The following is a 230,103-nucleotide window of genomic DNA, read 5'->3' as shown; positions in this document are numbered from 1 at the left end:
GCCGACGCCGCGGCCGCCTACGGGGTGGGCACCGACTGGCAGCTGCCGGTCGACGTCTTCTCCGGCAGCGTCCCGGGCGACAGCACCGGCACGACGAAGGCCGCGAACGCGATCGGGCAGGGGCAGGTGCTCGTGAGCCCGGCGCAGATGGCCCTCGTGGCCGCCGGCATCGCCGGGGGCACCCCGGTCGCGCCGGTCGAGGTCGTCGGCGCCGAGCCGGCCGGGGCGACGCCGACCGGCCCGGGCCCGCAGGTGCTCGACGCGCTGCGGCCGATGATGCGGCAGGTGGTGCTCACCGGCACCGCCGCGGCGCTGGCCGACCGCGGCGAGGTCTTCGGCAAGACCGGGACGGCCGAGTACGGCAACGCCACGCCGCCGGACTCGCACGGCTGGTTCGTCGGCTACCGCACCGACGGCGCCGCGGGGCCGATCGCCTTCGCCGTCCTCGTCGAGGGCGGGCAGTCCAGCGGCGCCGCCGTCGCCGTCACCGACGCCTTCCTCGGCGCGCTGGGCTGAGCGTCACAACCCGGGCAGCGCGCGGGTGACCGGGGTCTGCCCGGCAGCCGACCGCCAGCTCACCGCCCGCACCTCGGCGGCGCTGAGCGCCTCCAGGGCCAGCTCGCGGGTGGCCGGCTCGGCGGCCTGGTCCAGCACGCGCACCCAGGCGGCGGCCACGCCGTCCTCCAGGACGACGGCCAGCGCCGCGGCGTCCACCCCGGACAGCACCGGGAACGGCAGCGCGTAGCCACCCTCCGCGGGGGTGGGCTCCACCGACCGCCCGGCGAGCAGCGCGACCACCCGGTCGCGGACGTCGCGGTGCGCCGCTTCCGCGGCGCCCGCGCCACCGCGGGAGGCGGGCTCCAGGGCGGCCCCGACCACCCCGTAGCCCCAGATGGCGGCGTGCTCCGCGCCGAGGGCGAGCCCCAGCGCGGTGTTCTCCGCGGCGAGCTCGCCCGAGCCCTCGCCGGCACCGTCGTCAGCCATGCGCGGCTCCCGTCATGCGAGTGGTCCGTCCTGGCCGCGGAGGCCCGCGGCGATCGAGCCGAGCAGCGCCGCCCGGGCGCCGGACTGGGTGACGCACGCGGCCGCGTGGGAGGTGGCGGCCGCTGCCACCTGCGCCCGCAGCCAGGGGCGGGCCTCCTCGGCGGACGCGGGAGCACCGGGGGAGACCGAGCTCGGCGAGGCGCCCGGCGCGGCGGCGCGCAGCCGCTCCAGCTGCTCGCCGGCCTGCGCCGCCAGCTCGGCCACCTCGCCGGCGAGCGCCGGGTCCGCGGCGCCGGCCGCCGTGTACGCCGCGACGAGCGTCTCCTGCACCCCGACCTGGTCGAACAGCTGGTCGGCCTGCGCGCCGGTCACGAGCTCGCGGTCGTCCGGCGGGGCGGAGGTGCAGCCCGCGGCGACGAGCGCCAGTCCGGCGGCCGAGGCCGCCAGCAGCGTCCGCCGCGAGAAGCCCCGCGGGCCGGGGGAGGGGATCGACGACATCGGGTCCATCCTCGCAGCCGCGGGCGACCGGGGTCGGCACGGCGGCGGCCGGGCGCGTTCCGCGTCGACGCCGGGGGCAGGCGGGTCCCGCCCGCCCCTCGCACCCCACGGTGCCCGGTCCGCGCACGCCGCGCCGGGCGGTAACCTGACCTCTTCCCCTCGGAGCACCCTCCCCGGCCGTGCCGGGGGGACGGGCCCGGGGACGCGCCCCGCACCCCGCGGCCGCCCGAGCCAGGAGGAGATGACCGTGTCCGCTGCTCGTGGCACCGCCCGCACCGACCCCGCCGCCGCCCGCCTCGCCGGGTGGATCGAGCCGGTCGTGCTGGGCGCCGGCTACGACCTCGAGGAGCTGGTGGTCACCCCCGCCGGCCGCCGCAGCGTCGTCCGGGTCGTGGTGGACCGGGACGCCGGCGTGACCCTCGACGACATCGCCGAGGTCAGCCGCGCGGTCTCGGAGGTCCTCGACAGCGAGGACGACGGCATGGGCCGCACGCCCTACGTGCTGGAGGTCACCAGCCCCGGCGTCGACCGGCCGCTCACCGAGCAGCGGCACTGGCGGCGCAACACCGGCCGCCTGGTCACCGTGGTAGTGGGGCCGGCCGGCAGGACCGAGCAGGTCACCGGCCGCGTGCTCGCGGTGGAGGACGGCGGGGTGACCCTGGCGGTCGAGGCGCAGGGCAAGCCGGGCGCGAAGAAGCGCCCGCCGACCCCGCGGCAGGTGCCGTGGGCGGAGCTCGGCGCCGGCCGCGTGCAGGTGGAGTTCGGCCGCGCCCCCGCGGAGGACGACCTCGCCGGGGACGACGCGGACGACGAGCTCGACGAGGACGACCTGCTCGACGACGAGCAGACCGACGACGACATGGACGACCCGGAGCTCGACGACGACGTCGCGCCGGGGAACGCGCCGCAGGCGCGAGGAGGAGCACAGTGAAGATCGACGTCACCGCGCTCAAGGCGGTCGAGCGGGAGAAGGACATCCCCGCCGACACGGTGATCCAGGCGATCGAGACCGCCCTGGTGACCGCCTACCGGCACGCCGACGGCGCCGCCAAGCACGTGCGCGTGCACGTGGACCGCAAGACCGGCGAGGTCGCCGTGCTGGCCCAGGAGCTGGGGGCCGACGGCGAGGTCGTCCGCGAGTGGGACGACACCCCGACCGACTTCGGCCGGATCGCGGCCAGCACCGCCAAGCAGGTCATCGTGCAGCGGCTGCGCGACGCCGAGCACGAGCAGACCTTCGGCGAGTACGCCGGCAAGGAGGGCGACATCGTCAGCGGCATCGTGCAGGCGCACGACCGCCGCAACGTGCAGGGCACCGTGCTGATCGACATCGGCAAGGTGGAGGCGGTGCTGCCGCCCACCGAGCAGGTGCCCGGCGAGGACTACGCCCACGGCAGCCGGCTCAAGGCCTACGTCGTCTCGGTCGCCCGGACCTTCCGCGGCCCGCAGGTCACCGTCTCGCGCACCCACCCGCACCTGGTGCGCAAGCTGTTCGCCCTCGAGGTGCCCGAGGTGGCCGACGGCAGCGTCGAGATCGTCGCGGTCGCGCGCGAGGCCGGCGCCCGCTCGAAGATCGCCGTCCGCACCGCGGTGCCCGGGCTCAACGCCAAGGGCGCCTGCATCGGACCGATGGGCCAGCGCGTGCGCAACGTCATGAGCGAGCTGCACGGCGAGAAGATCGACATCGTGGACTGGTCGGACGACCCGGCCGCCTTCGTCGCCCAGGCGCTGAGCCCGGCGCGGGTCACCGAGTCCCGGGTCGTGGACGCCCAGGCCAAGGCCGTGCGCGTCGTCGTCCCCGACTACCAGCTGTCGCTGGCCATCGGCAAGGAGGGGCAGAACGCCCGCCTGGCCGCCCGGCTCACCGGCTGCCGGATCGACATCCGCAGCGACGCCCAGGCCGAGGACGCCGCGGCCGAGCCGTCGCCGGGCGTGGGGCGCGCGCCGCTGCGCTCGGGTGCGCCGCAGCCCCCGACGGGGGGCCGGCCGGCCGCTCACCGGCCGCCGCCCCGACGCGTGGAACATCGCGGGCCCACGACGCGCTAGAGTGCAGGGTGGCCGAAACGTCGATCCCGGTGCGCACCTGTGTGGGCTGCCGGCGCCGCGCTCCGGTCACCGATCTGCTGCGTGTCGTCGTCGAGTCCGGGACCCTGGTCCCGGATCCGCGGCGGCGGCTCCCCGGGAGGGGGGCCTCGGTGCACCCCACCCCGGGGTGCCTGGTCGCGGCGGAGCGACGCCGGGCCTTCCACCGGGCACTGCGCCTCCCCGGAGGCAGTCAGGTGGAGGCCGGTCCGCTCCGGGACCACGTCCTCGGCTCCTCCCCGGAGGCCGCCGCGGACCGGACCGGGACGGGCGGGTGAGCGCGCGATCCGCGCCCACCGATCGGAGAAGTTCCAGTCGGACCGGCACCAGGCCGGTCCGCACGTCGACAGGACGCAAGTCGGATGACTCAGCCGTGAAGTTCTCACGATGACCATGCGCCACTAACGACGAGGTCGAGCGGGCAAGCCGCCGGCCTCACCAAGAGGAGACCCGTGCCAGGCAAAGCCCGCGTACACGAACTCGCCAAGGAGTTCGGTGTCGACAGCAAGACCGTGCTCGCCACGCTCAAGGAGCAGGGCGAGTTCGTGAAGTCCGCCTCGTCGACCGTCGAGGCCCCCGTGGCCCGCCGGCTCCGCGAGGCCCTCGGTGCCGCCACCGGCGTCACCCCGGCCGCGCCGAGCGCCCCCGCCGCGCCCGCCGCCCGTCCGGGGCCCGCGGCGGCCCGTCCGTCCGCACCGACCCCCCCGCCCGCGCCCGGCGGCTCCCGCCCCGGCTCCGCAGGCCCCCGCTGCCGCTGCGCCGGTGCAGCAGCCCCCGGCGGCTCCGGCCCCCGGCCCGCGTCCGGCCGCTCCTGCTCCGCAGGCTCCCGCGGCCTCGGCGCCGCAGGCCCCCCAGGCCCCCGCGGCCCGTCCGGCCGCGCCGCGTCCGGCCACCCCCGGCGGTTCGCCCGCCGGTGGCGGTCCGCGTCCCGGCCCGCGGCCGGCGCCGCGTCCGGGCAACAACCCCTTCAGCTCGCCCCGTCCCGCCGCGCCTCCGGCCGCGGCGGCCGGCCCCGTGCCGGGTGCCGGCGCCGGTCCCCGTCCGGGCCCGGCCGCGCCGGGTGCCCGGCCCGCTCCGGGCGGTCCCCGTCCGGCGGCCGGTCCGGGCGGTCCCCGTCCCGGTCCCGGCGGCCCGCGTCCCGCGCCCGGCGCCGGCGGTCCCCGCCCGGCTCCCGGTGCCGGCGGTCCGCGCCCGAACCCGGGCATGATGCCGCAGCGCCCGAGCCCGGGCATGATGCCCGGCCGCCCGGCCGGTGCCGGTCGTCCCGGCCCCGGCGGTCGCGCCGGTGGTCCCGGTGGTGGCGGTCGTCCCGGTGGTCCCGGTGGCGGCGGTGGCTTCCGTCCCGGTGGCGGCGGTGCGCCCGGTGGCGCTCCGGCCGGTGGTGGCTTCCGCGGTGGCGGTGGCCCCCGTGGCCGCGGCCGTGGTGGCTCGGGTGCTGGTACCGCCGGTGCCTTCGGCCGTCCGGGCGGGCGCGGTCCCGTCCGCGGTCGCAAGAGCAAGAAGCAGCGGCGTCAGGAGTTCGACTCCATGGCGGCGCCCAGCATGGGCGGCGTCAGCCTGCCCCGCGGCAACGGGCAGACCGTCCGGCTGCCCCGTGGCGCCTCGCTGACCGACCTGGCCGAGCGCATCAACGCCGAGCCGGCCGCGCTGGTCACCGCCCTGTTCCACCTGGGCGAGATGATCACCGCGACGCAGTCGGTGAACGACGAGACGCTGCAGCTGCTCGGTGCCGAGATCGGCTGGGTCATCCAGGTCGTCAGCCCCGAGGACGAGGACCGCGAGCTCCTCGAGACCTTCGACCTCACCTTCGGCGACGAAGAGGGCGACGAGGGCGACTGGGAGTCCCGCCCGCCGGTGGTCACCGTCATGGGTCACGTCGACCACGGAAAGACCAAGCTGCTCGACGCCTTGCGGCACAGCAACGTGGTCTCGAAGGAGGCCGGTGGCATCACGCAGCACATCGGCGCCTACCAGATCGTCACCGAGCTGGAGCACAACGAGCGTCCGATCACCTTCATCGACACCCCGGGTCACGAGTCGTTCACCGCGATGCGTGCCCGTGGCGCGAAGGTCACCGACATCGTCGTGCTGGTGGTCGCGGCCGACGATGGCGTCATGCCGCAGACGGTCGAGGCGCTCAACCACGCCCAGGCCGCCGAGGTGCCGATCGTCGTGGCGGTGAACAAGATCGACAAGGAGGGGGCCAACCCCGCCAAGATCCGCCAGCAGCTCACCGAGTACGGCCTCGTGGCCGAGGAGTACGGCGGCGACACGATGTTCGTCGACGTGTCGGCGACGACCCGTCAGGGTCTCGACGAGCTCCTCACGGCGATCCTGCTGACCGCCGACGCCTCGCTGGACCTGCGCGCGAACACCGAGCAGGACCCGCAGGGTGTCGTCATCGAGGGCAAGCTGGACAAGGGCCGCGGCCCCGTCGCCACGGTGCTCGTCCAGCGCGGCACGCTGCGCCAGGGCGACTCGATCGTGGCCGGCGACGCGTACGGCCGCGTGCGGTCGCTGCTCGACGAGCACGGCAACAAGCTCAAGGAAGCCCTGCCGTCGCGGCCGGTCCAGGTCGTCGGCCTGACGTCGGTGCCCCGCGCCGGCGACACCTTCCTGGTCGTCGAGGAGGACCGGGTGGCCCGGCAGATCGCCGACCGCCGCCAGGCCCGCATCCGCAACGCGCAGAACGCCTCCATGCGCAAGCGGATCAGCCTCGAGGACCTCGACGCCGCGCTCAAGGAGAACCGCCAGCTCAACCTGATCATCAAGGGCGACAACTCGGGCACCGTCGAGGCGCTCGAAGAGGCGCTCATGAAGATCGAGGTCGACGACGAGATCTCGCTCCGGGTCATCCACCGCGGCGTCGGTGGCATCACCAAGAGCGACATCGACCTGGCGCTGGCCGACGACGTCATCGTCCTGGGCTTCAACGTCCGGGCCGAGGGCCAGGCGACCGAGCTGGCCAACCGCGAGGGCGTGGACGTCCGGTACTACACGGTCATCTACCAGGCCATCGACGAGATCGAGGCCGCCCTCAAGGGCATGCTCAAGCCCGAGTACGAGGAGGTCCAGCTCGGGACCGCGGAGGTCCGCGAGGTCTTCCGCGTCCCCAAGATCGGCAACGTCGCCGGTTCGCTGGTCCGCACCGGGACGATCGTCCGCAACTCGAAGGCCCGTCTGCTCCGCGACGGTGCCGTGATCGCCGACAACCTGACGGTGGAGTCCCTCCGCCGGTTCAAAGACGACGCGACCGAGGTCCGCGAGGGCTACGAGTGCGGTATCGGTCTGGGATCGTTCAACGACATCAAGGTCGACGACGTGATCCAGACCTTCGAGATGCGTGAGATCCCGCGCGTCTGATCCGAGCAGCAGCAGGGAGGCGGTGAGCGTGTTCACCGGCACGCTCACCGCCGACCTCCTGCTGGGCGACGTCCACTCGCTCAAGGGCAAGCGCGCCGTGGTGCGGCCGATCGTGGCCGAGCTGCGGCGCCGCTTCTCCGTGGCGGCGGCCGAGGTCGGTGACCAGGACCTGCACCGCAGGGCCCAGGTCGGCCTGGCCACCGTCGCCGCGGACGCCGGCCAGGTCCGCGACGTCCTGGACGCCTGCGAGCGGTTGCTGGCCGAACGACCCGAGGTGACGCTGCTGTCGACCCACCGTCAGCTGATCAGCGACACCGACAGCTGACCCCCGTGCCCGCCCGGCGTCCACCGACGCCCTGACCAAGGAGTCCCGATGGCCGACCCGGCCCGCGCACGCAAGCTGGCGGTGCGCATCCGTCAGATCGTCTCCGCCGCGATCGAGACGCAGATCAAGGACCCCCGGCTGGGCATGGTGACCGTCACCGACGCGCGCGTCACCAGCGACCTGCGCGAGGCGACGGTCTTCTACACCGTCTACGGCGACGAGACGCAGATCGCCGACTCCGCGGCCGCCCTCACCAGCGCCACCGGTGTCCTGCGTTCCACCGTGGGCAAGCAGACCGGCATCAAGTTCGTGCCGACCCTGGCCTTCGTCGCCGACATCGTCCCGGACACCGCGCGCGAGCTCGAGGACGCCCTCGAGCGCGCCCGGCACGCCGATGCCGAGCTGGCCCGCGCCCGCGAGGGCGCGCAGTACGCCGGCGAGGCCGACCCCTACCGCAAGCCCGCGGAGGACGACGAGGACGACGACGAGACCCCCGCCGGCCTCGGCGACGGGGACACCGACCAGGACGCCGACGCGGACACCACCGCGGACACCACCGCGGACACCACCGGGGACCTGCCGGCCGGCACGAGGAGCGCACTGTGACCGAGAACGACCCCGACCCGTACGAGCCCGACGAGGGCCAGGGCACCTCCGTGCTGGGCGGCCGCGCCGTCCCCGCCGATGGTGACCCCACCGACGGCGGCAAGCACGGCGAGATCGGCGAGGCGCCGAGCATCGCCTCCGACGAGCCCGGCGACGGCAGCAGCTACCCCGTGGGCGGTGGCACCGTCACCGAGGAGCAGAACGCCCCGCCGGTCGCCGACCCGGGACCGGACGCCTGATCCATGGCTCCGCTCCCTCCCGACGGCCTCGACGCGGTGTCCCGCTCCGTGGCCGGCGTCCTGACCGAGGCCGCCGAGGCCCGGGCCACCGTCGTCCTCTCCGGGCACGTCAACCCGGACGCCGACGCGCTCGGCAGCACCCTGGCCCTCGCCGAGGGGCTCCGCCGCCGCGGGGCGCGGGTGCTGCCGACCTTCCCGGGCGAGTTCACCCTGCCGGCGTCCCTCGGCTGGCTCCCCGGCGCGGAAGGGCTGGTGCCGTCGTCGGCGCTGCCTGGCTCACCCGACGTCTTCGTCAGCCTGGACGCCGCCTCGCCCGGCCGGCTCGGTGAGGTCGCCGCGCTGCTCGACGGCGCGGGCACCTCGATCGTCGTCGACCACCACGCCAGCAACCCCGGGTTCGGCGGCCTGCGACTGGTCGACCCGGGCGCGCCCGCCACGGTGGCCCTGGTGGCCGACCTGCTCGACGACCTCGGCGTCGCCCTCGACCAGCAGCTGGCCACCTGCCTGTACGCCGGGCTGGCGGCCGACACCGGCTCCTTCCGGTTCGGCAACACCCGGCCGCAGACCCACGAGCTGGCCGCCCGGCTGCTGGCCACCGGCATCGACCACGCCGCGATCAGCCGCCGGCTGTTCGACACCGCGCCGTTCGGCTGGCTGGGTCTGCTCTCGGTCGTGACCGGCCGCGCCGTCCTCGAGCCCGGCGTCGGCGCCGGCCTGGTGTGGACCTGGTCGAGCACCGCGGAGGCCGCCGAGCACGGCCTGCCCGGCGAGCAGCTCGAGGCGCTGGTCGACGTCATCCGATCGGCCGAGGAGGCCGACGTCGCCTGCGTGCTCAAGGGCCAGGAGGACGGCTCGTGGTCGGTCTCGCTGCGCTCGCGCGGCGGCACCGACCTGGCCCGCGTGGCCACGACGCTGGGCGGCGGAGGGCACACCCTGGCCGCCGGCTACACCTCGCACCTCGACCGCGAGGGGACGATCGCGGCGCTGCGCGCCCAGCTCGCCCCCCGCTAGGGGCAGACATGGCCATTTCTGCCCCTCAGCGGTCGGTGCTGTCGCTGGCGCTGCCGGCGCTGGTGGTCCTGGCCGCGGAGCCGCTGTACCTGCTGGTCGACACCGCCGCCGTCGGCAACCTCGGCACGGTCGCGCTCGGCGGGCTCGCCGTCGGCGGTGGGCTGCTCGCCTGGTCCGCGGCGCTGCTGAACTTCCTCGCCTACGGCACGACGGCGCGGGCCGCGCGGCGGGCCGGCGCGGGGGACCGGGCCGGAGCCGTCGCCGAGGGCGTCCAGGCGACCTGGCTGGCCGCGGCGCTCGGCGTGATGGTGCTCGTCTTCTTCCAGCTCGCCGCGGGCCCGTTGACCCGGCTGCTGGCCGGCGGTGCCGGGCCGGTGGCCGAGGCGGGGGAGGAGTGGCTGCGGATCGCCTCGCTGGGCCTCCCGCTGCTGCTCGTGTCGCTGGCCGGCAACGGCTGGCTGCGCGGGGTGCAGGAGCTGCGCCGCCCGGTGCGCTTCGTGCTCGCCGGCAGCCTGCTCAGCCTGGTGCTGTGCCCCCTGCTCGTGCACGTGGTCGGCTGGGGCCTGGTCGGCTCGGCGGTCGCCAACGTGGCCGGTCAGTCGGTCACCGCCGCGTTGTTCCTGCGCGCCCTGGCCCGGGAGGGCGCGGCGTGGCGGCCGCGCCCGGCGTCCGTCCTCGCCCAGCTGGTCATCGGCCGCGACCTGCTGCTGCGCGCCGCGGTCCTCCAGGTCTCCTTCCTCGTGGCCGCCGGCGTCGCGGCGCGCACCGGCACCGCCGAGCTGGGCGCGCACCAGATCGCGCTCCAGCTCTTCTTCTTCCTCGCGCTGGTCCTCGACGCCTACGCGATCGCCGCGCAGACGCTCGTCGGCCACGCCCTCGGGGCCGGCCGACCGGCCGACGCGCGGGCCACCGCCCGCCGCGTCGCGCGGTGGGGGCTGGGCACCGGGGTCGCCGTCGCGGCGGTGCTGCTCGCGCTCCGCGGCGTCGTCCCGCCGCTGTTCACCGACGACCCCGCCGTCGTCGACCAGGCGCAGCTCGTCTGGTGGTTCCTCGCCGCCATGCAGCCGCTGGCCGGGGTGGTGTTCGCCCTCGACGGCGTGCTCATGGGCGCCGGCGACGTCGGCTACCTGCGGACGCTCACCGTCGGCTCGGCCGTCCTCGGCTTCCTGCCGCTGTCGCTGCTGTCCGCGCCGCTGGGCTGGGGGCTGGCCGGTGTCTGGACCGGCCTGTGCCTGTTCATCGCGCTGCGGCTGGTCGGGGTGCTGGCGCGGGTGGCCGGTGATCGCTGGCTGAGCGCACCTGCGACCGTTACCGCGTGAGCCCCCGCACGCCCGACGCCGACGTCCCGCCCGGTCTCCTGCTGGTCGACAAGCCCGGCGGGATGACCTCCCACGACGTCGTCGCCCGCGCCCGGCGGGTGCTGTCGGTCCGCAAGATCGGCCACGCTGGCACCCTGGACCCGATGGCGACCGGCCTGCTCGTCCTCGGCGTCGGGACGGCGACCCGCCTGCTCGGCCACGTCGGCGGGCACGACAAGACCTACGAGGCGACCATCCGCCTGGGGGCGACGACGGTCACCGACGACCGGGAGGGCGAGGTCCTCACCACGACGTCCGCGGCCGGCGTGGACGACGACGGGGTCCGCGCGGCGCTCGCCGCCCAGACCGGCCCGCTGCAGCAGGTGCCGTCGTCGGTGAGCGCGGTCAAGGTCGCCGGCCGCCGCTCCTACGACCGGGTGCGCGCCGGGGAGGACGTCGTCCTCGAGCCGCGCTCGGTGACCGTCCACCGGCTCGAGGTCCACCGGATCCGCCGGCCCGAGCCCGACCTGGTCGACGTCGACGTCACCGTCGAGTGCACCGCGGGCACCTACATCCGGGCCATCGCCCGCGACGCCGGCGCCGCCCTCGGCGTGGGCGGCCACCTCACCGCCCTGCGGCGGACCGCGTCGGGTCCGTTCGCGGTGGCGCAGGCCGCCCCGGTCGAGGACGCCGGTGCCGCGCTGGCCGCGGGCGGAGGCGCGGGCTTCCTGCCCCTCACCGACGCCGCCCGGCTGGTCTTCCCGGAGCGCCCGCTCACCGCGGCCGAGGCCACCGCCGTCGGGTACGGGCAGCGGGTGCCCGCCACCGGCGCGCCCGGCCTGCACGCCGCGGTGGACCCGGCGGGCCGGCTGGTCGCGCTCGTCGAGGACGCCGGGACGACGGCCCGGGTGGTCGTCGGCTTCCCGCCCTCGCCGGCCGGGGGTTGAGCCGGCTCCGCCCCGGGAACGGGGAGCCCATGAGCGTCGTCAAGATCAACGCGATCACCGTCCCGAAGGACAAGCAGGGCCGGTTCGAGGAGCGCTTCCGCGGCCGCGCGGGCGCCGTCGAGTCCACGCCCGGCTTCGAGTGGTTCGAGCTGCTGCGCCCGCTGGAGGGCACCGACCAGTACCTGGTCTACACCCGGTGGAGCAGTCACGAGGCCTACGAGGCCTGGCAGTCGAGCCAGGACTTCGACCGCGCCCACGACGGCGGCGGCGACACCCTGGCGTCGGCGGCCCCGCACTCCGCGCACGTGTGGACCTACGAGGTGCTCGAGTTCGCCGGCCCGGACGCCAACCAGGAGAACCAGGCCTGATCCCGTCCGGCGGCGGTCGGCGTCCGGCCGCCGCCGGACGCGGGGATAGTGTGGGCGCGGGGCCGGTGCTCGCCGGGCCCGCCGCATCGCACGCACTGCAGGTGGGAGCCATGACCGACACGCTCAACGACAGCCGTACCGACTCGCGGATGTTCACCGAGGGCGTGCCGGTCGTCGTGGAGGACGTGCGGCGCCGCACCCCCACCGAGCGCGCCGGCCTGCTGGAGGACCCGGGCTTCGGCCGGTACTTCACCGACAGCATGTTCGTGGCCCGCTACCGGCTCGGCGAGGGCTGGTACGACGCCCGGCTGACCACCTACGGCCCGCTGCAGATGGACCCGGCGACGGCCGCGCTGCACTACGCGCAGTCGATCTTCGAAGGGCTCAAGGCCTACGCCCAGCCCGACGGCAGCGTCGCCACCTTCCGCCCCGAGGCCAACGCCGCCCGCTTCGCCCGCGGCGCCCGCCGGCTGGCGATGCCCGTCGTCCCCGAGGAGTCCTTCCTCACCGCGGTGGACGCCCTCGTCGACGCCGACCGCGACTGGGTCCCGACCGGCCCGGACCAGACGCTGTACCTGCGCCCCTACATGCTGGCCAGCGAGCCGTTCCTCGGCGTGCGCCCCGCCCACGAGTACCTGTTCATGATCATCGCCAGCCCGGCGGGCGCCTACTTCCCGCGCGGGGTGCACCCGGTCTCGGTCTACCTCTCCGAGGACTACATCCGGGCCGCCCCCGGCGGCACCGGCGACGTGAAGTGCGCCGGCAACTACGCCGCCAGCCTGCTCGCGCAGGAGCAGGCCATCGAGGCCGGCTGCGACCAGGTCGTGTGGCTCGACGCGGTCGAGAAGAAGTACGTCGAGGAGATGGGCGGGATGAACCTGTTCTTCGTCCTCGGCTCCGGCGAGGACGCCGAACTGGTGACCCCCGAGCTGACCGGCACGCTGCTGCCCGGCATCACCCGCGACTCGCTCATCGAGGTCGCCCGCTCGATGGGCCACACCGTCACCGAGCGGAAGTTCTCCGTCGACGAGTGGCGCCAGGGCGTGGCCGACGGCACCGTCACCGAGACCTTCGCCTGCGGCACCGCCGCGGTGATCACGCCGGTCGGCGAGGTCAAGGCGCGCACCGGCGACTTCACCGTGGGCGACGGCACCCCCGGCCCGCTGACCATGCGGCTGCGCGAGTCCCTGCTCGACATCCAGCACGGGCGGGTGGCCGACACCCGCGGCTGGCTGCACCGCGTCGGCTGACCGGCCCGGACCGGAGGACGTCGGACACGTGCAGCGCTGGCGAGGCCTGGAGGCCACCCCGGCCGATCTCGGCCGCACCGTGGTCACCATCGGCATGTACGACGGCGTCCACCGCGGGCACCAGGCGCTGATCGGCGCCGCGGTCGCCCGCGCGCGGGCGATGCGCCGGCCCTGCCTGCTGCTCACCTTCGACCCGCACCCGGCCGAGGTGGTCCGCCCGGGTTCGCACCCGGCGATCCTCACCGCGCTCGACCGCAAGGCCGAGCTGGTGGCCGGGCTCGGCGTCGACGCCATGTGCGTGCTGCCGTTCACCCCGGAGTTCATGCGGCTGGCGCCGGAGACGTTCACCCACACCGTCCTGGTCGAGCACCTGCACGCCGCCCAGGTGGTGGTGGGGGAGAACTTCACCTACGGGCACCGGGCGGCCGGCACCGTCGCCACCCTCACCGCCGAGGGCCGCCGGTTCGGCTTCGCCGTCGAGGGCGTCGAGCTGGCCGAGGACTCCTCCGACTCCGGCGACGTCACCATCTCCTCGACCTACGTCCGCGCCTGCGTGGCGGCCGGCGACATGGTGGCGGCCGCGCGCGCCCTCGGGCGCCCGCACCGGGTCGACGGCGTCGTCGTCCGCGGGGACCGGCGCGGCCGCGACCTCGGCTACCCCACGGCCAACGTCGAGAGCCCGCCGTTCACCGCCATCCCGGCCGACGGCGTGTACGCCGGGCACCTCGTCACCCGCGACCCGCGCGGCGGTGCGAGCCGCGAGCGCTTCCCGGCCGCGATCTCCGTCGGCAGCAACCCGACCTTCCAGGGCAGCCGGCGCACCGTCGAGGCCTACGTCCTGGACTACGACGGCGACCTGTACGGCGAGCACGTGGGCGTCGAGTTCGTCTCCCGGCTCCGCCCGATGGCCGCGTTCCCCGACGTCGACGCCCTGCTGGTGGCCATGGCCAAGGACGTCTCGGACACCCGCGGCATCCTCGGCATGTAACCTGGGGGACCGCCGGGGTGACCCGGCGTGTGTGAAGCCTGCCCTCGTGATTCAGACCGAGGGCCACACCTGACCCGCCCCGGAGGCGACCATGGCGCTCGACAGCGCGCTCAAGAAGCAGATCATGACCGAGTACGCGACGGTCGAGAACGACACCGGCTCGCCCGAGGTGCAGGTCGCGATGCTGACCCGCCGGATCAGCGACCTCACCGAGCACCTCAAGATGCACAAGCACGACCACCACAGCCGTCGTGGCCTGCTGCTGCTGGTCGGCCGCCGTCGCCGGCTGCTGAACTACCTGGCCAAGACCGACATCAACCGCTACCGGTCGCTGATCGAGCGTCTCGGCCTGCGCCGCTAGCACCACGAGGGGGCCGTTCCCGGAAGACTCCGGGACGGTCCCCTTCCTCGTGCGGCACCCGTCGCACGCAGGAGAACCGGCCAGCCGCCGGACGCGTCCCTCGAGGGCCGGTCCTCGGTAGTGGCCCCCGGGCAGGCTCCTCCACGCGAGGAGTGGCTCCCCGCGCCGCGGGGAATCCGATCCCGAGGGCTTCGATCGAGCACCGGTCGCCCCGGACGCAGGACGGGCACCCCCGCCACGGGGAACTGGTCGTCAGAGGAGTCGCAGGTCGGCACGAGGCCGCTGCGACGAAAGAAGAGAGAAGGACACGTGTCCGCACCCACCATCACCGCAGAGTTCGACGCCGAGGACGGCGTCACCACCGCCACCGCGGTCATCGACAACGGCAGCTTCGGCAGCCGGTCGATCACGTTCGAGACCGGCCGCCTCGCCAAGCAGGCCGCCGGCTCCGTCGTCGTCACCATGGGCGACACCATGCTGCTGTCCGCCACCACGGCCGGCCGTCAGCCGAAGGAGCAGTTCGACTTCTTCCCGCTGACCGTCGACGTCGAGGAGCGGATGTACGCCGCCGGGCGCATCCCCGGCTCGTTCTTCCGCCGCGAGGGCCGTCCCTCCGAGGACGCGATCCTCACCTGCCGCCTGATCGACCGCCCGCTGCGCCCGACCTTCGCCAAGGGCCTGCGCAACGAGGTCCAGGTGGTCATCACCGTCATGGCGCTGGACCCCACGCACCTCTACGACGTGGTGGCCATCAACGCCGCCTCGGCGTCCACCCAGCTCTCGGGCCTGCCCTTCTCCGGGCCGGTCGGCGCCACCCGCGTCGCCCTCATCAACGGCCAGTGGGTCGGCTTCCCGACGCACACCGAGCTCGAGGACGCCGTCTTCGACATGGTCGTGGCCGGCCGGGTCCTGCCCGACGGCGACGTCGCGATCATGATGGTCGAGGCCGAGGCCACCGAGAAGACCATCGAGCTCGTCGCCGGTGGCGCCACCGCCCCCACCGAGGAGGTCGTGGCCCAGGGCCTCGAGGCCGCCAAGCCCTTCATCAAGGCGCTGTGCGACGCGCAGTCGGCCATGGCCGAGAAGGCCGCCAAGCCGGTCGCCGACTTCCCCCGCTTCCTGGACTACCAGGACGACGTCTACGCCGCCGTCGAGGCCCAGGCCTCCGAGAAGCTGGCCCAGGCCCAGCAGATCCCCGGCAAGGCCGAGCGCGAGGACGCCACCGACGCCCTCAAGGACGAGGTCAAGGCCGCGCTCGCCGGCCAGTTCGAGGGCCGCGAGAAGGAGATCTCCGGTGCCTTCCGCGCGGTGACCAAGAAGGTCGTGCGCCAGCGCATCCTCCGCGACAAGGTCCGCATCGACGGCCGCGGCCTGACCGACATCCGGCCGCTGTCGGCCGAGGTCGAGGTCATCCCGCGCGTGCACGGCTCGGCGCTGTTCGAGCGCGGCGAGACCCAGATCCTGGGCGTCACCACGCTGAACATGCTCCGCATGGAGCAGCAGCTGGACACGCTGTCGCCGGTGACTCGCAAGCGCTACATGCACAACTACAACTTCCCGCCGTACTCCACCGGTGAGACCGGCCGCGTGGGCTCGCCCAAGCGCCGCGAGATCGGCCACGGCGCGCTCGCCGAGCGGGCGCTGGTCCCGGTGCTGCCGGACCGCGAGGAGTTCCCCTACGCGATCCGCCAGGTCTCCGAGGCGCTGGGCTCCAACGGCTCCACGTCCATGGGTTCGGTCTGCGCCTCGACGCTGGCCCTGCTCAACGCCGGCGTCCCGCTGAAGGCGCCGGTCGCCGGCATCGCGATGGGCCTGGTGTCCGACGAGGTCGACGGCAAGACCGAGTACGTCGCGCTCACCGACATCCTCGGCGCCGAGGACGCGTTCGGTGACATGGACTTCAAGGTCGCCGGCACCCGCGACTTCGTGACCGCGCTCCAGCTGGACACGAAGCTCGACGGCATCCCCTCCGACGTCCTCGCCGGTGCGCTGACCCAGGCCCGCGCGGCCCGGCTGCACATCCTCGACGTGATGAACGAGGCCATCGACGCCCCGGACGAGATGAGCCCGTACGCCCCGCGCGTGACCACGGTGCGCATCCCGGTCGACAAGATCGGCGCGGTCATCGGGCCCAAGGGCCAGATGATCAACGCGATCCAGGACGAGACCGGCGCCGACATCACCATCGAGGACGACGGCACGATCTACGTCGGCGCCTCCGACGGCCCGTCGGCCCAGGCCGCGGTGGACCGCATCAACGCCATCGCCAACCCGACGCTGCCCAAGGTCGGCGAGCGGTTCCTCGGCACGGTCGTCAAGACCACGCCGTTCGGTGCCTTCGTCTCGCTGCTGCCCGGCCGCGACGGCCTGGTGCACATCAGCAAGCTCGGTGGCGGCAAGCGCATCGGCAAGGTCGAGGACGTGGCCAACGTCGGCGACAAGATGCAGGTGGAGATCACCGACATCGACGCCCGCGGCAAGATCAGCCTCGTGCCGGTCGCCGAGGGCGACGCCGGTGCGGCCGCTGAGGCCCCCGTGGCCGAGGCCGCCGACGCTCCCGCGGGTGAGTGACGACGTCCGCTGACGTGATCGGGTCCGGGGCGGGTGCTGCTGCACCCGCCCCGGTTCCCGTCGGGGTGACCCGGCTGCTCGACCTGGACGAGGTCGGCGGCCGGGTGGAGCGCACCACGCTGCCCGGGGGGCTGCGGGTGCTGACCGAGACGATGCCCGGCGTCCTCTCGGCGACCGTCGGGATCTGGGTCGACGTCGGCTCGCGCGACGAGACCCCCGGTGTGGCGGGCGCGTCGCACTTCCTCGAGCACCTGCTGTTCAAGGGGACGACGTCGCGCAGCGCGCTGGAGATCGCGACCGCGATGGACGCCGTCGGCGGCGAGATGAACGCGTTCACCGCCAAGGAGCACACCTGCTTCTACGCGAACGTGCTCGCCAGCGACCTGCCGCTCGCGGTGGGGCTGCTCGCCGACCTGGTGACCGACGCGACCAACACCGCGGCCGACCTCGAGTCCGAGCGCACGGTGGTGCTCGAGGAGATCGCGATGCGCGACGACGAGCCGGCCGACGCGGTGCACGACCTGTTCTCCGAGACGCTGTTCGGCGACGACACCCCGCTCGGCCGCTCGGTGCTCGGCACCGTCGAGTCGATCGAGGGCCTGTCCCGCGACGACGTCGACGGCTGGTACCGGACGCGGTACGCGGCGCCGTCGATGGTCGTCACCGCCGCCGGCCGGGTCGACCACCAGCAGGTGCTCGAACTGGTCTCGGCGGCCTTCGGGGACCGGCTGGGCGGCGACGGCGTGCCCGCACCGCTCCGCCTGGGCGAGCCGGGCGTCGAGCAGCCGGCCCGCCCGACCGGCCTCATCTCGCGGCGCACCGAGCAGACCCACCTGCTGCTGGGCGCTCCCGGCCTCGGCCGCCTGGACGACCGGCGGTACGCCGCCGCCGTCCTCGACGCCGCGGTCGGCGGGGGCATGAGCTCCCGGCTGTTCCAGGAGATCCGCGAGAAGCGGGGCCTGGTCTACAGCGTGGGCTCCGCGCTCGGGCACTACGCCGGGACGGGCACCTTCTCCGTCTACGCGGGCTGCTCCAAGAAGCGGGTGCCCGAGGTGCTGCGGCTCATCCGCGCGGGGCTGGACGGCGTGGCCGCCGACGGGCTCACCGCCGAGGAGGTCGCCCGCGCCCGGGGCCAGCTCAAGGGCGGCATGGTGCTCGGCCTCGAGGACACCGGCTCCCGGATGAGCCGGCTCGGCAAGAGCGAGCTCTCCTACGGGGAGTACCTGCCGGTGCGGGAGGTACTGGCCCGCCTGGACGCCGTGGACGAGCAGCAGGTGCGCGAGGTGGCGACCGAGCTGTTCGGCCGGCCCACCTGCCTGGCGGTCGTGGGGCCCTACCGCGACGCGGACCTCGACGGGCTCTGATGGCGTCCCACCCCGCCCTCGCCGTCCACGGCGCGCTCGCCCGCGGCGTCTTCGCCGTGGTCGTACTGCTCTCCCTGGCGGTGCTGTTCGCCCCCGCCTCCGACGTCCCGACGGCGCCGGCGGGGGTGGACAAGCTGGTCCACCTCGGGCTGTTCGCCGCCCTGGCGCTGAGCGGGCGGTGGGCCGGCATCGCCGCCCGGCCGCTGGCGCCGCTGCTGCTGGTGTACGCGGCGGTGAGCGAGGTGCTCCAGGGCCTGGCCGTGCTCGACCGCAGCGTGTCCCTGGCCGACTGGGTCGCCGACGCCGTGGGCGTGCTGGCCGGCCTGGCGCTGTGGGCGTGGCTCGAGCGCCGGGACGCCGCGCCACGCTGAACCGGGGGAGCGTCTTGCGGTTCTGCGGTCGTCCGGGAAACCTGGCCGCGTGACCACCTCCGCACCCGGCCAGCAGCCCGCCCCTCCGTCCGAGGACACCCCCGTCATCAACGTCGGGGTGCTCGGGGCCCGCGGCCGCATGGGCACCGAGGTCGTCCGGGCCGTCAACGACGCCGAGGACCTCGAGCTCGTCGCGATGGTCGACGAGGGGGACTGGCTGTTCGGCCTGGCCGACGCCGGCACCCAGGTGGTCGTCGACTTCACCCGGCCGGACGTCGTCATGGACAACATCCGGTTCTGCATCGACAACAACATCCACTGCGTCGTCGGGACGACGGGCTTCGACCAGGACCGGCTCACGACGATCGCCGAGTGGCTGGAGCCCAAGCCCGAGGTCGGCGTGATCATCGCGCCGAACTTCGGGATCGGCGCCCTCCTGCTCATGAAGTTCGCGCAGGAGGCGGCGCGCTTCTTCCCCTCCGTGGAGGTCGTCGAGCTGCACCACCCGGGCAAGGTGGACGCCCCCTCCGGGACCGCGGTGCGCACCGCGCGGTTGATCGCCGAGGCCCGCCGTGCCGCCGGCCTGCCCCCGGCGCCCGACGCGACGAGCGAGGGTCTGCCAGGGGCGCGCGGCGCCGATGTCGAGGGCATCCCCGTGCACGCGGTGCGGCTGGCCGGGCTGGTCGCCCACCAGGAGGTGCTCATGGGGACGTCGGGGGAGACCCTCACCCTCCGGCACGACTCCTACGACCGCGCGTCTTTCATGCCCGGCGTGCTGCTCGCGGTGCGCGAGATCGGCCACCGGCCGGGGCTGACCGTGGGGATCGAGCACCTGCTGGGCCTCTGACCGGTGGTGTGACCGGGACCGCTCCCCGGGGGGTTGCGCCGAGCCCCTGGAGGGCGTGTATGGTTCTCCATGCGCCGCGCGGAGCTGAGGCTCCGCCGGACCGGGACCCGCCGCTGGTGGGGGCAACGGAAACCGGCGTAGTGTTGGACATCCAGCCGCAGACGGAGCCCGGAAGGGTCGAGTTTGTGCGCGTCCGCTCTTTGAGAACTCAACAGCGTGCCGAAAGTCAGTGCCAAGTAATACCCCGTGCCGGGGGCTTTGTGTTTCCGGCTGGGATTCCTTTGGTTGATTGATATCGAGAGTGCTAGCTCTCGGTTCTCAGCCGGTTCAAATTCATCTACGGAGAGTTTGATCCTGGCTCAGGACGAACGCTGGCGGCGTGCTTAACACATGCAAGTCGAACGGTGAACCCGCTTCGGTGGGGGATCAGTGGCGAACGGGTGAGTAACACGTGGGCAACCTGCCCTCAGCTCTGGGATAACTCCAAGAAATTGGGGCTAATACCGGATGTGACTGCTGACCGCATGGTCTGGTGGTGGAAAGATTTATCGGCTGAGGATGGGCCCGCGGCCTATCAGCTTGTTGGTGGGGTAGTGGCCTACCAAGGCGACGACGGGTAGCCGGCCTGAGAGGGTGACCGGCCACACTGGGACTGAGACACGGCCCAGACTCCTACGGGAGGCAGCAGTGGGGAATATTGCGCAATGGGCGAAAGCCTGACGCAGCGACGCCGCGTGGGGGATGACGGCCTTCGGGTTGTAAACCTCTTTCAGCAGGGACGAAGCGAAAGTGACGGTACCTGCAGAAGAAGCACCGGCCAACTACGTGCCAGCAGCCGCGGTAATACGTAGGGTGCAAGCGTTGTCTCGGAATTATTGGGCGTAAAGAGCTCGTAGGCGGTTTGTTGCGTCGGCTGTGAAAACCTGAGGCTCAACCTCAGGCCTGCAGTCGATACGAGCAGACTAGAGTGTTGCAGGGGAGACTGGAATTCCTGGTGTAGCGGTGAAATGCGCAGATATCAGGAGGAACACCGGTGGCGAAGGCGGGTCTCTGGGCAACAACTGACGCTGAGGAGCGAAAGCGTGGGGAGCGAACAGGATTAGATACCCTGGTAGTCCACGCCGTAAACGTTGGGCGCTAGGTGTGGGGCTCATTCCACGAGTTCCGTGCCGCAGCTAACGCATTAAGCGCCCCGCCTGGGGAGTACGGCCGCAAGGCTAAAACTCAAAGGAATTGACGGGGGCCCGCACAAGCGGCGGAGCATGTTGCTTAATTCGATGCAACGCGAAGAACCTTACCTAGGCTTGACATGCACGGAAATCCTCCAGAGATGGTGGGTCCGTAAGGGCCGTGCACAGGTGGTGCATGGTTGTCGTCAGCTCGTGTCGTGAGATGTTGGGTTAAGTCCCGCAACGAGCGCAACCCTCGTTCTATGTTGCCAGCACGTCATGGTGGGGACTCATAGGAGACTGCCGGGGTCAACTCGGAGGAAGGTGGGGATGACGTCAAATCATCATGCCCCTTATGTCTAGGGCTGCAAACATGCTACAATGGCCGGTACAAAGGGCTGCGATACCGCGAGGTGGAGCGAATCCCAAAAGCCGGTCTCAGTTCGGATTGGGGTCTGCAACTCGACCCCATGAAGTTGGAGTCGCTAGTAATCGCAGATCAGCAATGCTGCGGTGAATACGTTCCCGGGCCTTGTACACACCGCCCGTCACGTCACGAAAGTCGGTAACGCCCGAAGCCGGTGGCCCAACCCTTGTGGAGGGAGCCGTCGAAGGCGGGATCGGCGATTGGGACGAAGTCGTAACAAGGTAGCCGTACCGGAAGGTGCGGCTGGATCACCTCCTTTCTAAGGAGCAACTCGCCGGCAAGCATCAGCTTGTCGGTGCAGAGCCATGCCAGGCCAGGATGTGCCCTCCAGTTTCGGGGGGTGCGCGGGGTGTCTGGGTGGTGCTCGAGGGTGGAACGCTGACCAGTTCGGCCGGCAGCTGGTGCTGCTCCTAGTACGGCATCTCTTCGTGTTCTTCGGGACGGGTAGGGGTGTGGGGAACGGGGTGGTGGTGGTGGGTTGGTCGTAGGCACGCTGTTGGGTCCTGAGGGAGCGGACCATCCCCGTGCGCGGGGGTGATCGGGTTCTTCGTGTCAGGGCCTTCCTGTTTCTCGTACCGCCGGCCCCTCGTGGGGGTGCCGGGTCTGGCGGGGTCGTGTGGAGGGTGTCTGGTCGTACGTTGAGAACTGCACAGTGGACGCGAGCATCTTTTTGACTCTTATTTGCATGAGAGTTCTTGTAGGCCCGCACGACGGGTGTCCTTCCGGGCGCTGTTGTGTGGGATTTTTGTGTGGCCAAGTTGTTAAGGGCACACGGTGGATGCCTGGGCACCAGGAGCCGATGAAGGACGTAGGAGGCTGCGATAAGCCTCGGGGAGCTGTCAACCGAGCGTTGATCCGAGGATTTCCGAATGGGGGAACCCCGCACCAGTCATGTGGTGTGACCCGCGCCTGAACACATAGGGCGTGTGGAGGGAACGTGGGGAAGTGAAACATCTCAGTACCCACAGGAAGAGAAAACAACCGTGATTCCGTGAGTAGTGGCGAGCGAAAGCGGATGAGGCTAAACCGATCGCATGTGATAGCCGGCAGGCGTTGTGTGGTCGGGGTCGTGGGACCGTTCCGAGTGTTCTGCCGAGCACTCAGGGAGTGAGAAAAGCACGTGTTAGTGGAAGGCCTCTGGAAGGGGTCGCCGTAGAGGGTGAGAGCCCCGTACACGAAAACATGTGCTCTCCCGAGCGTGATCCCAAGTAGCACCGAGCCCGTGAAATTCGGTGTGAATCTGGCGGGACCACCCGCTAAGCCTGAATACTCCCTGGTGACCGATAGCGGACAAGTACCGTGAGGGAAAGGTGAAAAGTACCCCGGGAGGGGAGTGAAATAGTACCTGAAACCGTGTGCCTACAAGCCGTGAGAGCCTTAGGATTTCGGTCCGGGGTGATTGCGTGCCTTTTGAAGAATGAGCCTGCGAGTTAGTGGTACGTGGCGAGGTTAACCCGTGGGGGGTAGCCGTAGCGAAAGCGAGTCCGAACAGGGCGATTCAGTCGCGTGCCCTAGACCCGAAGCCGAGTGATCTACCCATGGCCAGGTTGAAGCGCGGGTAAGACCGCGTGGAGGACCGAACCCACTTAGGTTGAAAACTGAGGGGATGAGCTGTGGGTAGGGGTGAAAGGCCAATCAAACTCGGTGATAGCTGGTTCTCCCCGAAATGCATTTAGGTGCAGCGTCACGTGTTTCTTGCCGGAGGTAGAGCACTGGATGGCTAATGGGCCCCACAAGGTTACTGACGTCAACCAAACTCCGAATGCCGGTAAGTGAGAGCGTGGCAGTGAGACTGCGGGCGATAAGGTTCGTAGTCGAGAGGGAAACAGCCCAGATCATCGGCTAAGGCCCCTAAGCGTGTGCTAAGTGGAAAAGGATGTGGAGTCGCAGAGACAACCAGGAGGTTGGCTTAGAAGCAGCCACCCTTGAAAGAGTGCGTAATAGCTCACTGGTCAAGTGATTCCGCGCCGACAATGTAGCGGGGCTCAAGCACACCGCCGAAGCCGTGGCATTCATGCTTTTCCTGTCGGTCCTTGTGTGGGCCGGCCAGGTGTGTGGATGGGTAGGGGAGCGTCGTGTGGCGGTCGAAGCGGCGGAGTGATCCAGCCGTGGACGCCACGCGAGTGAGAATGCAGGCATGAGTAGCGAGAGGGGAGTGAGAAACTCCCCGCCGGAAGACCAAGGGTTCCTGGGCCAGGCTAATCCGCCCAGGGTGAGTCGGGACCTAAGGCGAGGCCGACAGGCGTAGTCGATGGACAACGGGTTGATATTCCCGTACCCGCGAAGGAACGCCCATGCTGAACCCAGCGATGCTAACCACCCGATCCACCGGTCCTCACTTGTGAGGCGAGTGTGGGGAGGCTGGGACCCGGACTGGTAGTAGGCAAGCGATGGGGTGACGCAGGAAGGTAGTCCTACCGGTGAGTGGTAGTACCGGTGCAAGGGTGTGGCCCGCGGGGTAGGCAAATCCGTCCCGCATACAGGGTGAGACCTGACGCATAGCCGAATGAGGCGAATTGGATGATCCTATGCTGCCGAGAAAAGCCTCTAGCGAGTTCCGAGCGGCCCGTACCCCAAACCAACTCAGGTGGTCAGGTAGAGAATACCAAGGCGATCGAGCGAACTGTGGTTAAGGAACTCGGCAAAATGCCCCCGTAACTTCGGGAGAAGGGGGGCCATCTACTGTCAACCGCCTTGCGCGGGGTAGCGGTGGGTGGCCGCAGAGACCAGTGAGAAGCGACTGTTTACTAAAAACACAGGTCCGTGCGAAGTCGTAAGACGATGTATACGGACTGACGCCTGCCCGGTGCTGGAACGTTAAGGGGACGGGTTAGCCGTAAGGCGAAGCTCAGAACTCAAGCGCCAGTAAACGGCGGTGGTAACTATAACCATCCTAAGGTAGCGAAATTCCTTGTCGGGTAAGTTCCGACCTGCACGAATGGCGTAACGACTTCTCAGCTGTCTCAACCACAGGCTCGGCGAAATTGCACTACGAGTAAAGATGCTCGTTACGCGCGGCAGGACGGAAAGACCCCGGGACCTTTACTATAGCTTGATATTGGTGTTCGGTTCGGCTTGTGTAGGATAGGTGGGAGACTGTGAAGCGGGCACGCCAGTGTTCGTGGAGTCATCGTTGAAATACCACTCTGGTCGAATTGGATGTCTAACTTCGGTCCGTGATCCGGATCAGGGACAGTGTCAGGTGGGTAGTTTAACTGGGGCGGTTGCCTCCCAAAATGTAACGGAGGCGCCCAAAGGTTCCCTCAGCCTGGTTGGCAATCAGGTGTCGAGTGCAAGTGCACAAGGGAGCTTGACTGTGAGACCGACGGGTCGAGCAGGAGCGAAAGCTGGGACTAGTGACCCGGCACCGGCATGTGGAAGCGGTGTCGCTCAACGGATAAAAGGTACCCCGGGGATAACAGGCTGATCTTCCCCAAGAGTCCATATCGACGGGATGGTTTGGCACCTCGATGTCGGCTCGTCGCATCCTGGGGCTGGAGTAGGTCCCAAGGGTTGGGCTGTTCGCCCATTAAAGCGGTACGCGAGCTGGGTTTAGAACGTCGTGAGACAGTTCGGTCCCTATCCGCCGTGCGCGTAAGAGACTTGAGAAGAGCTGTCCCTAGTACGAGAGGACCGGGACGGACGAACCTCTGGTGTGCCAGTTGTACCGCCAGGTGCACTGCTGGTTAGCTACGTTCGGCAGGGATAACCGCTGAAAGCATCTAAGCGGGAAGCTCGCTTCAAGATGAGGTCTCTCACCGGGTCAACCGGGTAAGGCCCCCGCCCAGACCAGCGGGTTGATAGGCCGGAAGTGGAAGCACCGCAAGGTGTGGAGCTGACCGGTACTAATAGGCCGAGGGCTTGACCACACACACCCACTCGGGCTGTCGTGCCAGATCAAGTGTCAACTGACGAAGAGTGCTTCGCGTCCACTGTGCGGTTCTGAACGCACGAACCAGACGATGGTTCAAGTTCACAGAGTTACGGCGGCCATGGCGAGAGGGAAACGCCCGGCAACATTCCGAACCCGGAAGCTAAGCCTCTCAGCGCCGATGGTACTGCCCTGGAGACGGGGTGGGAGAGTAGGACGCCGCCGGACAACCATTCCCGAAGGGGCCCCAGCATCCGCGCTGGGGCCCCTTTCGGCGTCCCCGAGAAACGCCGCTCGTCCCGGGAGGAGCAGACGTGTGTACTGCGGAAACGAAGCCCTGGCTTTCCGCGGAGAAGCGGGCCGCCTCTCCGCGGACCGGCAGCCGGCTTCTGTAGGGGTAGGTCAGCGGCGGGGTTCCTTCGTGGTGGCGCCGACGTTGTCGGCGAGCCACGCGTTGAGGGTCGCCAGGTCGCGCCACGCGTCGCGCACGCGGTCCAGGGCGGCCGGGGTGTGCAGCCAGTCGGTCGGCGTCCAGTTCCGCGTGGCGTGCAGCGCCTTGTGCTTGAGCAGCTCGATCCGCTCGTCGTCGGCCGAGTAGCCGGCGGGCACGCGGACCAGCCGGTCGCCCTCGATCGCCCAGCCGGCGGCGCGCAGTCGCTCGACCTCCGCCTCCAGCAGCGGGCCCTGCACCGGGTCGGCGACGGCTCGGCGGTAGCGGGCCACCTGGTCGCTCTCCAGCCGCCAGCTCCCCCCGGACACCAGCAGGCCGTCGGCGGAGATCTGCACGTACCAGGAGCCGGCGCCGCGTCCCTCGGGCGTCACGACTGCCCCCTGGTGCGTCTTGTACGGCGTCTTGTCGTGGCTGAACCGGACGTCCCGGTAGGGGCGGAACACCTTCGCGGTCCCGAACTCGGCGCTGAGCTCCTCGAGCAGGGCCAGCACGGGTGCGCGGACGAAGGTGTCGTACTCCGCCTTGTGCGCCGTCCAGAAGGTCTTGCTGTTGTCCGCCTCGAGGCCCTCGTAGAACACCAGCCCCTCGTCGGGGAAGCCTGCGAAGCTCACCTGCGGTCTCCTTCGTCGAGGTCGTCGTCCAGCAGTGCGTGCCAGCGGAGCTCCCGCAACGGCGCAGCCCCGGTGTCCAGCGTCCGTGCCCAGCCGTCGGGTGCCCAGCCGGCGGACTCGAGGAAGGACGCCGAGGTCCGGTCCTGCTCGGGCAGCCAGGTGCGCAGCTCGGCCACCCCCTGTGCCCGGGCCAGGTCGACGACGGCAGCGAGCAGCCGGCTGCCGTGGCCCCGTCGCCCCCAGCGCGGCTCCACCAGGAGGGTCGAGATCTCAGACAGCGGACCGGCGTGCGACCGCTGCTCGTCCTCGTCCTCGTCCAGCTCGGCGGGCGCGACGGCGGCGAACCCCACCACCGTCTCGCCCTCGAGCGCCACCAGCACGAGGTGCCCGGGCGTCGGCGGGGACGCGACGGCGGCCCGCCAGGACTGCGCCGCGGAGTCCTCGTCCCAGGTGTCCAGCACCTCGGGAGGCAGCAGCGTCCGGTAGGCCGTCCGCCAGGCGAGCGCCTGCACGCGGGCGATGTCGGCCGCCTCCGCCGGCCGCGCGGGACGGACCTGCACGTCGGCGGTGCCGGTCAGTCGGGGGAACGGCGGCAGGGTCACGCCCGCGAGCCTAGGCAGCCCCAGGGGCGCGGGCTGTCGGTGGCTGACGGCAGGATCTGCTCCGTGACCGGCCCCGAGCACCTCCCGGCCCCGCTGGCCCGGCGCATCGCGCTCGCCGCCCAGGGCTTCGCGGTGCCGCGCCCGGCCACGCCCGTGGGCACCCGTCAGCTGCGGGCGACGGCGGAGCGGCTGGCCGTGGTGCAGATCGACTCGGTCAACGTGCTGTCGCGCTCGCACTACCTGCCCTTCTTCAGCCGGCTCGGTCCTTATCCGCGGGCCGCGCTGGACGCGTTCACCGCCGGCCGCGGCACGGTGTTCGAGTACTGGGCGCACGAGGCGTCCTTCCTGCCGGTGCGGCTGCACCCCTACCTGCGCTGGCGCATGGCGGCCGCCGACTCGCAGGCGTGGGGCTCCATGACGCGGGTCGCCCGCGAGCGCCCCGAGTACCTGTCCGCCCTGGTCGAGCGGATCCGCCGGGACGGGCCGCTGCGCGCGGCCGAGCTCGGCGAGACCCGCCCCGACCGCCCGGGCAGCATGTGGAACTGGCACGAGGGCAAGGCAGCCCTGGAGTACCTGTTCTTCACCGGGGTCCTCACCACGCGCGGGCGCACCGCCGGGTTCGAGCGCGTCTACGACCTCACCGAACGCGTGATCCCCGCCGCCGTGCTCGCCCAGCCGGTGCCCGAGCGGGCCGACGCCGTCCGCGTGCTGGTGCGCACCGCCGCCCGTGCGCTCGGCGTCGCGACCGAGACCGACCTGCGCGACTACTTCCGGCTCTCCCCGGCGGACGCGCGCACCGCGATCGCGGAGCTCGCCGACGCCGGCGAGCTGCTGCCGGTCGAGGTGGCCGGGTGGGGGCGGCCGGCGTGGCTGGACCCGGCGGCGCGGCGGCCGCGCTGGATCCGGGCGCGGGCGCTGCTGAGCCCCTTCGACTCCCTGGTCTGGGAGCGACCGCGGGTGGAGCGCATCTTCGGCTTCCGCTACCGGCTGGAGATCTACACCCCGGCGCCCAAGCGGGTGCACGGCTACTACGTGCTGCCCTTCCTGCTCGGCGACCGGCTGGTCGCCCGGGTCGACCTCAAGGCCGACCGGCGGGCCGCGGTGCTGCGCGTGCAGGCCGCGCACGCCGAGGACGGCGTCGACCCGGTCGAGGTGGCGCGCGAACTGGCCGCGGAGCTGCGGCTCCTGGCCGACTGGCTCGAGCTCGAGGCCGTGGAGGTGGTCGAGCGCGGGGACCTGGCCGCGGAGCTCAGCCGCGCGGTGCACCCGCTGCCGGCAGCCCGGCCAGCCGTCTGACCAGCGCGAGCCCCGCAGGACTCCCGGCCCAGTGGCGGGCCAGCGCGTCGTCCCCGGCGCGGCGGACCACCGCGCGCAGCGCCCACGCCACGACGACGACGTCGTCGGCGTAGCCGAGGACGGGGACGACGTCGGGGACCAGGTCGATCGGCGAGAGCAGGTACCCGAGCAGCAGCCACAGCCGGACGCGGACCCCGCGGGGGAGCGAGCCGTCCGCGGCCAGCCGGCGGACCAGGCGGACCAGGTCGGGGAGCAGACGCAGCGCCTCGCGCGGCGCCAGGGTGCGGGAGCGCCACAGCAGGAGCAGCAGCAGGAGCCAGAGCAGCACCAGGCCGCCACCCACGGCGACGAGCACCCGCAGCGGCTCCACGCGGCCAGTCTGCCCCCGCCCCGGCCGTACGCTCGGCGGCGTGCCCGACATCGTGCCGCTGAAGGTCCAGGTCGTCGCCCAGACCCAGTTCACCCCGCCGGCCGACGTGCCGTGGGAGACCGACGCCGACGGCGGGCAGGCGCTGGCCGAGTTCGCCGGTCGGGCCTGCTACCAGTCCTGGGACAAGCCCAACCCCGCGACGGCCACGAACGCCGCCTACCTCCGGCACCTGCTGGAGGTCGGCCACCTCTCCGTCCTCGAGCACGCCTCGGTGACCATGTACCTCACCGGGGTCTCCCGGACCCTCACCCACGAGCTGGTGCGGCACCGGCACTTCTCCTACAGCCAGCTCTCGCAGCGGTTCGTCCCCGAGCAGGACGCCGCCGTGGTCGAGCCGGCCGCGATCGCCGCCGACCCGGAGCTGCATGCGCTGTTCGAGGCCGCCACCGGTGCGGCGGCCGAGGCCTACGAGCAGCTGCGGGCCGGGCTGGAGCGGCGGGTCGGGGACGGGCCCGGCGCGGGCCTGAGGCGCAAGCAGGCGCGGCAGGCCGCGCGCTCGGTGCTGCCGGCCGCCACGGAGACGCGGATCGTCGTCACCGGCAACTACCGGGCCTGGCGGCACTTCGTCGCGATGCGCGCCAGCGAGCACGCCGACGTCGAGCTCCGCGCGCTGGCGATCGCCTGCCTGCGCGAGCTGCAGCGGGTGGCCGGCAACGTGTTCGGCGACTTCCGGATCAGCGCGCTGGCCGACGGCACGCACGTCGCGGCCAGCCCGCTCGTCGGCGAGGGCTGAGGCCCGTGGGGCGTCTGCGACGGCCCCGCCCGCCGGTCGGTCCCCGGCCGTAGTCTCGGGTCCGTGGCAGCGGCGATCGACACCCAGTACGAGGACCTCCTGCGGCGGATCCTGGAGCAGGGCACGCCCAAGCAGGACCGCACGGGGACCGGCACCCTGAGCCTGTTCGGGGAGCGGCTCCGGTACGACCTGTCGGAGACCTTCCCCCTGGTGACGACGAAGAAGGTGCACTTCAAGTCGATCGCCGTCGAACTGCTGTGGTTCCTCCGCGGCGAGAGCAACGTGGGCTGGCTGCGCGAGCAGGGCGTGACCATCTGGGACGAGTGGGCGTCGCCCGAGGGCGAGCTGGGCCCCGTCTACGGCGTGCAGTGGCGGTCCTGGCCCGCGCCGGACGGGCAGCAGATCGACCAGATCGCCGCCGTCCTCGACACGCTGCGCTCGGACCCCGATTCCCGCCGCATGGTCGTCTCGGCCTGGAACGTCCGGCGCCCTGCCGGAGATGGCGCTGGCGCCCTGCCACGCGCTGTTCCAGTTCTACGTCGCCGACGGCAAGCTCTCCTGCCAGCTGTACCAGCGCAGCGCTGACATGTTCCTCGGCGTCCCGTTCAACATCGCGAGCTACGCGCTGCTCACCCGCATGGTCGCCGCGCAGGTCGGCCTGGAGCCGGGTGACTTCGTCTGGGTCGGCGGCGACTGCCACGTCTACAGCAACCACGTCGCGCAGGTCACCGAGCAGCTCTCCCGCGACCCGCTGCCGTTCCCCACGCTGGAGCTCGCGCCCGTGCCCTCGCTGTTCGACTACACCTACGACCACTTCACCCTCGGCGGCTACCGGCACCACCCCGCGATCCGCGGCGCCGTCGCCGTCTGATCGGCCGCTGCCGGTGATCGGGATGGTGTGGGCCCAGGGGCGGGGCGGGGTGATCGGTGCCGACGGCGGCCTGCCGTGGCACCTGCCCGAGGACCTGGCGCTGTTCCGGCGGCTCACCACGGGGTCGACGGTCGTCATGGGCCGGCGCACGTGGGAGTCGCTGCCCGAGCGCTTCCGCCCCCTCCCCGGCCGGCTCAACGTCGTCCTGACCGGCGATCCGGCGTGGTCGGCCGACGGGGCGCGGACCGCCGCCTCGGTGGAGCAGGTGCTCGCCGAGCACCCGTCGTGCTGGGTGATCGGCGGGGGAGCGGTGTACGCCGCGTTCCTGCCGCACGCCGGTCGCCTGGTCGTCACCGACGTCGACGTGGCGGTCGAGGGCGACACCTGGGCGCCGCCGCTGGACGAGGGCTGGACCCGCACCGCACGCACCCCCGACCGGGGCTGGGCGGAGTCGACGTCGGGCGGGCTGCGCTACGCGGTGTCGGAGTACGAGCGCGCCGCCGTGGGCGGGCCGGTGCCCGATCGCGCGGATCGGTAGATTCAGACCCATGACCACCGACCCCGCCCGACCGTTCGGGCGCGTGCTCACGGCGATGGTCACGCCGCTGGCCGAGGACGGGTCGATCGACCTCGCCGGCGCGCAGGAGCTGGCCGCGCACCTGGTCGACCGCCAGTCGCACGACGGGCTCGTGGTGACCGGGACGACCGGCGAGGCGCCGACCCTCAGCGACGGCGAGACCAACGCCGTCCTGGAGGCGGTGATCGACGCGGTCGGCGACCGCGCCACGGTCATCGCCGGCGTCGGCACGAACGACACCGCCCACTCGGCGGAGCGGGCGCGGGCCGCGGAGCGGCTGGGCGCCGACGGCCTGCTGGTCGTCACCCCGTACTACAACAAGCCCCCGCAGGCCGGCCTGCTGCGCCACTTCACGACGGTGGCCGACAGCACCGACCTGCCGGTGCTGCTCTACGACATCCCGCACCGCTCGGTGATCCCGATCGAGGTCGAGACGCTCGTCCGCCTCGCCGAGCACCCGCGGATCGTGGCGGTCAAGGACGCCCGCGGCGACTTCGGCGCGCTGGCCTGGACCCGTGCGCGCTCCGACCTGGCGTACTACAGCGGCGACGACATGCTGAACCTGCCGATCCTCGCGATGGGCGGCGTCGGCGTGGTCAGCGTGGTGGGCCACCTGGCCGGGCCACGGCTGGCCGAGCTGGTGGCCGCCGTCGAGGCCGGTGACCTGGCCCGGGCCCGCGCCGTGAACGACAGCCTGCTGCCGGTCTACACCGGCATCTTCCGCACCCAGGGCGCGATCCTGGTCAAGGCGGCGCTCAACGCTCTCGGCCTGCCGGCCGGCCCGCTGCGGCCGCCACTGGTCGAGGCGACCGACGAACAGCTCGCGCAACTGCGCATCGACCTCGCCGACGGAGGCATCGACCTGTGAGTGACACCCGATGAGTGGCGTGGTCACCCAACCGCACCTGGACCTCAAGGCCCCGCCGCCGCTGCCCGAGGGCGGCCTGCGCGTCATGGCCCTGGGCGGCCTGGGCGAGATCGGCCGCAACATGGCGGTCCTGGAGTTCGACGGGCAGCTGCTCGTCATCGACTGCGGCGTGCTCTTCCCCGAGGCGGAGCAGCCCGGCGTCGACCTGATCCTGCCGGACTTCGGCGTCATCGAGCACCGCCTCGACGACATCACCGCCGTCGTCCTGACCCACGGCCACGAGGACCACATCGGGGCGATCCCGTACCTGCTGCGGCTGCGCGAGGACATCCCGCTGGTCGGCTCCCGGTTCACCCTGGCGCTGGTCAAGGCCAAGCTGCGCGAGCACCGCATCGACCCCGTGCTGGTCGAGGTCGCCGCCGGGGACGACCACCTGGCCGGCCCGTTCCACTGCGAGTTCATCTCGGTGAACCACTCGATCCCCGACGCCCTGGCCGTCGCGGTGCACACCCCGGCCGGCCTGCTCGTGCACACCGGCGACTTCAAGATGGACCAGCTGCCGCTCGACGGCGTCCTCACCGACCTGGGCGCCTTCGCCCGGCTCGGCGTCTCGGGCATCGACCTGCTGCTGGCCGACTCGACCAACGCCGAGGTGCCCGGCTTCGTCACCCCCGAGCGCAGCATCGGCCCGGTCCTCGACGACGTCTTCGCCCGCGCGACGCAGCGGCTGATCGTCTCCAGCTTCGCCAGCCACGTGCACCGCATCCAGCAGGTGCTCGACTGCGCGCACAAGCACAACCGCAAGGTGGCGCTGGTGGGCCGCTCGATGGTCCGCAACATGGGCGTCGCCCGCGACCTCGGCCTGCTGCACATGGCACCCGGCCTCATGGTGTCGCTCGACGACGCCGCCAAGATGCCGCCCGAGCAGGTCGTGCTGGTGAGCACCGGCTCCCAGGGCGAGCCGCTCTCGGCGCTGGGCCGCATGGCCCGCGGCGACCACCACCAGGTCACGATCGAGCCCGGCGACACCGTCGTCCTCGCCTCGTCGCTGGTGCCGGGGAACGAGACGGCCGTCTACAAGGTCATCAACGGGCTGTCCCGCCTCGGCGCCACCGTCGTGCACAAGGAGACGGCGAAGGTGCACGTCTCCGGGCACGCCCCGGCCGGTGAGCTGCGCACCCTGCTCAACGTGGCCAAGCCGCGCTACCTGATGCCCGTGCACGGCGAGTGGCGGCACCTGCGCGCCCACGCCAAGCTCGCCGAGGAGACCGGCATGCCGGCCGACCGCGTGCTGCTCGCCGAGGACGGTGTGGTCATCGACCTGGTCGACGGCAAGGCCTCGATCGTGGGCAGCGTCCCCATCGGCGACGTCTACGTCGACGGGCTCAACGTGGGCGACGTCGGCGAGGAGTCGCTGCAGGCGCGGCGCATCCTCGGCGACGAGGGCTTCGTCGCCCTCACTGTCGTCGTCGAGCCCTCGACGCGCACCATCGTGCGTCCGGTGCACCTGTCGACCAAGGGCTTCTCCGATGACCCGTCGACCTTCGACGAGGCGCTCCGCCTGGTCGAGGACAACCTGCGGCGCGCGCTGCAGGACGACGACGTCGACGCGCACCGCCTGTCGCAGATCATCCGCCGGACCGTCGGCAAGTGGGTGTCGGACAAGCACCGCCGCCGCCCGATGATCATCCCGACGGTCCTCGAGGTCTGATCTCGCGCCGCATCGCGGCGCGGGGCCAGCGGTCGAGGCCGTGCGCGGCCTCGACCCGGCGGATCTCCCGCAGGCCCGCGGAGAGCTCCGCGGGGTCGACGGGGGAGAAGCCCAGCCGGCGGTAGTACGGGCCGTTCCACGGCACGTCCACGTAGGTGGTGAGGGTGACCGCGGGCAGCCCCCGCTCCCGGGCCCAGGTCGCGAGGTGCTCGACGAGCGCCCGGCCGTGGCCGTGCCCCGCGGCGTCGGGGTGCACGCTCACCTGCTCGAGGTGCGCGCAGCCGTCGACGACGTCGGCGAGCAGGTAGGCCACCGGCCGGTCGTCGTCGTCGGTGCGGACCCACGCCCGGCCGGCGTCGGCGTAGCCGCGCAGCTCCTCGAGCGCCGGCGGCTCGTCGTCGGCGACCAGGTGCATGCCGAGCCCGGCGAACGCCCGGCCGGCGGCGCGCTCGATCTCCCGCAGGCGCGGCAGGTCGGCGACCGTCGCCGGCCGGATGACGGTCACAGGGCGACGACGTCGATCGGGGTGATGTCCTCGTCCGCCGGGAGGTCGAAGCCCCAGACCTGGGCGTAGAACGACAGCTCGCCGTCCAGCGCGGCCCGGATGTTGGCCGCCTGGCGGAAGCCGTGCTGCTCGCCGGCGAAGAGCAGGTAGGCGTGCGGCACACCCTTGGCGCGCAGCGCCGCCACGATCGCCTCGGCCTGGTCGGGCGGCACGATCGCGTCCTCGTCGCCCTGGAACACGGCGAGCGGGGTGTCGAGGGCGTCCACGTGGTTGATCGGCGAGCGCTCCGCGTAGACGTCGGCGCCCGCAGGCCACGGCGCCACGAGCCCGTCGAGGTAGCGGGACTCGAACTTGTGCGTCTCGGCGGCCAGCGCGCCGAGGTCGGCGACGCCGTAGTGGCTCGCGCCGGCGGTGAAGACCCCCGGGCGCATGGAGAGGGCGGCCAGCGTCGTTGTACCCGCCGGCCGAGCCGCCGCGGATCGCCATGCGCGCGGGGTCCACCCGGCCGGCGTCGGCCAGGTACCGGGCGCAGGCGACGACGTCGTCTAGGTCGACCACGCCCCACCGGCCCTGCAGCGCGTCCCGGTACCGGCGGCCGTAGCCGGTGGAGCCGCGGTAGTCGACGTCGGCGACGCAGAACCCGCGCGAGGTCCAGTACTGCACGGCGAGGTTGAGCACCGGGGAGGCGGCCGAGGTGGGGCCGCCGTGGACGAGCACGAGCAGCGGGGGCAGCGCGCCGTCGGGCGCGGTCACCTCCGGGTTGGCCGGCGGGTACACGAGGGCGTGCGCGACGCCGATGCCGGTGCCGCCGTCCTCGGTCGGGAAGCTCACGTGCTCCGGGCGGGAGAACCAGGCCGGGTCCAGCCCGAGGTCGCGCGCCGGGCGCAGGACCACCGGGGCGTTCCCGTCCAGGGGCACCCGCAGCACCACCGGCTCGCTGTCCGGGCCACCGGCGACGCAGACGACGTCGTTCCCGGCCGCGACCAGGTCGCGCAGCGCCGCGTAGGCCAGCTCGACCTCGCGCAGCCCGCCGTCGGGGGAGCGGACCACCAGCCGGTCGCGGCCCTCGCGCCCGTGGGCCAGGACGATCCGGCCGTCGTCGAGCAGGGCGAAGCGGCTGGCGCCGAACACCCACTGCGGCCCGGCGATGTCGCTGCCGACGTCGAGCACCAGCTCGGCCGCGGCACCCGCGCGCCACCGGTACAGCGACCAGACGTCCGTGCGGTCGCAGAGGAACCACAGCGCGCCGTCGGGCGCCCACACCGGCTGCACGACGGACTCGCCCGGTCCGCCCGCGACGACGGTCTCGCTCCCGTCGGCCGCCCGGACCACGAGCTGCGCGGCGTCCCACGGCATGTGCGGGTGGTCCCACTGCAGCCAGGCCAGCTCGCCGCCGGGCCCGGGCCGCGGGTCGGAGACGAAGTCGGGGCCGCTCACCAGCACCTCGGCGCCGTCGGGGCCGATGCGCACCACCTCGTTCACGACGTCCGCGGCGGGGGCGTGCTCGGCGGGGTGGTGCTCGCGGACGGCGAGCACGCCGCCGGCGACGGCGGTCAGGTCGGCGTGCCGGACACCGGCGCGCACCGCGGGCTCCGGCGTGACGGCGACGGGGGAGGCGCTGCCCGGGTCGAGCCGGTACAGCCGCTGGTCCGAGAACTCGGTGAACCACAGCGTGCCGCCGGCGACCGTCCAGGCCCCGCCGCCGTACTCGTGCACGCGGGTGCGGGCGTTCCACGGCGCGGGCAGCACGTCGCTGACCGCGCCGTCGGCAGCCCGCCGCACGATCACCGACCGGCCGCCCTCGTCGGGCCGGGACTCCGACCACCAGACGTCGGCGCCGTCGACGACGACCTCGCCGATCCGGGCGGCCGCGCGGACCACCAGCTCCGAGGTGATCGGGGTCGGCCAGCTGCCGGGGGTGCGCGTCGGGCTCATGCCTGTGACGTTATGAGATGGGTCGCCGGTGCGGGACACGACGCTCTGCCTGCCCGTTCGCGGCCTCCGAGCGGATTACCGTTCGACGCATGCCTGCCCGCACCACGTCGAGCCGCCCGGCGTCCTCCCGGAGCCGCTCGGGTTCGACCGCTGCGAGCAAGAAGCGCCCGGCCGCCCAGCGCTCCGGCAACCGCCGCCCGGCCGCCAAGAAGAAGCAAGACAGCGGCTTCAACCTGTGGCGTGCCGCCAGCGGCACCTGGGGGCTGCTGGCCCGCGGCGCCGGCGGCCTGGCCCGCTCGGTCGCCCGGCCCGAGGAGGCCGAGCCGCTCGCCCCCGAGCACCGTCGCGACGGCGTCGGGCTGGCGTTCCTCGGGCTGGCCGTCGTCCTCGGCGCGGCCGCCTGGAGCAACGGGATCGGCCCGGTGGGGGAGGCCCTGACCGACGGCGTGCGCTGGGTCATCGGCGCCCTGGTCGTGGTGCTGCCCGTCGTCCTGTTCTTCACCGCGCTGCGGCTGCTGCGCAGCGGACCGCGTCCGGAGGCCCGGGGCCGGCTGGTCATCGGCTGGCTCTGCACGATCGCGTCGGTGCTCGGTATCGCCCAGGTGGTCGGCGACCCGGCCGACCCCGAGGCCGGCCTGCCCGGCTCGGGCGGGCTCGTCGGCTGGGCCGTGGGCACGCCGCTGGTGGCCGGCCTGGGCAGCGCGGTCACCATCGTGCTGCTGTCGCTGCTGGCGTTCTTCGGGCTGCTGGTCATCACGGCCACCCCGGTGCACCAGATCCCCGAGCGGATGCGCGAGCTCGCCGACCGGCTGCTGGGCCGCAACGACTACGACGACGAGTACGACGACGACGAGTACGACGAGGAGCCGCCCGCCCCGGCGACGCGGCGGTCCCGCCGGAAGCTGTCGGAGGACCTGCTCGCCACCGGCCCGATCGACCACGGGGCGATGGCCGCGGCCGTCGACGCGACCCTCACCACCGAGCCCGAGCACACCGAGCTGCGCCCCGCCCCGCCGCGCCCGCCGGTCGTCGACCGCACCTCCCCGCAGGAGGAGCTGCCGCCGATCACCGAGCCGGAGCAGCTGTCCATCCAGCCGGTCGAGGGCGACTACGTCCTCCCGGCGCTGTCCATGCTGCGGCCCGGCGATCCGCCCCGGGCGCGATCGAAGGCCAACGACGTCGCGATCGAGGCGATCAGCGGCGTCCTCGAGCAGTTCAACATCGACGCCGCGGTCACCGGCTTCACCCGCGGGCCGACGGTCACCCGGTACGAGGTCGAGCTCGGCCAGGGCGTCAAGGTCGAGAAGATCACCCAGCTGACCAAGAACATGGCCTACGCGGTGGCCAACGACAACATCCGCATCCTGGCGCCGATCCCGGGCAAGTCCGCTGTCGGCATCGAGGTGCCCAACACCGACCGCGAGAAGGTCAGCCTCGGCGACGTCCTGCGCTCCGGGGCGGCCAAGCAGGACCCGCACCCGATGCTCGTGGGGCTGGGCAAGGACATCGAGGGCGGCTTCGTCTGCGCCAACCTGGCGAAGATGCCGCACCTGCTGGTCGCCGGCGCCACCGGGGCCGGCAAGTCCAGCTGCGTCAACTCGATCCTGACCTCGCTGCTGCTGCGGGCCACGCCGGACCAGCTGCGGATGATCCTGGTCGACCCGAAGATGGTCGAGCTGACGCCGTACGACGGCATCCCGCACCTGATCACGCCGATCATCACCGACCCGAAGAAGGCCGCCACGGCGCTGGCCTGGCTGGTCGAGGAGATGGAGCAGCGCTACCAGGACATGAAGTCCACCGGCGTGCGGCACATCGACGACTTCAACCGCAAGGTCGAGAAGGGCGAGATCACCGCGCCCCCCGGCAGCGAGCGGGTCTACCGGCCCTACCCCTACATCCTGGCGATCGTCGACGAGCTCGCCGACCTGATGATGGTCGCGCCGCGCGACGTCGAGGAGCACATCGTCCGCATCACGCAGAAGGCGCGTGCGGCCGGCATCCACCTGATCCTCGCCGACGCAGCGCCCGTCGGTCGACGTCGTCACCGGTCTGATCAAGGCCAACGTGCCCTCGCGGCTGGCGTTCTCCACCTCGAGCCTCACCGACAGCCGGGTCATCCTCGACCAGCCGGGCGCGGAGAAGCTCATCGGCATGGGTGACGCGCTGTTCATGCCCATCGGCGCGGGCAAGCCGATGCGCGTGCAGGGCGCGTTCGTCACCGACGCCGAGATCGAGGCGGTCGTCGAGTTCAGCAAGCGCCAGGCCGAGCCGGAGTACCGCGAGGAGGTCTTCTCGGCGGGGTCGACCGGCGAGAAGAAGGAGATCGACGAGGACATCGGCAACGACCTGGACCTGCTGCTGCAGGCGGTCGAGCTGATCGTCACCAGCCAGTTCGGATCCACCTCGATGCTGCAGCGCAAGCTCCGCGTCGGGTTCGCCAAGGCCGGCCGGCTCATGGACCTCATGGAGAGCCGCGGCATCGTCGGCCCGTCCGAGGGCTCCAAGGCCCGCGACGTGCTCATCAAGCCCGACGAGCTCGAGGCGACGCTGTTCACGATCCGGGGCGGGGCGGACTGACGCGGACGACGGGGATCACTCCCGGGAGCGGGGAGGGCGGCGGTCCGGGCGACTACGATGGCCCGGTGACAGCTGCGCCCTCCCCTGCCCGGACTGTGGCGGTGGTGACCCTCGGGTGCGCCCGCAACGAGGTCGACTCCGAGGAACTGGCCGGCCGGCTGGCCGCGGGTGGCTACGAGCTCGTCGAGGACGCCGACGCCGCCGACGCCGTCCTGGTCAACACCTGCGGGTTCATCGAGTCGGCCAAGAAGGACTCCGTCGACGCGATCCTCGCGGCCACCGACTCGGGCGCCCCGGTCGTCGCCGTGGGCTGCATGGCCGAGCGCTACGGCTCGGAGCTGGCCGGCGCGCTGCCCGAGGCCACCGTCCTCGGCTTCGACGACTACGCCCAGATCGGCGAGCGGCTCGACGACGTGATCGCCGGGCGCCCGCTGGTGCCCGCACACCCCGCGCGACCGCCGCACCCTGCTGCCGATCAGCCCGGTGCAGCGCACCGCGGCGACCGCCGCGGCCGACGCGCCGGTCATCCCCGGCCACGACTGGCTGCGCCGCAAGCGCCTGGCCTCGGGCCCCATGGCCGCCCTCAAGCTCGCCTCGGGCTGCGACCGGCGGTGCGCGTTCTGCGCCATCCCGACCTTCCGCGGCGCGTTCGTCTCCCGGCCGCCGGCCGAGGTGCTGGGCGAGGCGCACTGGCTGGCCGAGCAGGGCGTCACCGAGCTCGTGCTGGTCAGCGAGAACTCGACCTCCTACGGCAAGGACCTCGGCGACCTGCGCTCGCTGGAGAAGCTGCTGCCCGAGCTGGCCGCCGTCCCGGGCATCGTGCGGGTGCGCGTGGCCTACCTGCAGCCGGCCGAGCTGCGCCCGGGGCTGCTGGAGCTCATCGCCACGACCCCGGGTGTGGCGCCCTACTTCGACCTGTCGTTCCAGCACTCCTCGCCGACCCTGCTGCGCCGCATGCGCCGGTTCGGCGGCACCGACGACTTCCTGCGCACGATCGAGCGCGCGCGCAGCCTCGCGCCGGGCGCCGGCTTCCGCACCAACGTCATCCTCGGCTTCCCGGGGGAGACCGAGGAGGACGTCGCCGAGCTGGAGCGCTTCCTGACCTACGGCCGGCTCGACGCGGTCGGTGTCTTCGGCTACTCCGACGAGGAGGGGACCGAGGCCATCGGCCTGCCCGGCAAGCTGGACCAGGCCGAGATCGACGCCCGCGTCCGCCGGATCACCGACCTGGTGGAGGAGCTGACCGCGCAGCGCGCCGAGGACCGCATCGGCGAGCACGTCGAGGTGCTGCTCACCGAGGACCTCTCGGCCACCGACGGGCCGGGCACCTGGCTCGGCCACGCCGCGCACCAGGACCCCGACGCCGACGGCACGACCACGGTCACCGGGGTGCCCGAGGGCGCCGTGGCGGGGCAGCTCGTGCCGGCGACCGTGGTGGGCACCGAGGGCATCGACCTGCTGGCCCGCGCCGCCGAGCCGGCCGGCCGGTGATCCCGTGAGCGAGGTGCTGCCCGACCCCGCGGCGACGCCGCCGCAGACGGCACGCCTGGTGAACCTGCCCAACGCCCTGACCGTGCTCCGCCTGGCCGTGGTGCCGGTGTTCGCCTACCTCCTGGTGAAGGACGACGGCCTCGACGACGCCGGTCGCTACTGGGCGACGTTGGTGTTCGCGCTGGCGATCATCACCGACCGGTACGACGGGATGATCGCCCGCCGCACCGGGCAGGTCACCGAGTTCGGCAAGCTCGCCGACCCGATCGCCGACAAGGCGCTCACCGGCACCGCGCTCATCGGGCTCTCCGCGCTGGGGTTGCTGCCCTGGTGGGTGACCTGGCTGATCCTCGTGCGCGAGATCGGCGTCACCGTGCTGCGGTTCTGGGTCATCCGGCACGGTGTCATCGCCGCCAGCCGCGGTGGCAAGGCCAAGACCGTCGCGCAGGCGCTGGCCATCGGCGCGTACATCCTGCCGCTCACTGGGGCGGCGGCGACCGCGCGCTGGTGGGTGATGGCGCTGGCGGTGGTCCTCACCGTCGTCACCGGCCTGGACTACGTCGTCCGCGCGCTGCGGCTGCGCCGGACCAGTGCCCGCGCGATGAAGGCCGCGGCCGCCCGCCGGTCGAACGCGGGCAGCGCCGGGGCCACCGGCACGCGCACCGACACCGCCGCCTGAGCGGGCGCCCCGTGGCCGACGACCGGACCGCCCGGCTGCACGCCGCGCTGCTGGCGCGCGGGGAGACGGTGGCCGCGGCCGAGTCGCTGACCGCCGGGCTGTTCTGCGCCCGCCTGGCGGAGGTGCCCGGCGCGAGCGCGACGCTGCGCGGGGGAGTGGTCGTCTACGCCACCGACCTCAAGACCGCGCTCGCCGGCGTGCCCGCCGACCTGCTGGCCGCGCACGGCCCGGTCAGCCCGGAGACCGCCGCGGCGCTCGCCGAGGGGGTGCGCGTGCGGTGCGCCGCGACCTGGGGCGTCGGGCTCACCGGGGTGGCCGGCCCGGCCCGCGTCGACGGGCACGGCCCGGGCCGGGTCTACCTCGGGCTCTCCGACGGCGCGCGCACCGACGTCCTCGAGCTCGACCTCGCCGGGGACCGCGCCGCGGTGCGGTCGGCCGCCGTCGACGCGGCCACCGACGCCCTCCTCGCCCGCCTGGCCTGAGCCGCGGGAAGGGCGGCCCGAGCGGCGGCGTTACGCCGTGAGAGGACGCGAGCCGGGTGGGCCAGCCACCGGGCGAGGCGCCGCGTACCGTGAGCGCACGGCGCCTGCGAAGGGTGCCGGTGCTTCCCCCGCTCGCAGGACAGGAGAGTGGCCATGTTGCTGCTGCGTACCCAGCTCGGGAGCACCCTGCGGGGTCACCGGTTGCGTCAGCACCGGACGCTGCGCGACGTCTCCGGCGCGGCGAGGGTCAGCCTGGGCTACCTCTCCGAGGTCGAGCGCGGGCAGAAGGAAGCCTCCTCCGAGCTGCTCGCCTCCATCTGCGACGCCCTCGACGTCGAGCTCGCCGACCTGCTGGCCGAGGTGAGCCTGGAGCTCCGCGTCGCCGGTGCCGGCGGCGTGCGGGCGCTCGCGCACCCCGTCCCGGACGAGGCCGCCGACGCAGCCGCCGCCGAGGACCGGCCCGCGGCCGAGGAGGCCGGCGTGCCCGTGGCCGAGCCCGCGCTGGCCCTGGTCGGTGCCCCCGCCCGCGGGGCCCTGCGCCGCGGCGAGGCGGTCTCGCTCGCCGCCTGATGCGCCCGGGCGCGCTCCGGGCGGGGTCGTGAACCCCACCCGGCGCGGCCTGCTCGAGGGCGCCGCCCGCGCGTTCGCCGAGCACGGGCTGCGCCGCAGCACCATGCAGTCGGTGGCCGCGGCCGCCGGCGTCGCCAAGGCGACGCTGTACAACCACTTCCGGACCAAGGACGAGGTCGCCCGCGAGCTGCTCGGCCTCGAGCTCGACCGGTTGACCGACCTCGCGGCCGAGCGGCCGGCGGCCGAGGCGCTCGCCGTGCTCTCCGACCAGCTCGGCGGCCACCCGGTGCTCCGCCGGCTCGCCACGACCGAGCCGGAGGTGCTCGCCGGTTTGCTCGCCGTCGACGCCAACCGGTGGGGGGCGCTGCGGGACCGGCTGGCCGCCGCCCTGGGCACCGACGACGACGGCGCCGAGCTCGCCGGCCGCTGGCTGCTGGGCGTCGTCGTCCAGCCGGGGCGGTCGATCGACCGGCACCGGCAGGCCGCCCGCCTGGCGACCGTCCTCGGTGGGCCGGCGGCTCAGCCGCGGCGCAGCGGCAGCGTGTAGACCGTCCGGTCGGCACCCGGGCCGGCGTGGCCGGGAGAGGGGGCTGCCACGGCACCGCAGTGCTCGGCCAGTCCGCGCGCGGCGACGTCGTCGGGTCGCGCGACGGCCTGGACCACCCGCGCCCCGGCCCCCGCGGCGAGGCCTGCGAAGCGCTGCAGCAGCCGGCCGGCCAGCCCGCGGCCGCGGTGGTCGGGGTGGACGGCGACGGCGTGCACAACGCCCAGGCGGTCGGCGCTCACCACGCCGAGCAGGTAGCCGGCGTCGGCGTCGTCCTGGGTGAGCGCGACCGCGCCGAAGCCCCCGAGCTGGTGGAAGAACAGCGGGTCGTGCAGCGCCAGCAGCTCCTCGTCGGTCAGCACGCTTCCGGACCAGAACGAGCCGCGGCGCGCGAGCAGGCGGGCCCGCAGGACGCCGGCGGAGAGCTCCTCGAACCCGACGAGGCGCAGGGCGGCGCTCACCGGGCGGCGCGCGCCGCGTCGAGCTCCGCACGGGTCGGCGGGTCGGCGCCGACCCGCGTGCAGTTCAGCGCGGCGACCAGCGCGGCGTCGTCGACGATCGCCAGCAGCCGCTCGTCGTCCAGCCCCTCGAGCGCGGCGCGGTCGGTCACGCCCGCGGCGAGCAGCCCGCTGAGCAACCCGGCCGCGAGCGAGTCGCCGGCGCCGACGGTGTCGGCCACCTCGACCCGCGGCGGCTCCCGGTGCTCAACCGGCCGGCCGGGCCGCGCGACCCGCAGCGGTGCGCCGCCGTCGGTGAGCAGCACGAGCCCGGGCCCGCGGGTGGCCCAGCGGCGCGCGGCGTCGTCCAGGTCGGTCGTGCCGGGCTCGAGCCAGGCGAGGTCCTCGGCGCTGACCTTGACGACGTCGGCCTGCGCGACCAGGCGGTCCAGCCGCGCGGTGACCCCGGCGCGGTCGTTGCCGAGGGAGGCACCGACGGGCCCGTCGGCCAGCGGAGGCCGGATGTTCGGGTCGACGCTGAGCAGGACCGTGCCGGCCAGCCGCTCGACCAGGCCGGCGACGGCGCCGGCGCCGGGCTCGGTCCAGCTGGAGATCGAGCCCACGTGCAGCACCGCCGTCCCCTCCGGCACCGCGCGGGCCAGCTCGTCGTCCGTCCACTGCCAGTCGGCGGCGCCGAGCACGTGGAAGCCGTAGTCCGGGGAGCCGTCGGGGAGCAGACCCGATGACGGCGAGGCTCACCGGCTCGGCGGCGGCCACGAAACCCGAGACGTCCACCCCCGCCAGCTCGGCGTGCCGCCGCAGCGCGGCCCCCAGGGGCCCGGTGCCCAGGCGGGCGACCAGCGCCACCGGTGCGCCCAGCCGGCCGGCGGCGACGGCGGCGTTCAGGGCGTTGCCGCCGGGGCGCGCGACGTACTGCGGGGCGGTGCCCTGGGGACCGGCCCCGGCCCCGGGGACGGGCAGCAGGTCGACCACGAGCTCGCCCAGGACGCACAGCTTCGGGATGGGTGCGGACACGGGCCCACCGTAGGTCGCCACGTCCGGGGTGACCGCGTTGGCTACGAGGGGCGGTCACCTGGGACGATGGGGTGACGAACATCGCCGCGCCGGCCACCCACCCCCCGGCTTCGGTGCCGGAGCAGGAGGAAGCAATGCCCAACCCGTTCGTGAAGCTGTGGAAGTACCTCACGGCGTCGGCCAACGCGCAGATCGACCAGCGGGCCGACCCGAAGATCCAGATCGCGCAGGCGATCGAGGCCGAGCAGCAGCGGCACCAGTCGCTGGCCAACCAGGCCGCTGCCGTCCTCGGCAACCAGCGCCAGCTGGAGATGCGCCTGAACCGGCAGCTGGGGGAGGTCGAGAAGCTCCAGGCCTCAGCGCGCCAGGCGCTCGTCCTCGCGGACAAGTCGCGCGCCGGTGGCGACGCCGCCAAGGCCGCCGAGTACGAGAACGCCGCGCAGGCGTTCGCGACCCAGCTGGTCGCCGCCGAGCAGTCCATGGAGGACCTCAAGCGCAGCCACGACGAGGCGCTCCAGGCCGCCGAGCAGGCGCGCGGTGCGGTCGAGCAGAGCCGCATGCGGCTGCAGACGACCCTCGCCGAGCGCACCAAGCTCATGAGCCAGCTCGAGCAGGCCAAGATGCAGGAGCACGTGGCGAGCTCGCTCAAGCAGGTCAACGAGCTCTCCGCGCCCGGCAACACCCCGAGCCTGTCCGAGGTCCGCGACAAGATCGAGGCCCGCTACGCCAACGCCCTGGGGCAGGCCGAGCTGGCCCAGACCTCGGTCGAGGGCCGGATGCTCGAGGTGGAGAAGGCCACCCTGGACGTCGCCGGCGCCTCGCGGCTCGACGCGATCCGCGCCTCGATGAGCGGTGGGACGCAGGCCGTCGAGGCCGGCAGCCCGGCCGCCGCGCTCGAGCAGGGCACCCCGGCGGTCGGCCAGCCGGCCACGGAGCAGCAGGAGGCCCAGCCGGTCGAGCGGCCCGGCCAGCAGGGCTGACGCCCCCTCTCGCACGACGACGCGGCGGTCCCCGGTTCCCGGGGGCCGCCGCGTCGTCGTTCCGGGTCAGCTGGGGGTGGACACGGGCCGGGGCCGCCCCGGTTCGCCGGTGCGGGCCAGCGGGTCGACGGAGGCGTCGGTGGCCTGGCAGCGGGGGCACCAGAAGGTCACCCGCTCCTGCAGGTGCGGCCCCTGGTCGCCCATGAGGATCGGCGTCCCGCACCGGCGGCACGGCTTGCCCTTGCGGCCGTACACCCAGTGGTCCCGGCCGCGGCGGGTGTCACCGGTGGTGCTCTGCTCGGGGTGGTCGCGGTTGGCCAGCATCAGCGTCCTGGCCCGCGTCACCAGCGGCTCGAGCTCGGCGTCGACGTCCGCGACCCGCGCCCACGGGTGCACGCCGCAGAGGAACAGCGACTCCGCCTTGTACAGGTTTCCGGGGCCCGCCAGGTTGCGCTGGTCGAGGATCGCGACGCCGATCTGCTCGTCCGGGTGGCTGCGCAGCCGGCGCAGCGCCTCGGCCAGGTCCCAGTCCGGGCCGAGCACGTCGGGCCCGAGGTGACCGACGAGGCGGTCCTCGTCGCTCGTGGGCAGGATCTCGACGTCGTGCAGCCGGTAGCCGACGCACTCCCACTCGTCGCTGGCCAGGACGACCCGCACGTCGTGTGCCGGCCCGCCGCGCCACCGCGCCCCCGGACGGTAGATGTGCCAGCTGCCGTCCATCCGGTAGTGCGTGCGGAGGGTGCGCTCGTCGCCCAGCCGGATCAGCATGTGCTTGCCGCGGGGTACCACCTCGCGCACCGTGGCCCCGGTGAGGTCGAGCGCGGCCAGCTGCGGCAGGCGGAACTCGCCGCGGCGCAGGGTGGCGCCCGCGAGTGCCTGGTTCATCCGCTTGGCCGCCAGCCAGACGGTGTCTCCCTCGGGCACGGCTCCAGTGTCCCCGGTGGTCGTCGGCCCTGCTCTGCGGTGTGAGCCCGCCGACAACCGGGATGCCCGCACCGGTCGGGTGCGCTGTCGGCTCCTGTGATCGGAACCCGGCGACGTCGTGCCCGCACCGGCCCGCGCACCCCGGGTGGGCGGCCGGTCACCGTGACGGTGGCCCGGGTGGTCCCGTCGGATCGGCGGGCGGCCTTCGAGCGGTGGGCCGACGACGTGCTGCAGGTGGCGGCCGGCTTCCCGGGCAACCTGGGTGCGTCGCTGCTGCTGCCCGGACCGGACAGCGCCGAGTACCACCTGGTCTACCGCTTCGCGGACGACGAGGCGCTGGCCGCCTGGGAGGGCTCGGCCGAGCGCCGCGCCGCCCTGGCCCGGGCCGAGGAGCTGGCGCCCGAGGTCCGTTACGCCCGCGTCGACGGCCTGGAGAACTTCCTCCCGCGGTCGGCCCCGGCGGGCCCGCGCTGGCGGCTGACCCTGGTGACCATCGCCGCCGTCTTCGCCATCACGTCGTTGTTCCAGCTGCTCGTGACCCCGCACCTGGGCGGGTGGCCGGTGGAGGTGCGGCTGCTGCTCTCGGCGACCGTCGTGGTGCTGCTCCTCGGCCACGTCGCCATGCCCGCGCTCACCCGGCTGCTGGGCGGCTGGCTGCGCCCTGCGGAGAGCCGCCGGTAGGCAGGACCGCTCCCGATCACCCGCGCAGCCGCAGGCCCCGCGGGGTCGCGCTGAACCCGGCCGCCTGGAGTGCTGCGGACAGCGGCGTGGACTCGTGGACCGAGGCGCCGTCGGCCTTGCTGCACGATCATGCGGCCCAGCGCCCCCGCCCCGACCGCGCCGGAGAGCGCGGTGGCCGCCTCCTTGAGCGTCTGTTCGTCCTCGGTCCAGGACAGCAGCGTCTTGCCGCCGCGCTCGACGTAGAGGACGAGCTCGCCGTCGACGAACACGACCAGCGCGCCGGCCTTGCGCCCGGCCCGGTGCCCGCTGGCCTTGCGGGTGCTGCCGGTGCCCTCGCCGAGGTCGACGGCGTCGGTCTCGGTCGCGGACGGCCGCTCCGGCCACGGCAGCGCGGCGCCGTAGACGTTGGCCGGGTCGGTGGCGGCCAGGACCACGGCGCCGCCTGGCACCCGGTCGGGGGCGGCGAAGCTGCGCAGCCGGTCGACCGAACCGGGGGTGCCGAACTGGGCGGCGCCCAGCGTCTCGACGAAGTAGCCGCGCCGTGCCCGGCCGTTCTCCTCGAAGGCGCGCAGCACCGGGTAGACCGCCGGGAAGCCGCCGGCCACCTGCTCGGCCATCACCGCGCCGCGGGTGAGCACGCCGTGCCGCTCGATGAGCGCCTCGGCGCGGGCGGTCGTGCGCCGGGTGGCGTTGGGCTCGCGGTCGGGGAGCCGCGACCACCGGCCCGCGACCGTGGGCGGCCCGGTGCGGGTCGGCATCGCCGGGCGGCCCAGCCGGGTGCGCCCGGCGCGACCCCGGTCCAGCCGGGCCCGGGGCGGTGCGGGCGCACGCTTGTGGGTGCCGCCCCCGCCCAGCCGGGTGCGCAGCGGCGCGAGGGTGTCGTTGGTGAGCGCGCCGGACCACACGAGGTCCCAGACCAGGTCGGCCAGCGCGGTGTCGTCGGTGGCGCCGAGGAGGTCGGACAGCCCGCGGAAGAACAGCGCCTGCCCGCCCGCGAGCAGGTCCAGCAGCGGGGCGCCGGCCTCGGGCGGGTCCAGCGGCTCGGGCAGCAGCAGCGGCGCCAGGTCGGCCGGCACGAGGCTGATCCAGCCGTCGCCGCCGGGCAGGCCCCCGGCCCCGGCCCACAGCACCTCACCGGCGCTGGTGAGCTCGTCGAGCATCGCGGGGGAGTAGTCGCGCACCCGGGTCGGCAGCACCAGCGACTCCAGCGCGCTGGCCGGCACGAGCGCACCGGCCAGCTGCTCGACCACCGCCAGCACGCCGTCGGTGCCGCGCAGCCGCCCGCCGATTCCCTGCCAGGACGGCGTGAAGCGGGCCAGCGTGCCGATCGGCACCGGCTCGACCTCCTGGCGCAGCTTGGCCAGGCTGCGGCGGCGGATCGAGCGCAGCACCTCGGCGTCGCACCACTCCTGGCCGGTGCCGCCGGGCCGGAACTCGCCGGCGACCAGCCGGCCGGACGCGGTGAGGCGCTGCAGGGTCGCGGTGACGACCGCGACGCCCAGGCCGAGCCGGACGGCGACCTCGGCCGGCTGGAACGGGCCGTGGGTGCGGGCGTACCGGCCGACGAGGTCGCCGAGCGGATCGGTGACGGGCTCGGTGAAGACCTCGGGCACGCCGACCGGGCAGCGCGGTGCCGAGCGCGTCCCGGAGCCGCCCGGCGTCCTCGATGGCGACGTGCCGTTCCTCCCCGGCGATCCGCACCCGCAGCGCCCGCCGGGCGTCGACGAGCTCGTCCAGCCACGCCTGCGGCACCCCGCGGGCAGCCGCCTCGGCCACGCTCAGGTCGCCGAGTCCGCGCAGCAGGTCCGAGGCGCCGTCCACGTCACGCGGGTGCCGCTGCTCGGGGAGCCGCTGGAGCTCGGACTCGATCTCGGCCATCGCCTCGCCGTCGAGCAGCTCGCGCAGCTCGGTGCGGCCGAGCAGCTCGGCCAGCAGCCCGGTGTCGAGCGCCAGGGCCTGGGCGCGGCGCTCGGCCAGCGGGGCGTCGCCCTCGTAGAGGAACTGGCCGACGTAGCCGAACAGCAGCGACTGGGCGAACGGGGAGGCGGTGTCGGTCTGCACGTCGACCACGCGCACGCGGCGGGACCGGACGTCGCGCATCAGCTCCACGAGCCCCGGCACGTCGTAGACGTCCTGCAGCACCTCGCGGGCGGCCTCGAGGGTGATCGGGAAGGAGGAGAACTCGCTGGCGACGGAGAGCAGCTGGGCCGCGCGCTGGCGCTGCTGCCACAGCGGGGTGCGCCGCCGCGGGTCCCGGCGGGGGAGCAGCAGGGCGCGCGCCGCGCACTCGCGGAACCTGCTGGCGAACAGCGCCGAGGTGCCGACCTCGGCGGTGACCTCGCGCTCGACGTCGTCGGGGTCGAGGACGGCGAGGTCGGCCTCCGGCGGTTCGCCGGTGGTGTCCGGGAGCCGCAGCACGATGCCGTCGTCGGAGTGCATGCTCGCCACGTCGACGCCGTAGCGCTCCCGCAGCCGGGCGGCGAGGACCAGCGCCCACGGGGCGTTCACCTGCGCGCCGAAGGGGGAGTGGACGACCAGCCGCCAGTCCCCGAGCTCGTCGCGGAACCGCTCGACCAGCAGCGTGCGGTCGTCGGGCAGGTGGCCGGTCGCGGCCTTCTGCTCGGTCAGGTAGGCGGCCAGGTTCGCCGCGCCCCACTCGTCCAGCCCGGCCGCCCGGGCGCGCTCCAGGCCGGCCTCCGGCGTCGCCGTCCCCACCTCGCGGAGGAAGGCGCCCAGCGCCCGGCCCAGCTCGAGCGGGCGGCCCGGCGCGTCGCCGTGCCAGAACGGCATCTTGCCGGGCTGGCCGGGCGCCGGGGTGACCAGGACGCGGTCGTGGGTGATGTCCTCGATCCGCCAGGAGGAGGAGCCGAGCAGGAAGACGTCGCCCACCCGGGACTCGTAGACCATCTCCTCGTCGAGCTCGCCGACCCGGCGCCCGCCGGTGCCCTCCGAGCCGACGAGGAAGACGCCGAACAGGCCGCGGTCGGGGATCGTGCCGCCGCTGGTGACCGCCAGCCGCTGCGCGCCGGCCCGTGCGGTGAGGGTGTCGGTGACGCGGTCCCAGGTCAGCCGGGGCCGCAGCTCGGCGAACGCGTCGGAGGGGTAGCGGCCGGCCAGCATGTCGAGGACGGCGTGCAGCGCGGAGTCGGGCAGCGAGCTGAACGCCGCGGAACGCCGGACGAGCGAGGCGACCTCGTCGACGGTGCGGGGGCGCTCGGAGACGATGGCGACGATCTGCTGGGCCAGGACGTCCAGCGGGTTGCGCAGGTAGCGGATCGACTCGATCGCGCCGGCCTTCATCCGCTCGGCGACCAGCGCGCACTGCACGAGGTCGCCGCGGTACTTGGGGAACAGCACGCCCCGGCTGACCGCGCCCACCTGGTGGCCGGCGCGGCCCACCCGCTGCAGCCCGGCGGCCACGGTCGGCGGGGACTCGACCTGGACGACGAGGTCGACCGCGCCCATGTCGATGCCCAGCTCGAGGCTGGAGGTGGCGACGACGGCCGGCAGCCGCCCGGACTTCAGCGCCTCCTCGACGATCGCCCGCTGCTCCCGCGAGACCGAGCCGTGGTGCGCGGCGGCGACCGGCTGGAAGCCCTCCGGCGTGCCGCCACCGGACCCCGCCTGCGCCATCAGCGCGGCGGCGTTGGTGCCGGGCGGGACGGGCTCGCCGGTGGCCCGCTCGTAGGCCAGCTCGTTCAGCCGGCTGGTCAGGCGTTCGGCCAGCCGGCGGGAGTTGGAGAAGACGATGGTGCTGCGGTGGGCCTCGACCAGGTCGAGCACCCGCTCCTCGACCGCCGGCCAGATCGAGCTGCGCGGCTGGTTGCCCGCGGCCGAGCCCTCCAGCTCGCCGGTCGGCTGCCCCAGCTCGCTCATGTCCTCGACCGGCACGACGACCGAGAGGTCCCACTCCTTGGTCGAGGGCGGGGCGACGACGCGCACCGGCCGGCCGCCGGTGAGGAAGGTGGAGACCTCCTCGATCGGCCGGACGGTGGCCGAGAGCCCGATCCGCTGGGCGGGCCGCTCCAGCAGTTCGTCGAGCCGGTCCAGCGTGACCGCGAGGTGGGCGCCGCGCTTGGTGTGCGCGACGGCGTGCACCTCGTCGAGGATGACCGTCTCGACGCCGCGCAGCGCCTCGCGGGCGGCGCTGGTCATCAGCAGGAACAGCGACTCGGGCGTGGTGATGAGGATGTCCGTGGGCCGCTTCGCGAACGCCCGCCGCTCGTCGGCCGGGGTGTCGCCCGAGCGGATGCCGACCCGGATCTCCGGCCGCGGCAGGCCCAGCCGGGCCGCCGCCTGGCCGATGCCGGCGAGCGGGGCGCGCAGGTTCCGCTCGACGTCGACGGCCAGCGCCTTGAGCGGGGAGACGTAGAGGACCCGGCAGCGCGACTGCTCGTCGACCGGCTCGGTGGCGGTCAGCCGGTCGAGGGACCAGAGGAAGGCGGCCAGCGTCTTGCCCGAGCCCGTGGGGGCGACGACGAGGGCGTGCTCGCCGCTGCTGATCGCGTCCCAGGCCCCCTCCTGCGCCCCGGTGGGCTGCTGGAACGCGCCGGTGAACCATGCGCGGGCGGGCTCGGAGAACCGGTCGAGCGCGGAGGTGGAGGAGGGACGGCGGGCCATCGCAGCCAGTGTCCCCGCGGGGTACGACACTCCGCCGGTCGGAGCGGCCCCGACCACCCGCTCGGGCGGCCGGGTACCGGGCGCCCCCGCGACGTCGCCGGGGTGCGGCAGACTTCCGGCATGCGCCCGGAGGCCGGATCCGCCGTCACCGACGTGGCGCCGGTGCAGCGCCGGACGGTGCGCGTCCTCAGCGGCAGCGTGGCCCTCGCCGGGCTCGGGGTGACCGTCGGCATCACCGCGGGCGGCCTGCTCGCCCGGGACGTCGCCGGCACCGACAGCGCCGCCGGGCTCGGGCAGACCGCCGGGGTGCTGGGCGCGGCCGTCCTCGCCGTCCCGCTGGCGCGGATCAGCGCCGTCGCCGGCCGCCGGGCCGGGCTGGCGGTCGGCTACCTGGTGAGCGTGGTCGGTGCGCTCGTCACCGTCGCAGCGGCTGCCGCGTCCTCGCTGCTGCTGCTCGTCGCCGGGCTGTTCCTGTTCGGCGCCGCGACCGCCTGCGGCCTGCAGGCCCGGTACGCCGCCGCCGACCTGGCCACGCCCGAGCACCGGGGGAGGGCGCTGTCGCTGGTCGTCTGGGCGACGACGGTCGGCTCGGTCCTCGGGCCCAACCTCGCCGCGCCCGGCGCGCGCCTGGGCACCGCGCTCGGGCTGCCGGCGCTCGCCGGGGCGTTCGTGGTCTCCGGAGTCGTCTTCGCCGTGGTCGCGCTCGTGCTGGCCGCCCTGCTGCGCCCGGACCCGCTGCTGCTCGCCCGCCGGCTCGGCGGGGGTGCGGGCGGCGCGCCCCCGCGGACCCCGACCGGCACGGCGCTGCGGGCGGTCTGGTCCTCGCCCGCCGGCCGGCTCGGCCTGGTCGCCGTGGTCGTGGCGCACGCGGTGATGGTCGGCGTGATGGTCATGACGCCGGTGCACATGGGCCACGCCGGCGGGGCAGAGGACGCCGTCCTGCGGGTCGTCGGCCTGGTCATCAGCGTGCACGTCGCGGGCATGTACCTCTTCTCCCCGCCTGGCGGGCGCGCTCGCCGACCGCATCGGCGCACCCGCGGTCGTGGCGCTGGGCGGGCTGCTCCTGCTGGCCGCGACCGCCGTCGCCGGGACGGCCGGCCCCGCGCAGTCGGTCCGGCTCGGGACCGGGTTGCTGCTGCTGGGCCTGGGCTGGTCCTGCGGGCTCATCGCCGGCTCCACCCTCGTCACCGGCGCGGTCGACGCCGACCTGCGGCCCACCGCCCAGGGCGGCACCGACCTGCTCATGGGGCTGGGGGCCGCCCTGGCCGGCGTCGTGGGCGGGCCGCTGCTGGCGGCCGGTGGTTTCGGGCTGGTCAGCGCGGTCTCGGCGGCCCTGGTGCTGCCGCTGGCGGTGGTCTGGGCCACCTCCACCCGCGCGGCCGCGCGGACCAGGTAGGACGGGCCGGGCGCCACCGGCGTCCGGACGGCCGCGGCGGGGAGGGCCCGGGGCGCGCTAGCGTCGGGGCGTGCGCCTGCAGGAGTTCTGGTCCCGGCTCGACGAGCGGTTCGGGCCGATGCGCGCCCAGAGCATGACCCGCGACCACCACTTCTCCAGCCTGGGCGGGCGCAACGCCGTGGAGGCCATCGACGCCGGCGTGCCGGTGCGGAAGGTCTGGCTGGCGATCTGCGACGCCTACGACGTACCGCTCAAGGAGCGCTGAGCACCCGTCCCGGGCGCGCGCCGGTGACCCGTGGGACCGGTGGGCCGACGGCGGCAGGAACCGGGCGTGTCGACCTGGCAGTCGAACAGGTGTTCGGCCTACAGTGGCGTCCACAGGCGACCGGGATGTCCACAATCCCGGTCGAGATCCGAGAACTGTCGGTGGCTCGTCCTAGCGTCGGTCCCGACCCGCTTCCCGCGAACCGAAGGTGACCACCATGGCGACACTCGACCGCGACAAGGCCCTCGACATGGCCCTCGCCCAGATCGACAAGCAGTTCGGCAAGGGCTCGGTCATGCGGCTGGGTGACAGCCCCGAGGTGGCCATGAAGGTCATCCCGACCGGGTCGATCGCCCTCGACATCGCGCTCGGCATCGGGGGTCTCCCGCGTGGCCGCGTGATCGAGGTCTACGGCCCGGAATCCTCCGGTAAGACGACCGTGGCCCTGCACGCCGTGGCCAACGCCCAGGCCGCCGGCGGCATCGCCGCCTTCGTCGACGCCGAGCACGCGCTCGACCCGGAGTACGCCCGCGCCATCGGCGTGGACACCGACGCCCTGCTGGTCAGCCAGCCGGACACCGGTGAGCAGGCCCTCGAGATCGCCGACATGCTGATCCGCTCCGGCGCGCTCGACATCATCGTCATCGACTCGGTGGCCGCGCTCGTGCCGCGCGCCGAGATCGAGGGCGAGATGGGTGACAGCCACGTGGGTCTGCAGGCCCGCCTGATGAGCCAGGCGCTGCGGAAGATCACCGGTGCCCTGAGCAACTCCGGGACGACGGCGATCTTCATCAACCAGCTGCGCGAGAAGGTGGGCGTCGTCTACGGCTCGCCGGAGGTCACCACCGGTGGTCGCGCGCTGAAGTTCTACTCGTCGGTGCGCCTCGACGTCCGCCGCATCGAGACCCTGAAGCAGGGCACCGACGCGGTCGGCAGCCGCACCCGCGTCAAGGTCGTCAAGAACAAGGTGGCCGCGCCGTTCAAGCAGGCCGAGCTGGACATCCTCTGGGGTCAGGGCTTCAGCCGCGAGGGCGGGCTCATCGACGTGGGTGTCGAGCAGGGCTTCGTGAAGAAGTCCGGCGCTTGGTACACCTACGACGGCGACCAGCTCGGGCAGGGCAAGGAGAACTCGCGCAACTTCCTGAAGGACAACCCCGACCTCGCCGACGAGCTCGAGAAGAAGATCAAGGAGAAGCTCGGCATCGGTCCGGCGCTGGACAAGCCGGTGGCCGACGCCGTCGACTTCTGAGCCGCTCGATGACCGAGCGATCGGCCGGACGCCGCCGCGCGCCCCAGAGCTCCTGGGGCACGCGGCGGCGGCCCTCCACCGCGGGCGGTGCGGAGGGCGCCGACGGTGTCGAGGCCCGGCCGATGAAGGACCCCGAGGCGGTCGCCCGCGACCTCTGCCTCCGGGCGCTCACCGGCGCCCCGAAGACCCGCCAGCAGCTGGCTGATCTCCTGGCCCAGCGCGAGGTGCCCGAGGACGCCGCGGAGACGGTGCTGGACCGGCTCACCGAGGTCGGCCTGATCGACGACGAGGCCTTCGCCCAGGCATGGGTCACCTCCCGCCAGGCCGGTCGCGGCCTGGCCCGCCGGGCGCTCAAGGCGGAGCTGCGCGCCAAGGGCGTCGACGACGAGGTCGCGGCCATCGCCGTGGAGGCGGTCGACGACGACGACGAGCGGGAGACCGCGCGGCGGCTGGTGGAGCGGAAGCTGCCCGCCATGCGCCGGCTCGACCGGGCCACCGCCACCCGTCGGCTGATGGGCGTGCTCGCCCGCAAGGGCTACAGCGGCGGCCTGGCGGCCGGCGTGGTGCGCGAGGCGCTCGACGCCGACGGCGCCGACGACGACGCGGTCCCCGGTGTCGACGAGCTCGACCAGGACGCCCTGCTGCCCTGACGCCGGCCGTGCGCCACCCGGCGTCTCCCCGGCGGAAGTGCGCCGGCCGTGAACGGACGAGGCCCGGAACCGGTGCGGTTCCGGGCCTCTCCCGTGCTGCGCCGTGCTGTGCCGTGCTGGGCCGTGCCGGCGCGGCGGCCGGCTCAGGTGGGGTCGGGGTCGTTCGGTCCCTGCCGCGGGCCCGCGCTGACACCGATCTCGCTGACCCCGCCGTACGGCTCGTGGCGCCTGCCGGCGTGCGCCTCGTCCTGCAGCCGGCCGGCCAGGTGGGGGTAGTGCGCCTCGAAGGCGGGGCGCTCGGAGCGGATGCGGGGGATCTCCACGAAGTTGTGCCGCGGCGGCGGGGACGAGGTGGCCCACTCCAGGGAGTTGCCGTGGCCCCAGGGGTCGTCGCGCAGGGCGAGCTGGCCGTACTTCCAGGAGCGCACCACGTTGTAGAGGAACGGGATGATGGAGGCGCCCAGGACGAAGCTGAAGATCGTGGAGATCATGTTCAGCGTGGTGAAGGTGTCGGTGGGCAGGTAGTCCACGTACCGGCGCGGCATGCCCTCGTTGCCCAGCCAGTGCTGCACCAGGAAGGTGCCGTGGAAGCCGACGAAGGTCATCCAGAACTGCAGCTTCCCGAGCCGCTCGTCCAGCATCCGGCCGCACATCTTGGGGAACCAGAACGCGATGCCGGCGTTGGCCGCGAACACGACGGTGCCGAAGACGACGTAGTGGAAGTGGGCGACCACGAAGTAGGAGTCGTGCACGTGGAAGTCCAGCGGCGGCGAGGCCAGCAGCACACCGGTGAGCCCACCCAGGAGGAAGGTGACCATGAAGCCGATCGACCAGAGCATCGGCGTCTCGAAGGTCATCTGACCCCGCCACATGGTGCCGATCCAGTTGAAGAACTTCAGCCCGGTCGGCACCGCGATGAGGTAGGTGAGGAAGGCGAAGAACGGCAGCAGCACCGCGCCGGTGGCGAACATGTGGTGCGCCCAGACGGCCAGCGAGAGGAACCCGATGGCCAGGGTCGCCCCGACCATGCCCTTGTAACCGAACAGCGGCTTGCGGGCGAACACCGGGATGATCTCGGTGACGATGCCGAAGAACGGCAGCGCGATGATGTAGACCTCGGGGTGGCCGAAGAACCAGAACAGGTGCTGCCACAGCATCGGCCCGCCGTTCTCGGCGGAGTAGATCAGCGCTCCCAGGTTCCGGTCCAGCAGCAGGCCCATCAGCGCCGCGGTCAGGATCGGGAAGACCAGCAGCACGAGCAGGCTGGTGACCAGCGCGTTCCAGGTGAAGATCGGCATCCGGAACATCGTCATGCCCGGGGCGCGCAGGCAGACGATCGTGGTGACGAAGTTGACGCCACCGAGGATCGTGCCCAGGCCGCTGACGGCCAGGCCACCGATCCACAGGTTGCCGCCCACGCCCGGGGAGTGCGCGACATCGGACAGCGGCGTGTAGGCCGTCCAGCCGAAGTCCGGCGCGCCACCGGGGGTCGCGACGCTGGACAGCACGATCAGCGAACCGAAGAGGAACAGCCAGAAGGACAGGGCGTTCAACCGCGGGAACGCGACGTCCGGCGCACCGATCTGCAGCGGCATGATCAGGTTGCCGAAGGCGAAGAACAGCGGTGTCGCGAACATCAGCAGCATCAGCGTGCCGTGCATCGTGAACAGCTGGTTGTACTGCTCCGGGGACAGGAACTGCAGTTCCGGCCGGGCCAGCTCGGCCCGGATGAGCATGGCCATCAGGCCGCCCACGATGAAGAACGTGAACGCCGTGACCAGGTACATCAGGCCGATGGTCTTGTGGTCGGTGGTCCGCAGCAGGTTCGACAGCCGCGAGCCCTTCGTCGGAACCGCGACGGGGCCGGGCCGGCTGATGATCGGCCGCGGGGCGATGGCGGTCACGCGGCGGCTCCGGTGCGGGGCCGGGCGGAGGCCCGTCGGTCGGTGATGCGCAGTCCGGACATGGTCGCCCCTGGAGGTCGATGACGCGGTACGGACGCCGCCCGGGTGCTGCGAGCGGCGGCACAGCCATCGTCGCCCACCGGGGCGGAGAGGGAAACCCGGGGCGGAGCGGAACCGGTGCGATCTGCCCGGGCGGTCAGGACACCGCGCGCCACGCGCTCAGGTCGACGGCCACGCCGTCGGGGGCATCCGCGTCCGGGACCAGCCAGGCGTCGTCCCGCAGCTGCCCGCTTGCCAGCCAGCGGGTGATGTCGAGGTCGAACCCGGGCTGCGCGCCGTCGGACGGGCGGCCGGCGGGGCCGAGGAACGTCACGTCGGTCTGGCGGCCGTCGGCCTGCCGCAGCACGACGCGGCAGCGCGAGCGGCGGTGGCGGGCCGGGGGGACGACCTCTCGGACGACGGCGGACTCGGCACCGGCGGCGACGGCGAACCCGGCCGCGGCACCGCGGAGGCGGGCGACGAACTGCTGGGCGGCGTCGTCGGCACGCTCGTCGCCGGCCGCGAGCGCCAGGGCGAGGGCGCCGGCGCTGGCCACGGTCTCGAGCGGCATGTCGCCGTCGATCGCGGTGCGCGGAACGGGGGGCAGGCTGCGGCGCCGACCGGCGTGGATGGTCTCCATGGTGACGGTCAGTCTCGCCACGGCTCCGGCCTCGTCGAGGGAGGGCGCGCCGAGCCGTGCGACGGGTGGGACGGGCGGGTCAGGCGGCGGTCGGGACCGCGTCGTCTGCGTCGTGGTCCACGGCGTGCAGCGGCTCCGGCGCGCGGCTCCGGGTGGCGGCGGACGAGGCCAGCAGGACCACGGCCGCCCCGGCAGCCAGCACGAGCACGCCGCCGACGACGTCGAGCAGGTAGTGGTTGCCCGACCCCAGGACCACGAAGAAGGTCGTCGCCGGGTATCCGGCACCCACGAGCCGCAGCCAGGTCCACCGGGCGTGCAGCACCAGCACCAGCCCGCACCAGACCGCCCAGGCGCAGTGCAGCGAGGGCATGGCGGCGAACTGGTTGGAGATCGCGTCGGACCCCGGCGTCCCCGACGACGGCCACCAGCCCCACGACGAGGTCTGGCTCATCACGTCGACGAAGCCCTCCTCGCCGAGCAGCCGCGGCGGAGCGGTCGGCAGCCAGTAGAAGCCGATGAGCGCCAGCGCGGTCGTGACCACGAGGACGGCGCTGCTCACCCGGTACCGCGTCGGCCGGCGGAAGAACAGCCAGACCAGCACCGCGGGGGTGACCAGGAAGTGCAGCGTCGCGTAGTGCAGCGCGACCGCGGCGGAGACCACGTCGTTGTCGTGCACCCACCGGTTGAGCCCGCGCTCGACGGCCAGCCCCCAGCCGTCCTCCAGGGCGAGGATCTCCCGTCCGTTGGCGTATGCGCGGGCCACGACGTCCCCCACGCTGTTGCGCACCAGCGAGTAGACGGCGTAGAGCGCGCCCACGACGGCGAACTCGACCCACCAGCGCGGTCGCGCGGGGGTGCGGGACGCCGGGTCGCCGGCGAGGCCGTCGGCCGGGATCGGCGCGGCAGCCGGGCGGGGGGAACCCGTCGTCACGGTCACGGTCGCGCTCGCCTTTCCGGTGGGGGAGTGCCAGGGTCTCCCATCGGGCGCCGGAGCAGGGCTCTTGAGGCCGGGCGTGGCGAGATTCTGGCCGGTGGGCGGCCCGGACCCCCGGTCGGGTCCGGGCCGGTCAGACGGTTCCGCCGCCTCCACCCATCTGGACGTCGGCCGGCAGCTCGAGCTCCTCGGTCGCGGCCGTCTTGCGGTTCGTGCGCGTGCGCCGCTCGACGTAGCGCGCCAGGAGCGACAGCAGGACGTTCACGACGATGTAGATGACCGCCGCGGCGACGTAGATCTGGAAGGTGTACCGGTCGCCGAACCGGAAGTTGAAGAACTCCACCAGGCTGCGCGCCTGACGGAGCAGCTCGAAGTAGCCGACGATGAAGCCGAGCGAGGAGTCCTTCAGCAGGACGACCAGCTGGGCGATCAGCACCGGCAGCATCCGCCGCACCGCCTGCGGCAGCAGGACCAGCGTCATCACCTGGTACTTGCGCATGCCGATCGCGAACGCGGCCTCGCGCTGCCCGCGGTCCACCGAGAGGATGCCGGCCCGGAAGATCTCGGCGAGGACGGCCATGTTGTAGAGCGTCAGGCCGAGCGCCAGCGCCCCGAACGGGCCGATGTCCAGGCCGACGGTGGGCAGGTACAGCAGGCAGAACAGGATCAGGATCAGCAGCGGCACGGCGCGGAAGAACTCGATGACCGTGGTGACCGGGACGCGCACCCAGGCGTGGTCGGAGAGCCGGCCGACGGCGAGCAGCGCCCCCAGCACGGTCGCGGCGACCATGCCGACCGCGGCGACCTGGAGGGTGTCGACCAGGGCGCGGCCGAAGGCCTGCGGAACGCCGCTGCTCGAGTCGAACAGCACCGCCCAGCGCTCGGCTTCGAGCTGGCCGTTGGAGCCCAGCCGCCACAGACCCAGGCCGATGAGCGCGAGGACGACGAGGCCGCCGACGAAGGTGCCGATGCGGTGACGCCGGCGGGCGCGCGGCCCGGGGATGTCGAAGAGGACGTTGGCGGTCATCGCAGCACCGCCGTCCGCCGCTCGATGACACCGATCAGCCAGGCGGAGGGGAGGGTGATCACGAGGTACCCGCAGACGATCGCGAGGAAGACGACGAGCAGCTGGTCGGCGTTCTGGTTGGTCAGCCGCTGCAGCGCCGCGGTCAGGTCGGTGACGGCGAAGCCCGCGGCGATCGAGGTGTTCTTCGCCAGCGCGATCCACACGTTGCCCAGCGGCGGGACGACGGTCCGGAACGCCTGGGGCAGGACGATCGAGGTGAGCGTCTGCCGGAAGTCCAGGCCCAGGGCGCGGGCGGCCTCGGCCTGGCCCGGGGGCACCGAGTTGATGCCCGAGCGCAGCGCCTCGGAGACGAACGCGGCGGTGTAGAGGGACAGGGCCGCCACGGCGGTGATGAACCGCGAGGGGAACTGCAGGTCGATCTGGACGATGCCGAACGCGAGGAAGAAGAACACCACCGTCAGCGGGGTGTTGCGGAAGACCTCGACGTAGAAGCCGGCCGCACCCCGCAGCGGGGCGACCGGGCTCACCCGCATCGCGGTGAGCAGCGTGCCGATCACGAGGGCGCAGATGCCGCTGACCACAGCCAGCGACAGGGTCGTCAGGAACGCGTCCCGCAGGAGCGTGAAGTTGTCGGCCAGGAAGGACATCTCGCCCCCTCTCGGTCAGGCAGCGCGGATGGGGAGCCGGGTGCACCGGCTCCCCACCCGGCGGCGGTCAGTAGCGGTCGACCTTCGGCGGCTCGGGGGCCTCGGTGCCGCTGATGGCGCCCGCGGTGCGGTCCCACGCCGCCTCCCAGGTGCCGTCCTCGAACGCGCCCTCGAGGACGTCGTTGATGAAGGCACGGAACTCGTCGTCACCCTTCTTCAGGCCGATGCCGTAGGGCTCGGCCGTGAACGGGTTGCCGACCAGCTCGAAGGCGTCGGGGCTGCCGGCGACCAGGCCGGTGAGGATGACGTTGTCGGTGGTGACGGCCTGGACGTTGCCGTTCTTCAGGTCGTCGGCGCACTTGGAGTACACGTCGTAGGTGACCAGCTGCGCCTCCGGGTAGTTGTCCCGGATGTTCTGCGCCGGCGTCGAGCCCTCGACCGAGCAGACCGTCTTGCCGGCCAGGTCGTCCGGGCCCTCGATGCCCTCGGGGTTGTCCTTGGCGACCATGATGTCCTGCCCGGCCTCGTAGTACGGCCCGGCGAAGTCGACGACCTGCTTGCGGGTGTCGTTGATGGTGTAGGTGGCGACGACGATGTCGACCTGGCCGTTCTGGATGAACGGCTCGCGGTTCGCCGAGACCGTCTCGGTCCACTCGATGTCGTCGGCCTCGATGCCCAGCTCGGCGGCGATGATCTTGGCGATCTCGACGTCGAAGCCCTCGGGCTGCTGGGTCTGCGGGTTGAGCAGACCGAAGCCGGGCTGGTCGAACTTGGTGCCGATGGTGATCGAGCCGGCCTCGTTCAGCCGGGCCATGGTGGAGCCCTCGGGGAACTCGACGTCGGTCTCGACGGCGGCGGTCTCGTCGGCGGCCTGCTCGTTCTCGTTGCCGGCGTCGCTGGAGCAGGCGGCGAGCGCCAGGCTCAGGAGGGCCGCGGTGGCGGCGTAGCGGGTGATGCGCATGGTGATCCCTTCGGTGGTCAGTGGTTGAGGATCTTGGACAGGAAGTCCTTGGCCCGGTCGGACTGCGGGTTCGTGAAGAACGACTCCGGGTCGGCGGACTCGACGACCCGGCCGCCGTCCATGAACACGACGCGGTTGGCCGCGCGGCGGGCGAACCCCATCTCGTGGGTGACGACGACCATCGTCATGCCGTCCCGGGCCAGCGAGGTCATCACGTCGAGGACCTCGTTGATCATCTCGGGGTCCAGCGCCGAGGTCGGCTCGTCGAAGAGCATGACCTTGGGCTCCGCATCGCCAGCGCCCGGGCGATGGCCACCCGCTGCTGCTGGCCGCCGGAGAGCTGGGCCGGGTACTTGTCGGCCTGCGCCCCGACGCCTACGCGGTCGAGCAGCTCGCGGGCGCGCTTCTCGGCGTCGGCCTTGGAGTGCTTGCGCACCTTGATCGGCCCGAGGCTGACGTTCTCGAGGATCGTCTTGTGCGCGAACAGGTTGAAGCTCTGGAACACCATGCCGACGTCGCTGCGCAGCCGGGCGAGCTGCTTGCCCTCCTCGGGCAGCCGCTGGCCGTCGATGGTGATCTCGCCCTGCTCGATGCCCTCGAGCCGGTTGATGGTGCGGCAGAGGGTCGACTTCCCGGACCCCGAGGGGCCGATGACCACGACGACCTCGCCGCGGTCGATGGTCAGGTCGATGTCCTGCAGCACGTGCAGGTCGCCGAACCACTTGTTGACGCCCGTGAGGCGGACGAGGGGTTCTCCCTGAGGACGGCTGGTCACCCCGGGAGACTAGAGCCGGGAGGGCCCGGATCCCGAACCGTGGGATCACGAAGGGGTAACGAACGACCGGTTCCACCCGTGCGGGGCACCGGGCGGTGGCCGGGGAGCGGCTCGCGCGGCCGGCCGCCGGCACCCGCGCCGTACGCTCGCTCCTGTCATGGAGAGCGCAGTGGAGAGCCCCGAGCGCACCTACCGGGTGCGCACCTACGGGTGCCAGATGAACGTGCACGACTCCGAGCGGCTCTCGGGGCTGCTGGAGCAGGCCGGCTACCGGGCCGCCGCCGAGGGGGACGAGGCCGACGTCGTCGTCCTCAACACCTGCGCGGTCCGGGAGAACGCCGACAACCGGCTCTACGGCAACCTGGGTCACCTGCGCCCGGTGAAGGACGCCCGCCCGGGCATGCAGATCGCCGTCGGCGGTTGCCTGGCGCAGAAGGACCGCGGCGAGATCGTCCGGCGCGCGCCGTGGGTCGACGTCGTCTTCGGCACGCACAACGTGGGCTCGCTCCCGGCGCTGCTGGACCGCGCCCGGCACAACGCCGAGGCGCAGGTCGAGATCGTCGAGTCCCTCGAGGTCTTCCCCTCGACGCTGCCCGCGAAGCGGGACTCCGCGCACTCCGGCTGGGTGTCGATCAGCGTGGGCTGCAACAACACCTGCACGTTCTGCATCGTCCCGGCGCTGCGCGGCAAGGAGAAGGACCGCCGCCCGGGCGAGATCCTCGCCGAGGTGCAGGCGCTGGTCGACCAGGGCGTGCTCGAGGTGACCCTGCTCGGGCAGAACGTGAACGCCTACGGCGTGGAGTTCCGCGAGCGGGGCGCCTTCGCCGACCTGCTCCGCTCGGCCGGCCGGATCGAGGGCCTGGAGCGGATCCGCTTCACCAGCCCGCACCCGCGCGAGTTCACCGACGACGTCATCACCGCCATGGCCGAGACGCCCGCGGTGTGCCACCAGTTGCACATGCCGCTGCAGTCGGGGTCCGACGACGTGCTGCGCCGGATGCGCCGCGGCTACCGGCAGGACCGCTACCTGGGCATCATCGAGCGCGTCCGCGCCGCGATGCCCGACGCCGCGATCACCACCGACATCATCGTGGGCTTCCCCCGCGAGACCGAAGCCGACTTCGAGCAGACCCTCGAGGTCGTGCGGCAGGCCCGCTTCGCCAGCGCCTTCACCTTCCAGTACTCCAAGCGCCCCGGCACGCCGGCCGCCGAGATGGACGAGCAGCTGCCCAAGGAGGTCGTGCAGGAGCGGTACCTGCGGCTGACCGCCCTGCAGGACGAGATCAGCTGGGCGGAGAACCGCGCGCAGGTCGGCCGGCGGGTCGAGCTGCTCGTCGCCGCCGGCGAGGGCAGCAAGGACGCCGCCACGGGCCGGCTCTCCGGCCGGGCGCGCGACGGTCGCCTGGTCCACTTCACCGCCGCGGACGGCGTCCGGCCCGGCGACGTCGTCGAGACCGTCGTCACCGATGCCAAGCCGCACTTCCTCGTGGCCGACGGGCTGCTGCTCGCGCACCGGCGCACCCGGGCCGGCGACGCGGCCGAGGCGGGCACCCGCCCGACCACCCCGGGCGTCTCGCTGGGCATGCCGCGGATCGGCGTCCCCGCTCCGCTGCCGGTGCTCGCCTCCGGCTGCTGATCCCGCGCGCGAGAAGGGCCCCGTCCGAACCGGACGGGGCCCTTCCGCGTCGTGGCCGTTACCGGCGGGCGGACTTCTCCGCCTCGGCCAGCCACTCGCGGCGGGTGGCCAGGTTGGCCTGCGCCTCGGCGATGCGGCGCTGGTCGCCGGCGGCCTCGGCCTTCGCCAGCTGCTCCTCGGCCTTGGTGACCGCGGCGCGCATCGAGGTGACCATCGGGTTCTCCGCGGCGGCGCGCGGGCGGCCGGCGTCGGCGGCGCCGCGCACCTTCTGCTCCACGGCCTGCATGCGGTCCTCGAGCTGCCGCATCACGCCGCGCGGCACGTGCCCGATGGCGTCGTAGCGCTCCTGGATCTTGCGCAGCGCGTTCTGCGCCCCGCGCAGGTCCTTGGCCGGGTCGAGCTTCTCCGCCTCGGCCAGCAGCTCCTCCTTGAGCGCCTGGTTGGCGGTCTCCTCGCTGGTCCGGGCCTTGTCCGACTCGGCGCGGGCGGCGAAGAAGACGTCCTGCGCGGCGCGGAACTGCTTCCACAGGTCGTCGTCGCCGTCGCGGCCGGTACGGGGCACCGCCTTCCAGCGGTCCATGAGCGAGCGCATGGCCGCGCTGGTCGGCCCCCACTCGGTGGAGGTGGCCAGCCGCTGCGCCTCCTTGATCAGCTCCTGCTTGGCCGCGCGGGCCTCGCCGCGCTGGGTGTCCAGCTGGGCGAAGTGCGCGCCCCGGCGGCGGCCGAACGCGTCACGCGCGGCGGCGAAGCGGGTCCACAGCGCCTCGTCGGTCTTGCGGTCGATGCCGCGGATGGTCTTCCACTCCTCGACGATGGCCTTGAGCCGGTCGCCGGCGGCCTTCCACGAGGTGGACTCGGCGGCGATCTGCTCGGCCTCGGCGGCCAGCGCCTCCTTGCGGGCCACCTGGGCCGCGCGCGCGGCGGCCTTCTCGGCGCGGGACTCGGCCGCGGCCGAGTCGGCGGTGCCGACCATGGCGCGGGCGCGGGCGGCCAGGCCCTCGAGGTCGCCGACGGCGGCGGCGGTCGGGATCGAGTCGGCGAGCGTCTGCGCCTTGCTCTTGATCTCGGCCGGGTTGCCGGTGTGCGCCTTGAGCCGCGCCTCGAGCAGGGTGACCTCGGTGGCGAGGTCGTCGAAGCGGCGGGCGTAGTGGGCCAGCCCGGCCACGGGCTCGCCGGCCTGCCAGGACCCGACGGCGCGCTCGCCCTCGGCGGTGCGGACGTAGACGGTGCCGTCCTCGTCGACCCGGCCCCACTGGGACGGGTCGCTGCCGGCGGCGGAGGGGGCGATCGAGGCGGGGGAGGGGACGGCGGGAGCGGGCGGCGGCACGGCGGGGCCGGCCGAGCCCGCGGCGGGCGGGGTCTCGGCGTCGGGCGCCGAGGGCGTCCCGCCGTCAGCGGGGAGGGCCGCGTCCGGGACCGCGGGCGGGAGCTCCTCCGCCGGGGGGACCGCGGCCTCGGGGGCCACCGTCTCCAGCGTCTCCGCCGCCGGGACCGCCACCTCGGGCTCGGCGCCCTGCGGCGCCGCGGCCGGGGCGGCCTGGGCGGTCGCCTCGCCGGTGGGGTCGGGGAGGGCGGCGTCGCCGGGGGCCGGGGCCTCGGGGGTGCCCGCCTCCGGCGTCACCGCCGTCGGTACCTGTTCCACCTCCGGGCCCGCTCCGTCGGGGGTCCCCACAACCGGTGGAGTGGCCTGCTGCGCCCCGCTGCCGGGGTTGTCCGTGCTCGACACCCCGGAAGTGTCCCACGTCGCATCGGCGACACTGCTGGATGTGAGTGCCGATCCCGGGAGGTCTCCGGTCCCGTTCGCCCCGGACGGGGTCCGCGTCGCCTTCTGCCCGGCTCCGCCGCTGCTGCTGCCGGCCGTGGAGGGGACGCCGGACGCGGCCACCGCGGCCCTGCGTGCCGCATGCGTCGACGCCGTGACCGCGGTGCTCGGGGCGGAGCCGGAGGTGGTCGTCGTGGTCGGGGCCGGACCCGCGGCGGGGCTGCGGTTCGGCGACGGCGACGCCGGTGACCTGCGCGGCTTCGGCGTGGACCTGGAGCTGCCGTTCAGCGGGCGGGTCCGCCCGGGCGGGCGCCGGGTGCCGCTGCCGCACCTGCTCGGCGCGTGGCTGCTGGACCAGGCCGGCCACGCCGGTGTGCGCGTCGGCGTCGGGCCCGACGACCTGCCCGGCCTGGTGCGGTCGCTGCCCGGCCGGGTCGGCGTGCTGGCGATGGGCGACGGCTCGGCGCGCCGCAGCGTCAAGGCGCCCGGCCACCTCGACCCGGCCGCCGAGCCCTTCGACGCCGCCGTCGCCGGCGCGCTCGGGCGCGGGGACGCCGCCGCCCTGGCCGCGCTCGACGCCGCCGAGGGCGAGCGGCTCCTGGCCGCCGGCGTCCCGGTGTGGCGAGCGGTCGGGCGGGCGCTCGCCGACCGCGCTGTCGTCGCCTCGCTGCGTGCCGCGACCGCCCCTCTCGGCGTCGGCTACCTCGTGGCCGACTGGGCGGTCCGGTGAGCGGACCGGTGAGCGGAGCGCCGCCGGTCGTCGCCGTCGTCGGCCCTACCGCGACGGGCAAGACCGCGCTCGCCGTGCGGCTGGCCCGCCGGCTCGGCGGGGAGGTGGTCAACGCCGACTCCATGCAGCTCTACCGCGGCATGGACATCGGCACCGCCAAGCCGGACGAGGCGGAGCGCGGCGGCGTCCCGCACCACCTGCTCGACCTCTGGCACGTGCGCGAACCCGCCTCGGTCGCCGAGTACCGGCAGCGGGCGCGCGCCGAGATCGACCGGCTGCGCGCCGCCGGCGTCGTCCCGCTGCTGGTCGGCGGCTCGGGACTGTACGTCCGGGCGGTGCTCGACGAGCTGGACTTCCCGGGCACCGACCCCGCCGTGCGCGCGCGGCTGGAGGCCGAGCTCGCCGAGCTCGGGCCGGCGGCGCTGCACGCGCGGCTGGCCGGGGTCGACCCGGCCGCCGCGGCCGCCGTGCTGCCCGGCAACGGACGGCGGATCGTGCGCGCGCTGGAGGTCGTCGAGATCACCGGCGGCCCGTTCCGGGCGACGATGCCCGAGCCGGTGCCGCACTACCCGGCCGTGGTGCTGGGCCTGGACCGCGAGCCCGCGGCGCTGGACGAGCGGGTCGCGCTGCGGGTGGACCGGATGTGGGCGGCCGGCTTCGTCGCGGAGGTCGAGGCGCTGGCCGCCGACGGGCTGCGCGAGGGGCCGACGGCGTCCCGCGCGCTGGGCTACGCGCAGGTGCTCGCCCAGTTCGACGGCACGCTGACCGCGGAGGAGGCGAAGGAGCGGACGGTCAACACCACCCGCCGGTTCGTCCGCCGGCAGCGCTCGTGGTTCCGCCGCGACGCGACCACCACCTGGCTCGACGCGGGCCGCCCCGACCTGCTCGACGCCGCGGCCGCCGTGATCGCCGACCGTACGATCGGCGCGTGACCGCCACCCCCCGCGTCCTGCTCGGGCACGGCACCGAGAACGACTTCGTGGTGCTGCCCGACCCCGACGGCACGGTCTGGACCGGCGAGCGCCTGGACGCCGCCACGGTGCGCCGGCTGTGCGACCGGCGCGCGGGTCTCGGCGGCGACGGCGTGCTGCGGCTGGTCCGCAGCGCGCACGTGCCCGACGCCCCCGCCGTCCTCGGGCCGGACCTGGACGCCTGCGAGTGGTTCATGGACCACCGCAACGCCGACGGCTCCTACGCCGAGATGTGCGGCAACGGCATCCGGCTGTTCCTCCACGCGCTCGTCGAGGAGGGGCTGCTCGACCGGGCCGCGTGCGCCGACGGCGTGCTCGTCGGCACCCGCGGCGGCCCGCGCCGGGTCGGGGCCGCCACCGGCGGCGGCTACTGGGTGGACATGGGGCCGGCCCGGGAGTTCGGGCGCGGGACGGCGGAGCTGGACGGCCGCACGTTCTCCGGGCTCGCCGTCTCCATGGGCAACCCGCACCTGGCGGCCCTCACCGAGGTCGACGTCGACACCCTCGACCTGACCGGGAGCCCGGTGTTCGACGCCGGGCTGTTCCCCGAGGGCGTGAACGTCGAGCTGGTCAACGTGCTGGAACCGGGCGCGCACATCCGGCTCCGGGTGGTCGAGCGCGGCGTGGGGGAGACCCGGTCCTGCGGCACCGGCGCGTGCGCGGCGGCCTACACCGCCCTGGCCGCCGCCGGCCGGACCGAGGGCACCGTCGTCGTGGACGTGCCCGGGGGTCGCCTGTCGGTGCAGATCGACCCCCGGACGACGGTGCTCACCGGGCCCGCGGTGCTGGTGGCGACCGGGTCGCTCACCGAGGAGTGGCTGGGGGCCTGATCCTCAGACGCGCTCGTCGTCGCCGTCGGGGGACTCCGGCATCATCGACTCGCCCTCGGTGCCCGGGCTGCCGGTCGGCTCGCCCGCGCCCGCTGTCCTGGTCCGGCCCGCCGCCCATCGGGTTGCGCGGCGGCCCGCCGATGCCCTTCGGGTCCCGGCCGGGATCGTCCAGCTCGCCGCCCGATCCGGCCCTGCCCGATCCGATGCTGCTCGATCCGCTTCCGCTCATCGGTTCCTCCTCGTGTGGGGCGATCTGGTCAGGACCGCCCTACCCGCGCACCGGGTCGGGATGCACCGGGGCGCTCGCGGTGTTGTGCACGGTGATGACAACTCAGGTGCTACCTGCCGACGACCGTGCCACGCTGGAGACGATGACCACCGCCCAGAACCGCGCCCTCCTCGACGACGCCCAGGCCCGGGTCGACAAGGCCGCCGGCCGCGTCGACGACCAGACCACCGGCTCCTACGACCTAGAGGCGCGAGGCGCGCTGCGCCGCGTCGCCGGGCTCGGCACAGAGCTCGCCGACGTCACCGAGGTCGAGTACCGGCAGCTGCGCCTCGAGCGCGTGGTGCTCGTCGGCGTGTGGACCGAGGGCACCCAGGCCGACGCCGACCGATCCCTCGCCGAGCTGGCCGCGCTCGCCGAGACCGCCGGTTCCGAGGTGCTCGAGGCCGTGAGCCAGCGCCGCGACAAGCCCGACGCCGCCACCTACGTCGGCTCGGGCAAGGCCGGCGAGATCCGCGACATCGTCGCCGCCACCGGTGCGGACACCGTCATCTGCGACGGTGAGCTCACCCCCGGCCAGCTCAACCAGCTGGAGAAGGTGCTCAAGGTCAAGGTCGTCGACCGGACCGCGCTGATCCTCGACATCTTCGCCCAGCACGCCACCAGCCGGGAGGGCAAGGCCCAGGTCGAGCTGGCGCAGATGCAGTACATGCTGCCGCGCCTGCGCGGCTGGGGTGAGTCGATGTCCCGCCAGGCCGGTGGTCGCGTCGCCGGCGGTGGCGGCATCGGTACCCGTGGCCCCGGTGAGACGAAGATCGAGACCGACCGGCGACGGATCCGCGCCCGGGTGAGCAAGCTGCGCCGGGAGATCGCCGGGATGGCCACCGCCCGCGCCACCCAGCGCAGCAGCCGCGACCGCAACGCCACCCCGAGCGTGGCGATCGCCGGCTACACGAACGCCGGCAAGTCCAGCCTGCTCAACCAGCTCACCGGCGCCGGCGTGCTGGTCGAGAACGCGCTGTTCGCCACCCTGGACCCGACCGTGCGCCGCGCCGAGGGGCCGGACGGCCGCGAGTACACGCTCACCGACACCGTCGGCTTCGTGCGGCACCTGCCCCACCAGCTCGTCGACGCCTTCCGGTCGACGCTGGAGGAGGTGGCCGCGGCCGATCTCCTGCTGCACGTGGTCGACGGCTCCGACCCGGACCCGCTCGGCCAGATCAACGCGGTGCACGTCGTCCTGCGGGAGATCGACGCCTCGGCGGTCCCGGAGGTCATCGTCGTCAACAAGGTCGACGCGATGGACGAGGAAGCGATCCTCACCCTGCGCCAGGCGCTGCCCGGTGCGGTCTGGGTCTCGGCCCGCACCGGCGCCGGCATGGACGGGCTGCGCGAGCTGATCGCGGCGCGCCTGCCCCACCCGGACGTCGACGTCGACGTGCTCGTGCCCTACGACCGGGGTGACCTCGTCGCCCGCGTCCACCGCGACGGCGAGGTGCTCGCCGAGGTGCACGAGGCCGGGGGCACCCGGCTCACCGCCCGCGTCGACGGGTCGCTGGCCGCGGCGCTCGAGGAGTTCGCCGCCCCGGTGGGGTGACACCCGTGCCCGGTCCGGCTCGTCCAGGTCACGACGAGGTCACGGCCCGGTACGGTGGGCCGGTGACGAGCGGCGTGGTGCGCGACGCCGGCCCCCGGGGCACCGACGCCCGGCTGCCGGTGGGCCGGCCCTCCTGGTGGCTGGTGCTCGTCGCGCTCGTGGTCGGCGGCCTGGTCACGCTGGACCTGCTCGCCTCCGGCGCCACCGAGCGGCTCGACGTCCGCGTCTCCGAGGTCGTGCGGGGCTGGGGCCTGGCCGACTCGGCGGCCTACCCGCTGGTCTGGGTCGTGACCCAGCTGGGCGGCCGGGTGACCATCCTGGTGGTGCTGGCCGGCCTGGTCGGTTACCTGGGCTGGACGCGGCGCACCCTGCTGCCCCTCGTCCGCGTGCTCGTCGCCCTGGCCCTGCTGACCGGGGTCGTCTACGCGCTGAAGTTCGGCACCGGGCGGACCGCGCCGGGCTACCCCGGCAGCTACTTCTTCCACGAGGACGGCGCCTCGTTCCCCTCCGGGCACGTCGCGAACGCGGTGCTCATGTGGGGTGTCGCCCGGTGGCAGGCGGTCGAGTACGGACTGCCGCTGCGCGTCCAGCACGTCTTCTGGTGGCTGAGCGTCGTCGGCCCCGTCCTGACCGGGCTGTCGATGATCTCGCTGGACTTCCACTGGGTCACCGACGCCGTCGTCGGTGCGGCCGTGGGGATCGTGCTGCTGGGCGTGGTTCACGCACTGGACGCCGTCGTCCTGTCACGCTGGGTCCGTGCCCGAGCAGGCCGGCCGACCGCCTAGCGGCGCTGGAGGACGACGAGCCACGCCGGCGGTCCGGCTCGGCGGGGCCGTCCTCCTCGGCGCCGCGCTGCTCCTGGTCGGTGCACCGGCCGCGGCGGGTGAGGAGGCCGGCGCGCCCGAGGTCCGCTGCACGATCACCGATCCGGCGCTGGACGAGATCTCCGGCCTGGTCGACCTGGGCGACCGGATGCTGGTCATGAACGACGGCGGGGACCAGCTCTCCGTGACGGTGCTCGACGCCGGCTGCCAGGTGTTGGAGACGCGGACCGCGGACGTGGACCCCTACGACCCCGAGGACCTCGGCATGAGCGCCGACGGCACCGTCTGGCTGGCCGACGCGGGGGACAACACCGCGATCCGGTCCACCGTCGCGCTGCTCTCGTTGCGGCCCGACGGCTCGGCGGGCGTGCACCGGCTCACCTACCCGGACCGCGCGCACGACTCGGAGGCGCTGCTGCTGGCCCCCGACGGCACCCCGTACCTGGTGACCAAGGACGTCCTGGGCTCCAGCGGGGTCTACCGGCCCACGGCACCGCTGTCGGAGCAGGCGACGGTGCCGATGGAGCGGGTCGCGACGGTGAACATGACGCTCACCGGGACGGCGGGCGGACCGGTCGGCCGCGCCGGCCAGCTGCTGATCACCGGGGGAGCGGTGGCCGCCGACGGGTCCGCCCTGGCACTGCGGACCTACACCGACGCCTACGTCTGGCCGCTGTCCGGGTCCGACGTGGCCGGCGCGCTCGCCGGCACGCCCGTGCGGGTGGCCCTGCCCGACTCGCCGCAGGGCGAGGCGATCAGCTTCACGGCGGACAGCCGGCGGCTCGTCGTGGCGAGCGAGGGTGTGCCCGGCGACGTCGTCGTCGTGCCGATCCCGGCGGGATCGGCCTCCGATGCTCCGGCGTCGTCGGACGGGCCGGTGCCCACCCTGAGCGAGCTCACCGGGTCGGGCCGGTCGACGGTCACCACCGCGCTCATCGCGGCTGCGGTGGCGACCGTCGTGGTCTGGCTCGGCGGCGCGCTGCGCCGGCGCGCCAAGCGCTGATCCGCGGGTCGCTCAGACCCGCCGCAGCACCGAGACGACCCGACCGAGGACCGTGGCGTCGTCGCCCGGGATGGGGTCGTAGGCCGGGTTGTGCGGGAGCAGCCAGACGTGGCCGTCGCGCCGCTTGTAGGTCTTGACCGTCGCCTCGCCGTCGATCATCGCGGCCACGATCTCGCCGTTCTCCGCGGTCGGCTGCTGGCGGACGACCACCCAGTCGCCGTCGCAGATCGCGGCCTCGACCATCGAGTCACCGGCGACCTTGAGCATGAACAGCGTGCCCTCGCCGACGAGCTCGCGGGGCAGCGGGAAGACGTCCTCCACGGCCTGCTCGGCGAGCACCGGGCCGCCGGCGGCGATCCGGCCGACCAGCGGCACGTAGGTCGGCGCCGACACCGGCTCGTCCGTGCCGGCCACCGGCTCCGCCAGCGGTGCCGTGGGGCGCGACGTGTCGCCGGGCAGCCGGACGTCCAGGGCGCGGGGGCGGTTCGGATCGCGCCGCAGCCAGCCCTTCTTCTGCAGGACCGAGAGCTGGTGGGCCACCGACGAGGCGGATGACAGGCCGACCGCCTCGCCGATCTCGCGGACCGAGGGTGGGTAGCCGCGCCGGTCGATCGAGTCGCGGATGACCTCGAGCACGCGGCGCTGGCGCTGGGTCAGCCCGTCACCGTCGGCGCCGCGGTCGGGGAAGGAGCGCACCGTGGCGGTGCCCTCGTCGGTGCCCGGCTCGGCCGTCGCGCTGCGCGTGCGCCGGCCCCCCGACGTCCCGCTGGTCTCCGCCACGTCTCCTCCTCGCGGGCTGCCGCTGCAGCCGTGCTGGTGTGCGTCGGGACGACCGTAGCGCCGATCGCTCTCGCTTTCAAACAGGTGTTCGAAGAAAGTCGCCGTGCCGGGGTCGCTTCTGTCGGACCCGTCCGGTAGACATCGCACAGACGTTCGATTCGAACAGCCGTTCGAAGGTCGCGGGCGGCCGTCGGGAGGAGTGGTCATGGGAAGCGTGGCGCAGGCAGTGGTGGAGTTCGACGAGGCCGTGCAGGCGCCGTGGCGCCCGCCGCTGGCCGGTGGTCCGGTCCGGCGCGGGCAGCTCCGCGCCGTCCCCGACCAGGCCGGCCCCCGGGTCGCGGTGCCCCCAGGTGCGGGTCGGTCGCCGGCCGGGCTCCCGGTGCACGGCCGGCGCCCCTCCGCGGCGCGGCCGGGTCGGCCGCTGCCCTCCGCGCCCGCCGCACGCAGGCCGGTGCCGGGTCGCGGGGTGGAGCGCCCGGCCGCCCCGGCGCTCCGGCTGACCCGTCGCGCCCGGCGGCTGGGTGTGGTGCTGGGCCTGGCGGTCGGGGTGGTCGTCGGCTCGTGGGTGGGCTCGGTCGTCTCCGACGACGGCGGGCTGCGCCTGGCGGGGGCGAGCAGTGTCGTCGTGCAGTCCGGGGACACGCTGTGGTCCATCGCCGCCTCGGTCGCCGGCAGCGGGGACGACGTGCGCGCGGTCGTCGCCGAGATCCGTGAGCTGAACGGGTTGGCGGACGCCTCGATCGCGCCCGGCCAGACGCTCGTCCTCCCGTGACCGCGGGCGCCCTGCCCACGGGCGGCGCGCCGGCCAGGGCAACACCTCGTCAAGCCGAGGCGGTCAGTTCGTCAATCCTCTGCCCGGGTGCCTTCACGGAGGGTGGTCGTCCGAGCGCTTACGGTCGTCGGGTGTCAGGTGCCATGGAGAGCCGCGCGGCCGTCTTCACCAGTTCCCCCCAGGCCGTCGAGGTCTTCCAGGCCGGCACGTGGTGGTCGGGCGAGCTGCTGGGCTGGCGGCACGACGCCTCCGGCGCCTGTCAGATGTGGGTCCGGGTCGTCGTCGGCGGCGTCGAGGAGACGGCGTGGATCGACCTCGCCGCGCTCCGCCTGCCGGACGCCGAGGCGGCCGCCGCGGCGCGGTCCGGCCGGATCGACCCGCAGGTCAAGCAGGTGCTCCCGCCCGATCAGGCGATCTCGGCGCTGCGCAGCCGCAGCCGGGTCACCGACACGGCCGCCACCGCCACCGCCGCCGCTGCCACCGCTGCGACCGCCGACACGACGGCCACTGCCGCGCTCCCGCTGATCCGCGACGAGGTCGCGCCCGCCCGTCGCACCGGCCGCCGCCGCGCGCCGGAGGGGCGCCCGCCGCCGCGGTCGCGGGCCCGGTCGCCGCGGGCCGGCACCGCGCCCCGGGCGAGGAGGGTCGCCACCGCGCGGCCGACACCGAGGTCTTCGCGGCGGTCTCCGACGCCACCGACCAGCTGCCCGCCGTGGCCGACGCCGTCGTCACCGGGACCGCCGTCACCGGGCCGGCCGCCGAGCCGCGCCGTGCCGCGCGCCCGCACACCGGCGCCGGCTGGGCGGTGCCCACCGCTCGCACGCCCCGCCCCGAGGAGTCCCTCGGCCGCGCCGAGGTCTGCACCGGCCGGATCGACGCGGAGCCCGATCTGCTCACCCGGCCGATGCGCCTCAGCGACCTGGCGCCGGGCGCCCGGCGTCCCCGGCTGAGCGGCTCCCGCTCCGCCTGACCGGTCCCTTCCCGGAGTTCCGGGCGGATCCACCGGCGCGTCGCCGTGGCGTGTCGTGTGACTGCTGGGAAGCCGTGTTCCCAGGGGTGACAGCCGGGTCAGGGCGGAACACGCCGACGATCCCCGCTCTTGCACATCTAGTGGGGCCAGGCTTAGGGTTCCACTAGATCTAGTAGTTACAGAGCTGTAAGCCTTGTCCACAGGCTGCTCCTCAGGTTCTCCCCGCGGCGTCCACCGGATGTCCCCAGGAGGGTCCACAGGGCGCCCGGACGAGGAGCCGCGAGGGAGGTGAACCGCGATGCGCTGCCCGTTCTGCCACAACCCCGACAGCCGGGTGATCGACTCGCGGGAGGCCGACGAGGGGGCCACGACCCGTCGTCGCCGGTCGTGCCCCCAGTGCAACCGCCGGTTCACCACCGTCGAGGAGGCGGTCCTCGCCGTCGTCAAGCGCAGCGGCGTCAGCGAGCCGTTCAACCGCGCCAAGGTGGTCGCCGGCGTCCGCCGGGCCTGCCAGGGCCGGCCGGTCGACGAGGACCAGCTGGCGCTGCTCGCCCAGCAGGTCGAGGACACCATCCGCGCCAGCGGCGCGGCGGAGGTGCCCAGCCACGAGGTCGGGCTGGCCATCCTGCGTCCCCTCCGGGAGCTGGACGAGGTCGCCTACCTCCGGTTCGCCAGCGTCTACCGCGCCTTCACCTCGGTGGCCGACTTCGAGAAGGAGATCGCCGAGCTCAAGGCCCGCACCACCGGGGGCCCCGAGCCGGCGGGCCCCTCCGGCAGCTCCTAGAACTGTCAGCACCTCCGGTTAGACATCACCCGAGCACCGCGATCGCGGCTCTTCCCCAGCCCTCCGATCTCTCACCGCGCGGCTCCGCAGCGCGCACCGAGCACCACACCGCGCACCACATCGACAGGGAGAGCTCCACACCATGACCGAGACCGACGACCGCTTGGCCGGCACCCGCGCGCGGCGCAGCACCAAGGCGCCCAGCCGCAAGGGCCTCAAGATCAAGCGCGTCTTCACCACCGCCGGTGTGCACCCCTACGACGAGGTGACGTGGGAGCGTCGCGACGTCGTCATGACCAACTGGCGCGACGGCTCGATCAACTTCGAGCAGCGCGGTGTCGAGTTCCCGGCCGAGTGGAGCATCAACGCCACCAACATCGTCACCACGAAGTACTTCCGCGGTGCCGTGGGCACGCCGCAGCGCGAGACCAGCCTGCGCCAGCTCATCGACCGGGTGGTGCTCACCTACGGTGCGGCCGGTCGCGAGCACGGCTACTTCGCCAGCGAGGGCGACGCCGAGATCTTCGAGCACGAGCTGACCTGGATGCTCATGCACCAGTACTTCAGCTTCAACTCGCCGGTGTGGTTCAACGTCGGCACGAGCTCCCCGCAGCAGGTCAGCGCCTGCTTCATCCTCGCCGTCGACGACGAGATGGACTCGATCCTCAACTGGTACCGCGAGGAGGGCCTGATCTTCAAGGGCGGCTCCGGTGCCGGCCTCAACCTCTCCCGCATCCGCTCCTCCAAGGAGCTGCTCTCCTCCGGCGGCACCGCGTCCGGCCCGGTCAGCTTCATGCGCGGTGCCGACGCCTCCGCCGGGACGATCAAGTCCGGTGGCGCCACCCGTCGCGCCGCCAAGATGGTCGTCCTCGACATCGACCACCCGGACATCGAGGAGTTCATCGAGACCAAGGCGCGCGAGGAGGACAAGATCCGCGCGCTGCGCGACGCCGGGTACGACATGGACCTCGGCGGCAAGGACATCACCAGCGTCCAGTACCAGAACGCCAACAACTCCGTCCGCGTCTCCGACGAGTTCATGCGCGCCGTCGAGGAGGGCACCGACTTCGGCCTGCGTGCCCGCATGGACGGCTCGGTCATCGAGACCGTCGACGCCAAGGAGCTGTTCCGCAAGGTCACCCAGGCCGCGTGGGAGTGCGCCGACCCGGGCATCCAGTACGACGACACGATCAACGACTGGCACACCAACCCCGAGACCGGTCGCATCAACGCGTCCAACCCATGCTCGGAGTACATGAGCCTGGACAACAGCTCGTGCAACCTGGCGTCGCTGAACCTCATGAAGTTCCTCAAGGACGACGGCACGTTCGACTCGAAGAACTTCGTCAAGGCCGTCGAGCTGGTCATCACCGCGATGGACATCTCGATCTGCTTCGCCGACTTCCCGACCGAGCCGATCGGCGAGACCACCCGCGCCTACCGCCAGCTGGGCATCGGCTACGCCAACCTGGGCGCGCTGCTCATGGCGACCGGCCACGCCTACGACTCCCGTGGTGGCCAGAGCCTGGCCGCGGCGATCACCTCGCTGATGACCGGCACCGCCTACCGCCGCTCGGCCGAGTTGGCCGGCATCGTCGGCGCCTACGACGGCTACGCCCGCAACGCCGACGCCCACGCCCGGGTCATGCGCAAGCACGCCGCGGCCAACGACGCCATCCGCCCGGTCGGCGCCGATGACGCCGACGTGCTGCGTGCCGCCACCCAGCAGTGGCAGGACTGCCTCGAGATCGGCGCGGACAACGGCTGGCGCAACGCGCAGGCCTCCGTGCTGGCCCCCACCGGGACCATCGGCTTCATGATGGACTGCGACACGACCGGCATCGAGCCGGACTTCTCGCTGGTCAAGTTCAAGAAGCTGGTCGGCGGCGGCTCGATGCAGATCGTCAACCAGACGGTCCCGCGGGCACTGCGCAGCCTGGGCTACCAGGAGGAGCAGGTCGAGGCGATCGTCGAGTACATCGCCGAGCACGGGCACGTCGTGGACGCGCCGTCGCTGCGCCCCGAGCACTACGAGGTCTTCGACTGCGCCATGGGCGAGCGGGCCATCTCCCCGATGGGCCACGTCCGCATGATGGCCGCGGTGCAGCCCTTCATCTCCGGCGCGATCAGCAAGACGGTCAACATGCCGGAGACGGCGACCGTCGAGGACGTCGAGAAGATCTACTTCGAGGGCTGGAAGCTCGGCCTCAAGGCGCTGGCGATCTACCGGGACAACTGCAAGGTCGGCCAGCCGCTGTCCGGTGGCAAGGGCAAGAACGACGGCACCAAGGACGAGGTCGTCGTCGAGGCCGCCGCCCCGACGGCGCTCTCGCACCCGGTCCGCAAGCGCCTGCCCAAGAAGCGGACGAGCGTCACCACCTCGTTCAGCGTCGCCGGCGCCGAGGGCTACATGACCGCCGGCATGTACGAGGACGGCAGCCTCGGTGAGGTGTTCCTGAAGCTCGGCAAGCAGGGTTCGACCCTGGCCGGTGTCATGGACGCCTTCTCGATCGGCATCTCGCTGGCGCTGCAGCACGGTGTGCCGCTGGAGACCTACATCCAGAAGTTCACCAACATGCGCTTCGAGCCGGCCGGCATGACCGACGACCCGGACATCCGGATCGCCCAGATTCGGTGATGGACTACATCTTCCGCCGCCTGGCGCTGGACCACCTGCCCGTCGAGAAGCGGGCCGGCCTCGGCATCTTCACCGCCGAGGAGCGGGCCGCCCAGGTCGCCGGCTCCTACGGCTCGTCGGCCAGCACGCCGGCCGTCACCGAGGAGGAGGTCGACCTGGAGGAGCTGCGCGGCTCCGCGCCGATCGAGACCGCCAAGGTGGAGGAGAAGGTGACCCCCGCCGGTCCGAAGTCGGTCAAGGAGGCGCACTCCTCGGCCGAACTGCTCGAGCTGGTCACCGGCACCGCCACCGACGCGCCGCTGTGCATGACCTGCGGTACGAAGATGCGACCGGCCGGTAGCTGCTACGTCTGCGAGGGCTGCGGCTCCACCAGCGGCTGCAGCTGATGTGAACGGCCAGGAAATGTCCGCGCTGGCGCGGTCAGCAATGTCCGGAGTTCGGTCAGCATTGTCCCGGGTTCGGTCAGCGAGACATTTCCGCGGCTAGCTCGACCCCGTCCAGCGGCCCGGTCCCTTCTCAAGGGGCCGGGCCGCTGGCCGCTTCTGAGGCAGAAGGGGAGAACGCCGGTGAGGTGTTCCCCGGGCATAGGCGTCGAGGACAACGGCTTGTAGGGCGCCGGTGGCTACAAAGACTCCCCGGTATGCGGTTACGGGGTTGGCGGCGCCCTCGGGTGGGTCAGGCGTGGTCGGGTTCGCGCTCCCACGCGTCGGCGTGACGCTTGGACTCGTAGGCCTCAAGGTCCTCCTGGGTCGCCGCGCGGAGGTCGACGACAGTGTCCAGGCCGGCGTCGAGGAGCTGCTCCCGGCCGGTCAGCCGGAGGCCGCAGACGGGGCAGGTAAAGGCGTCGGCGCGGAGGATCACGGTGGAGATGACCCCGCTGACGAACGAGTCACCGTCTTCGACGTCCCAGTCGGCCTCGAAGTCGAGGTCGTCGGTGCCGGTGAGGACGCCGTGCTGGCTGCAGGCGGGGCAGGTGACGGCGAGCTTGGTGTCGTCGGCGACGGTGGCGGGGCGGACGTCGAGGGCGATGAGCTGGGCGTCGCGGTCCGGCTTGTCGAGTCCGCTGAAGCGCCGGGTGAAGGCGTCTCGGGCCTGCGACAACCGGAGCTGGACGAGCTGATGAACCTTCGTCGCGTGCTCATCGAGCAGTGCCCGGGCGGGTGCAGACCAGTCGCCGAAGAACATGTCGTGGGGTCGGTTGATCTTGTCCAGGATCTCCACGGCGCCGCGCACGGCGAGTTCGGCGACCGTGTCGGCGGCGGTGCCGGCGGCCCCGATGTGCGCGACGCCGTCGCGTGCCTGCAGCAGCAGTTCGAACCGGTCCGCGTGCTTCTTGCCGGCCCCTGGCGCGCCGGCTGCCTCCATCTCGCCAAAGCGCTCGAGGGCACCGCGTAGGCCGATCGTCTTGAGTACGTGCCCGGGCTTGACACGCTGGCCCTGACCGGCGAGGCGGAGGAGCGTCGGGAAGTCGAAGTTCCTTTCGAGCACCAGCGTCGGATGGAGTCCGACGAGGTAGGCCTTCGCCAGGTGCTCGAGCATCACGCCGAACTGCAGGGCCGCGTCGTCCTGGTCGTCGTTGGCCCGCGCGCGGAACGCCCGCACGGCGTGGCGCTGCGCGGAGGCGTAGAGGTCGTCGGCGTTGACGGGCGGCGCGGCGCTGGGCCACCAGGTCGCCGATAGCCGTCCCCTGACCATCTCCACGAAGGATGTCCGGGGGGCCTTCTGCAGGCGGCCTCTCCTGGGTGGTTCGGGGTGGGCTGCGGCGTCGTGCGGAGAGGAGCTCACCGCCGGATTCAACATGCGACCCCGACGTGGACGTTCCGGGGGGCTGGTCGCGATCGGCGCTGTCCGCCCGGCCGGCTGTCTACGAGCTGGCCAGTTCGCTACCGGTTGAGGTCGTCGTGCATGGCGGTCACGAGCGTGTCCCGTGCGGCGTCGGTGGCGGTGCGGGGCAGCGGTGCGGTGCGCAGCGGCACGTCCTTGTCCTTCTTGACTGGCTTGGCGCTCCAGGCCGCGGTCATCTGCGGGCCGGCTTCCCGTTGAGAGGCGGCGACGAAGTCCCGGTAGGCGCTGCACACCGCGGTGGTCCCATGGATCTCCATCCAGCCGGTGTAGAAGCTGATCCGTGACTTCACGTCGCTGATGTGCTGGGTGATCTCCCGGCGGGCTTCGGCTGAGCCGTCCTTCCGCAGGATGCGGTACGGCGCCTCCATGTAGTCCTCGACCGCGCGCACCGCCTCGGCGTAGAACTTCGCCTTCTCCTGCCGGCGGGCCTCCCGCTGCTGGGTCTTGTAGGCGTTGACCGCGACGACGGCGGCGACGATGCCGACGATCACCGTCGCGAGGGCGCCGAGGAGGTTGCCGGCGTCGATGTCGGACCAGAACCCGGGGTCGGGCTGTTCTACGGGTGCGCATGCGGTTCGGGCGGCGACGGTGCCGGTCGCGCGCACCGCGGCGGCGACGAGCTCGGGGATCACGCGGCCACCGCCGGGAAACCGTGCGGCGCCTCGTCACCCAGCCAGGTGCCTCCGCGGTGACCGCCCGTGGCGCGCCAGTAGTCCTCGAAGAAGACGTGGTCGCGCGCCAGGTCGATCAGCGCGAGCAGGCCGTCGACCGGCCGCCACCGGCGCCACGGCGGGGAGTCGGGGAAGTAGAGGCAGAGCGCGTCGTCGGTGGGCATCCGGTGCGGGGAGGCCGCCCCCGGAGCGGCGAACACCCGGGGGTACTCCTCCGGCGGGAGGTCGTAGCAGTCATACCGGGGCCACCGGTGGAACTCGATCCGGAGGTCGACGGGGTCCCGGCGGCCCCGGACCTCGATCGGCACGCGGTAGGTGATCCGGTCGAGGTCGAGGCCCAGCCGAAGGTCAGCGCCGTGCTCAGCACGGGCGCCGGCCTCCACCCATCGCTGCCACCACGGCTGCAGGCCGTACCACGTGACGTCGGGCTGCTGGGTCCACAGCAGCCCGTCGATGGAGGCGGTCACGGGGCCCAACTCCGGACCGGGACCCGGGGGCGGCTGGCACCGGCACCGGTGCCGGTGGTGGGGGCACCGTTGCGGCTGCCGCGCTGGATGCGGCGCGCTTCCTCGGCCCGTACAGCGTCCTGGTCCGGGCGCGGCAGCATCTCCTCGTCGTTGAAGAGCTTGGCCAGCTCGTCGTGGGCGAGCAGGGGGTAGCCGTCGCGCTCAAGGCGGGCCGCCTCGTCGAGGCGCTTGCCGGCGTCGCGGAGGGCGGTGACGACCTGGGTGCGCGTCCAGTCCTTGCCCAGCTTGATCGGCTTCTCGGCGACCCGCGCCGGGTCCTCGGTGAGGCCCTTGTCCAGCTCGTCGGCGGCGTGGGTGAACCACTTCGACAGGCCGGCCAGGTGCGTCGTGGGGGCGGTGATGCAGCCCAGCGCCAGGGCCTTGATGTTCCAGCTGACCAGGGGCATGCCGTTGCTGCGGTCCCAGTGCTTGAGCAGGCGGACGATGTGCGCGAACGCGACGCGGGTGTCCTCGATCGCCTGGCGCACGAGCCGGGTGTGCGTCTCGGGGTCCGAGCGGGACCAACCGGGCGCCTTCGGGATGGACAGGCCCGGGGCGCGCGCATTGTCGATGGCGCAGATGACGTCGGCGGTGAAGTCCTTCTCGCCGGCGTGGACGGGGTCGCCGAAGCGGACGAGCACCGCACGGGTGCAGCCTTCGACGGTCACGGTGAGCTTGGGGAACTCCTCGCCGAGCGCGTCACGGATGGCTTCGGCGGCGCGGTCCATCAGGTCGCGCGGACCCTTCTTGCCGGGGCCGTGGGTGTCCTTGGCCTCGGCGATGACGATGCCGAGGTCGATGTCCGTCAGCGGGGTGAGGGCGTCGCCGTGGGCGAGGCTGCCGTTGAAGTAGACCCGGGAGCCGGGGAACGCCTTGCGCAGCGCGCTGGCGATGAGCTCGCGGCGCCGGCGGGCCTCCTTGATCTCCTCCTCGGTGATCTGGATGCGGCCGCGGGCCTGGGTGAGCAGCTGCTCCATGGTGGGGGGCTTGTCAGTCATCAGTTGTGTGTCCTCTCGTGCCGACTGTCCTGTCCGTCCGCGCAGGTCGGTGCTGCGCGGCGGTGGGCCGTGGGGCCTCACCTGGGACAGACGAGCCATCTCGGCAGAAGAGGGCGATCGAGGACAGGAAGTTCAGGAGCAGTCGCGGCAGCGGTCGGCGTCGCCGTCGAAGAGCCGTGCCGGGAGGCGGAGGCCGCAGCGGGTGCAGTCCCGCTCCTTCACCACCGGGGCGCAGGCGCAGCGGCTGCACTTCGTGCAGGTGTGGTGACCACAACGAGCGCAGGGGCCCTCGAAGGTCTGGAAGTCCTCGCCGCACTCGGAGTGGACGCAGATCCGCCAGGCGGCCGTCGGCCCGGTCTGCGCGATCGGCAGGGTGAACCCGGTCTCCCAGGGGGCGTGGTCGGTGACGGCGACGACGACGAGGTAGCCGTCCATCGGTGCCGCCTGGGCGTACAGCTCGTCCCCTTGGATGCCGTTGCGGTACCGGAGGCGGGTACGGCCGCGGGACCGGCCCTGTCCGGCCGGATTGCTGAGGGCCTGGCGGATGACTTCGGCGGTGCTCTGGTCGCTGCCGCGGCCGGGCCGGGGCATGAGATGCGAGGCGGCGAACTGGACGGTGCCCTCCGCGTCGAGGAGCAGCACGTGGCCGGGTGAGCTCAGGTGCTGCGCGGCGCGGACGCAGACGGCGGCGCGGGAGGCCGTGGCGCCGCGGCGCAGGGCCACGATGTTGTCGGCGGTCGGCGTGCCCGCCGGGAGATGGCGGGCGACGAGCTCCTCGGAGAGGAGTACGTCGGCGGCGAAGGCGTCGCAGGCGGCGTCCTCGAACTGATCAGCGGCGCCCTCGTGCAGGTCGACGGTCTCGGCGAGGTCGGGATCGGACTGCTGCAGGTGGTGGCCGAGCTCGTGCAGCGCGGTGAACGCCCGGCGTCCGGGGCTGGTGGCGTCGGCCACCGTGAGCAGAGGTGGATCCTCGGAGCCGTAGTAGGCGCCGGCGACGCTGCATCGGCTGCCGGTCTCGGCCGGCGGCACCTCCCGGTAGTCCACCTCCGGCCAGGTGCGCAGGACCTCAACCGGATCCCGACCGAGCGCGTCGCGGCGGCCGGGCAGGAGACTGTCGAGAAGGGTGAGCATGGCCTGCGCCTGCCGGCGGACGGTGTCGCGGCGCACGGGGATCTCAAGGCTCATCGAGCACCAGCGCGAAGTAGTGATCGAGGCGGTCGGTCCAGGCCGGTTTCTCGCCTTCGGTCTGCCGGTGGGCCACGGCGGCGACAGCGAAGCCGGCGGTCAGCCAAGCCTCGATCTCGTCGATGCCCCGACGCTCGGCGAGGGCGACCACCTTGGCCCGGTAGCCGGGCTGATCCAGATCGGCGACGAGGTCTTCGGGTAGTGGCGGGTTGGCCGCCAGCAACCTCTCCACCGGCAGGTGCACGACGGGTGCCAGACGCTCAGCCTGCTCGGAAGTGAGCGCCGCCCGGCCCCGGCGCAGCGCGACCACAGTGCGTTCGGGCACCTGAAGCACCTGCGCTAGGCCCTTGACATCAGATGAGGGCAGGAGCTCCTTGAGGTTGCCGCTTCCCTCGGGCGCCCAGCGGGCAGCGACGAAGGTGTCGAGGATGTCTTGCCGTCTCGCCCGCTGTACGGCGCGGTCATCAGCGGCGGTGAGCACTGGCCGGCCGCGGTCGGCGGCGTTCAATTCTCCGAGGTTGACAGTCAACGATCCGAGGTAGCGGTCCATGACGCGCAACGGGAGCAACGTGGCGTCGGCAAGCCACACGACCAGCGAGCAGGCGAGATCGCTACTTTCCGCGCTCAGCATGGCTGCGCTGTCGTCGGCGGCATCGACGTCCAAGGTGACTGGGACGGCCCGCACGGAGCGACGGGAGGCGTCCACGACGAGCAGCAACTGGGCGGTGGATCCCCATCGGGCCCGCCAGATCTGCCCCGGCGCGGGTGTCGGCGGCTGATCTGTCCATGCTCGTCGGACCGCCGCAGGGAGCGCCGCTGCGGTCAGGGCCGCTCGCAACCGGGCAGCTGCAGTGCCCTCAACTTCGGTCACGAGCTCATCCTCCCTTCGGTGTCGGCCGGTTCTTCCAGGGACTGACGAGCCATCTCCCCGGCCGGCCGGGCCGGCAGCGAGGCGATGTCGAGCAAGGCCATCACCACCTCGTCGGCGCGGGGGTCGTCGACGGTCGCCAGCCGAACCAGCTCGATGACCTGAGCCCGGCGTGCGGCCGCCTCCTTCGGACCGATGCCGAGTTGCGCGGCGGCGTCGCCCGGCGTGATCAGGTAGGGCACGATGGCGCGCTGCTCGCTGGTGAGCCGCGCCCACAGCTCTTCGGCGCTGATGCCCGTGAGTGCGTGCTCGAGCTCCTGGTCGGTGCGCCCGATCTGCTCATCGCCGTCCGCGAGGAACAACTCGCCGACGGTCTCCGGCGCGATCTCGTGGCGGAACCGCTCCAGCAGGATCTGGGCCAGGTCCTCGGCCCGCACGGTGCCGTTGGCGTCGGTGAGCACCGCGACGGCCACGGTTGCGAGGGCGTGCTGAGCTGGACGAGCGGTGGGGCCGGCGGTGTTCCACGAGGGGATGGACACCCCGCGGACCCGCAGGGCGGTGCGGTGCAGGTCGGCGATGTCACCCTGCCACCACTCAGCGGGACCGTCGACCAGCCGCCAGCCGTCGTGCGGGCTGGTGACGAACATGAACCGGGAGTCCTTGCCGAGCACGTTCTTCAGGCGCTCACGCAGCTTCCCGTGCTCGGTGGCCTTCGCCTGATCCTTCTGGAAGTTCTGCACCGTCGCCAGCAGGTACCGCTCCGCGGAGCCCTGGTTGTCGACCGACGCCAGGGCGTCGAGCAGGAACGCGGTACTCCCCTTCTTGGCGATCATCTCCACCAGCAGCTCGTCGACTGCATCGTCGCTCCACCGGTCGTAGCCCTGCGGCGGCGGGAAGGGGCCGGTGCGAACGGCTTGTGCGGCGATCCGGCGCAGCAGCTGCAGGCCCGCCTCGACGTCACCGACCAGCAGCCACTGGTCGTACTCGCTCACGCACTCCCCCGTCCCGCCCGACCTGTCGACGACCTCGCCGACGGTCCGTGAACGGCGGGTTGAGGCCACCGGTCGTCGTGGAACCGGTGCGTCATGATCGTAGGCGCACGAGAGACATGCGTCACGCCGTCGCGGGCGGCAGCTCGGGACCCTGGGGGAGTTCGGCGGGATCCCGTCGCTCGGGGGTCGGGCAGTTGGTGTGCGGTCGGTGCGGACACGCATGGGTTTCCGCCAGCTGCCCCGCCCCATACGGACATGGCCGAGGCCGGACCACTGCGCTCACCGGTAGGGAAGATGCCTCGTGGAGTGACGTCGTCTGGACGTGGGTGTCGCTGACTGGGCGCGGCTGGCAGTCCAACACGTGCCGCGCGCGGATCCGGCGGTACGAGCGGGGCCAGAGGGGCGACATGCCCGCAGTAGCGGTCCTCGCACGGTCCGTCAGGCACGTACCGTGCGTCACCAAGGAGGAACTGTGGCGAGTGGTCGACGGCTGGAGCTGTCGTGGTCGAACAAGGACATGCGGCTCCTGTCACACGGGGCGGACCGGTACGAGTGGGTGCAGCCCACCGACTGGCGTGTCTCAGAGGTGCGCTTGCTGGCCCCAGTAGCCGACATCGGTGACGAGCCCGAACGCAACCTCCTGGTGCACGGCGACGCTCTGCATGCCCTGACGTCGCTGACGTCGCTGCCTGACCTGGCCGAGGCCTACGTCGGCAAGGTGAAGCTGGTCTACATCGACCCGCCGTTCAACACCGGGGAGACGTTCGCCCACTACGACGACGCCGTCGAGCACTCGGTGTGGCTGACCATGTTGCGCGACCGGCTGAACCAGATCCGACGGCTGCTCGCCGACGACGGCAGCGTGTGGGTCCACCTCGATGACGTCGAGCAGCACCGGGCCCGCTGCGTGCTCGACGAGGTCTTCGGTGGCCCAGAACTTCGTCGCGACGGTCATCTGGCAGAAGAGCCACAGCCGGAACAACTCCGCGCAGCACTTCTCCGCCGACCACGACTTCATCCACGTGTACGCCCGCAACAAGGCCGCGTGGCGCCGCAACCGGGTCGCTCGTACTTCGAAGAGCGACGCCGACTTCTGGAACCCGGACAACGACCCGCGAGGTGATTGGCGCCGGTCGGACCTCACCGCGGCCAAGCCCTACAACGACGGCAAGTACGAGGTGACGGGTCCGCACGGCGACAAGTTCACGCCGCGCGCCGGCCGCTACTGGGGCGTGTCACCCACGAGCTTCGAGGAGCTCCGGGCCGATGATCGCCTCTGGTGGGGCAAGACCGGCCGTACGTTCCCCTTCCGCAAGCGGTTCCGCAGCGAGCTCGGCGACCTGGTGCCGACCACCATCTGGGCTCACGAGGAGGTCGGCAACAACCGCGAGGCGAAGGGCGAGATCGTCTCCCTGCTGGGCCGCAGCGCCATCTTCGCGACACCGAAGCCCGAGCGGCTGATGGAACAGATCATCCACATCGCCTCCGACCCAGGCGACATCGTGCTCGACTGCTTCGCCGGTTCCGGCACGACGGCGGCGGTCGCGCACAAGATGGGCCGCCGCTTCGTCACCGTGGAGCTGTCGGAGAGCAACATCGACACGTTCGTGCGGCCGCGCCTGGAGAAGGTGGTCAAGGGCGAGGACGCCGGAGGGGTGACCGGCACGGCAGCGTGGGCGGGCGGCGGCGGGTTCCGTCTCGTACGCGTCGCCTCGAGCATGTTCGAGGCCGACGAGGACGGCGATCTGTACCTCGCCGACTGGGCGGTCGGCGGTGAGCTCGCTCGCGCCATTTGTGCGCAGGTGCGCTATGAGTACGAGCCCGACGGGCCGTTCACCGGCCGACGGGGTCGCAGCCGGCTCGCGGTGCTGGACGGCATGCTGACCGCCGGCGTGGCCGAGTTGCTGCTCTCCAAGCTCGCCGACCGCGAGACCCTCCTGGTGGTGGCCCAGGCCATCGAGCCCGGTGCCGAGGAGCTGCTCGCGGCCCGCAGGGGCGGCTCGAAGGTCCGGAAGGTGCCGCGCGACCTCGCGCGCCGCGGCATCCTCCCCAGCCAGCTGGTTTCCCTGACTTCCACCCCGGACGGTGACACGGCATGAGCGACCACCTCAGTGTGCCCTTCGATCAGGCCCTCATCGACGACGTCGCCGCGCGCTTGGACCTGCGGGTGCCCAACGCCGAGGCTCTGGCCGCCGTTGCCAAGCACATCGACGCCGCAGCCGGGGCCTCGACGGAGGCCGTGTGCGATCTGGCTACCGCCGTCGGCAAGACCTACCTGGCCGCCGGTCTCGTCGAGTACCTGGCCGAGTCCGGTGTCCGCAACGTCCTTGTGGTGACCCCGGGGCGCACCATCCTGGACAAGACGGTCAACAACTTCACCGAGGGACACAAGAAGTCGGTGCTCGGCGGGATGACCACCCGTCCGACCATCGTCACGGTCGACAACTTCAACACCGGAGACGTGGCCACCGCGCTGGGCGACGAGGACACCGTCAAGCTCTTCGTGTTCACCGTCCATGCGCTGACGAAGCCGGACAAGGTCACGCGCCGCACCCGCAAGTTCCAGGAGTGGCTCGGCGAAGACCTTTACGCCTACCTGAAGTCGCGGCCAGACCTGGTCGTCATCGCCGACGAGCACCACGTGTACTCCGAGGAAGCGGCGTCGTTCTCCGCAGCCATCCGAGACCTGGACCCGCTGGCACTCGTCGGGCTGACGGCCACGCCGGCGAAGTCGGACCTGTCGAAGATCGTCTACCGCTACCCGCTGGCCAGGGCCATCGCCGACAAGTACGTCAAGACCCCGGTGCTCGTCGGTCGGACAGACACCGCGGACAGCGTCGAGGTGCGCCTGCGCGACGGCGTCTCCCTCCTGCACGCGAAGCAGAAGGCGGCTGACGCGTACTCCGACGCTCACGGCCTTCCACGCATCCACGCCGTCATGTTCGTCGTGGCCGACACCATCGACTCCGCGCAGGCAGTCGCCGCGGTGCTTCGCCGCCCCGGCCTGTACGAGCACGACTACGAGCAGCGCGTTCTCACCGTCCACAGCAAGGCTGCCGACGACGCCCTGGCGCGGCTGGGGGCCGTGGAGGAGCCCGACAGCCCAGTCAGGGTCATCGTGAGCGTCGACATGCTGAAGGAGGGGTGGGACGTCAAGAACATCTACGTCATCTGCTCCCTGCGTCCGTCGATCTCCGACGTCCTGACGGAGCAGACCCTCGGCCGCGGCCTCCGGCTGCCGTGGGGCTCTTACACCGGCGTCGAGCTGCTCGACACCGTCGAGGTGCTCTCGCACGAGCGATACGACGCGCTGCTTTCGCGAGCTGGCGTCCTCCTGGAGGGCCTGGTCGAGCGCCGCGTCGTCCCGGTGCCGACCGACGTGCCGAACGTGACCCGCGTCGTCGATGCCCCCACCGGCGACGACCCTGCCGCTCCAGACGTCGACGAACCTGCGCCTCCGACCGACGGACCGACCGCTGAGCGCTCTGCGGAACTGACACCGGCAGAGGCGACGCAGCCCGCGGCGGACACCGATGTCGCCCCCGCGGCGGCGGGTGTGGACGGCAGCGACGCCGTCACCCCGGTTCCGGTCTCACCGGCCGACGAACCCACTGGCGGGTCAACCATTACCACGCTGGATGAACGGCTGCGGGACGCGAACGCCCAGGCCGAGAGCGTCGCTGCGCCGATCACCGCCGCACGCGAGATCGTCATGCCGAAGGTGGAGCGCACCGTCGTCGCTCGGTCGTTCGCGCTCTCCGACGTCGACGAGGACCTCCTCGCCGACATCGGCAAGCAGGTCGCCGGCGCAGGCGGTGGAAGCTTGGCCCGCAAGCGTTTGGATGTGGTCGAGGACCCCAGCAGTCCGACTGGGCTGCGTCTCGTGCCGGCCGACGCCGCCGACATCATCGACGCGAGCACCCCCGAGCTGCCGTACGGCGACGTGGTCGGCTCGCTGAAGAACGGCATCCTCGCCGTCGAGTTCATCGACTCCGCGCGTCGCTCCGACCTCAACGCGGCCAAGCGGCTCGCGACCGTCTTGGTCGACGCCGCCGGAGGCGCCGACAACGTGGCGCCGTACGTCAACCAGACCCTGACCGCGGTACAGCGGATGTTGCAGAAGGAGTACCGGGCTGCCCCCGAGGTGGTCGACCGGAGCGTGAGCACCACGGCGTTCGGTCCTACGCGGACCAACGGCCGGCCGGTGGAGCCCAACCGGTACGGGAAGTTCAGCCGCGGGGTCGCCTACTCCACGTGGAGTGAGCGGGCCCTGCACCCGCTGAACTGGTTCGACAGCGAGACCGAGCGGAGGTTCGCCAACCTGCTCGACAGTGCCGCCGAGGTCACCGTGTGGGCGCGCATCCAGCGCGGCGAGTTCGTCGTGGAGTGGGAGGGCGGCCGCTACAGCCCGGACTTCCACGCCGAGATCTCCAGCGTCCACTACCTGCTCGAGGTCAAGGGCGACGACCGCGTCGACGACCCGGTCGTACAGAGCAAGCGCGCGGCAGCCGAGCAGTGGGCCCGGTACGTCACCGACGACGGCCAGCACGGTGAGTGGCAGTACCTGCTCGTTCCCCAGCACGTGGTGAACGAGGCGCGGACCTTGCCCGACGCCCTGACTCGGTCGCGCGCCGCGCGCCGCTGAGCAGCTGCCGCCCGCCACCACACGCGCGGCAGCAGCATGGTGGGTGCGCCCGGCTGCCTTCGGGGCGCGCACCTTCACCAGACGGTGGGTCCTCGACCTCGCCCGCGGGATGCGCGGACTCCGTTGCCCGGCGCTGCGGCAGTTGCGCCTAGCGAGAGCCCGCAGGGGGCTGGCCGCGGGCGCATCGCCGGCCCCAACGCATTCCCCGCCATGTGCGCTGCCGGACCGAGGCGCTTCCGGCGGACCAAGCCAGTCACGGTCGGATCACGGATTGGGTTCCGGTCGGGTGTGTTCCGTCGATGCGCACGTCGACGGAACGAAGCTGCGAATGTGGGTCGGCGTCGTGTGTGCGTGGGGTGTCGGGAACCGCTGGCGCAGGCGGAGACGGGTCGGCCGCGGGAGTACTGCGGGCAGCGCTGCCGGCAGGCGATGTGGGCGCGCCGGCGCCGCCGGGAGCAGCGCCTGCAGGCGGGGCCGGACTGGTCGCAGTGGTGGACGCCGCCGGAGATCAGGGAGCGGGTGTCGGTGTACGACCTGGGGTTGGACGCCGCAGCGTGCGCGGAGTCGACGCTCGTGCCCGGCAGTTGGCTGGGGCCGACGAATCCCGTGGAGAGCCGCAGGGACGCGACCTTGGTCCGCTGGTCGGACTTCGTGGAGCCCGGAACATCGATCTGGTGCAACCCCCCGTACTCCGCGCGGTTGCTCCCGCGGTTCCTCGAGCGGATGGTTCAGGCGGCCGACGACGGCCACGACACCATCGCGCTGCTGCCGGCCAGCGTGTGTACCCGCTGGTGGAACCGGTGGGTAGTTGACGGGGCCGCCGAGGTGGATCTGTTGCCCGGACGTCTCCGATTTGCCGGCCCGCATGCAGCGCAGGGGTATGCACCGTTCGGTGCAGCGCTGGTGCGTTGGCCTGCACGTGTCTCGAACGGACCGTCGACGCACTGAGAAGCGGGGCGGCGTCGCGCGGCTCAGGAACGGGCCTAGGTGGGGCTCCCGGGCTCCGCCGGGTCGCGGGTGTGCCGGGACGGACGCCGACGGTGCCGGATGGCTCCTCGCTGGCCCATGCCACGTCGCCCTCACGCAGTCTCCAGAGAGGTAGCGACGTGCGCGGCGAGGACGGGGCCGTCGCCGTGGTCCTCGACGAGGCCGCGGCGGTGCAGGGCGGGCAGGGTGAGTTCACGGCCGGTGCGGCTCAGCTTGCGGCGGACATCTTCTCCGCGCTGGATGCGGCGCAGCAGGCGGGCTTCGGCGAGGGTGAGCGGGCGGTCAGCTGCGACGTCCGCAGGCGTGTGCACGTGCGGGACAAGCCAGACGTCGTCGTGGTGGCGGGAGACCGCGATCCCGGCGTCGGGCAGCTGGTAGTTCAGCGCCTCGATGGCTTCGGTGACCTCCGCGACGGTGGCGTGCAGTGCGGTCGCGAGGGCGGTGACGGTGGTGCGGCCGTGGGCGAGCAGTGCGGCGCCCACGGCCGGGCCCAGCTGCGTGTCCTCGCCTGCCCGGTGCTGGGGCAGCAGCAGGTCCTGCAGTGGTGCCGCGAGGGTGTGCGCGAGGCGTTCGATGACGCGCAGGGGCAGGTCGCCGGGGTCGGCGCCGGCCTCGAGGCGTTTGACGGTGAGCGGGTCGACGCCGATGGCGGCGGCGAGCCGGCGCTGGGACAGCCCGCGATCGGTGCGCAGCCGGCGCACTGCGTTCACGTCGATCACGGAAGGGCCTCCACGGTGACGCCGAGGGCCCGCAGCGCGCCTTCGGTGTGGTCGCGGGTGCGTTCGGCGCGGCGGCCGTGGACGTGGAGGCCGAGGTCGGTGGCCGCCTCGGTGAGGGCCTTGGCCAGGGCCTTGGGGCTGTGTGGCAGCAGCGGGTCGTTGTCCTCCGCGCCGGCAGCCCGGCGCAACTGCACCTGGGCGCGCACGGCGCGGGCGGTGTGCGGGCCGAACGAGACTCGGCCGGTGGTGGTTGCGAGGGTGGCCCCGTCGCCGGCGGCGTCGCTGATGCGGATCGCTCCGATGCTGGCGAGGTCCCAGCTGTTGCGGGTGAGCATGACGGTGATGGGCCGGTAGGGCTGGCGGTAGGGGGCCAGGGCGGCGTCGGCGACGGCGGCGGGGATGCGGGGGCGTTCCTCGCCGTGCAGCAGCCGGGCGAGGTCGATCTTGACGTAGAGGTCGTGGTGCCAGGCGGCGGCCTGAAGTGCGCGCAGTTGGACGGTGAGCTGTGCGTCCGGCGGCGCGGGGTTGAGCAGGCCGTAGAGCAGGTCGGCGACGGTGCCCCGGGTAGCGCCGTGCGCGCGCAGGCCCTGTGTGCAGTCGCGGGCGGTGGTGCTGAAGACGGCGTCAACGCGGGCGGCGTCGGCGGCGCTGAGGGTGCGCCGGTAGGCGCTGCGGAAGGTGGTGAACTCCGCGGCGGGGACGGCGGGCAGGTCGACCGGCACGGGGAGGTGCGGCGCGGGTGCGGCGCTGGGTGCGGCGAGGTCGGCGGTGGCGGCGCTGCGGCGGCGTCCCAGTGCGCGCACGAAGGTGTCGCTGCGCGGCGGCCGGTGCAGGAGCCACAGCCGCGCCCCTGCGGTGTCGGTGAGCCGCACCAGGCTGTTCAGCAGCACCGGGTGCAGCCGCTGGGCCTCGGTGAGGACGACGTCGGCGATGTCGTGTGCGCACATCCAGGCCAGGGCGTGGCGGACGTCGTCTTGTTCGTTACGGCCGGTGCCGGCCAGGTCGCGGCGTTTGCCGAGGGCGGCGAGCAGGTCGCCAGCGAGCACGTGCAGCCGGCGCAGGTCGGGGCGGATCTCGGCCCACAGGGCCCCGGTGACCAGCGGCGGATGGGCCGGGATGGTCACCGGGGCGCCGGTGACGTCGACGCTGAGGATGGTGGGGGACATCGGTCAGCGCTTCTTCAGCACGGTGGCCGGCATGGACGCCAGCACCGCCTTCGCGAACGGGCGGTCCAGAACGGGGCGCTCGCGTCCGAGGGCGACGGCCTGGTCGCGAAGGTGGATGGCGTGCTGCAGGAACCGCGACCAGCGGCCGAGGACGCCGTGGCACACACGGGTGTCGATTTCGGTGAGCAGGTCGGTGTCGGCGCCGGCGAACAGGTCGTGCATGCCCCGCAGGGCGCGCAGCAGAACCTCATCGGTCAGGGGAGCGACTTCGACGGTGGCGCAGATGGCGTCCCACAGCAGCGGGTCGCGGCCGATCGCTTTCGCCGCCTGCGGGCCGCCGAGGAGGAACCAGGCGGCCTGTTGTCCGGGGCGGCCGTGCAGCCACTCGATCTGCCCGGCGGCCTCGGCGGTGCACCGCTCGGTGTGCTCGACGACGACGATCCGGGGCTGCGCGGCGAGGGCCTCAACGAGGTCGTCCTGCAGGTCCCGTTCGGGCAGGTCGTCGGGGGCGATGACCTGGTCGTGCAGCAGTTGCAGCAGCTTGCGGCCGCTTTCGTTGCCCGCGAGCGTCAGCCTGGCCACGGGCAGCTCCTGGCCGGCGAGCCAGGTGTTGAGGGCGGTGCGCTTGCCGGTGGAGTGCGGCCCGTGGATGAGGGCGATCTCGTGGCGGGGGACCACCAGGGCGGCGGTGTCTGCGATGCGGGCGAAGGCGGGGGTGCGGACCACTCGCGCCTCCTCGAGTCCGGCGAGGGCCATCAGATGATCCGCAGCTGCGCGTGAACGCCGCCGAGGCCGTCGGCGCCGTCCGCGTCGAGCTGGCCGAGGAGCTGCTTGAGCGCGTCGTCACCACCGGACAGCAGGTCATCGGAGGTGCCGATGACCTGGCGCTTGCCGTCCTTGTCCTTGCGAATCTTGGAGGTGCCGGGGTGGTTCTTGACGCGCATCCGGTTGGCGGTAGTGAAGCGCTTCTGCGCCTGGGCGCGGGCGGCCTGCCGGCGTTCGATGGTGGCCTGCCGCTCCTCGTCGGACAGCTCCTGCACCGGAATGGCGGTGCACAGGTGCTCGCCGTTGAGGAACACTTCGATGAAGGACCGGTCGTGGGGGAGGTGCCGGATTTCGACGTGCCGGCCGATGACGTCGACCAGCTCGGGGGCGACCCAGTCGATGGTGTCCCAGCGGATGCCGTTCTTGCTGACCTTGCAGCGGTCCTTGGAGGTCAGGAAGTCGTGCCAGAGCTGCTCGGGGGCGATCTCCTCCAGCGGGGTGCCGTCGGCCTTCCAGGCCTGCAGCGGCGTCATCTTCATGGTGCTGACGACGTGGTTGGTGTTGTAGTCGGTGATCCACTCATCGAGCAGCACCAGGAACTCGTCCTCGCCGAGGGCGTTGTCGGCGATGGCGTGCTGACCGCGCAGGTCGTGCGGGCCCTCGCTGTAGCCGGGCAGCGGCGGAAGCAGGCTGCGCTTGAGGGTGAGCCAGAACCGTTCGAGACGGCCCTTCAAGTGCGGGGAGTATGCGGCCAACGCGATCGGCATGACCTGCAGCCGCAGGCACGACTCGGTGATGAGGGTGGCCAGGAACTCCAGGCCGCGGTCCCACACCGCCTTCATCGGCCTGCCGCCGACGATGGTCTCGCCGTCCCCGGCGACGCGCAGCGTCATCGCCTGCACCAGCGACGCCCGGACCTCCTCGGCGGTGGGCCGCCCGAAGGTGACCACCCAGGACAGGACGTAGCGGGTGGAGCCGTCCATGACCGCGGTGATCCACGGCTTGACCGCCGTCTTGTACCCGCGCGGCACGACGAAGATGGGCAGCTCGGTGTGGTCGAGCAGCACGCTGTGCATCCGGTGCGGGTAGTCGTTGCGCAGGTACAGCTGGTGGTCCCGGTAGCCGGCCGACCCGCCGCGGGCGTACTCGATCTGGCTGCCCATGGCCGCGCGCACGCACCGGCGGAAGGTGCTCTCGCTGGGCAGCGACATGCTGCCCGCGAGCAGCTGGTAGGCCTGCGCCAGTCCGCCGCAGCACAGGAACACCGCGGTGATGACCGCCTCGGTCACCGCGAACCGCGCCGCACCCGGCAGCGACCGGCCCTGCGTCTTCGCGTCCAGGGCGCGCTGAACCTGCCGGGCGCTGTAGCCGACCTTCGCCGCCTCCCGGCGCACGTCGTCCGGCGTCACCGGTCGCGTCTTGGCCAGCTCCATCAGCGCGTCGACCGCGCGGTCCCGGGCAGTGCGCATGTACTTGGGCTTGTTGGTGTTCTTCTTCGGCTCGCGGGTGTTCACGGAGCTCACTTCCTTCTGGTCACGACGTCGGTGTGGAACAGGGGCATCCGGCCGCCGTCGGAGCGCACGAACACCGAGCGGTGCGGCTCGGTGAGGCTGAGCAGCCGGATGCCGATGAACTGGTCCGGCCACAGCCGGGTTGCGCAGTCGCCGTAGCGGGTGACCTGCGCGCTGGTGCGAGCCAGCGAGATCCCGCGGGGGCTGCCGGCCTTGATCTCGTCGATCAGCACCCGGTCGTCGCGGTCGCGCCAGAGCAGGTCGATCCGGCCGACACCCACGTCCAGCTCGGTGCCGGCGAACAGCCAGCCGGGAGGGGGCAGCAGGTGCCAGAAGTAGCTGCCGGTCAGCGAGGCGATGTTCTGCCGGTGGGCGCGTGCCTCGATCGGGGCGAACATGTGCATCGCGCGGTCGGCGGCGATGCGCAGCTCCGCCGCCGTGGGCGTGCGGGTGCGCGCGGCCAGGGTGCCGATGGTGGCGTGCACGAGCACGCCCACCTGACTGGAGCGGGCCAGTTCCTCGTCGTCGTAGAACATGTGCGGGCACCGTTCGGTGCCCGCAGCCGTCGTCAGTCGCCCGGCGATCCAGATCTGGCCGGGGGCGGGGGCGGTACCTCGGTGCAGTGCGGCCCGGTACTGCGCCCGGCCGAGGATCCGCCGCCCAGTGATTGCCCTCGCGGCTGTGCTCACCGCAGCGCGTGAAGGGCGCAGTCGGGGTGCACAGTCAGGCGGCGGGACTGCCAGCGCGGCTGCTGCGGCCCCCGACGCCCGCGTAGCGACAACACCTGCACGTCCCCGTACGGCGATCGCCGCACCGTGTCCGCAGGGGCGGTGAGGATGGCCAGTCCGGTGCGCACCGCCTGCAGCGCAACCTCACCGAGATCGAACGCGCCGCCGACGAACGTGGCCTCCGAACATCCCACCGGGGTCAGCCACGCGCCGTCCTCGGCGGGAGGCCACGGCAGCGTGCGCTCGGCACGGTGCAGCTGGGCGCACTCCCAACAACCGCCGCCGGCCGCGGGTTGCGCCACGATCGCCCCGCCCCACCCGCCAGCAGTGGCAGAGGCGATCAGCAGGGGCGTGCCGGTCCGCCGCAGGTGCGCGGCGAGGAAACGGGAAACGGTGGGGTTCGCGGCCGCGTCAACGACCAGATCGCTCCCGGTCAGCCGGGGGAGTTCCTGGCCGTCGTCGCGGCCGAGGTGGCGGAAGCCGCAGGTGAGCTCGACGTGGGGGTTGTGCTCGAGGATGCGCCGCGCGACGGCGAGCGCCTTGTACTCACCCGCGTCCGCGACGGCGGGAATCTGCCGGGAGCCCGTGGCCGCCTCGTGCCGGTCCCCATCGACAAGGTGGATGATGCCGACGCCAGCACGTGCTAGCTCCAGCGCGATCGGGCCGCCGACCGCGCCCACGCCGACGACGGTGACCGTGGCGCCGGAGAGCTGCTGCCCGGTGTTGCCCGGTAGCCGGGCGGCGAGGTCGTCTCGGCCGATGGCGTGACTGCGGTGGACCGTCACCCGCAGCCGCGCCCGGGCGCTCGCTTGTTCGGTCGGAGCGGTGTCTGCGGTTTCTGCGGCGTTCGGGTCGGCGGGCCAGAGCTCGGTGACCGGAAACAGTGGCAGTTGTCCCGGCGGTGGAGGGTCGCCAGCGGCTGGGCGTTCACCGGTCCGCGCGGCGGCGCGCAGGGTGAGCAGCAGGTACTCCTCCCAGGCCCGACGATCGCCGGCCTCGGACGGCACCAGCACAAGCAGTGCCTGCAGCCGGGGGAGGTAGGTGGCCGTGGGCACCGTGGCGGCCAGCTGGGCCCAGCCTCGTCGCCACAGGTCGGCCGCGATCAGGCGGCCCGGCGGCAGGTCGGTGAGCCGCACCCATGGGATCTGCACCGACTCCAGGCCGGCGTACAGGTCGCTCGCGGCCAGCAACTCCCCGTCCCCGTCTAGCAGCTGCACCAGGGCGTGCACCGGTGGGAGGGCACCGATCACGGCCAGGGCCGCCAGGCCGCCGGGCACGCCGGCCGGCGGCAGGCACCCCGAGTCGGCCAGCAGCCCGCCGCGGGCCGGCATCAGGCGCGTCCACACCGGCTCCGCGCCGGTCTCCAGCGCCAGCGTCGCCGGATCCGCACCGCTCGTGCGCCCGGCGGCGAGCAACAGCGGCAGCTGAGTGGTGAGCAGTGCGGCCAGGGTGGTGGAGGGCAGCCACTCCTGCTCGCCCCCGAGCAGGCACAGCGTCCCCATGATCGGGTCCCGATGGCGGTGCAGCCCGGCGAGGGGCTCGCGCAGCAGCACCGTCGGCGGCCACCACGGGAACTGAGCCGGGTAGTGGACGGAGAGCTCGAGCCGGTCGGGGTCACCCGGCTGCGGCGCCGGGTGCGGCCAGCTGACCATCAGCCCCCGGGACGGCGCCGCGACGCCGTCGCTCCGGCCGGCGGCGACGTGGTCGAAGGCCAGAGGTGTCCAGGTCGCGCCGGCGGCGGCCAGCTCCTTCCGCTCCAGCTCCCACACCTGCGGGTAGGCAATCCACCACGGCGTGAGGGCGGCACCGGCCGCCACCGGCGCGCTCATCAGCCCACTGGCCGCGGGTGCTCGCCCGACGACGCCGCCCATACCGGCGGCGCCATCTGGACGTCCTCGACGATCGTCTCGTCGGTCGACGTCTCGGTGCGCGTCGTCGACGTGGTGGTGTACCTGGTGATCCGGCGCTGTCCCGGCCCGCCCGCCGACGGGGGCGGGGACGTCGCAGGGGCGGTCGGAGCCTCCGGCGGCTCCGGTGCGGCCTCCGCGGCGGCGCCGTCCGCGTCCTCACCCGCCTCCTGCGGCGGGCTGGGCTCCTCGGCGCCGGCGCTGGGGGCGTAGAAGGAACCGGTGGCGGCGGGCGACGCCTCGCCGGGGCTGGCGTCGGGGTTGTTCGGGCCGGGGGACTGATCGTCCACGGGATACGTCCCTTCAGTGGGGTCGCTGCACGTCAGCGAGGGGCCCCAAGCGCACGTGCCGCCCGTGTGGCGGCGCATCGAGATCGAGGAAGCTGCCCGGCCATGGCTGGGCAACTTCCCGCCCGACCGGGTGACCGCGGCGAATGCCTGCTGCCCGCGGGCCGGCACCACTGCCCTCGTGAATCGACCGGGTGCCAACCGTCTAGATCGCCGCCGCACGCTGACTCCGCGCGCCTACATCCCACGAGGCTTCGGCAGTACGCCGGAAGCGAAATGTGTTGTTCCGCCGGGCGGTGATCCGGTGTCCGCCGCCGTCGCACGTGTGCAGCACGATCTCGTTTTGCGCTACAAGGCTGTCCGGCGTCACGGCGACAGGCGCCGCCTCGGCCGCACGTTCGGCATCTCGGAGTCGGCGTGGAGCCGCTGCCTATCGGGGGAGCAGTTCATGGGCGGCACCGTCATGGCCGCGCTGTTGTACGGCATCCATGGGTGGTGAGTGTCCCGCCCCCCGTCAGTACCGAGCCTCCACTGAACCCGGGGCGGGACACCTGTGCAGGCACCCGGGGTGGGCGCGCCAGAAGTACCCAGCGCTCACCCCGATCACCATCTCTGGCGGTTGCTTCAGGTGTCCCTGATTGGGCCGCTTAGGGCGTCGGGGTAACGCTCAGAGTGGGCCCTAGGGGTGATCGATCTCCGGCTGGGAGACCAGCCGCTCGTAGGCAACCTCCAGGGGCATCAGTACCGGTTTCCATCGGACGCGGCTCGCGTACCAGCTGGCACGTTCCTCCTCGCGGTCGTCGACGTACTCCTGCCAGTACCAGCCACCACCGAAGGGGGTGACCCCGAAGGGCTGGCGTCCGAAGCCCTCGTTCCTCGCGAAGTCGACGGGCTCATGATCCTGCCGCCGCGAGCAGAGATCAGCGCAGCAGCCGTCTGCCCGCCGCCGTCGCGACCCGCGCGTTCGTTCTGTGCCCTTCTGCTGAGCTGCGCTTCCCGCCGCCAGACCTCCCAGAGGTCGTACATCGCGTGCAGGACAGCAACAACCGCGTCAGGCATCTCCGTGGCCGAGCCGACGTCCGCAGCCCGGGCACGGCTCATGGCCGCGTCAAGGCGCCGCCATCGAGGGATTAGGACGGATGCGGGCGCGGCCACGCGCGAACCGTACGTCCCCGCGCTGGCCCCAGAGTGGGCCGCTCAGGGCACCGGCCGAGCATGCCGCGAATGCGGCATTATAAACACGGCGCTGGCCACCCGCTTGCTGGGTCAGTGGAGTTGACCCGCTTCGGTCAGCGGCTCTGCACCGGCCGATCGTGACCGCTGCGCCGGACAACGATGATCGGCCGCGCGGCCACCGCCCAGCTGTCGCGCAACGACTCGGACCAAAGGGCCCGACCTTGTGCAGGGGGTCGGGCCCCTCCGGACTCCAGGTGAATCTGTACTGCAACTGCACTTCCAGAACCTTCAATCTGTCGTACTGTTGCACCTTCACAGCACTTCACAGAACATCGAGGAGCGCCATGAACCGCAATAGCACCGACCCTTCCTCCCGGCTGGAGGCCGCGATGCGCGCGGGAGCGCAGGCCTTCCTGGCCTCGCTCGACGGCCTGGACGAGTCGCCCACAACACCGCCCGCGGCCACTGCGGCTGCAGACGGGGACCTCATCGAGTACGACCCCTTGGTCGACCCGGTTCCGCTGCCCCAGGACCCCGCGCACGACGCCCCCAGGGCACACAAGGGGATGGCAAGCGTGACCTACGTCGGCGCAATCGCCCGCATCAACGCGACTCAGGGTCGCGGAGCCACCACTGGCGAGGTGCGCAAGTACGCGCTCAAGGCCGGCTACCCCGACGCTCGCGCCGTCAACGGGTGGGCTGACCGACCGGGGAGCGAGGACCGTGCGATCAAGAACATCGACGGCCTCCGCTACGTCAAGGCCGATTCGCTCGAGTGGCTCCACGGAGTAGCCGCCGAGATCGGCATCAAGCTGGTCGGGGACTACAGCTCCCTCCCGATCCCGCCTCAGTAGGCAGTACGCATCGGGCCCTTCGGGGGTCACTGCGCGTCCATGGCCCCGGTGCGTTCTCGCTGTCCCGGCAGCACTGGCTCCCAACCGCCCGCGCGAGCGGCGTGGGACTGAGTCTGCGAGGGCGCCCGAGCAACAGCGAGAGCTCGACCCCAGGGCGTCGGGCTCTCAGGTCGAGAGCCGGTCAGCCGGGCCGACTTGCACGTCGCCGCCGACATGGACAGCTCCGCCAGAGAGGTCGTTGAGCGGCTACTGGCCCTGCAGGCTTTCCACGCCCACAGCGACGGCTCGTACAGCGTCGAGCCGCGCCTGCTGACTGCCCGGCGGGCGTCGCTGACCTGACCGATGACGCCTTTGACCGGTGCGGACATGCAGCTGCCCCGACCGTGACCGTCGGGGCTGCTGGCTTCGCAAGGTCACGTGATCAAAGGTCCAGACTGCACCGGCAACCATCGCTGAGACCATGCCTACGCGCACCTGAAGGGCGCGTTTCGTCGACGTGCGCCGTCGACGAAACCAAGACGCTAGGGAGTCAACTCAGTCGCGGCGCAGCCAGGTCCACAGGGCGACGTCGAGTACGCGCAGTGGCACATCATCGCAACGCACGCCGTGGGAGGTCCTCACCTGCTCGGTGAGCTTGACGAGGCGGCGGCCGATGGCCTCGTCGCGCATCAGGAATGCGATCACCTGCCAGTCGACCCGGCGGGTGCCATACCGCCGGATGGGGGTGCCGTACAGCCCCAGCCCTTCGCAGACCACCCGGTCGCGCACCGGGAACAGTCGAGGGCGCTTGCGGGCGCACAGCTTCGCTGAGGTCACCCACGGGTTGGGCTTGGCCACCCACGGGTCGCAGCAACCGCCGTGAATCGCTCCCGCCAAGGTCTCCATCGCCTCGAAGGGACTGCCCAGGGTTCGGTTGACTCCTTGCCTGTGAGGTTTCGGCCTCGCTGGAAGGATCAGCACCGTGCCCAAGCCGTTCCCCAAGGAGTTCCGGCGTGACGTGATCGCGGTGGCCCGGCAGGGCGACCAGTCGATCGCACAGGTTGCCAAGAGCTTCGGGATCTCCGAGTCCTGCCTGCAACGCTGGCTGAAGATCGCCGACCGCGACGACGGCCTGGCCGCCAAGACCTCGCCGCCGGCCGGCTCGAGCACCGGCAGCGACCTGGAAGCCGAGAACCGGGAGCTGCGCAAGCGGGCCAAGCAGCTGGAGCAGGAGAACGAGATTCTGCGCCGGGCGACCGCGTACTTCGCCCGCGACGTCCTCCCAAAATGATGTACCCGCTGGTCCAAGACCTCGCCGCCGACAAGATCCCTGTCGCGGTGACCTGCCGGGTGCTCGGCTTCTCCAAGCAGGCCTTCTACAAGTGGCAGGCCAACCCGGTCAGTCAGCGCGACTGGGACGACGCGCACCTGATCAACGCCGCGATCGACATCCACCACGACGATCCGGAGTTCGGCTACCGGTTCATCGCCGACGAACTCGCCGACAAGGGGCTGCGGGCCTCCCGCAACCGGGTCAACCGGCTCTGCACCTCGCAGCGGCTGTGGTCGGTGCACTCCCGCAAGCGCGGCCTGAACCGCAAGCCCGGACCGCCGGTGCACGACGACCTGGTGCGCCGGGACTTCACCGCCGAGCGCCCCAACCAGCTGTGGCTGACCGACATCACCGAACACCCCACCGCCGAGGGCAAGCTCTACCTCTGCGCGATCAAGGACGCCAGCTCCAAGCGGATCGTCGGCTACTCCATCGACGCCCGGATGACCTCCGAGCTGGCGGTCAACGCGCTCCGTAATGCCATTGCCCTGCGCGGCCCGGTCGGCGCGATCATGCACTCGGACCGCGGCAGCCAGTTCCGTTCCCACGCCTACGTCCGGGCTCTGCGCGAGGCCCAGTTGCGCGGCTCGATGGGCCGAGTCGGAGCGTGTGCTGACAACGCCGCCATGGAGTCCTTCTTCAGCCTGCTGCAGAAGAACGTCCTCAACCGACAACGCTGGACCACCCGCGAGGAACTACGACTGGCGATCGTGGTCTGGATCGAGAAGACCTACCACCGCCGCCGGCGCCAAGACGCCCTCGGCCGCATGACCCCTATCGAGTTCGAGACACTGACCCAGACCGCTCACGCGGCCTGACCGCCCCTACCGAGACGAGTCAACTGAAGTCTGGGCAGTCCCGAACGTGGTGTGGTCGGCCGTTGCGAGGTCTGCGTCAGAAGGCAGCCCGGCCAGTCCCTGCTCGATGTCCGCGCGGATGCCGGGGTCGCTGAGCAGCCGCCGTGTGGTCAACGCGTCAACGCCGGCGTTGAGCACTGTGAGGGCGTGCAGGTCGGCCGCGGTGATGGTGGTCGGGTCGACGGGCGCCAGTTCGAGGAAAGTTGTGCCGGCGCCTCGCCGGACGGGGTCGTAGTGCTTGCCGAGTCGCTCGGTGGCCGGTCGGGCGGTGTCGTCGGAAAGTGCCTCCATCGTCACCTCTCGCGCGTACTCCAGCTCGCTGGACGCCGGCCGCGGCCAGCCTTCGGGAACGTCCGGCGGGGGAGGGGTGACCATGGCGCGGACCGTAACGGGCGGAACTCCCGCATCCAGGAAGGCGGAACCGACGGTGCGTCAGGAGAGGCCGGGGAGGACCGGGTGGGGCACGATGCTGCGGTGATCGACTGGCCGGGAATCTGGGCCGCGGTGGCGGCGCGCGGTGGCGGCGCATCGGGCGGCCGGCCGCGGGCATCTGCTGACCGAGGACACCGTGCGGCTGGAGACGGTGCTTGTGCTGGAGCAGTTCGGTGTCGCACCGGGGCGCTTGGCTGCCGAGGTCCTCGCCCCCGAACTCGCCGGAGGCAAGCTCGACCTGGTCGTGGACCCGCCCGGTGGCGTCGCAGTGGAGCTGAAGTACCCGCGGGACAGCCGCACCGGCTTCTCGCCAGACACGATGACGTTCGGTGAGCTGCTACGGGACTTTCTGCGCGTGGCCGCGGTGCCCGCTGATGACCGGTGGGTGGTGCAGCTGCTCAACGACCGGCTCGCTCGCTATGTCATCAACGCCTGTCTTCGTCACGGCCTTGCCTGGCCCGAGGCCGTCGGCGGCACCATGACGCTGCCCGCTTCGGCTCTGGCCGGTCTGCCGGTGACGGCTGTCCGCGCCATCGGTGCTGCTGCGGTGTCGGGCACCGTGTCGGCGACCTGTGCCGTCATCGAGCCGGCGGGTGAGGGGCTCTTGCTCTACGCGTTCCGGATCGACCAGTTGCCCGCCGCCGAGCTAGTCACCGGAGTCATAACGGCCGGAGTCGATGCCAGCGAGGCAGCGGCCCACACCGACGCCGCCGTCATCGCGAAGCGCTCGAGTCGCGAAGGGGCGCGGGCGGAAATTCTGGCCGCGGCTCAGGCCGTCGTCAGCCGTAGCGGTCAAAACGCCTTCACGATGCCCGAGGTCATCGCGGAGATGCGTCGTCGCGGCACCGGCTACGCGGAGTCGACGATCCGCACGATGATCGGCGCTCACCTGTGCGCCGACGCCACCGGAGTTGGCACCGCCGGCTACGCCGACTTCACCCGTGACGGCAGAGGCCGGTACCGGTTCAGGTCGTCGGGGGCTGTCCGCTGACCTTTGGCCACGGCATAGGTCTCCGCTCGGCCCCGGCCTAGTGACAGTAGGTCGGGACCGAGCGGAGGGCAGCCGAGTCGGTCCAGCCTCGGCCGCGGCGCGCCACCGTGTCTGGACCACGACGCCGCGCACTGACGACATCGGCAGCAGCGAGCACGACTCGAGGCGCTGAGCAGCGATCTCACCCGATCGGAGGTCTCCGGTGCGGCCGGTCAGCGAGCGTCGGCGGAACTGTCGTACCCCCGCCGTAGCGTGCGCCGCAGATGAGCTACTCGACTGAGCAACGACGCCACGCCGCCGCATGGAAGCACCACACCGAAGCACTGCCGACGGCCGCGAAGGCCCCGGCGCCGTACGTCGCCAAGGACGGCCGGGCGGGCGGCCCGGCGTACGAGTTCTGCCTCCCGGCGGCACTCGCGGAGCACAACCTGCTGCCCGACGTGCGTGACGCCGCGTTGGCGCTGTTCGCCGAGCTGGGCATTCCCTGGCATGCCGGCATCGGCGGCGGACCGGGCAACCACCTGCTGTCTTCGCAGGTGCAGTGCGTGAACGCCTTGGGCCAGACGGTCAGCGACCCGGCCCGGGTCGCGGCCGCGTTCGGCAGCACCGTGCCGGTGGGCGAGGTCCTGGAGATCGAGCCGGGCCGGTACCTGACGTTCGAGTACATCGGGCCGACCGACTTCTTCAGCGAGGCACCCGGTAGCGACCGGATCCGCGGCGCGCGCTGCACCAGCGTTGACGCGGCCTTCCTGCACCGGGCCCCCGATGGAGGCCGGGAGCTGGTGCTGGTGGAGTGGAAGTACACGGAGTCCTACCGGCTGCGCGACCCGGAGCCGGCACGCGACGAGACCCGACGCCGACGGTACGCCGCGGCGGTAGCCGACCCCGCCGGCCCGATCCGTGACGGTGTGCTGCCCTTCGATCTGCTGCTGGACGAGCCGTTCTACCAGCTGGTGCGCCAGCAGCTCCTGGCGCACGCTTTGGAGAAGGCCGGCGTCGCCGACCGGGTCCGCGTGGTGCACGTCCTGCCGCCGGACAACCAGGCCTACCAGCGGTCCCTGCCGCGCCCCGAACACCGCGCGCTGGGCCAGTCGGTGTCGCAGGTATGGGAGCAGCAGTTGCTGCGCCAGACCGACCGGTACACGGTCATGGACCCCGCAGTGTTCCTCGACCCCGACCTGACCAGCCGGGAGTACGTGCTGCGCTACGCACCGGATGTGGTGTGGGACGAGGACGGGCTGGCGGCTGCGCTCGACGTTGACAGCGTCGACGCGATCGAAGACGCCCTCGATTGGGACGGTGACCTGGAGCTGGAGGCCGACGGCGTGTACCTGCGCGTCGGCACGACCGCCACGGGCCTCAGCTACCCGTTCCGGCTGTCCGCCCTGCAGGAGCTTGCCGCAGAGCTCGAGGCCTGAGCCGTACCGCGCACCGGCCGCTCGGTGGGCGGGCGCGTCCGCCCCCATCGAGGCAGGGCACTCCCGCAGCGCGTCGCGTTCCGGCACGCTGACGAGCCGATAGGCAGGACCGTGCCGCCGTTCCACGTTCTCGCGGCGAGACCAGGAAAGGGCGAGCTCCCCGTGATCACCCATGACCAGCTCAAGGCCGCACTCGAACGCGCCGGCGCGCAGGACGTCACCGACAAGCAGGACCGCAAGAACTCCATCTCATCCACGGTCATGCGGTGTCGACTCGATGGCCGGCGGACCGTCGCAGTCGCCAGTGGTGCGTCGACCGAGACCTGCATCGGTGCCGTTCTCGATCTGCTCGACCTGCACCTGCACGGGGCCGGGGCGTCTGCGGGCGAAGGTGAGCCCGCCGGCGAGGTCGCCGTTGTGCTCGGTGAGCGGGAGAACACCGAGGCGCTCGACGCGATCGGCTCCCTGCTGGCCGCCATGAGCGGCGGCCCGGCGGTACACATCTACACCGCCGACGCGACCGGCCTCCGACAGCTGCCGCCGCTCGCCCCGGCCGACTTCTCCACCAGCGCCAAGGCCGTCCGGTACCTGGGCCTGATGGACCGCCTCGAGGACGGCCCGCCCGACCTACTGCGCCGGCTGCAGAAAGAGGTCGGCCGCACGGAGCTGCGTGCCTACCCGATGCTGACCGGCTATCCCGATTGGTCGCTGCGGCTGGAAGGACTGGAGGTCGGCCGGATTCGTGCCGGACGTGGATGGCTGGACGTCGGCAAGGTCGGCCGAACCGGTAATGAGGGCGAGGCGCGCCGAGCCTGGCGAGCGGCCGCGGTCCAGCCCGACGGGGGCACCCGACTCATCGTGCGCGACGACGACGAGCAGAGCGTGAAGCTGGCCGTGGCCGCACTGACCGCCTTCGCCGACGACTGGTTCCGCGCACCGGCCGCTGGAGCTGAGGCCAAGCAAAACGAACACGCATTGGAGTCACGCATCCTGCGCGGCGCGTGCCCGATCGGTGTTACCTCCGGCCGGCTGGAGCTCCTGCAGCCCGATGACGGCATGACCAACTGGGGCAGCCAGTTCCCCACCCGCTGGGGACACACCACGGGCAACGCCGCCCGCTACCTCGACGCGCTGATGCGCCAGGGCTCCGTGCCGTGGGCCGTGGAGATGAAGGTCCGCGGTGGTGGGGGAGTGGGCGGCTACTACCGGCACGCCGTCGCCCAGGCGGTCCTGTACCGCCAGTTCATCCGCAGCGCCAGCCCGCTGGACCCGTGGTTCAGCCGCCACGGCTTGGACCGCACCGCGGTGCGGGCCGCGGTGGCCGTTCCAGTGCTCGATGAGCAGCCGGTGTGGCGTGACCGCCTGCAGGGGCTCTGCGATCTGATGGACGTGGAACTGGTGCAGGTTCCTCACGAGTACGCGGCCCTGCGCTGATTCTGTTGTGCCGGACGTTGTCGCCGGGGAAGTTGCTGCTCCGTAAAGGTCGGAAGGTCACCGGCTACCGCCCAGTGACGCCCTAAGCTCACGCGGACCCCGGAGCCGGAGGTCCGAGTGGGATCTGGGGGGGTCGGGGCATGGGTGACGGCGGTATGCGGTACGAGCTGAAGACCGTGAAGGCCATACGCGGTACCGAAGGCAGGTCGGTCGCTAAGTGGCAGAAGGACGGCTGGGAGCTCGTCGACCAGAGCGCGGGCACCTTGCACACGACGCTCAACTTCCGGAAGCCGAAGCCGCCACTTCCTGTGCGTCAGATCGCGATCGCCGGTGCCGCCGTCCTGGTTCTCGCCGGCGTCATCGGAGTCGGCGCCCTGCTCGAGGGGAATGGAGACAGCAAGAACTCCGCATCGGCTACCTCGACGTCCGTGACGGCCGAGGAGTCGGACGCCCCGCCGGCGGCCGAGCCGACCGAGCAGGTAGACGCCCCGCCGGCACCCGTGGCGACCGAGCCGGTGGACACCCCGCCCACGCCCGTCACTGACACCACGGTCGATGAACTGCTCGATGCGCTGAACGCCGGCAGCTCGAGTGGCATCGCCACCGGGGACCGGTTCAGGATCACGGCCGAGTTGTTCGAATCCGACGCGTGGGGAGTCGGGGCGTCCGGGGACTTCGTCGTCTACGTGATGGCGAAGGGTGGAGCGGACGACCTACCGGTGTTCGTCGACGAGTCGGACGCGGACGGCTGGCAGAACGGCACGCGAGTCGAGATGGTCGTGGAGGCCGTGGAAGCCACCATCAACGGCGAAACCACAGACGGCTGGCTGCAGGCTGAATCGGTGAAGACAGCTTCCGGCGCCTAGCTGACCGGCGGCCCCCGCGAGTTGTCGCCGCTCCTGTTCCTCCCGTCCTCCATGAGGTGTCGCCAGGCCGGCTAGGGCCTCCAGCGCGCGGCGAGCTTTCGGTGCGGGTTAGGCGACCGAGCCGCCGATGCTGGTGGCGTCGAGCGGCCCTCCCGCCTTCACTCTGCTCGGGGATGGTGTCCGCGCACGTCTCACGGCAGGGTCGGGGACCATGCGCGCAGCGGACATTGCCATCGGGCGGACGTACGCGTGCGCGGCCCGGGGCCGCGCTGTGACGCGAACCGTGCCCGTGGTGGTGCTGGCAGCGCCGGTCGCTGGCCGTGTTCGGGTCCGGTTCGCCCCTGATGCCGACGCGGCGCTTCTGGATGCGCCCGAATCTGGGCACGAGGACGACGTGTCCACGCGATCACTGCTGAGCCCATGGGAGGACTGGGCGGCCGCTGCAGCGCGGGAATCGGGCGACGCTGCGCCTGTCGTGGTCGAGCGACTGCCCGAACTCACCACGGACGACGCGCTTGTGCAGCGCCTGGACGACGACAAGGTCCTGGTGCTGGGCAACACCGGCTTGGTTGCTCACTTGGGGAAGCCGCTGTACACGCTGTCCCCGCAGCTGACGCACGCAGCGACCGCCGAGTTGGGCACAGCGTTCGGCGCAGCGGCCGCGGCCCTGCAGGCGGCTAGCGCCGTAGAGGACGTCCGGCAGGCCGGACTGGTGTTCAAGGTCGCGAAGAGCAGCGTCGAGCAGTTCCGGCAGTTCGACGCCGTGATGTCGAACGGGGAGATGCTCGGAGTTCTCCGCGGAGACAAGGGCATTCGGGCGTTGGTGCGGTGGCAGCAAGCAGGGACCGGGTTGCGTTCGCTGGCGTCGGTATCCCGGGCTGATCTTCGTCGCCGCTTCGCTCGCCGGTCAGGCGCGGATGATGAAGACGCTGACCGCCGTCGGCTCCGCCCTCGACAACCTGAAGGGGATGGAACGGGACCAGCAGATCGCCCAGCTACGGGCGGACCGTCGACGGGTGGTCAAGGTGGTCGAGCTCGCCTCGTTGCTGGGAGCGCTGCCTGAAGCTCTGGCGGCCGAACTGCCTGACCGCCGCGCGTTGGAGGTGCAACTGGAGCGCGCTGCCGAGGAGGTCGCCCGGCTCAAGCGGGACCTCGGTCGACTTCCGTCGAATGCTCGCGAGAAGCTCGAGGCGCTGCAGACCACCGTGCCCGATGTGATGTTCAGCCTTGCCTACTACGCCGAGGCGGAGGCCACGTTGATGGTGGCGGAGTTGCTGCACCGGTACGCAGTCGCCCAGACCGACCCGACGACCGCAGCACTGCTGGAGGACTACGAGCTGAAGCAGCGGGAGGAGCGGGCCGCGGTCGGCGTTGCCCTCGTTGACGGCATCAGCAAGGCCATGAAGGCCGTGGAGGCAGAGCCAGGCGGGGGATGGTTCGCCGGGAGCACACGGCAGAAGGTGGAGGCGCTCGCCGGCGAGGTCCGCGGAGAGCTAGCCGCGCTTCGAAGGAGCGGTTCCCGGCGCGCTCGGCGACAGCTTTCGGCTTGACGGGATCGCGGCCAGCCGTGCATCCAGCCGGACGAGATCGCTGTCGCGTCTAGGCATCGAAGGCGGCGACCGCGGAGAGCCGGAGGAGCCACGGCGACCGTCTCACCGGATCTCGAAAGGTTCCGTGACGCCTGCGCATACGTCCGCACGGTCGGGCACATGCGCAGGGCGAAGGTGATGGGACAGCTGGACTTGTTCGACGCCGACGGCGTCGAACAACTGAAGGGGGTCTCCGAGACGCACGACGGCGGCCAACCGGATGGGAGCGACGGGCCGACGCGCGTTCCGATGAAAGTGTCGCCGACCCGGGTCACGGTTTCCGACAGGCGACACTCTTCCGCCGACCCGGGCACCGACCGGGATGTCAGCCAGCAGGCACACAATGCAGCCGTGACCGACGACTCTGGGTTCGACTTCGACGCCACTGCGGCGAACGCGGAAGTGGCGCTCTCCGCCCTGAAATGGGTGGAGCAGGCCCGGGCCCGCGACGTGTTGAGCGTCTGGGGCGGCATGGACGCCGACTTCCGCCTGTCCTACGTGCAGATGTGGGTACTCAACAACCCGCGAGCGCTCAACGACCCGCTGACTGGAGGCGCGTCTCGCGAGCAGTTGGCGGAGCAGTTGGCCGCGTTGCCGCCGGCGCATCCTCTGTGGCCGCACCTGGAGCGGGTGCTCCGCCGCGACCTGGTCGACGTGATCGCGCGCATGTTCGACGACCGGGAGCTCGGCACGGGAACCCGGCCCCGGTTGGTCGCCCCCGGGCTGGAGCTGATTCGGGTGACACCGGTCGACCAGGTGCCGCAGCAGGCCGACGGGACGCACGTGTGGGAGAGCGACACGGCGGTGCAGTCGCTATCGCTGTTCCTGTCGCTCGGTCCGGCGGGGTGGCTGGTGGCCGGGTGGGGTGACGGTGTGATGCGGCCGGGGTGGCCGCCGCAGCATGAGGTGTTGGCCACCCCGGCGGACTGAGCTGCGCGGCGACCAAGGCGCGGCTTGGTCGAGTGTCGTTCGCTGGAGCAGAGGCCCATGACTGTCGTCCCATGGGCGCCGACACTCTGGTCGGAAGTCACGGCTCGAGTGCGGAAGGGGCCGGGCTGTGCGGGTCGCGGAAGACAGCAAGCCCGCTGACCACTCGACCGAGGAAAGACCGATGAACACCGCCGCCCCGGCGTTCCGCTGCCCGTCCTGCGGCCCGGAGCCCGACCCCCGACCGGGGCTGCCCGCGCCGTCCGCGACATGCCTGCCCGCGCAGCTCGGTCATGTCCAGCCCGCCTTGCTGCGGGTACCCATCGACGTGCACTTCACCAACGGCGCAGCATCGCCACGGCACACCCGCACCCCATCGGTGCGGGCCTGCCGCCGTTCGAGCCCACGACGTGGGCGTTGGACGGACATTGGATGACCGACGACAGCTGATCCAGTCGCGACGTCACCGCCAGGTGACGAGCACAGAGGGGTGCGGGGACCTGGTCTCCGCACCCCTCTGGCGTTGCTACCGGCGGGTGCGCAGCCAGACGACGAGGGCGAGCACCGGCACGTACAGGGCGGGCAGGTTCCGGGCGAACCAGGCCGGCAGGTAGATGTCGGTGACCCCGCCCGCGGGTGCGCCGGCCCGCTCGGCCAGTCCCGTCAGCGGGCACCGGAAACCGGCCCCGACGAAGACCAGGCACTCGGCCGCGACGACGGCGGCGGCCGCCGCGACCCGCCTGTCCCGACGCCCGCGGACGGTGGACCACAGCAGGAAGCCGACGCAGAACTCGATCGTGGCCCAGAGGGCGGTGTGCCCCGCCTTGATCAGCGCCAGGATGCGGGGGCGGGCGGCCGGCGGATGACGCCGGCGGTGCTCGGCCTCCGCGCGCGACCGGATGCCCCGCAGCATCCGCCGCATCATCGGCCAGTCGCCGAGCTCCAGAAGCAGGACCGCCGCCGGACGCCGCCGGTCGTAGGTGACGCGCAGCCGGGTGGCCAGGCGTGTCCGGTCGCCAGGCAGCGGTGCGAGCCGCCAGGCCCACGTGCTCGTCGGCGTGCGCCACAGCATCCACCGCGGCTCGTCGTAGGGAGTCGACGACGAAGGAGGTCTGCTCCGTCGGCCGCGGGGACATCGGGAGCCATCTGCCCACGCGGAGGTCCTGCAACGAGGGCACGATCGCCGTGGCGCTCGGGTGACCGAGGTTGTCCAGCAGGTCGTCGGCGTACCACCCGGAACGGAGGCAGCCCACCTGCACCAGCCAGGGCCACAGCTCGTCCGGCAGCGCCGCGATGGTGAGGGCTCGGGTGGCCCCGAGGTGCGCATCGGCCACCCGGTCGTCGCCCGGGAACGGTGCCGCGACCTCCGCCGGAGTCGCACCCCAGTGCCGGTGCCAAGGACGCAGCAGCGGTGCGATGACGAAGCGCGGCAGGTCGGCGAGGACGTCCCGCACCTCCCGTGCGAGCTCCGCCGCGGTCGGTCCGGCTCGTTCCACGGATCGCGCGGGCGTGGGCACGGCGATCAGCCGGCCGCGGTCGAGGGGGCCGACCGCGTCATCCGGTAGCGCTCGACCAGCGTCCACGTGCCCCCGGCGACGGAGACCTCGTTGGTCCACTCCGCCGCCGCCGGGTCGGAGACGTCCCACGTCAGCCGCAGTCGGATCGGGGCATCCCCGACCGAGGCGTACACCAGCCGGTCGCCATCCAGGCGGCCGCGCATGACGTCGGCATGGCCGTAGTTGTCGGCCAGCGTGGCCCGGTACTCGCCGGCGTCGGCGTCCCAGCCGGTGACCCAGTGCAGCTGCCAGGTGAGCAGGAAGGTGCCGTCCAGCAGGAACTGGTCCTGCCGGTAGTCCCCGACGATCCACAGCCCGTCGTGCAGGCGGGAGTGCACGCCCGACCCTCGGGCGGTCATCGCCGGGCTGCCCGGCCCCATCCCGTCCGGCTCGATGGTCCCGGTCCAGGTCACGTCGGCGTAGAACCGGTCGAGCGCGGCCATCTCCGGGCCGGGGTGACGCGGTCGCGGCACGCTGAGCAGGGACGCCGGGTCGGTCATCGCACGTCCTCCGGAGCCGTCGGCAGAGTGCTCGGACGGACCCGAGGGTGATCCCCGCGCGTCCGGCGGCCCAGGGTCGACCGCCCCGGTGGCGGCGGGACCTCGGTCGCCGGCGAGCACGCGTGCGGAGACACGGAGGGGTGCGGAGACCTCGTCCCCGCACCCCTCTGCCGGTGCTCGCGACGGACCGTCGTCCGCCGCGGACTGCCTCAGTCGTCGTCGGTGGCGACGACCTCCTCCGGTGCGTTCGGGGTGAGGACGACCCGTCCGACGGCCTTGCGGCTCTCGATGTACTCGTGCCGCCGCGGCGGCCGCGGACAACGGGAAGGTGCGGTCGATCAGGACGGCGAGCCGGCCGGCGGCGACGTCGTCCACCAGGCCCTGCACCATCTGCTGCACGCGCGGTGTGGTGATCTCCCCGCCCAGGTAGACGCCGGTCAGCGACTGGTTCTGCATGCCCAGCACCCCGGCGTTGAACGGCGTCACGTCCCGGCCGGCGTTGCCGACGGTGATGGCGCGGCCGCGGCGGCGCAGGCAGGCGACCGACTGCTGCAGCGTCTTGCCGCCCACCGAGTCGACGACGACGTGCACCCCGCGCCCGCCCTCGGTCAGCCCGCGCACCTCGTCCACCCAGCCGTGCTTGGAGTAGTCGACGGCGTGGTCCAGGCCGAGCTCCTTCAGCGGCTCGAGCCGGGCGAGGGACGACGCGGTCGCGATCACCGTCGCACCGGCCCGCTTGGCGAGCTGGATGGCGGCGACCCCGACGCCACCGGCACCGGCCTGCACCAGCACCGTCTCGCCCTCGGTCAGCCGGCCGAACTCGAACAGGCAGTCGTGCGCGGTGCCGTACGCGACCGGCACGCAGGCGGCCGCGGCGATGTCGGCCCCCTCGGGCACCTTCCACGTGGTCCGCGCCGAGACGGCGAACAGCTCGGCGTGCGACCCGTGGCTGCTGGTCGCCACCACGCGGTCGCCCACGGCCCGGTCGGTCACGTCGTGGGCGACCGCGACGATGGTCCCCGCGGCCTGGTACCCGACGATGTGCGGCACGGTGATCAGCGGGCCGCCGAGCCGGTTGAGGGTGTCGCCGCCCTCGATGGACACCGCCTCCACGCGGATCAGCACCATGCCCGGGCCGACCTCCGGGTCCGGCACGTCCTCGTACTGGAGGACGTCGGGGGGACCGTTGCGGTGGTAGACGGCTGCCTTCATGCGTGCACTCCTGATCGTCGTGTGGTCTGGCTCACGGCAACGTCGCGGAACGGCCGGCCCATTCCTCGGGCACCGGCACCAGCTTGGAGCGCAGGTACTCGCCGACGGACTTGCCGATCTGGTCCACCCGCAGGTTCGACGAGCCACCGGTGCCCAGCAGCCCCTCGAGCACGAAGTGGACGGCCCGCAGGTGCGGGAACTCGTGCCGCCGCAGCGTCAGCTCGCGCGCCTCCGGCATGAGCGCCCGCAGCCCGTCGGTGGTCAGCGTCGTCCGCAGCCACTCCCAGTGCGCCGGGTCGCTCACCCACAACCCCACGTTGGAGTTGCCGCCCTTGTCGCCGGCGCGGGCGTGCGCGAACTCGCCGAGCAGCACCCGCCGGGTCGCCCCGGCGTCGGCGGCGGGGGAGGGCTCGGGGTGGCGGGGCTGGGCGATCTCGTCGTCGGTCGCCGTCCGGGACGGCGTCGGGGCGTCGAGCACCGTGCCGTCGGCCAGCACCGCCCGGTGCACGAGCACCTCGGCCGGCACGAGCGCCGGCCAGTAGTCGATCCGGGGCCACGGCTCGCGGGCGGCCTGCGCGTGCCCGTCGTGGTGGAAGCCGGGGAAGCCCTGCAGGTACAGGCCGCTCACGGCCGACGGGAACGCCCGCAGCTGCTCGCGCTCGCGGGCGGTGGCGATCACCCGGATCGGCACGGTCGCCGCCCACTGGGTCGCCGGGTCCGGCGCCGCGGTGCCCAGCGCGGTCACGTCCAGCTCGTCGACGACGTCGCCGAGGAGCAGCTCCAGCTGCGCGCGCAGCAGGTCCACCTTCGCCTCGACGTCCGGCGAGGTGCAGAACAGCATCGTGGAGATCTCGAAGCCGATCGGCGCGAAGACGGCGACCTTGGCGGTGACCGGCGGCGGCGACCCGGTCACCGGCCCGATGGCCACCCGGTCCGGGCCGACCTGCGTGAGCTGCACCGTCTCCAGGTGCACCGTCGCGTCCGGGTTGAGGTAGCGCGGGCCCTGGATCTCGTAGACCAGTTGGGCGGTCACCGTGTCGACGGTGACCATCCCCCCGTCGCGGGCGTGCTTGGTGATGACGCTGCTGCCGTCGGCGGCGATCTCGGCGATCGGGAAGCCGGGCCGGGTCATGCCGGGCACGCTGCGGAAGCCGGAGAAGTTGCCGCCGGTGGCGTGCGCGCCGCACTCGATGATGTGCCCCGCGGTGACCGCGCCGGCCAGGGCGTCCCACTCGTCCGGCGTCCACCCGTGCCACCACGCGGCCGGGCCCACCGTGAGCGAGGCGTCGGTGACCCGCCCGGTGACGACGATGTCCGCGCCGGCCCGCAGCGCCTCGGCGATGCCGAAGCCGCCGAGGTAGGCGTTGGCCGCGATCGGCTCCACGCCCCAGTCCTTGAGCGGCGCGTTCGTGTCCAGGTTCTCCAGCGCGTGCCCCTCGGCGTGGAACTCCTCGAGCCGGCCGACCAGGTTGTCGCCGTCGACGTGCGCCACCTCCAGCGCCAGCCCGGCGTCGGCGACCAGCTGCCGCACCGCGGCGGCCATGCCCGCCGGGTCGAACCCGCCGGCGTTGGTGACGACCTTGATCCCGCGCTCTGCCAGCACCGGCAGGTGCGGGGCGAGCTGCCGCAGGAACGTGGGGACGTAGCCGCCGCGTTCCGGGTTCTGCCGGTAGGTGGTCGACAGCGAGGCGAGGGTGACCTCGGCCAGGTAGTCGCCCATGAGGACGTCGACCGGGTCGCCGGCCAGCGCCTCCTCGATCGCGGTGAACCGGTCGCCGAGGTAACCGGAGAAGTTGCCGATGCGGATCGGGCGGCGGTCGGTCATGTGCGGACCGTAGCGAAGCGCTGCCGGCCGGCGGACCCAGGGTTGTGCCGCCGGTCACCCCGGGTCGGTGACGGCGGCCACGTGCCGGGATACGGTCGCCTCCCGATCCGCCGGCCACGGCCGACCACCCAAGGAGCCGCCGACGTGAGCCCTGCCGACGTCCTCGCAGACCTGGAGCACATCTACCGGGACCTGCACGCCCACCCGGAGCTCGCCTTCGCCGAGCACCGCACGGCCGGGATCATCGCCGAGCGGCTCGAGGCGCTGGGGTACGAGACGACCACCGGCGTCGGGCGCACCGGCGTCGTGGGCGTCCTGCGCAACGGGCCGGGGCCGACCGCGCTGCTGCGCGCCGACATGGACGCCCTCCCGGTGGAGGAGGAGACCGGCCTGCCCTACGCCAGCACCGCCCGGGGGACGGCGGCCGACGGCTCCGACACCGCGGTCATGCACGCCTGCGGTCACGACGTGCACGTGACCTGCCTGCTCGGTGCCGCCGCCACGCTGGTCGCCGAGCGGGACACCTGGAGCGGGACGCTGATGCTGGTGTTCCAGCCGGCCGAGGAGGTCGGCGGCGGCGCCCAGTCGATGATCGACGACGGCATCTTCGACCGGTTCGGCAAGCCCGACGTCGTGCTGGGCCAGCACGTCTCGCCGCTGCCCGCGGGCCTGCTGGGCCTGCGCAAGGGCCCGGCCTTCGCCGGCGCCGACATGCTGCACATCGTGCTGCACGGCCGCGGTGGGCACGGCTCCCGGCCGGAGACGACCGTCGACCCCGTCGTCATGGCCGCCGCCACCGTCATGCGGCTGCAGACCGTCGTCTCCCGCGAGGTGGCCGGCAGCGAGTCCGCCGTCGTCACCGTGGGCGCGATGCACGCCGGCAACGCCGGCAACGTGATCCCCGAGCGCGCCGAGCTGCGGGTGAGCCTGCGCTCCTACGACACCGAGGTGCGCCGGCGCCTGATGACCTCCATCGACCGGATCGTGCGGGCCGAGGCCGCCGCCTCCGGGGCTCCGGAGGAGCCCGAGGTGAACCTGAAGGAGTCCTTCCCCGTCCTGGTCAACGACCCCGATGCCGGCAAGCGCACCATCGAGGGCTGGGACCGCGACCTCGGTCCTGGGCTGACCGTCGACCCCGGCCCGGTCACCGGCAGCGAGGACGTCGGCATGCTCGCCACCGCCGCGGGCGTGCCGCTGGTCTACTGGCTGCTCGGCGGCGCCGACCCGGCCGCGTTCGCCGGGGTCACCGACCGCGAGGGCCTGCAGCGGGTCGTCCGCGACCTGCCGTCGAACCACTCGGCGCAGTTCGCGCCGGTCATCGAGCCCACGCTGAGCACCGGGGTGAAGGCCCTGGTCTCGGCCGCGCGCACCTGGCTGCCCGCCGAGGGCCGCCGGTAGCACCGGGCGCAGACGCGCAGGAGGGGTGGAGCCGACCGGCTCCACCCCTCCTGTGCGTTGCCGGCTAGCGCATCAGCTGGTCGGCACGGTGATCGTCGCGACGCCGATGAGGAAGCCGCCCGCGAGGGCGTCGGTGTCGAAGGTCGTGTTCAGCAGCTCGGCGGCCTCGGCGCTGAGCAGCACCTCGGTGCCCTGCAGGGTGGCCTCGCCGCCCTCGATGGTCGGCGGGTTCAGCGTGCTGCCGTCCAGGTCGAACAGCGGGGCGCTCGGCACGGCCAGCTCGCCGTTGACCGAGACGTCACCGAACAGCCGCGACGGGGTGCCGGGGTCGATGGTGAAGTTGGTCAGCTCCACCGTGGTGCCACCGGCGGTCAGGCTCAGCCCGCTGCCCTGGTGGAACAGCGTGCCCTGCACGTAGGGCTTGTAGCCGGTCGACTTGTCGAACACGGTCACGGTGCCACCGGTGATCGGGAAGCTGACCGAGCCGTCGGCGAGCGTCGCGCCGCCGACGGTGCCCGGCGTGAGGCCGAGGCTGCCGAGCGCGTCCACGAAGGCCGCGTCCAGGGCGACGGCGGTGCTGCCACCGGCCGGGATCGCCGGCAGGGAGGCGACCGGCTCGGGGCGGGCGAACTGCGCGCTCTCCGAGGAGGAGCTCGACGTCGTGGCGTCGTCGGCCGAGGCGTCGTCGCTGCAGGCGCTGAGGCCGAGGGCCGCGGTGAGGGCCACGCCGGCGACCAGGAGCTTGGCGGGGGAGCGGAACTGCGTCATGGGATCTCCTCGTTCGATCGGATGTCAGCAGGCCTTCGACCCGAGGTCCGCGATCGGATTGCCCCCGACGCGAACTTCCTCGATCGGGTTCGGGGTGAACCGGACCGCCTCCCCGGCACGAACGCCTGCACGTGAGTCGAATCCGCAGCGCCGTCGCCCCCCGCCCCGCGACCCCGGGCGCGGGCCGATGAGCCTCGCGATCGCCGAGCCGGCGCCGGCCGACCTGTACGACACCGCGCTGCGGTCGGCCGGCTCCCCGGCGGAGCGGTGGCGGTGGTTCGCCCGGTACGAGGGCGGCGGCCGGCACTCGCTGGCAGGTGCGCTCGGCCAGTGGGTCGGCACCGCCGACGACGCCGACCGCGAGCTGCTCGACCGCGCCGAGGGCACGGTGCTGGACGCCGGCTGCGGGCCGGGCCGGCTGGCCGCGGAGCTGGCCGGGCAGGGCCGGGAGGCGCTCGGCGTGGACACCTCGCGGGAGGCGGTGCGGATCGCGCGGGGGCTCGGTGCAACCGCCGTCCGGCGGTCGGTCTTCGAGCCGGTGCCCGCCGAGGGCGGCTGGGACACCGTCCTGCTCGCCGACGGCAACATCGGCATCGGTGGCGACCCGGTCGCGCTGCTGTCCCGCTGCCGTGAGCTCCTGACGCCCACCGGCCGGGTGCTGGTGGAGCTGGGGCGCCCCGGCACGGGGCTGCGCGCCGGCCGCGTCCGGCTCGAACGCGGTGCCGAGAGGGGCAGCTGGTTCCCGTGGGCGCAGGTCGGTGCCGACGCCGTCGCCGTCCCCGCCGCCGCCCTGGCGCCGGTCGCCGGCGACGCGCCCGTGCTGCGGCTGCGGGCCTCCTGATGCGGGTGCTGGTCACGGGCGGCGCCGGGTTCATCGGCGGGCCGTCGGCCACGAGGTCTGCTCGACGGCCCGCAGCTGCCGACGGTGTCGAGTTCCACCACGGCGACGTGCGCGACGCGGCCACCGTCGACCGGGCGCTGGACGGCGATCTTGGTGGGCCGGGCGTCGAGCGCCCTGGAGGCCGGCGGCGGTGCTGCGGCCGCCATGGCGCGCGCCGACGTGTTCGCGTGGGACACCGTCGGCGAGGAGACCCCGGCCGATCCGCGCAACACCTACGCCGCCACCAAGCTGCACCAGGAGCACCTGGCCGCCGCGTGGGCGTCCGCGACCGGCGGCGGAGCGGTCGCGCTGAGGTACCACAACGTCTACGGCCCGCACATGCCGCGGGACACCCCGTACTCCGGGGTGGCGGCGATCTTCCGCAGCGCCCTGGAGGCCGGCCGCGCGCCCGCGGTGTTCGAGGACGGCGGCCAGCAGCGCGACTTCGTGCACGTCACCGACGTCGCGCAGGCCAACCTGTGCGCGCTGGCGGCCGAGCCGCCGGAGGGGGCGCTGCGCGCGCACAACGTCGCCTCGGGCTCCCCGCACACCGTGGGCGACATGGCCCGCGCGCTGGCCGAGGCGTTCGGCGGCCCCGAGCCGCGGACCACCGGCGAGTACCGGATCGGCGACGTGCGGCACGTCGTCGCCAGCCCCGAGCGCGCGGCGCGGGAGCTCGGCTTCCGGGCGCGGGTGACCTTCGCCGACGGCATGCGCGCCTTCGCCACCGACCCGCTCCGCCCGGCCGCACCGAGCCGGTGACCACCGCCCCGCCCCGCCCCGCCGGGACGACGACGCCCGCGCGCGGCCGCACCGCCCGCGGGCTCGCCGTCGTGCTGGTCGCGGCGGGCGTGCTGGCCGTCTGGCTCAGCGGCCGGCGGATCACCCGGGACGGCGGGCAGCTCAGCCTGCGCGAGGGCTACGTCGTCGTCGGCCCGTTCGACGTCGTGCTCACCCCGCGGATGCTCCTGCCGGTGGCCGTCGCGGTCGCGGTGGTGCTGTGGGGTCCGGCGACGGCCCGCCGGCTGCGCTGGCCCGCGGTGCTCGCCGCGAGCACCGCGGGCGCCGCGGCGTGGGCGGTCGCGCTGGCGCTCAGCAGCAGCTGGTCCGCGCTCGCCGCGCCGATGGCCACCGAGCACGAGTACGTCGCCGACGTCGGCCGGGTCGGGGGCCTGCGCACCTTCCTGGCCACCTTCGTCGACTCGGTGCCGGTCGGCTCTCCCGATCCGTGGGTCACCCACGTGTCGGGGCACCCGCCGGGTGCGCTGCTCGCGTTCGTGCTGCTGGACCGGGTGGGGCTGGGCGGACCGGGCTGGGCCGCCGCGCTGTGCATCGCCGGGGGCGCGCTCGCCGTCCCCGCCGTGCTGGTCACCGTCCGGGTGGTCGCCGACGAGGCCGCCGCCCGGACCGTGGCGCCGTTCGCCGTCCTGCTGCCCGGCGCGGTGTGGATCGCCACCAGCGCGGACGCGTTCTTCGCCGGCGTCACCGCCTGGGGCGTGGCGCTGCTGGCGCTGGCCGCCGCACGGTTCCCGGCACGGGCCGGCTGGGTCCGCGCCCTGGCCGGGGGCGTACTCCTAGGGCTGAGCCTGTACCTGTCCTTCGGGCTGGCCGCGGCGGGGCTGCTCGCGCTGACCGTCGTGCTGCTGCAGCGGGCGCGCCTGGACTGGGCCGGCGTGCTGCGGGTGCTCGCGGTCGCCGCCGCCGGGGTGCTGCTGGTGGCCGCGCTGTTCACCGCCGGGGGCTACTGGTGGGTCGAGGGGATCGAGGCGGTGTCGCAGCGGGTCCGCGACGGCGCCGCGTACGAGGACCGCGCCGCGCAGGCGACCTGGTTCCTGGCCGCCAACCTCGCCGCGGGTGCGGTCGCCGCGGGGCCGGCCGTGGTCGCCGGGCTGGCCGGCGTGCGCGGCCGGGTGGCCTGGCTGCCGCTGGCGTCGCTGGGCGGGGTGCTGGTCAGCGACCTCTCCGGCCTGGTGCTCGGCGAGACCGAGCGGATCTGGCTGCCGTTCGTCGTCTGGCTGCTGCCGGCGACGGCGTCGTTGCCGGCCCGCTCGCACCGATTCTGGCTGGCGCTCGCAGCGCTATTGGCGATCACCGTGGAGGTGACCGTCCGGACGCCCTGGTGAACCGGACGCGGGCCCCGGCACGAACGCCGGTCATGGCTGCCCCCGCTGAACCGCCGCCGGTCGACGTCGTCCTGCCCTGCCTGGACGAGGCGGCGTCGCTGCCGTGGGTGCTCTCCCGCCTCCCGGCCGGCTACCGGGCGATCGTCGCGGACAACGGCTCGACCGACGGCTCGGCCGCCGTCGCCACCGCGCACGGCGCGCTGGTCGTGCACGTGCCGCAGCGTGGGTTCGGCGCCGCCGCGCACGCCGGGCTGGAGGCGGCGACCGCCGACCTGGTCTGCTTCTGCGACGCCGACGGCTCGATGGACCCGGCGCAGCTGCCGCGGGTCGCCGGGCCGGTGCTGGCGGGGGAGGCCGACCTGGTGCTGGGCCGGCGCCGCCCCGCGCGCGGGGCGTGGCCGGTGCACGCGCGGATCGCGAACATCGCGCTGGCCCGCATGCTGCGCCGGCGCACCGGCCTGCGGCTGCACGACCTGGGCCCGATGCGGGCAGCCCGCCGGTCCGCGCTGCTCGCGCTCGACCTCACCGACCGCAGGTTCGGCTACCCGCTGGAGATGGTCACCGCGGCGGCCGACGACGGCTGGCGCATCCGGGAGGTGGACGTCGACTACGCCGTGCGCACCGCCGGCTCGCGGTCGAAGGTCACCGGCACCGTGCGCGGCACCGCCCGCACGATCCGCGACATGAGCGCGGTGCTGGCCCGGTGACCGGCGCGCTGCGCACCCGGGCCCTCGTCATCACCAAGGCACCGGTGCCCGGGCGGAGCAAGACCCGGCTCACCCCGCCGTGCAGCCCCGACCAGGCGGCCGCCATCGCTGCCGCCGCGGTCGGCGACACCCTCGACGCGGTGCGCGCGGCTCCGGTGGCCGGCCGCGTCGTCGCGCTGGACGGGCCGCCGGGAGCGCTCGACCTGACCGGCTTCGCCGTCGTCCCGCAGGTCCAGGGCGACCTGGGCACCCGGCTGGCGGCAGCGTTCACCGACGCCATGGCCGGCTCGACCGCGCCCGTGCTGCTCATCGGCATGGACACCCCGCAGGTGACGCCCGAGCTGCTCGCCCGGTGCGCGGAGCGGCTGGAGGCGGCCGGCCCGGGGACGGCGGTGCTCGGCACCGCACCGGACGGTGGCTGGTGGGCGCTCGGCGTGCACCGGCCGGAGGACGCCGCGGTGCTGGCGACGGTGCCGATGTCGCGCGAGGACACCGCCGTCCGCACCCGTGCGGCGCTCGAGGGGCGCGGCCTCGTCGTCGTCGACCTGCCCGAGCTCACCGACATCGACCACTTCCCGGACGCCGTCGCGGTGGCCGCGCTGTGCGCCCCGGGGAGCCGGACGGCGCGGGCGGTCGCCGCCACGGCCGCGGACGTGGGCAGCCCGGCGTGACCGTCCTCGACCGGCTGCTGGGGGCACCCGTGCCCGGGCCGCCCGAGGCCCTGCGCCGCGGGCCGTTCCGCGCGGACGCCTTCTCCAGCCCCCTGCACTCCGAGCGGCGGGCCGCCCGGAGCGGGGTGTGGCTGGGACTGGCCTTCGCGGTCTGCTTCGCCACCGGGCTGGTCAGCCACCTCGTGCAGCACCCGCCCGGCTGGTTCGTCTGGCCCGCCTCGCCGTCCTGGCTGTACCGCGTCACCCAGGGCCTGCACGTCGCGACCGGGCTGGCCGCGGTCCCGCTGCTGCTGGTCAAGCTCTGGACGGTCTACCCGGCGCTGTTCGCCTGGCCGGTGGCCGGCACGGTCGCGCGGGTCGTCAGCCGGCTGTCGGTCCTGGTGCTGGTCGGGGCGGCGGCGATGCAGCTGGTCACCGGCATCATCAACACCGCCCAGTGGTACCCGTTCGGCTTCTTCTTCCCGGTCGCCCACTACTGGACGGCATGGATCGCGATCGGTGCGGTCGCGGTGCACGTCGGTGCCAAGGCCCCGGAGATCCGCCGCGGGCTGGCCCGCCGGAGCAGCCCGGTCGCCGACGCCGCCGAGGTGCGGGCCGAGGAGTCCGGCCCGGTGCCGCGGCGGGCGTTCGTGCTGGCCGCGGGCCTCGGCGTCGGGGCCGTCACGCTCACCACCGCCGGCCAGACGTTCTCCCCGCTGGGCGCGGTCTCGCTGCTCGCGCCCCGGCAGCCCGGCGTCGGCCCGCAGGGGCTGCCGGTGCGGCAGACGGCGCGGGCCGCCGGCGTCACCGACGTGGGGCCCGGGTACCGGCTGGTCGTCGAGGGACCCGACCGGCTGGAGCTGACGCTGGCCGACCTCGCCGCCTTCCCCCAGCGCACCGAGCGGCTGCCGATCGCCTGCGTCGAGGGCTGGAGCGCGAACGCGACGTGGACCGGGGTCCGGCTCGGCGACCTGCTCGCCGCGGCGGGGCTGCCGCGGGACACCGAGGTCGTCGTCGAGTCGCTGCAGGAGCGCGGGCTGTACCGGCGCTCGACCGTGGCGCCCCCGCACGCCCGCAGTCCCCGGACGCTGCTGGCCACCGGGTTGAACGGGGCGCCACTCGACCCGGACCACGGCTACCCGGTGCGGTTGATCGCGCCCAACCGGCCCGGCGTGCTGCAGACCAAGTGGGTCACCCGGGTGGCGCCGGCATGACCGCTCCGGACACTTCTGGTCTCTGGTGGCGCTGGCTCCTCCTGCTGCCCGGGCTGGCCGCCGTCGGCTACGGCGCCTCGGGGCTGGTCGCCACCGACGTGCCGCTGCGCGCCTGGGCGACCTGGTTCGTCGGCAGCGCGCTGCTCCACGACCTGGTCCTCGCGCCGCTGTGGATCGGCCTCGGCCGGCTCGCGGTGCGCCTGCTGCCGCGCCCGGCCCGTCCGGCCGCCGTCGTGGGCGGTGCGGTGTCCGGGGTGCTCGCGCTCGTCGCGTTCCCGTTCGTGCTGGGCTACGGCGCGGACCCGGGCAACCCGTCCTTCCTGCCGCACGACGTCGGCCGCAACCTGCTGCTGCTCGTCGCCGCGGTGCTCGCCGCGGCCGCCGTCTGGGGGACCGCCGCGACCGTCCGCGCCCGCCGGGACGGGTAGCGCGTCATCGCCCGAGCGCGTCAGGGAGGGACGCCGTCCGGCGGTGGGTCACCCCGCCCAGGCGCACCGCGGTCACCGTCCCGCTGCCGTCTCGCTCCAGCCGGACCAGCTCGCCGGCCGCCCCGAACCCGGGCTGGGCTGCCAGCCGCAGCGTGCCGTCGTCGACCACCTGCGCCTCCTCCATGCCGTGCAGGGGGTCGGCGAGCGTGGGGCGCAGCAGCACCAGCCGGCCGCCGAGCTCGGCGACGTCGAGCACGCCCCACAGGCCGGTGAACCGGCCGGTGAAGGCGCTCGGCGGCGGGGCGTCGGCCGGGGGTGGCGGCACCTCGGCGCGCGGGGTGAGGGCGGCGTCGACGAGCGCGACCAGGCCGTGCGCGAGCTCCTGCGCGGGTCCGTCGATCGCGTTGGTGAGCACGCTGACGACCAGCCCCGCGGTGGGGTCGGCGAGGGTCAGGGTGATCTGGCCGGGCCAGCCGCCGCTGTGCCCGACCAGGGCGCGCTCGCCCACGGTGGAGAGGTCGACGCCGAGCCCGTACCGGCCGACCTCCTTGCCGTAGGCGGTGACCACCGAGTCCAGCCGCTGCATCACCCGCTTGGCGTCGTCCGGGATCAGCCGCTCGTCGCCGTGCACGAGCGCGGCCTGGGCGAAGGCGCTCAGCTCCTCGGCGGTCGACCAGAACCCGGTGGCCGGGGCGTAGGCGCCGGTGGGAGCGTGCCCGAGCACCTGCCGGGTCTGCGCGCCGAGCAGCAGCGCGGTGTGCCCGGCGGCGTACTCGTCGGCGCGGGCCGGGTCGTGGTCGGCGCCGGTGCGGGTCAGGCCGAGCGGGGTGAGGACGGCGTCGCGCACGTGCTCGGCGAAGGGCCGGCCGGTGACCGCCTCGACGGCGAGCCCGACCAGCGCGTAGCCGACGTTGGAGTACTTGAAGCGCTCGTTCCGCCCGTGCACGACGCCGTCCGGCAGGACCTCGTCGAGCAACCGTGCGCGGTCGGGGAAGGCCGCCTCCAGCTGCCAGAAGTCGGCGTGCGCGCCGTCGCGGGTGACCCCGGACTGGTGGCCGAGCAGCTCGCGCACGGTGGCCCGCGCCAGGGGCGAGCCGGCGAGCTCGGGGACGTGGGTGCCGATCGGGTCGTCGAGCCGCATCCGGCCGGCCTCGACCAGCTGGAGGACGGCGGTCGCGGTGAACGTCTTGGAGTGCGAGGCGACGTGGAAGAGGTGTTCGGTGGTGAGCGGCGCGCCGGTGCCGGCGTCCGCGACGCCGACCGCCGCGGAGAGCAGCAGCTCCCCACCCGAGCGGACGGCGACCTGCACGCCCGGCACCCGGCGGTGCGCGGCCTGCGTCTCGAGCCAGGTGCGCAGGTAGCCCGCTGCGGCGCGGGTTGTCGCGGTGGGGTCGGCGCTGGTCGTCACGCCGTCGAGCGTGTCACGGGCGGCGCACCCGGTTCCCGCCCGATGTCACGTGAACGTCACCGGGGATGACCGCGCGGGCAACACACGGGCCGTCTACTGCCGCCTGACAGCGACCACCACCAGTGAACGAGGGGTTCCCGTGGACGTCGGCAGCACTGCATTCATCCTCGCGGCCACGATGGCCGTCGCGCTCATGATCCCGGGCCTGGCGCTGTTCTACGGCGGCATGGTCTCGTCCAAGGGCGTGCTCAACATGATCATGATGGTGTTCGGCGCCGTCGCGGTCGTGGGCATGCTCTGGACCCTGTTCGGCTTCTCCGCCGTCTTCGGCGACTCCTACGGCGGCGCCGGGTTGCTCGGCGACGTCACCGAGTACGCCGGGCTGGGCTCGCTCGTGGCCGGTGACGAGGCGGCCGCGCTGCCGCCGGCGCTGGTGGCGGTGTTCCAGGCGCTGTTCGCGGTCATCACGACCGCGCTCATCGCCGGCGCGGTCTCCAGCCGGGTGCGGTTCGGCCCGTGGCTGGTGTTCGCGGGGCTGTGGGCCGCGCTGGTCTACTTCCCGGTCGCCCACTGGGTGTTCGCGTTCGACTCCGCCGACGGCAGCGTCTCCGGCGGCTGGATCGCCAACACGCTGGGCGCCGTCGACTTCGCCGGTGGCACCGCGGTGCACATCAACGCGGGCCTCGGCGCACTGGCGCTGGTGCTCGTCGTCGGCAAGCGGGTGGGCTGGCCGCGGCAGGCCCGGCCGACCAACCTGCCGCTGGTTGCCCTCGGCGCCGGGATGCTGTGGTTCGGCTGGTTCGGGTTCAACGGCGGCTCGGCGCTGGCGGCGGGGAACAGCGCGGCGGTCGTCATGCTGACCACGTTCAACGCCACGTGCGGGGCGATCCTCGCCTGGCTGCTGGTGGAGAAGCTGCGCGACGGGCACGCCACCACGCTCGGCGGGATGTCGGGCGCGATCGCCGGGCTGGTCGCCATCACGCCGTCCTGCGGGGCGGTGACCCCGCTCGGCGCGCTGGCGGTCGGGGCGATCGCCGGAGCCCTCTGCCCGCTGGCGATCGCGCTGAAGTACCGGTTCGGCTACGACGACTCGCTCGACGTCGTCGGCGTGCACCTGGCCGGCGGCATCATCGGCACCCTGCTGGTCGGCTTCTTCGGCTCCGCCGAGGCGCCGAGCGGCCGCGCCGGGCTCTTCTACGGCGGTGGGCTGGACCTGCTCGCCGACCAGGCGATCGCGACGGTCGCGGTGGTGGCCTACAGCTTCACCGTCTCGCTGCTGATCGCGTTCGCCCTGCACAAGACGCTGGGGCTGCGGGTCTCGCCGGAGGCGGAGGCGGCGGGCATCGACCTCGACCAGCACGCGGAGGTCGCGTTCGACCTCGAGGGGAGCGTCCAGACCCCGGGCACCGCGCCCACGCCGCAGGCCGTCGTCGCCTCGGCGGAGGCGCTGGTGGCACGGTCCGCCGCGGAGGGTCAGCCGACCAGCTGATCCACGGCGGGGGCGAGGGGCCGGCAGCGGGGGATGCCGGCCCCTTCGTCGTGCCCGGGGGTGTGCCCGGTCGTGCGGTCCGGGCTCAGGAGACGTGGCCGTAGGCGGTGACGGCGAGGAAGCGGACCGGCAGCTCGATCAGCTCGGCCGGGCCGTGCGGCCCCTCGCCGTCGAAGACCAGCGAGTCGCCCGGGTGCATCTCGTAGCGGGCCTGGCCGTGGCCGTAGATCATCACGCCCTCGAGCACGTAGAGGAACTCGGTGCCGGCGTGCTGGAAGAGCGGGAAGACCTCGCTGGCCTCGGTGAGGGTGACCAGGAGCGGCTCGAGGCGCTTGTGCTCGCCGCGGAGCGCGCCCAGCAGCTGGTAGAGGTGGCCGACGTTGCTGCCGCGGCGGGCGATCTGCGCGCCGTGGCCGGCCGGGGTGTGCACGGCCTCGCGCTGGTCGTCCAGGCCGCGGAACAGCGCGGTCACCGGGACGGCGAGCGCGTCGGCCAGCCGGGCCAGGCTGGAGAGGCTGCACGAGGTCTGCGCGTTCTCGATCTTGGAGAGCATCGCCTTGCTCATGCCGGTCAGCCGGGCCAGCTCGGCCAGCGAGATGCCCTTGGCCAGCCGCAGCTCGCGGACGCGCATCGCGATGACGTCCTCGAGGTGGCCGCTCGGCGTCTCGTCCGGGGCGGTGGCCGCGGGCTCCGGGGTGACCTCCACCGGTCGAGCATAGGTCGGAGGGCCAGGCCCGAACGGCGCGGCAGCGAGAACGTAACGGGCGGGTAACCCGTCCGGGGTGCTGCTAGCGGGGTCGCGTCGGGCCGCCCCGCTACGGTCGTGCGGTGCTGCAGACGGTCGCGGTCGAGGGGTACCGCTCGCTGCGCAGCCTGGTGGTCCCGCTGGCTCAGCTGACCGTCGTCACGGGCGCGAACGGCTCGGGCAAGTCCAACCTCTACCGGGTGCTGCGACTGCTGGCAGCCACCGCGGACGGGGGAGCGGTGCGGGCCCTCGCGGCCGAGGGTGGCATCGCATCGGTCCTCTGGGCGGGGCCGGAGCGTGCGGCGGACGACGAGGACCTCTCCGGCTCGGTGCGCACCCGGCCGGTGGCCGTGCGGATCGGGCTCGGCGGCGACGACCTCGGCTACGCCGTCGACTTCGGCCTCCCGGTGCCGGACAGCACCTCGATGTTCCAACGCGACCCCGAGATCAAGGAGGAGGTCGTCTGGGCCGGCCCCGTGCTGCGCCCCGCGGCCCTGCTCAGCCGGCGCGCGGGGTCGGCGGTCATGACCCGGGAAGACGGTCGATGGCTCGACACGGGCCGGCGGCTGGCCCGGCAGGACAGCCTGCTGGCCGAGGTGTCCGACATCGAGAGCGCACCCGAGGTGCTGCGGGTGCGCAACCGGGTGCGGGGGTGGCGGTTCTACGACTCTTTCCGCACCGATGCCGGGGCTCCGGCGCGCCGGGCCCAGCCCGGCACGTTCACGCCGGTCGTGGCCGACGACGGTGCCGACCTGGCCTCGGCGCTGCAGACGCTGCGCGAGCTCGGGCACGCGGAGGAGCTCGACGCAGCAGTGGCCGGCGCCTTCCCCGGCAGCCGGCTGGAGGTCGTCGACCAGGACGGGCTGTTCCGGGTGCGGCTGCGCCAGTCCGGGCTGCTCCGGCCGCTGGACGCCGCCGAACTTTCCGACGGCACGCTGCGCTTCCTGCTCTGGACGGCGGCGCTGCTCACCCCGCGGCCCCCGGAGCTCTTCGTGCTGAACGAGCCCGAGACAAGCCTGCACCCCGACCTGCTCCCACCTCTGGCGGAGATGGTGGCGAGCGCGGCCGTTCGCGCCCAGGTCGTGGTGGTGACGCACTCCGCCGCGTTGCGCGGACTGCTGGCTGCGGCCACGGAAGGCGCCGATGTCGCGGACCTGCACCTGGTCAAGGAGAACGGGGAGACGCGCGTCGACGGCCAGGGCATGCTCGACCGTCCCCTCTGGCGCTGGCCGTCGCGGTGAGCCGCGCACGTCGGTAGCGCGCCGTCGACCGGGTGCGCGGATGCGTCGTTCCGGGCTGAGGGATGACGCATCCGTGCGCCCCGTCGGGGGTCAGAAGGGCGGGGTGTCCTCGGCGACCGGGCTGGGTCGGGGTGAGGGCAGGGCTCGTTGCTGCTGGGGGTGGCGCAGGCCGGGTGGGCGGGTGGTCCTCGTGACGCCCGACGGTGTGGTGACGGTGAGGGTGCCGTCGGGGTGCATGCGGTAGCGCCAGCGGCGGGCGAAGGTCTTCAGCCGGTGGTGGGTGCGGCACAGGCAGCACAGGTTCTGGCAGGTGGTTCTGCCGCCGCAGTTGTAGGCGAGGACGTGGTCGGCGTCGGTGCGGCCGGCGGGTTGGCCGCAGCCGGGGTGGCGGCAGGTGCGGTCGCGCAGCCGCAGGAAGCGTTCCTGCGCGGGCGTGTGGTGATAGCCAGGGACCTCGGGTGGGGGGCCGAGGGCGGGGCAGGAGCAGTCCGCGTCGCGGCCGTGGGTGGTGCAGCCGCGGGCGGCGAGGCGGGCGAGTTCGGCGGGGGTGGTGGTGGCCAGCAGCGCGCCGTCGTCGTCGGTCAGCGCCACGGCCAGGCTGCCGCCGGGCGGTGCCTGGACGCCGAGCGCGCCGAGCTGGGCGAGCAGTTCGCGCAGGTGCGCGGCGGTGATCGGGATGCTGCCGAGCTGCGGCATCCCCTCGCCCAGCTGCCGTGGGTCGGTGCCCGCCCCGGTGGCGCCCGCCCCGTAGTCGTCTCGCGCTCCCGCCTCTCCCGCGGAGTCGGCGGCGCCCATCCCTCCCGGGGACCCGGGCCGCCGCAGCGCGGAAAGCGGAGCGGTGATCGTCAGGTGCCCGGTCATCGCCGGGCGGCCGTCGTCGCCGGTGCGCAGCACCAGGGCGGCGTGCGCCTCGGCGCGCAGCACCCCGATCGGCCGGTCGTCCCCGGCGGTGCGCGCGAGCTGCGCGGCTTGGTCGATGACCGACCACATCGCCGCGGCCACGGCCGAGGGGGCCTCGGTGGTCAGCGCCGACATCCCGTCGCCGGTCGGGTAGATGCGCACGGCCGCTCGGCGTTCGGCTTGGACGCGGCGGCGTTCGGCGAACTCCTCGTCCGCGGCAATCGCCGCCGCGACCAGCCGGTTGCGCAGCTTCCCCGACGACAGGCCCGCGGCCTCCGGCAGCACCGCCGCCACCACCGCGGCAGCGACCTCATCCATGGCGCCGGCGAGCACGTCGGCGAACACCTGGGCCCGGAACCAGTCCAGCCGCCCCGCGGCGCAGGCGGCGTGCACCGCCGGCATCCGCGCCACCAGCTGGAAGGCATCGGACAGCAGGCCGACCGCGTACGGGCGCCCGCAGTTCAGCACCAGCGCCACCTCGTCGGGCAGGAACTCCGACGTCCCCGGCACCGGTGAGCCACCGCCGCGGCGCCGCGCGCCGGGATGCCCGGGTGGCGGGTCGTCGGTGTCGGGCCGGTCCGCGGCCAGCGCCATCAGCAGCTCGGCCTCGTAGGCGTCGTCCATCGCCTTGCGGGCCCGCACCCGCTGCAGCTCGGTGACCTTCTGCTCGGTGGTCAACCGCTGGACCGGCAGCCGCTCGACCGACGGCTCCCGCCACAGCAACCACTCGATCAACCCGCCCTCGGGCTGCTCCGCGGTCACCGTCATGCAGCCAAGCTACGGAGAGGGTCTGACAATTTTCGCTGCTCAGCGGCCTGCGGGCCGAGAAGTTCTCGACAGCTCGCCCGGTGGTGCTACCCGGTCGGGCCCGCCCGGCGAGCCGGTCCCCGCGGTCACCGCGGGCAGCCGGTCCGCCGCGGCCGGGGTGCGGCTGCGCCAGCACGCGAACGAGCTCATGGGACACGACGCAACACGAAAACCCCGCAGGGGTAACGCCGGCGAAACGGAGCCCCCGTCTACTCCTATGCGACAGAGGTTCACAGCAGTGAACAGCGCTCGCCGGAGGTCCCCGTGTCGCTCACCGCCGCCCGCCCCGACGCCCCGCCGGTCCTCGAGCAGGTCCCGCGCACCGCCGAGGCGCCGCTCGCGGAGACAACCCCCGACCTGGCCACGCGCGCCCGCGCCGACGGCGTCGAGTTCATCCTCGCCCTCTTCGTCGACCTCACCGGCAAGCCGTGCGCCAAGCTCGTCCCGATCGAGGCGGTCGAGGAGCTGCAGACCGACGGCGTCGGCTTCGCCGGCTACGCCGTGGGCGCGATGGGGCAGGAGCCGCGCGACCCCGACCTCATGGCGATCCCGGACCCGTCGTCCTACATGCCGGTGCCGTTCCTGCGACCAGGCCTGGCGATCGTGCACTGCGACCCGCACGTCGAAGGCGCGCCGTGGCCCTACGCCCCGCGGGTCATCCTGCGTCAGCAGATCGCGCGGGCCGCCGAGCTGGGCCTCGAGCTCAAGGTCGGCGCCGAGGTCGAGTACTTCCTCGTCGAGCGCGCACCGGACGGCACGCTGCGGCCGGCCGACGCCAAGGACACCGCCGAGCGCCCCTGCTACGACGCCCGTGGCCTCACCCGCATGTACGAGCACCTCACCGCGGTCTCCAAGGCGATCAACTCCCTCGGCTGGGGCAACTACGCCAACGACCACGAGGACGGCAACGGTCAGTTCGAGCAGAACTTCGCCTACGCCGACGCCCTGACCACCGCCGACCGCGTCGTCACCCTCCGGTACCTGCTCTCGGTCATGGCCGAGGAGCGCGGCATGACCGCCACCTTCATGCCCAAGCCGTTCACCGACCGCACCGGCAGCGGGCTGCACCTGCACCTGAGCCTGTGGCGTGACGGCGCACCCGCCTTCCCCGACGGCGGCGACTCGCGCGGCCTGGGTCTGAGCCCGCTGGCCTACTCCTTCGTCGCCGGCCTGCTCGACCACGCCTGCGGCCTGCAGGCGGTGCTCGCCCCCACGGTCAACTCCTACAAGCGCACCGGCGCCACCTCCACCCGCTCGGGCGCCACCTGGTCCCCGCGGACGGCGACCTACGGCGGCAACGACCGCACCCACCTGCTGCGCGTCCCCGACGGCAACCGCGTCGAGCTGCGCGGCGGCGACGGCTCGGCCAACCCCTACCTCGCGGCCGCGGCCGCGCTCGCCGCCGGCCTGGACGGCATCCGCCGCAACCTCGACCCGGGCGACCCCGGCGCCACCAGCAGCAACCCGCTCCCGCCGACCCTCCTGCACGCCGTCGAGCAGCTCGAGGCCGACGCCGTCGTCGCCGGCGCCCTCGATGCCGCCGGCCCCGGGGTCAGCAGCTACTTCGCCGGGCTCAAGCGCGACGAGTTCTTCGAGTGGCACGGCCAGGTGTCCAGCTGGGAGGTCGACCGCTACGTCACCGCCTTCTGACCCGCGCCTACCGAGAACCAGAAAGGAACACTCATGTGCGGGATCGTCGGGCTCCACCTGCGGGAGCCCTCCCTCCACCCCCGGCTCGGCGAGCTGCTGACCGGGATGCTCTGCCAGGTCACCGAGCGCGGCCCGGACTCCGCCGGCGTCGCCGTCTACGGCGACCCCCGGTGGTCACCGCCCGGGCACGCCTCGGTCTCCCTCCTCCCCGGGACGACGGCCCCCGACCAGGTGGCGACGGCGCTGCGCGGAGCAGTCCCCGACGTCACGGTGGTCGACGCCGGCCAGACGCTGGTCGTGCACGCGCCGGTCGACGTCGACACCCTCGTCACCGCCGTCCGCGCCGCGCTGCCCGACGTGCTGGTCATCGGCTCGGGCGAGGACGTCGCCGTCCTCAAGGGCGTCGGCCACCCGCAGCTGCTCGCCGCCGAGTTCGGGCTGGCCCAGGCCCAGGGCTTTCAGGGCGTGGCGCACACCCGCATGGCCACCGAGTCCGCCGTCACCCCGGCGCACTGCCACCCGTTCTCCGTCGGCGCCGACCAGTGCCTCGTGCACAACGGCTCGTTCGCCAACCACGCCACCATCCGCCGCGAGCTCGTCGCCGGCGGCGCGGTCTTCGACTCCGACAACGACTCCGAGGTCGGTGCGCGGTTCGTCGCCGCCCAGCTCGCCGCGGGCTACGACCTGGAGAAGTCGCTGAAGCTCCTGTGCGAGCGGTTCGACGGCTTCTACACGCTGCTGGTCTCCACCAGGGACAGCTTCGCGATCGTCCGCGACGCCATCGCCTGCAAGCCCGCCGTCGTCGCCGAGACCCCCGAGTGGGTCGCGATGGCGTCGGAGTACCGCGCCCTCGCCGGACTCCCCGGCATCGAGAACGCCCGCATCTTCGAACCCGAGCCGGAAGAGGTCTACGCATGGCAGCGCTGAGCGACGTCCTGATGGCGGCCCCGGTCCGCCCGGAACCCACCGTCGTCGACCTGTCGGTGACCGACGTCCGGCAGCTGAACGCGGCGCTGCACGCTCCCGACGTCGCCGAGACGACGCCGTCCTGGCGGGTCACCCACCCCGACGGGCGGCACAGCATCGCCGTCGGCCTGGACGCCGAGGTGACCGTGGAGATCGACGGGCACGTCGGCTACTACTGCGCCGGCATGAACAAGACCGCCTCGGTGACCGTGCACGGCAACGCCGGCGTCGGCGTCGCCGAGAACATGATGAGCGGCACCGTGCGGGTGCGCGGCAACGCCAGCCAGTCCGCCGGCGCCACCGCCCACGGCGGGCTGCTCGTCGTCGAGGGCTCCGCGGCCGCCCGGTGCGGCATCTCCATGAAGGGCGTGGACATCGTCGTCGGCGGCGACGTCGGGCACATGAGCGCGTTCATGGGCCAGGCCGGCCGGCTCGTCGTCTGCGGCGACGCCGGCGACGCGCTCGGCGACTCGCTCTACGAGGCCCGCATCTACGTGGCCGGTTCGGTGAAGTCCCTGGGTGCGGACTGCGTCGAGAAGGAGATGCGGCCCGAGCACCGCGCCGAGCTCGCCGACCTGCTCGCCGCCGCCGGCATGGCAGCCGACCCCGCCGACTTCCGGCGCTACGGCTCGGCCCGCCGGCTCTACAACTTCTCCGTCGACCACGCCTCGGCGTACTGAGGGGACGACCCCGTGACCAGCCCGAACCCCGCCCTGCGCGAGTCCGCCACCTTCGACCGCGCCACCATCGCCGGCATCCAGCGCGCCGCCGAGACCGGCATCTACGACATCCGCGGCGGCGGCGCCAAGCGCCGCGTCCCGCACTTCGACGACCTGCTCTTCCTCGGCGCGAGCATGTCCCGCTACCCGCTCGAGGGGTACCGGGAGCGGTGCGACACCGACGTCGTCCTGGGCGACCGCAACGCCGCCTACCCGCTGCACCTGTCCACCCCGGTGACCATCGCCGGGATGAGCTTCGGCGCGCTCTCCGGCCGGGCGAAGGAGGCGCTGGGCCGCGGCGCCAGCGAGGTCGGCACGTCGACCACCACCGGGGACGGCGGCATGACACCGGAGGAGCGCGGGCAGTCCAAGCACCTCGTCTACCAGTACCTGCCGTCGCGCTACGGGATGAACCCCGACCACCTGCGCATCGCCGACGCGATCGAGGTCGTGCTGGGGCAGGGCGCGAAGCCCGGCGGCGGCGGCATGCTGCTCGGCCAGAAGATCACCGAGCGGGTCGCCGGCATGCGCACCCTGCCGATGGGGGTCGACCAGCGGAGCGCCTGCCGGCACCCGGACTGGACCGGCCCGGACGACCTGGAGATCAAGATCCGCGAGCTGCGGGAGATCACCGACTGGGAGAAGCCGGTCTACGTCAAGATCCGGTGCCAGCCGCACCTACTACGACGTCAAGCTCGCGGCCAAGGCCGGCGCCGACGTCATCGTGCTCGACGGCATGCAGGGCGGCACCGCGGCGACCCAGGACGTGTTCATCGAGCACGTCGGCATCCCGACGCTGGCCGCGCTGCCGCAGGCGGTGCAGGCGCTGCAGGAGGAGGGGCTGCACCGGAAGGTGCAGCTGATCGTCTCCGGCGGCATCCGCAACGGCGCCGACCTCGCCAAGTGCATGGCGCTCGGTGCCGACGCCGTGGCCATCGGCACCGCCGCGCTGATCGCGCTCGGCGACAACTCGCCGCACCTGGACGAGGAGTACCGCGCGCTCGGCTCCGCGGCCGGGTTCTACGACGAGTGGCAGGCCGGCCGCGACCCGGCGGGCATCACCACGCAGGACGAGGAGCTGGCCGCCCGGCTCGACCCGGTCCTCGCCGGCCGGCGGCTGGCCAACTTCATCCGCGTCATGACGATGGAGGCCCAGGTCATCGCCCGCGCCTGCGGCAAGGCGCACCTGCACTCGCTGGAGCCGGAGGACCTCGTCGCGCTCACCATCGAGGCCGCCGCCATGGCACGGGTGCCGCTGGCCGGGACCTCGTGGATCCCGGGGCGGGGGCTGTGACCAGCGCGGACGTCGTGATCGTCGGTGGCGGCCTCGAGGGCGTCGCCACCGCCTGGGCGCTGGCGCACAGGGGCGTGACCGACGTCGTCGTCTGCGAGCGGGACACCGTCGGCTCCGGCGGCACCGGCAAGTCCAGCGGCGTGGTGCGCTGCCACTACGGGGTCTCGTCGCTGGCCGCGATGGCCCACGCCGGGCTGGACCTCTTCGAGCACGCCGAGGACGTGCTGGGGGAGGACGTCGGCTTCACGCAGACCGGCTACGTCGTCGGCGTCGGCCCGGAGAACGTGGGCTCCCTGCGCGCCAGCCTGGCCAACCAGCGCGCACTGGGCGTGGACACGCAGGAGATCGACCGCGACGAGGTCGCCCGGCTCTGGCCCGCGGCCGACCTCGACGACTTCGCCGCCTTCGGCTGGGAGCCGCGCGGCGGGTACGGCGACGCCCACCGCACCGCGCAGGCGTTCGCCGCGGCCGCCCGCCGGGCCGGCGTCCGCATCCGGCAGGGGACGGCGGTGACCGAGGTGCTGGTCGAGCAGGGGCGGGCCACCGGCGTCCGGCTCGCCGACGGCTCGACCGTCACCGCGGGCACCGTCGTCGTCGCGGCCGGCCCGTGGTCGGTCGCCCTGCTCGCGCCGCTGGGCATCGACCTGCCCGTCCGCGTGCACCGCGAGGCGATCGTGCTGCTCGACCCCGGTGCCGACCTGGGCCCGGTGCCGGTGTTCTCCGACCTGGTGTCGCTGCAGTACATCCGCGCCGAGAGCGGCGGGCAGCTGCTGTTCGGCAACAGCGACCTGTCGGTGCCCGAACCGGCCGACCCCGACGCCTACCTCAACCGGGCCACCGACGACTTCCTGGAGATGGCCGTCGGCAAGAGTCGCGCACCGCTTCCCCGGGCTGGAGGACGCCTCGGTCAGCGGCACCTACGCCGGCTGCTACGACGTGACGCCGGACTTCAACCCGGTCATCTCGGAGACCCCCGTCGAGGGCCTCGTGGTCGCGGCCGGCTTCAGCGGCCACGGCTTCAAGATCTCGCCGTCGGTCGGCCGGCTGGTGGCCGACCTCGTCGTCGACGGGAAGAGCTCGCACCCCGACGTCCCGGAGTCGGACTTCCGGCTCTCCCGCTTCGCCGAAGGGCACCTGCTCACCAGCCCGTTCCCGTACGTCGGGGCGGGGGAGATGCGCTGAGGGGCTGGACCGTCGCCCCGTGGAGCGGGAGGCTGCCGGGCATGGTCGATCCCCGGTACGCCATCCCGCTCGAGGAGTTCGTCGCCGGCGCCGAGGTGGCCCGCGCGGAGCAGGTGGAGATGCAGGCGGTGCCCGTCGTCCCGGCGCCGGTCGCCGGGGAGCCGCTGCCCTACGGCGACGGGATGTCCGGCGACGTCGACGGCGACTGACCGGTCACCAGCGGCGGGGGAGCTCCTTGCGGCCGCGCTTGGTCCAGCCCAGGGCGACGGTGGCGCCGGCGAGCAGCAGACCGAGGACGGTCAGCCAGAACAGCCCCTTGATGACCGCGCCGAGGATGCTGAGCGCCAGCCAGATCACGACCAGCCAGCCGAGCAGACGCAGCACGGGGAACTCCTGAGGTCGTCGGGCGGGTGCGCGATCCACCCTAGGCCCGGTGGCGCACGGCACGGGAGAAGCCGGGGCCGCGCGGGTAGGGGGCCGGGCATGCGGAGGGACGAGGTCCAGGGCATCTCCGAGCTGTCGCGGCTCGCGGTACGGGGGACCACCCACCGCGTCCGGGAGGTGCACTCGGGCATCGCCGGCCGGGTGTTCGACGTGGTCGGCCCGGTCGGGCGGCCGGTCCGGCTCTGGCACGACGCCGTCGCGGGGCTGGGCTACGCCGGCGTGGGGGTCGCGCTCGGGCTGGGGCGCGCGGGCCGTCGGGCGGGTGGCCGCCGGGCGGGCCAGCGGCCGGGGCCTGGACGAGGAGCGCCGCGGCCGGGTGGCCCTCGGAGTGCTCAACGGGGCGCACGGCGACCTGGTGCACGCGGCCGCACCCGGGCTGGACGTCGGCATGACGGTCCGGGTCGGCGGCCGGGTGGTGCCGCCGGAGGCCGAGGCGCTGCGGACGGCGTTCCCGGAGGCCACCGGCCGCATCGCGGTGTTCCTGCACGGGCTCACCGAGACCGAGGACTCCTGGGCCTACGGCGCCGAGAAGCACTTCGGCCGCGCCGGCGTCACCTACGGATCGCTGCTGCAGGCCGACCTCGGGCTCACCCCCGTGTACGTCCGCTACAACACCGGCCGGCACATCTCCGACAACGGCCGCGCGCTCGCCGCCCTGCTGGCCGCGCTGGTCGAGGCCTGGCCGCAGCAGGTGCAGGACCTCGTCGTCCTCGGCCACTCGCTGGGTGGGCTCGTCGCGCGCAGCGCCCTGCACCAGGCCCGCGACGGGGACGCGGGGGCGCAGCCCTGGACCGCCCTGGTGCGCGACACCGTCACCCTGGGCTCGCCGCACCTGGGCGCACCGCTGGAGCGCGGGGTGCACCGGCTGGCCGCGCAGCTGGCCCGGCTGCCCGAGACCCGCCCGCTGGCCCGGGTGCTGGCGCTCCGCAGCGCGGGCATCAAGGACCTCGGCCGGGGAACCGTTGTCGAGGACGACTGGACCGGTACCGATCCCGACGCCCCGGCCCCGAGCAGCCGCACGCTCGTCCCGCTGCAGGACGGCGCCCGGCACTTCGTCGTCCTCGCGACCCTCAGCCCGAACACGTCGGGCCGGCTGGCCGACCTGTTCGGCGACCTGATGGTGTCCCCCCGCAGCGCCCTGGGCGACACCGGGGACGACGAGCGGCTGGCCTTCCCCGCCGACCACGTCCAGCGGCTCGGTGGGCTGCACCACGTCGACCTCCTGGACCACCCGCGGGTGTACGCGGCGATCCGGCGCTGGCTCACCGACCGGCCGGAGGGGCCGCGTCCCCCGGCGCCCGGGACGCCGGCGGAGGGCTGACCGGGGAGCCCGTGCCCGCGGCGTCACCTTCCGGGTCCGCCGCCGTTGTCCTGCACAGCACAGCCGTCGTCCTCCACGACCGAGGGAGCAGCGTGGCCGGGAAGCAGCAGAACCTCCTCCAGCGCCTCATCGCCTGGCGGGTGAGCGCCGCCATGGAACCGCAGCCGCCGAACGAGACGCTGCTCAAGCTGCAGCAGCCGCTGTGGGACCTGCTGGACAGGTGGTACTTCCGGCTGGAGATCGACGGCTGGGAGAACGTGCCCGACCGGACCAGCCTCGTGGTCGGTGTCCACTCCGGCGGCGCCCTGACGATGGACGCCTGGACGCTGGTCAACGCCTGGCACACCCACTTCGAGGGCCGCCGCACCCTGCACGGCACCGCGCACGACGTGCTCATGGCCGCGCCGGGCCTGGGCGACTACTTCCGCGCCGTCGGCGTCATCGCCGCGAACCGGCGGAGCGTCGGCGCCGCGCTGGAGCAGGGCGACGACGTCGTCGTCTGGCCCGGCGGCGAGGTCGACGCCATGCGCAGCTGGCGCAAGCGCGACGTCGCCACGCTGGGCGGGCGGACCGGCTTCGTGAAGCAGGCGATCCGCTCCGGCGTCCCGATCGTCCCGGTGGCGACCGTGGGCGGCCACGACACGGTCTTCGTCCTCTCCGAGGGCACGTGGCTGGCCGACGCGCTCGACCGGTTCACCGGCCTGAAGACGACGTTGCGCGGGGCCAACCTGCCGATCATCGCGGGCTTCCCGTTCCCGCTGGCCGTGGAGATCCTGCCGGCGCACGTGCCGCTGCCGGCCAAGATCCGCACCGCGCTGCTGGAGCCGATCGAGGTGGACGACGACCCGGAGCGGGCCGACGACCTGGCCTACGTGCAGAAGATCTACGACCAGGTGGAGGCGGCGATCCAGGCAGGCATGGACCGGCTCGCCGCCAAGCGGTCGCTGCCGGTGCTGGGTTGACGCCTCTCGACGGGCGGGCCGCGGCCGGGCAGGCTGGCGACGACCCGAGGAGGACAGCATGGCGGCACGGTTCGAGTACAAGGTCGAGGAGATCCGCGAGGGGATGATCGGCGGCAAGATGTCCGGCGGGAAGCTGGAGAAGGTGCTCAACGAGCACGCCCGCCAGGGGTGGCAGCTCAAGGCCATCACCTCGGTCGAGGTCAAGGGCCGGATCGGCCCGGGCGGCGTCGAGGGCGTGCTGGTCACCTTCGAGCGGCCGGTCGCCTGAGCGCGGCACCGCGGGCCGGGAGCCCGGAGGCGCGGCTGGCCGGGCTCGCGGCCGGCGCCGCTCCCGAGGAGGCGCTGGCGCTGTTCGACGCCCTCGGCCCGGTCGAGCCGGCCGCGATGATCGGCCGGTGGCGGGGGAGCGGGCTGCCGACCGGGTCACCGCTGGACGGCCTGCTCGAGGCCTACGGCTGGTACGGCAAGGAGTTCCTCGACGCCGAGACCGTCCACCCGCTGCTGTTCACCACCCGCTCCGGCCCGCGGCCGGTCGACCCGGCGTTCGTGCCGATGGCGGTGCTGCGCGACCGGCCCGCGCTGGCGCACTCCCGGGCGGCCCGCGCGGCGTTCCGGCTGGCCCGCCCCCTGGTGACGACGACGCGGCCGCGGGCCCGGCTGCGCACCGTCGAGCACCGCGGCGTGCACACCGCGGCGATGGTCTACGACGCGCTGCCGATCATCGACGTCTTCCGCCGGGTGTCCGACGACGTCCGCCTCGGCGTCATGGACCTGCGCGGCCTGGACGGCCCGTTCTTCTTCGTGCTCACCCGCGAGGGCTGACCCCGAGCTCGGCGAGCAGCCCGCGGATGCGCTGCTCGATCTCGTCGCGGATCGGGCGCACCGCCGCGACGCCCTGCCCGGCCGGGTCGTCGAGCGGCCAGTCGAGGTAGCGCTTCCCGGGGAAGACCGGGCACGCGTCGCCGCAGCCCATCGTGATGACGACGTCGGAGGCCTCGACCGCGTCGGTCGTGAGGACCTTCGGCTGCTGGTCGGCGATGTCGATGCCCACCTCGGCCATGGCCTCGACCGCCGCCGGGTTGATCCGGTCGCCGGGCAGCGAGCCGGCCGACCGGACCTCGACGGCGTCGCCGGCGAGGTGCCGCAGCCAGCCGGCGGCCATCTGCGAGCGGCCGGCGTTGTGCACGCAGACGAACAGGACGGACGCGGTCACCGGGTGCTCCTGACGAGGTCGGGGACGGTCGGGTCGCCGGGGAACCAGCGGCGCGCGGCCCAGAGGGAGACGTAGACGAGGCCGACCAGCACCGGTACCTCGATCAGCGGGCCGACGACGCCGGCGAGCGCCTGGCCGCTGGTCACGCCGAACGTGCCGATGGCGACGGCGATGGCCAGCTCGAAGTTGTTGCCGGCGGCGGTGAAGGCGAGCGTCGCGGTCTTCGCGTACCCGAGCCCCAGCCGCATGCCGAGGAGGAACGAGCTGCCGAACATCAGCGCGAAGTAGGCCAGCAGCGGCAGCGCGATGCGGGCGACGTCCCAGGGGTTCGAGGTGATCGCGTCGCCCTGCAGCGCGAAGAGCATGACGATGGTGAACAGCAGGCCGTACAGGGCGACCGGGCCGATCCGCGGCAGGAAGCGCTCCTCGTACCAGGAGCGGCCGCGGCGGCGTTCGCCGATGGTGCGGGTCAGGAAGCCGGCGAGCAACGGGATGCCGAGGAAGACCAGCACGCTGAGCACGATGGCCCAGACGCTGAACTCCGCCGACGTCGTCGACAGGCCGAGCCAGCCCGGCAGCACCTGCAGGTAGAACCAGCCGAGCGCGGCGAAGGCGGCGATCTGGAAGACCGAGTTGATCGCCACCAGCACCGCGGCGGCCTCGCGGTCGCCGCAGGAGAGGTCGTTCCAGATCAGCACCATGGCGATGCAGCGGGCCAGGCCCACGATCACCAGGCCGGTGCGGTACTCGGGCAGGTCGGGCAGCAGCAGCCAGGCCAGGGCGAACATCAGCGCGGGCCCGACCAGCCAGTTGAGCACCAGGCTGGCGACGAGCAGCCGCCGGTCGCCGGTCACCCGGTCCAGCTCGGAGTACCGGACCTTGGCCAGCACCGGGTACATCATCAGCAGCAGCCCGGCCGCGATCGGCAGGCTGACGCCCCCGACCTCGACGGCGGAGAGGGCGTCGTCCAGCCCCGGGACCCAGCGGCCCAGCGCGAGGCCCAGCGCCATCGCGGCGACGATCCAGACCGGCAGGAACCGGTCGAGCGTCGAGAGCCTCCGCAGGACCGGGGCGTCGGCGGGGACGTCGGGTCGGGCGCTCTCGCGGACGGCGTCGCTCATGCCGGCGCGAGCGCGGGGGTCGAGAACAGGCCGGCCACCGCGGACAGCGCCTCGGGGCGGACCGCGTAGTAGACCCACACGCCCCGCTTCTCGCGGACCAGCAGGCCCGCCGAGTGCAGCACCTTGAGGTGGTGGCTGATCGTCGCCTGGGTGAGGTCGAAGGCCTCGTTGAGGTCGCAGACGCAGGCCTCCCCGGTCGTGCTGGAGGCGATCAGGCTGACCAGCCGCAGCCGCACCGGATCGGCCAGCGCCTTGAGCAGCGGCGCGACCTGCTCCGCCTGCTCGGCGGACATCGCTGTGCTGGAGAGCGGCGTGCAGCACGCCAGGCCGGGGTCGCTCATCGTCGTCTCCTGCGTCGTCGACATCGGTAGCCATCGTAACGACGCGCATCGTATTGACAAGCATCTATGTCAGGTGTTCATTCGTCGCATCGACGCCCGTCGATGTCCCGATCTCAGGAGGTCCCCCGTGTCCCGGATCCAGCTCGCCCTCCGCGTCGCCGACCTGGAGGCCGCCGTCGGCTTCTACTCGCGGCTGTTCGACACCCGGCCGGCCAAGCGCCGGCCCGGCTACGCCAACTTCGCCATCGCCGAGCCGCCGCTGAAGCTGGTGCTGCTCGAGGGGACCGCCGGCGAGCCCACCCGCATGGACCACCTCGGCGTCGAGGTCGCCTCGACCGGCGAGGTCACCGCGGCGACCACCCGGCTGGCCGACGCCGGCCTGGCCACGCGGCCGGAGGAGGGCACCACCTGCTGCTACGCCGTGCAGGACAAGGTGTGGGTGACCGGCCCGGGCGGGGAGCCGTGGGAGGTCTACACCGTCACCGGCGACGACCGCCCCGACCTCGAGGGGAAGACCGCCGCGGAGCCGGCTCCCGCCTGCTGCTGAGGTCCCTCTCTGGCAGGGTCGCCGCGTGGACTTCGACGAGGTGGCCGACGAGCTGTACGAGGTGCCGCCGGAGGAGTTCGTCGCGCTCCGGAAGGAGCGGCAGGACGCCGCGAAGGCCGACGGCGACAAGGCGCTGGCCAAGGAGATCGGTGCGCTGCCCAAGCCCTCGGCCGGCGCGTGGGTCTGCAACCTGCTGGTCCGGGAGCAGCGCGCCGAGCTGGAGGACCTCGTCGAGCTCGGCGACCTGCTCCGCGAGGCGCAGGAGAACCTGGCCGGTGACCAGTTGCGCGCCCTCGACGTCCAGCGGCGGCAGCTGGTCACCGCGCTGACCCGGCAGGCGCGCGCGCTCGCCTCCGGCCGAGGGCACCCGGTGAGCACGACGGTCGCCACCCAGGTCGAGGAGACGCTGCGCGCCGCGATGGCCGACCCCGACGCCGGGCGGGCGCTGCTCACCGGCCGGCTCACCTCGCCGATGTCCTACAGCGGCCTGGGGACGACGGTCGCGAAGCCCGACCTGCGCCTGGTCCACCCCGCACCCAGGGCGGAGCGCCCCGCCGCACCCGCGGGGAAGGCCGCGACCACGGCGACCAAGGGTGCGGAGAAGGAGAAGCCGGCGGGGGAGTCCGCCGCCGACCGCCGGGCCCGCGAGCAGGAGGAGCGCCGGCGGGCCGCGGAGGAGAAGCGGCAGCGCGAGCTCGCCGCCGCGCGGGCGGCCGCCGAGGAGGCCACCGCGGCCGCCGACGACGCCGCGGCAGCACTGGACGAGCACCGCCGGCAGACCGACGAGCTCGCCGCCCGGCAGACCGAGCTGCAGGAACGGGTCGAGGAGCTCGCCGACCAGCTGGCCGAGGCCGAGCGGGCGGCGGCCGACGCGGCCGCCGCGCTCAAGCGGGAGGAGCGCCGCCGGGCCGCCGCGCAGCGGGCCGCCGACGACGCCGCCGAGACCCGCGACCGCGCCGTCGCGCACGTGGAGTCCCTCAACGGCGGCTGAGCACGCCGGAGTGGGTCAGCCGGTGAGCTCGCCGGGCACCGCGATCACGTCGACCATCGCGCCGCTGCGGAACACGGTCAACGGCAGCGGCTCGCCGATCGCCTCGGTGAACAGCAGCCGCTGCAGGCTCTGCGCGTCGGCGACCGGCCGGCGGCCGGCCTCCAGCACCAGGTCGCCGCGCCGGAGCCCGGACCGGTCGGCCGGCGCCCCGGGGACGACGTCGACGATCCGCAGCCCGCGCCGCCGGCCGGTCCGCAGGGCCAGCTCGGCGGGCAGCGGCGCGGGGGTGCTGACCAGGCCCAGGTAGGCCCGGCGCACCCGCCCGTCGGCGACGAGGGCGGCGAGGATCCGGCGGCTGGTGGCGTTGATCGGCACCGCCAGGCCCAGGCCCCACCCCGCGACGGCGGTGTTGATGCCGACCACCCGCGAGGCGGCGTCGGCCAGGGCGCCGCCGGAGTTGCCCGGGTTCAGGGCGGCGTCGGTCTGGATGACGTCCTCCACGACCCGGGCGGTGCGCCCGTCGCGGGTGGGCAGCGACCGGCCGAGCCCGCTGACCACCCCGGCGGTGACCGAACCGGCCAGCCCGAGCGGGTTGCCGACCGCCACGACCAGCTGCCCGACCCGCAGCGTGCCGGCGTCCCCGAGCTCGGCCGGTGGCGGCGTGCCGCCCCGCGCCCGCACGACCGCCAGGTCGGACAGCGGGTCGGCGCCGACGACGTCCACGTCGACCTCCGAGCCGTCGGCGCAAGACGGCGCGGCCGGCCCGCGCGCCCGCCACGACGTGGGCGTTGGTGAGCAGCAGCCCGGCGTCGTCGACGACGACGGCCGATCCAGCACCCCCGCGCCCGTCCGCGCCGCGCACCTCCAGCGCGGCGACGTGCGGCGTGAGGTCGGCGGCCACCGACGTGACGATGCGGGAGTAGGCGTCCAGCGCCGTCTCCGGCGCGCGGGCGGCGGGTTCCGGTGTCATGGCGACCTCCCGATCACGCGCGTGCGCGCACCAGTGAACGCCGCATCGGGCGGCCGGGGCGGCGATCACGCCCAGGGCGAACGGCTCACCCCATCGTCTTCTGGCCGTCGAGGGCCTCGCGCAGGATGTCGGCGTGCCCGGAGTGCTGGGCGGTCTCGGTGGCGATGTGCAGGAACGCGCGTCGCACCGACCGGCGCGCTCCCGGCGGGAACCACGGCGCCTCCGGCAGCGGGAACGACGCGTCGAGGTCGAGGGTGCGGACCAGCTCGTCGGTCCGCGCGGCGACCCGCTCGTACTCCGCGAGCACGCCCGCCAGCGTCTCGCCGGGCAGCAGCCGGTGCCCGTCGGCCCAGTCGGCGTAGCCGGCCTCGTCCTGCGGGGCCGCCATGGCGGCCGGCCCCTCGGTGGTGAACCGGGCCCAGGCCTCCTCCGTGCGGCTGACGTGCTTGATCAGCCCGCCGAGCGTCAGCTCGCTCACGGTCGTGCGCTGCCGGGCCTGCTCGTCGGTGAGGCCCTGCACGGTGAAGCGGAGGAAGTGCCGGTGGGCCTGCAGCAGCTCCAGCAGGTCCGCGCGCTCGGGGGACAGGGTGGGGGTGGTCATGACCGGTGCCTCTCGTCGGGGGTGCTGTCCTCTCCGACGCTAGGGGCGATCGGTGTCAGATCCTGGCCGCAATGGGGCAGACTCTCGGATCGTGACCGGCCCGGGGAACCGCACCCTGCGCCTGCTGTCGATCCTCCAGCAGCGCCGGCACTGGGTGGGTGCCGAGCTCGCGCACCGGCTGGGCGTCTCGCTGCGCACCCTGCGCCGGGACGTCGAGCGGCTCCGCGAGCTCGGCTACCCGGTCGAGGCCCAGCCGGGGGTCGACGGCGGGTACCGGCTCGCGCCGGGGGCGGCGCTGCCGCCGCTCGTCCTGGACGACGACGAGGCGGTGGCGCTGACCGTCGGGTTGCAGGCGGCCGCGCAGAGCGCGGTGGCCGGCATGGCGGAGGCGTCGGTCCGGGCGCTGACCACCGTCGTCCAGGTGCTGCCCGCCCGGCTCCGCCGCCGCGCCGACGCGCTCAGCGCCATGACCGTGCCCGCTCCGGGCAGCGCGTCCGGCGCCGTCGTCGACCCGCAGGTGCTCGTCGCCGTCGCCGGCGCCTGCCGGGACACCGAGCGGCTGGAGTTCTCCTACACCGCGGCCGACGGCGCCCGGAGCGAGCGGCTGACCGAGCCCTTCCGGCTCGTCGCGATGGGCCGCCGCTGGTACCTGGTCGCCTACGACCTGGGCCGGGGCGACTGGCGCAGCTTCCGCCTCGACCGGCTGAGCGCGCCGCGCGGCACGGGACAGCGCTTCGCGCCGCGGGTGCTGCCCGCCGAGGACGCGGCCGCGTTCGTCCGGCGCGGCACCGACGCCCGGTCGGCCGGGTACGTGGTCGAGGCGCTCGTCGCCGCACCCGCCGACGACGTCCGCCGCCGGGTCGGGCAGTGGACTACGATCACCGAGGAGCCCGGCGGGGGGTGCCGGCTGCGGATGGAGACCTACGACCTCAGCTGGGCGGCGCTGGCGCTCGGCGGCACCGGCGCGGAGTTCACGGTGCTCGCACCGGCCGAGCTGCGCGACCTGCTGGCCGACTGGGCCGGCCGGTTCGAGCGCGGCGTGCGCGACTAGCAGGCGCGGCCGGCCCGCTTGCGCTCGTAGAGGTCCTCGTCGGCGCGGCGCAGCACCGCGTCGAGGGTGTCGCCCGCGCGCACGGTCGACAGGCCCGCCGACCAGCCGAAGCCGTGGGCCTCCCCGCAGGCGGTCGACGAGGTCCCGTGCGCCGGCCTCGTCGGTCGCGGGCAGGCAGAGCACGAACTCGTCCCCGCCGTAGCGGCCGAGCAGGTCGGCGTGCCGCAGCCGCCCGGTCCAGCCGGCGGTCAGCTCGCGCAGCAGCGCGTCGCCGGCGCTGTGCCCGTCGCGGTCGTTGACCAGCTTGAAGTGGTCGAGGTCGAGGATGGCCACGGTGAGCGGCTCGCCGGTGCGCAGCGCGTGGGCCAGGTGCCGCGAGGTCGCGGCCTGCCACGCGCGCCGGTTCGCGACGCCGGTGAGCGGATCGGTGTCGGCGGCGTCGCGCAGCTGCCGGGCCAGGCGGCCCTGCACCTCGGTGAGCGCGAGCACGGCGACCACCAGCGCGACCCAGGCCGGGAGGAACCCCGACGGCGCGGCCGCGGCGGCGCCGGCGCTGGTCGCCGTGACCAGGACGACGGCGTGCACCCGCGCAGCGGGGAGCGGCAGCACGTGCGCGGCGTAGAGCGCCACGGCGATCATCACCGGGCCGAGCCCGACGACGCCGGCCTGCGTCACCGACCGCCAGGCCAGGACGCCGATCAGCAGGGACATCAGGAACAGCCCCGCGTCGACGGCCCACGCCGGCAGCTCGTCGCGCAGCAGCGCGAGCACCCCGCCGACGCCCACGCCGGTGCAGCCCAGGACCCAGAGCAGCTGCACCGGGGCGTCCGGGTTCACCGGCCAGGCGGCACCGGCGAGGCACAGGGCTCCGCTGACGAGGTAGAGCGCCGCCAGCAGCGGAACCGCCGGCGCCCCGTGGGGGCGATCCATGTCCCCATCCTCGTCGTTCCCGCTCCCCACCTGTAGGGCCCCGGCGCCGACGCTGCCCCGCCCGGGGGAGAGGCGTCCCCAGCGCTCCCTGAGGCGGATGTGACGGAGGGTTCCCGTCGCGCTCCCGCGTCCCCGGGTCCGGGCCCGACCATGGCTAGCGTCCGCGCCGTGACCTCGGGAGCGCCTGCCAGCACGCCGGACCGCCGTCTCGGCATGCTCGACGTCCTGCGGCTGCTGGCGGCGCTGAGCGTCGTCGCCTTCCACTTCACCGCGCGGAACAGCCCGGCGTGGGACGGCCCGGTCCCCGACGCGCTCGCGCCGGTGGGCCAGTGGGCGGCCTACGGCCGGATGGGCGTGCCGCTGTTCTTCGTCATCAGCGGCTTCGTGCTGCTCATGAGTTCCTGGGGGAGAGACGTCCCGGGCTTCGTCGCCTCCCGCGTCGCCCGGCTCTACCCGGCCTACTGGGTGGCGGCGGCGGCCAGCATCGTGCTGGTCCTCTACGTGTGGCCGGCGAACCCGGCGTTCTTCGACCACGAGATCAGCACCTCGCAGGCGCTGCTCAACCTGACCATGCTGCAGGGCGCCTTCGGCGTGCACGACGTCGACGGCCCGTACTGGACGCTCTGGTACGAGGCGCGCTTCTACCTGCTGATCGTGCTGCTCATGCTGGTGGGCATCACCCGCCGGCGGATCCTGGCGTTCTGCGCCCTCTGGCCGGTCGCCGGTGCGCTGGCCGCCGGGTCGGAGTCCCGCCTGCTGACGGCGTTCCTCATGCCGGACTACGCGCCGTTCTTCGCCGGCGGCATGCTGCTCTACCTGATCCACCGGGACGGCTCCGACACCGGAACCTGGCTGCTGGTCGGGCTCCAGGGCCTGTTCGCGCTGAACTTCGCGATGGGCTACTACCCGGTCGTGCTCGGCCTGGAGACGCCGTGGGCGCCCTCGACCGCGCTCATCGCGCTGGGCACGCTGGCCTGCTTCGGTCTGGTCGCGCTCGTGACGCTGACGCCGCTGGCCGCGCGCAGCGCCCGCTGGATGACCCTGGCGGGGGCGCTCACCTACCCGCTCTACCTGGTGCACGAGAACCTCGGCTGGTTCGTCATCCACCTGCTGCGCGGCTCGGTCGGGCCGTGGGTGGCGGTGCTGGCCGCGACGGTGGTGGCGCTGGTCGCGGCCGCCGCCCTCCACCACCTGGTCGAGCGGCCGTTCAGCGGGCGGCTGCGCGCGGCCACGCTGACCATGCTGCGGACGACGGGGCGCGCCGGTGCTGCCGACGACGCCCGCCGTCGCCCGGCCGTCCCGGTCCCGGCCCCCGCCGCGGAGCCCGCAACGGTGTCCTTCCCGGCTCTCGCGACCGGCGCGCTGCCGCGCCACCGCGGCTACGGCCGGTCGGTTCAGGCGGACTCGCGCCCGGTCATGTCCTCGTCGGCCGGGGCCTCCTTGGGGCCGCCGGTCTTCGACGCCTCCCAGCCGGGGCCGAGCTGCTCGAGCGCCAGCCGGCCGTAGACCTGCTGCTGGGTGGCCACCCGCTGCGACCGGCCGCGGCCGAGGAAGCTCACCGTCCAGTGCAGCGCGGCGGTGAGCCGGCTGCGGAAGCCGACGATGTAGAGCAGGTGCAGGGCCAGCCACATCACCCAGGCGATGAAGCCCTCGAACTTCAGCCGCCCGCCGAGGTCGACGACGGCGTGGAAGCGGGAGATCGTCGCCATCGAGCCCTTGTCCCGGTAGCGGAACGGGGCCTTGGGCTCCTTGCCGGCGATCCGGCGCTTGATCGCGTCGGCGGCGTAGCGGCCGCCCTGGATCGCGACCTGCGCGACGCCGGGCAGCTTGTCCAGCGCCATCATGTCGCCGACGACGTGCACCTCGGGGTGGCCGGGCAGCGTGAGGTCTGGCTGCACCGCGATCCGGCCGGCCCGGTCGACCTCGGCGCCGGACTGCTCGCCGAGGAGCCGGCCCAGCCCGCTGGCCTGCACGCCGGCCGCCCAGATCTTGGTGGCGGCCTCGATGCGGCGGGCCTGGCCGTCGCCGTCCTTCACGTCGATGCCGTTGGCGTCGACCGAGGTGACCATGGCGCCCAGCTGGACCTCCACGCCACCCTCGGCGAGCTGCCGTCGGGCCCGCTCGCCCAGCTTCTCGCCGAAGGAGGGGAGGACCGCGGGAGCGGCGTCGAGCAGGATCACCCGCGCGCTGGTCGGGTCGATGCGGCGGAAGTCGCGGCGCAGCGTGCGGCGCGCGAGCTCGGCGATCTGCCCGGCCATCTCCACCCCGGTGGGGCCGGCGCCGACGACGACGAAGGTGAGCAGCCGGTCGATCTCGGCCGGGTCGGTGGCGAGCTCGGCGAGCTCGAAGGCGCCGAAGATGCGGCCGCGCAGCTCGAGGGCGTCGTCGATGCTCTTCATGCCGGGTGCGAACTCGGCGAAGTGGTCGTTGCCGAAGTAGGACTGCCCGGCGCCGGCCGCGACGATCAGCTCGTCGTAGGGGTGCACGGTGCGGCGGCCCAGCACGACCGAGGTGACGGTGCGGGCGGCCAGGTCGATGTCGACGACCTCGCCGAGCACCGTCGTCGCGTTCTTCTGGTGCCGGAGCACCTCGCGGGTCGCGGGGGCGATCTCGCCCTCGGAGAGGATGCCGGTCGCCACCTGGTAGAGCAGCGGCTGGAACAGGTGGTGGGCGGTCTTCCCGATCAGCGTGACGTCGACCGGGGCCTTCGCCAGGGCCCGGGCGGCGAACAGGCCGCCGAAGCCGGAGCCGATGATGACGACCCGCGGCCGCCCGCTGTCGGTCTCGCGTCCGGCGGGGACACGCGTCGCTGCTGTCGTCATGCTCACGATTCTCCCACTCCGACGGGCTCCGCCCCCGGGCGACCCCGGGCGATCCGAACCACATCTCGACCTGCCCGGCTGGCCGTCCACGGGCCCGGGGGGTAGACCGCCGGGGTGACCTCTGCGCCGACCCGGATCGTCGTCGTCCCCGGTCTGGGGCTCGACGAGCGCTCGTGGGCGGGCGTGCGGAGCCGGTTGCCGGCCTCGCTGCCGGCGGACGTCGTCCCCCTGCCCGGGATGGGCCGCCGGAAACCCGTGCCGGGGCTCGAACTGCTCGCCGCCGGGCTGCGGGAACGGCTGGGGCCGGGGCCGGTGGTGCTCGCCGGCCACTCGCAGGGCTGCCAGGTCGTGGCCGCCGTCGCCGAGCGCGATCCCCGGGTCGCCGCCGTCGTCCTGCTGGGGCCGACGACCGACCCGCGGCTGCGCAGGCTGCGCGGGCTCGTGCCGGCCTGGCTGCGGACGGCGGTGCGCGAGCCCCTGCCGGAGGTGCCGCGGATCCTCGCCCAGTGGTCGCGCACCGGACCCAGGGCGATGCGCGCGCTGTGGCGGCGGGCCTCGCCGGACCGGATCGAGGCGCGGCTGGCCCGCATCGCCGTGCCCGTCGTCGTGGTGCGCGGCAGCCGCGACGCGCTCTGCCCGGGGGACTGGGCTGCGCGGCTGGCGGCCACCGCAACGCACGGCCGGCTGGTCGAGCTGCCCGGCGCCGCGCACATGACGCCGCAGTCCCACCCCGCCGAGGTGGCCGCCGTCCTGGCCGGCCTCGGCTGACCGCCTACTGGCCGTCGGTCCGGCCGCGCACCTCCGCGTACCGCTCCCGCACGGCCGGGGCCGGCGGCGCCTCGAACGCCTGCAGGCCCGGCTGCGCCCACTCCGGCGGCCCGGCCGCGCCGGACAGCACCCACGCCGCCTGGCGGGCCGCGCCGTCGGCGACGTACTCGCCCGGCGGCGGCACCAGCACCGGCCGGCCGAGGATGCCCGGCGCCAGCTGCTGGACGGCGGGGGAGCGGGCCGCCCCTCCCACGAGCAGCACCCGCTCGACGGCCACGCCCTGCGCGACGACCGCCTCGATGCCGTCGGCCAGCCCGCACAGCAGGCCCTCGACGGCCGCCCGCGCGAAGTGGGCCGGCGTCGAGCTGCGCAGGGTGAGGCCGTGCACCGAGCCGGTGGCGTGCGGCAGGTTCGGCGTCCGCTCGCCCTCCAGGTAGGGGACGAGGACCAGCCCGTCGGCGCCGGAGGGCGCGGCCAGGGCGAGGTCGGAGAGTGTGGCGTGGTCGACGCCGAGCAGGGTCGCGGCGGCATCGAGCACCCGCGCGGCGTTGAGGGTGGCGACCAGCGGCAGGTGGTTGCCGGTCGCGTCGGCGAACCCGGCGACGGTGCCGGTCACGTCGGCGACCGCCGTAGGGGTGACGGCGGAGACCACGCCCGAGGTGCCGATGGAGACGACGACGTCGCCGGGCCGCGCGGCCAGCCCGAGCGCGGCGGCCGCGTTGTCGCCGGTGCCCGGACCCAGCAGCGCGCCGGAGCCGGCGACCGTGCCGACCTGCTCGGCGGGCCCGGCGACCCGGGGCACGGCCGGGCGGCGCCCGCGCATCGCCCGCTCCAGCAGGTCCAGGCGGTACCCGCCGGTGCGCGCCGACCAGTAGCCGGTGCCGCTGGCGTCGCCCCGGTCGGTGGTGAGCGTGCCGAGCGCCCGGTCCGCGGAGAGCCGCCAGGTCAGCCAGTCGTGCGGCAGGCAGACCGCGGCGGTGCGGTCGGCGTGCGCCGGCTCGGCGTCAGCCAGCCAGCGCAGCTTGGTCGCGGTGAAGGAGGCGACCGGCACCGAGCCGACGGCGTCGGCCCACGCCCGCCGCCCGGCCGCCTCGTCGCCGTCGCCGAGCTCGAGCACCAGGTCGTGCGCGGCCCCGGCCGAGCGGACGTCGTTCCACAGCAGCGCGTCGCGGACCACCTCGCCGTCGTCGTCCAGGCAGACCATGCCGTGCTGCTGGCCGCCGACCGCCACCGCGGCGACGTCGTCGAGCCCGCCGGCGGCAGCGGCCGCCGCGGTGAACGCCTCCTCCCAGGCGCGCGGGGCGACCTCGGTGCCGGGCGGGTGCGGCGCGCGGCCGGACCGGACCAGCTCGCCGGTCGCGGCGTCGCGGACGACGACCTTGCAGGCCTGCGTCGAGGTGTCGACGCCGGCGACGAGGACCCGCGTCGCCGTCATCGACCGAACCGCGCGCGCTGTGAACTTGACCGCTCCATGCCGTCAGCCTAATTTGTTGACCGGCCCGACGAATAGAGCGCGGGGCGTGGTGGAGGGAGATCCGTGTCCGACCTCCCCGGGCGCCCGCGCAGCGCCGTCCGGACCACGCCCAGCGACCAGGCCGCCGTCCGCCGGGGGAACCTCGGCCGGGTGCTGCGCCTGCTGCGCGACGCCGGCCCCCGCTCCCGGGCCCGGATCGCCGCGGACACCGGCCTGAACAAGGCCACCGTCTCCAGCCTGGTCGCCGAGCTGGCCGACCGCGGGCTGGTCGCCCCGGGCGACGTCGACCGCGGCGGCGCCGTGGGCCGGCCCGGGCAGACCGTGCACCTCGACGGCACCGGCGTCTGCGGCATCGGCGTCGAGCTCAACGTCGACTACCTGGCCGTGCTCGTGCTGGACCTGCGCGGCGAGGTCCGGTTCGAGCACCGGGTGCCGCTCGACGTCCCCGCGCTCGGGGCCGAGCGCACCCTCGACGAGGTCGCGCGGCTGGTGCGGGTGGCCGTCGAGGGGACCAGCGACGCCACCCCGGTCGGGATCACCGTCGCCGTCCCGGGACTGGTGCGCAGCGCCGACGGCGTCGTCACCGACGCGCCCAACCTCGGCTGGCGCGGCGTCCCGGTGCTCGCCGGGCTCAACGCCCGCCTGCGCCCGGAGTGCCCCGTCCGCGTGGAGAACGACGCCAACCTCGCGGCCATCGCCGAGTGGGCCACCGGTCCCGAGGCGGGCACCCCCGACCTCGTCTACCTGACCGGCGAGGTGGGTGTCGGGGGCGGGCTGGTCGTCGACGGGCGGCTGCTCCGCGGAACCTCCGGGTTCTCCGGCGAGGTCGGCCACACCCCGCTCGGCGACCCCGCGCTCGCCTGCGGCTGCGGCCGGCGCGGGTGCTGGGAGACCGTCGTCGGGCTGGGCGCCCTGCTGCGCGCCGCCGCCGACCCGGACGACCCGGTGCGTGACACCGGCCGCGACCTCGAGGCCCGGCTGGCCGAGCTCGCCGCCCGCGCCGACGCCGGCGACCGGCGCACGCTCGACGCCCTCGCCGCCGTCGGCACCGGCCTGGGCACCGGCGCCGCCGTGCTCATCAACCTGGTCAACCCGCGGGTCGTGCTGCTCGGCGGCTACTTCGCCGTCCTGGGCCGGTTCCTGCTGCCGACGATGACCGCCGAGCTGCGCGCGCGGGTGTTCGCCGCCGACCTCGCCGGTGCCCGCGTCGTCCTCTCCACCCTCGGCTTCACCGCCGCCGCGCGCGGCGGCGCGCACGTGGCGCTCGAGCCGGTCCTCGACGACCCGACCCTCGTCGCCACCCCCGACCTCCCGCAGCACCCCACCCCCATCCGGACGGAGACCCCGGCATGACGACCTACACCCCGACGAAGGACGACAGGTTCAGCTTCGGTCTCTGGACCGTGGGCTGGCAGGGCGTCGACGTCTTCGGCGGCGCGGTGCGCCCGCCGCTGGACCCCGTCGAGGCGGTGCACCGGCTCGCCGAGCTCGGCGCCGCGGCGGTCACCTTCCACGACGACGACCTGGTGCCGGACGACGCCACCCGCGAGGTCACCCTGCAGCGCTTCAAGGGCGCGCTGGAGGAGACCGGCCTCGGCGTCGAGATGGCCACGACCAACCTGTTCGGCGCGCCGGTGTTCAAGGACGGCGGTTTCACCGCCAACGACCGCGCCGTCCGCCGGTACGCCGTGGCCAAGGTGCTGCGCAACATCGACCTCGCCGCCGAGCTGGGCGCGAAGACCTACGTGCTGTGGGGCGGCCGTGAAGGGGCGGAGTCCGGCGGCAGCAAGGACGTCGCCGCCGCGCTGGACCGGTACAAGGAGGGGCTGGACCTGCTCTGCGCCTACGTGCGCGACAAGGGCTACGACATCCGGTTCGCCCTCGAGCCCAAGCCGAACGAGCCGCGCGGCGACATCCTGCTGCCCACGATCGGCCACGCCCTGGCCTTCATCGACGAGCTCGACGAGCCGTCCCGCGTGGGGCTGAACCCCGAGGTCGGGCACGAGGAGATGGCCGGGCTGAACTTCGCCCAGGGCATCGCGCAGGCGCTGTGGCACGGCAAGCTCTTCCACATCGACCTCAACGGCCAGCACGGTCCGCGCTTCGACCAGGACCTGCGCTTCGGTGCGGGCAACCTGCGCGGCGCCTTCTGGACCGTGGACACCATGCTCGGCTCCGGCACGGGCAAGGCCTACGACGGCTACGTGCACTTCGACTACAAGCCGCCGCGGACCGAGGACATCGAGGGCGTCTGGGAGACCGCGCGGGCCTGCATGCGCAACTTCCTGATCCTGCGGGAGAAGGCGCGCGCCTTCCGGGCCGACCCCGAGGTCGCCGAGGCGCTGGCCGCGGCGAAGGTGGCGGAGCTCGCCGTCCCCACCCTCGCGGACGGCGAATCGCTGGACGCGCTTCGGGACGAGGCGCACGACCCGGTGGCCCTGGGGGAGCGCGGTCTGGAGTTCGAGCGGCTCGACCAGCTGGCGATGGAGCACCTGCTCGGCGTCCGGTGACCGGACCGGGAGGCCTCCGGGGCGTGCCACTATGACGGCGTGGCGTCCACCTCCGCGTCGGCCGGCGCACTGCTGCGGCACGTGCGCACCGGTCGCGCGCGGAGCCGCGCCGACCTCGTGGGCGCTCACCGGGGCCTCCCGGAACACGGTGAGCGCGCGGGTGGACCAGCTCATCGCGGCCCGGCTGCTCGAGGAGGGCGGTCGCGGCTGGAGCACCGGCGGGCGGCCCCCGACGCTGCTGCAGTTCAACAGCCGCGCCGGGTGCGTGCTCGCCGTCGACCTCGGCGCGAGCAGCGTCGACGTCGCCGTCACCGACCTCTCGGCGCAGATCCTGGCCACGGTCGGCCACCCCATCGACATCGCCGACGGCCCCGAGGTCGTGCTGGCCGAGGTCGACCGGCTGGCGCAGGCGGTGCTGGCCGAAGCCGGGCTCACGCCGGCCGACGTCTGCGCCGTCGGCGTCGGCGTGCCGGGCCCGGTGGAGTTCTCCACCGGCCGGCCCTCGTACCCGCCGATCATGCCGGGCTGGCACGACTACCCGATCCCCAGCGCGTTCGGCCGCTTCGACTGCCCGGTGTTCGTCGACAACGACGTGAACGTGATGGCCCTGGGGGAGCTCGGCGCCGCCGGGTCCACGCAGAACCTGCTCGTGGTCAAGGTGGGCACCGGTATCGGCTGCGGGGTCATCGTCGACGGGCGGGTGTACCGCGGGGCGCAGGGCAGCGCGGGCGACATCGGGCACATCCACGTCGCCCGGCCCGACGGCCGCACCGTGACCTGCCGCTGCGGCCAGGAGAACTGCCTGGAGGCGATCGCCGGCGGCCAGGCGCTGGTCCGCGACGCCCGCGCCGCCGGGCTGCCGGTCGAGAGCGTGCGCGACCTCGTCGCGCTGGCCACGCACGGCGACGGGGCGGCGCTGCAGCTGGTCCGCGACGCGGGCCGCACCATCGGCACCGTGCTGGCGGCGCTGGTCAACTTCTTCAACCCGCACTGCATCGTGATGACCGGGGGCGTGGCCAGCGCCGGCGTGCCGCTGCTGGCCGGCATCCGCGAGGCGGTCTACCGGCGGTCCATGCCGCTGGCCGCCCGGGCGCTGGAGATCACCGTCAGCGAGGCGCCCGACCTCTCCGGCCGCGTCGGTGCGGCCCGCATGGCGATCGAGGAGTTCCTCGACGAGGAGTCCGTGGAGACGCTCGCCAGGTAGTCCCTGCCCGGTCGTGGCGCGTGGGGCCCGAAGGGGCCCGCCCAGGCGCGACGGACGCGCTCAGCCCAGGTGGGGCGGCTCGTTCCCGCGCTGCGATCCGGGGATCGCACTCGACGGGATCGCGATCAGCGGAGTCTCGATCGGGTAACCGTGCCCGTCCTCCTTGACCCCGTGTGACTCGCCTCATAGGTTGCTGCCTCAGCAGACTATTGATCAGCGCTGAGCAAAAGTCCCGAGGAGCTGCACGCGTGAGCGGACCGGATCGCACGACGGCGGGGGGTGCCCCCCTGCTGGAGATGCACGGCATCGTCAAGACGTTCCCCGGGGTGCGGGCGCTCGACGGCGTCGACCTCGACGTGCGCGCCGGCGAGGTGCACTGCCTGCTCGGCCAGAACGGCGCCGGCAAGTCGACCCTGATCAAGGTGCTCGCCGGAGCCCACCAGCCCGACGCCGGCCGGATCACCTGGCGCGGCGAGGAGGTCCGGCTGGCCAGCCCCCAGGCGGCCATGGGCCTGGGCATCGCGACGATCTACCAGGAGCTCGACCTCGTCTCCGGCCTCACCGTGGCCGACAACATCTTCCTCGGACGCGAGCAGTCGCGCTTCGGCATCACCCGCCCGGCCGTGGCGAACCGGGCCGCCGCCGAGCTGCTCGCCCGGCTCGGCCACCCCGAGATCCGGCCCACCGCCGAGGTGGGCTCCCTTCCGGCCGCCTCGCAGCAGATGGTGAGCATCGCCCGCGCGTTGTCGCAGGACGCCAAGCTCATCGTCATGGACGAGCCGTCCGCCGTCCTGGACAACGAGGAGGTGGAGCGGCTCTTCGCCGTCGTCCGCGACCTCACCGCCCACGACGTCGCCGTCGTCTACATCTCGCACCGGCTCGAGGAGATCCGCCAGATCGGCGACCGGATCACCGTCCTGAAGGACGGCAGCACCGTCGCCACCGGGCTCCCCGCCTGCGAGACCGAGACCCGCGAGGTCATCACGCTGATGACCGGCCGCACCATCGAGTACGTCTTCCCGGAGCGCCGGTCGGAGGTCGCCCGCGACGAGGCCCCCCTGCTCGAGGTCGAGGGACTGGGCCTGCGCGGCAGCTTCGGCGACGTCTCCTTCGTCGTCCGCCCCGGCGAGATCCTCGGGCTCGCCGGGCTGGTCGGCGCCGGGCGCTCGGAGATCCTGGAGACCGTCTTCGGCGCCCGCCGCGCGACCACCGGCACCGTGCGCGTCGGCGGGAAGAAGCTGCGCAACGGTGACGTGGGCAGCACGGTCGCCGCCGGTGTCGGGCTGGCCCCGGAGGAGCGCAAGAGCCAGGCGCTGCTGCTCGGTGACTCCGTCTACCGCAACATCAGCATCTCCAGCCTGGCCCGCTTCGCCCGCGCCGGCTTCCTGGCCCGCGGCGCCGAGCGCACCGCGGCCCAGGAGCTGACCCGCTCGCTGGACGTGCGCCCGGCCGACGTCGACCGCGAGGTCCGCACCCTGTCGGGCGGCAACCAGCAGAAGGTCGTCCTCGCCCGGTGGTTGCTCCGCAACTGCCGCGTGCTGCTGCTCGACGAGCCCACCCGCGGGGTCGACGTCGGTGCGCGCTCGGAGATCTACGCGTTGGTGCGCGACCTGGCCGACCGCGGCGTCGCCGTCGTCGTGGTCTCCAGCGAGATCCCCGAGGTCCTGGGGCTGGCCGACCGCGTGCTGGTGATCGCCGACGGCGCTGTCGTCGCCGAGGAGCGGGCCGACGCGCTCGACGAGCACCGCGTGCTCGACCTGGTCATGGAGGGGACCGCCCATCGCGGCACCCCGGTCGTAACGATGCAGCACGAAGGGGACGTGGCATGAGCAGCAGCACCACGGCGACGGCCGGAGGCGCGGCCGACGTGTCCGCGGCGCCGGCCGGTACCGGCCGGGACGCCGGCAAGGGCCCGGGCTTCATGTCCGGGCCGGTCGGCCGCAACCTCGGCCTCGTCGTCGCGCTGGTCATCCTCTGCGTCGTCGGCCTGATCACCGCGGGCGACCGGTTCGCCGACGTCGACAACGTCCTGACCATCCTGCGCGGCGCCTCGATCGTCGGCGTGGTCAGCATCGGCATGACCTTCGTGATCATCGGCGGTGGCATCGATCTGTCCGTCGGCGCGATCGCGGCGCTCTCGTCGGTCTGGGCCACCACCCTGGCCACGCAGCAGCTCGCCGAGGACGTGCACTGGATCGTCATGGTGTTCACGGCCCTCGCCGTCGGCGCCGGCGCCGGTCTGGTCAACGGCGTGGTGATCGCCTACGGCAAGCTGGCCGCCTTCATCGCCACCCTGGCCATGCTCACCGCGGCCCGGGGCCTCGCCGAGATCATCGCCAACCGGCGGACCCAGATCGTCCGGGACAGCGCCTTCCTGGACTTCTTCTCCGGCGACGTGCTCGGCGTCCCGACGCTGGTCATCATCTTCGCGCTGGTGGCGATCGCCGGCTGGATCCTGCTGAACCGCACCACCTTCGGCCGGCGCACCTTCGCCGTCGGCGGCAACGCCGAGGCAGCCCGGCTCGCCGGCATCCGGGTGCAGCGGCACACCGTGAAGCTCTACGTGCTCTCCGGCCTCACCTGCGGCATCGCGGCCGTGATGATCATGGGCCGGACGACGACCGGCAGCTCGACCCACGGCACGCTCTGGGAGCTGGAGGCCATCGCGGCGGTCGTCATCGGCGGCACCCTGCTGATCGGCGGTCGCGGCACGATCGTCGGCACCGTCCTCGGCGTGATCATCTTCTTCACGCTCGGCAACGTCTTCACGCTCAACGACCTCTCCAGCTCGGCGCAGGCCGTGGCGCGCGGCGTGATCATCGTCGTCGCCGTCCTGCTGCAGCAGCGCCTGGCCACCGGCAGCTTCACCTTCCGCCGACCGGGGGAGGGCCCGGCCGGCGGCGGCCTCGTCCACGGCAGCCCGGCCGGCGCGGTCTCCGGCGGCACCAGCGACCCGGGCGGGCCCGGCGGCGCCCGTCCCGGCACCTCTCCGACCTGACCGGGGTGCGGCGACCTCTCACCGCCGCACCCCGGCCAGCACCCCCCCCGGCGGGCTCCCGCCCGCCGGACCCGCAGCTCCCCACCCGAACGAGCCCGACGACCTGGCGGTCCAGCCAGGGAGGCGAACACCCCCGAGGAGATCACCATGTCCGCAGCGAGGCAGCGTCCCTTCCGCCGGATGACCTACACCGCCGTCGCCCTCCTGAGCGCCGGTGCCCTGGTCGCCGGCTGCACCAGCAACGAGCCGGAGAACTCGGGCGGCGGGGGCGGCAACGCCGCAGCCAGCGACAACGACGAAGAGGGCGAGACCGTCGTCATCGGCTTCTCCGCCCCGGCCGCCGACCACGGCTGGATGGCCGGCATCACCGAGGCCGCCCGCGCCGTCGACGAGGAGTACGACGACGTCGAGCTCCGCGTCGCCGAGGGCACCAACGACGTCGGCACCCAGATCAGCCAGGTCGAGACGTTCATCAACGACGGCGTCGACGCCATCGTGCTGCTGCCCTTCGACGGTGACGCCCTCACCCCCGTGGCGCTCGAGGCGATGGAGGCCGGCATCCCGGTCATCAACGTCGACCGCGAGTTCAACAGCCCGTTCGCCGCCCGCGCCACGATCCTCGGCGACAACTACGGCATGGGCGTCTCGGCCGGCACCTACATCTGCGAGGAGCTGGGCGACCAGCCCGACGCCGTCATCGCCGAGATCGCCGGCATCGACTCGCTGCCCCTGACCCAGGACCGCAGCCAGGGCTTCGCCGATGCGCTGGCCGACTGCGAACTCGAGGTGAGCAACCGCGTCGCGGCCGAGTTCACCGTCGAGTCCGGTGAGGCCGAGGCGGCCAACCTGCTCCAGGCCGCTCCGCAGATCGACGCCATCTGGAACCACGACGACGACCAGGGCGTCGGCGTCCTGGCCGCCATCGAGAACGCCGGCCGCGACGAGTTCTTCATGGTCGGCGGCGCCGGCTCGGCGAACGCGATGCGTGCCATCGAGTCGGGTGACTCCGTCCTCCGGGCGACCGTCATCTACCCGCACACCCAGGCGGCCGACGGCGTCCGGCTGGCCCGCCTGATCGCCCAGGGCAAGGGCGTGTCCGACCTGAACTCCCAGGGCGTGCCGCGCGAGATCGTGCTCAACGCGCCGGTGGTCACCGCCGACAACGTCGACGAGTACATCGACGCCGCGTTCGAGTCCTGATCGCTCCGGGGTCGCCGGCCGCACCCCGGCCGGCGACCCCGCTTCCCGAGGAGTCGTCATGACCTCCACCGACCGGCCCCGCCTGGGGGTCGGCCTCATCGGCCACGCGTTCATGGGCGCCGCGCACTCCCAGGCGTGGCGCACCGCCCCCCACTTCTTCGACCTCCCGCTCCGGCCCGACCTCGCGGTGCTCGTGGGCCGTGACCCCGCCCGCGTCGCCAGAGGCCGCCGACCGGCTCGGCTGGGCGACGACGGAGACCGACTGGCGCCGGGTGCTCGAGCGCGACGACGTCGACCTGGTCGACGTCTGCACCCCCGGCGACACCCACGCCGAGATCGCGATCGCCGCGCTCGAGGCCGGCAAGCACGTCCTGTGCGAGAAGCCGCTGGCCAACTCGGTCCCCGAGGCCGAGGCGATGGCCGCGGCCGCCGCGCGCGCCGCCCGCGACGGGGTCCGCTCCATGGTCGGGTTCACCTACCGGCGGGTGCCGGCCATCGGGCTGGCGCGGCAGCTGGTCGCCGACGGGCGGCTCGGCGAGATCCGGCACGTGCGGGCCCAGTACCTGCAGGACTGGATCGCCGACCCGGCCGCCCCGATGTCGTGGCGGCTGGAGAAGGACAAGGCCGGGTCGGGAGCGCTCGGTGACATCGGCGCCCACGTCGTCGACCTCACCCAGCACATCACCGGCCAGCGGCTCACCGGCGTGAGCGCGTTGCTGGAGACCTTCGTGAAGGAGCGGCCGCTGCCCGCCGCCGCCGGATCGCTGTCCGGCGTGGCGGGGGAGGGGACCGGCCTGGTCACCGTCGACGACGCCGCCGTCTTCACCGCCCGGTTCACCGGCGGCGCGCTGGGCGTGTTCGAGGCGACCCGGTTCGCCCTCGGCCGGAAGAACGCCATCCGGATCGAGATCAACGGGTCGCGGGGCAGCCTGGCCTTCGACTTCGAGGACATGAACGTCCTGCACTTCTTCGACGGAGACGAGCCGGGGGAGACCGCCGGCTTCCGCCGGATCGTCGTCACCGAGCCCGGGCACCCCTACGTCGGTCACTGGTGGCCGGCCGGTCACGGCCTCGGGTACGAGCACGGCTTCACCCACCAGGTCGTCGACCTGGTGACCGCCATCGCCCAGGGCGCGGACCCCGCGCCGTCCTTCGCCGACGGGCTGCAGGTGCAGCGGGTGCTCGACGCCGTCGAGCGCAGCGCCGCCGACCAGGCCCGCTGGACCGAGATCCCAGGAGACGACTGATGCCGCGCCCCGTCACGCTGTTCACCGGCCAGTGGGCCGACCTGCCCTTCGAGGAGGTGTGCCGGCTGGCCTCCGGGTGGGGCTACGACGGTCTGGAGATCGCCTGCTGGGGCGACCACCTCGACGTCGAGCGCGCCGCGAACGACGCCTCCTACGCGCAGGAGAGGCTCGACCTGCTCAAGAGCCACGGCCTGCAGGTGTTCGCGATCTCCAACCACCTCAACGGCCAGGCCGTCTGCGACGACCCGATCGACGAGCGGCACCGCGGCATGGTGCACCCGCGGGTGTGGGGCGACGGCGACCCCGAGGGCGTCCGGCAGCGGGCGGCGGAGGAGATGAAGCTGACCGCGCGGGCGGCCCGCGCGCTCGGCGTCGACGTCGTCGTCGGGTTCACCGGGTCGAAGATCTGGAAGACCGTGGCCATGTTCCCGCCGGTGCCCGAGTCGATGATCGAGGACGGCTACCGCGACTTCGCCGACCGCTGGAACCCGATCCTCGACGTGTTCGACGAGGTCGGGGTGAAGTTCGCGCACGAGGTGCACCCCAGCGAGATCGCCTACGACTACTGGACGACGGTCCGCACCATGGAGGCCATCGGGCACCGGGAGGCCTTCGGGCTGAACTGGGACCCGTCGCACTTCGTCTGGCAGGACCTGGACCCGGTCTCGTTCATCTGGGACTTCAAGGACCGGATCTACCACGTCGACTGCAAGGACGCGAAGAAGCAGGTGGGCAACGGGCGCAACGGCCGGATGGGCTCGCACCTGCCGTGGGCCGACCCGCGCCGCGGCTGGGACTTCGTCTCCACCGGGCACGGCGACGTCCCGTGGGAGGCGTGCTTCCGGATGCTCAACACGATCGGCTACGACGGGCCGATCTCGGTGGAGTGGGAGGACGCCGGCATGGACCGCCTGGTGGGCGCGCCCGAGGCGCTGGAGTTCGTCCGCCGGCTGGCCTTCGACCCGCCGGCGGCCGCGTTCGACGCCGCCTTCGCCAGCGGCAACTGACGCCACGGCGCCCCGCGCCACGATCAGGTGACCTGATCGTCGGGCGTCCTCCCTCGCGGTGTGCGGTGGGGGAGGACGCCCGGCGGTGAGGGAGGACGCGGGGTCAGGCGGCCTTGGCGGCGCGGCGGGCGTCCTTCGCCGCCTGCTTGGCGTGCTTGGTGGCCAGCTTCTCGGCCTTCTTCACCGACACCCGGGGACGGCGCTCGATCAGCCCGCGGGTCATCAGCCCGATGCCGATGCCGACCAGCCAGCTGTCCTTCGCGATGGCCAGCCCCTGCTCGGTGGGAGCGAGGCTGCCGGGCTTCCGCATGCCCGGCGTCTTCAGGTAGAGGCCCAGCAGGCCACCGGAGAAGGCGGTCAGCGCGGCCCCGGCGGCGAAGGTCGGGACGAACGGGGTGAGCAGCGCGGCCCCGAGCACGATCTCCGTCGTCGCCAGTCCCTGCGCGAACTGCTGCGGCGGCACGGACTTGAGCACCGGGTAGGCACCGGCGGCGAACCCGTGCATGCCCGCCGCGGTCTCCTCGTCGGCTCCGCGCTTGCCGAGCCCGCTGTTGAGGATGAACGCGCCGGCGCTGATGCGCGGGGCGATCTCGGACAGGGTGATGGGCAACTTGAGCATCGGTTCCTCGGCTCTCCGGCGGGGCGTGGCCGAGCGCTCGACCACGCGGGATCGGAGCACCCTGTGCCCATCACCGGGCCGGTCAACCGTGCCGCGGAACTCCCGGGGCGAGCCGGGCGGCGAGCTCCGCGGCGGCGTCGGTGCCGATCAGCACGGTGTCGTAGCGCCGGCCGGTCAGCCGCAGCCGCAGGGCCGGCTGCCCGCGACGGACCGAGACGAAGCTCTTCTCGCCGCGGGCCCGCCAGGTGCCGATGGCGCGGACGCCGGGCAGCCCGAGCCCGGGGGCGCGCAGACCGCGCACCGCCCCCAGCCCGGAGGGGACCGCCTCGGCCGCGGTGACCGCCGAGCGCGGCACCTCGAGGTCGCGGAGCAGGCCGAAGAACTTCTCGGACCGGCTCAGCGCGACGCGAACGGTGTCGGCGGAGATCTCGATCGTTGCCACGAGTGGATCGTGTCAGGCCGACGGCAGGTGCTGGGATCAGGTCACCTGATCCCAGCGCGTCCTCCCTCGTGGTGCACGGTGAGGGAGGACGCGCGGAGCTGAGGGAGGACGGCGACCCGGAGGTCAGCGACCGCGGCGCGAGCCGGCGCTGAACGACGCCGCCGACGACGTGCCGGCGCGGGCGGCGAGCTCCGCGCGGGTGCGGGCCGGGCCGGACGAGCGGCCGGAACCGCCCGAGCCGCCGCGACCGCCCGAGGCGGCCTTTGCCGAGGAGGTGCCGCGGCCGCCGCCGGCGCCGCGACGTCGTCCACCGCCGTTGCCCTGCGGCTGCTGCTCGACCACGGGGGCCGGCTCGACGTAGGGCGCGGCCGGGCCGGTGAGCTCCGCGAGCAGCGGGGAACCGGGCGCGACCGTGCTGATCTGCGGGCTGATGCCGGCCTGGCGGGTCAGCGTGCGCACCTCGCCGACCATGTCCGGGGTGGTGATGGTGACGACGGTGCCGCCGGCGCCGGCGCGCGCGGTGCGGCCCGAGCGGTGCAGGTAGGCCTTGTGCTCGGTCGGCGGGTCGACGTGCACGACCAGGGCGACGTCGTCGACGTGGATGCCGCGGGCGGCGATGTCGGTGGCGCACATGACCCGGCTGGTGCCGTTGCTGAACGCCTCGAGGTTGCGCTCGCGGGCGTTCTGGCTCAGGTTGCCGTGCAGGTCGACGGCGGGGATGCCCTGCGCGGTGAGCTGCTTGGCCAGCTTCTTGGCCTGGTGCTTGGTGCGGGTGAACAGCACGCTGCGGCCCAGGCCCGAGGCGAGCTGGCGCACGACCTCGGCCTTGTCGGCGGTCTGCACGTGGAAGACGTGGTGGGTCATGGTGCTGACCGGGGCCACGGCCGGGTCGACCGAGTGGGTGACCGGGTTGCTCAGGTAGCGCTTGACCAGGATGTCGACGCCGTTGTCGAGGGTCGCGGAGAACAGCATCCGCTGCCCGACCTTCGGGGTGCGGTCCATGATCCGCTTGACGCCGGGCAGGAAGCCGAGGTCGGCCATGTGGTCGGCCTCGTCGAGGATGGTGACCTCGATGGCGCCGAGGTCGCAGTGGCCCTGGCCGATGAGGTCCTCGAGCCGGCCGGGGCAGGCGATGACGACGTCGACACCCTGCGACAGCGCCTGGACCTGCGGGTTCTGGCCGACGCCACCGAAGATCGTGGTGGTCCGCATGCCGAGCGCGCGGGCCATCGGGTCGACGACGGCGGCGACCTGGTTGGCCAGCTCCCGGGTCGGCACGAGGATCAGCGAGCGCGGCCGCTTGGGCTGCCGCCTGCTGTCCGAGGCGGCCAGGCGGGCGACCAGCGGGATGGAGAAGGCGAGGGTCTTGCCCGAGCCGGTGCGGCCGCGGCCCAGCACGTCCCGGCCGCTCAGGCTGTCGGGGAGCGTGGCGACCTGGATCGGGAACGGCGCGGTGATGCCGCTGGCCGAGAGCACCTCGACCATCGGCGCCGGGACGCCGAGGGCGGCGAAGGTGGTGTCGGTGGGGAGCACGGTGGCGTCCGCACCGACCGGGACGACGACGGGAGCCGGGGCGGTGGGCGCCGGCGCGGCCGGACGGGCCTGCTGCTGGCCCTGCTCGCCGGCCGGGCGGGTGCCGCGACCGCGTCCGCCGCGACGACGACGGGGGCCGCCGCTCTCGGAGGCGGCGGCGGGGGAGCTGTTGGTGCTGGAGGTCAAGGGAATCCTTCGACGATCGGTGGCTGCACTCCACCTCGCGAAGGCGAGCACCGGCACGACTGCACAGGGCAGGGCGGGCTCGCGTCGTCGGCGAGACGTCGGTCAGCCGGGCGCACCGAGGTGGCGCAGCCTCAGCCCGACGTCGATTCCTGCCGCTCAGGGTGAGCGAGGGCGGCGCCGGTACGGACCACATAACCAGACCCGGCGGTGATCTGGTCCCAGGTGTGGGGAGCGAAGGATCACAACGAGGGGTGTCGCCGCCCCGATCCCCGCGGAACAGCGGAGCCGGGGATGGCCGGATACCGGTGGAACGTGGCACCCCGGCCTCTCGGCGCAGATGGGGCGGTGCGCGATCCTGGACGGCGTGAGAACCGCCGCCGCGCCGCGCATCCACCCCGCCTGGTGGGTGGCCGGGGTGACCTTCCTGGCGCTCGTCGGGGCCGCGGCCTTCCGCGCCGTCCCCGGGGTGCTCATCGACCCGCTGCGCGACGAGTTCGGCTGGTCGGTATCGACCATCTCGGCCGCGGTCGCGGTCAACATGGCGCTCTACGGGCTGACCGCGCCGTTCGCGGCCGCGCTGATGGAGCGCTTCGGCATCCGCCGCGTGGTCATGTGCGCGCTGCTGGTGGTCGCCGTCGGCAGCGGGCTGACCGTGTTCATGACCGCGAGCTGGCAGCTGGTCCTGCTGTGGGGCGTGCTCGTCGGGCTGGGCACCGGGTCGATGGCGCTGTCGCTGGTCGCCACGGTCACCAACCGCTGGTTCGTCGCCCGCCGCGGCCTGGTCTCGGGCATCCTCACCGCCGGCGGCGCGGCCGGGCAGCTGGTCTTCCTGCCGCTGGTCGCGTGGATCGACTCCGAGCACGGCTGGCGCGCCGCCTCCCTGGGGACGACGGCGGCCGCGCTCGCCGTCCTCCCGCTGGTGGCGTGGCTGCTCCGCGACCGGCCGCGCGACCTCGGCGTCGTCCCGTACGGCGGCACGGCGGCCGACGACGTCGAGCCGGTGCGGGTGGGCGCGGCGCGCTCGGCGCTGCAGGGGCTGGCGCTCGCCGCCCGGGCCCGGCCGTTCTGGCTGCTCGCCGGCGGCTTCTTCATCTGCGGCATGTCGACCAACGGGCTGGTGCAGCCGCACTTCATCCCGGCCGCGCACGACCACGGCATGCCGGTGACGACGGCGGCGTCGCTGCTCGCCGTCGTCGGCATCTTCGACATCGCCGGGACGATCTTCTCCGGCTGGCTCACCGACCGGGTCGACCCGCGCCTGCTGCTGCTGGCCTACTACGGGCTGCGCGGGTTCTCGCTGTTCCTGCTGCCGCCGCTGTTCGGGCCCGAGCCGGGGTTGAGCATGGTCGTGTTCATCGTCTTCTACGGCCTGGACTGGGTGGCCACGGTGCCGCCCACGCTGGCGCTGTGCCGCGAGCACTTCGGCGACCGCGCGCCCGTGGTGTTCGGCTGGGTGTTCGCCTCCCACCAGCTCGGTTCGGCGGCCGCGGCGTTCGGGGGTGGGGTGATCCGCGACGTCACCGGCTCCTACGACCTCGCCTGGTTCGCCGCCGGGGCGCTCTGCATGGCGGCGGCGGTCATGTCGATCTCGATCCGCCGGAACCCGCCGCCGCCGGTCCCGGTGGCCCCGACCGACGCGCAGGAGGCCGCGGCCGCCCAGGCCCACGGCTGAGGGGCAGACATGGCCATCTCTGCCCCTAGGGGCGGGCGTGGAGGGCGGCGAACTCGCCGGGCGTCATGCCCGTGACGGCGGAGAAGTCCCGGCTGAGGTGCGACTGGTCCGCGTACCCGAGGACGGCTGCGGTCTCGGCCAGCGAGGTGCCGTCGGTGCGCAGCCGCTCGGCCGCCTCCTGGAGCCGGCGTCGCTGGATCAGCCATTTCGGCGTCAGCCCGATCCGCCGCTGCACCAGCCGCTGCAACGCCCGCTCGCCCAGGCCGAACTCGGCGCACACCTGGGCGACGCGGGTGACGTCGCTGCGGGACTCGACGAACGCGACGAGCCGGTTGACCAGCGCGCCCTCGTCGTCCACCGGCAGCGCGGGGCGCAGGGCCTCGCCGAACGCCTCGATCGCCGCCGCGTGGCCGGCCGGGTCGGAGGGGTCGGGTGCCATCGCCGCCCGGACGCGGTCGCTGAGCACCCGCCCGGCGTCCCCGAGCACCTCGCCCACGTCGACGGCGCGGTCGGTGAACTCCGCCATCGGCCGGCCGGTCAGCAGGTATCCGGCCGCGGGGGCGCAGGCGACGCCGACCGCCCAACCGTCGCCGGTCAGCGTCGTCGTCGACAGCGAGGCGGTGACGCCGTAGAAGCGGGCGTAGTCCTGCGCGATCACGATCAGCGAGTTCGGGTACTGGAGCACCTTCTGGGGCGCCTCCTGCCCCGTCGGCACCGACCACACCGGGATCCAGAACCACCGCAGGAGGCCCGCGAACTCTGCCGGCGCCTCGTAGCGGTGCATCCGGTGCGAGGCGTCGCGCGGGTCCTTGAGGTGGGCGCGGGCGATCGCGTCCCACGGCGCGCTGTCGGATTTCATCAAGACCAGCCTGCCGCAGCGGAGCAGGCTGGGTCCATGAACGAGACCCGTACGCGCTACGACGCCGCCGACCGCCCGCTGACCGCCGTCCTCGAGGCCGTGCCCGGTGCGGCGTGGAACGCGGCGTCCCCGTGCGAGGGCTGGACGGCGGCCGACGTGGTCGCGCACCTGGTGAGCACCGAACGGGAGTTCCTGACCGGGCGCGGCCTCGAGCTCGGCGACGCCCCCGACGTCGCGGCCGACCCCGCCGGCGCCTGGCGCGCGCACGCGCAGCGGGTGCGGGAGGCGCTCACCGACGACGTCGTCGCGACGCCGTACGAGGGCTACTTCGGGCCGAGCACGATCGGCGAGACGTTCGAGCGGTTCTACGTCTGGGACATGGTCGTGCACCGCTGGGACGTCGCGACCGCCGCGGGCGTGGACGCCGGTCTCACCGACGCCGAGCTGGACAGCATCGACCGCGGCGCCGACGGCTTCGGCCCGGCCCTGCACTCGGACGGCGTCTGCGCCCCCGAGGTCACCGTCCCCGCCGACGCCGACCGCGCCACCCGGGTGCTCGCCCGCCTGGGCCGCCGCGCCTGACCACCTCCGGGGCTCCGGTGCCGGAAGTCCCGGAGGGGAGGGGTCAGCGGGCGGCGGCGAGCTCCGCGTCGACGGTGCGGCCGCGGATCAGGTCGGCCGCCCGCTCGGCGATCATGATCGTCGGGGCGTTGGTGTTGCCGCGGACCAGCGTCGGCATCACCGAGGCGTCGACCACCCGCAGGCCGTCGATGCCGTGCACGCGCAGCTGGGGGTCGACGACGGCGAGGTCGTCCGTCCCCATCCGGCAGGACGACACCGGGTGGTACAGCGACTCCAGCGTCTCGCGCACCTTCGCCCGCAGCCCGTCCCGCGACACAGCGGCCCGGCCCGGCGACCACTCGTCGGCCAGCACCGAGGCGAGCGGCCCGACCGAGGCGATCTCGCGCGCCTTCTGCACGCCGGAGACCAGGGCGTCCAGGTCGCGCTCGTCGGTCAGGTAGCCGGCGTCGATCGACGGCGCCCACGTCGGGTCGGCCGAGCGCAGCCGCACCGAGCCGCGCGAGTGCACGTCGACCAGCACGACCGCGGAGGTGAAGGCGTCGACGTCCGGATCGACCTCCGCCTGCCGCCAGAACTTCACCGGCAGGAAGTGGAACTGCAGATCGGGCTCGGCCAGCCCGGGGGAGGAGCGGGTGAACAGCCCCGCTTCGGCCAGGTTCGAGGTCAGCGCCCCGCGGCGGGCGCCGAACCACTTCGCGTAGCCCGACGGCGACTCCGCCCGGAACAGCGACTCGCCGGACCGGACGTCCCAGATCACCGGCACCAGCGGGTGGTCCTGCAGCCCCGCTCCGACGCCGGGCAGGTCGTGCACGACGTCGACCCCGACCTCGCGCAGGTGGTCGGCCGGGCCGATGCCCGAGAGCATGAGCAGCTGCGGGGAGTTCACCGCGCCCCCGGAGAGCACGACCTCGGCGGCCCGGGCGGTGTGCAGCGCGCCGTTCCAGCGGTACTCGACGCCGGTCGCGCGCCCGCCCTCGACCAGCACCCGGGTGGTCAGGGCGCCGGTGAGCACGGTCAGGTTGGGCCGGTCCGGCACCGGGTGCAGGTAGGCATCGGCTGCCGACCAGCGGCGCCCCCGCTTCTGGGTGACCTGGTACTGCCCGACGCCCTCCTGCGTGGCGCCGTTGAAGTCGTCGTTGCGCGGGTAGCCGGCCGCGACGGCGGACTCGACCACGGCGCGGGTCCACGCGTGCGGGGAGCGCAGGTCCTCGACCCGGAGCGGGCCACCCACCCCGTGCCACCGGTCGGCACCGCGGGCGTTGTCCTCCATGCGCCGGAACAGCGGCAGCACGGCGTCGTAGGACCACCCGTCGTCCCCGGTGAGCCGCGCCCACTCGTCGTAGTCGGCGCGCGCCCCGCGGATGTAGATCATCGCGTTGATCGACGACGAGCCGCCCAGCACCTTGCCGCGCGGCCAGAACAGCTTCCGGCCGTCGAGCCCGGGCTGCTCCTCGGTCGTGTAGTTCCAGTCCCGCCGGGTGCGCCACACCTTGTACAGCGCCGCCGGGATCTGGACCTCCAGCACGCGGTCGGAGCCGCCGGCCTCCAGCAGCAGCACCCGCAGCGACGGGTCCTCGCTCAGCCGTCCCGCCAGCGCCGAGCCGGCCGAGCCGGCCCCGACGACGACGACGTCGTACTCGGTGGTGCGATCGCTCACCGGTGGCGGCCGTGCAGCATGCCGACGACGCGCGCGAGCTGGTCGGCGGTGGTCGCCGGCCGGCGGAAGCTCATGACGTTGACCGGCAGCGCGATCCGCTGGCGGGTGATCGACTTCGAGCGGGTGAACTCCTTGAGCCCGTCCTCGCCGTGGATCCGGCCGAAGCCGGAGTCGCCGACGCCGCCGAAGGGCAGCGCGGGCACCGAGGCGAAGGTCAGCACCGAGTTGATCGAGGTCATGCCGCTGCGCATCCGGCGGGCCAGGTCCATCGCCTTCGCCTTGGAGCCGGAGAAGATCGAGCCGGCCAGGCCGTAGGTGGTGTCGTTGGTCAGCCGCAGCGCCTCCTCGGCGTCGCGCACCCGCGTGATCGTCAGCGTCGGGCCGAAGGTCTCCTCGCGGATCGCCGCGGACTCCTCCGGGACGTCGAGCAGCACGGTCGGCGCGACGTAGCCCCGACCGGAGGCGGCCTCGCCGGTGATCACGCGGGCGCCGGCGGAGGCGGCGTCCTGCACGTGCCGGTTCACGATGTCGATCTGCGAGGGCATCGTCATCGGGCCGTAGGTGGCCTCGTCGTCCGACCCCGGGCGCAGCTCGCGCACCTGGGTGGTGACCTCGGAGACGAAGCGGTCGTAGACGGCCTCGGTCACGTACACGCGCTCGACGCCGATGCAGGTCTGGCCGCCGTTGCTCATCGCGCCCCAGACGGCGGCGTCGGCCGCGGCGACCACGTCGGCGTCGTCGTCGACGATCATCGCGTCCTTGCCGCCGAGCTCCATGAGCACGGGGGTGAGGGTCTCGGCGCAGGCGGCCATGACCTTCTTGCCGGTCGGCGCGGAGCCGGTGAAGGCGATCTTGCCGACGCCGGCGCGGCACAGCGCGTTGCCGGTCTCGCCGAAGCCGGTGACGACCTGGACGACGTCGACGGCGTCCGGGACGGCGGCCCGCCAGGCGGCGGCCAGCCACGCGCCGATGGCCGGGGTGTACTCCGAGGGCTTGAAGACGACGGCGTTGCCGGCGGCGAGCGCGTAGGCGATCGAGCCCATCGGCGTGAACACCGGGTAGTTCCACGGCCCGATGACGCCGACGACGCCCAGCGGCTGGTACTCGAGGTAGGCGGCGTGGTTGGCCGCGAGCATCCCCGACCTCACCCGCCGCTGGCCGAGCGCCTTGCGGGCGTGCCCGGCGGCCCAGGCGAGGTGGTCGATGGCCAGGCTGATCTCGAGGATCGCGTCGGCGTGCGGCTTGCCGTTCTCCCGGTGCACGAGGTCGGCGAGCTCGTGCAGCCGGCGGGCCACGTACCCGCGGAACGCGTCGAGCCGCTGCTTGCGGCCGCCGAAGCCCAGGGCCGCCCACTGCTCGGCGGCGGCGCGGGCCGCCGCGACCGTCTCGGCGACGGCGTCCTCGTCGTGGACCGCGGAAGACCCCGACGACCGCGCCGGTGGCCGGGTCGGTGGACTCGAAGGTGCGGGACGTGGCGTGGCGGTCGACGCTCCCGGCGGAGGTACCGGTGACCGCGTCCATCTCTTCGGCGAGCGACATGTCCCGCAGGTTACCGACGGGTTCGCCGTCCGGCCCGGTCGAACGTCAGACCGCGGTGACGACGGCCCACGCCGTCTTCTTGCCCCGGCCGGCGGTCGTCCAGCCGTGCCGCACCGAGAGGTCGGCGACGAGGTAGAGGCCGAACCCGCCCTTGCCCGGGTCGCGGCCCTGCGCGGGGGTGGGCGGGACACCGGGGGCGGAGTCGCTGACCGCGATCAGCCACTCGTCGCCCGCCTGGCTCAGCGCGGCGGCCACCGGGGCGCCGCCGTGCCGCAGCGCGTTGGACGCCAGTTCGTCGGCGATGAGCACCAGCCGCTCGGACCACTGCTCGGTCTCGGGGCGCTCGACGGTGGTGCGGCCGGTCGTGGACGAGCGGAGCCGCTGCCGGAGCGTCGCGAGCTCGGACAGGGACGTGAGGTCCTGGCACCACAGCTCGGTGAAACCGTGCGGCAGGCGTGCGCTCTCCCAGAGCCCCACCGTCACCGCCCCCCGTACTCGGACCGACCCGACGCCGACCTCGTCGGTCCCCCTGCCCGATCCCCGAGATCGCCAACCACGGAGTCACCCGGAGGGGGCGGCCCGGACTCTAGGGTCGCGCCATGGGGAGCCCGCGCACCGCCGACCCGTTCGGTACGGCGGAGCTGCGCCGCCGGGTGCTCGCGGCCTGGACCGACTCCCCGGCCCGCTTCCGCGAGGACGCGAACGCCGAGGAGGACCTGGTCCGCGGCGGCTACCGCGACCGGCTGCTGGTCGAGCTCGCCCAGAACGCCGCAGACGCGGCACGGCGGGCCGGGGTGCCCGGCCGGCTGCGGCTCGAGCTCACCGGCGGGGCCGCGCCGGAGCTGCGCGCGGCGAACACCGGTGCCCCGCTGGACGCCGCGGGGGTGGAGGGTCTGGCGACGCTGCGGGCCTCGGCCAAGCGGGACGACGCGGCGAGCGCCGGGCGGTTCGGCGTCGGCTTCGCCGCGGTGCTCGCGGTGACCGACGAGCCCGCCGTCCGCTCGACGACCGGCGGGGTGCGGTTCAGCGCCGCCCGCACCCGGGCCGCCGTCGCCGCGGTGCCCGACCTCGCCGCCGAGCTAGCCGCGCGCGACGGCGCCGTGCCGGTGCTGCGGCTGCCCGAGCCGGCGGTCGGCGCCCCGCCGGAGGGGTTCGCCACCGAGGTGGTGCTGCCGCTGCGGCCCGGTGCCCGCGACACCGTCGCCGCCGCGCTGGCCGCGCTGGACGCCGAGCTGCTGCTCGCCCTGCCCGGGCTGGACCGCGTCGAGGTGATCGCCGACGGCGGGCGGCGGCTGCTCACCCGGGACGGCGCCCCGCCGCTGGTCCGGCTCACCGACGGCGAGGGCACGACGACGTGGGCCGTCGCGACCGCCGCGGGGGAGCTGCCCGCGGAGCTGTCCGCCGGCCGGCCGGTCGAGGAGCGCGGGCGGCGGGCCTGGGACCTCACCTGGGCGGTGCCGGTGGACGACGACGGCCGGCCGCGCCCGCTGCCGGGCCGCCAGGTGGTGCACGCGCCGACGCCGAGCGACGAGCCGCTGAGCCTCCCGGTGCGGCTGATCGCCCCGTTCCCGCTCGGCCCGGACCGGCGGCACGTGCTGCCCGGCCCGGTCACCGACCTCCTGGTGGCGGAGGCCGCGCGGGCCTTCGCCGCGCTCGTCCGGCAGCTGCCGCCCGATCCCGCCGTCCTCGCGCTGCTCCCGCACCCGGGCCGGTGGCCCGGGGCGCCGCTGGCCGAGGCGCTGGACCGCGCCGTCGGTGACCGGCTCTCGGCCGAGGACTGGCTGCCGGTCGCGGGGGAGGAGGAGCGCCGCGCGCCGCTCGGCGCGGTCGTCCTCGAGGACGCCGACGAGGCGCGGGTGGCCGCCCTCGCCGGGGTGCTGCCGGGCCTGCTGCCCGCCGCCTGGTCGCGCCGCACCGACGCGCCGGTCTTCACCGCGCTCGGCGTGCGGCGGATCGGCCCGGCCGAGGCGGTCGAGGCGGTGCGCGGCGTGGACCGGCCGCCCGGGTGGTGGGCCCGGCTGTACGCCGCGCTGGACGGCGCCGACCGCGAGGAGCTGGGCGCGCTGCCGGTGCCCCTCGCCGACGGCCGCACCGCGCACGGACCGGCCGGGGTGCTGCTGCCCGTCGAGGGGCTGCCCGCCGCGCGGCTCGCACCGCTCGGGCTGCGGCTGGCCGATCCCGACGCCGTCGCCCCGCCGGCGGCCCGGCGCCTGCTCGAGCGCCTCGGGGCGCGGCCCGCCACGGCGGCCGCGGTGCTCGCCGACCCGGTGGTCCGGGCCGCCGTGGAGCACTCGCTGGCGGCGGTCGAGGACGCCGTCCCCGACGAGCCGGACCCTGCCGAGCTGGCCGACGCGGTGCTCGCCCTCGTGGCCGCGGCCGGCCCGGCGGCCGACGGGCAGCCCTGGCTCGCCGAGCTCGCCCTGCCCGACGACGACGGCGGGTGGGCACCGGCGGGCGAGCTGCTGCTGCCCGGCGCCCCGCTGGCGGGCGTGCTCGAGCCGGGCGCGCTGGGCGTGCTCGACGCAGCCGTCGCCGCGGCGGCGGAGCACGACGCCCTCCGGCGGGTCGGCGTGCTCGACACCTTCGCGCTGGTCACCGCCGGCGATCCCGACGCGCTCGACGTCGACGCGGCGGAGGAGTGGGCCGACGCCGTCCTCGACCGGCTGCCCCGGGACGCGCCCGCACCGGACTGGCCGGCCCTGACCGCCGTCCGCGACCTGGAGCTGGTGGCCGACTGGCCCGCTGCCCTCCGGCTGCTGGCCGAGCTGCCCGCCGCCGCATGGGACGACGTCATCCTCGGCGGTGTCCCGGCGCCCGGCTACCTGCGCTGGTGGCTGGCCACGCACCCGGTGCTCGACGGCCGCCGCCCGGACCGGTTGCGGGCACCCGGACCAGGCCCGTTACAGGGACTGTACGAACTGGCCGAGCTCGACGACCGGCTGCTGCGCCTGGTGCGCCCACCCGCGACGGTCGACGACGTGCTCGCCGACGTCGACGGCGCGATCGACCTGCTGCACCGGCTCGGCGACCCGGCCCGCGTCGTGCGGCTCGACCTGCTCGGCAGCATCTACCCGCGGCTCGCCGAGGCGCTCGACGGCGTCGACGTGGACCCGCCGGGGCGGGTGCGCGTGGCGCCCGACCGCGTGGCGGCGGACGCCGTCGTCCTGGACGCGCCGTGGTTGCAGTCACTGGTCCGAACCGACGTCGTCCCCGGGGGAGCCGCGGTGGCCGACCTGCTGGACCTCCCCCTGGCCTCGGAGGTCGTGCGGAGCGCGCCGTCCTCGAGGGGGCCGGGACGGCCGTGGGCCGAGCTGCCCGGCGCCGCGCTGGCGGCCGCCCGCCTCGGGGTGGGCGAGCTGACCGGGGAGGTGGTGGTTGATCCGCGGCTGGCCGCCGACGGCGTCCCGGTGGCGTGGTGGCCGGGGGAGCCGGACCGGGTCGACGGCACGCCGGCGGCACTGGGCCGCGCCCTGGCCTGGCGGGCCGGGCGGTGGGAGCTGCGCCAGGCGCTGGCCGAGGCGTTCGCCGCCCCCGACCGCGTCCTCGACCTGGCGGCCGAGGACGCGATCGGGCACTGGTCCTACTGACCCCAGCGCGGGATGGCCGCGGCACCGGGCGCGTGCCCGTGCGTCGAGGGCCGCCCGCCGCGACCGGCGCGGGGCGCGCCGGCCGACGGTGCCCGCGAGGTGCGGGTCCAGCAGTCGAACAGCGAGCGCCACTGCGCCGCGGTGAGCGCCGACGGCCGGGTGGTCGGCGGCAGGCCCTCGTGCCGCAGCCACTGCACCCCGGCGGTGCCGGGCAGCTGGGCGCGCAGCAGCGGCCCCAGCGGCGCCGACGACGACGCCAGCACGGCGTGCGCGAGGCGGTCGAACGCGGGGGTGTCGGACTCGGGCAGGCCGGCGCGGGCATCGGCCGCGGGGCCGGCGGGAACGGGACTCGGACGTGACACGGGGTACCTCCGGACGAGGCGGTGCGGAACGCCCCCGGGTCAGCACGGTGCCCGGTGGGCGCGGGGGAGAGGGATCGGGGACCGGGCAGGGCCGGGTCGCCGCGGCCGGACGGGGGGAACCGTTCCCGGCGGGAGCACGAGGCTCGGGGCGGGCCGGGGCCGGAACGGCCCCGGAACTCAGGAGGAGGTGCGCATCCGCACGACGTACCGCATGGCCGGGACCCTAGGGACGAGGGCGCGGTGCCGTCGAGCGAATTACCGCTCCCGGTCCTCGGCGCCGGCCGAGCCGGCCTGGGTGGACCGGGCGGCCTGGGCGGCGCGGTGGGCCTCCCAGCGGCGGCGGTCCTTCTCGCGGGCGCCCGCGTTCTGCTCCCACTTCGCCTTGCGGCGGCGGGCGCGCTCGGCCTCCCGCTCCTCGAACGTGGAGGTGCTCGTCCCAGCCACGGGCCGCGAGCCCCATGCCGAGGACGGTGAGCAGCGCGATGGCCACGGCCACGGCGATGACGACGTCGAGGACGAGGAACGCGAGCACCGCCAGCACGACGGCCGCGACCACCCCGAGGACCGGGCCGGGGCTCCACCGTGCGCGTGCGGGCTCAGTCGTCACCGGCCCAGTATCCGCTCCGCGGGACCTGCGTGCGGCCACCACCCACCGGGCCCCGGAGGGGGGAGGTCACGGGTCTCCTTGCCAGGAGCGGGTGCGGGCTCCTACGGTGGGGCCGACGGCTCGTCAGCCGGCCGTCCCCCTCGCGGCACGCATCAGTCGGGTGGCCCGGTTCCGGGCATCGACCGGTCGGCTCTCCTGGGTTCCAGGCACCACCTGCCGAGAGGTCCACCCGATGGCCGCACCGTCCGCCGTACCGCCGGCCTCCGACCTCCTGCGCATCGACGTCGTCGCGCACGGGCCCGCCGTGCAGGTGCACGCTGCCGGGGAGATCGACTCCTCCACCGCGCCGGTGCTCGAGCACCGCCTCGACGACGTCATCGCCGGCACGCCCGACCGGCTGGTCATCGACCTGCGCGGGGTGACCTTCCTCGACTCCGCCGGCCTCCGCGTGCTCGCCACCGCGCACAAGAGCGCCCGCCGGCGCGACGTCGACCTCCGCGTGCTCGTCTCCGCCCGGGCGGTCATGCGCCCGTTGCAGATCACCGGGCTCGCGCAGCTGCTCGGCGTCGAGGAGGTCGCCCCCGCGGCCGAGGACGCCGGGGTCGCCTGATCCGTCCCGCGCGAGCGCCCGGCCGGGGACGGCGGGAGGGTGCGTGCGCGGACCCGTGTGCCGCGGGGCACACTTCCTCCTGACCCGCGCCGGCCGCTCTCCGGCCCGCGGACGCGGACCTACGCCTGGAGGAACCCCGTGCGAGATGCGGTCATCTGCGAGCCCCTGCGGACCCCGGTCGGCGGATTCGGCGGCTCGCTGCGCGACGTCCCCGTGCAGGAGCTCGCCGCCACGGTGATCCGGGCGCTCATCGAGCGCACCGGGATCCCGCCGGAGTCGGTCGAGGACGTGCTGCTCGGCAACTGCTACCCGACCATGGACGCGCCGGCGATCGGCCGCGTCGCCGGGCTGAACGCCGGGCTGCCCGTCACGGCCTCCGGGATCCAGATCGACCGCCGCTGCGGCTCGGGCCTGCAGGCCGTCGTCAACGCCGCCATGCAGGTGCAGTCCGGCGCGTCCGACCTGGTCCTCGCCGGCGGCGCGGAGTCGATGAGCAACGCGCCGTTCTACTCGACCGCCATGCGCTGGGGGGTGCGCGCCGGCACCGGCGTGCTGCTCGAGGACGGGCTGGTGCGCGGACGCGTCACCGCCGGCGGCACCAACTTCCCCGTTCCCGGCGGGATGATCGAGACCGCGGAGAACCTGCGCGCGGAGTACGAGATCAGCCGTGAGGAGCAGGACGAGTACGCGGTGCGCAGCCACCAGCGCGCCGCCGCGGCCGTCGAGGCCGGCCGGTTCGCCGACGAGATCGTCCCGGTCACGGTGAAGGGCCGGAAGGGCGACACCGTCGTCGACCGCGACGAGCACATCCGCCCCGACGCCAACCTCGAGACGCTGGCCAAGCTGCGCCCGATCATGGGCCGCCAGGACGACGCCGCCACCGTCACCGCCGGCAACGCCAGCGGCCAGAACGACGGCGCCGCCGTCTGCATCGTGACCACCCCGGAGAAGGCCGCCGAGCTCGGGCTGCGCCCGCTGGCGAAGCTCGTCTCGTGGAGCGTCGCCGGCGTCCCGCCGCGGACCATGGGCATCGGCCCGGTGCCGGCCACGGCCAAGGCGCTCGCGATCGCCGGCCTCAGCCTGGCCGAGATCGACCTGATCGAGCTGAACGAGGCCTTCGCCAGCCAGGTGCTCGCCGTCGCCCGCGAGTGGGAGTTCACCGAGAAGGACTGGGAGCGCACCAACGTCAACGGCTCCGGCATCTCGCTGGGTCACCCGGTGGGCGCGACCGGCGGCCGGATCCTCGCCACGCTGCTGCGCGAGATGGAGCGCCGCGAGGCGCGCTACGGCCTGGAGACGATGTGCATCGGCGGCGGGCAGGGGCTCGCCGCGGTGTTCGAGCGGGTCGCCTGAGTGATCCGCGCAACGACGACGAACGGGAGCACGCAATGAGCAGGGTCGCCATCGTCACCGGCGCGGCGCGCGGCATCGGGGCGGCCACCGCCCAACGCCTCGCGCAGGACGGCTTCGCCGTCGCCGTCCTGGACCTCAAGGCAGAGGACTGCGCCGGCACCGTCGCCGCCATCGAGTCCGCCGGCGGGACGGCGCTGGCCGTCGGCGCGGATGTCAGCGACGCCGAGCAGGTCCAGGCGGCCGTCGACCGCGTCGCCGCCGAGCTCGGCCCGCCGGTCGTGCTGGTCAACAACGCCGGTGTCACCCGCGACAACCTGCTGTTCAAGATGAGCGACGCCGACTGGGACGTCGTCATGAACGTGCACCTGCGCGGCTCGTTCCTCATGACCCGCGCCACCCAGAAGCACATGATCGAGGCGAAGTGGGGCCGGATCGTCAACCTCTCCAGCGTCTCGGCGCTGGGCAACCGCGGTCAGGCCAACTACTCGACCGCCAAGGCCGGCCTGCAGGGCTTCACCAAGACCCTCGCCATCGAGCTGGGCAAGTTCGGCGTCACCGCCAACGCCATCGCACCGGGCTTCATCGTCAGCGACATGACCAAGGCGACCGCCGAGCGGATCGGCGAGGAGTGGGAGCCCTACGTGGCCAAGCGCGCCGCGGCGATCCCGGTCGCCCGCGCCGGCGTCCCCGAGGACATCGCGCACACCGTCTCGTTCTTCGTGAGCGAGGGCACCGGCTTCATCAGCGGGCAGGTCATCTACGCCGCGGGCGGCCCGCGCACCTGATCCGCCCGGACGACGGGGTGCGCCGACCGGCGCACCCCGTCGTCCCGCGTCAGGTGCGCTCGGGGTACCGGGCGCGGACGAAGAGGTAGGCGCCGAACGCGGCGATGCCCAGCGCCACCAGGGTCAGCAGGAACTGGCCGAAGGGCGCGTCGAGGATGGTCCGCAGCGCGCCGTCCAGACCGCTGGCGTCGGCCGGGTCGAAGGTGACCGCGGCGTGGACGAGCAGCCCGCCGACGACGCCGAACGCGACGCCCTTGGCGGGGTAGCCGACCTGGCCGAGCCGGGTGACCAGCCGGGTCGCCGACGCCGGCGCCTGCCCCAGGTCGATCTCCTTGAGGAAGCGCTTCGTGGCCCCCTTGTAGACGTGGTAGGCCGCCACCCCGAGCAGCACCAGCCCGGCGGCACCGACCAGCCAGCGCCCGCCCGGCCAGCCGAAGATCCCGGCCGTCGTCTCCTGCTGCTGCTGCTGGGAGCTCGACGAGCCGCCGCCGGTGGCGAAGCGGATCGCCAGCACCGCCAGGGCGGCGTAGACGACCGCCTTGGCGACCGCCTTCACCGACTTCTTGACCGCCCGGCTGCGCGCGTCCCCGGACGCCGACCAGCCCGAGCGCCAGCGCAGCACCTCCAGCGCCTGCCAGACCGCGAGGGCGATCAGCCCGATCGCGATGATCCAGAGCAGCGGCTTGCCGACCGGCGACTCCGCGACCGTCGACAGCGCGCCGGACTGGTCGGCCGACTCGCCGCCGGACCCCCAGGCCAGCTGGAGCGCCAGCCAGGCCACCAGCAGGTGCACGACGCCGTAGGCGAGGAGGCCCACGCGCGCCAGGTTCTCCAGGCCGTCGCCGTCCGCGGCGCCCAGGGCACCGCTCGTGGACCGCTGTCCGCTCATCCGCGACTCCGCTCATCGGTGGTGATCAACGACCCAGCGTGGCACGCGGACGGCCCCGGTGCCTGCCGTCGTCCCCCCGCGGTGGGGGACACTGGCTGCGTGGCGAACGCTGGAACCGTCCTGACCGCTCGACCGACCCCCGAGGTCGCCCGCCGCGCCTGGCCGCAGTGGCTCGCGCTCGGCGCCGCGATGATCGCCGTCGCCGTGGCGTCCACCGCGTGGTCCGACGGCGGCTCCCGCCTGCTGCTCGGGGCGCTCGGGCTCTTCCTCGCCGTGCGCGGCGGGGTGCTGCTGCGCACCGCCCCGGGGTTGGACGGCGAGCTCGCGGGCCGCGCCCGGACGCTCGGCACGGTCGCGGCCGGAGCCGGCGTCGTGGCGCTGGTGGTCGCGCTGGTCTCCGAGGTGGCCGCGGCCCGCGTGCTGCTGGTCGCGGTGCCGGTGGTGCTGCTCGGCGGCGCGCTCGCCCTGCTGACCCGCACCGGGGCCGCCCGGCGCGGCGGTCAGGTGCTGCTCGTGTGGGGTCTGCTGGTCACCGGCCTGCTGGTCGTCACCGGCCTCGCCCAGGACTGGGCGCGCGCCTCGGACGCCGCCACCGTCGTCGCGGCGCTGATGACCGCGGCCCTGGCCGTGCCGGTGCTGGTCAGCGCCGTCAACCTGCGGGCGGTCGCGGCCCAGCCGGCACCCGCCCCGGTCGGCGGCGGTTGCGGCGGCTGCGCCTGCGGCGCCGGGGGCTGCGGCTCCTGAGCTGCCCGCCGGTCAGCGCGGTGCGAGCCCGCTGAGCTCGGCCGGCAGCTCGTCCGGGTGCAGGACGCCGAGCCGCTGGGTGGCGCGGGTGAGGACGACGTAGAGGTCGTTCCAGCCGCGCACCCCCTCGGCGACGACGGCGGCCGGGTCGACCACGAGCACCGAGTCGAACTCCAGGCCCTTGGCGCCCTCGGGCGGGAGGACGACCGGCGCGTCGGCCCGGTCGGGGTCGGCCGGCAGGCGTGACTCCACCGCGGCGCGCACGGCGTCCAGCCGGCTGTGCGGCACGAGCACCCCGAGGGTGCCCTCCTCCTTGTCGAACTCCAGCGCGGCCTCGGCGACGGCGTCCGCGAGCTCGGCGTCGGGCACCTGCTGCGCCCACGGCAGCACCCCGGTGGAGCGCACCGAGGTGGCGGCCGAGGTCGCGGCACCGGTGGCGGCGAGCACCTCGGTGGCCACGTCCATGATCTCGCTGGGCGTCCGGTAGTTGACGGTCAGCTCGGCCAGCTGCCAGGTGCGTCCCAGGTGCGGGTCGAGCACCTCGGCCCAGCTGGTCGCGCCGGCCAGGGTGCTGGTCTGGGCCACGTCGCCCACCACGGTCATCGAGCGGGTGGGGCAGCGGCGCAGCAGCAGCCGCCAGGCCATCGCCGACAGCTCCTGCGCCTCGTCCACGATGATGTGCCCGTAGGTCCAGGTGCGGTCCGCCGACGCCCGCTCGGCGGTGCTGCGGTAGTCGGTCTCCTCCTGCCGGTCGGCCAGCCCCGCGGCGTCGAGCAGGTCCCCGGCCAGCAGCTCCTCGGCCTCGTCCTCGGTCTCGGCGTCCAGCGAGCGGGAGCCGTGCAGCATGTCCAGGGTCTCCTGGGCGTCGCGCAGCCGGCGCTGCCGGTCGCGCTCCTCGGCCCGGCGCTGCGCGGTCTCGTCGATGCCGAGCAGCTCGTCGACCTCCTCGAGCAGCGGCACGTCGGCCGGCGTCCACGGTGCCGACGGCGCCCGGTGCAGCAGTGCGCGCTCCTCCGCGGTCAGCGCGGGAGCGACGGCGTCGAGCTGGGCGCGCGAGGCGAACAGGTCGCGCAGCACCCGCTCGGCGGTGAGCCGCGGCCACAGCCGGTCGATCAACGAGTGCACCGCCGGCTCGGCGGCGACCTCGCGGCGCAGCGCGGCGACGTCGCCGGCGTCCAGCAGGTTCGCCCCGCCCAGCACGTTCTCGCCCAGCTTGTCGGCGTACTTGCGGGCGACCAGCTCGATCACCGTGCGGGCCGCGGCCGGGCGGGCCTCGTTGTGCACCCGCGAGGCGGCGCGGGCGCGGCTGCGCACCTTCGCAGCGTCCGCCTTGGTGAACCGCAGGGGGACGCCGTCGATGACCAGCTCGGCGGGCCGGTCGAGCACCGCCTGCCGCCGCTTCACCGCGGCGGCGACGACGTCGGCCATGACCAGCCGGCGCCCTTGAGCTCGGCGACCGCGGGGGCCTCCGGCGCGTGCGCCTGCAGGCCGGGGCGCAGCCCGCCCAGGTCGGCCAGCACGACACCGGTCTCGCCGAGCGAGGGCAGCACGTCGGCGATGTAGCGCAGGAACGTGGGGGAGGGGCCGACGACGAGCAGCCCGCTGCGGGCCAGCCGCTCGCGGTGCGTGTAGAGCAGGTAGGCGGCGCGGTGCAGCGCGACGGCGGTCTTGCCGGTGCCCGGCCCGCCCTGCACGACCAGCACGCCCTTCACGTCGGCGCGGATGATCCGGTCCTGCTCGGCCTGGATCGTGCGCACGATGTCGGTCATCCGGCCGGTGCGCGAGGCGTTGAGCGCCGCGAGCAGCACCGACTCACCGGCCAGCCCGCCGCGGTCGGTGGCCGCGCCCTCGGCCGCCGCCGCGGAGATGTCGAGGGTCTCGTCGGCGACGCTCACCACCGTCCGGCCGCGGGTGCGGATGTGCCGGCGACGGCGCACGCCCTCGTCGTGCAGGGGGGTCGCCGTGTAGAACGGCCGCGCCGCGGGCGCCCGCCAGTCGATCAGCAGCGGCTCCTCGGCGCCGTCGGCGAACAGCCCGATCCGCCCGATGTAGCGGGGCGTGTCGGACTCGTGCCGGTCCAGCCGGCCGAAGACCAGGCCGTGCTCGGCGGCGTCGAGGGCGACGATGCGGTGGGTGTGCAGCTCGACGGCGGCCTCGCGCTCGCCGACCGCCTGCGGGTTGTGCGGCACGAGCGCCAGCGCGTCCTCGAGGCGGCCGACGCTGCGCGCGCGCACCTCGTCGAGCCGGTCGAACAGCGCGGTCACGTAGGGCTGTTCCGCGGCGATCCCGGCGTCGGGGGCGTCCGCGGCTCGAGCTGTCGACAAGTCGTGCCGCTTTCGGTCGGGGGTGCGCAGGGTGTCCCAGGGGTCCTGCGGGGCGGCCGCCCATTATGCGCGCGCGGGGTCAGTCGCCCAGGTAGGCCACGAGCCGCTCGGCCAGCTCCACGGGTCGGCTCAGCGCGACCAGGTGCCCGCCCGGCACCTCGTCGACGGGCAGACCCAGCCGGTCCCGCGCGACCCGGCGCTGGAAGCCGATCGGGAAGAAGCGGTCGTCCCGGCCGGCCAGCACGCGGGTGGGGACGTCGGGCCAGTGCTCCAGCGGCCAGGGGTCCTCGAACGGGCGGCCGGTCTGCGCGAACGGCTCGGACTGCACCCTCGCGGCCACGGCGGCCGGGACGTCGTGGAAGAACGCCTCGGTCGGGTCGCCGGGATCGGCGTGACCGGTGGCCCCCCACCACTCACCGCCAATCTCGCCCGGGCACGGCACCATCGCGTTGAGCAGCACCAGCAGGCGGACCGGCAGGCGGTCGCACGCCAGCGGCGCGGTCAGCCCGCCCATCGACTGCGCGACGAGGACGACCGGGTCGGGCTCCTCGCCGAGCGCCGTCCGCACCGTGCCGACGACGGTGTCGGCGTAGGCGGCCAGCCCGGCGGCGGGGTCCGCGGCGGGCAGGCCGACGGCCAGCGCGCGTTGGCCCCGGCGCTCGAGCTCGGGGACCAGGAGCTGCCAGTACGAGGCGGCGCCGCCCGCTCCGGGCACCAGGACGAAAGCGGTCACGGGAGAGGAGACCACGGCCGGTGACCCAACTCATCGGTGTGCCGGGGAAGCGGCAACCTCGCGGTCACCTGCGCGACACAGTCGCTGCCTAGCGTCGGAGGCGTCCCCGAGGGAGGAGAACCCCGATGACCACCAGCACCCTCGAGCGGCCGGACGTCCGGACCGCTCCCGACGGCGCCGCGCACGACGCCACCTGGACCTGCGAGAACTGCCGCACCGAGACCCGCGCCGTCCGCAAGCGGTGCACCGACTGCGGGACGTCGCGCTACTGACCCGGCGCTAAGCGGCGGGCGGCGCACCCCGCAGGCGGACGACGGCGGCGCGGTAGCGGCGGGCGCCCGCCACCCGCCACGCCAGGCGCCGCCGCGCGGGGAGCCCGTCGAGCAGGCGGGCGCGCTCCGCGGCGCAGGAGTCCTCGAGCGCGAGGCCGAGCACGAGCCGCCGCTCGCGGCCGGTCAGCCGGCAGGAGGCGACCGCCGCGACCGCCGCCCAGCGGGCCGGGTCGAGGTGCGCCTCGAGCAGCGGGACGAGGACGCGCTCCTCCTCGGCGAGGTGCGCGTCCACCTCGTCGGCGATCCGGCGGCAGGACCGCGCCAGGGCGTCGCGAGCGGCGCAGCTGCCGGTGACCGCCCACTGGCGGGACGCGGTGGAGAGGTCGCGCACCGCGGAATCGATGCGGGCGGCCCGCACCGTCCAGGTGGCGACGGCGGCGCGCAGCCCGGGTTCCGAGCCGGCGGGGACGGCGGTCAGCAGCTCCGGCCACAGCGCCTCGCGCTCGAACCGGTGGTGGGCGAGCAGCAGCCGGGAGACCAGGTCGACGTGCGCGGTGAGGGCGCGGGTGCGCGCGGGCTCGTCCGGCGGCGCCCACGACAGCAGGTCGGCCAGCAGCCGCAGCTCGCGGCGCAGCAGCCGGTGGAGCACCCGCGGGGAGCCCGCCGCGCGGCCGCCGGGCGCGGGGAGGGCTGCGGCGTCCGGTGCGGGGAGCGCGTCGTCGGCGGGCGCGCGCGGCACCGGCAGGACGGGGGTGGCGGTACCGACGTGGGCGGCGGTCATGCGGAGGCCTCGCTGGCGGCTCGGGTCCGGACCCCGGGGGTTCCGGGGTGCGACGCGGCGAGAGTAGGACCGCCCGGGACCGCGCGCACAGGGCTTTCCGGAACCCGCCGGTCACGGCCTTCGCCGCGCCGGAGGAGGGCGTCCCTCCGTCCCCGCAGGCTGACCCGGGGTCACCGGCGGAGGCGCCGGGAGGCACAGACACGACCTCCCTCCTCCTCTAGGGTTCGGGCGTGGGGAACGTCCTGGAGCGCAACTGCGTGCGTCTCGGCGGGACACCGGACGGGCGTCCGATGGTGTTCGCGCACGGGTTCGGCTGCGACCAGGAGATGTGGCGCTTCGTCGTCCCGGAGTTCGAGGACGATCACCGCATCGTGCTGTTCGACCACGTGGGCGCGGGCAACTCCGACCTGTCGGCCTACGACCACGCGACCTACAACTCGCTGCGCGGGTACGCCGCCGACGTCGTGGCGATCTGCCGCGAGCTGGAGCTCCGCGACGTGGTCTTCGTGGGGCACTCCGTGAGCGCGATGATCGGCGTGCTGGCCCTGCAGGAGGCCCCGGAGCTGTTCGGCGCGCTGGTGATGATCGGCCCGAGCCCGCGGTACGTCGACGACGGCGACTACGTGGGCGGGTTCAGCCGCACCGACATCGCCGGCCTGCTCGAGGCGCTGGACGCCAACCACCTCGGCTGGTCCCGGCAGATGGCCCCGGTGATCATGGGCGTGCCCGACCACCCGGAGATGGCCGCCGAGCTCACCAACAGCTTCTGCCGGACCGACCCCGACATCACCCGGCACTTCGCCCGCGTGACCTTCCTGTCGGACAACCGCGCCGACCTCGCGAGCGTGCACGTCCCGACGCTGGTGCTGCAGTGCAGCCAGGACGTCATCGCCCCCGAGGTGGTCGGCCGCTACGTGCACGAGCACATCCCCGGCAGCACGTTCACCCAGCTCGCCGCCACCGGCCACTGCCCGCACCTGAGCGCGCCCGAGGAGACGGCGGCCGCGATCCGGGCCTTCCTGCCGGGGTGAGCGTGTCGACGCTCAGGGGCGCCGGGGGACCGGACCCCGACGACGTGGGCCGGCTGGACCGGCTGCTGGAGGACGACCCGGCCGACCTCTACGAGAACGCGCCGATGGGATACCTCTCGACGGTGCCAGACGGGCGGATCGTCAAGGTCAACCGCACCTTCTGCGAGTGGATCGGGCGCTCGGCCGACGAGGTGCTCGGCGTCCGCTTCCAGGACCTGCTGAGCATGGGCGGGCGGGTCTACTACGAGACGCACCTGGTGCCGCTGCTGCGCATGCAGGGCGCGGTCCGGGAGATCGCGCTGGACCTGGTGCGCGTCGACGGGCAGCCGCTGTCCTGCCTGGCCAACGCCGTGGAGATCCGGGACGACGACGGCGCTCCGCTGCTCATCCGCGCGACGGTCTTCGAGGCCACCGCCCGCCGGAGGTACGAGCGCGAGCTGCTCGCCGCGCAGCAGGCCGCCGAGGAGTCCGAGCGGCGCTCGCTGACCCTGCAGATGGTGGTCTCGGACCTCGCAGCCGCGGTCTCGGTGGAGGACGTCGCCGCGGTGATCGTCGAGCGCAGCCGCGAGGCGCTGCAGGCCCGCGGGGCGGCGCTGGTGCTGGTCGAGGCCGATCCGCACGACCCCGAGGCGCTGCCCGCCCTGCGGCCGGTGCGCTCCGACGGCGTGCCGGACGACGTGCTGCGGGAGCTGCGCGAGGCCGCGGGCAGCAGGCTGGCCGTGGAGCTGGCACGGGGCGTGCGGACGATCGCGCTCACCGACCAGCTGCGGGCCGACCGGCCCGCGCTCGCAGCCGCGATGGCCGCCGCGCAGCTGTCCGATCTGGTCGTCGTGCCGGTGAGCGCCGACGGCCGCCGGCTCGGCGTGCTCGTGCTGGCCCGCGGCGACGTGGCCGGCGACCTGATCAGCCTGGTGGAGCCGGGGGAGGGCGCGGAGCTGGCGACGGCCTCGGTGAACCTGCTGTGGACCATCGGCCGCCAGGCGGGGCAGGCCCTCGAGCGGGCGCGGCTGCACGAGCAGACGGCGCGGCAGGCCGCCCGCGCGTCCTTCCTGCTGGAGGCGGCCCGCCTGCTCGCCGAGGCCGCCGACGTCGCCGAGACCGTCGAGCTGGTCGCGGGGCTGGTCGTGGACCGGCTGGCCGACCTGTGCGTCATCGACCTGGAGACCGACGAGGGGCTGACCCGCCCCGCGGTGCGGCACCGCGACCCCGGGCTCGCGCACCTGGTCGAGGAGCTGCGCAGCCGGCACCTGCCGCGCCGCTCGGCGACGCACCCCAGCGTGCGGGCGCTGCGCGGCGGCGGCACCGAGTGGATCCGCGCGGTGGACGACGACTTCCTGCGCTCGATCGCGGTCGACGAGGAGCACCTCGCGGCGATGCGGGCACTCGACATCGCCGGCGTCGTGGCCGTGCCGCTGACCGTGGAGGGGCGGCAGCTCGGCGTCCTCACCGTCGCGACCGACCGCCGCCGCGGGCCGTTCACCGTCGCCGACGTCGAGGTGGCCGAGCAGCTGGCCCTGCAGCTCGGGCTCGTCGTGGCGCGGGCACAGCGCTTCGACCTCGCCGTCCGCACCTCGCACGCGCTGCAGCGCAACCTGCTGCCGCCGGCGCCCCCGGAGCTGGAGGGGCTGTCCATCGCGGTGCGCTACCTGGCCGCCACCCGCGGGGTGGACGTCGGCGGGGACTTCTACGACGTCGTCCGGCTGCCGGGGGACGAGATCGGCCTGGCCGTCGGCGACGTCGTCGGCCACGACATCACCGCCGCCGCCACGATGGGCCAGCTGCGCAGCGTCTACCGGGCGCTGCTCGCCGACGGCCCGGCGCCGGGCGCCGTCGTCGAGCGGCTGCAGGCCGGCTGGCCGCTGCTGGGGCTGCGGCGCATGGCGACGGCGCTGTTCGCCTCCCTGGACTCCGCCACCGGCCGGCTGCGGATCGCCTCGGCCGGCCACCCGCCGCCGGTGCTGATCACCGGGGGGCGCGCGTCGTTCCTGCCCGTGCCGCCGAGCCGGATGCTGGGCGCGCCGCCGTCGATCGCCGACGAGTGGATCGGCGTGCTGCCCGAGGGCGCCACCCTGGTGCTGTTCACCGACGGCCTGGTGGAGAGCCGCTCCGCCGACATCGACGAGGGCTTCGCGGCGCTGCTGCACGCCGCGTCCTCCGCCGGCACGTCGGACCCCGGCGCGCTCTGCGACCACCTGCTGCGCGAGCTCACCGGCCCGCACCGCGCCGACGACATCGCGCTGCTGGTCCTCACCCGCGTCTGACCCGCCCCCCGCGCCGGGATCAGGTGACCTGATCGTCGCGCGTCCTCCCTCAGCGCACACCACGAGGGAGGACGCGCTACGGCGAGGGAGGACGACCACGGCCGGGCGCGCACAGGCGCGGGCTGCCCTGTACAACCGATGCAGGACGCACGTCGGACAGCTCGAGCTGGGAGTCGCATGACCAACCCGTTGACACTGGCGCCGGCCCCGCGGTCGGAGGCCGCCGAGCAGGTGCGCGGCGAGGTGCGCGACTTCCTCGCCGAGGAGCTCGCCGCCGGCACGTTCACCACGCACGTGGACACCTGGCTCTCCGGCGTCGACCCGGAGTTCTCGCGCAAGCTGGGCGCCCGCGGCTGGCTGGGCATGACCTGGCCGAAGCAGTACGGCGGCCACGAGCGGACGGCGATGGAGCGCTACGCCGTCACCGAGGAGCTGCTGGCCGCCGGCGCACCGGTCGCGGCGCACTGGATCGCCGACCGGCAGTCCGGCCCCAACCTGCTGCGCTACGGCACCGAGGCGCAGCGGCGCGAGATCCTGCCGCGCATCGCCCGCGGCGAGTGCTACTTCGTGATCGGCATGTCCGAGCCCGATTCCGGCTCCGACCTGGCCTCGATCCGCACGAAGGCGGTGCGCAACGGCGACGGCGACTGGGTGGTCAACGGCGCCAAGGTCTGGACGTCGAACGCGCATGCCTCGCACTACGGCATCGTGCTCGTGCGCACCGCCCCCGTGGACACCGCGAACCGGCACGCGGGGATGTCGCAGCTGCTCGTCGACCTGTCGCTGCCGGGCATCACGGTCAACCCGATCCGCATCCTCGACGGCGGCCACCACTTCAACGAGGTGGTCTTCGAGGACGTCGTCGTCCCCGGCGACATGCTGCTCGGCACCGAGGGCGACGGCTGGCACCAGGTGACCGCGGAGCTGGCGTTCGAGCGGTCCGGCCCGGAGCGGTTCCTGTCGACCTATCCCCTCGTCGCCGAGTTCGGACGTCGCGTCGTCGACTCGGGGGACCCGGCCGCGCTGGCGGCGCTGGGCCTGGCTGTCGGCCCGGGTGCTGGCGCTGCGCCAGATGTCGCTGCGGATCGCGGCGGCGCTGGACCGCGGCGAGCTGCCCAACATCCCGGCCGCGCTGGTCAAGGACGTCGGGACGACGTTCGAGGCCGACGTGATCGACGAGGTCCGGCGGGTGGTCGACGTGCTGCCGTCGCTGGACTCGCCCGACCCGCTGGCGCGGGCGCTGGCCGAGGCGCAGCTGCACCAGCCCGGCTTCACGCTGCGGGGCGGCACCAACGAGATCCTGCGAGGGATCGTGGCGCGTGGATTGGGCCTGCGATGAGCGATCAGGACCTGGTGGTCGAGACCGTCCAGGGGCTGCTGGGGCGGCACGAGCCGTTCGACCCGACGCCCGAGCGGCGCTGGGACGCCGGTCTCTGGACGGCGCTGGCCGGGACCGGGCTGACCGGCGTCGGGCTGCCGGAGAGCGCCGGCGGCTCGGGCGGTGAGCTGGCCGACGCGGTGGCGGTGGTCCGCACGCTGGCGGCCGGCGCGGGCGCGGTGCCGGTGGCCGAGCAGCTGCTGGTGGCCGGCCCCGCGGTCATCGCGGCCGGCCTGCCGCTGCCGCCGGTCGACGAGCCGCTCACCTTCGGGCACGCCGAGAACGTGGCGGCCACCCCGGCCGGCGACGCGTGGTCGCTCACCGGCACGGTCGCCGACGTCCCGTGGGGTGCGACGGCCGCGCACCTGGCGCTGCTGGCCACCGGCCCGGACGGCGCCGTCCTGGCGCTGCTGCCGACGGCGGGGCTGGCGGCGTCGGCCGCGGTCAACCTGGCCGGCGAGCCGCGCAGCACATTCACGCTGGACGGCGTCCCGGCCGTGGCGGCACCGCTGAACGCCGCGCAGGTGCGCGAGCTGCGGGCCGGCTACGCGCTGGCCCGGGCGGTGCAGCTGACCGCGGCGCTGGAGCAGGTGCTGGCGTGGACCGTGCAGTACGCGGGGGAGCGGCAGCAGTTCGGCCGCTCGCTGGCCAAGTTCCAGGCGATCCAGATGGAGCTGGCCGAGATGGCCGGCGAGGTGACGGCGGTGACCGCGCTGACCGACGCCGCCGTGCAGTCCCTGCACCACGGCGAGGGCGACTTCTGGCTGGCGGCCGCGGCGGCCAAGGTGCGCGCGGGTGCGGCGGTCGAGGTCGTCGCGCGGCTGGCCCACCAGGTGCACGGCGCGATCGGCTTCACCCAGGAGCACCGGCTGCACCACCTGACCAAGCGGCTGTGGTCGTGGCGCGACGAGGCCGGCAGCGAGCTGCTCTGGTCGAAGGTGCTGGCCCAGGGTCTGCTGGCCGAGGGCCCCGACGGCCTCTGGCCCGCCCTCACCCGGGTGGTCTGACCGCGGCAGCCTCCCTGTTGATCATCGTCGAACGGTCGGCCCTCCCGGCGTGGCGGGCAGCCGGATGACGATGATCAACGGGGGCGGGGGTCAGACGGTCTCGGGCACCCGCAGGTGGGCGAGGACGAGGTCGAAGGTGGCCTCGTCGGTGACCTCGCCGGCGTGCTGCCGGCCCAGCTCCGCCAGCAACGGCGCGAGCCGGGCCGTGGCCTGCTCCAGGGCGTCGTCGTCGGTGAAGGTGACCGCGGTGACGCTGCGACCCTCCACGGGGTCGGCCAGGACGCTGACGCTGCAGAACCCCGGCAGCTGGGTCAGCCGCGGCACGATGCTCTCGCCGTAGGCGTCCAGCAGCGGGTCGAGCCGGTCCGGGTCGGTGCGGCACCAGGTCAGGCGGGCGCGGGCGCCGTCGGGTGCGCTGCGCTCGCGGTGCATCAGCGCGATCTGCCACTCCTGGAGCGCCTGCGGGCTCTGCAGGACGTCGGCGGTGCGGGCGCGGATGCCGCGCATCTCCGAGGCGCTGCGCTGCAGGGCCGCGTGGTCCTCGAACGAGCTGGTGATGATGACCCGGCCCGAGCCGCGGTCGGCGAGCATCGAGAGGCCGACGAAGCCGTCCATGCCCATGAGTGCGGGCATCGCGCGGTCCCGCAGGTAGGCGAGCGCGTCGTCGATCCGGTGCGGATCACCGTGGAAGGTCGTGGAGCGTGCGTACATGCCGGTTCCCCCTGGTCCACCGGCGGGAGCGCGGTCGGTCTCCCGCCGTCGGGGCCCACTGTGACGCAGCCCACCCCGCGGGGGCCAGTCGGGCCGGCGCGGTCAGCCCGCCCGGACGTTGGCGACGGCGACCGCCATGCTGAACCCGATCGGGCCTTCCACGTCGTGCATCGTGCAGTGCCCGACCGCGACGCCGTCGTCGCTGGCGTGGCCGCCGGACTCCAGCCCGATCGAGGTGCCGACCGGATCGCGGCTGAGCGTGAGGGTGTAGTCGGCGTTGATGAACTCGATGTCGGCCTCGCCGCGGTGCGCCAGCGGGCTGGCCATGTCGGCGGCCAGCGCCACGCGCACGAACGGGGAGAGCACCTCGCCGTCCACCAGCGGGCTCTTCTCGGTGACCCACATGCGGCGGCGGGTGGGGTCGTCACCGAACTCGGCGACCGAGCGCGGCATCGTCGCGGGATCGGGCGCGGTCCACGGCGGCGTGCGGGTCGGCACGGGGCTGGGCGGCTGCTCGCCGCGGCGCAGCTGGACGGCGCCGGCCCGGGCGACGACGCCGATGCTCGTGTGCACCCGCGCCTCGGTGACCTGGATGCGCCGACCCTGCCGGACGACCTCGGTCGTCACCTGCACCGGCTCGAACGGGGCGTTGCGGAACAGGTCGACGGTGAGCCGGCTGAACTGGAACTCCGGGGCCCCGTGCTCGGTCTGGAGCGCGCGGGCGAGCAGCCCGCCGAGCAGCCGGCCGTGGATCATGTCCGGCACCCACCAGCTGCGCGCGCTCTCGTGCGGCACGAGCCCCTCGGCGGCGGGCGTGAAGTAGGCGGGGCGCCCCACCGTCAGACGGTCCGGACGTTGGCGACGGCGGTGGTCATGCTGAAGCCGATCGGCCCCTTCTCGTCGTGCACGGTGGCGTGCCCGACGGCGATGCCGTCCTGGCTGACGTGGCCGCCGGCCTGCAGCCCGACGTACTCACCGACCGGGTCGCGGCTGAGGGTGAGCGTGTAGTCGGCGTTGATGAACTCGAGCTCGGTCTCGCCGCGGTGCGCGACCGGGCTGCCCTCGTCGGCTGCGAGCGCGACGCGCACGAACGGGGAGAGCTCCTCGCCGGCCACCAGGGGGCGGTCGGCGCGGATCCACATGCCGCGACGGGAGAAGTCGCCGTCCGGGACGACGTCGTTGTAGGCGTCGGGCAGGCCCGCCGGGCTCGGCGTGTCCCAGACCGGCGTGCGGGTCGGGACGGGGCTGGGCGGCTGCTCGCCGCGGCGCAGCTGCACGCCGCTGGCGCGGGCGACCACGCCCTTGCTCGTGTGCACCTTCGCCTCGGTCACGCGGATGCGGCGGCCCTCGCGGATGACCTCGGTGGTGATCTCGATCGGCTCGAACGGGGCGTTGCGGAACAGGTCGACGGTGAGCCGGCTGAACTGGAACTCCGGGGCGCCGTGCGCGGTCTCGAGGGCGCGGGCGAGCAGGCCACCGAGCAGCGGGCCGCTCAGCATGCCGGGGGTCCACCAGCTGCGGGCATCCTCGTGCGGGACGAACCGGTCAGCGGACAGCGTGAAGAAAGCGGGCCGCACGAGCGGGCTCCTCTGGTTGTGCGAGGACCGGGTCGGGCCCTTCGGGAGACGGGGGAGGTGCCTCCAGGGTATCGCCGCGCCCGCGCCGCCTCCGGATCAGCGGTGGGGGATGCCCCCGGGACCGTGGTCGGCGGGCACGCGCTCGCCCTCCGGCGTCGGCCCGGGCGGCGTGCCGTCGCCGAACGGGGAGCCGCCGAGTTCCTCGCGGCCGTGCGGCGTCAGCCAGACCGAGGTGTCCGGGCCGGCCGGGATGATCTGCGTCGGGTTGATGTCGGCGTGGACGACGTAGTAGTGCTCCTTGATCTGCGGGAAGTCCGTCGTGTCGCCGAACCCGGGGGTCTGGAACAGGTCGCGGGCGTAGCCCCACAGCGCGCGGAACTCGGTCAGCTTCTGCCGGTTGCACTTGAAGTGGCCGTGGTAGACGGCGTCGAAGCGGGCCAGGGTGGTGAACAGCCGGACGTCGGCCTCGGTGATGGTGTCGCCCATCAGGAAGCGGCGGTCGGTGAGCCGCTCCTCCAGCCAGTCCAGCGCGGTGAACAGCCGCTCGTAGGACTTGTCGTAGGCGCGCTGGGAGCCGGAGAAGCCGCAGCGGTACACCCCGTTGTTGACCTCGGTGTAGATCCGCTGCATCACCTCGTCCATCTCGTCGCGCAGGTGCTCCGGGTAGAGGTCGGGGGCGCCGTCGCGGTGGAACTGCGTCCACTCGGTGGAGAAGTCGAGGGTGATCTGCGGGAAGTTGTTGGTGACGACGGCTTTGGTCGGGATGTCGACGACGGCCGGCACCGTGATGCCCTTCGGGTACTCGGGGTCGCGGGCGAAGTACGCCTCCTGCAGCCGCTCGTAACCGAGCACCGGGTCGCGGCCACCAGGGTCCAGGTCGAAGGTCCAGCTGCGCTCGTCGTGCATGGGCCCGGCCAGGCCCATCGAGATCGCCTGCTCCAGGCCGAGCAGCCGGCGCACGATGATCGTGCGGTTGGCCCAGGGGCAGGCCCGCGCGGCGATCAGCCGGTAGCGGCCGGCCTCGACCGGCCAGCCGTCCCGCCCGTCGGCGGTGATGCGGTCCTCGATGTACTTCGTGTCCCGCTGGTAGTCGGCCTCGACGTACCCCGAACCGCTCCTGCTCGCGTCGCTCACCCCGCCAGCCTGCCCGGTCGCGCCGCCGCGTACACCCCGAGGGGCCGACATCACCCAGCGGCGAGCTCGAGCGGCCCCGGCAGTACCGGGACCGGGCATCCGGCGCAGAATGCCGGGAGCGGGCACCGAGCGGGTGCCGGGACTGGGGGAGCACGTGGTCGACGGACCGTTCGACACCAGCGGCATCGAGGTCGGCGAGGACGGGATCCGCCGCTACACCGGGCTGGAGCGGACCGTCGTCGACATGCTGCGGACGACGGTCGGCCGCTATCCGGAGCGGACGGCGGTCGTCGAGCTGGGCGGCCCGTCGATCACCTTCGGCGAGCTGTGGGACCGCGCGCTGCGGGTCGCCGGTGGCCTGCGCGACGCCGGGGTGCGTCCCGGCGACCGGGTGGCGATCCGGCTGGGCAACGGGCTGGACTGGGCGCTGGCCTTCTGGGGCGGGCACCTGGCCGGGGCGGTCGTCGTCCCGATGAACACCCGGCTGGCCGAGCCGGAGGTCGAGTACATCCTCGGCGACTGCGGCGCGTCCTTCGTCGTCCTGCCGGGGGAGCCGCTGCCCGACGGCGAGCCGGGTGAGGTGCCGCGGCGCGAGCACGGCGACGTCGCCGCGCTGTTCTACACGTCGGGCACCACCGGCCGCCCCAAGGGCGCGATGCTCACCCACGAGAACTTCCTGTCGACGGTGGAGAGCGTCATCCGCTGCCGGCGGCTGGACCGCGGGCCGGAGCACGTCGGGCTGATCTCGGTGCCGCTGTTCCACGTCACCGGCTGCTGCTCGCAGTTCATGTCGCAGATGGGCCTGGGCGGGCAGTCGGTCGTCATGCCGCAGTTCCAGCCCGCGGCGTTCCTGGCCGCGATCCAGGAGCACCGGGTCACGCTGGTCACCGCGGTGCCGACGATCTTCGAGCTGGCGCTGCGGCACCCCGACTTCGCGACCACCGACGTCTCGTCGATCCGGACGCTCAGCTACGGCGGGGCGCCGATCGCCCCGGAGCTGGTCCACCGACTGCTCGACGCCTTCCCGAACGCCCGCGTGGGCAACGGGTTCGGGCTGTCGGAGACGTCGGCGATCGCCACCTTCCTGCCGCACGAGTACGCGGTGGACCACGCCGAGTCGGTCGGCTTCCCGACGCCGGTGAACGAGGTGCGCCTCGACGCGCCCGACCCGGTGTCCGGGGTGGGGGAGCTGCTGGTGCGCGGCCCGAACGTGGTCGCCGGCTACTGGAACGACCCGGCCCGGACGGCGGAGACCTTCGTCGACGGCTGGCTGCACACCGGCGACATCGCCGCGATCACCGACGGCATGGTGCGGATCGTCGACCGCGCCAAGGACATGATCAACCGCGGTGGCGAGAACGTGTACTCCGTCGAGGTGGAGAACGCGCTCACCGCGCACCCCGACGTCCTCGAGGTCGCCGTCGTCGGCGTCCCCGACCCCGTGATGGGGGAGAAGGTGGGCGCGGTCGTGCTGCCCCGCCCCGGCGCGCCGGAGGACTTCGTGCCCTCGCTGATCGCCTTCGCCCGCGAGCGGCTGGCCGACTACAAGGTGCCGCAGTTCGTCCGCGTGCTCGACGACGCGCTGCCGCGGAACGCCGGCGGCAAGGTGCTGAAGACGACGCTGCGCGGCACCGAGGGGTGGGTCGCCGTCCCGCGCCGCTGACCCGCCTCGCCGAGTGCGGAGTTGGTGTCGCCGACACGCGCGGACACGCCGCGGCCGACGGCGACAACTCGACAGTCGGCGCCCGCGGCGTCAGAGCCGGCTGGTGGTCGCGTCGTCCTCGGCGCCGGCGAAGTACCGGTCGAGGACGGCGCGGAACAGCGGCTCGGCCGGGTCGGCGTGCGCGAACAGCGTCATCGACGAGCGCAGCTTCTGCGCGTCGATCGAGCCGAGGACGGCGACGGGGTCGCTCGCGTCGAGTTCGGCCAGCGCCCGTGTGCACTCGAGCAGCCGCGGGCCGAGCACCGGGTGCGCCAAGTAGGCGCGCGCCTCGTCGAGGCCGGAGATCGCGAAGTGCTGCGCGGTGGCGCTGCGGCCCAGGCCCGCGATCTGCGGGAAGACGAACCACATCCAGTGGCTGCGCTTGGCCCCGGCGCGCAGCTCGGCGAGCGCGGTGTCGTAGCTGCCGCGCTGCGCGTCGACGAACCGCTGCAGGTCGAAGGCGTCGCTCATGCGCGGAACGCTGCCACGCACCGGCGGATCCGGCCGGGCAGACTCGGGGCCATGACCTGACGACGCCGAGCACTGCACCCGCCCCGCCACCCAGGTCGGGACCGTCGAGCTCGCGATCGAGCCGATCGAGCTGCGGCTGTGCGACGAGCACGTGGCCGCGCTGCAGGCCGGCAAGGTGCGCGGGCTGAGCCAGGCGACCGGCTGGCGCAACGACGGCGCGCGCCCCCAGGTGCAGTTCGACGACTGACCGATGAGTGCGCGGCGGCCGGTCGGTCCTCACCGCATGGAGACCTTCGACCTCGCGCCCGCCGCCGCGGAGCTCCGCCGGATCGCCGCGGGTGTGGACGACGATCAGCTGGCCGACCCCACCCCGTGCGGCCCGACGCCGGTGGCCGGGCTGCTGGACCACCTCGTCGGGCTGACGCTGGCCTTCCGGATGGCCGCCGAGAAGACGGTGCCGGACGGCGGGCCGCACGCCGATGCCACGAAGTTGGCCGCGGACTGGCGGACCCGGTTGCCCGCCCAGCTCGACGACCTGGTCGACGCCTGGCGCAAGCCCGACGCGTGGGAGGGCATGGCGATCGCCGGCGGCGTGCAGATGCCCGGCGCCGTCATGGCCGTCGTCGCGCTCGACGAGCTCGTGGTGCACGGCTGGGACCTCGCCGTCGCCACCGGGCAGGGGTACCGCCCCGACGAGGAGTCGGCGCGGCGCTGCCTGGAGTTCGCCGCCTCGTTCGGTGACGACCCGGAGGCCCGCGCCGGGCTGTACGGCCCCGTCGTCCCGGTGCCGGCGCAGGCGCCGCTCCTGGACCGGCTGCTCGGGCAGACCGGCCGCGACCCGGGCTGGCGGCCGAGGAGCAGCTAGCCCTCCTGCCGGCGCACCATCTCGGCGATCCAGGTGGGCGCGTACGGGGAGGTGCAGCCCGGGGAGGTCGGGTAGTCCTCGAGCACGCGCAGCCGCTCGCCGATACCGATCGCGCGCTCGCGCAGCGCGGGGTGGGAGATTCCGATCTGCGCCAGGCATTCGTTCATCGCCCACTGCAGCCGGTCGGGAGCCTGCGCCATCTGCTCCTCGATCTCGTCGAGGAGGCCGGGCAGGTCGAGGCCCTCGGGCCGCTTGACCACGCGCTCGGTGGTCAGCGCCCAGCCCGCGCTCGCCACCACCGGATCGGCGTCGGCGAACCAGGCGACGCGCAGCTCCTCGGCGTGCGGGCTCTTCTTCACCACGTTGCTGACCAGCCAGTCGTGCACCTTCGGCACGCGCGCCGCGCGCAGCATGTCGTCGAGCTCGTCGCGGCCGAACTCCTTCGGCCGGCAGACCAGCAGCGCCAGCAGGCGGGCGGCGGTGTCGCCGGTCGCCCACAGCTCCCGGGCGAGGTCGTGCTGGGTCTTCAGGCGCTTCGCCACCGCGCGCAGCGTGGTGAGGTTCACCCCGTGGTCGTCGCCGTGCCGCTCGTTGACCGCGCGGATCCGCGGGTCCTCCAGCGCGGCCAGCTCGGCCATCAGCTCGGGCACGGTCGTGCCGGTGCTCGTGGTCATCGCGGACTCCCCGTCTCGTCGGCCTCGTGCGCGGGGCGCGAACCCTCGGCCGCGGCGTGCGCGAACCGGAGCGTGGTGGTCAGCCACAGCAGCACGTCGTGCTGCCGCAGCCGGGTGAGCGCCACGCCCGCGCGGCGGACGGCGTCCTCCAGCTCGGCGAAGCCGTCGGCGGCCTGCCGCAGCTCGCGGTGGACCACCGCCGCGACCCCGCTGTCGCCCTCGCGGACGTGCGGGAGCAGCGGCCACCGCGTGGCGTCGTGCAGCAGCGGGATCAGCGCGGGGTACCGGTGGTGCAGCGCGGCGGTCACGTGCGGCGCGCTCAGCCCGCGCCCGGCGCACACCACGCGCAGCCGCCGCAGCAGCGCCCCCACGGTGCCGGGCTCGGCGAGGACGGAGAACTCGTCGTCGGGCAGCTCCCAGAACGCCCGCCCCGCGGCCCGGGCGACGACGTCGTCGGCCAGCGCCTGCACGTCGGGGAGCGCGGCGGCCATCGCCGTCCACGCCTTCCGGTCCAGCCGGCCGTGCAGCCCCTCCGCGGTGAGGATGTCGGCCTCGCCGAGCGGGCCGTCGGGGACCGGCCGGCGGTCGAACCGCTCGTAGCCGAACGCCGGCACCTGCGCCCAGCGGCCGGTCCGGTCGTTCGGCGCGCGGTAGTGCAGCGGTCGCCGGGCGCGGGCGTAGCCGAGGACCGCGGCGAGCGCGGCGTCGCCGGGGATGGGCGCCGGCCCGGCGCTGGGCAGGTGCAGGGGTGGAACCACGGATCCCTCCTCCGTCCGCGCCAGCATCCTCCCCCCGACTCTCGACAACGAGATCGCCGGGGTCGGTCGTTCTCCACCCCGGGAACGCGCGAGATCGCCGATGTCGGTCGTTCTCCACCCCCGGAACGCGCGAGATCGGCGATCTCGCCGCAGGGGGTGGGGCGGCTGGGACGTGGTTCACGGTCCGGACCGGCCGGTTCGGTCCGGTCGGTCCTCCGGCCCGCCGATACCTCACCGGGTGGCGGAGCTCCTCGATCCCGCCGCCCAGGGGGGCAGGTGCGCTGTGGCGCGACGACGTGAACGGATCGGCGACGGGCTGGCGGTGCTGTCCGGCGCCCGGGCCGACGTGCTGGAAGCGGTGCCGGGCGCCCGCGCGAAGTTCGTGGCGCTCGGCGGTGTGCTGCTCTCGACCGGCGGCCTGGCGGTGCTCTCGATGGCGTTCGCCGTCTCCATGGCGCTCGGCGTCTGGTGGCCGCTCGCGGCGCTGGTCGGCCTCGGCTGGGGCTTCGTCATCGTCAACCTCGACCGGATGCTGCTGGTCGGGATGGCGCACGACCCCTCGATGCGGCGCAACCTGCTCATGGCGGTGCCCCGCGTCGGGCTGGCGCTGGTGCTCGGCATCGTGATCTCCACGCCGCTGACGCTGCAGATCTTCCACAAGGAGATCGACACCCAGGTCGTCGCGCTGCAGGCCGAGGCCTCCGACGCCTACAAGCGGAGCCTGGACGACGACGCCCGCTTCGCCGGGCTGCCCGCGCTGCGCGAGAAGTTCGTCGCCGAGCAGGCCGTCGTCGCCAGCGGCGGGACCGCGGACGCCGACCTGGCGCCGCTGCAGGCCGAGGTCGTCGCCGCACAGGCCGCCTACGACGCGGCGCTCACCGCCCAGCGCGAGCTGTCGGCGCGGGCGCAGTGCGAGCTCGATGGCACCTGCGGCACCGGCGACGCCGGCACCGGAGAGGCCTACGCCCAGGCGCGGCGGGCCGCCGACGGGCAGCGCGACGTCGTCGCCGCGGCCAAGAGCGACCTGGACGCCGCCGTCGCCGCCGTGTCGGCCGGCGCCGCGCGGAGCATGACCCAGGCGGCCGCCGACCTGGAGACCGACCGCGCGGAGCTCGCCCGGCTCACCGAGCAGCAGACCGCGCTGCAGGCGGCCTTCGACGCCACCAACGCCGACAACACCGGCATCCTCATCCGGCTGCAGGCGCTCTCCGCGCTGAGCGACTCGAACACCACGATGGCGATCGCCCACTACATGCTGGCGCTGCTGTTCATCTCGGTCGAGCTGCTGCCGGTGCTGATGAAGATGCTGCTCAACGTCGGGCCGCGCAGCACCTACGACCGGCTCTCCGACCTGCGCGACGACGGCGACCTCGAGATCGAGCAGCTGCAGCAGAGCGCGCGGGTGGAGGTCGAGCAGGCCGTGCAGGAGCTGCTCGTGCTCGCCGAGAAGGAGCGCGTCGACCGGCAGAAGGAGCAGGTGCTGGCCCGCCGCCGGGCGCGCATCGCGGCCGCGGTCGCGCAGCGGGAGGCGGCCGAGCAGGTGCCCGAGCCGCGGACCGAGGCCGCGCCGGAGGACGCCGGACGCCGCACCTGGGACACCGGCCCCATCCTCGGGCTGGCCCGCACGGCCGCCTCGCGGACGGTGCGCACGATGCGCCGCCGTCCCGACGTCCGCCCGGAGGCCGGCTCCGGCACCCTTCCCGAGCCCCGGGAGCCCGAGCGCGTCTGACGGACCGTGCGCGAACCGCTACCCGGACGGCGCGATGATCACGAGGTTCGCCGGGCATGGAGATCGAGCCGATCATGAACAGGCGCATCTCGATCCCTCCCCAGCGCATCGGCGCCACCGCCGAGCTGGCCGAGGCCCGGGCGCTGCTGCGGGAGGCCGCGCCGGCCGACCGGTGGGACGACGTGCTGGCCGAGGCGCGTCGGCTGCAGGCGCACGAGTGGCTGGCGCCGCTGGCGGCGCTGCAGGCCGTGCACGCCAAGCTCGCCGCGGGATGGCTGCCCCGCTGAGGCTGCCGATCTGCTGTGCATCCCGCGGGGTTGCTCGCGGAACGGGGTCGGCCCGTGACAGGGTGCTTCTCCCAGCACCGACGACGTGAGGCCTGCACCGATGAGCACCGACGATGACCAGCCGACCGCCGTCCCGCCGACCGCCGTCCCGCCGACCGCCGTCCCGCCGACCTCGCCCTCCCCGGCGGCTGCTCCCGTCGCCACGCAGCCGGTGCCCGGTGACCCCGGCGCGCCCTACTTCACCGGGGCCGCGGGGCCGGTCGACGAGCCCGAGCCCGGCTGGTTCGACCGCAACGCCACGCTGGTCATCAGCGTCTCGGTGGCGATCATCGCCGTCGCTGCGGCGCTGGTCTCGCTGTTCTTCTACCGCGAGTCGGTCGCCGACGGGAACGCCGACACCGAGTCCGCGGTGCGCGACTTCATCGACGACAAGGGCGGCGAGGTCGAGAGCGTGCAGTGCGACGGCGACTCGTGCTCGGCCATCGTGGACGGCGCCGCGTACACCGTCCTGGTGCACGAGGACGAGGACGGCGAGCAGACGTTCGGCGTCGCCACCTACTCCGGAGACTGATCTCGCAGGACGCGCCGTCGACCCGTGCGCGGTGCGACGGCGCGCCGTCGGCTAGACAGGGCACATGACTGAGGTGACGAACCCGGACGCGGGCTGGCTCTCCCGCGAGGACATGGACCTCGCCCGCGAGCGGCTGCCGATCCTCTACGTCGACGTGGTGCCGGTGCGCGTGGACGGCCAGGGCACCGTCATCGCCGTCGGCCTCCTGCTGCGCGCCGGTGAGGACGGGCAGATCAAGCGGGCGCTGGTCTCGGGGCGCGTGCTGTACCACGAGCGGGTCCGCGCGGCCCTGCTCCGGCACGTGGAGAAGGACCTCGGGCCGCTCGCGCTGCCGCGGGTGCCCCCGGCGCCGCAGCCGTTCACCGTGGCCGAGTACTTCCCGACCCCGGGTGTCACGCCGTTCCACGACCCGCGGCAGCACGCGGTGTCGCTCGCCTACGTGGTGCCGGTCGAGGGCGACTGCGCGCCCCAGCAGGACGCCCTCGAGCTGACCTGGTTCACCCCCGACGAGGCGCGCGACCCGGGCGTGCTCGCCGAGCTGATGAACGGGCAGAGCACCCTGCTGCTGACGGCGCTGGCGCACCTGGGCGTCTGAGGGGCCGGCGTCTGAGCAGGGTCGCAGGGCCCCGGTCGCCGCCGGGGCCCCGCGCCGGTCTCAGAAGCTGGACCGGGGAACGCCCTGGCCCGGATCGATGCGGGTCGGCCCGGACGCCGACGGCTCGACGTCGAAGTCGAAGATCCCGGTCGGGACGTACACCGTCGAGCAGGAGTTCGGGATGTCGACGACGCCGGACAGCCGGCCCTCGATCGGCGCCGCCCCCAGGATCATGTACGCCTGCTCCGGGGTGTAGCCGAACGTCGTCAGGTAGTCGATCGCGTGCAGGCAGGCCCGCTGGTAGGACAGGTGCGAGTCCAGGTAGCGCTGCTCGCCGTCGAGGGTGACCGACGTGCCGGAGAACGCCAGCCAGCGCTCGTAGCGGGGGTCGACGTTGCCGGGGATGAAGATCGCGTTCTCGCTCACCCCGTAGGTCTGCATGCCGCCCTTGATCAGGTCGACGTGCAGGTCGATGAAGCCGCCCATCTCGATGGCGCCGCAGAAGGTGATCTCGCCGTCGCCCTGGCTGAAGTGCAGGTCGCCCATGGAGAGCTTCGCGCCGTCGACGAACACGGGGTAGAAGACCCGGCTGCCCTTGGTGAAGTTCTTGATGTCCTGGTTGCCGCCGTTCTCCCGGGGCGGTGCGGTGCGTGCGGCCTCGGCTGCGGCCCGCTCGAGGTCGGCGCCCTGCAGCGAGCCGAGGACGGCGTCCTGGGGGAGCGGGGGCAGCGCCAGCGGCGGCACGCGGTCGGGATCGGTGTCGATGAGCGCCTGCTCGCGGCGGTTCCACGTGGCGAGCAGGTCGGCCGACGGCGCGGTGCCCATGAGCCCGGGGTGCACGATGCCGGTGAACGAGACGCCCGGGACGTGCCGGGAGGTGGCCTTCTGGCCGGTGAAGTCCCAGATCACCTTGTACGCGTCGGGGAACTGCTCGGTGAGGAAGCCGCCGCCGTTCTGCGTGGCGAAGATGCCCGTGTAGCCCCAGCCCTGGCCGGCCAGCGGCCCGGAGTCCTCCTGGGGGATGGGGCCGACGTCGACGATGTCGACGATCAGCAGGTCGCCGGGCTGCGCGCCCTCGACGTAGGAACGGGCCGCTCAGGCAGTGCACGGTCGACAGCGGGGCGTCCCGGATGTCGTCGGCGGAGTCGTCGTTGTGGATGGCGCCGTCGAACCACTCCCGGCAGTCGACCCGGAAGACGTCACCGGGCTTCACGGTCACGTTGGCCGGAATGTCCGGGTGCCACCGGTTGTGGCCGACGTACTGCTGGTCGGTGAACTTCTTCGACGAGTCGAGCGGGAACACGTTCTTCGGCACGGTCTACCTCCGGGGCTGGGGAGCGGCACCGCTGCGGTGCAGCGCTGTGGCGACGGCGTCCTGCGGGCTGCGGACGGCGATCACCTCCTCCCGTCGGTGGTGGTCGTGCCCGGTCGTGCGGCCGGGACGTCGGCGCGGTGGGCCGGCGCGGCGGTGCCCTCGCGCAGTTCCGGGGCGGGTGCGGTCGCGGCGGCCGCTCCTCGATCGCGCATCCGGGGGGCCAGCGTCAGCGAGGCGGTGCAGAGGACGGCGAGGCCGACCGCCCACCGCGGTGATGTGGTCGGACCACACGTCGGTCAGCAGCAGGAACGCGGGGACCGCCGCGGTGACCACCCCGGCGACGACGGCGACGAAGCCGGTGAAGCGGGTCCACTCCTCGCGCTTGAGGCCGAGCACGACCCAGAACAGCGCCCACAGCACCGCCCAGTACAGCCAGATGACCCCGAACGCGGCGTCGTCGAGGCGGCCGAAGTTGAGCCCGGCGTAGACGACGGCGCAGCAGGCGACGAACGCCGAGAACCAGCCCAGGCCGGTGCCGTCCAGGTCGGCGAGCAGGTTGAAGCCGACGTAGAGGTAGGTGAAGCCGAACAGGTAGAGGCCGGAGGCGGCCAGGATGGTGTTCTGGTCCCCGTCGGCGGTGACGATCAGGTAGGTCGGGGTGATCACCTGGAGGCCGCCGACGAAGAAGTTCAGGGGCGCTGCGGCCCGGGCGTCGACCAGCCCCAGCAGCATGAGCCCGTTGAGGATGAGCACGGCTCCGACGTACAGAAGTCCCACGCTGGCCATGGGGGCGTCCCTTCGTTCGGTGTGCGGCCCGGCGGTTCCCCGTGGATCGGCGGAGCCCGGTGGCGGTGGCCCCGCCGAGGGGGGTCAGGGTCGCGGCAGGCGGCTCCAGGCCGGGTTGCTGGGCACCCGGGAGCGCGCGGCCGGGCGCGGGCCGGGGGAGTCGACGACGTCGGGGACGTGCGCCGTGCGCTCCGTCCGGTCGATGAGGGCGCGGCGCACGGGGTCGCCGAGGGAGAGCCGCGGCGCGGTGAAGACCCGCGTCGCCGGGCCACCGCAGGCCGGGCAGGGGGTGGTGGGCTGCGCGGTGCCGATGGGCAGCGCGCGCTCCGTGGTGCCGTGGTCCTCGCAGCGGTACTCGTAGACAGCCATGGCGTCCCGTCCGGCCGGCCCCCGTTGCCATCCGCCCGCGGCTCCCGGGCGGACGGCCACCGTGCTCCCGCGCAGGTGGGAGGGTCAAGGGGCCGGGGGACGGTGCCCGCCGGGCGGGGAGAGAAAGGGTGGCGGCACGCGCGTGTCGTCACCCGCCGTCGTCCGCCGGGTCCGGTGTGCACGGGGCGGCCGGGAGGCCGGCCGCCCCCACGCTGGTCAGACCAGCTCGGGCACCCGGAGTTCGTGCACGACGACGTCGAACTCGGCCTCGTCGGTGAGCGTGACGTCCATCTGCGCGGAGAAGGCGTCGCGCAGAGCCGAGATCTGGTCGCGGGTGGCGTCCATGGCGGCGCGGTCGGTGTAGACGGTGGTGAGGGTGCCGACGCCGGTGGCGCGGTCGATGAGCAGGCTCATGCTGCAGAAGCCGGGGATGTCGTCCATCGCTGGGATGATGCGGGCGCGGAAGGCTTCCAGGGTCTCGTCGGTGCGGGTCGGCTCGATGCGGCTCCACAGCACACGGGCGCACGACTCGTCGCCGGCGGAGTGCAGGCGGAGGACGACCGCGATCTCCCACTCCTGGACGTCGGTGTCGCGGGCGCCGAACCGGTCGGCGGCCTGGGCGCGCATCTGCAGCACGCGGTCGCGGCTGGCCGTCATCGCGGCTTCGGTCTCCCAGCCGGTGGTGACGATGCAGCGCCCCGTGGTGCGGTCGACGAGCATCGACAGGCCGGTGTAGCCCTCCATCCGGCTCACCGCGGGCATGACGTTGTCGCGGACGTCGGCTACGCCCTCGTGCATGCGCTTCGGGTCGGCCATGACGGACGTGGTGCGTGCGTACATGACGCCCCCTTCCGGGGATGAGGAGCGGCGCCCCTGCGGCGTCGCCGCACCGGCCATGCTGCTCCGCTGCCGGGGGCTGTCCACGGCCGAAGGTCACCGGTCGCTGCTAGCTCGGGGCGTGGCCGTCCAGGTCGTCTGCGTCCAGCTCGCGGACGGCGGTGAGGAAGGCGGGCTCGGCGGCGTCGACCTCGACCAGCGCGAGGTCGGTGAGCTCCGGCCGCAGGCCGCGCTCGGCGTGCCCGTGGCGGATCAGGTCGCGCAGCAGGTCCGGGGCCCGGTCGAGCCCCGGCGTCTCGCGGTCGAGGTACCAGAGGTCGGGGTCGAGCAGCCGCCGCACGTTGGCCGGGCTCCAGATCAGCGGGTCGCCGCGGCCGTTGCCGCTGGCGGAGGCGAGGACGTCGTCGAGCAGGGCACGGCTGCCGGTCCACCGCGACCCGGACGGGCAGGCCAGGAACTGCTGGGCGACCTCGTCGAGCTCGTCCTCGGTCAGCTCCTGCTCGGGCACGACGCCACCGGGCGGAAGCAGGGCGATGAGCCACTCGACCAGCGCGCGTTGCTCGGTCCAGTCCTCGTAGCCACCGGTGCCGGGACCCAGGTCCAGCTCGCTGAGCGCGTCCTCGATGCGCGCCCGGGCGTCCGCGGTCGCGATGTCGCGCACCGTGGGGTCAGGACCGACCTCCTCGACGATGAGCGGGATCACGGCATCCAGAGGTTGCTCGACCAGGAAGCCGTCGGCGGCGAAGGCGCCCAGCTCGTTGTCCACGAGGACGACGGCAGTGAGCGGGCAGTCGCCGGGCGCGGTGGCGCTGACCAGCAGGTGGTCGACGTCGCCGTAGACGCTGCTGATCTCGACCGCGCGGTCTCCCGGCTCGGTGCGGTCCAGCTCGGCGAGCCAGCGGGGAAGCACCTGGCCTTCGGCGGCGATCTCCCGGCGCAACCGGCGGCGCAGCTCCCCGTCGCCGGTGAGGATGGCGATGGCCAGCAGAGCGGCCCGGGTCTCGGGCCGGCCGAAGTCATCCAGGCTGAAGACCAGTTCGGTCACGGGCGGCGCCCCCTCGCCGCGCGTGGTGCCGAGCAGCGTCCCGGCGGCGGCGAGGAACGGCCCGGGCGTGGATCTGTCGAGCGCCGCAGCCAGACCGGCCAGGAGCGCGGCCTCCGGGGTGGGCGGCCGGTGACCGGTGCTGCGGTGCTTCGGACGCCGCTTCCTGATCTTCGCCATGATCGGGAAAGGCTAGTGCGCTGGACCGACAGGTCCGGAGGTCAGCCGCGCAGGGCGGGGGTGCGCTCGGTGCGGCGCTCGAGCAGCGCGGCGAGGTCGGCCAGCGGGGCGGGCCGGCCGTAGAGGTAGCCCTGGCCGAAGCGGCACCCGGCGGCGCGCAGTTCGGCGTCCTGGGCCGGGGTCTCGACGCCCTCGGCGACGACGTCCAGGCCGAGGACGTGCGCCATGCCGACGATGCTGCGCAGCAGCGTGGCCCGCCGGGGCGAGGTGGCGACGGTCGCGATGAACGACGAGTCGAGCTTGAGGATGGCGGCGGGCAGGGTGTCCAGCCGGCTCAGCGACGAGTAGCCGGTGCCGAAGTCGTCGATGGCGATGCGCAGGCCGAGCGCGCGCAGCTGGTGCAGCGCGGCGACCGCGGCCGAGGACTCGGCCTCGACGAGGGTCTCGGTCACCTCGAGCACGGTCTCCGAGGCCGACCACCCGGTCTCGGCGAAGACGCGGCGGAGCCGGTCGCAGTAGGCCGGGTCGGAGAGCTCGCGGCCGGAGACGTTGACGCCCAGGCGCAGCTGGCGGCCGGTCTCGGCCCGCAGCGCGGCCAGCTGGGTGCAGGCGGAGCGGACGACCTGCTCGCCGAGGCGGCCCATGAGGCCGTGCTGCTCGGCGACGGCGATGAACTCCGCCGGCGAGACGGGCCCGCGCTCGGGGTGGGTCCAGCGGGCCAGCGCCTCGACGCCGACGACCTCGTCGGTGGACAGGTCGAGCATCGGCTGGAAGTGCACGGTCACGTCGCCGGCGTCGAGCGCGGCGGTGAGGTCGGCGACCAGGTCGGAGGACCGGGGGCCGGCGCCGAGCTCGACACGGCCCCGGCCGGCGGCCTTGGCGGTGTAGAGGGCGAGGTCGGAGCGGCGCATGAGCTGCGCGGCGCTCTCGCCGGGCTGGTGCTCGGCGACGCCGCAGGACATGCCTATCTCGGGGTGCATCGCGCGGATGCTGCGGACGAGCTCGAGCGCGGCCGGGCCGGGCACGCCGGGCAGCAGGAGGGCGAACTCGTCGCCGCCGTGGCGGGCGAGCACCGCCGTCGTCGGCAGGGCGCGGCCCCACACCTTGGCGACCTGGCGCAGCACGCGGTCGCCGGCGGCGTGGCCCTGGGTGTCGTTGATGGCCTTGAAGTGGTCGAGGTCGAGCAGCGCGGCCGACAGCGGCTCGCCGGTGCGGGCGACGGTGCGCATCAGCTCGTGCAGCGCCTGGTCGAAGCCGCGGCGGTTGGTGAGCCGGGTGAGCGGGTCGCGGTTGGCGCTGGACGCGCGCAGCACGAGGCCGCGGGTGACGACGCTCAGGCCGATGACCATCGCGTCGAGGGAGAGCGCGGTGGGGAGGGCGACGTCGCCCTGGGCCAGGAGGCCGCCGGTGAGGCCGATCAGCGCGAACGCGATGTGCAGGACGGCGAGCGGGAGGCTGAAGAAGAAGCAGGCGGCGATGGCGAGGAAGCTGGTCAGCGCGCCGACGGCGACCGCGGTGGGGGCGTCGGCGGCCAGGACGACCCCGGCGACGACGACGACCGTGGCCTGGGCGACGGCGAGGTGGAACGCGGGCCGCGGCCACCGGGCGCCGAAGCGGAAGACGACTGCGCCGGCGGTGAGGGCGGAGATGGCGAGGCCGGCGACCGGGGCGCGGTCGGACCAGGCGGCGCTGCTGCCGAGGACGGCCAGCAGGCTGGCGCTGCCGCCGAAGAGGTAGAGGGTGGCCAGCGCCTGCGTCATCACGCGCGGGGTCGCCACCTCGGGCACGCCGGACCACTTCATGGGAACTGCATCGTCCCACTTCTCGGCGGGCCTGAGGCGGTCTCCCCCGTCGGGGGGAGCCAGACCAGAGGGCCGGCTCACGCCGAGTGATCGTCGTCCGCGAGCTGCACCCCATCGGGCGACGGAACTCGCGTGGCGGCGGTCCGTCACCGGGCGTTCACTGATCGTCACGAAGCGAGTACGGACGGTCGAGGAGGAACGATGGCTGTGCCCACGACGCCTGCCCTCCTCCGGCTCTCGGGATCGCCTCTCGTCCGGCGCGCACTGCTGGTGTTCGGTCTCTCCAGCGGGCTCTGGCTGGTCGGCACGGCGACCTCCTCCGCCTCGGCAGACGTCCCTCCGCCCGCCGCTCCGGTGCAGGGCATCGTGGACCTGACCGGTGACCTGCTGGCTCCGGTTCCCGCCGCGGTCACACCGGTCGTCGCACCCGTCGTCGACACCGCTCTCGTGCCGGTCGCGCAGACGCCGGCGCCGGTGGGGGAGCGGCTGGTCGCGCCCGTGCTCCGGGCGGTCGAGCCGGTCACGGCGCCGGTGGTGGGCGCGCTGGCGCCGGTGCTCGACCCGGTGGTCGCCTCGTTCGCCCCCGTGCTGCAGCCGGTGATGGCGGCCGTCCCCCCGGTGCTCGCGCCTCTCGCCCCGGTGCGGCCGGTGCCCCAGGACGAGGTGCAGACCGTGCGTGCGACGGCCGGCGCACCGGCTGCCGCCGATGCGCGTGGCGGCTCGGCCGCCGGGGGCGTGCCCGCTCCGTCCGCGACGGGCGGGGAGGTGACCGAAGGGACCAGCGACGGTCACGCGGGCGTGCCGGTTCCGTCCTCGGTCAGCCGCGCGACCGTCGCCTCCGCGCCCGCTCCCGGCGGGGACCCTGTCCCGGCGCCCGCCCCCGTGCTGCCGGCCGGCGCACCCGCACCGTCGTCGTCCGCCGGGTCGTCGTCGTCGCTCGACCAGCCCGCAGGGGATCTGCCCCCGGCCGCGTTCGTCGGCGACCTCGGAGCGCTCGGCACCGCGGCCGACGGCGGACGGGACGGGGCAGCGGACCGCGCGCTCGACCCCGCCGTCCCTCCCGACTGAGGACGCCCCGGTCGGCCCTGCGCCGACCGCGGCCACTCCAGCCGGTCCGACCGGACCGGTCCCTCAGTCAGAGAAGGACACCCCTCATGAACGTGTGGATGAAGCGCGGGCTGCAGACGGCCCTGGTCACCGGAGGTCTGCTGGCCGCCGGTACGGGCCTCGCGTCGGCCGACGAGAACGCGGTCGCGGTGACCGTCCCGATCACCGTCACCGACAACGCCGTGGCGGTGCTGGGCACCGCCGGCACCACGCCGGCCGAGATCGGCCTGCCGCCGCTCGACGGCACCCTGGGCGTCGATATCGGCGGCCTGTCGGTCACGGTTCCGATCAGCGTCGGCGGCAACGTCGCCGACGCCGGGGGCGTCGACCTGGCCCAGCCCGGCGCTGCTCGGGCGGCCGACTCCGGGTCCGGCTCGGCCGTGGACGTCGACGTGCCGGTGGCCGTGACCGGCAACGCGATCGGCGTCCTGGGCGACGCCACCGCGGACGGCTCGTCCGCCGGCACCCCGGCGGCGTCGAGCGGGGGTGCCGACGACGCGTCGCTGCTCGACGCCGACGTCCCGGTGCTGGTGTGCGGTGCCGCTGTCGGGGTCCTTGGGGATGCCGAGGCGACCTGCGCCGAAGCCGTCGCCGGGGGTGCTCCCGGGAGCAGCATCGCGGACGTCGACGCACCGGTCACCCTCTGCGGCATCGCCGCGGGCGTCCTGGGCGACGCGGCCGCGAGCTGCACAGCTCCTTCGCCTGGCTCGGGCGGTCCGACGGACGGCACGGGCCCGGTCGTCGGCGTCGATGCGCCGGTCAGCGTGTGCGGCGTCGGCCTCGGCGTCATCGGTGGGGTGAGCACCACGTGCGGCGCTCCGGTCGCGCCGGGAACGCCGGTGGTGCCGGGTACGCCGGGTACGCCGGTGACCCAGGCTTCCGGTGAGCAGACCGCCCGGGGCGCGGTTCCGGCGAGCAGCGCCGTGACGATGGGCACCGGGGACGGCGCCACCGGGGCGCCTGCCGCCACCGGCTCGACGCTCGCCCGCACGGGTACCTCGGGCGCTCCGGCGCTGCTCGGTGGGCTGCTGGTCCTCGCGCTGGGCCTGGGTCTGACCGCGCTCGGCCGTAGCCGGGCCCGCGGCATCTGCTGATCTGCTGACGATGGGCCCGGCCGCGCTCGAGTGGCCGGGCCCATCGCGTGTCAGGCGGGGACGAGCTCGGGCTCCTCGACGCGCTCCGGCGCCACCGTGTGCGCGAGGCCGGCGGCGACGACGAGCGCGGCGGCCAGGGCAGGCGCAACGAGCCCGGCGTTCTCGCCGGCGCGGTCGACGACGACGCCGGTGACGGCGGAGGCGAGCGCCTGCCCGACGACGACGGCCGAGCCGAGCATCGTCATGGTGGTGGCCGAGCGGCCGGCCGGGCTGAGCTGCGCGGCGAGGCTGTAGAGCGTGACCAGGGTGGGGCCGACGCCGAGCCCGAGGATCGCCAGGGCGACGACCAGGCCGGTCTCGCTGCGGGCGCAGGCGAAGCCGATGGCGGCGGCCAGCAGCAGCGAGCCGAAGGCGAGCCAGCGGGCGGGCAGCGTGAACCGGACCGGGAGCGCGGCCGAGCCGAGGGCCAGCACCGCCGAGCCGATGCCCATGACGCCGTAGAGCAGGCCGGCGCGGTCGCCGTCGCCGTCGGCGGCGAGGAAGCCGGTGAGGCTGGTCAGGGTGGCGCCGAAGAAGATGCCGACGCCGAGGGTGCCGACGACGACGGTGAGCAGCTTGCCGCCGACGAGCTCGCGGGCGGGGGCCTGCTGCTCGGCGGTCTCGTGGGTGCCCGGGTCGACCCGGCCGGCGGGGTGCAGGGCGAACGCGGTGACGAAGACGAGGGTGAGCGCGGCGGCGCCGGCGATGGCGACCCAGGGGGCGATGGCGCTGGCGAGCAGGCCGACGAGGAACGGGCCGACGATGAAGACGGTCTCGTCGGCGGCGGACTCGTAGGCCATGGTGCCGCTGAGCGTCTTCTCCTGGCGTTCGCTCGGGATGTGGCGCCGGATGATCGCGACGAGGCGGGTGCGCGAGAGCGGCGCGACCTGCGGGGCGGTGGCGCCGATGAGGACGGAGAGCGCGAGCAGGGCGGCGTCTTTCGCGCTGCTGGCAACCACCAGGGGGAACGAGCCGAGCAGGGCAGCGTTGAGCAGCCCGACGGGGACGAGGACGCGGCGCTGACCGAACCGGTCGACGGCGGCGCCCAGCAGCGGGCCGGCGACGGCGGTGCCGATGCCGGCGGCGGCGGAGTTGAGCCCGCCGAGGGTGACCGAGCCGCGCTCGGCGACCACGAGGGTCAGTACGCCGACGACCATCATCGCGAACGGCAGCCGCGCGATGAACGCCAGCGGGAAGTAGGTGGGCCCGGCGTGCCGGAGCAGTGGGCTGTCGGTGCGGAACATGACCTCTGGGCATCTGCGGATCAGGCGTGCCGCCTTGATCCGCCGGCGGGGCCGACAGCAGGTAGATGCACGGGACGTTCAGGAACCCGTCGAGCTTACCGACTGACGGCGTTCGCAGCCGTCATCTGCCGTGCGCACCACTCGAGGAGCACCTGAGGGCGCTGGTGCGTGCGTGGTGCGACTCGTGGACGCGCTGGCGGATGAGCACGGGTGAGCGGACTGCGCGGGTCAGGATGCCCCGGGCGCGCGCAGCCATGTCCCCGCAGCGTCCTTTGCCGCATACCGAGGAGCCGATGATGAGTGCCGAACTTCAAGTGATCAGTGACGGGGACGGCCTCGCAGTCATCGGTGACGCAGGGGCGGTCGATCGCTTTCTTGTCTCCGCGGAGCTGCCGTCGCGAGACCTGGGCCTGGAGCGGCTCGGACCGTTCCTGAAGACGGGGAGTGCGGCGGCGCAGGCCGGGGCGCACATCGCTGCCCAATCGGGGCGGTGGGTGAAGCTGACCGAGAAGTCGGCGGCCGCGATGCGGAACAGCCCCCTGATGAAGGGATCCGCGGACGGGGTCAGCCGCGCCATCGCCATGAAGGACAACAAAACCAAGCACATCCTCGAGATCGTGAAGACGTCACCGAGCGGTGTGCTGAGCAACCCGGCGGTCCTGACCGGGGCTGCCGGGCTCATGGCACAGGTCGCGATGCAGCAGACCATGGACGAGATCACCGACTACCTGAAGACGATCGACCAGAAGCTCGACGACGTGCTCCGCGCCCATGAGGACGCCGTCATCGCGGACCTGATCGGGGTCGGTTTCGACATCGACGAGGCCATGACGCTCCGCGAGCACGGCGGTCGGGTCAACGAGGTGACGTGGTCGAAGGTTCAGGCGTCGTCAGCGACGATCGCGCGCACGCAGGCGTACGCACTGCGGCAGCTCGACGCGCTCGCGGACAAGGTGGAGCGCACGTCGACCATCGCTGACCTGGCGAAGGCGGCGAAGACCGCCGAGGCGAAGGCCCAGGAGTGGCTCGCCGTGCTGGCGCGGTGCTTCCAGCTCCAGGACGCGATCGCGGTGCTCGAGCTCGACCGCGTGCTCGACGTCGCCCCGGACGATCTGGACGGACACCGGCGCGGGCTGAAGGCGGCCAGGCAGAAGCGCCTCGACACCATCGCCGAGTGCACGGTTCAGCTGCTGAACCGGATGGACGCCGCAGCGGCGAAGGCGAACGCAAACGTGCTGATGAACCCCATGCAGTCCCCGGCCGTCGTTCGATCGCGGGAACGCGTCGCCCTCGATGTCGCCGGCTTCCACGGCAGCTTGGGGATCGAGTCCGGAGGAGCGGCGCTCGAGGCGAAGGCTTGGCGTGCCGCCGCGGTCGAAGCCAGGGACGCGGCCCTCGCGACGGGGGCCGACGGGCTCGGCGTCGCCAAGCAGCTCGGCACCGAGACCTTCGGCAAGGCGCGATCGGTGACCGGCAAGCTGTCCAGCGGCATTGCCGCGCGAGCAGGTCGTTGGCGTGGCGGCGAAGACAAGGACGACGAGGGCTGAGACGCCATGGCGCAGACCGCCGCGGCCCGTGGTCTGATGCCTGTCAGAGAGGCGGAGCCGGCGTCGGGGCCGGTGCGCTCGTTCGAGAGGTGGGCTCGTGGCCGAAACCGGTGAAGTGCTGCTCGAGGTGGACGGCGGCGTCGCGATCGTGACGCTGAACGCCCCGGACCGGCGCAACGCGCTGACGCCCGGCATGGCCGACCAGCTGATCGCGACCTTCGACGAGGTGGACGCGAAGCCGGAGGTGGGCGCGCTGGTCATCCGCGGCGTCGGCAAGTCGTTCTGCGCGGGCGGCGACGTCGCGACGCTGACTTCGGCCGGCAAGGACCCGGCGACGCCGGACGCCTACGAGGGCATGGGCAAGATCTACGACTCCTTCTACCGGCTGGGCCAGGTCCGCGTGCCGACCGTGGCGGCGGTGCGTGGCTCGGCGGTGGGTGCCGGCATGAACATGCTGCTGGCGGCGGACCTGCGGATCGTGGCTCGCGACGTCCGCCTCCTCGCGGGCTTCCTGCGGCGCGGTATGCACCCGGGCGGCGGGCACTTCGTCATCCTGTCGCGGCTGATCGGCCGGGAGGCCGCGGCGGCGATGGCGCTGTTCGGCGAGGAGATCAACGGCGACAAGGCCGTCGAGCTCGGGCTGGCGTGGGAGTCGCTGGACGACGCGGCGGTCGAGGGCCGGGCGATCGAGCTGGCGCAGCGCGTGGCGGCCGACCCGGAGCTGGCGCGGGTGGCGGTGGGCAACTTCCGCAAGGAGGTCGTCAACGGCGCGATCCCGTGGGACGTCGCGATGCAGTCGGAGCGCCCGGCGCAGATGTGGTCGATGCGCCGCTCGGCCCAGTAGGTCGGAGGGCGCGCCGGGAGCCGGGATGCCGGGCCGGGGCGGGGGAGTGGCCTAGGTTCGATTCTGCGTCCTTCCCCGTCTCCCGGCGCGCTCCCGGCAGGTCCACGGTCGTTCACGACCGGTGGTTCCTCTTGCCCGGGCGGCTCCTCGCGGGCCGGTGAGGACGTGCGGTCCCGTCGTTCTCACCCAGGGAGCTGTGCAGCGTTGTCCGGCCTGCCGTCCAGCGGAGCGTTCCGCCCGATGTCCACCGGCAACTTGCTGGCCGACTGCGAGCGCTGGTGTCGCGACAACCTGCCCCGCCGGGAGGCGTCGGCCCCGAGCGCGACGACGCTTCGTCTCGTCGCGGCGCCCGTGGACGAGCCGGCACAGCTCCGTCGGGGGGCCTTCCAGCCTGGACCCGGCTGGCCCGGCATGTCGATGGCCCGTACCGGTACCTGACTTAGCCGTCCGACCGCCGACCCAGGCCCGGCGCGGCACCCCCGAGCCCCGCGTCCCGCGCCCGGGCCACCGCCTCCGCCCGGCTGGAGACCTCCAGCTTGCCGAAGATCGCCGAGACGACGTTGCGCACCGTCTTGTCCGACAGGAACAGGCGCGCCGCGATCTCCCCGTTGCTCAGCCCGGCCGCGAGCTGCCCCAGCACCTCACGCTCGCGGTCGGTCAGCGTCGGGAAGGCGCTCAGGGCATCCCCGTTAGCGGTGAGCCGGGCCAGCGCGCCGGCGGTGCCCCGGCCGAGGATCGTCTCGCCGTCGGCCACCGCCTCCAGCGCGCGGCGGATCTGTGCCCGGCTCGCGCCCTTGACGAGGTAGCCGCGGGCCCCGGCGTGCAGGGCGGCGGCCACGGCGTCGTCGTTCTCCACCATGGTCAGCACGAGCACCTTCGCGGTGCCCGGCAGCTCCGCGGTGATGCGGGCGGTGGCATCCAGGCCGTTGCCCGCGGCCAGGTGCAGATCCATCAGCACGATGTCGGGGCGCGCGTCGCGGGCCAGCGCGACGGCCGACTCAGCGTCCTCCGCCTGGCCGACGACCTCGGCCCAGTCGAGCGACTCGACCAGGGACACCAAGCCGTCGCGGAACATCGGGTGGTCGTCGACGACGAGCACCGTCTTCAGTTGGCTCATCCCGCCCCCGTCGGGAGGACGGCGCGCACCGTCGTGCCGGCGCCGCCGGTGATCTCGCAGGTGCCGCCGAGCTCCGCCGCGCGCTGGTGCATCGAGCCCAGCCCGACGCCGGTGCGGGCCCCCGGCCGCACGCCGATCCCGTCGTCCTCGACGCACAGCTCGAGCCGTCCCGCCCGGTGACGGATCGAGACGTGCAGCCGCGAGGCTCGCGCGTGCCGCGCCACGTTGGTCATCGCCTCGCCCACGATGCGGAAGGCTGCCACCTCCGCCGCGGCGGGCAGGTCGTCCAGCTCGTCCGGCGCGTCGACAGTGACCTGCAGGCCGCCGTCGGCCAGGCGGGCGGCGTGCGCGCGCACCGCCCCGACCAGACCGAGGTCACCGAGGGCGGCAGGCCGCAGGTCGTCGACGATCCGCCGTACTTCGGCCACGGTGCTGCGCAGGTAGCCGGCCGCCTGGTCCAGCATGAACCCGGCCCGCCCGGGATCCCGTTCGAGCAGTTCGCCGACCGCTTCGAGCTGCATCGCCGTCGCCGCCAGTCCCGGTCCGAGGTCGTCGTGCAGGTCGTGCCGCAGCCGGCGGCGCTCCTCCTCGCGCGAGGTGACGATCGACTCCCGCGAGCGCTGCACCTCCTCCTGCAGCAGCACCGCGTGCGCGACCTGCGCGGTCTGGCGCACCAGCTCGTCGAGCATCGTCCGCACCCGCGGTCCGAGCCCGCCCGGCGGCAGCGCGAGATCCAGCTCGCCCACGGTCCGGCCCTGGTGGACCAGCGGCACGGTCTCGGCGGACGTCGTCGGCGTCCCGTGCGCGACCGGTTCCCGCCCCGGCAGCCGCAGGGCGACGAATGGCAGCCGCAGCGTGCGGGCCAGCACATCCACGACAGCCGGCAGCACGTGCGCGGGCGACGCCGCGGAGTCGACCCGCCGGCCGAGCTCGCCGATGGCGATCTCCGGCTCGACGACGTCCCCGTACAGCAGCCGGTTGACCCGCCGCTGCAGCCCGTCCCGAGCCGGTTGCACGAGGACGGCGGCGATCGCGAAGACCAGCAGGTCGGTCGAGCCGGTGAGGTCGCCGAGCACCGAACCCGCCAGCACCAGCAGCCCGCCGTACACCGCCAGCGCGAGCAGGCTCAGCGCCAGGTAGACGAGGGTCCGCCCCAGCGCGATGTCGAGGTCCCAGAGCCGGGCGCGCAGCAGCGCCCAGGTGACCGCGGCCGGCAGCGGCAGCAGCGCCGCGGCGATCAGCAGGAGCTGCGCCGACGGCACGATCCACGCCAGGGCGACGAGCATGACGGTCCCGAGGGCGCCGGCGAGGACCCAGAGGACCTGGTCCCGCTCCCGGCCTGCGCTCCGGCGCAGACGGACGACGAGGGAGGCGATGCCGAGGACGGCGCTGACGACGAGCAGCAGCAGCGACAGGTTGACGACCGACCAGGCGCCGTCGACCCCGACCGAGTTGCGGACGTCGCCGTACTCCGCGGGCACCGGCTGGTCCTGCTGGTCGTAGGGCGTCAGGGCCCACGCCAGCGGCCCCAGCACGTTGGCTGCCGCCGCGACCGCCGTCGTCGCTCGCCAGAAGCGCCCGGGCAGGGGGCCGTCGGGGAGGACCAGCAGGAGCAGCGTGGGGACCGGCGCGTAGGCGGGCACCCACAGCCACGTCTGCACCCAGTAGGCGAGCGCACCGGCACTCGAGCCCGGGTCGGACGGCAGGATCGCCGCCGCCAGGACCGCCGCCAGCGACACCCCGCCGCTGCACACGCCGACGACGAGCATGAGCCAGCCGGCGGCCAGCCGCGGGCGCTGGGTGATGACCAGGGCGCCCAGGCCGCCGAAGCCGAGCGCGCCGGCGAGCCCCCAGGCGACGGCGTCGGCACCGACGTCCGCTGTCGGCGCGATGACCGCGGCCGCGACCGCGACGGCGGCTCCGCCGGTGGCCGCGGTGACGGCCACGGCGCTCCGGACGTCGATCACCGCGGCATCGTGGCAGCGCGGATGTCCCGGTCGCCAGGGACACACCACCCGCGGGGGAACGGGACAGGCGTCCGATGCGGGGAGGACGGCGCCGTCGCGACGGTGGTTGCAGCCCGGCCGACGGAGCCGGCATCGCGAGGAGACATCCCGATGGACAGCACCACCACCCGGCTCGGCAGCGGCGTCGTCGCCCCGGACCACATCGACGGCCCCGCCGTCCCCACCCCGGCCGCTCCGGCTCCCGCTCCCGGCGTGCACGCCCGCCGCCGCCTGCTGGTGGGCGCCGCCTTCCTGGGCCCGATCGCGCTCGCGGCCCAGTACCTGCTCAGCACGGACGGGCTGCCGCGGGACGAGGCCGGACCCTGGCTGGCCGGCCTGGCGGAGGACCCGACGCGCCAGGTCCTCTCGGTCATCGCCTACCTGGTCGCCATGCTCGCCGGGGTGGCCGGCGCCGCGATGCTGGCGCTCGCCGGTCGCCGCAGCGCCACCTGGCTGTCGGGTATCGCGGCCGCACTGCTGGTTGTCGGCAGCGTGGGCGGCGGCGGCTTCGCCGGCATGCGGCTAGTAGCTATCGAGCTGGCCGAGCGGGGCGGGGCGTCGTCGGTGGAGGCGTGGGAGGTAGTGCAGGACGGTGCGCCGTTCGCCGTCCTGGGCTCACTGGTGCTGATGGCGATCCTGGGCACGCTGGTTTCCGCGGCCGCCGTGGTTCGAGCACGTGCGGACATCGCGGTGTGGGCCGCGCCGGCCATGCTGGTCGGCTTCGTGCTCGCCAGCGGCGAGTTCCCCGTGTGGGTAAGCGTTGTGGGGGAGCTGGTCGTGCTGGCTTCGCTCGTCCCGGTCGCCCGGGCGGCGCTGCGCGCCTGAGGCGAGCCGAGGGCGCCGACCGCGATGGCGGTCGGCGCCTTCGCCGCGTCTGATAGCGGGCAACCCGGCTTGCGCGAAGGGATACGGCCCCGACTTCGGTGAAGGGCTGCTTGACGTGGGCGGCGGCGTCGCGGTCGTGACGCTGAACGCCGCGGACAGGCGCAACGCGCTCACGTCTGGCATGGCTGACGAGCTGATCGCCACCTTCGACGGACTGGCCGCGGCCGGCCGGACGGCGTCGCGCGCCCAGGGGCTGAGCCAGCGGCCGAGAGAAGGCCGAGCAGCCGACGGCATTGAGCCAATTCAGGGCCGCAATCTTCGGATCTGCTCCCGCCCGTATGTACTGTCCGCCGCAGGAGGTACCCATCCGGATGTCGATCGTGATCCCCATCAGCTCGCAAGCGGCCGAGCGAGCCGGTCCCGCTGACCCAGCGGCGGTCGACGCGCCGCAGCCAGTCCCCGGCCGAGCCCCCCTCGCGTCCGTCGCTTCTCTGGTAATGCCAACTGGCGGAGCTGGCGGTCGCATGGGTGCACAAGCGGCCAAAGAGGGGCCGAGTCGGTGCGGGGCAGATGCGGACCTTGACCGAGCTGAAGTTTCGCGGAGTGGCGCATGAAAATCATCGACAATGTCAACGAGCTACTCGGCGACGATGTCAAGGCCGCGATCACGCCTGGGTCGAAGGTCCGCATCGCGGCGTCGACATTCTCAATCTTCGCGTTCGAGGCCCTCCGCAAGGAGCTGGAGCAGGTCAACGAGCTGAAGTTCATTTTCACCTCGCCTTCCTTCGTGACGAGCAAGGCCACGGACAAGCTCCGCAAGGAGCGCCGTGAGTTCTTCATCCCGCATGCCAAGGGTGGCGAGTCGAGCCTCCACGGCTCGGAGTTTGAGATCCGGCTGCGAAACAAGCTCACGCAGCGCGCGATCGCACGGGAGTGCGCGGACTGGGTGCGCCGCAAGGTCACGTTCCGGTCCAACTCAACCGGCAATCCGATGCAGCAATTCGCCGTGATCGACGGCAAGGCTGCCTACATGCCGCTCCAGGGGTTCACGACCGCCGACCTCGGCTACGAGCGGGGCAACGCAGTCTCGAACATGGTGCACCGCGTCGACGATGCGCCGATGACGGCGCAGTACATCCGACTGTTCGACCAGATCTGGCACAACTCAGACCAGCTTGACGACGTCACCGACGCGGTTCACGATCACATCGCCAGCGTGTACGCCGAGAACTCACCGGCGCGCATTTACTTCCTGATCCTCTACAACCTGTTCGCCGAATTCCTCGACGACATCAGCGAGGACGTGCTGCCCAACGATCGCACCGGCTACAAAGATTCGGCGGTCTGGAACTCGCTCTACAACTTCCAGCGGGACGCTGCAACGGGGATCATCAACAAGCTCGAAACCTACAACGGCTGCATCCTCGCTGACAGCGTCGGCCTCGGTAAGACCTTTACAGCCCTCGCCGTGATCAAGTACTACGAGCTGCGCAACAAGTCGGTGCTAGTGCTGGCTCCAAAGAAGCTATTGGAGAACTGGACGAACTACAACGCGAACTTGACGACGAACATCTTCGCCAAGGATCGCTTCAACTACGACGTTCTCGCCCACACCGACTTATCCCGCACCAAGGGTGAGTCTGGGGGACTCCGGCTTGACCGAGTGAACTGGGGCAACTACGACCTCGTCGTCATCGACGAGTCCCATAACTTCCGCAACGCCGACTATGCGGAGGAGAAGGAATCCCGCTACCAGCGGCTGATGCGGCAGGTGATCCGCGAGGGCGTGAAGTCCAAGGTGCTCATGCTGTCGGCAACACCGGTCAACAACCGGTTCAACGACCTGAAGAACCAGCTCCAGCTCGCCTATGAGGGCGAGTCGGAGAGCCTCGCGAAGCATCTCAGCCTGTCCACGACCGTGGAGAGGGTCTTCAGTGACGCCCAACGGGCGTTCAACGAGTGGTCGAAGCTACCGCCAGAGTCTCGCACCCCGGCCGCGATCTTGAAGATGCTGGACTTCGATTTCTTCGAGTTGCTCGACTCGGTCACCATTGCACGGTCACGCAAGCACATCCAGGCGTTCTACGACACCGCCGAGATCGGTGCGTTTCCCGAGCGCATGCCGCCGGCCTCGATCCGTGAGCCGCTTACTGACCTCCAAACGGTCCCGACGTTCAAAGAGATCTTCGAGCAACTGCAGGAGCTAACGCTCGCCGTCTACACGCCGTTGAAGTACGTACTCGATAGCCGCGTGCAGAAGTACGACGACCTGTACAACATCGAGGGTGGAATGGCACGGTCAAACCTCGGGCAGCGGGGCCGTGAGCAAGGGCTGAAGAAGCTGATGACCGTCAACTTGCTGAAGCGGTTGGAGAGCTCAGTCGAGGCCTTCCGGCTAACGCTCGCGAAGATCGAGGGAGCCGTCGACCGCACACTGGGCAGGCTCGACTCTCACGAGGGCGCGATCGCCGACATGAACATCGATTTCGCTGGCCTAGACGTCGATGACGAGGACGCCTTGGGCGCCGACGCGCTCGCGTTCGGCGAGAACATCAAGATCGATCTTGATGACGTCGACGTTAAGTCCTGGCGACGCGACCTGTGGAACGACCGTGAGACGCTCCGCGAATTGCTTGATGAGATGCGGAGGGTCACACCGGAGCACGACCGCAAGCTCCGGGCACTCACGGACCTGATCGCCGGCAAGGCCGCTCACCCGATCAACGAGGGCAACCGCAAGGTGCTCATCTTCTCGGCCTTCGCCGACACCGCCGAGTACCTCTACCGGGAGCTCGCGCCACGCCTGAGCAAGGCTGGCCTCGAGTCCGCCCTGGTGACCGGCGGTGGTCACACCGCGAGGACCACGCTCGGTCCTGGCTATGACTTCCAACAGGTGCTCACACTCTTCTCGCCGAAGTCCAAACAGCGACACCTGACCATGCCCAAGGCGGCGGGCGAGCTCGACGTGCTGATCGCCACCGACGTGATTAGCGAGGGCCAGAACCTTCAGGATTGCGACTATCTCGTCAACTACGACATCCACTGGAATCCGGTCCGGATCATCCAGCGCTTCGGTCGCGTGGATCGCATCGGTTCCACGAACACGTACATCCAGTTGGTCAACTTCTGGCCCGACATCTCTCTGGACGAGTACATCAACCTGAAGGAACGAGTCGAAAACCGCATGGTCATCGCTGACTTAGCGGGAACCGCCGACGACAACGTCCTGACCCTGGAGGACGGCGACGCAGCCTTCCGCAAGGAACAGCTCCGCAAGCTGCAGAACGAGGTCATCGAGCTCGAAGACGTCCGCACCGGTGTCTCGATCACTGACCTCGGCCTCAACGACTTCCGCATGGATCTTCTGGGCTACATCAAAGAGTACGGCGACCTCGCCAGCGCGCCCAAGGGGCTCCATGCCGTCGTGCCGGCCCAAGCGGACAAGGGACTCAAGCCGGGAGCGCTCTTCGTCCTTCACAACGTGAACACCGACAAGAACATCAACCGCGGCAACCGACTCCACCCGCACTACCTCGTCTATCTCGACGGCGACGGCAACGTCATCGCCGACCACACGGAGGTCAAGTACCTCCTCGACCTCATCCGTGCCGGATGTCGCCCCCACGACGAGCCGGTCGGTGCGGTCACGCGCATCTTTAACTCGGCCACCAACGAGGGCGCTGAGATGGGGCACTACTCGGAGCTGCTCACCGCGGCGATCAGCTCGATGGTCGACGTGACGGCCGAGCGCGACCTGGACAGCCTCTTCTCCGACGGAGCTACGACCGCGCTCACCCAGACCATCGGCGGACTGGACGATTTCGAGCTCATCGCCTTCATCGCCATCGTGGACCCAGCGCAGGGCACCGCATGAGGGATCGGCTGTATCGCTGGCCGGCCGCAGCCCGGTTCGGCCGAACGGTTCCCAAGACCAAGTTCTACGAGCACGCGAGCATCGGATCCACGATCAAGGACCGCTTCGTCTCCGACGTACGACGGATCACATGGGCCTACAAGCTCGCGGAGTCGACGATCAACCTTCCGGGCAGCGTTGAGATCCCAGAGATCCAAGTCTTCGAGATCGGAGCAAAGGAAGAGGACGTCGCGGAGGGCGTGCTCGCTGCGATCGACAAGGCAGTCCGAACTCCGATCATCTTCGAAATCAGCCGGGGAGAGGGCGAGAACGGAACCATCCGCATGGCCGCCGCTCACAAGCAGCTCGGAGCGGGTATACCGAAATTGGGCCCCTACTTCAGCACTGAATGGCAGCCTGTGTCCGGCGAGCGAGTCCCGCTCCCCACAGCCATCGCCCTGATGGGACTGTATACGGCGCTGCTGCAGCCGCTTACGTCCGTAGCGCCACGCGCCGGCGAAAGTGTGTCGGACGTGGTCGACAGACTCACGACAGTTCGGTCGCTGGAGCGCGAGATCGCAGCCTTGGAGCGGAAAATGCGGAACGAACCGCAGCTCAATCGGAAGGTTGAGCTACGACGAGCCTTGAAGTCAAAGCAAGCCGCGCTCACTGATCTTATGGGTGCGACCGACAGCCCGGCCACGGGCAATACGAACTGAGGGCCAACGTGGAGAAGCTCCGAATGGCGTCACCGGACCTGACAGCGAGCAATGTAGCCAAAATCGCTGAATTGTTCCCCCGCGTCATCACAGAGACCGTCGACGCCGAAGGAATTTCGGTCAGTACAGTCGACTTCGATCTGCTTCGCCAGGAACTCTCTGATCACCTAGTCGAGGGGCCGCGGGAGCGCTATCAGCTCGACTGGCCAGGCAAGCGCGCGGCGGCGTTTGCCGCCAACGCTCCGATCGCGAAGACGCTGCGTCCCGTTCGCGACGAGTCGGTCGACTTCGACAGCACGAAGAATCTCTTCATTGAGGGCGACAATCTCGACGCGCTAAAGCTGCTCCAAGAGTCATATCTGGGCAAGGTTAAGGTCATCTATATCGACCCGCCGTACAACACCGGAAATGACTTCGTGTATCGCGACGAGTTCGCGGAGTCGACGGCCGAATATCTACGGCGGTCTCGTCAAATTGATGACGAGGGTGCTCGTCTTCATGCAAACCCGGAGTCCAATGGCCGGTTTCATTCTGACTGGCTCAGCATGATCTATCCGCGCCTAATCCTCGCGCGAAACCTGCTGGCCGACGACGGGGTCCTGATCATGTCGATCGACGATGCCGAATTGGCGAACTTGCGTGCGGTCGCCAATCAGGCGTTCGGCGAACGAAACTACATCGCGACCGTCGTTTGGCAGGGTGGCCGCAAAAACGACTCTCGCTATGTCTCTGTCGGACATGACTACCTGGTGATCTACGCGCGAAACGAGGCGCGCCTTCAGGAGCTCGGGGTTCGGTGGCGAGAGCGCAAGACCGGTGTCGATGAGGCGTTGGCTGCGGGGCGGGAGGCGTGGGGCCGAGAGTGGTTATGATGCCGCCGCAGCAACGTCCATTTATCGTGCGTGGCTCTCCATGCAGCCGGATATCACCGCCGCCGTGACGCGCTTCAAGACTATCGACGACACCGGCCGCATCTACAACGCGGACAAGGATCTCGGTTGGCCGGGAGGAGGGGGACCGCGATTCGAGGTGCTGCATCCTGTGACGGGCAGGCCGGTCTCGATCCCCAGCACCGGGTGGAGGTTCACCGAAGCCAGGCTCAAGGAGCAGATTGAAGCCGGCCTCGTCGAGTTCGGACAGGACGAGAAAAAAATTCCGCGGGGGAAAACCTTCCTCGAAGAGCTGGACAGTCAAGTCGCAGAGTCGGTCTTCACCCAGATCCGAACGACTGCTTCGCAACGTCTGGCGCGCCTTGTCGGACCAGGCGTCTTCGATTACCCCAAGGATGAGTATGTGCTGGCCAGATGGTTCGACGTTGTGACGGGATCGGACCGGGAAGCCTTGGTCATGGACTTCTTCGCGGGGTCGGGCTCCGCCGCGCATGCGGTGATGCACTTGAACTCCGTTGACGGCGGGTCTCGGCGTTTCATCATGGTTCAACTCGACGAGGAGACGCCGGAGAAGTCCGGTGCCCGTGAGGCCGGCTTCACTCAGATCGGGCAGATCGCTCGTGAACGAATTCGGCAGGTGGGCTTGAGACTCCGCGAGGAGGCGGGCATGACGGGAGACCGTCTCGATATCGGTTTCAGAACGTTCCGCATCGACTCCTCCAACATGGCGGACGTCCTACGTTCCCCTGATGACACCGACCAGCTCCAGCTGAGCGAGCTGGAGCACAGCGTCAAGCCTGGACGGTCCGGTGAGGACCTGCTTTTCGAAGTCCTGCTTGGCTGGGGGCTGGACATCTCCACACCGATCGCCGTCGAGAGCGTCGAAGGCTACGAGGTCTTGGTCATGGAGGACGATGTCCTGATTGCCTGCTTCGAGGACAACGTGAGCCCCGATCTCGTGCGGTCGCTCGCCAAGCGCGAGCCGCTTCGCGCCGTGTTTCGTGACTTTGGCTTCGATTCCGATGACGCGCGCATCAACGCTGAACAGATCTTTAAGGAACTCTCGCCTTCTACCGATGTGAAGGCCGTCTGACCTAGATGAAGCTTCAATTCAAGACCCAGCTGTACCAGACGGGCGCTGTCGACTCGGTCGTTGACGTCTTCTCCGGCCAACCTCGACGTAGTGACGTCTCCTACAGGATCGACCCTGGCAAGGTGAAGCCGAGCACCGCGCCGGCCCTGTTCGGGACAAGTACGACATCAGACTCCGGTCTGCGCAACGCCGAGATCGAGCTCTCCGCGGCCCAGTTGCTCGCCAACCTTCACCAGGTTCAGAAATCTCGGAACTTGCCGCTGGCGCCGAGGGTTGCGGACAGCAAGGCTGCGCTCGGCGCTCCGAACCTCGACGTCGAGATGGAGACTGGCACGGGCAAGACCTACGTTTACATCAAGACAATCATGGAGCTGAATAAGCGGTACGGCTGGTCGAAGTTCATCATCGTGGTCCCGTCCGTGGCGATTCGCGAGGGCGTCAAGAAGTCGTTCGACGTCACGGCTGAACACTTCCAGCAGACCTACGGCACCAAGCCGCGCTTCTTCATTTACAACTCCTCGCAGCTGCATGAGCTCGAGCGATTCAGTTCAGACGCCGGCGTGCAGGTCATGATCATCAACATCCAAGCCTTCAACGCCACGGGAAAGGACAACCGGCGCATCTACGATGTGCTGGACGACTTCCAGTCTCGCAAGCCGATCGACGTGATCAGCGCGAACAGACCTATCGTCATCATCGACGAGCCACAAAAAATCGGTGCTCCGAAGTCGCTTGAGGCGCTGTCCCGCTTCAACGCCCTGATGGTGCTGCGCTACTCGGCCACTCACAAGGTTGAGCACACCAAAGTCCACCGACTCGACGCCCTCGATGCATACAACCAGAAGCTCGTAAAGAAGATCGCTGTCCGTGGCATTACGGTCAAGGGCCTGGCCGGCTCCACCGCCTACCTCTACCTCGATGCGATCGAGGTCAAGAAGGGCCAGCCGCCCACGGCCCGTGTGGAACTGGAAGTGCAGACAAAGGGCGGTCCGATCAAGCGGCAACCCAGGCGGGTCACCCAGGGCACCCGACTTCATGACCTCGCGAACGGCCTCGAGGCCTATAAGGACCTTGTGGTCACCGACGTCAGCGCGATCGACGACACCATCACGCTCAGCAACGGGGACATCGTCATCGCCGGGCAGCTCGCCGACCGCGACGTCACCGAGCAGACCAAGCGGCGTATCCAGATCCGCGAAGTCATCCGCGCGCACATCGCTAAGGAGCGTGAACTCTTCGGCCAAGGCATCAAGGTTCTTTCGCTCTTCTTCATCGACGAGGTCGCCAAGTACCGCGACTACGACCGCGAGGACACCCTTGGCGACTACGCACGAGTGTTCGAGGAGGAGTACGCCGCCGTCGTCGAGGAGGTCCTCGGGGAGCTGGAGCTCGATGACGCAACAGCGGTATACAAGAAGTACCTCAGCCGTGACGAAGCTCGGGATGTGCACCAGGGCTATTTCTCGATCGACAAGAAGAGCAAGCGGCTCGTCGACGGCGACGTGCACAAGACCGGCGATGAGAAGGGCCAGTCGAAGGACGTTGCGGCCTACGACTTGATCCTCAGGGACAAGGAACGTCTGTTGTCCTTCGATGAGCCTGTGCGGTTCCTGTTCTCGCACTCGGCCCTCCGCGAAGGATGGGACAATCCAAATGTCTTCGTCATGGGCATGCTCAAGAAGAGTGACAACACCATCTCGCGGCGGCAGGAGATCGGGCGTGGACTGAGGCTCGCCGTCAACCAAGATGGCGAGCGCATGGACAATCCCGTTACGGTGCATGCCATCAACCAGCTGACCGTCGTGACTGACGAGTCCTATACCGACTTCGTCGCCGGGCTGCAGAAGGAGATCGCAGAGTCGCTGGCGACGCTGCGCCCACGAAAGGCCAGCATCAAGTTCTTTACTGGCATGACGATCCACACCGAGTCCGGCGAGAGCGACGTCGACGAGAAGCTCGCAACCGCTCTGTACAATTACCTTGTGCGCAACGACTACGTCGACGACGACGGGCTCGTGACGCAGAAGTACAAGGAGGACAAAGACGCCGGGTCGCTCGCGGAGCCGTTGTCCGAAGTGCTCAAGCCGGTCATCGACTTCGTTTGGCCATTGATCGACGCCCTGTACATCGACATCCCCGCGCCGACGAACGACCGCAAACCCAAGAAGATCCCCCTCAACGAGGCGAACTTCAAGAAGAAGGAGTTCCAAGAGCTCTGGAGTCGGATCAACCACAAGGCCGTCTATCAGGTCGAGTTCGACTCGGCCGAGTTGGTGGGCAAGTGCGTGGCATCACTCGACACCCACTTGAACGTCGCAGCCATGCAGTACGTCGTCCAGGCCGGCAGGCAGCGGGAGTCGCTAGACGCTGATGACCTGACCAGTGGCACCGGATTTGACGTCTCCACGACATCAACCCAGACCGCGACAGTGTCTGCCGGGTCTCAGGTAAAGTACGACCTGCTGGGGGAGGTGACCGAGAAGACCCAGCTCACTCGGCGCACTGCCGCTGCGATCCTTGGGCGGATCAATCCGAACACGTTCGGCAAGTTCCGCCTGAATCCGGAGCAATTTATTACCGAAGCCGCGCGACTCATCAACGAACAGAAGGCCACGGTTATCGTCGAGCATCTGGCGTACGACGCGCTGGAGGACCGCTTCGACATGGCCATCTTCACGGAGAACCAGAGTGCCCAGGACTTCGCCAAGGCTGGTGAGAAGCTCAAGAAGCACGTGTATGACTACGTCGTCACGGACTCGAAGGTTGAACGTGATCTCGTCACGGAGCTGGACACAAGCTCCGAGGTAGAGGTGTACGCCAAGTTGCCGCGCGGGTTCTTCATTCCAACGCCGGTCGGCGATTACAATCCCGACTGGGCGATCGCCTTCACCGAGGGTTCGGTCAAGCACGTGTACTTCGTCGCCGAGACAAAGGGCTCCCTCTCTACCCTTCAACTGAAAGGTATCGAGGACGCGAAGATCGAATGCGCCCGGAAATTCTTCGCCGACGTCAACAAGAAGTTCGAGGGCCAAGTAAAGTACGACGTCGCCGACAGCTACTCCAAGCTGATGGAACTCGTGACGGGGTAGGGACGATGACTGGGACCGATATTGACCGGACGATTGACGGCGTTGCCAAGACTATCGCCGAAGTCTTGGAAAAGAAGAAGTACTCGATCGACTACTATCAGCGCGAGTACAAGTGGGAGTCGAAGCAGATCGCTGAGCTCGTCGCCGATCTAACAGCCAAGTTCCTCGACCTCTATGAGTCCGACCACGCCCGCAAGGACGTCGCCAAGTACCCCGGCTACTACCTCGGTTCCATCATCATCTCACAGAAAGGCAGTCAGCCCTTCGTTGTCGATGGCCAGCAGCGGCTGACTAGCCTTACGCTGTTCCTCACGTACCTACGGCGTCTCCAGCAGGGGCGAGAAGAGGTCGTCAGCATCGACGAGCTCATCTACTCGGAGAAGTTCGGTGAGAAGTCGTTTAACCTCGGTGTTCCCGACCGCAACGACTGCATGGAGGCCCTGTTCGAGTTCGGCGAATACGAACCGCCCTCGGACGCAGCGGAGTCAGTTCACACGCTCGTAGCCAGGTACGCGGAACTCGACGGAATCTTCCCTGACGAGCTGAAGGGGGCCGCGCTCCCGTTCTTCATCGATTGGCTCAAGGACCGGGTCCAGCTCGTCCAGATCACTGCGTACAGCGACGACGACGCCTACGCCATCTTCGAGACAATGAACGATCGCGGCCTCAAGCTCACCCCGGCAGACATGCTCAAGGGGTACTTGCTCGCCAACATGGAAGACGGGAAGCCTCGCACAAAGGCCAACGAGCTGTGGCGCAAACGGCTGCGCAGCCTCGACGAGCAGGCGGAGGACGCCAGCTCCGACTTCCTCAAGACGTGGCTGCGAAGCCAGTACTCGACCAAGATTCGTGAGCGCAGGAAGGGAGCGCGTCCCGAGGACTGGGATCGGATCGGCACCGAGTTTCACCGCTGGCTCCGCGGCGCCAACGATAGCGTTGGCCTGAAGGCGCGCGACGACTTCTATAACTTTGTGGTCCGTGACCTCGACTTCTACAGCCACCACTACGCGCGCATCCTTACCGCATCGACGGGGCCCTTCCAGCCAGACAGCGCTCTGCGCTTCATCCGCTTCAACGCCGACCTCGGGTTCACACTGCAGAATCAGCTGCTCTTGGCGCCGCTCCGAGTCGATGACAACGCAGCCGCCATCGACAGAAAGCTGGAGTTGGTCGGCCGGTTCACCGACATCCTCCTCGCGCGCCGCATATGGAACTTCCGCGCGACGGCGTACTCAACGATGCAATATGCCATGTTCACGGTCATGCGCGACATCCGTGGCCTCAGCGAGCCTGACCTGGCCAAGTTGCTGCGTGACTACCTGCTTAAGGTCGACGAGTCCTTCGACTACGACGGCTTGTACGTCCACCAGCAGAACCGGAGCCAGCTCCACAAGATCCTGGCTCGAATCACCGATCACATCACCGTGAAATCTGGCCAAGCGTCGAACTACATCGAGCTCACGAACGGCGCGAAGGTGAAGTACGAGGTTGAGCACATCTGGGCCGATCATCCCGAGCGGCACGTCGAAGACTTCAGCCACGAAGCCGATTTTGCTCGTCATCGGAATCGGATCGGTGACCTGTTGCTGCTGCCCAAGCAGTTCAACGCGAGCTACAACGACGAGACCTACGCGCAGAAGCGTCCGAGGTACTTCAGTCAGAATTTGCTTGCCGGCAGTCTGGATCCCCAGGCCTACGAGAAGAACCCCGGCTTCTTGGCCTTCGTCAAGGACTCGGGTCTGCCGTTTCGCGCCCACGAGGAGTTCAAGGCGGCTGACATCGTCGAGCGTGGCAACCTATACCGCGATATTGCCAAGCAACTCTGGAACCCCGACGACCTGACCGCTGTTACGGCGAACGCGGTGCCATGACAGGGCGCTGACGGCTAACTCGGACGGTCACCGGTCATGCGGACCCGGGACCGTCGTACCAGCTGCACGGCGAACCCGGACCACGGCGAAGCGACGGTTCTCTGACGTCAGGAGCGGGGCTCGTCAGCTTGCCTCGAGGAACTCCTCGTACCTCTGCTCGAGGCGCTCCGGGTCAGGCCGCGCGCCCTGCTGGTGAGGGAGGCTCAATCGGGCTCCGTGCATCTCCTGGATGCCGTGCTTGAGCATCGGCCCGTCGACCTCGATCAGGATGTCCCTCCGCACCTGGACGACAAAGTCAGGCCGCACGCCCATGATGTTGCGGTCGTACGCGGCGTGGTGGATCTTGCAGAGGCTAAGCCCGTTCGGCACCACGGGGAGCCCGCCCTCATCGGAGTCGCGGACGATGTGAGCGGCGTCCAGCAGGTCGGTGTGCTGCAGGCGGCACACGGCGCACTGCTTCGAGTAGGCCTGCAGGACCCGGGCTCGGAATACCGGTTGGTGCAGCCGAGCGCGCACGACCCGCTCCAGGTACGACCGGCGGTCGGGAGTCAGGGCATCGATAAGTTCAGGGTCGACGAAGCGCTGTGCCTGGTCGACGGCGATGAGGAAGGCGTGCTCCTCGCGGTGCTCGGCCACGACGTAGACGGGGAACTGCGCCTGGTAGATGCTCTTCGCCACCCCGATGAAGTACGCCAGCGGCCGCTGCTCCTGTAGAGCCCGTCGGAGGGCGCGGTTGTCGGAGTGGTCGGGATCCGTCCCGCGGTAGGCGTACTTCACCAGGCCGCCCGGCGCGATGGCGTCTTCATACGGGGGGAGTTGGTTGGGCGCGGTGAAGGTCGTGCGAATCGTCAGAGCGGCGTCCAAAGCTGCCGGCTTCCAGATGCCCGGCTGGACCACGAGCTTCAGCGGCTGTCCTCCGACGCTGAACTGGTTGATCTCTGCGGACCTCACCCCCTCGGGGTGCAGGGCGGTGAGCCGCTCAAGGTGGGCGAACATCGCTGTCCGCACTTGCTCGTCCAGCACAGCGCCCCCGTCCTCAGGTGCAGACCCGCTGTCGTTCACAGGCCCGACGGCAGCTTAGTGGTCAGATCGTGGAGGCGAGCTCGAGGACGGACGCGGGCAGTTCGTGCTCCAGCCGCCACAGGATCCGCATGGGGCGCTCGCCGGTGTGCGACTCGTACGTCATCGGGCCGGCGTAGAGGAACGGCGGCGTGCCGCCGGTCTCCGTCGTCTTCGTCTCCCGGAGGAAGAGGTGCACCGTGGAGCCGTGCTCGCGGTGGTTGACGTACCGCTGCCCTGTTGGTGACGTCTCCGCGGTCGTGCTCTGCGACTCCCACTGGAAGAGCGTCGGTGAGCGCGGTCGGTCGGCGTACATCGTGGTGGCGGAGAACTGCGCCTCCGTCTTGTGCAACGTCACGAAGAAGACGTCGGCCTGGTCACCGGGGATCCAGCGAACGCCCGAGCCGAACGTACCGCTGAGGTCGCGCATGCCGAACGCGGCGAAGGCCTCATCCCGGCTGTAGTGGGCGTGCAGGTGGAGCGGGCAGGGCTCAGTCAGATCCAGGGTCGGTGTGGCGTGGCGGATGCGCTCGCGAAGGGCTCCGCTCAGCTCGATGAGCTCCTCTGCCCGACCGGGATTGGCCAGCAGGAGCTCGAGCGAATCCGCCATGCTCGTGAAGGGCACCCGCCACCCCCACATGGAGAAGTGGAGCATGGCCGCCAGCCGCTGCACCCGCTCGCTGACGTCGAGGTGCTGGCGGCGGCTGGCGACGCTGGCGAAGGACTCGATGAACTCCAGCCGCTCGACGTCGTCGATGTGCAGCAGCCGGCCGAAGGCGCCGGCGAGCGCCTTGTCGTCCGTTCCGGGCGTGCTGGTGTCCCACCCGACCGACCGTCGGAGGTCCAACCAGCTGCGCCCGGTGCCGCGGTAGAGGTCCTCCACCTCGACGCCGTTGTCCTCCAGGAACTGCGCCAGGCTGGGGCTGCTCTGGTCCCGCACCTCGCCGAGCAGCCCGTTCCAGGACACGCTGAGCGAGCGCTTGATGTTGTCGACGACGACGTCCTGCGCCACCGGGTCCATCTCGATGCGGCATCCGTCGGGCAGGTGGGGAAAGCCTCGCTCGACCTCCTGACGCAGGCCGCCGCGAGACGTGCCGGTCAGGGCTCGGAACCGCTTGTCGAACCTGAAATCGCGGTGCTGGGCGCCGATGAAGTCCAGCACCGTCAGGTGCGTCTTGTCCTCGGACAGGCGTAGGCCGCGACCGAGCTGCTGCAGGAAGACGGTGGCGCTCTCCGTCGGCCGCAGGAACAGCACCGTGTCGATCGCCGGCAGGTCGAGCCCCTCGTTGAACAGGTCAACGGTGAAGAGCACGTTCACCGACCGGTCCGCGAGCGCGGCGAGCGCTGCCGCCCGCTCAGTGGCGCTGGTCTCGCTGGTCACCGCGACGCTCGGGATGCCCTCCGCGGTGAAGGCCTCGGCCATGAAGCGCGCGTGCTGGACGCTCACGCAGAAGCCGAGCGCGCGCATTCGGAGCGGGTCGGCGACCTTGCCCCTTAGGGCGTCGAGGATGACCCGGATGCGGCCCTGCGAGCGTGTGTAGAGCTCGGTCAGCTCAGTGACGTCGTAGCCGCGGCCGCGCTTCCACTGGAGCTGATCCAAGGGCACACCGTCGTGGATGCCGTAGTACTCGAAGGGGGAGAGGAGCTTCTGCTCCAGCGCCTCCCAGAGCCGCAGCTCGACAGCTGTGCGGCCGTCGAACCAGCGGCGCACATCGGCGCCGTCCGCGCGTTCCGGGGTCGCCGTCAGCCCGAGGAGCACCGTGGGTGCGAGGTGCTCGAGCAGCCGGCGGTAGGTCGACGCCTCTGCATGGTGGAACTCGTCGACGACCACGAAGTCGAAGTGCTGCGCGCTCAGGTCGTCGAGATCGAGGTGCGCGAGGGACTGGACGGAGGCGAAGACGTGCTGCCATGCCCGGGGCCGCTCCCCGCCGACGAAGAGCTCGCCGAACGTGTCGTCGTCCAGGACGCGCCGGAAGGTGTCGCGGCTCTGGGCCAGGAGCTCCTTGCGGTGCGCGACGAAAAGGAGGGTCTCCACGGTGCCCGCGGCGCGGAGGCGCTGGTAGTCGAGAGCCGAGACGACCGTCTTGCCGGTCCCGGTCGCCATCACGACCAAGTTGCGGGAGTGCCCGTGGACGATGCGCTCCGCGGCGAGGTCGTCCAGGATCTCCTGCTGGTACGGGAAGGGGCGGACAGGCGGCTCCGACGCGGAGCTCACGTCCTCGAGGGCAGCTGGCACCTCGGACGTCGACGGGACCGGAGCAGCGTCGACCAGCTCCCCGGGCTCCCACCCGTCGCCGATGAGGAAGCGGAGCAGGGCGTCACGGTCGTCGGGGAGGGAGAACTCCGCGGATCGACGGCTGTGGGGGAGGACCGACGCGAGCGGGTTGTCGTCGTGCAGGGTCGGGTCCTCGAAGGTCCCGCGGGCGTACAGGATGACCAGCCGTGCGGCGCGGCCGTCGCTCTTGAGGCGCAGGACCCGGCCGAGTCGCTGGACGAGCTGCCGCCGGCTGCGGTTCGCGGCCACGATGACCGCCAGGTCCGCCTCAGGGACGTCGACTCCCTCGTCGAGCACCCGCGGTGCAGCGAGCAGGTGGGCGACGCGGTCGCGGAAGGCGGTCATGCGATCGCGCCGCTCCTCGCGATCGAGACCGGAGTAGAGGGTGGACGCCGGGATGCCGGCGTCCTCGAAGACGTCCGCCGCGCTCGCCGCGCTCTCCTTGGTCTGCGTGAAGACCAGAGCTCCATGAGCGCTCCGGACGGCCGGCTCCAGCAGGGCCAGGGCGTCCAGCTTCCGCTGCGAGCCGGCGAGGAGCCCTCGGCGAGCACTCATGGGCCCGAGGTACATCCGCGCGTAGGCGGAGGCGCTGTCCTGGCCCTGCCCGCGCGCCAACCGGTTGAGCGTCGA

Annotated in this window: 203 protein-coding genes, 3 rRNA genes and 14 pseudogenes (2 of these 220 running past the window's edge); 132 read left to right on the top strand and 88 right to left on the bottom strand. The window is 73.1% G+C overall.

The genetic code is table 11. From position 1 onward, the window contains the following. Positions 1–516, top strand: the final stretch of a protein-coding gene (locus JKP75_RS13675) for a penicillin-binding transpeptidase domain-containing protein (RefSeq protein WP_200490733.1). The gene continues 1,380 nt to the left of window position 1, outside the view; the window shows 516 of its 1,896 coding nt (coding positions 1,381–1,896); the start codon falls outside the window, past its left edge; the stop codon is at positions 514–516. A 3-nt stretch (positions 517–519) separates the two neighbouring features. Here the strand turns inward: JKP75_RS13675 and JKP75_RS13670 are convergent, their stop codons facing one another. Both JKP75_RS13670 and JKP75_RS13665 read right to left on the bottom strand, forming a co-directional pair. Then, a complete protein-coding gene (locus JKP75_RS13670; protein WP_200490734.1) occupies positions 520–984 on the bottom strand; it encodes a ferritin-like domain-containing protein in 465 nt (154 codons plus the stop codon). 12 nt (positions 985–996) lie between these two features. After that, entirely contained in the window at positions 997–1,482 is a 486-nt protein-coding gene (locus JKP75_RS13665; protein ID WP_200493171.1) for a hypothetical protein, read from the bottom strand. Positions 1,483–1,729: 247 nt separating this feature from the next. Between JKP75_RS13665 and rimP the strand changes: the two genes are divergently transcribed. The 22 genes and pseudogenes from rimP to rrf all read left to right on the top strand — a co-directional run bounded on the left by rimP (position 1,730) and on the right by rrf (position 25,168). Then, on the top strand, positions 1,730–2,413 hold the full coding sequence (rimP, locus tag JKP75_RS13660) for a ribosome maturation factor RimP (RefSeq protein ID WP_200490735.1): 684 nt from the start codon (positions 1,730–1,732) through the stop codon (positions 2,411–2,413). Continuing rightward, positions 2,410–3,528, top strand: coding sequence for a transcription termination factor NusA (nusA, locus tag JKP75_RS13655; protein WP_200490736.1), 1,119 nt, complete (start codon positions 2,410–2,412; stop codon positions 3,526–3,528). Before rimP ends, nusA begins: the two co-directional genes overlap by 4 nt. Positions 3,529–3,536: 8 nt before the next feature. Beyond that, complete coding sequence (locus JKP75_RS24050; protein ID WP_309229831.1) at positions 3,537–3,842, top strand: YlxR family protein; 306 nt, start codon at positions 3,537–3,539, stop codon at positions 3,840–3,842. A 174-nt stretch (positions 3,843–4,016) separates the two neighbouring features. After that, positions 4,017–4,112: pseudogene (locus JKP75_RS24045) on the top strand (translation initiation factor IF-2 N-terminal domain-containing protein); the annotation flags it as partial. A gap of 979 nt (positions 4,113–5,091) precedes the next feature. Further along, positions 5,092–6,927, top strand: coding sequence for a translation initiation factor IF-2 (gene infB / locus JKP75_RS13645; protein ID WP_242471255.1), 1,836 nt, complete (start codon positions 5,092–5,094; stop codon positions 6,925–6,927). Between the two features lie 22 nt (positions 6,928–6,949). Then, positions 6,950–7,252, top strand: coding sequence for a DUF503 domain-containing protein (locus JKP75_RS13640; protein WP_309229830.1), 303 nt, complete (start codon positions 6,950–6,952; stop codon positions 7,250–7,252). A 48-nt stretch (positions 7,253–7,300) separates the two neighbouring features. After that, positions 7,301–7,858, top strand: coding sequence for a 30S ribosome-binding factor RbfA (gene rbfA / locus JKP75_RS13635; protein ID WP_242471256.1), 558 nt, complete (start codon positions 7,301–7,303; stop codon positions 7,856–7,858). Continuing rightward, a complete protein-coding gene (locus JKP75_RS13630) occupies positions 7,855–8,097 on the top strand; it encodes a hypothetical protein (RefSeq protein ID WP_200490737.1) in 243 nt (80 codons plus the stop codon). Before rbfA ends, JKP75_RS13630 begins: the two co-directional genes overlap by 4 nt. A 3-nt stretch (positions 8,098–8,100) precedes the next feature. After that, the gene (locus JKP75_RS13625) at positions 8,101–9,108 is read left to right on the top strand and encodes a bifunctional oligoribonuclease/PAP phosphatase NrnA (protein ID WP_200490738.1); all 1,008 of its coding nucleotides are present in this window, start codon (positions 8,101–8,103) and stop codon (positions 9,106–9,108) included. Between the two features lie 8 nt (positions 9,109–9,116). Next, positions 9,117–10,427, top strand: coding sequence for an MATE family efflux transporter (locus JKP75_RS13620; protein WP_200493170.1), 1,311 nt, complete (start codon positions 9,117–9,119; stop codon positions 10,425–10,427). Continuing rightward, the gene (gene truB, locus JKP75_RS13615; RefSeq protein ID WP_200490739.1) at positions 10,424–11,353 is read left to right on the top strand and encodes a tRNA pseudouridine(55) synthase TruB; all 930 of its coding nucleotides are present in this window, start codon (positions 10,424–10,426) and stop codon (positions 11,351–11,353) included. Before JKP75_RS13620 ends, truB begins: the two co-directional genes overlap by 4 nt. 29 nt (positions 11,354–11,382) lie before the next feature. Further along, positions 11,383–11,721, top strand: a complete 339-nt coding sequence (locus tag JKP75_RS13610; RefSeq protein ID WP_200490740.1) for an antibiotic biosynthesis monooxygenase — start codon at positions 11,383–11,385, stop codon at positions 11,719–11,721. Positions 11,722–11,831: 110 nt separating this feature from the next. Beyond that, positions 11,832–12,971, top strand: coding sequence for a branched-chain amino acid aminotransferase (locus JKP75_RS13605; RefSeq protein ID WP_200490741.1), 1,140 nt, complete (start codon positions 11,832–11,834; stop codon positions 12,969–12,971). A 28-nt stretch (positions 12,972–12,999) separates the two neighbouring features. After that, positions 13,000–13,959 (top strand): bifunctional riboflavin kinase/FAD synthetase, encoded by a 960-nt coding sequence (locus tag JKP75_RS13600; RefSeq protein WP_200490742.1) that lies wholly within the window; start codon positions 13,000–13,002, stop codon positions 13,957–13,959. Positions 13,960–14,050: 91 nt separating this feature from the next. Next, on the top strand, positions 14,051–14,320 hold the full coding sequence (rpsO, locus tag JKP75_RS13595; RefSeq protein WP_200493169.1) for a 30S ribosomal protein S15: 270 nt from the start codon (positions 14,051–14,053) through the stop codon (positions 14,318–14,320). Positions 14,321–14,629: 309 nt separating this feature from the next. After that, positions 14,630–16,891: a polyribonucleotide nucleotidyltransferase gene (locus tag JKP75_RS13590; protein ID WP_200490743.1), complete on the top strand. Its 2,262-nt coding sequence runs from the start codon at positions 14,630–14,632 to the stop codon at positions 16,889–16,891. 14 nt (positions 16,892–16,905) lie between these two features. Continuing rightward, entirely contained in the window at positions 16,906–18,255 is a 1,350-nt protein-coding gene (locus JKP75_RS13585; protein WP_309229828.1) for a pitrilysin family protein, read from the top strand. Beyond that, on the top strand, positions 18,255–18,626 hold the full coding sequence (locus JKP75_RS13580; RefSeq protein ID WP_200490745.1) for a VanZ family protein: 372 nt from the start codon (positions 18,255–18,257) through the stop codon (positions 18,624–18,626). Before JKP75_RS13585 ends, JKP75_RS13580 begins: the two co-directional genes overlap by 1 nt. Positions 18,627–18,675: 49 nt before the next feature. Further along, positions 18,676–19,473 carry a 4-hydroxy-tetrahydrodipicolinate reductase gene (gene dapB / locus JKP75_RS13575; protein WP_200490746.1) on the top strand — a complete coding sequence of 266 codons (798 nt, stop codon included), beginning with the start codon at positions 18,676–18,678 and terminating at the stop codon, positions 19,471–19,473. A gap of 336 nt (positions 19,474–19,809) precedes the next feature. After that, a 16S ribosomal RNA gene (locus tag JKP75_RS13570) occupies positions 19,810–21,328 on the top strand. Positions 21,329–21,820: 492 nt separating this feature from the next. Further along, positions 21,821–24,938 (top strand): 23S ribosomal RNA (locus tag JKP75_RS13565). A gap of 113 nt (positions 24,939–25,051) precedes the next feature. Beyond that, positions 25,052–25,168 (top strand): 5S ribosomal RNA (gene rrf / locus JKP75_RS13560). Together the 16S, 23S and 5S rRNA genes form the textbook arrangement of a ribosomal RNA operon. 174 nt (positions 25,169–25,342) lie before the next feature. Here the strand turns inward: rrf and JKP75_RS13555 are convergent. Beyond that, positions 25,343–26,002, bottom strand: coding sequence for a DUF2461 domain-containing protein (locus JKP75_RS13555; RefSeq protein ID WP_200490747.1), 660 nt, complete (start codon positions 26,000–26,002; stop codon positions 25,343–25,345). Further along, on the bottom strand, positions 25,999–26,604 hold the full coding sequence (locus tag JKP75_RS13550; protein ID WP_200490748.1) for a GNAT family N-acetyltransferase: 606 nt from the start codon (positions 26,602–26,604) through the stop codon (positions 25,999–26,001). Before JKP75_RS13550 ends, JKP75_RS13555 begins: the two co-directional genes overlap by 4 nt. A 63-nt stretch (positions 26,605–26,667) precedes the next feature. On the opposite strand from JKP75_RS13550, the gene JKP75_RS13545 reads away from it, so the two are divergent. Continuing rightward, positions 26,668–27,900, top strand: coding sequence for a winged helix-turn-helix domain-containing protein (locus JKP75_RS13545; RefSeq protein ID WP_200490749.1), 1,233 nt, complete (start codon positions 26,668–26,670; stop codon positions 27,898–27,900). Here JKP75_RS13545 and JKP75_RS13540 read toward each other — a convergent pair. Beyond that, positions 27,854–28,270, bottom strand: a complete 417-nt coding sequence (locus JKP75_RS13540) for a YkvA family protein (protein WP_309229827.1) — start codon at positions 28,268–28,270, stop codon at positions 27,854–27,856. The two genes, JKP75_RS13545 and JKP75_RS13540, sit on opposite strands and share 47 nt — an antisense overlap. A 40-nt stretch (positions 28,271–28,310) precedes the next feature. On the opposite strand from JKP75_RS13540, the gene thyX reads away from it, so the two are divergent. From thyX to JKP75_RS13515, 5 genes and pseudogenes are all read left to right on the top strand, one after another. After that, on the top strand, positions 28,311–29,063 hold the full coding sequence (thyX, locus tag JKP75_RS13535) for an FAD-dependent thymidylate synthase (protein ID WP_200490751.1): 753 nt from the start codon (positions 28,311–28,313) through the stop codon (positions 29,061–29,063). 63 nt (positions 29,064–29,126) lie between these two features. Next, positions 29,127–29,934 (top strand): annotated as a pseudogene (locus tag JKP75_RS13530) (thymidylate synthase). 22 nt (positions 29,935–29,956) lie between these two features. Continuing rightward, positions 29,957–30,472 carry a dihydrofolate reductase gene (locus JKP75_RS13525; RefSeq protein ID WP_207147047.1) on the top strand — a complete coding sequence of 172 codons (516 nt, stop codon included), beginning with the start codon at positions 29,957–29,959 and terminating at the stop codon, positions 30,470–30,472. Positions 30,473–30,482: 10 nt separating this feature from the next. After that, complete coding sequence (gene dapA, locus JKP75_RS13520) at positions 30,483–31,379, top strand: 4-hydroxy-tetrahydrodipicolinate synthase (RefSeq protein ID WP_200490753.1); 897 nt, start codon at positions 30,483–30,485, stop codon at positions 31,377–31,379. Between the two features lie 10 nt (positions 31,380–31,389). Further along, complete coding sequence (locus JKP75_RS13515; RefSeq protein ID WP_200490754.1) at positions 31,390–33,090, top strand: ribonuclease J; 1,701 nt, start codon at positions 31,390–31,392, stop codon at positions 33,088–33,090. Here JKP75_RS13515 and JKP75_RS13510 read toward each other — a convergent pair. The 3 genes and pseudogenes from JKP75_RS13510 to JKP75_RS22935 form a co-directional block, all read right to left on the bottom strand. Next, positions 33,065–33,457, bottom strand: a pseudogene (locus JKP75_RS13510) (GNAT family N-acetyltransferase); the annotation flags it as partial. The gene JKP75_RS13515 and the pseudogene JKP75_RS13510 sit on opposite strands and share 26 nt — an antisense overlap. Positions 33,458–33,591: 134 nt before the next feature. Then, positions 33,592–34,026, bottom strand: coding sequence for a S9 family peptidase (locus tag JKP75_RS22940; RefSeq protein WP_255523364.1), 435 nt, complete (start codon positions 34,024–34,026; stop codon positions 33,592–33,594). Positions 34,027–34,114: 88 nt separating this feature from the next. Continuing rightward, positions 34,115–34,951 (bottom strand): annotated as a pseudogene (locus JKP75_RS22935) (prolyl oligopeptidase family serine peptidase); the annotation flags it as partial. A gap of 668 nt (positions 34,952–35,619) precedes the next feature. Here JKP75_RS22935 and JKP75_RS13500 point away from each other — a divergent pair. From JKP75_RS13500 to JKP75_RS13475, 8 genes and pseudogenes are all read left to right on the top strand, one after another. Further along, positions 35,620–37,692 (top strand): DNA translocase FtsK 4TM domain-containing protein, encoded by a 2,073-nt coding sequence (locus JKP75_RS13500; RefSeq protein WP_242473325.1) that lies wholly within the window; start codon positions 35,620–35,622, stop codon positions 37,690–37,692. Next, the gene (locus tag JKP75_RS24040; protein ID WP_309229826.1) at positions 37,598–38,110 is read left to right on the top strand and encodes a DNA translocase FtsK; all 513 of its coding nucleotides are present in this window, start codon (positions 37,598–37,600) and stop codon (positions 38,108–38,110) included. Before JKP75_RS13500 ends, JKP75_RS24040 begins: the two co-directional genes overlap by 95 nt. Before the next feature lie 65 nt (positions 38,111–38,175). Beyond that, positions 38,176–38,421 (top strand): annotated as a pseudogene (locus tag JKP75_RS21480) (30S ribosomal protein S12 methylthiotransferase RimO); the annotation flags it as partial. A gap of 172 nt (positions 38,422–38,593) precedes the next feature. Next, the gene (locus JKP75_RS21475; RefSeq protein ID WP_309229825.1) at positions 38,594–39,601 is read left to right on the top strand and encodes a radical SAM protein; all 1,008 of its coding nucleotides are present in this window, start codon (positions 38,594–38,596) and stop codon (positions 39,599–39,601) included. A gap of 4 nt (positions 39,602–39,605) precedes the next feature. Beyond that, positions 39,606–40,280 carry a CDP-diacylglycerol--glycerol-3-phosphate 3-phosphatidyltransferase gene (pgsA, locus tag JKP75_RS13490; protein ID WP_200493167.1) on the top strand — a complete coding sequence of 225 codons (675 nt, stop codon included), beginning with the start codon at positions 39,606–39,608 and terminating at the stop codon, positions 40,278–40,280. An 11-nt stretch (positions 40,281–40,291) separates the two neighbouring features. Beyond that, on the top strand, positions 40,292–40,762 hold the full coding sequence (locus tag JKP75_RS13485) for a nicotinamide-nucleotide amidohydrolase family protein (RefSeq protein WP_309229824.1): 471 nt from the start codon (positions 40,292–40,294) through the stop codon (positions 40,760–40,762). Between the two features lie 153 nt (positions 40,763–40,915). Continuing rightward, positions 40,916–41,332 (top strand): helix-turn-helix domain-containing protein, encoded by a 417-nt coding sequence (locus tag JKP75_RS13480; protein ID WP_200490757.1) that lies wholly within the window; start codon positions 40,916–40,918, stop codon positions 41,330–41,332. Between the two features lie 28 nt (positions 41,333–41,360). Next, on the top strand, positions 41,361–41,879 hold the full coding sequence (locus tag JKP75_RS13475; protein ID WP_200490758.1) for a TetR family transcriptional regulator: 519 nt from the start codon (positions 41,361–41,363) through the stop codon (positions 41,877–41,879). Here JKP75_RS13475 and JKP75_RS21470 read toward each other — a convergent pair. The 3 genes and pseudogenes from JKP75_RS21470 to JKP75_RS21460 all read right to left on the bottom strand — a co-directional run. Continuing rightward, positions 41,852–42,337 (bottom strand): N-acetyltransferase, encoded by a 486-nt coding sequence (locus JKP75_RS21470; protein WP_200490759.1) that lies wholly within the window; start codon positions 42,335–42,337, stop codon positions 41,852–41,854. The two genes, JKP75_RS13475 and JKP75_RS21470, sit on opposite strands and share 28 nt — an antisense overlap. After that, positions 42,334–43,014: a PfkB family carbohydrate kinase gene (locus JKP75_RS21465; RefSeq protein WP_309229823.1), complete on the bottom strand. Its 681-nt coding sequence runs from the start codon at positions 43,012–43,014 to the stop codon at positions 42,334–42,336. The genes JKP75_RS21470 and JKP75_RS21465 overlap by 4 nt, the downstream gene beginning before the upstream one ends. A 106-nt stretch (positions 43,015–43,120) precedes the next feature. Beyond that, positions 43,121–43,306 (bottom strand): annotated as a pseudogene (locus tag JKP75_RS21460) (PfkB family carbohydrate kinase); the annotation flags it as partial. Between the two features lie 176 nt (positions 43,307–43,482). On the opposite strand from JKP75_RS21460, the gene JKP75_RS13460 reads away from it, so the two are divergent. Continuing rightward, entirely contained in the window at positions 43,483–44,328 is an 846-nt protein-coding gene (locus JKP75_RS13460) for a PspA/IM30 family protein (RefSeq protein ID WP_200490761.1), read from the top strand. 66 nt (positions 44,329–44,394) lie between these two features. Here the strand turns inward: JKP75_RS13460 and JKP75_RS13455 are convergent, their stop codons facing one another. Next, complete coding sequence (locus JKP75_RS13455; RefSeq protein WP_200490762.1) at positions 44,395–45,252, bottom strand: Fpg/Nei family DNA glycosylase; 858 nt, start codon at positions 45,250–45,252, stop codon at positions 44,395–44,397. A 96-nt stretch (positions 45,253–45,348) separates the two neighbouring features. Between JKP75_RS13455 and JKP75_RS13450 the strand changes: the two genes are divergently transcribed. Continuing rightward, positions 45,349–45,933: an antibiotic biosynthesis monooxygenase gene (locus JKP75_RS13450; protein ID WP_309229821.1), complete on the top strand. Its 585-nt coding sequence runs from the start codon at positions 45,349–45,351 to the stop codon at positions 45,931–45,933. 1,131 nt (positions 45,934–47,064) lie between these two features. On the opposite strand, the gene JKP75_RS13445 is transcribed toward JKP75_RS13450, so the two are convergent. Next, the gene (locus JKP75_RS13445) at positions 47,065–50,553 is read right to left on the bottom strand and encodes a DEAD/DEAH box helicase (RefSeq protein WP_242473323.1); all 3,489 of its coding nucleotides are present in this window, start codon (positions 50,551–50,553) and stop codon (positions 47,065–47,067) included. A gap of 102 nt (positions 50,554–50,655) precedes the next feature. On the opposite strand from JKP75_RS13445, the gene JKP75_RS13440 reads away from it, so the two are divergent. From JKP75_RS13440 to JKP75_RS13425, 4 genes are all read left to right on the top strand, one after another. After that, positions 50,656–52,086 (top strand): MFS transporter, encoded by a 1,431-nt coding sequence (locus JKP75_RS13440; protein WP_309229820.1) that lies wholly within the window; start codon positions 50,656–50,658, stop codon positions 52,084–52,086. Next, on the top strand, positions 52,068–52,214 hold the full coding sequence (locus JKP75_RS13435; protein ID WP_242471793.1) for a DUF3046 domain-containing protein: 147 nt from the start codon (positions 52,068–52,070) through the stop codon (positions 52,212–52,214). Before JKP75_RS13440 ends, JKP75_RS13435 begins: the two co-directional genes overlap by 19 nt. A 217-nt stretch (positions 52,215–52,431) precedes the next feature. After that, positions 52,432–53,463 carry a recombinase RecA gene (gene recA, locus JKP75_RS13430; RefSeq protein WP_200493166.1) on the top strand — a complete coding sequence of 344 codons (1,032 nt, stop codon included), beginning with the start codon at positions 52,432–52,434 and terminating at the stop codon, positions 53,461–53,463. Positions 53,464–53,471: 8 nt separating this feature from the next. Beyond that, positions 53,472–54,113, top strand: a complete 642-nt coding sequence (locus JKP75_RS13425) for a regulatory protein RecX (RefSeq protein ID WP_200490765.1) — start codon at positions 53,472–53,474, stop codon at positions 54,111–54,113. A gap of 143 nt (positions 54,114–54,256) precedes the next feature. On the opposite strand, the gene ctaD is transcribed toward JKP75_RS13425, so the two are convergent. The 7 genes and pseudogenes from ctaD to JKP75_RS13390 form a co-directional block, all read right to left on the bottom strand. Further along, a complete protein-coding gene (ctaD, locus tag JKP75_RS13420) occupies positions 54,257–56,017 on the bottom strand; it encodes a cytochrome c oxidase subunit I (protein ID WP_200493165.1) in 1,761 nt (586 codons plus the stop codon). A 196-nt stretch (positions 56,018–56,213) separates the two neighbouring features. Next, entirely contained in the window at positions 56,214–56,717 is a 504-nt protein-coding gene (locus JKP75_RS13415; RefSeq protein ID WP_200490766.1) for a hypothetical protein, read from the bottom strand. 58 nt (positions 56,718–56,775) lie between these two features. Further along, positions 56,776–57,633, bottom strand: coding sequence for a phosphatase PAP2 family protein (locus JKP75_RS13410; RefSeq protein WP_200490767.1), 858 nt, complete (start codon positions 57,631–57,633; stop codon positions 56,776–56,778). 130 nt (positions 57,634–57,763) lie between these two features. Then, a complete protein-coding gene (locus JKP75_RS13405) occupies positions 57,764–58,657 on the bottom strand; it encodes an amino acid ABC transporter permease (RefSeq protein WP_200490768.1) in 894 nt (297 codons plus the stop codon). Next, positions 58,654–59,304, bottom strand: coding sequence for an amino acid ABC transporter permease (locus JKP75_RS13400; RefSeq protein WP_200493164.1), 651 nt, complete (start codon positions 59,302–59,304; stop codon positions 58,654–58,656). Before JKP75_RS13400 ends, JKP75_RS13405 begins: the two co-directional genes overlap by 4 nt. Positions 59,305–59,371: 67 nt before the next feature. Next, entirely contained in the window at positions 59,372–60,265 is an 894-nt protein-coding gene (locus JKP75_RS13395; protein WP_200490769.1) for a glutamate ABC transporter substrate-binding protein, read from the bottom strand. A 17-nt stretch (positions 60,266–60,282) separates the two neighbouring features. Next, a pseudogene (locus JKP75_RS13390) lies at positions 60,283–61,040 on the bottom strand (amino acid ABC transporter ATP-binding protein). 157 nt (positions 61,041–61,197) lie between these two features. Between JKP75_RS13390 and miaB the strand changes: the two are divergent. Then, positions 61,198–62,676: a tRNA (N6-isopentenyl adenosine(37)-C2)-methylthiotransferase MiaB gene (gene miaB, locus JKP75_RS13385; RefSeq protein ID WP_200490771.1), complete on the top strand. Its 1,479-nt coding sequence runs from the start codon at positions 61,198–61,200 to the stop codon at positions 62,674–62,676. Positions 62,677–62,734: 58 nt separating this feature from the next. On the opposite strand, the gene JKP75_RS13380 is transcribed toward miaB, so the two are convergent. After that, positions 62,735–64,318 carry a DUF349 domain-containing protein gene (locus JKP75_RS13380; protein ID WP_309229819.1) on the bottom strand — a complete coding sequence of 528 codons (1,584 nt, stop codon included), beginning with the start codon at positions 64,316–64,318 and terminating at the stop codon, positions 62,735–62,737. Between the two features lie 124 nt (positions 64,319–64,442). Here JKP75_RS13380 and JKP75_RS13375 point away from each other — a divergent pair, with 124 nt between their 5' ends. The 6 genes from JKP75_RS13375 to JKP75_RS13350 all read left to right on the top strand — a co-directional run bounded on the left by JKP75_RS13375 (position 64,443) and on the right by JKP75_RS13350 (position 70,619). Then, positions 64,443–65,168, top strand: a complete 726-nt coding sequence (locus JKP75_RS13375; RefSeq protein WP_200490773.1) for a hypothetical protein — start codon at positions 64,443–64,445, stop codon at positions 65,166–65,168. 8 nt (positions 65,169–65,176) lie between these two features. Then, a complete protein-coding gene (gene miaA, locus JKP75_RS13370; RefSeq protein ID WP_200490774.1) occupies positions 65,177–66,100 on the top strand; it encodes a tRNA (adenosine(37)-N6)-dimethylallyltransferase MiaA in 924 nt (307 codons plus the stop codon). Further along, the gene (gene dapF / locus JKP75_RS13365) at positions 66,097–66,969 is read left to right on the top strand and encodes a diaminopimelate epimerase (RefSeq protein WP_200490775.1); all 873 of its coding nucleotides are present in this window, start codon (positions 66,097–66,099) and stop codon (positions 66,967–66,969) included. Before miaA ends, dapF begins: the two co-directional genes overlap by 4 nt. 371 nt (positions 66,970–67,340) lie before the next feature. After that, a complete protein-coding gene (hflX, locus tag JKP75_RS13360) occupies positions 67,341–68,792 on the top strand; it encodes a GTPase HflX (RefSeq protein WP_200490777.1) in 1,452 nt (483 codons plus the stop codon). Between the two features lie 62 nt (positions 68,793–68,854). Next, positions 68,855–69,577: a phosphatase PAP2 family protein gene (locus tag JKP75_RS13355; protein WP_309229818.1), complete on the top strand. Its 723-nt coding sequence runs from the start codon at positions 68,855–68,857 to the stop codon at positions 69,575–69,577. Then, complete coding sequence (locus JKP75_RS13350) at positions 69,549–70,619, top strand: hypothetical protein (protein WP_200490778.1); 1,071 nt, start codon at positions 69,549–69,551, stop codon at positions 70,617–70,619. Before JKP75_RS13355 ends, JKP75_RS13350 begins: the two co-directional genes overlap by 29 nt. Before the next feature lie 12 nt (positions 70,620–70,631). Here the strand turns inward: JKP75_RS13350 and lexA are convergent, their stop codons facing one another. Then, on the bottom strand, positions 70,632–71,399 hold the full coding sequence (gene lexA, locus JKP75_RS13345; protein ID WP_200490779.1) for a transcriptional repressor LexA: 768 nt from the start codon (positions 71,397–71,399) through the stop codon (positions 70,632–70,634). A gap of 205 nt (positions 71,400–71,604) precedes the next feature. Between lexA and JKP75_RS21455 the strand changes: the two genes are divergently transcribed. Continuing rightward, positions 71,605–72,171, top strand: a complete 567-nt coding sequence (locus JKP75_RS21455; protein WP_242471262.1) for a LysM peptidoglycan-binding domain-containing protein — start codon at positions 71,605–71,607, stop codon at positions 72,169–72,171. A 406-nt stretch (positions 72,172–72,577) separates the two neighbouring features. On the opposite strand, the gene JKP75_RS13335 is transcribed toward JKP75_RS21455, so the two are convergent. Further along, a complete protein-coding gene (locus JKP75_RS13335) occupies positions 72,578–72,823 on the bottom strand; it encodes a hypothetical protein (RefSeq protein ID WP_200490780.1) in 246 nt (81 codons plus the stop codon). Between the two features lie 60 nt (positions 72,824–72,883). Between JKP75_RS13335 and JKP75_RS13330 the strand changes: the two genes are divergently transcribed. The 4 genes from JKP75_RS13330 (at position 72,884) to JKP75_RS21450 (ending at position 76,949) form a co-directional block, all read left to right on the top strand. Next, entirely contained in the window at positions 72,884–73,141 is a 258-nt protein-coding gene (locus JKP75_RS13330; protein ID WP_200490781.1) for a hypothetical protein, read from the top strand. A gap of 298 nt (positions 73,142–73,439) precedes the next feature. Next, positions 73,440–73,925 carry a transcriptional regulator NrdR gene (gene nrdR, locus JKP75_RS13325; RefSeq protein ID WP_200490782.1) on the top strand — a complete coding sequence of 162 codons (486 nt, stop codon included), beginning with the start codon at positions 73,440–73,442 and terminating at the stop codon, positions 73,923–73,925. A 142-nt stretch (positions 73,926–74,067) separates the two neighbouring features. Continuing rightward, positions 74,068–76,563 (top strand): vitamin B12-dependent ribonucleotide reductase, encoded by a 2,496-nt coding sequence (locus tag JKP75_RS13320; protein WP_242473322.1) that lies wholly within the window; start codon positions 74,068–74,070, stop codon positions 76,561–76,563. After that, positions 76,563–76,949 (top strand): hypothetical protein, encoded by a 387-nt coding sequence (locus JKP75_RS21450; RefSeq protein ID WP_242473321.1) that lies wholly within the window; start codon positions 76,563–76,565, stop codon positions 76,947–76,949. Before JKP75_RS13320 ends, JKP75_RS21450 begins: the two co-directional genes overlap by 1 nt. 289 nt (positions 76,950–77,238) lie before the next feature. Here the strand turns inward: JKP75_RS21450 and JKP75_RS13315 are convergent, their stop codons facing one another. From JKP75_RS13315 to JKP75_RS13285, 7 genes are all read right to left on the bottom strand, one after another. Beyond that, on the bottom strand, positions 77,239–78,258 hold the full coding sequence (locus tag JKP75_RS13315) for a hypothetical protein (protein ID WP_200493163.1): 1,020 nt from the start codon (positions 78,256–78,258) through the stop codon (positions 77,239–77,241). A 188-nt stretch (positions 78,259–78,446) separates the two neighbouring features. Next, on the bottom strand, positions 78,447–79,040 hold the full coding sequence (locus JKP75_RS13310; protein WP_200493162.1) for a hypothetical protein: 594 nt from the start codon (positions 79,038–79,040) through the stop codon (positions 78,447–78,449). After that, the gene (locus tag JKP75_RS13305) at positions 79,037–79,546 is read right to left on the bottom strand and encodes a hypothetical protein (protein WP_200490784.1); all 510 of its coding nucleotides are present in this window, start codon (positions 79,544–79,546) and stop codon (positions 79,037–79,039) included. The genes JKP75_RS13310 and JKP75_RS13305 overlap by 4 nt, the downstream gene beginning before the upstream one ends. Next, complete coding sequence (locus JKP75_RS13300; protein WP_200490785.1) at positions 79,543–80,583, bottom strand: nucleotidyltransferase; 1,041 nt, start codon at positions 80,581–80,583, stop codon at positions 79,543–79,545. Before JKP75_RS13300 ends, JKP75_RS13305 begins: the two co-directional genes overlap by 4 nt. A gap of 132 nt (positions 80,584–80,715) precedes the next feature. Then, entirely contained in the window at positions 80,716–81,768 is a 1,053-nt protein-coding gene (locus JKP75_RS13295) for an ImmA/IrrE family metallo-endopeptidase (protein WP_200490786.1), read from the bottom strand. Beyond that, entirely contained in the window at positions 81,758–82,486 is a 729-nt protein-coding gene (locus tag JKP75_RS13290; RefSeq protein WP_200493161.1) for a hypothetical protein, read from the bottom strand. Before JKP75_RS13290 ends, JKP75_RS13295 begins: the two co-directional genes overlap by 11 nt. Positions 82,487–82,635: 149 nt before the next feature. After that, positions 82,636–83,628 (bottom strand): hypothetical protein, encoded by a 993-nt coding sequence (locus JKP75_RS13285; protein WP_200490789.1) that lies wholly within the window; start codon positions 83,626–83,628, stop codon positions 82,636–82,638. A gap of 517 nt (positions 83,629–84,145) precedes the next feature. On the opposite strand from JKP75_RS13285, the pseudogene JKP75_RS24665 reads away from it, so the two are divergent. The 4 genes and pseudogenes from JKP75_RS24665 to JKP75_RS24035 all read left to right on the top strand — a co-directional run. After that, a pseudogene (locus tag JKP75_RS24665) lies at positions 84,146–84,496 on the top strand (DNA methyltransferase); the annotation flags it as partial. 58 nt (positions 84,497–84,554) lie between these two features. Then, positions 84,555–85,727, top strand: coding sequence for a site-specific DNA-methyltransferase (locus JKP75_RS13275; RefSeq protein WP_200493160.1), 1,173 nt, complete (start codon positions 84,555–84,557; stop codon positions 85,725–85,727). Beyond that, complete coding sequence (locus tag JKP75_RS13270; protein ID WP_200490791.1) at positions 85,724–88,273, top strand: DEAD/DEAH box helicase family protein; 2,550 nt, start codon at positions 85,724–85,726, stop codon at positions 88,271–88,273. The genes JKP75_RS13275 and JKP75_RS13270 overlap by 4 nt, the downstream gene beginning before the upstream one ends. Positions 88,274–88,309: 36 nt before the next feature. Beyond that, a complete protein-coding gene (locus JKP75_RS24035) occupies positions 88,310–89,221 on the top strand; it encodes a DNA N-6-adenine-methyltransferase (protein ID WP_309229817.1) in 912 nt (303 codons plus the stop codon). 131 nt (positions 89,222–89,352) lie between these two features. On the opposite strand, the gene JKP75_RS13260 is transcribed toward JKP75_RS24035, so the two are convergent. The 7 genes from JKP75_RS13260 to JKP75_RS13230 are packed head-to-tail and all read right to left on the bottom strand — an operon-like array spanning position 89,353 to position 96,346. Then, positions 89,353–89,970: a helix-turn-helix transcriptional regulator gene (locus tag JKP75_RS13260; protein WP_200493158.1), complete on the bottom strand. Its 618-nt coding sequence runs from the start codon at positions 89,968–89,970 to the stop codon at positions 89,353–89,355. A gap of 5 nt (positions 89,971–89,975) precedes the next feature. After that, on the bottom strand, positions 89,976–91,145 hold the full coding sequence (locus tag JKP75_RS13255) for a hypothetical protein (protein WP_200490793.1): 1,170 nt from the start codon (positions 91,143–91,145) through the stop codon (positions 89,976–89,978). A 3-nt stretch (positions 91,146–91,148) separates the two neighbouring features. After that, a complete protein-coding gene (locus tag JKP75_RS13250; protein WP_200490794.1) occupies positions 91,149–91,901 on the bottom strand; it encodes a hypothetical protein in 753 nt (250 codons plus the stop codon). Continuing rightward, a complete protein-coding gene (locus JKP75_RS24030; protein ID WP_200490795.1) occupies positions 91,901–93,424 on the bottom strand; it encodes a Mu transposase C-terminal domain-containing protein in 1,524 nt (507 codons plus the stop codon). The genes JKP75_RS13250 and JKP75_RS24030 overlap by 1 nt, the downstream gene beginning before the upstream one ends. 5 nt (positions 93,425–93,429) lie before the next feature. Next, complete coding sequence (locus tag JKP75_RS13240) at positions 93,430–94,110, bottom strand: PD-(D/E)XK nuclease family protein (protein WP_200490796.1); 681 nt, start codon at positions 94,108–94,110, stop codon at positions 93,430–93,432. Then, complete coding sequence (locus tag JKP75_RS13235; RefSeq protein WP_200490797.1) at positions 94,107–95,978, bottom strand: ThiF family adenylyltransferase; 1,872 nt, start codon at positions 95,976–95,978, stop codon at positions 94,107–94,109. Before JKP75_RS13235 ends, JKP75_RS13240 begins: the two co-directional genes overlap by 4 nt. Then, entirely contained in the window at positions 95,978–96,346 is a 369-nt protein-coding gene (locus tag JKP75_RS13230; protein ID WP_200490798.1) for a hypothetical protein, read from the bottom strand. The genes JKP75_RS13235 and JKP75_RS13230 overlap by 1 nt, the downstream gene beginning before the upstream one ends. A gap of 64 nt (positions 96,347–96,410) precedes the next feature. Between JKP75_RS13230 and JKP75_RS13225 the strand changes: the two genes are divergently transcribed. Together JKP75_RS13225 and JKP75_RS13220 are read left to right on the top strand one after the other, a co-directional pair. Continuing rightward, positions 96,411–96,842, top strand: a complete 432-nt coding sequence (locus tag JKP75_RS13225; RefSeq protein WP_200490799.1) for a hypothetical protein — start codon at positions 96,411–96,413, stop codon at positions 96,840–96,842. A 1,021-nt stretch (positions 96,843–97,863) separates the two neighbouring features. Continuing rightward, on the top strand, positions 97,864–98,373 hold the full coding sequence (locus JKP75_RS13220) for a hypothetical protein (protein ID WP_200490800.1): 510 nt from the start codon (positions 97,864–97,866) through the stop codon (positions 98,371–98,373). Between the two features lie 534 nt (positions 98,374–98,907). Here JKP75_RS13220 and JKP75_RS13215 read toward each other — a convergent pair. Continuing rightward, positions 98,908–99,210 (bottom strand): DUF6308 family protein, encoded by a 303-nt coding sequence (locus tag JKP75_RS13215; protein ID WP_200493157.1) that lies wholly within the window; start codon positions 99,208–99,210, stop codon positions 98,908–98,910. Between the two features lie 124 nt (positions 99,211–99,334). Here JKP75_RS13215 and JKP75_RS13210 point away from each other — a divergent pair. Then, positions 99,335–100,503 (top strand): IS3 family transposase gene (locus JKP75_RS13210; RefSeq protein WP_200492732.1). Its coding sequence is split into 2 segments (ribosomal slippage): positions 99,335–99,632 and positions 99,632–100,503, totalling 1,170 coding nucleotides; the frame shifts between segments, so codons are not numbered across the junction. Between the two features lie 6 nt (positions 100,504–100,509). On the opposite strand, the gene JKP75_RS13205 is transcribed toward JKP75_RS13210, so the two are convergent. Then, positions 100,510–100,917 carry a DUF6308 family protein gene (locus JKP75_RS13205; protein ID WP_200490802.1) on the bottom strand — a complete coding sequence of 136 codons (408 nt, stop codon included), beginning with the start codon at positions 100,915–100,917 and terminating at the stop codon, positions 100,510–100,512. Between the two features lie 142 nt (positions 100,918–101,059). Here JKP75_RS13205 and JKP75_RS13200 point away from each other — a divergent pair, with 142 nt between their 5' ends. From JKP75_RS13200 to JKP75_RS13175, 6 genes are all read left to right on the top strand, one after another. Continuing rightward, complete coding sequence (locus JKP75_RS13200) at positions 101,060–101,965, top strand: hypothetical protein (protein ID WP_200493156.1); 906 nt, start codon at positions 101,060–101,062, stop codon at positions 101,963–101,965. 263 nt (positions 101,966–102,228) lie between these two features. Next, positions 102,229–103,383, top strand: a complete 1,155-nt coding sequence (locus JKP75_RS13195; protein WP_200490804.1) for a hypothetical protein — start codon at positions 102,229–102,231, stop codon at positions 103,381–103,383. Between the two features lie 162 nt (positions 103,384–103,545). Next, positions 103,546–104,817, top strand: coding sequence for a hypothetical protein (locus JKP75_RS13190; protein WP_200490805.1), 1,272 nt, complete (start codon positions 103,546–103,548; stop codon positions 104,815–104,817). Between the two features lie 155 nt (positions 104,818–104,972). Beyond that, positions 104,973–105,683, top strand: a complete 711-nt coding sequence (locus JKP75_RS13185; protein WP_200490806.1) for a hypothetical protein — start codon at positions 104,973–104,975, stop codon at positions 105,681–105,683. A 920-nt stretch (positions 105,684–106,603) separates the two neighbouring features. Next, on the top strand, positions 106,604–107,233 hold the full coding sequence (locus tag JKP75_RS13180) for a hypothetical protein (RefSeq protein ID WP_200493155.1): 630 nt from the start codon (positions 106,604–106,606) through the stop codon (positions 107,231–107,233). Between the two features lie 159 nt (positions 107,234–107,392). After that, positions 107,393–108,202 (top strand): hypothetical protein, encoded by an 810-nt coding sequence (locus JKP75_RS13175; RefSeq protein ID WP_200493154.1) that lies wholly within the window; start codon positions 107,393–107,395, stop codon positions 108,200–108,202. Positions 108,203–108,725: 523 nt separating this feature from the next. On the opposite strand, the gene JKP75_RS13170 is transcribed toward JKP75_RS13175, so the two are convergent. From JKP75_RS13170 to JKP75_RS13160, 3 genes are all read right to left on the bottom strand, one after another. Further along, positions 108,726–109,271, bottom strand: coding sequence for a hypothetical protein (locus JKP75_RS13170; protein ID WP_200490809.1), 546 nt, complete (start codon positions 109,269–109,271; stop codon positions 108,726–108,728). Positions 109,272–109,721: 450 nt separating this feature from the next. Continuing rightward, complete coding sequence (locus JKP75_RS13165) at positions 109,722–111,467, bottom strand: zinc-binding dehydrogenase (RefSeq protein ID WP_200493153.1); 1,746 nt, start codon at positions 111,465–111,467, stop codon at positions 109,722–109,724. Positions 111,468–111,498: 31 nt separating this feature from the next. Further along, positions 111,499–113,292 (bottom strand): acyclic terpene utilization AtuA family protein, encoded by a 1,794-nt coding sequence (locus tag JKP75_RS13160; protein WP_200490812.1) that lies wholly within the window; start codon positions 113,290–113,292, stop codon positions 111,499–111,501. Between the two features lie 144 nt (positions 113,293–113,436). On the opposite strand from JKP75_RS13160, the gene JKP75_RS13155 reads away from it, so the two are divergent. Beyond that, a complete protein-coding gene (locus JKP75_RS13155) occupies positions 113,437–114,690 on the top strand; it encodes an amidohydrolase (protein WP_200493152.1) in 1,254 nt (417 codons plus the stop codon). A 72-nt stretch (positions 114,691–114,762) separates the two neighbouring features. On the opposite strand, the gene JKP75_RS13150 is transcribed toward JKP75_RS13155, so the two are convergent. Further along, positions 114,763–115,458 (bottom strand): hypothetical protein, encoded by a 696-nt coding sequence (locus JKP75_RS13150; protein WP_200490814.1) that lies wholly within the window; start codon positions 115,456–115,458, stop codon positions 114,763–114,765. 187 nt (positions 115,459–115,645) lie between these two features. Here JKP75_RS13150 and JKP75_RS13145 point away from each other — a divergent pair, with 187 nt between their 5' ends. The 7 genes from JKP75_RS13145 (at position 115,646) to JKP75_RS13115 (ending at position 121,460) form a co-directional block, all read left to right on the top strand. Further along, positions 115,646–116,299, top strand: a complete 654-nt coding sequence (locus tag JKP75_RS13145) for a bifunctional 2-polyprenyl-6-hydroxyphenol methylase/3-demethylubiquinol 3-O-methyltransferase UbiG (RefSeq protein WP_200493151.1) — start codon at positions 115,646–115,648, stop codon at positions 116,297–116,299. A gap of 153 nt (positions 116,300–116,452) precedes the next feature. Continuing rightward, on the top strand, positions 116,453–117,100 hold the full coding sequence (locus JKP75_RS13140; RefSeq protein WP_309229816.1) for an NAD-dependent epimerase/dehydratase family protein: 648 nt from the start codon (positions 116,453–116,455) through the stop codon (positions 117,098–117,100). Next, positions 117,097–118,461, top strand: coding sequence for a hypothetical protein (locus JKP75_RS13135; RefSeq protein ID WP_200490816.1), 1,365 nt, complete (start codon positions 117,097–117,099; stop codon positions 118,459–118,461). The genes JKP75_RS13140 and JKP75_RS13135 overlap by 4 nt, the downstream gene beginning before the upstream one ends. Positions 118,462–118,493: 32 nt before the next feature. Then, positions 118,494–119,168, top strand: a complete 675-nt coding sequence (locus JKP75_RS13130) for a glycosyltransferase family 2 protein (protein ID WP_200490817.1) — start codon at positions 118,494–118,496, stop codon at positions 119,166–119,168. Then, the gene (locus JKP75_RS13125; protein WP_309229815.1) at positions 119,165–119,839 is read left to right on the top strand and encodes a DUF2064 domain-containing protein; all 675 of its coding nucleotides are present in this window, start codon (positions 119,165–119,167) and stop codon (positions 119,837–119,839) included. Before JKP75_RS13130 ends, JKP75_RS13125 begins: the two co-directional genes overlap by 4 nt. Then, positions 119,836–121,032, top strand: coding sequence for a molybdopterin-dependent oxidoreductase (locus JKP75_RS13120; RefSeq protein WP_200493150.1), 1,197 nt, complete (start codon positions 119,836–119,838; stop codon positions 121,030–121,032). The genes JKP75_RS13125 and JKP75_RS13120 overlap by 4 nt, the downstream gene beginning before the upstream one ends. Continuing rightward, the gene (locus tag JKP75_RS13115; RefSeq protein ID WP_200493149.1) at positions 121,029–121,460 is read left to right on the top strand and encodes a hypothetical protein; all 432 of its coding nucleotides are present in this window, start codon (positions 121,029–121,031) and stop codon (positions 121,458–121,460) included. Before JKP75_RS13120 ends, JKP75_RS13115 begins: the two co-directional genes overlap by 4 nt. 4 nt (positions 121,461–121,464) lie before the next feature. Here the strand turns inward: JKP75_RS13115 and JKP75_RS13110 are convergent, their stop codons facing one another. Continuing rightward, on the bottom strand, positions 121,465–122,868 hold the full coding sequence (locus tag JKP75_RS13110; protein WP_200490818.1) for a serine hydrolase: 1,404 nt from the start codon (positions 122,866–122,868) through the stop codon (positions 121,465–121,467). Positions 122,869–123,007: 139 nt separating this feature from the next. On the opposite strand from JKP75_RS13110, the gene JKP75_RS13105 reads away from it, so the two are divergent. Next, entirely contained in the window at positions 123,008–124,357 is a 1,350-nt protein-coding gene (locus JKP75_RS13105; protein WP_200490819.1) for an ammonium transporter, read from the top strand. Between the two features lie 85 nt (positions 124,358–124,442). Here JKP75_RS13105 and JKP75_RS13100 read toward each other — a convergent pair whose 3' ends face one another. After that, positions 124,443–125,063 (bottom strand): XRE family transcriptional regulator, encoded by a 621-nt coding sequence (locus JKP75_RS13100; RefSeq protein WP_309229814.1) that lies wholly within the window; start codon positions 125,061–125,063, stop codon positions 124,443–124,445. 122 nt (positions 125,064–125,185) lie between these two features. Here JKP75_RS13100 and JKP75_RS13095 point away from each other — a divergent pair, with 122 nt between their 5' ends. Then, complete coding sequence (locus tag JKP75_RS13095; RefSeq protein ID WP_200490820.1) at positions 125,186–126,343, top strand: AAA family ATPase; 1,158 nt, start codon at positions 125,186–125,188, stop codon at positions 126,341–126,343. 90 nt (positions 126,344–126,433) lie between these two features. Here the strand turns inward: JKP75_RS13095 and JKP75_RS13090 are convergent, their stop codons facing one another. Beyond that, the gene (locus tag JKP75_RS13090) at positions 126,434–128,011 is read right to left on the bottom strand and encodes an HNH endonuclease signature motif containing protein (RefSeq protein WP_200493148.1); all 1,578 of its coding nucleotides are present in this window, start codon (positions 128,009–128,011) and stop codon (positions 126,434–126,436) included. A 303-nt stretch (positions 128,012–128,314) separates the two neighbouring features. Between JKP75_RS13090 and glnT the strand changes: the two genes are divergently transcribed. The 7 genes and pseudogenes from glnT to JKP75_RS24655 all read left to right on the top strand — a co-directional run bounded on the left by glnT (position 128,315) and on the right by JKP75_RS24655 (position 134,070). Next, positions 128,315–129,700 carry a type III glutamate--ammonia ligase gene (glnT, locus tag JKP75_RS13085; protein ID WP_309229813.1) on the top strand — a complete coding sequence of 462 codons (1,386 nt, stop codon included), beginning with the start codon at positions 128,315–128,317 and terminating at the stop codon, positions 129,698–129,700. 33 nt (positions 129,701–129,733) lie between these two features. Beyond that, positions 129,734–130,627, top strand: coding sequence for a hypothetical protein (locus JKP75_RS13080; protein ID WP_200490822.1), 894 nt, complete (start codon positions 129,734–129,736; stop codon positions 130,625–130,627). Then, positions 130,615–131,346: a hypothetical protein gene (locus JKP75_RS13075; protein ID WP_242471263.1), complete on the top strand. Its 732-nt coding sequence runs from the start codon at positions 130,615–130,617 to the stop codon at positions 131,344–131,346. Before JKP75_RS13080 ends, JKP75_RS13075 begins: the two co-directional genes overlap by 13 nt. Positions 131,347–131,520: 174 nt before the next feature. Next, positions 131,521–131,997: pseudogene (locus JKP75_RS24660) on the top strand (glutamate synthase-related protein); the annotation flags it as partial. Positions 131,998–132,109: 112 nt separating this feature from the next. Next, positions 132,110–132,679 carry a glutamate synthase-related protein gene (locus JKP75_RS21440; protein ID WP_375539252.1) on the top strand — a complete coding sequence of 190 codons (570 nt, stop codon included), beginning with the start codon at positions 132,110–132,112 and terminating at the stop codon, positions 132,677–132,679. Then, positions 132,655–133,861: pseudogene (locus tag JKP75_RS13065) on the top strand (NAD(P)/FAD-dependent oxidoreductase). Before JKP75_RS21440 ends, JKP75_RS13065 begins: the two are co-directional and overlap by 25 nt. Positions 133,862–133,902: 41 nt before the next feature. Then, positions 133,903–134,070: a hypothetical protein gene (locus tag JKP75_RS24655; RefSeq protein WP_200490824.1), complete on the top strand. Its 168-nt coding sequence runs from the start codon at positions 133,903–133,905 to the stop codon at positions 134,068–134,070. Between the two features lie 4 nt (positions 134,071–134,074). Here the strand turns inward: JKP75_RS24655 and JKP75_RS13055 are convergent, their stop codons facing one another. After that, positions 134,075–134,245, bottom strand: coding sequence for a hypothetical protein (locus JKP75_RS13055; RefSeq protein WP_200490825.1), 171 nt, complete (start codon positions 134,243–134,245; stop codon positions 134,075–134,077). Positions 134,246–134,567: 322 nt separating this feature from the next. Here JKP75_RS13055 and JKP75_RS13050 point away from each other — a divergent pair, with 322 nt between their 5' ends. From JKP75_RS13050 to JKP75_RS13035, 4 genes are all read left to right on the top strand, one after another. After that, positions 134,568–135,626 (top strand): alpha/beta fold hydrolase, encoded by a 1,059-nt coding sequence (locus JKP75_RS13050; RefSeq protein ID WP_200493147.1) that lies wholly within the window; start codon positions 134,568–134,570, stop codon positions 135,624–135,626. A 92-nt stretch (positions 135,627–135,718) separates the two neighbouring features. After that, positions 135,719–136,588, top strand: a complete 870-nt coding sequence (locus tag JKP75_RS13045) for a lysophospholipid acyltransferase family protein (RefSeq protein ID WP_200493146.1) — start codon at positions 135,719–135,721, stop codon at positions 136,586–136,588. A gap of 58 nt (positions 136,589–136,646) precedes the next feature. Beyond that, positions 136,647–136,856, top strand: a complete 210-nt coding sequence (locus tag JKP75_RS13040; RefSeq protein WP_200490827.1) for a DUF4177 domain-containing protein — start codon at positions 136,647–136,649, stop codon at positions 136,854–136,856. Then, a complete protein-coding gene (locus JKP75_RS13035) occupies positions 136,853–137,410 on the top strand; it encodes a DUF4334 domain-containing protein (protein ID WP_375539251.1) in 558 nt (185 codons plus the stop codon). The genes JKP75_RS13040 and JKP75_RS13035 overlap by 4 nt, the downstream gene beginning before the upstream one ends. Here the strand turns inward: JKP75_RS13035 and JKP75_RS13030 are convergent. The 3 genes from JKP75_RS13030 to JKP75_RS13020 are packed head-to-tail and all read right to left on the bottom strand — an operon-like array spanning position 137,394 to position 139,287. Further along, entirely contained in the window at positions 137,394–137,801 is a 408-nt protein-coding gene (locus tag JKP75_RS13030) for an arsenate reductase ArsC (RefSeq protein WP_200490829.1), read from the bottom strand. The two genes, JKP75_RS13035 and JKP75_RS13030, sit on opposite strands and share 17 nt — an antisense overlap. Beyond that, positions 137,798–138,922, bottom strand: a complete 1,125-nt coding sequence (gene arsB / locus JKP75_RS13025; protein WP_242471264.1) for an ACR3 family arsenite efflux transporter — start codon at positions 138,920–138,922, stop codon at positions 137,798–137,800. The genes JKP75_RS13030 and arsB overlap by 4 nt, the downstream gene beginning before the upstream one ends. After that, positions 138,919–139,287 carry a metalloregulator ArsR/SmtB family transcription factor gene (locus JKP75_RS13020; protein WP_200490830.1) on the bottom strand — a complete coding sequence of 123 codons (369 nt, stop codon included), beginning with the start codon at positions 139,285–139,287 and terminating at the stop codon, positions 138,919–138,921. Before JKP75_RS13020 ends, arsB begins: the two co-directional genes overlap by 4 nt. A gap of 103 nt (positions 139,288–139,390) precedes the next feature. Between JKP75_RS13020 and JKP75_RS22925 the strand changes: the two genes are divergently transcribed. Continuing rightward, entirely contained in the window at positions 139,391–139,810 is a 420-nt protein-coding gene (locus tag JKP75_RS22925) for an ArsI/CadI family heavy metal resistance metalloenzyme (protein WP_200490831.1), read from the top strand. Between the two features lie 25 nt (positions 139,811–139,835). Beyond that, entirely contained in the window at positions 139,836–140,801 is a 966-nt protein-coding gene (locus JKP75_RS13010; protein ID WP_200493145.1) for a hypothetical protein, read from the top strand. 15 nt (positions 140,802–140,816) lie between these two features. Here the strand turns inward: JKP75_RS13010 and JKP75_RS13005 are convergent, their stop codons facing one another. Together JKP75_RS13005 and JKP75_RS13000 are read right to left on the bottom strand one after the other, a co-directional pair. Then, positions 140,817–141,524 carry a trypsin-like peptidase domain-containing protein gene (locus tag JKP75_RS13005; protein ID WP_309229811.1) on the bottom strand — a complete coding sequence of 236 codons (708 nt, stop codon included), beginning with the start codon at positions 141,522–141,524 and terminating at the stop codon, positions 140,817–140,819. A 332-nt stretch (positions 141,525–141,856) separates the two neighbouring features. Continuing rightward, positions 141,857–142,372 carry a DinB family protein gene (locus JKP75_RS13000; protein ID WP_200490834.1) on the bottom strand — a complete coding sequence of 172 codons (516 nt, stop codon included), beginning with the start codon at positions 142,370–142,372 and terminating at the stop codon, positions 141,857–141,859. A 91-nt stretch (positions 142,373–142,463) separates the two neighbouring features. On the opposite strand from JKP75_RS13000, the gene JKP75_RS12995 reads away from it, so the two are divergent. Beyond that, complete coding sequence (locus tag JKP75_RS12995; RefSeq protein WP_200490835.1) at positions 142,464–143,423, top strand: YafY family protein; 960 nt, start codon at positions 142,464–142,466, stop codon at positions 143,421–143,423. Between the two features lie 183 nt (positions 143,424–143,606). Here the strand turns inward: JKP75_RS12995 and JKP75_RS24650 are convergent. Further along, positions 143,607–144,062 (bottom strand): annotated as a pseudogene (locus JKP75_RS24650) (GGDEF domain-containing protein); the annotation flags it as partial. A gap of 459 nt (positions 144,063–144,521) precedes the next feature. On the opposite strand from JKP75_RS24650, the gene JKP75_RS12985 reads away from it, so the two are divergent. Next, positions 144,522–145,859, top strand: a complete 1,338-nt coding sequence (locus JKP75_RS12985) for an acyltransferase (RefSeq protein ID WP_200490837.1) — start codon at positions 144,522–144,524, stop codon at positions 145,857–145,859. Here JKP75_RS12985 and JKP75_RS12980 read toward each other — a convergent pair. Continuing rightward, the gene (locus JKP75_RS12980) at positions 145,748–147,175 is read right to left on the bottom strand and encodes an NAD(P)/FAD-dependent oxidoreductase (RefSeq protein ID WP_200490838.1); all 1,428 of its coding nucleotides are present in this window, start codon (positions 147,173–147,175) and stop codon (positions 145,748–145,750) included. The two genes, JKP75_RS12985 and JKP75_RS12980, sit on opposite strands and share 112 nt — an antisense overlap. A gap of 114 nt (positions 147,176–147,289) precedes the next feature. Here JKP75_RS12980 and JKP75_RS12975 point away from each other — a divergent pair, with 114 nt between their 5' ends. Then, positions 147,290–147,943, top strand: coding sequence for an alpha/beta fold hydrolase (locus JKP75_RS12975; protein WP_200490839.1), 654 nt, complete (start codon positions 147,290–147,292; stop codon positions 147,941–147,943). Positions 147,944–147,947: 4 nt separating this feature from the next. Here the strand turns inward: JKP75_RS12975 and JKP75_RS12970 are convergent, their stop codons facing one another. Beyond that, complete coding sequence (locus tag JKP75_RS12970) at positions 147,948–149,378, bottom strand: xylulokinase (RefSeq protein WP_200490840.1); 1,431 nt, start codon at positions 149,376–149,378, stop codon at positions 147,948–147,950. Between the two features lie 102 nt (positions 149,379–149,480). On the opposite strand from JKP75_RS12970, the gene JKP75_RS12965 reads away from it, so the two are divergent. From JKP75_RS12965 to JKP75_RS12930, 8 genes are all read left to right on the top strand, one after another. Further along, the gene (locus tag JKP75_RS12965) at positions 149,481–150,770 is read left to right on the top strand and encodes an ROK family transcriptional regulator (RefSeq protein WP_200490841.1); all 1,290 of its coding nucleotides are present in this window, start codon (positions 149,481–149,483) and stop codon (positions 150,768–150,770) included. Further along, on the top strand, positions 150,767–151,927 hold the full coding sequence (xylA, locus tag JKP75_RS12960) for a xylose isomerase (protein ID WP_200490842.1): 1,161 nt from the start codon (positions 150,767–150,769) through the stop codon (positions 151,925–151,927). Before JKP75_RS12965 ends, xylA begins: the two co-directional genes overlap by 4 nt. Positions 151,928–152,087: 160 nt before the next feature. Beyond that, positions 152,088–153,131, top strand: a complete 1,044-nt coding sequence (locus tag JKP75_RS12955) for an ROK family protein (RefSeq protein ID WP_309229810.1) — start codon at positions 152,088–152,090, stop codon at positions 153,129–153,131. A gap of 248 nt (positions 153,132–153,379) precedes the next feature. Then, positions 153,380–154,960 (top strand): sugar ABC transporter ATP-binding protein, encoded by a 1,581-nt coding sequence (locus JKP75_RS12950; RefSeq protein ID WP_309229809.1) that lies wholly within the window; start codon positions 153,380–153,382, stop codon positions 154,958–154,960. After that, the gene (locus tag JKP75_RS12945; RefSeq protein WP_200490843.1) at positions 154,957–156,129 is read left to right on the top strand and encodes an ABC transporter permease; all 1,173 of its coding nucleotides are present in this window, start codon (positions 154,957–154,959) and stop codon (positions 156,127–156,129) included. The genes JKP75_RS12950 and JKP75_RS12945 overlap by 4 nt, the downstream gene beginning before the upstream one ends. 147 nt (positions 156,130–156,276) lie before the next feature. Then, positions 156,277–157,329 (top strand): substrate-binding domain-containing protein, encoded by a 1,053-nt coding sequence (locus JKP75_RS12940; protein ID WP_200490844.1) that lies wholly within the window; start codon positions 156,277–156,279, stop codon positions 157,327–157,329. A gap of 200 nt (positions 157,330–157,529) precedes the next feature. After that, positions 157,530–158,576, top strand: a complete 1,047-nt coding sequence (locus tag JKP75_RS12935; RefSeq protein ID WP_309229808.1) for a Gfo/Idh/MocA family oxidoreductase — start codon at positions 157,530–157,532, stop codon at positions 158,574–158,576. Continuing rightward, positions 158,576–159,583: a sugar phosphate isomerase/epimerase gene (locus JKP75_RS12930; RefSeq protein WP_200493144.1), complete on the top strand. Its 1,008-nt coding sequence runs from the start codon at positions 158,576–158,578 to the stop codon at positions 159,581–159,583. Before JKP75_RS12935 ends, JKP75_RS12930 begins: the two co-directional genes overlap by 1 nt. A 103-nt stretch (positions 159,584–159,686) precedes the next feature. Here JKP75_RS12930 and JKP75_RS12925 read toward each other — a convergent pair whose 3' ends face one another. From JKP75_RS12925 to JKP75_RS12915, 3 genes are all read right to left on the bottom strand, one after another. Further along, positions 159,687–160,202 carry a hypothetical protein gene (locus tag JKP75_RS12925; RefSeq protein WP_200490845.1) on the bottom strand — a complete coding sequence of 172 codons (516 nt, stop codon included), beginning with the start codon at positions 160,200–160,202 and terminating at the stop codon, positions 159,687–159,689. An 82-nt stretch (positions 160,203–160,284) separates the two neighbouring features. After that, a complete protein-coding gene (locus tag JKP75_RS12920; protein WP_200490846.1) occupies positions 160,285–160,644 on the bottom strand; it encodes a hypothetical protein in 360 nt (119 codons plus the stop codon). A 123-nt stretch (positions 160,645–160,767) separates the two neighbouring features. Beyond that, complete coding sequence (locus JKP75_RS12915) at positions 160,768–162,363, bottom strand: DEAD/DEAH box helicase (RefSeq protein WP_242473317.1); 1,596 nt, start codon at positions 162,361–162,363, stop codon at positions 160,768–160,770. A 364-nt stretch (positions 162,364–162,727) separates the two neighbouring features. Between JKP75_RS12915 and JKP75_RS12910 the strand changes: the two genes are divergently transcribed. After that, positions 162,728–164,035, top strand: a complete 1,308-nt coding sequence (locus JKP75_RS12910) for an MFS transporter (RefSeq protein ID WP_309229807.1) — start codon at positions 162,728–162,730, stop codon at positions 164,033–164,035. A 25-nt stretch (positions 164,036–164,060) separates the two neighbouring features. Here the strand turns inward: JKP75_RS12910 and JKP75_RS12905 are convergent, their stop codons facing one another. Beyond that, entirely contained in the window at positions 164,061–164,894 is an 834-nt protein-coding gene (locus tag JKP75_RS12905) for an AraC family transcriptional regulator (protein WP_200490849.1), read from the bottom strand. Positions 164,895–164,930: 36 nt separating this feature from the next. Here JKP75_RS12905 and JKP75_RS12900 point away from each other — a divergent pair, with 36 nt between their 5' ends. Further along, positions 164,931–165,476, top strand: a complete 546-nt coding sequence (locus JKP75_RS12900) for a maleylpyruvate isomerase family mycothiol-dependent enzyme (RefSeq protein ID WP_200493143.1) — start codon at positions 164,931–164,933, stop codon at positions 165,474–165,476. Between the two features lie 43 nt (positions 165,477–165,519). Here the strand turns inward: JKP75_RS12900 and JKP75_RS24025 are convergent, their stop codons facing one another. From JKP75_RS24025 to JKP75_RS22910, 3 genes and pseudogenes are all read right to left on the bottom strand, one after another. Next, positions 165,520–167,133, bottom strand: a complete 1,614-nt coding sequence (locus JKP75_RS24025) for a GMC family oxidoreductase (protein ID WP_200490850.1) — start codon at positions 167,131–167,133, stop codon at positions 165,520–165,522. Next, positions 167,130–168,485 (bottom strand): annotated as a pseudogene (locus JKP75_RS12890) (aldehyde dehydrogenase family protein); the annotation flags it as partial. The gene JKP75_RS24025 and the pseudogene JKP75_RS12890, both read right to left, overlap by 4 nt. 232 nt (positions 168,486–168,717) lie before the next feature. Then, complete coding sequence (locus JKP75_RS22910) at positions 168,718–169,155, bottom strand: ATP-binding protein (protein ID WP_200490852.1); 438 nt, start codon at positions 169,153–169,155, stop codon at positions 168,718–168,720. A gap of 116 nt (positions 169,156–169,271) precedes the next feature. Here JKP75_RS22910 and JKP75_RS12880 point away from each other — a divergent pair, with 116 nt between their 5' ends. Beyond that, positions 169,272–172,259 (top strand): sacsin N-terminal ATP-binding-like domain-containing protein, encoded by a 2,988-nt coding sequence (locus JKP75_RS12880; protein WP_200493142.1) that lies wholly within the window; start codon positions 169,272–169,274, stop codon positions 172,257–172,259. Here the strand turns inward: JKP75_RS12880 and JKP75_RS12875 are convergent. Both JKP75_RS12875 and JKP75_RS12870 read right to left on the bottom strand, forming a co-directional pair. After that, a complete protein-coding gene (locus JKP75_RS12875; protein ID WP_200490853.1) occupies positions 172,253–172,621 on the bottom strand; it encodes a hypothetical protein in 369 nt (122 codons plus the stop codon). The genes JKP75_RS12880 and JKP75_RS12875 overlap by 7 nt on opposite strands. Positions 172,622–172,876: 255 nt before the next feature. Then, on the bottom strand, positions 172,877–173,065 hold the full coding sequence (locus JKP75_RS12870; protein WP_200493141.1) for a hypothetical protein: 189 nt from the start codon (positions 173,063–173,065) through the stop codon (positions 172,877–172,879). A gap of 395 nt (positions 173,066–173,460) precedes the next feature. On the opposite strand from JKP75_RS12870, the gene JKP75_RS12865 reads away from it, so the two are divergent. The 3 genes from JKP75_RS12865 to fabG all read left to right on the top strand — a co-directional run bounded on the left by JKP75_RS12865 (position 173,461) and on the right by fabG (position 175,976). Continuing rightward, positions 173,461–173,838 carry an STAS domain-containing protein gene (locus tag JKP75_RS12865; protein ID WP_200490855.1) on the top strand — a complete coding sequence of 126 codons (378 nt, stop codon included), beginning with the start codon at positions 173,461–173,463 and terminating at the stop codon, positions 173,836–173,838. A 138-nt stretch (positions 173,839–173,976) separates the two neighbouring features. Then, the gene (locus tag JKP75_RS12860) at positions 173,977–175,191 is read left to right on the top strand and encodes an acetyl-CoA C-acetyltransferase (RefSeq protein ID WP_200490856.1); all 1,215 of its coding nucleotides are present in this window, start codon (positions 173,977–173,979) and stop codon (positions 175,189–175,191) included. Positions 175,192–175,226: 35 nt separating this feature from the next. Then, the gene (gene fabG / locus JKP75_RS12855) at positions 175,227–175,976 is read left to right on the top strand and encodes a 3-oxoacyl-ACP reductase FabG (RefSeq protein WP_200490857.1); all 750 of its coding nucleotides are present in this window, start codon (positions 175,227–175,229) and stop codon (positions 175,974–175,976) included. 49 nt (positions 175,977–176,025) lie between these two features. Here fabG and JKP75_RS12850 read toward each other — a convergent pair whose 3' ends face one another. Beyond that, positions 176,026–176,865: a DUF1206 domain-containing protein gene (locus JKP75_RS12850; RefSeq protein ID WP_200490858.1), complete on the bottom strand. Its 840-nt coding sequence runs from the start codon at positions 176,863–176,865 to the stop codon at positions 176,026–176,028. A gap of 99 nt (positions 176,866–176,964) precedes the next feature. On the opposite strand from JKP75_RS12850, the gene JKP75_RS12845 reads away from it, so the two are divergent. Then, on the top strand, positions 176,965–177,609 hold the full coding sequence (locus JKP75_RS12845; RefSeq protein WP_200490859.1) for a hypothetical protein: 645 nt from the start codon (positions 176,965–176,967) through the stop codon (positions 177,607–177,609). A gap of 12 nt (positions 177,610–177,621) precedes the next feature. On the opposite strand, the gene JKP75_RS21420 is transcribed toward JKP75_RS12845, so the two are convergent. The 3 genes from JKP75_RS21420 to JKP75_RS12835 all read right to left on the bottom strand — a co-directional run bounded on the left by JKP75_RS21420 (position 177,622) and on the right by JKP75_RS12835 (position 180,666). Further along, complete coding sequence (locus tag JKP75_RS21420; RefSeq protein WP_242473316.1) at positions 177,622–179,037, bottom strand: AAA family ATPase; 1,416 nt, start codon at positions 179,035–179,037, stop codon at positions 177,622–177,624. After that, positions 179,010–179,933, bottom strand: a complete 924-nt coding sequence (locus JKP75_RS21415) for a UvrD-helicase domain-containing protein (protein WP_242473315.1) — start codon at positions 179,931–179,933, stop codon at positions 179,010–179,012. Before JKP75_RS21415 ends, JKP75_RS21420 begins: the two co-directional genes overlap by 28 nt. Positions 179,934–180,012: 79 nt before the next feature. Next, positions 180,013–180,666, bottom strand: a complete 654-nt coding sequence (locus tag JKP75_RS12835; RefSeq protein WP_200493140.1) for an alpha/beta fold hydrolase — start codon at positions 180,664–180,666, stop codon at positions 180,013–180,015. 125 nt (positions 180,667–180,791) lie between these two features. Between JKP75_RS12835 and JKP75_RS12830 the strand changes: the two genes are divergently transcribed. Then, positions 180,792–180,938 carry a hypothetical protein gene (locus JKP75_RS12830; protein ID WP_200490862.1) on the top strand — a complete coding sequence of 49 codons (147 nt, stop codon included), beginning with the start codon at positions 180,792–180,794 and terminating at the stop codon, positions 180,936–180,938. A 7-nt stretch (positions 180,939–180,945) separates the two neighbouring features. Here the strand turns inward: JKP75_RS12830 and JKP75_RS12825 are convergent, their stop codons facing one another. Further along, positions 180,946–181,719: a hemerythrin domain-containing protein gene (locus tag JKP75_RS12825; RefSeq protein ID WP_200490863.1), complete on the bottom strand. Its 774-nt coding sequence runs from the start codon at positions 181,717–181,719 to the stop codon at positions 180,946–180,948. A 230-nt stretch (positions 181,720–181,949) separates the two neighbouring features. Here JKP75_RS12825 and JKP75_RS12820 point away from each other — a divergent pair, with 230 nt between their 5' ends. The 5 genes and pseudogenes from JKP75_RS12820 (at position 181,950) to JKP75_RS12805 (ending at position 187,396) form a co-directional block, all read left to right on the top strand. Then, positions 181,950–182,750 (top strand): alpha/beta hydrolase, encoded by an 801-nt coding sequence (locus tag JKP75_RS12820; RefSeq protein ID WP_309229806.1) that lies wholly within the window; start codon positions 181,950–181,952, stop codon positions 182,748–182,750. 2 nt (positions 182,751–182,752) lie between these two features. Beyond that, entirely contained in the window at positions 182,753–185,011 is a 2,259-nt protein-coding gene (locus JKP75_RS12815) for a SpoIIE family protein phosphatase (protein ID WP_309229805.1), read from the top strand. Positions 185,012–185,149: 138 nt separating this feature from the next. After that, a pseudogene (locus tag JKP75_RS21410) lies at positions 185,150–185,812 on the top strand (acyl-CoA dehydrogenase family protein); the annotation flags it as partial. Between the two features lie 271 nt (positions 185,813–186,083). Further along, positions 186,084–186,350, top strand: coding sequence for a hypothetical protein (locus tag JKP75_RS21405; RefSeq protein ID WP_242473496.1), 267 nt, complete (start codon positions 186,084–186,086; stop codon positions 186,348–186,350). Continuing rightward, positions 186,347–187,396 carry an acyl-CoA dehydrogenase family protein gene (locus JKP75_RS12805; RefSeq protein WP_200490865.1) on the top strand — a complete coding sequence of 350 codons (1,050 nt, stop codon included), beginning with the start codon at positions 186,347–186,349 and terminating at the stop codon, positions 187,394–187,396. Before JKP75_RS21405 ends, JKP75_RS12805 begins: the two co-directional genes overlap by 4 nt. Positions 187,397–187,486: 90 nt before the next feature. Here the strand turns inward: JKP75_RS12805 and JKP75_RS12800 are convergent, their stop codons facing one another. The 4 genes from JKP75_RS12800 to JKP75_RS12785 form a co-directional block, all read right to left on the bottom strand. Then, on the bottom strand, positions 187,487–188,107 hold the full coding sequence (locus JKP75_RS12800) for a hypothetical protein (protein ID WP_200490866.1): 621 nt from the start codon (positions 188,105–188,107) through the stop codon (positions 187,487–187,489). Between the two features lie 102 nt (positions 188,108–188,209). Beyond that, the gene (locus JKP75_RS12795; RefSeq protein WP_200490867.1) at positions 188,210–188,944 is read right to left on the bottom strand and encodes an acyl-CoA thioesterase domain-containing protein; all 735 of its coding nucleotides are present in this window, start codon (positions 188,942–188,944) and stop codon (positions 188,210–188,212) included. 2 nt (positions 188,945–188,946) lie between these two features. Next, complete coding sequence (locus tag JKP75_RS12790) at positions 188,947–189,684, bottom strand: acyl-CoA thioesterase domain-containing protein (protein WP_200490868.1); 738 nt, start codon at positions 189,682–189,684, stop codon at positions 188,947–188,949. 96 nt (positions 189,685–189,780) lie between these two features. Then, positions 189,781–190,818 (bottom strand): glutathione S-transferase C-terminal domain-containing protein, encoded by a 1,038-nt coding sequence (locus JKP75_RS12785; RefSeq protein ID WP_309229804.1) that lies wholly within the window; start codon positions 190,816–190,818, stop codon positions 189,781–189,783. Between the two features lie 154 nt (positions 190,819–190,972). Between JKP75_RS12785 and JKP75_RS12780 the strand changes: the two genes are divergently transcribed. Then, positions 190,973–192,481, top strand: coding sequence for an AMP-binding protein (locus tag JKP75_RS12780; protein WP_309229803.1), 1,509 nt, complete (start codon positions 190,973–190,975; stop codon positions 192,479–192,481). Between the two features lie 90 nt (positions 192,482–192,571). On the opposite strand, the gene JKP75_RS12775 is transcribed toward JKP75_RS12780, so the two are convergent. Beyond that, complete coding sequence (locus tag JKP75_RS12775) at positions 192,572–192,991, bottom strand: DUF1810 domain-containing protein (RefSeq protein WP_200490870.1); 420 nt, start codon at positions 192,989–192,991, stop codon at positions 192,572–192,574. 283 nt (positions 192,992–193,274) lie between these two features. Between JKP75_RS12775 and JKP75_RS12770 the strand changes: the two genes are divergently transcribed. Continuing rightward, the gene (locus JKP75_RS12770) at positions 193,275–193,856 is read left to right on the top strand and encodes a TIGR03086 family metal-binding protein (RefSeq protein WP_200490872.1); all 582 of its coding nucleotides are present in this window, start codon (positions 193,275–193,277) and stop codon (positions 193,854–193,856) included. Here JKP75_RS12770 and JKP75_RS12765 read toward each other — a convergent pair. Together JKP75_RS12765 and JKP75_RS12760 are read right to left on the bottom strand one after the other, a co-directional pair. Further along, positions 193,853–194,530 carry a DNA alkylation repair protein gene (locus JKP75_RS12765; RefSeq protein ID WP_200490873.1) on the bottom strand — a complete coding sequence of 226 codons (678 nt, stop codon included), beginning with the start codon at positions 194,528–194,530 and terminating at the stop codon, positions 193,853–193,855. The two genes, JKP75_RS12770 and JKP75_RS12765, sit on opposite strands and share 4 nt — an antisense overlap. Further along, positions 194,527–195,288, bottom strand: coding sequence for a hypothetical protein (locus JKP75_RS12760; RefSeq protein WP_309229802.1), 762 nt, complete (start codon positions 195,286–195,288; stop codon positions 194,527–194,529). The genes JKP75_RS12765 and JKP75_RS12760 overlap by 4 nt, the downstream gene beginning before the upstream one ends. A gap of 283 nt (positions 195,289–195,571) precedes the next feature. Here JKP75_RS12760 and JKP75_RS12755 point away from each other — a divergent pair, with 283 nt between their 5' ends. From JKP75_RS12755 to JKP75_RS12740, 4 genes are all read left to right on the top strand, one after another. Further along, entirely contained in the window at positions 195,572–197,017 is a 1,446-nt protein-coding gene (locus JKP75_RS12755) for a DUF4407 domain-containing protein (protein ID WP_309229801.1), read from the top strand. Positions 197,018–197,073: 56 nt separating this feature from the next. Continuing rightward, on the top strand, positions 197,074–197,304 hold the full coding sequence (locus JKP75_RS12750; protein WP_200490876.1) for a hypothetical protein: 231 nt from the start codon (positions 197,074–197,076) through the stop codon (positions 197,302–197,304). Between the two features lie 100 nt (positions 197,305–197,404). Continuing rightward, positions 197,405–197,875, top strand: coding sequence for a hypothetical protein (locus JKP75_RS12745; RefSeq protein ID WP_200490877.1), 471 nt, complete (start codon positions 197,405–197,407; stop codon positions 197,873–197,875). A gap of 64 nt (positions 197,876–197,939) precedes the next feature. Further along, entirely contained in the window at positions 197,940–198,470 is a 531-nt protein-coding gene (locus tag JKP75_RS12740) for an NUDIX hydrolase family protein (RefSeq protein ID WP_200490878.1), read from the top strand. Positions 198,471–198,530: 60 nt separating this feature from the next. On the opposite strand, the gene fmdA is transcribed toward JKP75_RS12740, so the two are convergent. The 7 genes and pseudogenes from fmdA to JKP75_RS12710 form a co-directional block, all read right to left on the bottom strand. Continuing rightward, positions 198,531–199,493 carry a formamidase gene (gene fmdA, locus JKP75_RS12735; RefSeq protein ID WP_309230002.1) on the bottom strand — a complete coding sequence of 321 codons (963 nt, stop codon included), beginning with the start codon at positions 199,491–199,493 and terminating at the stop codon, positions 198,531–198,533. A 121-nt stretch (positions 199,494–199,614) separates the two neighbouring features. Beyond that, positions 199,615–199,773: pseudogene (locus tag JKP75_RS24020) on the bottom strand (acetamidase/formamidase family protein); the annotation flags it as partial. A gap of 15 nt (positions 199,774–199,788) precedes the next feature. Then, positions 199,789–200,571: an AmiS/UreI family transporter gene (locus JKP75_RS12730; protein ID WP_200493138.1), complete on the bottom strand. Its 783-nt coding sequence runs from the start codon at positions 200,569–200,571 to the stop codon at positions 199,789–199,791. 84 nt (positions 200,572–200,655) lie between these two features. Next, a complete protein-coding gene (locus JKP75_RS12725) occupies positions 200,656–200,940 on the bottom strand; it encodes an FmdB family zinc ribbon protein (RefSeq protein WP_200490881.1) in 285 nt (94 codons plus the stop codon). A 216-nt stretch (positions 200,941–201,156) separates the two neighbouring features. Further along, positions 201,157–201,780, bottom strand: a complete 624-nt coding sequence (locus JKP75_RS12720) for an antibiotic biosynthesis monooxygenase (RefSeq protein ID WP_200490882.1) — start codon at positions 201,778–201,780, stop codon at positions 201,157–201,159. A 106-nt stretch (positions 201,781–201,886) separates the two neighbouring features. Next, positions 201,887–202,999 (bottom strand): hypothetical protein, encoded by a 1,113-nt coding sequence (locus JKP75_RS12715; RefSeq protein WP_200490883.1) that lies wholly within the window; start codon positions 202,997–202,999, stop codon positions 201,887–201,889. A gap of 41 nt (positions 203,000–203,040) precedes the next feature. Next, a complete protein-coding gene (locus tag JKP75_RS12710) occupies positions 203,041–204,801 on the bottom strand; it encodes a bifunctional diguanylate cyclase/phosphodiesterase (RefSeq protein ID WP_200490884.1) in 1,761 nt (586 codons plus the stop codon). 201 nt (positions 204,802–205,002) lie between these two features. Here JKP75_RS12710 and JKP75_RS12705 point away from each other — a divergent pair, with 201 nt between their 5' ends. Both JKP75_RS12705 and JKP75_RS12700 read left to right on the top strand, forming a co-directional pair. Next, positions 205,003–205,869, top strand: coding sequence for a hypothetical protein (locus tag JKP75_RS12705; protein WP_200490885.1), 867 nt, complete (start codon positions 205,003–205,005; stop codon positions 205,867–205,869). Between the two features lie 86 nt (positions 205,870–205,955). Then, positions 205,956–207,002 (top strand): hypothetical protein, encoded by a 1,047-nt coding sequence (locus JKP75_RS12700; protein ID WP_200490886.1) that lies wholly within the window; start codon positions 205,956–205,958, stop codon positions 207,000–207,002. A 50-nt stretch (positions 207,003–207,052) separates the two neighbouring features. On the opposite strand, the gene JKP75_RS12695 is transcribed toward JKP75_RS12700, so the two are convergent. Continuing rightward, positions 207,053–208,285, bottom strand: coding sequence for an MFS transporter (locus JKP75_RS12695; protein WP_200490887.1), 1,233 nt, complete (start codon positions 208,283–208,285; stop codon positions 207,053–207,055). Positions 208,286–208,581: 296 nt separating this feature from the next. Between JKP75_RS12695 and JKP75_RS12690 the strand changes: the two genes are divergently transcribed. Both JKP75_RS12690 and JKP75_RS12685 read left to right on the top strand, forming a co-directional pair. Further along, positions 208,582–209,832 (top strand): hypothetical protein, encoded by a 1,251-nt coding sequence (locus JKP75_RS12690; protein WP_200490888.1) that lies wholly within the window; start codon positions 208,582–208,584, stop codon positions 209,830–209,832. A gap of 97 nt (positions 209,833–209,929) precedes the next feature. Continuing rightward, positions 209,930–210,676 carry an enoyl-CoA hydratase/isomerase family protein gene (locus JKP75_RS12685; RefSeq protein ID WP_200490889.1) on the top strand — a complete coding sequence of 249 codons (747 nt, stop codon included), beginning with the start codon at positions 209,930–209,932 and terminating at the stop codon, positions 210,674–210,676. 439 nt (positions 210,677–211,115) lie between these two features. Here JKP75_RS12685 and JKP75_RS12680 read toward each other — a convergent pair whose 3' ends face one another. Together JKP75_RS12680 and JKP75_RS24015 are read right to left on the bottom strand one after the other, a co-directional pair. Next, on the bottom strand, positions 211,116–211,793 hold the full coding sequence (locus JKP75_RS12680) for a response regulator transcription factor (RefSeq protein WP_242473314.1): 678 nt from the start codon (positions 211,791–211,793) through the stop codon (positions 211,116–211,118). Beyond that, a complete protein-coding gene (locus JKP75_RS24015; protein WP_200490890.1) occupies positions 211,790–213,760 on the bottom strand; it encodes a sensor histidine kinase in 1,971 nt (656 codons plus the stop codon). Before JKP75_RS24015 ends, JKP75_RS12680 begins: the two co-directional genes overlap by 4 nt. A 150-nt stretch (positions 213,761–213,910) precedes the next feature. Between JKP75_RS24015 and JKP75_RS12670 the strand changes: the two genes are divergently transcribed. The 7 genes from JKP75_RS12670 (at position 213,911) to JKP75_RS12640 (ending at position 226,139) form a co-directional block, all read left to right on the top strand. Continuing rightward, positions 213,911–214,624, top strand: a complete 714-nt coding sequence (locus JKP75_RS12670) for a hypothetical protein (protein ID WP_200490891.1) — start codon at positions 213,911–213,913, stop codon at positions 214,622–214,624. 610 nt (positions 214,625–215,234) lie between these two features. Continuing rightward, positions 215,235–218,498 (top strand): helicase-related protein, encoded by a 3,264-nt coding sequence (locus JKP75_RS12665; protein WP_200493137.1) that lies wholly within the window; start codon positions 215,235–215,237, stop codon positions 218,496–218,498. Beyond that, complete coding sequence (locus JKP75_RS12660; RefSeq protein WP_200490893.1) at positions 218,495–219,196, top strand: DUF4391 domain-containing protein; 702 nt, start codon at positions 218,495–218,497, stop codon at positions 219,194–219,196. Before JKP75_RS12665 ends, JKP75_RS12660 begins: the two co-directional genes overlap by 4 nt. Before the next feature lie 8 nt (positions 219,197–219,204). Beyond that, positions 219,205–220,068 carry a site-specific DNA-methyltransferase gene (locus JKP75_RS12655; protein WP_200493136.1) on the top strand — a complete coding sequence of 288 codons (864 nt, stop codon included), beginning with the start codon at positions 219,205–219,207 and terminating at the stop codon, positions 220,066–220,068. A 64-nt stretch (positions 220,069–220,132) separates the two neighbouring features. Further along, the gene (locus JKP75_RS12650) at positions 220,133–221,179 is read left to right on the top strand and encodes a hypothetical protein (protein ID WP_200493135.1); all 1,047 of its coding nucleotides are present in this window, start codon (positions 220,133–220,135) and stop codon (positions 221,177–221,179) included. A gap of 5 nt (positions 221,180–221,184) precedes the next feature. After that, positions 221,185–224,268 (top strand): type III restriction-modification system endonuclease, encoded by a 3,084-nt coding sequence (locus JKP75_RS12645; protein ID WP_200493134.1) that lies wholly within the window; start codon positions 221,185–221,187, stop codon positions 224,266–224,268. Positions 224,269–224,273: 5 nt separating this feature from the next. Continuing rightward, entirely contained in the window at positions 224,274–226,139 is a 1,866-nt protein-coding gene (locus JKP75_RS12640; RefSeq protein ID WP_200493133.1) for a DUF262 domain-containing protein, read from the top strand. 123 nt (positions 226,140–226,262) lie between these two features. Here the strand turns inward: JKP75_RS12640 and JKP75_RS12635 are convergent, their stop codons facing one another. After that, entirely contained in the window at positions 226,263–227,162 is a 900-nt protein-coding gene (locus tag JKP75_RS12635; protein ID WP_200493132.1) for an HNH endonuclease, read from the bottom strand. Between the two features lie 61 nt (positions 227,163–227,223). Beyond that, positions 227,224–230,103, bottom strand: the 3' portion of a protein-coding gene (locus tag JKP75_RS12630; protein WP_200493131.1) for a DUF3427 domain-containing protein. The gene runs 984 nt beyond the window's last position; 2,880 of the gene's 3,864 nt are visible here — the last part of the coding sequence; the start codon falls outside the window, past its right edge; the stop codon is at positions 227,224–227,226.

This window comes from Blastococcus sp. TML/M2B (genome assembly GCF_016612865.1).
Taxonomy (GTDB): domain Bacteria; phylum Actinomycetota; class Actinomycetes; order Mycobacteriales; family Geodermatophilaceae; genus Blastococcus.
This window is presented reverse-complemented; position numbering and strand designations above follow the sequence as displayed.

Coding starts and splice junctions, on each gene's coding strand:
- JKP75_RS13670 (WP_200490734.1), bottom strand. CDS start 984: ATGGCTGACGACGGTGCCGGCGAGGGCTCGGGCGAGCTCGCCGCGGAG.
- JKP75_RS13665 (WP_200493171.1), bottom strand. CDS start 1,482: ATGTCGTCGATCCCCTCCCCCGGCCCGCGGGGCTTCTCGCGGCGGACG.
- infB (WP_242471255.1), top strand. CDS start 5,092: ATGGCGGCGCCCAGCATGGGCGGCGTCAGCCTGCCCCGCGGCAACGGG.
- rbfA (WP_242471256.1), top strand. CDS start 7,301: ATGGCCGACCCGGCCCGCGCACGCAAGCTGGCGGTGCGCATCCGTCAG.
- JKP75_RS13625 (WP_200490738.1), top strand. CDS start 8,101: ATGGCTCCGCTCCCTCCCGACGGCCTCGACGCGGTGTCCCGCTCCGTG.
- JKP75_RS13620 (WP_200493170.1), top strand. CDS start 9,117: ATGGCCATTTCTGCCCCTCAGCGGTCGGTGCTGTCGCTGGCGCTGCCG.
- JKP75_RS13610 (WP_200490740.1), top strand. CDS start 11,383: ATGAGCGTCGTCAAGATCAACGCGATCACCGTCCCGAAGGACAAGCAG.
- JKP75_RS13605 (WP_200490741.1), top strand. CDS start 11,832: ATGACCGACACGCTCAACGACAGCCGTACCGACTCGCGGATGTTCACC.
- rpsO (WP_200493169.1), top strand. CDS start 14,051: ATGGCGCTCGACAGCGCGCTCAAGAAGCAGATCATGACCGAGTACGCG.
- JKP75_RS13580 (WP_200490745.1), top strand. CDS start 18,255: ATGGCGTCCCACCCCGCCCTCGCCGTCCACGGCGCGCTCGCCCGCGGC.
- JKP75_RS13525 (WP_207147047.1), top strand. CDS start 29,957: ATGGTGTGGGCCCAGGGGCGGGGCGGGGTGATCGGTGCCGACGGCGGC.
- dapA (WP_200490753.1), top strand. CDS start 30,483: ATGACCACCGACCCCGCCCGACCGTTCGGGCGCGTGCTCACGGCGATG.
- JKP75_RS13515 (WP_200490754.1), top strand. CDS start 31,390: ATGAGTGGCGTGGTCACCCAACCGCACCTGGACCTCAAGGCCCCGCCG.
- JKP75_RS22940 (WP_255523364.1), bottom strand. CDS start 34,026: ATGCGCCCGGGGGTCTTCACCGCCGGCGCGAGCCACTACGGCGTCGCC.
- JKP75_RS13500 (WP_242473325.1), top strand. CDS start 35,620: ATGCCTGCCCGCACCACGTCGAGCCGCCCGGCGTCCTCCCGGAGCCGC.
- JKP75_RS13480 (WP_200490757.1), top strand. CDS start 40,916: ATGTTGCTGCTGCGTACCCAGCTCGGGAGCACCCTGCGGGGTCACCGG.
- JKP75_RS13460 (WP_200490761.1), top strand. CDS start 43,483: ATGCCCAACCCGTTCGTGAAGCTGTGGAAGTACCTCACGGCGTCGGCC.
- JKP75_RS13445 (WP_242473323.1), bottom strand. CDS start 50,553: ATGGCCCGCCGTCCCTCCTCCACCTCCGCGCTCGACCGGTTCTCCGAG.
- JKP75_RS13435 (WP_242471793.1), top strand. CDS start 52,068: ATGCGCGCCCAGAGCATGACCCGCGACCACCACTTCTCCAGCCTGGGC.
- recA (WP_200493166.1), top strand. CDS start 52,432: ATGGCGACACTCGACCGCGACAAGGCCCTCGACATGGCCCTCGCCCAG.
- JKP75_RS13425 (WP_200490765.1), top strand. CDS start 53,472: ATGACCGAGCGATCGGCCGGACGCCGCCGCGCGCCCCAGAGCTCCTGG.
- JKP75_RS13405 (WP_200490768.1), bottom strand. CDS start 58,657: ATGACCGCCAACGTCCTCTTCGACATCCCCGGGCCGCGCGCCCGCCGG.
- JKP75_RS13400 (WP_200493164.1), bottom strand. CDS start 59,304: ATGTCCTTCCTGGCCGACAACTTCACGCTCCTGCGGGACGCGTTCCTG.
- JKP75_RS13395 (WP_200490769.1), bottom strand. CDS start 60,265: ATGCGCATCACCCGCTACGCCGCCACCGCGGCCCTCCTGAGCCTGGCG.
- miaB (WP_200490771.1), top strand. CDS start 61,198: ATGGAGAGCGCAGTGGAGAGCCCCGAGCGCACCTACCGGGTGCGCACC.
- hflX (WP_200490777.1), top strand. CDS start 67,341: ATGACCACCGCCCAGAACCGCGCCCTCCTCGACGACGCCCAGGCCCGG.
- JKP75_RS21455 (WP_242471262.1), top strand. CDS start 71,605: ATGGGAAGCGTGGCGCAGGCAGTGGTGGAGTTCGACGAGGCCGTGCAG.
- nrdR (WP_200490782.1), top strand. CDS start 73,440: ATGCGCTGCCCGTTCTGCCACAACCCCGACAGCCGGGTGATCGACTCG.
- JKP75_RS13320 (WP_242473322.1), top strand. CDS start 74,068: ATGACCGAGACCGACGACCGCTTGGCCGGCACCCGCGCGCGGCGCAGC.
- JKP75_RS21450 (WP_242473321.1), top strand. CDS start 76,563: ATGGACTACATCTTCCGCCGCCTGGCGCTGGACCACCTGCCCGTCGAG.
- JKP75_RS13315 (WP_200493163.1), bottom strand. CDS start 78,258: ATGGTCAGGGGACGGCTATCGGCGACCTGGTGGCCCAGCGCCGCGCCG.
- JKP75_RS13300 (WP_200490785.1), bottom strand. CDS start 80,583: ATGACTGACAAGCCCCCCACCATGGAGCAGCTGCTCACCCAGGCCCGC.
- JKP75_RS13295 (WP_200490786.1), bottom strand. CDS start 81,768: ATGAGCCTTGAGATCCCCGTGCGCCGCGACACCGTCCGCCGGCAGGCG.
- JKP75_RS13270 (WP_200490791.1), top strand. CDS start 85,724: ATGAGCGACCACCTCAGTGTGCCCTTCGATCAGGCCCTCATCGACGAC.
- JKP75_RS24035 (WP_309229817.1), top strand. CDS start 88,310: ATGGTGGGTGCGCCCGGCTGCCTTCGGGGCGCGCACCTTCACCAGACG.
- JKP75_RS13255 (WP_200490793.1), bottom strand. CDS start 91,145: ATGTCCCCCACCATCCTCAGCGTCGACGTCACCGGCGCCCCGGTGACC.
- JKP75_RS13250 (WP_200490794.1), bottom strand. CDS start 91,901: ATGGCCCTCGCCGGACTCGAGGAGGCGCGAGTGGTCCGCACCCCCGCC.
- JKP75_RS13235 (WP_200490797.1), bottom strand. CDS start 95,978: ATGAGCGCGCCGGTGGCGGCCGGTGCCGCCCTCACGCCGTGGTGGATT.
- JKP75_RS13220 (WP_200490800.1), top strand. CDS start 97,864: ATGAACCGCAATAGCACCGACCCTTCCTCCCGGCTGGAGGCCGCGATG.
- JKP75_RS13205 (WP_200490802.1), bottom strand. CDS start 100,917: ATGGTCACCCCTCCCCCGCCGGACGTTCCCGAAGGCTGGCCGCGGCCG.
- JKP75_RS13195 (WP_200490804.1), top strand. CDS start 102,229: ATGAGCTACTCGACTGAGCAACGACGCCACGCCGCCGCATGGAAGCAC.
- JKP75_RS13185 (WP_200490806.1), top strand. CDS start 104,973: ATGCGGTACGAGCTGAAGACCGTGAAGGCCATACGCGGTACCGAAGGC.
- JKP75_RS13180 (WP_200493155.1), top strand. CDS start 106,604: ATGAAGACGCTGACCGCCGTCGGCTCCGCCCTCGACAACCTGAAGGGG.
- JKP75_RS13175 (WP_200493154.1), top strand. CDS start 107,393: ATGCGCAGGGCGAAGGTGATGGGACAGCTGGACTTGTTCGACGCCGAC.
- JKP75_RS13170 (WP_200490809.1), bottom strand. CDS start 109,271: ATGCTGTGGCGCACGCCGACGAGCACGTGGGCCTGGCGGCTCGCACCG.
- JKP75_RS13165 (WP_200493153.1), bottom strand. CDS start 111,467: ATGAAGGCAGCCGTCTACCACCGCAACGGTCCCCCCGACGTCCTCCAG.
- JKP75_RS13160 (WP_200490812.1), bottom strand. CDS start 113,292: ATGACCGACCGCCGCCCGATCCGCATCGGCAACTTCTCCGGTTACCTC.
- JKP75_RS13150 (WP_200490814.1), bottom strand. CDS start 115,458: ATGACGCAGTTCCGCTCCCCCGCCAAGCTCCTGGTCGCCGGCGTGGCC.
- JKP75_RS13145 (WP_200493151.1), top strand. CDS start 115,646: ATGAGCCTCGCGATCGCCGAGCCGGCGCCGGCCGACCTGTACGACACC.
- JKP75_RS13130 (WP_200490817.1), top strand. CDS start 118,494: ATGGCTGCCCCCGCTGAACCGCCGCCGGTCGACGTCGTCCTGCCCTGC.
- JKP75_RS13115 (WP_200493149.1), top strand. CDS start 121,029: ATGACCGCTCCGGACACTTCTGGTCTCTGGTGGCGCTGGCTCCTCCTG.
- JKP75_RS13090 (WP_200493148.1), bottom strand. CDS start 128,011: ATGACGGTGACCGCGGAGCAGCCCGAGGGCGGGTTGATCGAGTGGTTG.
- JKP75_RS13080 (WP_200490822.1), top strand. CDS start 129,734: ATGTGCGGGATCGTCGGGCTCCACCTGCGGGAGCCCTCCCTCCACCCC.
- JKP75_RS13075 (WP_242471263.1), top strand. CDS start 130,615: ATGGCAGCGCTGAGCGACGTCCTGATGGCGGCCCCGGTCCGCCCGGAA.
- JKP75_RS24655 (WP_200490824.1), top strand. CDS start 133,903: ATGGTCGATCCCCGGTACGCCATCCCGCTCGAGGAGTTCGTCGCCGGC.
- JKP75_RS13040 (WP_200490827.1), top strand. CDS start 136,647: ATGGCGGCACGGTTCGAGTACAAGGTCGAGGAGATCCGCGAGGGGATG.
- arsB (WP_242471264.1), bottom strand. CDS start 138,922: ATGAGCGACGCCGTCCGCGAGAGCGCCCGACCCGACGTCCCCGCCGAC.
- JKP75_RS13020 (WP_200490830.1), bottom strand. CDS start 139,287: ATGTCGACGACGCAGGAGACGACGATGAGCGACCCCGGCCTGGCGTGC.
- JKP75_RS13000 (WP_200490834.1), bottom strand. CDS start 142,372: ATGACCACCCCCACCCTGTCCCCCGAGCGCGCGGACCTGCTGGAGCTG.
- JKP75_RS12980 (WP_200490838.1), bottom strand. CDS start 147,175: ATGACGACAGCAGCGACGCGTGTCCCCGCCGGACGCGAGACCGACAGC.
- JKP75_RS12970 (WP_200490840.1), bottom strand. CDS start 149,378: ATGACGGCGACGCGGGTCCTCGTCGCCGGCGTCGACACCTCGACGCAG.
- xylA (WP_200490842.1), top strand. CDS start 150,767: ATGACGACCTACACCCCGACGAAGGACGACAGGTTCAGCTTCGGTCTC.
- JKP75_RS12945 (WP_200490843.1), top strand. CDS start 154,957: ATGAGCAGCAGCACCACGGCGACGGCCGGAGGCGCGGCCGACGTGTCC.
- JKP75_RS12940 (WP_200490844.1), top strand. CDS start 156,277: ATGTCCGCAGCGAGGCAGCGTCCCTTCCGCCGGATGACCTACACCGCC.
- JKP75_RS12930 (WP_200493144.1), top strand. CDS start 158,576: ATGCCGCGCCCCGTCACGCTGTTCACCGGCCAGTGGGCCGACCTGCCC.
- JKP75_RS12925 (WP_200490845.1), bottom strand. CDS start 160,202: ATGCTCAAGTTGCCCATCACCCTGTCCGAGATCGCCCCGCGCATCAGC.
- JKP75_RS12905 (WP_200490849.1), bottom strand. CDS start 164,894: ATGAAATCCGACAGCGCGCCGTGGGACGCGATCGCCCGCGCCCACCTC.
- JKP75_RS12900 (WP_200493143.1), top strand. CDS start 164,931: ATGAACGAGACCCGTACGCGCTACGACGCCGCCGACCGCCCGCTGACC.
- JKP75_RS12880 (WP_200493142.1), top strand. CDS start 169,272: ATGGGGAGCCCGCGCACCGCCGACCCGTTCGGTACGGCGGAGCTGCGC.
- JKP75_RS12865 (WP_200490855.1), top strand. CDS start 173,461: ATGGCCGCACCGTCCGCCGTACCGCCGGCCTCCGACCTCCTGCGCATC.
- fabG (WP_200490857.1), top strand. CDS start 175,227: ATGAGCAGGGTCGCCATCGTCACCGGCGCGGCGCGCGGCATCGGGGCG.
- JKP75_RS12850 (WP_200490858.1), bottom strand. CDS start 176,865: ATGAGCGGACAGCGGTCCACGAGCGGTGCCCTGGGCGCCGCGGACGGC.
- JKP75_RS21420 (WP_242473316.1), bottom strand. CDS start 179,037: ATGGCCGACGTCGTCGCCGCCGCGGTGAAGCGGCGGCAGGCGGTGCTC.
- JKP75_RS12830 (WP_200490862.1), top strand. CDS start 180,792: ATGACCACCAGCACCCTCGAGCGGCCGGACGTCCGGACCGCTCCCGAC.
- JKP75_RS12825 (WP_200490863.1), bottom strand. CDS start 181,719: ATGACCGCCGCCCACGTCGGTACCGCCACCCCCGTCCTGCCGGTGCCG.
- JKP75_RS21405 (WP_242473496.1), top strand. CDS start 186,084: ATGTCGCTGCGGATCGCGGCGGCGCTGGACCGCGGCGAGCTGCCCAAC.
- JKP75_RS12805 (WP_200490865.1), top strand. CDS start 186,347: ATGAGCGATCAGGACCTGGTGGTCGAGACCGTCCAGGGGCTGCTGGGG.
- JKP75_RS12800 (WP_200490866.1), bottom strand. CDS start 188,107: ATGTACGCACGCTCCACGACCTTCCACGGTGATCCGCACCGGATCGAC.
- JKP75_RS12775 (WP_200490870.1), bottom strand. CDS start 192,991: ATGAGCGACGCCTTCGACCTGCAGCGGTTCGTCGACGCGCAGCGCGGC.
- JKP75_RS12770 (WP_200490872.1), top strand. CDS start 193,275: ATGGAGACCTTCGACCTCGCGCCCGCCGCCGCGGAGCTCCGCCGGATC.
- JKP75_RS12765 (WP_200490873.1), bottom strand. CDS start 194,530: ATGACCACGAGCACCGGCACGACCGTGCCCGAGCTGATGGCCGAGCTG.
- JKP75_RS12750 (WP_200490876.1), top strand. CDS start 197,074: ATGGAGATCGAGCCGATCATGAACAGGCGCATCTCGATCCCTCCCCAG.
- JKP75_RS12745 (WP_200490877.1), top strand. CDS start 197,405: ATGAGCACCGACGATGACCAGCCGACCGCCGTCCCGCCGACCGCCGTC.
- JKP75_RS12740 (WP_200490878.1), top strand. CDS start 197,940: ATGACTGAGGTGACGAACCCGGACGCGGGCTGGCTCTCCCGCGAGGAC.
- JKP75_RS12730 (WP_200493138.1), bottom strand. CDS start 200,571: ATGGCCAGCGTGGGACTTCTGTACGTCGGAGCCGTGCTCATCCTCAAC.
- JKP75_RS12725 (WP_200490881.1), bottom strand. CDS start 200,940: ATGGCTGTCTACGAGTACCGCTGCGAGGACCACGGCACCACGGAGCGC.
- JKP75_RS12720 (WP_200490882.1), bottom strand. CDS start 201,780: ATGTACGCACGCACCACGTCCGTCATGGCCGACCCGAAGCGCATGCAC.
- JKP75_RS12715 (WP_200490883.1), bottom strand. CDS start 202,999: ATGGCGAAGATCAGGAAGCGGCGTCCGAAGCACCGCAGCACCGGTCAC.
- JKP75_RS12710 (WP_200490884.1), bottom strand. CDS start 204,801: ATGAAGTGGTCCGGCGTGCCCGAGGTGGCGACCCCGCGCGTGATGACG.
- JKP75_RS12705 (WP_200490885.1), top strand. CDS start 205,003: ATGGCTGTGCCCACGACGCCTGCCCTCCTCCGGCTCTCGGGATCGCCT.
- JKP75_RS12700 (WP_200490886.1), top strand. CDS start 205,956: ATGAACGTGTGGATGAAGCGCGGGCTGCAGACGGCCCTGGTCACCGGA.
- JKP75_RS12695 (WP_200490887.1), bottom strand. CDS start 208,285: ATGTTCCGCACCGACAGCCCACTGCTCCGGCACGCCGGGCCCACCTAC.
- JKP75_RS12690 (WP_200490888.1), top strand. CDS start 208,582: ATGAGTGCCGAACTTCAAGTGATCAGTGACGGGGACGGCCTCGCAGTC.
- JKP75_RS12680 (WP_242473314.1), bottom strand. CDS start 211,793: ATGAGCCAACTGAAGACGGTGCTCGTCGTCGACGACCACCCGATGTTC.
- JKP75_RS12670 (WP_200490891.1), top strand. CDS start 213,911: ATGGACAGCACCACCACCCGGCTCGGCAGCGGCGTCGTCGCCCCGGAC.
- JKP75_RS12665 (WP_200493137.1), top strand. CDS start 215,235: ATGAAAATCATCGACAATGTCAACGAGCTACTCGGCGACGATGTCAAG.
- JKP75_RS12660 (WP_200490893.1), top strand. CDS start 218,495: ATGAGGGATCGGCTGTATCGCTGGCCGGCCGCAGCCCGGTTCGGCCGA.
- JKP75_RS12645 (WP_200493134.1), top strand. CDS start 221,185: ATGAAGCTTCAATTCAAGACCCAGCTGTACCAGACGGGCGCTGTCGAC.
- JKP75_RS12640 (WP_200493133.1), top strand. CDS start 224,274: ATGACTGGGACCGATATTGACCGGACGATTGACGGCGTTGCCAAGACT.